Raw genomic sequence first — 226517 nt, forward strand, 5'->3', positions numbered from 1 at the left:
CCAGTCTCTCCGTGCAGGCGTCTCAACGCCGTTTCGCGATCAGCCGGGTTCATGTTGTCCTGGCCAGCAAGCAGCTCGAACTCCGTCTCGTTGGCAATGACGATATCGGCGAGACGTCCAAGCCGCGGGGCGTCCGCAATGAGCGGGGCGAGGTTGAGGACGGTCGTGACGCCCTTGACCTTGGCTGCGGTCAGCGCACGCTCGACTGCCGGGGCGGGCACCTCGAACTGCAGCATCAGGGTATCGCCCTTGCTCATGGCGCCGATCGCCGCATCGGCATCCTCGGCCGCGATGGTCCCGTTTGCGCCCGGCACGACGGCGATCATGTTCTCGCCGTCTCCACCAACAAGGATCAGCGCCGTACCGGTGGGTCCATCGACATGCTTGACGCCTGCAAGGTGGATGCCCGCCTGATCGAGAAGCGTCAGCGCCGGTGCAGCGAATTCATCCTTGCCGACTGCGCCCACCATATGGACCACGCAGCCGGCGCGTCGCGCGGCTAATGCCTGGTTGGCTCCCTTGCCGCCCGCCGCCGTTGCAAAACCGTTGCCGGCCACCGTTTCGCCAGGCTTTGGCAGGCGATCGGTCGTGGCGATGAGGTCCATGTTGATGGAGCCGAAAACTGTGATCATAAAGGGTGTCCTGTCATGCTTCTTATGGCGACGGACACTGCCCGATGGGCTCACTCTTCGTCAACCACCCTGAGTTTGAGAAGGCCAGTGCGGCTTTCGACCGACTTCGCCGGAGGTCCGCTTTCAGGTTCCTCCTTGAGCGCTTCTGCGCCCTCGAATTCCAGCGCTTCGATTTTTGCGCCGCGTTTGGAGAGTTTGTCAGTGGACGTGATGATCTGATCAACATCCCGCTGTGCCTGGGAAAAATGCGTCTGCAGTTTGCGCACGCGCTCATCGAGCCGCCCGAGATCGTCCATCAGGATCGCTACCTCGCCCTGGATGACGTGCGCCTGCGCCTGCATGCGCTGATCCTTCAAAACGGCCTGGATGACCTGTATCGACAGCATCAGCAGCGAAGGCGAAACAATGACGATGCGGGAACGATGCGCTTTGTGGACGACCGGCTCGAAATTCTCATGAATTTCAGCGAAGATCGATTCCGAAGGAACGAAGAGAAAAGCCGTATCCTGCGTCTCACCCTGGATAAGATACTTCTCCGATATATCGCGGACATGGATTTCCATATCGCGGCGGAATTGCTGCGAGGCAAGCTTGGTTGCGTCCGGCGTGCCCGCGTCGCGAATGGCATTCCAGGCTTCGAGAGGAAACTTGGCATCGATGACGAGCGGCGGTGCACCGTTCGGCATGCGCACGGTGCAGTCCGGCCGCGAGCCGTTGGAAAGCGTTTGCTGGAAAGCATAGGCGCCCATCGGCAGACCGTCGGCGACGATGGTCTCCATACGCGACTGGCCGAAGGCGCCGCGCGTTTGCTTGTTGGAGAGGATAGCCTGAAGCCCGACGACATCCTTCGCCAGCGTCTGGATATTGTTCTGAGCTGCATCGATGACAGCGAGCCGCTCCTGCAGGCGCTGAAGGTTCTCATGCGTCGATTTCGTCTGTTCGCTGATCGTCGTGCTGACACGCTGCGACATGCCGTCGAGGCGCTGACCGATCGCCTGGTTGAGTTCGGCCTGACGCGTTCCGAAGACCTCAGCCATGATCGAAATGCGTCCCTGCATCTCGGCCTGAATCTTCAGGAGCTCGGCCATCCGGGCATCGGCTTCCGCGGCCCGGATCGCTGCCTCCTCATCCTGTTCGCGCCGCAGGTTGCTGTTCCTGACCAGCAGGAACACGAGCACCACGACAACGACAGCGACAGCGCCACCGGCAAGCGCGAGGATGGTCGGGCTGAGCCCGGCGATCGAAATTGTCAGCGATTCGGTAACATTGTTCATTCGCGCACAATAACAAACCCGCCGGCGATGGCTAGATCAAAACGTGAACAAATCCACAGCGCGATTTCGTGGGCAAAGTGCCGCCGCACTGCGGCACGAAGCTCCTGAAGATCGCCGCCCGAATTTAACGAATACTCAACTATATTTTCCAATTGTCGTTTCCGAAGAGACCTCTATCGCACCATGCGCCAGGACAGAAATACAGTATGACCGCTCAGCAATTCGAAAACGCACTCAAGCAGCGCCTTGATTTCATCGAACTCGACAGCGAGGCGAGAAAGACGATACGCGAACTGCGCCCGGTCATCGGCGAACTGATCGGCGGCGCGCTGGACAAGTTTTATGGCAAGATCGCCAGGACGCCCGCTGTGGCCGGCTTCTTTTCCGACAAGACGCATGTCGGCCACGCCAAGAAACGCCAGGAGGATCACTGGGCGAACCTTGCCGGCGGCAATTTCGACGAGAGCTACGTGAACGGCGTCACCGCCGTCGGCAGGGCGCATGCCCGCATTGGCCTTGAACCGCGCTGGTATATCGGCGGTTATGCGATCGTCATGGCAGAACTTGTCAAAGGCATCATGGAAAAGCAGTGGCCGTCACGTTTCGGCCATCAAAAGGGCAAGGCGCTTGCCGAGAAGCTCGCCTCGGTCATCAAGGCCAGTATGCTCGACATGGACTATTCAATTTCTGTCTATCTCGATGCGCTGGAAGAGAAGCGGCGCAAGCATGAAGAGGAGCGTGCCAAGGCGGAAGCGGATCAGGCGATTGCGCTCGAGCATCTGCGTCGCGGATTGGAAGCTCTTTCAAAGGGCGATCTCGAAGCAACGCTGCCGGCGGACCTGCCGGGCAATTTCCGCCACATGGCGGAGGACTATAACCGCGCCGCGGCGGCCCTTCGCGCCTCGTTCGCATCGGTGCGCAGCAGTTCCGGCGAAATTTTAAGCGGCACCGACGAAATTTCCAAGGCGACCGACGATCTGGCGATGCGCACGGCGCAACAGGCGGCCGGCATTGAGGAGAGCTCTGCTGCGCTCCAGCAGCTCTCCGTCAGCGTTGGCCAGACCGCAGCAAATGCCGAGAAGGCATCCGGTGCGGTGCGCGAGACGCAGGAGAAGGCGAAGAGTTCAGGTGAACTCGTGACAAGCGCGGTGTCGGCCATGGCGGGTATCGAGAAGTCGTCCGCCGAGATAGCCAAGATCATCGGCGTCATTGACGAAATCGCCTTCCAGACGAACCTTCTGGCACTTAACGCCGGCGTCGAGGCCGCGCGTGCCGGCGAGGCGGGCAAGGGCTTTGCAGTCGTCGCACAGGAAGTGCGCCAGCTCGCGCAGCGCACTGCCGATGCAGCCAAGGAGATCAAGAATCTGATCTCGGAAAGTTCCATGCAGGTGAATGAGGGCGTCGGCATCGTCAGCAGTACCGGCGAGGCACTTAGCGATATGATCAGCCGTATCGACATCATCAACCGCTTCGTCGCCGATATCGCAGCGGCAGCGCGTGATCAGGCGACAGGGGTAAACGAAGTCAGCATTGCGATCCGCAACATGGACAAGATCACGCAGCAGAACTCAAGCATGGTAGAACATACCTCGGCAGAGAGCCGTCACTTGCGCGCGGAGGTGGATAACCTCGTGGCGCTGCTGCAGCACTTCAATATCGGCTCGCAGGAGCGTCTGGCGCCGGCCTCCCGCCGCGCGGCCTGACCGAATGCCGCAAATTCCGCAGGGCTGCGCAAAAAAGCACTTTCCGGAGTTTCAGGATAATTCCCTAGCTGGAAAAGATAGGTTATGGGAACGCGATGACCATCAAGCCACTTATCATTCTTCCAGATCCCGTCCTCCGCCAGGTTTCCAAACCGATCGAGCGGGTCGATGCCGATCTCAAGCGTCTTGCCGACGATATGCTGGAAACGATGTATGACGCACCGGGCATTGGCCTGGCCGCAATCCAGGTCGGCGTGCCGCGCCGGATACTGGTGATCGACGTTTCGCGGGAGGGCGAGGAAAAGCAGCCGCAGGTCTTTATCAATCCGAAGATTGTCAAATCTTCCGACGAGCGATCGGTCTACGAAGAGGGCTGCCTTTCCATTCCGGACTATTATGCCGAGGTCGAGCGTCCGGCGACCGTCAGCGTCGAATATCTCGACCGTGACGGCAAGGCGCAGACCGTTGAGGCCGACGGCCTCCTCGCCACTTGCCTTCAGCACGAGATCGACCATCTGAACGGCGTACTCTTCATCGATTATATTTCGCGGCTGAAGAGGGAAATGGTGATCAAGAAGTTCACGAAGGCGGCGAAGTCGGCGAAGGCTCTCTGAGTTGCGTTGAAACTATGGACGCAGCGCATATGATATCGCTGATATCGTAAAGGAGGTGCCGTATGGGCGATCTTCTGATCCGGGATACTTGCGATGCGATGAAACGGAACATCGCTGTGCGTGCCGAGCGAAGGGGTGGCAGCCTTTCCGACGAAGCCAGGCGCCTTGTGCAAAAAGGCATGATCGCCGACGAAACTGTTGCAGATGATGACGATCTAACGGGATGGGACAGTCTGCGTTCGATCCTCGGGCCGGAGAACGACGACGAGGCCGAGGAGTTCGCGAAAATCATGGATGAGATTGAAGCGGACCGAAAGCGTGATTTCTGCCGACCTATCGAGGACTTCGAGTGATCGTCCTTGATACAAATATCACTTCGGAGGTAGCAAAGCCTGCTCCAAGCGAGCGCGTCAAAACATGGATGACAAGGCAGGTAAAATCTGACCTTTATCTCTGCGAAATTGTCATGATGGAGCAGTCTTACGCTGCCGAAGATACTCCCCCTTTGATCACCATGCCGCGATTGCAACGGGCCGTCTGCGGACAAGCGTGAGAGCATGGGGCGGCCGATAGATCCAGGACGCTAGGATTGCCGCCATCTGCCTCGCTTACGGCGCGACGCTGGCGACACGCGAAATAAAAGATTTCGAAGGGCTTGATCTCAGGCTCGTAAACCCGTTTGAAGACGGCTGATCCTAAACCTGGCGAGAGAGAATGTCGTTTCGCATCATTTTCATGGGAACGCCGGAGTTCTCGGTTCCGACCCTGCGCACGCTGGTGGATGCGGGGCATCAGATTGTTGCGGTCTATACGCAGCCGCCGCGGCCGGGCGGACGGCGCGGTCTCGACCTGCAGAAGTCGCCGGTGCATCGAGCCGCCGAACTGCTCGGCCTGCCCGTCTTCACGCCGGTCAATTTCAAGGAACCGGAAGAACGGGAGCGCTTCCGGGCGCTCAACGCGGATGTGGCGGTTGTCGTTGCCTATGGACTGCTGCTGCCGGAGGCGATTTTGAACGGAACGCGCAACGGCTGCTACAATGGCCATGCCTCGCTGCTGCCGCGCTGGCGCGGCGCAGCACCCATCCACAGAGCGATCATGGCAGGCGACGAAAAGTCCGGCATGATGGTGATGAAGATGGACAAGGGGCTGGATACCGGCCCCATCGCGTTGACCCGCGAGGTCGAGATCGGCCCGAACATGACGGCCGGCGAGTTGCACGACAAACTGATGCATGTTGGCGCCAAGGCGATCGGCGAAGCGATGGTAAAGCTCGAAATGGGTGACCTGCCGCTGACGCCGCAGCCGCAAGAGGGCGTCCTTTATGCCGCGAAGATCGACAAGGGCGAGACGCGGATCGATTTCGGCAGGGATGCAAGGGACGTTCACAATCATATCCGCGGACTTTCGCCGTTTCCGGGCGCCTGGGTCGAAGTCGAGATTGGCGGCAAGCCGGAGCGGGTGAAGGTGCTGGGTTCGGAACTTGCGGACGGGCACGGTCCGGCCGGCGAAGTGCTGACGGATGAACTGGTTATCGCCTGCGCATTTGGAGCGGTTCGGCTGACCAGATTGCAGAAGGCCGGTGGCAAGCCGCTTGCGGCGGCGGATTTCCTGCGCGGCACGCCGCTTGCGCACGGCACGAGACTCGCCTGATGCCGCGCTACCGGATGACCGTCGAATATGACGGCGGACCCTATGTCGGCTGGCAGCGTCAGGAAAACGGTCCCTCGGTGCAGGGGGCGATCGAAGCTGCGATCCTGTCGTTAAGCGGCGAGACCGTGTCGATCCGTGGCGCCGGGCGTACCGATTCCGGCGTGCATGCGATGGGTCAAGTGATCCATGCCGATCTTTCAAAGGAATGGTCGGTGTTCAAGTTGCAGAACGCGCTGAATGCGCATCTGAAGCTGGCGGGCGAGCGCGTGTCCATTTTGGAGGTGCAGGTGGTTGGCGAGTTCTTCGATGCCCGCTTCTCCGCCGAGCGGCGGCACTATCTCTACCGCATCATCAACCGCCGGGCGCCGTTGGCGCTCGAGGCGGGCAAGGCCTGGTGGGTGCCGAAGGTGCTCGATCATGAGGTGATGCATCAGGCCGCCCAGATCCTCGTCGGCAGGCATGACTTTTCCACCTTCCGTTCCGCGCATTGCCAGGCAAACAGCCCGGTCCGCACACTCGACCGGCTCGACGTGACGCGGAACGGCGAGCTCATCGAAATCCGCGCGACGGCACAGAGTTTCCTGCACAATCAGATCCGCTCCTTTGCCGGAACGCTGAAGCTTGCAGGAGAAGGAAAATGGACGCCGGAGGATGTGCGTGCTGCGCTTAAGGCGCGTGACCGCAAGGCCTGCGGTCCAGTTGCTCCGCCCGAAGGACTTTATTTCATGCAGGTCGATTATCCGGCAGTGATCACCGATCGGCGCAAGCGGACGCAAGAGAATGGCGATGACGATCTGTCATGACCCCGCCCATGCCAGACCGTTGATCTAAACCGGATAAATGCCGAGGAAGCGCTGGAGATATTCGGCGAGGATCATGGTCGGCACCAGCAGTGCCAGCGTCAGCGCCCCGGCCATCAGCCCGTGGCCGTGAAAGATCATCCGCAAAATCCTTGCAAGCATGAAGACCTGCGCCATCATGAAGACCAGAAGCAGGATCGACACGACGCTGATGGCGCCGGGAATGAAGAAGACCAGCGCCAGCAGCAGGCCGTTGATGTAGGAAAGCGGCACGCCGAGCCAGTTGATGCTGACGACCACGGCGGCAAAGCGATCACCCATGCGGAAGGTAAACAGCAACAGTCCTGCAAACACCAACGGCACGAACCAATTGGCGATTTCGACCAGGCCCAAACGGAAATAGAAGGGAAGGCCGACTTCGACATGCGGCGGCATCGACTGCAGGAAGGCCTGACGCCACCAGAGCCACGAAATGCCCATCGGTGGCAGGCACCAGGCCATCGCCCAGAAGGAGCGGTTGACGCCGCGGTCCGACATATCGAGAAACCGGAAGCCCCGCGTGTCCATGCGGATCAGCAGCCACAAACCCGACAGATAGTATTGAACCTCCCTAAGCCCCGGCATTTGCGAACCATCGCTCGATGAAGGTTTCGTAGATCTGCGTCAGCGTTTCGAGATCGGAAACAGCAACGCGTTCGTCGACCATGTGCATGGTCTGTCCGACGAGCCCGAATTCGACGACCGGGCAATAGTCCTTGATGAAACGCGCATCCGACGTCCCGCCGGTGGTCGAAAGCTTCGGCGCCTTGCCGGCAATGCTCTCGACGGCAGAGGAAAGCGATGCAATCAGTGCGTTGTTGCGGGTGAGGAAGACGTGGCTCGGGCGATCGGCCCAGGCAATGTCATATCTTACCGCCTCGCGGCCGGGGCGCAGGGCGCCATTCTTGGCGGCCGCTTCAAGACGGCGGAGGATTTCGGCCTGCAGCGTGTCGACCGTCCAGGTGTCGTTGAAGCGGATGTTGAAGCTTGCGGCGCCCTTCGCCGGAATGACGTTGGTGGCCGGATTGCCGACATCGATGGTCGTCACCTCGAGGTTCGACGGCTGGAAGTTTTCGGTTCCATTGTCGAATGGGGGATCCATCAGCGCGCTCGTGAGCTGCAGCATGCCGCGCACCGGATTATCCGCCAGATGCGGATAGGCGGCGTGGCCCTGAACGCCGTGGACAGTGATCCTGCCGGAGAGCGAACCGCGGCGGCCGATCTTGATCATGTCGCCGAGCGCATCCGGATTGGTCGGCTCGCCGACGAGGCAGGCATCCCAGCGCTCGCCGCGTTCTGCCGCCCATTGCAGGAGCTTGATCGTGCCGTTGATGGCGGGGCCTTCCTCGTCGCCGGTGATCAGCAAGGAAATCGAGCCCTTCGGATTGCCGTGTTTTTCGACGTACCGGGAAACGGCTGCCACGAAGCATGCGATCCCGCCCTTCATGTCGACCGCACCACGACCGAAGAGTTCGCCGCCTGAAATTTCCGCGGCGAAGGGGGGATGCGTCCAGGCGGCTTCGTCGCCAACCGGCACGACATCCGTGTGTCCCGCAAACATGAGGTGCGGGCCATCACTGCCCAGGCGGGCGTAGAGGTTTTCGATGTCGGGCGTGCCGGCTTCCGTCGCCTTCACCTTGTCCACCTTAAAGCCCAGGGGCGAAAGCATGGCGTCGAGCGCAGAAAGTGCGCCGCCTTCGGCAGGCGTCACGGAGGGGCAGCGGATGAGCGTCTGGAGATTGGCGACGGGATCGGTGGCGGTCATGAGGGTCGAATTATCCGGCGGGAATGGCAAAGACATGGCAAGGCGGCGAACCGCCTCGCTGAAAACAACGCCGTTTGTTTACCGGATCGGAATCCGGCTGTCACTGAAAGCTTAGTCGCGCAGCAATTCATTGATGCCGGTCTTCGACCGGGTCTGCTCGTCGACGCGCTTGACGATGACGGCGCAATAGAGATGCGGTGCCGGTTGGCCGTTTGCCATGGTCTTGTTGCCGCTCGACATCGAACCGGCAACGACAACGGAGTAGGGCGGCACTTCGCCATACATGACGTTGCCGGTGGCGCGATCGACGATCTTGGTTGACTTGCCGATATAGACGCCCATGCCGAGAACTGAACCCTCGCGGATGATGCAGCCTTCGACGACTTCCGAGCGGGCGCCGATGAAGCAGTTGTCTTCGATGATCGTCGGGCCGGCCTGCATCGGTTCCAGCACGCCGCCGATGCCGACGCCGCCGGAAAGATGCACATGCTTGCCGATCTGTGCGCAAGAGCCGACCGTCGCCCAGGTGTCGACCATCGTGCCTTCACCGACATAGGCACCGAGATTGACGAAGGAAGGCATCAGCACGACGTTCTTGGCGATATAGGCCGAGCGGCGGACGACGCAGTTCGGAACGGCCCGGAAGCCCGCGGCGCGATACTGGTTCTCGCCCCAGCCTTCGAACTTGGAAGGCACCTTGTCCCACCAGGTGGAATTGCCGGAGCCGCCCTTGACGACTTCCATGTCGTTCAGGCGGAAGGAAAGCAGTACGGCTTTCTTGAGCCACTGATTGACCGTCCAGACGCCATCGGCGCCGCGCTCGGCGACGCGAGCCTTGCCACCGTCGAGAAGCTCGAGCGCTGCTTCCACGGCTTCGCGAACTTCGCCTTTCGTCGACGCGTTCACGTTGTCGCGGTTGTCGAAGGCAGCTTCGATGGTCTTTTCGAGGGATGCGAGGTCGGTTGCGCTCATGAGAATTCCTTAAACTTCGAGCTTTATCCTGAAGACTAAGAAGTCTCCGGGAATTGTGATCGGCGGGATGCGATCTGCTCTATCGCATGAGCGGCTAAAATGGAATGATTTTTCGAACGAGATCGTTTCTGTATTCAAGGTGTTATAGACAGACCCGGCAAGTGTTGCCGGCATTTTTGAAGGGCATTCTGAAATGGCGAAGGGAAAAAACGGCAAGCTCAGGCGCAAGGACGGAGTCTGGGCTCCGCTGAAGTCGAGCGAGATCGACAGGCATCGCGCACTCGCCGTGCCGAAGACGCCGCAAACGCTTTCTCCTTCCTACCGCCTGGCCTATGCCGACGACGACTTTCTCTGCCGCGAGGAACTGCGGCCGATCCGTCTCCAGCTTGAACTTTTGAAGGTCGAGATGATGTTGACGGAACGCGGCATCAAATCCACCGTCGTCATGTTCGGCGGCGCGCGTATTCCGGCCCCCGGTCAGAGCGCATGGGCAGCCCGCAACGACATGCAGCGCGCCAATCTGGAGGCGGCGTCCATCTATTATGACGAAGCGCGCAAGTTCGCCCGGCTCTGCTCGAAATATTCCGCTGGTTTCGATTTCCATGAATATGTGATCGTCACCGGCGGCGGCCCGGGCGTCATGGAGGCGGGCAACCGCGGAGCAGCCGACGAAGGCGCGCCCTCGATCGGCCTCAATATCGTGCTGCCTCACGAGCAGGCCCCGAACGCCTATGTGACGCCGGAGCTCAGCTTCAACTTCCACTACTTCGCGATCCGCAAGATGCATTTCATGGTACGCGCGAAAGCGATTGCGGTGTTCCCGGGCGGCTTTGGAACCCTCGACGAATTCTTCGAATGCCTGACGTTGATCCAGACGGGACGCATGGAAAAGATGCCGCTCATTCTCTTCGGCGAGAAGTTCTGGCGAAGCATCGTCAATTTCGACGCACTTGCCGAATTCGGGACGATCGCGCCTGACGACGTGACGCTGATCAGCTTCGTCGATACGGCAGATGCCGCCTGGAAGATCATCCAGGATTTCTATGAGCATCAGGAATAGAAAACCGGCCACGATGTGCGACGGCCTCAATAGCGGTAAGTCCTTGCTTACAGGAACGGCCGATTAGGCATGTCATCGATCGAGATCGCGCCGTCCTTGTTGCGATCCATGCGGATGAAAAACTTGTCAAAGGTTGCCTCGGCTTCCTGCTTGGAGATCTGGCCGTTCTCGTCGGTGTCCATGCGGCGCATCATCGACGTAAACATCATCCTGCCACCGTCGCGCATCCCCCAGCGCTTGTCGCCTGGGCCGCGATCGGCGCCGCCGCGGTCACGCTCGGCGCGCTTCGGTATCTTCGGCTGGCCACCGTTGTCGGCCGTCTGCGGAGCGTTGGGCACGGCGTCGTCATTGGCACCCAATTGGTCATCCGGTGCGTTGCGGTCCTCCATTTGGGCTTCATGGTGCTTGCGGATTTCGCCCGGTGTCAGCGCCCCGTCGTTGTTCGTATCGATCGCGGCAAAGACCTTCTCGTTGCCGTCCTGGGCTTCCTGTTTGGAAATCTGGCCGTCCTTGTTGGTGTCGAACTGCTTCAACATGCGCACAAAGGCAACCTCGCGCATTGCTTCAGCGCGCATACCGTCGCCCGTCATCTGGCGCGGCGGTTGGCGGGCCCTGTCGCCTGGAGCGGCAAAACTGCCGCCGGCTGCAGCACCGATCATGACGGAGGAAAGTGCGATCAGTATCAGCTTGTTCCGAGACATCATATTTCCTTTCGGGTTCGCAATCTCGCTGGGGATCGCGCTCGAAAGGTAGGACCGATGCGTCAATCTGACCAATTAAACATCGGCAAGCTGAATGAAATCTTGGTAATCTAGTCCACGACCCTTGCCAGAAACGCAGCCAGATCGTCGGTGACGAAATCGATATGGTCCTCGTCGCCGCTCGTTTGTTCCCACCATTCGACGACGGTTTCCTCAAGATTGTTCGGCACGAGCAGCACAGTCTGCATGCCGAGCGCCTTTGGAACCACAAGGTTGCGCGGCAGGTCCTCGAACATGGCCGCCTTGCCGGTTTCGACTCGTTTCAGTGCCATGAACTTGTCATAGGTAACCTGCGCCGGCTTCGGCACGAATTCGGCGGCGACGATGTCGAAGATGTCTTCGAAATGTTCGAGAATGCCGAGTGCACCGGCCGTCATTTCGGCATGTTTGACGCTGCCGTTGGTGAAGATGAACTTGCGGCCCGGAAGTGCCTTGATCGCCGCACCCAATTCGGGCTGAGCCGTGAGGCTCGAATAGTCGATGGCATGGGCCTTTTCCAGAAAGTCGTTCGGGTCGACGCCGTGATGGATCATCAGACCCTGCAGGGTCGTGCCGTGATCGAGATAATATTGCTTCTGCAGCTTGCGCGCCTCGTCCCGCTCCATCTGGAGAAGCGCCGAGACATAGGCCGTCATGTTTTTGTCGATCTGCGCGAAGAGATTGACGTGATGCGGATAAAGCGTGTTGTCGAGGTCGAAGACCCATTCGGTCACATGCGCAAAATCGGCTTTGGTCGGAGTGCGATCTATCTTGGTCATGGCGGCGTTATGGCATGGGCCAAGCAAATTGCCGAACAAAAAAATAGACGCCCGATTTTCGACGGACGGAAAAGGGAAGGGATGATAAAAGGCTCTTATGCTTTTCGATCTTCCCAATGAAGACACGCTTTATGATGCGCTGATCGCCCGCAGCTCCGATTACGAGGGGCTTGCCTATGTCTGCGTGAGAACGACCGGCGTCTTCTGCCGGTTGACCTGCCCCGCACGCAAGCCGAAACGGGAGAACACGCTCTTCTACGATTCCATCGCCACCTGCATGCAGTCCGGCTTCCGGCCCTGCCGGCGCTGCAAGCCGCTGGAACAGGCGGGCAAGGAACCGATCGTCGACGAGCTGCTGGAAGCACTCGACTGCGCTCCGGCGGCGCGCTGGACCGAGGATGATCTGGTCCGCAAGGGTTACGATCCCTCCACCGTGCGGCGCGCTTTCAAACGGTCTCTGGGCATGACATTCTTAGACATCGCCCGCTACCGCCGACTCGGCGAGGCAGCAAGGCAGCTTGCGAGCGGCGCCCGCGTCATCGATGTCCAGCTGGATGCAGGTTACGAGTCGGGCAGCGGGTTTCGGGCCGCGTTTCAGCGGTTGATCGGCAAGGCGCCTGCCATGTCGCAGAACCGCGAGCTGCTCTTCGCAGACTGGTTTGAAACGCCGCTCGGGCCGATGGTCGCGGTGGCCGATCAGACGCATCTGCATCTTCTGGAGTTCCACGATCGGAAGGCGCTTCAGGCTGAGCTGGAAAACCTGCAGCGCAAGACACGCTCCTCGGTTGCCGCCGGAAGAACGCCTGCGATCGAACAGATCGATGCCGAGCTGCGCGCCTATTTCGACGGTCAATCCGCGAACTTCAAAACCCCTTTGGCGCTCGGCAACAGCACCGCCTTCGAGCGGGCGGTCTGGGCGAAGCTTCGGGAAATTCCTGTCGGAGAAAGACGCGCTTATGGTGATCTGGCCAGGGAAATGGAAAACCCGCAGCTGGTGCGCGCGGTCGGCCGCGCCAACGGCGCAAACCAGCTTGCCATCGTCATCCCCTGCCATCGCGTGGTCGGCGCAGACGGATCACTGACCGGTTATGGCGGCGGGCTCTGGCGCAAGCAATGGCTTTTGAGGCACGAAGGAAAAATGCGGCCCAAAGGGGCTGTTTGAGGAGGACGTTCCATGAACCAGGCGGAAAAGGCGAAGGCGTTCGGCGCATTGCATCAGAAGGGCAATCCGGTCGTCCTCTATAATATCTGGGATGCTGGCACGGGGAAGGCTGTCAGCGACGCAGGCGCCAAGGCACTGGCGACCGGCAGCTGGTCGGTTGCTGCGGCGCAAGGCTATGCGGACGGCGAAAAAATCCCGCTGGAAGCGCTTGTCGCAACGGTGCGGTCGATCACTGCGGCCAACGACTTGCCTCTCTCCGTCGATTTCGAGGGCGCCTATTCGACCGACAAAGCGGGAGCCGCTGCCAACGCCGCCAGGCTGATTGATGCAGGCGCCGTCGGCATCAATTTCGAGGACCAGGTGGTTGGCGGCAGCGGGCTGCATCCCATCGATAAGCAGGCCGCACGCATCTGCGCCATCCGCGAGATGGCCGAGGCTAAGGGCATTCCGTTCTTCATCAATGCCCGCACCGACCTGTTCCTCAAGTTCTCCGATCCCGACCGGCATGTGCCGCTGGTGGATGAGGCGATCGAGCGGGCAGCCGCCTATGAAGAGGCTGGCGCCAGCGGCTTTTTTGCGCCGGGATTGTCGAACCAGGACCTGATCCGCCGAGTGTGCGAAGCCGTTACGCTGCCGGTCAACATCATGATGCGGCAAGGCGTGCCGGATGTGAAGACGTTGGCAAAGCTCGGCGTCGGCCGTGTCAGTTATGGGCCGGGACCCTACCGCGCAATGATGGAAAAGCTGAAGGAGGCAGCCGAGGCGGTCTTCGCCGCCGCGGGCCAAGCTTGAATCACGGAACGATCAGCGTTCCGGCGCCGTGTTCGGTGAAGATTTCGAGCAGCACGGAATGGGCCGTCTTGCCGTTCAGGATGACGACGCCCTGGACGCCGGCCTTGATCGCGTCGATGCAGGTTTCGACCTTCGGGATCATGCCGCCGGAAATCGTGCCGTCGGCGATCAGCGCGTGCGCCTGCGAAACCGAGAGCTCCTTGATGAGGTTGCCCTGCATGTCGAGCACGCCGGGAACGTCCGTCAGGAAGAGCAGGCGCGTGGCATTCAGTGCGCCAGCGATAGCGCCTGCGAAGGTGTCGGCATTGATGTTGTAGGTCGCGCCGTCGCGGCCGGGCGCGACCGGGGCGATGACCGGGATCATTTCCGAACGGGCGAGCAGGTCGAGCAGCGTACGGTCGACTTCGACGACCTCGCCGACGAAGCCGAGATCGAGCACGCGCTCGATGTTCGAATCCGGGTCCTTGATCTTCTTCTGCGCCTTTTCGGCAAAGACCATGTTGCCGTCCTTGCCACAAAGCCCGATCGCCCATTCGCCCGTCTGGTTGATGAGTGCCACGATTTCCTTGTTGATGGAGCCGGCAAGCACCATCTCGACGATCTCGACGGTCTTGGCGTCGGTGACGCGAAGACCGCCTTCGAACTTCGATTCGATGCCCATCTTCGTCAACATCGCGCCGATCTGTGGACCGCCGCCGTGGACGACGATCGGATTGACGCCGGATTGCTTCAAAAGTGCAATGTCGCTGGCGAAGGCCTTGCCGAGCTCGGGATTGCCCATGGCATGGCCGCCGTATTTGACGACTATCGTCTTGTTCTCGTAACGCTGCATGAAAGGCAGCGCCTGTGCGAGAAGGCGTGCTTGGGTTTCGCTTTCGGACTGGTTCATGGCATACCCCGCAGAATAGATCGCGGCCTTTTATCTCAAGTTCTTGACAGATGGAATAATGCCCTGCGCATTAGTTGCTGTGCCTCTTGTCAATTTGAGCCGGCCGCCGTTTATTGGCATCGTGTCAAAGATAGATGGGCCGCGGCATGACGAGCGAGGAAATCGCGCAATTGATAGGCCGCATCGCCATGGCCGACCGGAAGGCTTTCGCCGATCTCTACAAGGCGACGAGCCCGAAACTTTTCTCCATATGCCTGTGTATCCTGAACGATCGTATTGAAGCCGAGGAGGCGTTGCAGGAGGTTTATACAAAGATCTGGCAGCGCTCCGGGGCCTTCGTGGCCAACCAGGGTACGCCGTCCTCCTGGCTCGCGGCGATTGCCCGCAACCAGGCGATCGATACGATGCGGGCGCGAAAGCCTGTCGCCGACGAGTTGAACGGTGAATACGATCTTCCCGATCCTGGCCTCGACCCGGAAAAGCAGGCCATGTTGTCTGATGAAGGAAGGCGGATTGACACCTGCATGGAAGAGTTGGAAGCTGATCGGGCGCAGGCGGTGAAGAAAGCCTATGTCGAAGGACTGAGCTATCAGGAACTTGCCGATCAGTTTGGCGTTCCGCTGAACACCATGCGGACATGGCTGCGGCGCAGCCTTTTGAAGCTGAGAGAGTGCATGGAGCGATGACATCGCCGGATCAAAGCAAGGGAGGCCGCTCCCGTGATGAAGTGCTCGCCGGCGAGTACGTGCTTGGTGTCCTTTCGTTTCAGGATCGCCGGGTGGTCGAGGAGCGCATGCGCCGGGACCGCCAGTTTGCCGCAATCGTCAGCCGCTGGGAAACGAACCTCTCTGCTTTCAACGACGAGTATGAAGTGGCCGCGAGCCCGGGCCGGGAGACCTTCAAGCAGATCGAGGCACGCCTTTTCGGCGAACCGGAGCTTTCGCGGTCCTTTTCGCGCGGCCTTTGGAATTCCGCCGTCTTCTGGCGCTCGCTGACCTTCGCTTCTCTGGTCGTTGCGATCGGAGCTATAATTTTCGCCTCCGGCAACGTTCCACCGCCGAAAGGTCAATCGCAACTGGTTGCCGAATTGTCGTCCGCCGACAGCCAGGTCAATCTGCTTGCCTCTTACGACGTCCAAAGCGGCCGCCTCCGCATCGTTCCCGTTGCGGCGAGCGGGGCTGAGAAAAAATCACTGGAGCTCTGGCTGGTGCCGGGAAGCGGCACTCCAAAGTCGCTCGGCATTTTCCAGTCGGATGAAGATGGCGAGCTTGTCATTCCTGCCGATCTGCGCGGCGGCATTGCCGATGGTACGACGCTCGCCGTCAGCCTCGAGCCTTTTGGCGGTTCGACGACCGGCGCACCGACAGGACCGGTTGTCGCCAGTGGCACCACGCATCGCCGCTAAAAAATTGTCTCTTCTGAAACTCTTTCTGCATCGCCTCGTACATCTCGGTGTCCGGGCGGGCCGAGGCATTCCGCACGCGAACCGGCGCCGGACGTGAGGAGGATGATCATGATGAAGCCAGCTTTGCGCACCATTGCGCTTGCCACTGCCGTATCCGCAATCGCTTTTGCTGTGCAGGCCGCCAACCCCATGGTGGGTGGCGCTCCGATGTTCCCGACGAAGAACATCATCGACAATGCCGTTAACTCGAAGGACCACACCACCCTGGTCGCGGCGGTGAAGGCCGGCGGGCTTGTCGGCACGCTCGAAGGCAAAGGTCCGTTCACGGTTTTCGCACCGACGAACGAGGCTTTCGCCGCCCTACCGAAGGGCACGGTCGAGACGCTTCTCAAGCCGGAAAACAAGGCCGCGCTCGTCAAGGTGCTGACCTGCCACGTGGTTGCAGCAGATGCGATGGCGAAGACCGTCGCCAAAATGATCAAGGACGATGGCGGCGAACACGACATCAAGACAGTGGGCGGCTGCGTGTTGAAAGCCAAGGAAAGCATGGGCAAGATCACGCTGACCGATGAAATGGGAGGCACGGCACGTGTGACGATCGCCGACGTCAAGCAGTCGAACGGCGTAATCCATGTCGTCGACAGGGTGCTTCTGCCTAAGACGTGATGGATCTAAGGACGAAGGAGGGAGGCGCCTCTGGTGCGCCTCCCTTCAATTCCAGTTTTTGATCTCGACCGTTTCGGCAATGGCTTGGCGCAACTCATCCAATCCCTCGCTCTTCTCGGAAGAGGTGGCAATAACGAATGGGAAGGCCGCCGGACGCTTTTTGATCTTCTCTGCCGTTTCCGCGAGCAGCTTGGTGACCGCGGGCGGCTTGATCTTGTCGGTTTTGGTGAGAACAATCTGGTAGGAAACGGCGGCCTTGTCGAGCAGGCTCAGAACGTCATCGTCGTTCTTCTTGATTCCATGGCGGCTGTCGATAAGCACGTAGACGCGCTTCAGCGTAGCGCGGCCGCGCAGATAATCGAACACGAGTTTCGTCCAGGCGTCGACCTGGTCTTTCGGCGCCTGCGCATAACCGTAGCCCGGCATATCGACGAGCGCCATCGGCGGCAGGTCGCCGCCTTCGCCGGAATAACCCTCGGGAACGAAGTAGTTCAGCTCCTGCGTCCGGCCCGGCGTATTCGAGGTACGCGCCAGTCCCTTATGTCCGACAAGCGCATTGATGAGCGACGACTTGCCGACATTCGAGCGCCCGGCGAACGCCACTTCCAGCGGCCCTTCCGGTGGCAGAAACTTCATGGAAGGCACACCGCGGATGAAGATCCACGGCCGCCCGAAGAGTGGCTTTTCGTTGTTTTGCGTCATTCCGCTTTTCCAGCGCGTCCTAATCCATTGCGCATAAGGCATTCAGGTTTCGCATGATTTTGTCAACCAACGGTCCCTGATAGGCCCTCATTGAAAACAGGTTGCCGAAAAGAAAAAGCCCCGCCGAAGCGAGGCTCCCTCATTCACTTCGATGGCGCCGGTTTTCGCCGGAACAAGCCCTTGAGATTGTCGAAGAGCTCGATCTTCACACCGTGGCGGCGCATGATTACCCCCTGCTGAATAACGGAGAGCGTATTGTTCCAGGCCCAGTAGATGACGAGACCGGCCGGGAAGCTTGCCAGCATGAAGGTAAAGACCAGCGGCATCCAGTTGAAGATCATCGCTTGCGTTGGGTCGGGCGGCGTCGGGTTCATGCGCATCTGCACGAACATCGTCACACCCATTATCAGTGGCCATACGCCGAGATGTAGGAGGGCGGGCGCTTCGAAGGGGAGCAGGCCGAAGAGGTTGACGATCGTGGTCGGATCGGGGGCCGAGAGGTCCTGAATCCAGCCGAAGAACGGCGCATGCCGCATTTCGATCGTGATGTAGATGACCTTGTAGAGCGCGAAGAAGACCGGAATCTGCAGGGCGATCGGCCAGCAGCCGGCAATCGGATTGATCTTCTCTTCCTTGTAGAGCTGCATCATCGCCTGCTGCAGGCCCATTCGGTCGTCGCCGAATTTGGCTTTGAGCTCTTCCATCTTTGGCTGCACGCGCTTCATGTTCGCCATCGAGGCGTACTGCTTGCTGGCGAGCGGGAAGAACAGCCCCTTGACGACGATCGTCGTCAGCAGGATCGCGACGCCGAAATTGCCGAAGTAGCGGAAGAAGAAATCCATCAGCTTGAACATCGGCTTGGTGATGAAATAGAACCAGCCCCAGTCGATCAGGCGGTCGAAGCGCGGGATCTGGTAGGAGGCCTCGTAGCCGTCGATGACCGGAACTTCCTTGGCGCCGGCAAAGACGAGGTTCTTGAGTTCGATCGACTGTCCGGGAGCAACCGTTACGGCGTCTTCCTTATAGTCGGCCTGATAGCGTGGCTGGCCATCGGTGAAATGCGAGAAGCGAGCCTCATAAGCCGATTTCTGCGGCGGCACGATCGTTGCGGCCCAGTACTTGTCGGAGATGCCAAGCCAGCCGCCGGTGGACTTGGCGGGCGTGACGGCTTCCTCCTCGACGGCAGAGTACTTGCTCTCGACCAGGCCGTCGCCGATGACGCCAATGAAGCCTTCGTGCAGGACGTAGACGGAGGGCGTCGTCGGCTTGTTGTAGCGGGTAACGCGCCCGTAGGACGAAATGGAAGCCGAAGTGCTTCCGCTGTTCGTCACCTTGTCCGTGACGGTGAACATGTAGCGGTCGTCGACCGAAATCGTACGCGCAAAGGTCAGGCCCTTGTCATTGGTATAGGTCAGCGTCACCGGTGACTTGTCGGTGAGCTTGGCGCCGTCCGGCGCCGTCCATACGGTCGACGGACCGGGAACTGCTCCGGTCTGGTCGCTGCCGATATAGCCGAGTTCGGTGAAGTAGCCGTCCTTGGTGTCAGCCGGCGAGAAAAGCGTAATGATCGGGCTGCTCTTGTCGACCGTCTCGTGATAACCTTTGAGCTTCAGGTCGTCGAGGCGGGCACCTGCCAGGTTGACGGAGCCAGAGAGCGCTTCCGTGTCGATGGCGATGCGCGGCGCCTTTGCAAGCGCTTCCTCGCGCGTTGCGGTCGCGGCGGCCTGGCCGGTCGGCGCGGCGCCACTTGTCTGCGGTGCGGGCTGGCCGCCTGCAGCAGGAGCCTGTGTCTGCTCGCTCTGCTGCTGCGCTTTCTGGGCTTCCTGCGCCTTGCGCTGAGCCTCGATGCGCGGGTTCATGTAAAGAAACTGCCAGCCGAGAACGATCAGCACCGAGAGAGCGATCGCAATGAAATAATTGCGGTTGTTTTGCATCATACGTTCCTGGGGCGTCCGTCGGAGGATCGCCTGTGTTTCGGCTTGTTTTCGACGCGTGCCTTAAGCTCCGCGCTCAATTCCTTGAAGGACGCCGTCAGGCAGTCTCTTCGCGCGACAACCACATAGTCGTGTCCGGGCTGCATTGCAAACCCCACATGAAGCCGCACCGCCTCTTTGAGGCGGCGGCGCATGCGGTTCCGTTCGACCGCGTTGCCATGTTTTTTTGTGACGGTGAAGCCGACGCGCGCTTCGGTTTCGGGCTCTTTCCGGTCGAGAACCTCGAGCAGGAAGAGGCCACCCTTGCGCTTTTCGCCGTTGCGGACAGCAAGAAACTGCGGGCGGCTTTTCAACCGCCCTGCAGTGTTTTTTTCAGTGGTCGTCAATTCGCCCGCCATCTGTTATCGGGCAATCCGGCCTTAGGCCGAAAGACGCTTGCGGCCACGCGCGCGGCGGGCAACGATGACCTTGCGGCCGCCCTTGGTAGCCATACGCGCACGGAAACCGTGGCGGCGCTTGCGGACAAGCTTCGATGGTTGGTAGGTACGCTTCATTTATTTAAACACCGCGGAGTGCGGCCCTTCTTGAATTTGCATATTGCAAGGAGCGTTGTTTTTCGAACGGGCGAGGCCAAAGACCGAAGTGACCGAACGTGCGGCGGCTTATACGGATGAAGCCTCAAGAAGTCAATTATCGCCCGATGATTCATCGGTCAGCTGGTTAAGACTGCCAAAATTCGCATTATGGTATTAACTATTGTGGTCAACACGTCGAAAGGTTGAATTTTGCTGATTTTGTCTTGATGGGTATGCCATCGGTGATATTTTTACTCAGGTTTATGCAATTTTTGCGAAGAATGCCGTCGATGGGCGGATAATAGGGGTAATTTTTTGTAGTACTAAACCATCGCATTCGAAATGTAACATTAAGACATTTAGCCGATCTTCATTCTATCGGCTGGGAATGTGCTTTCCAGACTGTCGTTAGTCCCTGAGGAGGCATTCCGTTGAAAATCCGCGGCAAGATCAATTTGCTCGTTTCTGTTATGGCAGCTGTTGCCCTTGTTATTGGCGCAACCGCCCTTATTGCCATGAACGAGTACAACAACAAATTCAGCGCCTATAAGAGTGCCTCACAGCGTGCCTATGCTGGAGAGCGGCTCAACCGCTTCGTGACAGCGACAGTTATGGAAGCCCGCGGCATCTACGCGGCGAAGGAAATCAAGGATACCGGCAACTTCGCCAAGGGACTGATGGCGGACCTCGACGAGATCGACAAGGTCATCGCCGGATGGGCGCCGCTCGTTCCCGAGAGCCAGAAGGAAAGCTTCGGAAAGCTCGTCGAGCGCGCCAAGGAATTCCGCACCTTCCGCACCGAAACGGCCCGTCTCGGCACTGAAGTCGGGCCGGCAGCCGCCAACACCCAAGGCAACAATGAAGCCAACCGCGCGAACCGAAAGGCCTTCCAGGCCGAGATCGATGCGATCGTAAAGACCGACAAGGCCGAGCTGCAGGCCGTCGATGCCGAGATCGAAGCCTTCCGTGCTTCGCTGTTCTGGCTCGTGCTTGCCATTGCCGGCGTCGGCATTTCGACAGGCGTCGGCATGGGCGTTTACATCGGCACCAATCATCTCAGCCGTCCGATCAAGCGCGTAACGACCGCCATCAATGAAGTCGCCAACGGCAATTTCGACGCGGATGTGCCCTATGCCGGCCGTAAGGACGAGATCGGCGAGATGGCCGCCGCCGTCGCCGTCTTCAAGGAAAACGGCTTGGCCATCAAGCGCCTGCATGCGCAGGAAGCGGCCATGCGCACCAAGAGCGACGACCTGCAGTCGAGCATGTCTGTGGTGGTCGCTGCCGCGGCTGCTGGTGATTTCAGCCGCCGTATCGAGAAGGACTATGAGGACGACAATCTCAATCAGTTCGCAGGCAATATCAACACGCTGCTTTCGAGCGTCGATGCCGGCGTCGGCGAAACCCGCCGCGTCATTGCAAGTCTTGCGGATGGCGATCTGACACAGACCATGCGCGGCGACTTCCAAGGCGCCTTCGCCGAGTTGCAGCAGAACGTCAACAACACGTTCCAGACGCTACAGACGACCATGCGCGAGATCCGCGAGACCACCGAAGCGATCAACGGCAACACCAACGAGCTCCGCGTTGCCAGTGACGATCTCTCCAGGCGCACGGAACAGCAGGCGGCAGCCCTCGAGCAGACCTCCGCAGCTCTCGACGAGATCACGGCCGTCGTGCAGAACTCGACGGAACGGGCGCAGGAGGCCAGCATCATGGTCTCGGAAGCGAAGGATGATGCCGGCCGCTCCGGCGTCGTCGTCCGTAACGCGGTCGATGCCATGGGCCGCATCGAGCAGGCATCGCGCGAAATCAGCCAGATCATCAACGTAATCGACGAGATCGCTTTCCAGACCAACCTTCTCGCACTGAACGCCGGCGTCGAGGCGGCACGCGCCGGGGAAGCAGGCAAGGGCTTTGCCGTCGTCGCGCAGGAGGTTCGCGAGCTCGCCCAGCGCTCGGCAACGGCCGCAAAGGACATCAAGGCGCTCATCACCAAGTCCGGCGATGAGGTTCACGTCGGTGTGAAGCTGGTGCAGGCAACCGGCGAGGCGCTTGGCGAGATCGAAACCCGCGTCATCGCGATCAACGATCACATTCACTCGATCGCGACGGCGGCCAAGGAGCAATCGACCGGCCTCAAGGAGGTCAACACCGCCATAAACCAGATGGACCAGGTGACGCAGCAGAATGCGGCGATGGTCGAGGAAACCTCGGCTGCGACGCACAAGCTCTCCGCAGAAGCCGACGGTCTCGTCAATCTTATTGCCCATTTCAGGATTTCGAATGCTGCTGCAGCGCCGCTGGCCGTTGCCCGCCGCGAAGAACACCGTCCGGTCGCCTCGCCGGCGCGCGGCGTGATGAAGACCGTCTCGCGGGCCTTCAACGGCAACGCAGCGGTTGCCGCGCAGAATTGGGAAGAATTCTGAGTATCTTCGACAGTCAGAAAACGCCGCCTCCGGGCGGCGTTTTCTTTTGTGACGGCTTGCCGTCGCTCGCGAAGATTTGAAAGCGCGCTTCGATCGGCTAATATAGAAGTCTGGTTTCAGGCGCTTAGCCGATCGGAAATGACGATGCCGGAGCAACAGCAAGGCGGAAATTCGACTGTCGACATTGCGGCGGACGGCGCAAACGGCCGTCCGGCGGGTGCGCTCGGCGGCCTGTCGGGCAAGCTGCTTTGGCTGACTGTCCTGTTCATCATGCTCGCAGAAGTGCTGATTTTCTTCCCTTCCATCGCGAGCATGCGCATCCGCTGGCTGGAGGACAAGCTGAACACGGCTGCCGCCGCTGCCATCGTTATCGATGGCCTGCAGCCCGTCGAACTGCCGTACGCTTTGCAGAAGGAAACATTGGCGGCGACCGGCACGAAGGCGATCGTTCTTCGCAAGGAAGGCACCTCCAGGCTTCTCGCGATGAGCAGCATGCCGACATCCGTCGATGAGCAATATGACCTGACCAAGGCCACGCCGATCAGTTCCATGGGAGACGCGCTGGATACGCTACTTTTTGGCGGCAACCGCATCATCCGCGTTTACGGCCCGGTCGGCGAGACGAACATGGGCGTCGAAGTGCTGATGAAGGAAAAGCCGTTGCGCATGGCGATGCTCGTCTATGCACGCAATGTTCTGCTCCTCTCCGTGCTGATCTCGCTCTTTACCGCGACGCTGATTTTCTTCGTCATCAATCGCATCCTGATCCGCCCGATCCGCAGGCTGACCGGCAACATGCAGCAATTTTCAGCCGATCCGGAAAACCCGCAGCATGTCTTCGTGGGCGATGGCGGGCGCGACGAACTGGCGGTCGCGGGGCGGCGTCTGACGGCGATGCAGATGGAACTGCAAAAGACGCTGAAGCAGCAGAAGAATCTTGCGGCACTTGGCCTTGCGGTCTCAAAGATCAATCATGACATGCGCAACATCCTCGCCTCGGCGCAGCTGATGTCAGACCGTCTCGTAGATGTCGATGACCCGATGGTTAAGAGCTTCGCACCGAAGCTGCTGCGCACGATCGATCGCGCGGTCGGCTATACGACGGAAGTGCTCTCCTTTGGTCAGGCAAGCGAATCGGCGCCGCGCCGCCGGCGGGTCAGGCTCTACGATCTGACGCAGGACGTGCGGGATATGCTGGCGATAGATCCGCAGAGCGGCGTTGAGTTTGCCGAGCAGATGCCGCCGGACATAGAGGTCGATGCCGATAGCGAGCAGCTCTTCCGCGTGATTCACAATCTCTGCCGGAACGCGTTGCAGGCGTTGACCGGCGAAACTGCCCCTGACGGCGTCAAACGCATCACTGTCTCGGCGCAGCGTGTCGGCAGCGTCGTCAGCATCATCGTTGACGATACCGGGCCAGGCATGCCGATGAAGGCCCGGCAGAATCTCTTTGCGGCCTTCCGCGGTTCGGCCCGCAGCGGCGGCACAGGCCTCGGACTTACGATCGCGCGCGAACTGGTCCTTGCGCATGGCGGCACGATCGCTCTCGTCGAAAAGCCCGCGGCCGGCACGCAGTTCCGCATCGAAATCCCGGACCGGCCGGTTTCGCTGGAGGACTATCGTTCGCGCACCCAGGCGGAAAAGTGATGCAAATTCCGCAACTCAGCCATCTGCAACCAAAGTCGTGATTTTTTTCGAATTGCTATTGCATTCGCCCAAAGGACGCTTTAGAGGATCGCCCACGCAAGCGGCACGGCCCGCTTTTGGCACGCACCCGTAGCTCAGCTGGATAGAGCACCAGACTACGAATCTGGGGGTCAGGAGTTCGAATCTCTTCGGGTGCGCCAATCTCCACCAGTCCAGAACAAAACTGGGAACCGGGGCATTGCGATGGACATCTCCGGATGGTCCCAATACCATATGTGCGAGTGAATTTTCCGAGGGCACTTACCTCAATGATCGAAGAACGCGTCCAGCGCCGTCTTGCCGCCATTCTGGCCGCGGACGTGGTCGGCTACAGCCGTCTCATGGAAGCGGACGAGCAAGGAACCCTCAAGGTCCTGAAGGCTCGACGGCGCGATATTCTGGCTCCCCTGATCACGCGATATAGAGGTCGCTTGGTCAAGGTCATGGGTGACGGCGTATTAGTCGAGTTCGCCAGTGCGGTAGATGCCGTCCAGTGCGCAGTCGATCTCCAGTATGGCACGGCCGAGGCCAACGATAGTTTGCCGGAATCCCGGCGGGTAATCCTGCGCATCGGCATCAATCTCGGTGATATCATCGTAGATGGTAGCGATCTCTATGGCGACGGCGTCAACGTTGCCGCTCGGTTGGAGGCATTGGGCGAACCTGGAGACATCTGCGTATCGGGCAGCGTTTACGATCAGGTCAAGCGGAAGGTTGAGACCGATTTTGACGATCTAGGCCAGAAGTCGTTGAAGAACATAGCTGAGCCAGTGCGCGTCTACCGGGTGCGGCATTCGGCAATTGCAGACCGGAAAGGGGAACCCGAGCCGCTGCCTCTGCCGTCAGAACCATCGATCGCCGTACTGCCTTTCACCAACATGAGCGGCGACGCCGAACAGGATGTGTTCACAGACGGGTTGACTGAAGATCTCATCACCGATCTGTCGCGGAACGCCAGCCTGTTCGTGATCGCCCGCCATTCGACCTTTGCCTACAAGGGAAAGTCGATCGATATCCGGCTGATTGCCCGTGACCTTGGCGTCCGCTATTTGCTGGAAGGCAGCGCCCGCCGCGCTGCCGGTCGTGTGCGCATCAACGTTCAGTTGATCGATGCCATCAGCGGAAATCATCTTTGGGCGGACCGCTTTGACCGCGATCTTGAAGATATTTTCGCTGTGCAGGACGAGGTGACGGCTAGGATCGTTGAGGCTCTGATCGGCCGCCTGGCGACACAGCCTCCCCGTAGCCGGCCAAACAGCATGGAAGCCTATGATCTTTGCGTGCGCGGGCGTGGGCTGATCGGGATTTCGCCGGCGGCGGCGCGCGAATCGCGTGTTCTGTTGCAGCGGGCGATCACTCTCGACCCGGATTATGCGGAGGCGCATCGGCTCCTGGCATTTCATCTCTGGCAGGCTTGGGCGCAGTGGGGCGAGCCAGAAGCACCCAACCGGCTTGTGGCCGTTGCCATGGCTGAAAAGGCCGTGAATCTCGACCCGAACGATGCCGGCTGCCGCTTCGTCCTTGGCCACTTGCTGGCATATGAACGGCGCTGGCCCGAGTCGGATGCCGAGTTCGCGACCGCGCTCGATATTGACCCGAATTACGCCGACGCCTGGGCGGACATGTCGGACTTTTCGGTGTTGAGCGGTAAGCCGGCCACCGCGGTTGAACAGGTCCAAAAGGCGCTCCGCCTGAACCCACATCCCCCCAAATGGTACTATTGGGATCTGGGGTTCGCGCAGTACGCCGCTTGCCAGTATAAGGCGGCAGTCGTCACGCTACGCAATGAGGCTACCTACCAAACAATTTCGCGGCGCGTGCTTGCAGCGAGCCTTGCACAACTGGGACGAACGGACGAGGCCCATCAGGAAGGCGAACTGTTCATGGCGAGCAATCCACATTTCACAATCAGCCATTGGGTCGCTTCACAGCCCTTTCGAGATCAGGCCACGTGTGACCATTTCGTCGACGGATATCGCAAAGCAGGCCTACCAGATTGAACGAGAGGTGAACTCAAAAATCGATAGGGGCAGCGATTACATAGCGGTGCCCAGTTTCATCCTGTCGGGTGCGCCATTTTTCCCAAGAAAAGCAATAATTTACCGGATGCTTGTAGAGCGTTGCGATTGCTACGGTGAGGCGGGGGCAAGCGGATGCTCCGTTGCTTCAGGGATCATTTTTCCCACCTGTAATGCCATGCAAGAGCGTGCCTAATATTACAGATTCGTTCATGTGACGTGTGTCCATAGTCCGGCCCCGCGAGCGCCCTGCGGATGTTCTGCAAGTTGATATGCGCGTTGCGAAGGCTGGGGATTCATGGCCAATCCGCAGTTGGGGTATGGCGACGACCTTGCCCTGACTCGCGCCTTTGGCTGCTCAGGTTTGTCGAGGGCTTGTCAACTTATATATTGACAAATCGCACGGTATGTATATAAATACATTGACGATCTAGCGAATTACGTCAACATATGAGTTTACAATGACCGTTAAACAGACCGTCCGCCAGCAATATCAGGCAATCGTAGACCTTGCCCAGTCCAAGGCCGAAGACGTCCGTGTTCCCGCTGAAGGCTGGATTCGGACAGTCCGGAAAGCCCTTGGAATGTCGGGAGCCCAGCTCGGAAAGCGAATGGGGCATACCCGCGCTCGCGTTGCTCAGGTCGAAAAGGCGGAGCTTGAGGGCGGCGTTACCCTGAAATCCATGCAGGCGGCCGCCGAGGCGATGGGATGCCGTTTCGTCTATGCCATCGTCCCGCCAGTCACCGTCGAGAATGTAATCATCGAGCAGGCCAGGAAAAAGGCGCTCGCGACCATTGGCATTGCCAGCAAACACATGGCGCTGGAAAACCAGGCCGTGCAGGACAGCCGCACCCAGCAGGAGGTCGCCCGTCTTATGAACGAGCTGATCTATCAAATGCCTTCCGATTTTTGGGAGGATAAGTGACGATCAAGCTCGAATATCCCGAAGGCGCGACGCCTCTCGACCCGAATGAAATCGGTGGGCTGAAATACAAACACATCACAACGCAAGGCGAATTGGACGAGCTGGAGCAGGCCAACATCGCGTCCGGGCTACGTTGGCTTGCCCGCATGCGGCGCAAAGACATCCTCACCGATGACTTCGCAATCGAGCTCCATCGCCAGCTGTTCGGTGATGTTTGGAACTGGGCGGGCACCTTCCGAAAGACAGGAAAAAACATAGGCGTCGATCCGATCCAGATCGGAGTTCAGCTGCGTGGCCTGATGGACGATGCTCAGTACTGGGCCGCGCATGATACCTTTTCGCCCATCGAGGCAGCCGTTCGCTTGCATCATAAGCTGGTGTTCATTCACCCGTTTTCGAACGGTAATGGCCGCCATGCGCGGATCCTGGCGGATGTCGTCCTCGGTAAGGTGTACGGGGCCGATCCTATCGACTGGACGGCGGGCTCGGACCTTCAGAAAATGAATGAGAGACGCTCAGCGTACATAGCGGCGCTGAAGGCGGCGGACGCCCACGACTTCGGCCCGCTGCTCGGCTTCGTCGGTCAAGCTGCCGAGACAGGCTAGAGCGACGATTGTTACCAGCCTCTGTTCATTTTTCGGATGAAGCTGTCACTCACGTACAATAACCGTCAACGGAATGCGACGATGATCGATGAGCGCTGCTTCCTGGCCGAAAGGAAAGGATAAGGCTGCCTCTTGGCGATCGAGCGAAAGCATATGGAGACTGCCCAAGGCTCTCACTTCGAGAATTGGCTACCGAGAATTTTTCGACGAGCTAGTGAAGTATTCTCTGCCCATCCTTGCCGAGTTTCAGGCCCACCGAGATATCGCTTTTGAACGGAAAGCAGCGGTACAAGCGCAATAAGCGTCGCTACCGTCGTTCATAATCTAACGCAATTACAATGACATACGAGTTCCCAGTTTCATCCTCTCCGGCGCGCCATTTCCCTTCATGTCATTGGCCACTATAACTTACCTTTTGGCGGAAAGCTTACCCTTTTTCCCAAGGTAAATTACCCTTAGCGCTCGAAGGCTGACACTCGGTGCTTTTGGTCTGGGCGATCGAACCATCGTGGCTAGCCTGAAGTGTTGCAAAAGTCCTCGTTCTGCGACGTTGCAAATCTCTGGCGCAGAAGCTTCGTTTTAATTGGGATTAATGCGACAAAAATTCAGCACTAAGGTTTCGCCGTTGCCTCCGCTGCTTGTTCGGCTTGCTTCAAGGCTCGCTGCCGGCCGATTTGCAACATCGCGATGCTGGTGAGAACAAGAGGAATGGCGGCGATTTCCAAGACGCCGACGATTTCGCCAGCGGCCCAACCGATCAGTAGGGCGACATTGGGCGTGATGTAGGTCGCGCCCGAGGCCGCGACTGCGCCCAACTCTTGCAGCAGATAATAGCAGATCAGGAACGCCATGCCGGTTCCGAGGACGCCAAGACCCACGGCAACACCAGTAGCAGCGTGCCAGTTTTGCAAAATGTCGCTTATCCCAGTTCGATCGGTGACGGCCAGGAGCACCAATAGGGCAAGTCCCGTCTGCCATGTAGCAAGCGCAAGGGGCGGTAGGTTGAAAGGGGACAGGAAGCGGCGGACGTAACCATTGGATACACCGAGGATGGTCGTCCCGCCCAACATCCAGAAAACCCCGATGATGTCGATGGTTCTATCCGCGCTCTCCCAGGGCCTGGCAATGAGGACGATGCCGGCAAAGCCCACAAGAACGCCGGCCAACATCAATGCGTTGGGCTTTTCCGTGCTCCCCCGGATGACGGATAGAAGCTCTTAGTCAACGCCGACGTGGAGGCTGAGCTTTGATCCCTCGGGACTATATAACTGAATGGCGGGCACACGCTCCGTGGGTGCAGGACATTCAGATCGAACAGGATCTCGTAATCAGCCGAGCCCTCGTAGAGATATTTTCCCACCCCGTCCTGTCGGAAGCTCTGGCCTTTCGCGGCGGCACAGCGCTCTACAAGCTCTATGTGAAGCCGGCAGCATGGCACTCTGAGGATATCGATCTGGTACAGATGCGCGCGGAGCCCGCCGGCCCGGCAATGGACGCCCTGCGGTCGGTGCTTGATCCCTGGCTGGGAGCGCCGCGCTGGAAACAGACGGAAGGGCGCGTGACTTTCGTCTACCGCTTCGCGTCGGAAGACGCACCGCCGATTCCTATGAGGCTCAAGGTCGAGATCAACTCACGGACCGCATGATGGCAATCCATCGCCTTCTACTCATGTGCGCACGAGATGAAGGAAGAGTTCATTTTTTTAGAGAGAGGCCATCGAGCAGGAAACCGAGGCCTTTCTTGAAAGCACCATCCCAATCGTCATCCAACAGCAGGCGGGAGCGTTCGATTGTTGGGTAGCGTTCGCTGAGATGCTCAAGGCGCTGTTGGGCAGCGGCCCTGTCGTCGGCCGAGAGGTCGAAGCTCGTCCGGGTGATGGTAGCGCCCATCACATAATTCCAGAGCGACCATATCGCAACGTTCAGATCTGCGTCCGCTACACCGGCCCTGGACAAGGTCTTGCTCAGCAGTTCTAGGCGACTGAGGATGTTCGGGCCGAGCGCCCGGCGCGGCAATAGCGATGCTGACCAAGGATGGCGCAGCATGCTGGCGCGCCAGTCTTCGAGCATATGAACGACTTCTCCGCGCCAGTCTTGGGACCGAACTGTCTGCGGCGGTTCGCGATATTCGAGCACCGAGTCGAGCGCCAGATCGAAGACATACCCTTTGTTGTCGACGTGCCAATACAGGCTCATCACGCCCGAGCCGAGGCGATCGGCTAGCCGACGCATCGTTAAACCGTCTACGCCTTGAGCATCCAGAAGTTCTACCGCGGTCGCCACGATGCGTTCCCGAGAAAGAGGCGGTTCACTGCGCGGCTCCTGCAGGGGCTGGGACCGCTCACTTATCCTTTGAGACCGTTTGCTCCGGGCTTCGCTACCTTTGGCGGCCATCTGTTTTCCTTGCTGATTAGAACGTCGATCTAAGCCGACAATACGACGAATGTCGATCCTGCCGATTGACTCGTACGACGTACGATGCGATTGAGTCGTACGTCGTACGAGTCAATCGTATTAGTGATTGGCTAAATTCAAACCTGCCGGTCGCGAGGGTACGTTGCTCGCAGTCCGCAGAGCCAAAAGACAATCATGTCACATGCAATCCAACATCTGCTTATCGGAGGGCTAATCATCATGACCATCGGAGTTTCCACTGCGACGACAGCGAATGAGAATGATCTCAAGCTGACCATCGTCAATCCACATAACCTCTACGACCCGACGCCGAATGGCTACAGCACGGCGGTGATTGTGCCACGTCAAGCCCGGATGGCCTACATCTCCGGACAGGGCGGCCAAGACAGCAATGGAGCTTTGTCGCCCGACTTCGCTGTCCAGGTCGAGCAGGCCTACGCAAATTTGCGCACCGCCCTTGATGCGCTCGGTGCCAGGCCGGACCAGGTCGCCAAGCTCACGGTTTTCGTGGTCGATCACGATATGTCCAAGCTTGAGGTGTTGACCAAGAACGTCAAGGAAATGTTCGGTGAGGCGCTGCCGGCGCAGACTCTGATTCCTGTTCCCAAGCTTGCAATTGACCCCATGCTCTTCGAGGTGGAAGCCGTGGTCGTGCTTCACTAGCGGGCGACGCTGCTGGCCCGACGCTAAAATTGAAATGGGTCGAGCGCGCCACCGCAGCCGCGCGCTCATGATCACGAGGGCCGATCAACCAGACTTGGCCAATGCCTTTCAAACGGACCTCGTCGATTTGTCGCGAAACTCCCAATTTTTCACATGGATGACGAGGAGACAGATCGAGTGCTTGTCGCGCTGCAGCCGCCAAAGCTTGTGGCAGAGGTGGCAATAATCGCCCTAAACCGCGACGCTCAGTCAAACGCGCTGCATGCCGGCGCATTTGGAGCCGGATTTCAAAAATAGCGCATGAAGTGCCTTATGAGCTTTTTATGGACCAGGTCCTTGACGAAGTCGCGAAGACCGCTAACCCCGATCTATAAATAGCCCGCGGAGACGCTCCGTGGATTATTTATAGATCAGAGGTGTGTCGGTCCCAAAACCGTCAGTCCGTGCTTATTCCCGTTACAGTCGCGATGCCCAGGCTCTGTTGAGCCAGATGATCAAGCGTGCGCGCATCGAACGGACGCTGACCACCCGGGAGCTTGTCGACCGCGCTGGCATATCACGCGGCCTCCTACAGAGAATCGAGAAGGGCGATCCGGGTTGCGCCATAGGGGCTGTATTCGAGGTCGCCGCGATAGTAGGCATCCGGCTGTTTGGTGCCGATCAGGCGACGCTCGCCACAGGGCTGTGTGGTTGCCTCACTCAACAGAACCGGTGGTGGCTGGCTGTCTAGCGCGCGATGAATGTGCGGACTGCCGGCTTCTCCTTTGTGTCACCTCCCGGCGCAACTGAGGGAGCGTCGTCATGATCATTTCCTCCAGCTCGCTGCAGTACGAGATGCCGCTCAGAATATTGCTGCGGAGGTGTTGCAGCGGCAGCAGGAATTGCAGGCCCTTGATTTGGGGCGGCAGGTGAAGGCGCTCGCGGAAGTGGAGGTACGGGGGAGAGGCAGGCGCTGGATGTGAAAACGCTGCCCGAGCAGCGTGTGCAGGAGGGGGCATGAGCACATGCCGACGCGCACTCTCGACATGAAGCCGAAGGGGCGCGGGCGGCGGTGCGGCGCGCCAGACCGGCATCGGGATCGGTCGGGGCCGATGAAGAAGCCGCCATGCGAGAGCGACACATTATGCACCGCACTTTTTGAACAGACGCTTGCCCGGTTTACCCGTACTTTAATGCCACTCTGTAACGCTCTTGGCCGGCGTAGCGGCAGGGAGGCCTACAAACGCGCAGCGGAGGCCGTGAGCGGCCGCTTCGCCCAATTCCGCCAGCATTCGTGCCCTTCGTATGCTGTCATTGTCATCGGGAATTCGGCTGCGGCCCTGACCGTCTCCGACTTTACGGCAGGTGGCTGAAGCGGGCGATTTGCGCATCCTTCATCAGGCTGCGAAAGTTAGGCCCACTGACATGCACGAGTGTCTTGTGGTCACCGCCTTCGAAATAGACGTCGCTCGCGTCGCCGAGGCTTTCGTCGAGGATCACTGGCACGTCGTAAGCGGGTCCGATGGGTGGTACCGCGCCAATGTCGCAATCCGAAAAAAGCAAGCTAACCTCCTCCTCCGAGGCGAGGCCAAGACGCCTGTTCATCAGATCCTGCAATGTGGAGAGCTCGATCCGGTGTGTGCTCGGAACAACGGCTAGGACGTACCCCATTTCGTGATGTACGACCACGGATTTGGCCAGCCTGCTGCCCGGAATATGCGCAGCCTGCGCCGACTGGCTGGTTGTTGCTGTGCGGTGATGAGCGACGGTGTCGTAAGCGATACCCTCACCGGCGATATAGTCCTGAAGTTTTCCCGCGATCGTCATCGTAGGCACTCCCTATGTTTGCCTGGGATGCATAAGGGACATTTTCCTCTCATCATTCGGGAAGTCAACGGCGAATGGACGGCCGCAAGTGTAAGCGGTTGGGAGACCATCTTTTTACGGCCGTCGATCAACTCGCTTAGCTTCGCGCAATCTTGCGCATGTATCTGCGTTCTGCGCCGCGATGGTGCGGAGCGGGGTGCGGGAGAGAAATATGAAGGCGAGAACCCAGGTTGTGATTTCGATGGTGGCGGTCGCGGTCATTCTTGCCGGATGTGTTACCTATGCCGACAAGCCGGTTCTCTATCCCGTCGGCAGCCCGGTCAATCCGCCATTCGTTGCCCACGTCATGTGCATCGGCGAAGCCAATGCGATGTATGGCGAAGCGATGCAGCAATACAAACTGCGTGCACAGATGACTGGCGATTATGACAGCGCCGAAGCGGAAGCGCTCTCACGCGGCGCTGCGCGCAGGCAGTACGACGCCTGCGCCTCGTCCGAAGGCTATCGCGCGGTCTACGATCGATAGGGCAGTCCGAGACGCTCTCTTTGACGGTAGGGGAACTGCTTACTGGCCTGTGTGGCAGCATCTGCCTGCGGCCGTCGATAAAAATCTTGCCTACATGTTGCACTAAGTGCAAAAATGCAATAGATATAAAAGTGCAATAATTGAAGGATAGGATCCCATTCCGTTGGGATGAATGACCTGGACGCGCTGCGCAGGCTGATGGCGTCTTGGAATTGCCGTTCTGGAGGCGATGCCTGGCAGGTAATGACGTTGCATTTCAAAAGTGGGCCAATCAACATGACCGCAGACATTGCATGCTCGGATTTCCTGCATTTCTTCCGTTCGTGGATCAGCAATCCACTTCGCGTCGCTGCAATCGCTCCCTCCGGGGTTTCGCTTGCCAAGCTGATGACGAAGGAAATCGCGACGCTTGACGGGCCGATCATTGAACTGGGCCCTGGTACGGGTGTTTTCACGCGGGCGCTGCTTGCGCGCGGCCTCAAAGAGGCGGATTTGACGTTGATCGAATATGGCCCCGAATTCATCGATGGCCTCAAGGCCCGCTTTCCGTCCGCCCGTGTCCTTCAGATGGATGCGGGGCATTTGGCACAGGCCGGAATCTTCCAAGGCGAGCCAGTCGGGGCGGTGGTCAGCGGCTTGCCGCTGCTTTCGATGTCGCCGCGCAAGATCACCGCCATTCTCGCCGGCGCCTTCACCTACATGCGGCCTGGGGGTGCGTTTTACCAGTTCACCTACGGCCCACGCTGCCCTGTGCCGCGGCCGATCCTCGACCGGATGGGGCTCAAGGCAACGCATATCGGCGGCACGATGCGGAACCTGCCGCCTGCCGCAGTCTACAGAATTTCGCGCCGCAAGCCGCTTGAGCTCTCGCGGGAGCGCTTCAAATATCGTAGCAGGGAAGCGGAGATGGAAACGGCCGCAGGAGAGACTGGCGGCTGATGCAATCGGACGCAAATGGCTGAAATGAAACAGATCAGCACCGCTGAAGGGCGCCGCGAGCGCAAGCGGCGCCAGACGCGCGAGCGCATTGAGCAGGCGGCAATGACGCTGTTTCTCGAACGCGGCTTTGATGCAACGACGATCGAGGACATCACGGATTCCGCCGACGTGTCGAAGCGCAGCTTTTTCGATTATTTCCCCTCCAAGGAAGAGGTCGTCTTCGCCTGGCAGGATTCCTTTGCCGACCGTCTGATGGCTGCCATCGCCGCAAGGCCAAAGAACGAGTCGCCCCTGAAGGTCGTTGAAGAAGCAATCGTGGAAACCGTCGCCGCTTCCGCCGATGAACGTGGGCTCGCCCTTGGTGAACTCATCCGTTGCACGCCCGTGCTGAAAGCGCGCGATCAGATGAAATATGCAAAACTTGAGCAGAAGCTGACGGAAGCATTGGTCGCAAGAGGCGGCGAAGGGAAGGAAGTGCGGGCGCGCATGCGGCTTCTCTCTGCGATTGTCATCGGTGCATTGCGTGTCGGCGGCGAACGCTGGCAGGAGCGTCCGCCAGAAGGCCCCCTCGAGGCCTTTGCGAGGGAGCTTTTTGCGGATCTTTGGAAGATGCTGGCGGATTTTGGCGACCAAGCGAAAAATCAGCGTTAGGCTATCGCACTTTACCGGAATGATTTTTTGACCAGCTGATCAAAATTGCTGGAAAATGAGGCGCCTTCGCAAGATTGCGCGTGGAGCCATGCGTAAGGTGCATTGCTGCATTGCGGTAATAACCCTATTCTCGATTAAATCAATCGGGTATTTATAGCTTCGTAAGTAGCGCACTCCTCCTCCCAGCGCTCTTACGCAGACTGGTAACACTCCTCCTCCCAGTTGCCAGTCAGGATCAAGAGCCCGGTGCACCTCCTCCCGCACCGGGCTCTTTTCTATTTCAGCCCTGAAATCAGTCTGCCCATCTGTTGCGAGGCTAACGGCTGCGTGCCTTATTTGACTCCCCTTGCGCCCACGGCTTATTTGAGCAGCAGCAGCCGTAGAGCGTTCAGCCAGGCGTCGATGTTGGAGTAGGGGATGTTTGACGGATCGGGGGCCATGCGGAAGATGCTTGCGAGCCTGACGCTTGCTGCCTTCCTGTTATCGGCCTGCGGCGGACGGCACATCGGCGTGATGACGCCGGTAGGATCCGTGCAGCCGGGCACGTCGAAAGTCGATCTTCTCGTCGCAACCACGCGCGCACAGGACAAGGATCCCGCCGTCCTCTTTTCCGGCGAGCGCGGCACCGGCCTGATGGTCAATGCGGTCAACGTTTCGATACCGCCGGATGCCAATCGCAAGATCGGTCAGGTGCAATGGCCGAAGCGCCTGCCGGCAAATCCGCTTCGCGATTTCGTTACCGTGTCCGTCGATCCGCTGGAAGGAGAGCAGGCGGGCGAGGTCTGGCTGAAGAGCCACATGCCGAAGAGCCGCCGCGTGCTGGTCTTCGTCCATGGCTTCAACAATCTCTACGAGGATTCCGTTTACCGCTTCGCGCAGATCGTTCACGATTCGCATGCGGACGTGGCGCCGGTCGTCTTCACCTGGCCGTCGCGCGGAAGCATCTTCGACTATAACTACGACAAGGAAAGCACGAATTATTCCCGCGATGCGCTGGAAGAGCTGCTGCGCCGCACGGCCCAGAACCCGGCAGTCAGCGATATCACCATCATGGCGCATTCCATGGGCACTTGGCTGACCGTCGAGGCGCTGCGCCAGATGGCGATCCGGGACGGACACGTTGCAAGCAAGATCAACAACGTCATCCTTGCCTCACCCGATCTCGACGTTGATGTTTTCGGGCGGCAATTCGTAAGCCTCGGCGAGGAGAGACCGCACTTTACCATCTTCGTTTCGCGCGACGACCGCGCGCTGGCGCTTTCGCGCCGCATTTCCGGCAATGTCGATCGCCTCGGCCAGATCGATCCTTCGGCGGAACCCTATCGCAGCAAGCTCGAGGCGGCGGGCATCACCGTCCTCGATCTCACCAAGCTCAAGGGCGGCGACAGGCTGAACCACGGCAAATTCGCCGAAAGCCCGGAAGTCGTGAAGCTGATCGGCGACCGGCTGATCGCCGGCCAGACGATCACCGATTCGCAGGTCGGTCTTGGCGAAGCGGTTGGTGCGGTCGCGATCGGTGCCGCGCAGACGGTCGGCAGCGCGGCCAGCGTTGCCGTCAGCACCCCGATCGCGATCTTCGATCCGCGCACCCGCCGCAACTATGATGCCCAGTTGAAGCGCTTCGGCCAGTCGGTGGAAAATACCGCGGGCTCGGTCGGCGATACGGTCGGTGCCGGTTTGCCGACACAATAAAATTCCTCATAGGCATTCATCTCATTCTGATATATCACAACGCAAGTCGTGCCGGTAAAGCCTTGCCTTGATGGATGATGATATGACGAATGAGGGGAAGCAGACCGTCGCCGTTGTCGGCGCAGGCGTAATCGGCGCATCGATCGCCTTCGAAATGCAGCAACGCGGTTTTCAGGTGACGCTGATCGACAAGGGCGAGCCGGGCCGTGGCACGTCCTACGGGAATATGGCGAGCATCGCGCTCGATTTCACCGCCGGTTCTGGTCCGGCGACCTGGAAGAAAATTCCCCGCTGGCTGATGGATCCCGAGGGGCCGGTCTGGCTGCGTCCGTCTTACGCACCGAAAATGCTTCCATGGTTCCTGCGTTTCATCGCTGCCGGCCGTCCGTCCCGTCTGCGCGGGATCGAAGATGCAGGCATGAACCTGACCCGCCGGGCGCTAGGCGATTTCCGGACCATGCTTTCTGCAATCGGCGCACCCGAACTCATGACGGAGGAGGGCTGCCTCGCCATCTATGAGACGGAAGCTGAATTCGCCGCCGACCGCGGCCATATCGAGTTAATGCAGCGCTATGGCTTCGATTTCGAGATCTTGAACAGCGGCGCGATCCGCCACTACGAGCCGGAACTTTCGCCCTCGATCGCCAAGGCCGTGCTTTTGCCGGACAACAAATCGATCCGTGATCCCTACCAATTGGTGGTCAAGCTTGCGGACGCCGCTCAGGCGGCGGGCGCGCGCTTCGTTTCAGGTGTCGTGCGCAATATCGAACGCAAACCGGCGGGCGGTGCTGTCGTGCTGCTCGAGGACGGCGGCCGCATCGAGGTCAACTCCGTGGTACTGGCAGCCGGTGTGCACACGCGCGAGCTTGCCGCAAAGCTTGGCGAGCCGATCCCGCTGGAGACCGAGCGTGGCTATCACACGCAGATCATGAAGCCCGGCATCTCGATGCGGTATTCGATCATCTGGCCGCATCGGGCTTTCATGGTGACGCCGACGGCCGGCGGCATTCGCGTCGGCGGCAACGTCGAACTGGCGGGTCTTGACACGCCGCCGGATTTCCGCCGCCCGCGATTGCTCGTGCGCCATGCGCAGCGTGCGCTGCCCGGTTTGAAGATCGAAGAGGCAACCGAATGGATGGGCCATCGCCCGGCGCTGCCGGATACGATCCCGATCATCTCGCCTTCATCGAAGATGCTGGGGGTCTGGTATGCAACCGGCCACGGCCATCTCGGCCTGACGCTTTCGGCGACGACAGCGCAGCTGATCGCCGATATGGTGATGGGGGGCAAACCCACGGTCGACATGACCCCCTTCCGCATAGCCCGATATTAGGAGGAACCGATGTCCGATAGCACGAAGCCCGTAGCGCTGATCACCGGTGGCGGCCGCGGCATGGGCGAGGCGATTGCCCGCGAACTGGCCGCGCAGGGCTATCGTCTAGCGCTGATGTCGCCCTCCGAAAGCTGCGAGAAGTTGGCCTTCGAGCTTGGTGGCGTTGCCTCGCGCGGCGTGGCGGAAAAGGCCGAAGACATCCAGGCGATTTTTGACCTGACGATGAAGACCTATGGCCGCATCGACGCTGTCGTGAACCACACCGGTCATCCGCCGAAGGGCGATCTCCTGGATATCACTGATGAGATGTGGACCCTCGGTTCCGACATGATGATCCTGTCGCTGGTGCGCATGGCCCGCCTCGTGACGCCCGTCATGCTCAAGCAGGGCAAGGGCGCTTTCGTAAACATCACGACCTTCGCCGCCTATGAACCGTCACTGATGTTCCCCGTTTCCTGCACCTATCGCGCGGCGGCAGGCGCCTTCACCAAGCTTTATTCGGATCGCTATGCTGCGGATAATATCCGCATGAACTGCATGCTGCCCGGTTATATCGACAGCCTTAACCACAAGCCGGAAACCGCTGACAAGATCCCGATGAAGCGGATCGGCCATATGGAAGAAATCGCAAAGACCGCAGCTTTCCTGCTTTCCGACGGCGCGGGCTACATCACGGGTCAGAATATCCGCGTCGATGGCGGCGTCACGCGTCACGTTTGATAGGAGTATAAAATGAGGTGGAAGCGTACCATCCAGCTTCTGGACGTTCACTGCGAAGGCGAGATCGGAAAGGTCGCGATTGGCGGTCTGCCGAAAATCCCCGGCGAGACCGTTGCCGCGCAGCTTCACTGGTTGAATACCGACCCCAAGGGCACCGAGCTTCGCCGTTTCCTCTGCCTCGAGCCGCGGGGCGCGCCGATCGGGTCCGTCAATCTGCTCTTGCCCGCCAAGCATCCCGATGCCGATGCAGCCTTCGTCATCCTGCAGCCGGATCAGGCGCATGCGAGTTCGGGCTCGAATTCGATTTGCGTCACCACCGCGCTGCTCGAATCCGGCATCGTAGAAATGAAGGAACCTGAAACGATCGTTACCCTGGAGACTGCGGCCGGTCTGGTAAAGGCGTTGGCAACCTGCCGCGATGGCCGCTGCGAGAAGGTGCAGCTCACCATGGTTCCGGCTTTCGTCCATCAACTGGACGTCGAGATCCAGACGCCGCATTGGGGCAAGGTCAAAGCGGACATCTGCTATGGCGGTGTCTTCTATGCACTGATCGATGTCCGCCAGATCAACCTGACGATTGAGAAGACGAATGCCGCAGGCCTCGTTCAGGCAGGAATGATCCTCAAGGAGATCATCAATCGCGACATCCCGGTCGTACATCCCGAAATTCCAGCCATCTCCGGTGTTGCCTATGTGATGTTCCGCGATACCGAGCCGGATGGCGCGGTGCGCACCTGCACGACCATGTGGCCCGGCCGCGCCGACCGCTCGCCCTGCGGCACCGGCAGCTCGGCGAACCTGACTGCGCTCCATGCGCGCGGCATGGCCAAGGTCGGCGATATCTTCAGGTCACGCTCGATCATCGGCTCGGAATTCGAGGTTGGCTTGCAAGCGGTCACCGAAGTCGCAGGCCGCCCGGCCATCATCCCGACGATCACCGGCCGCGGTTTCACCTTCGGCCTGTCTCAGGTGGCGCTCGACCCCTTCGATCCGCATCCGGATGGCTTCGCGCTGACGGATGTCTGGGGGCCGCAGGCGGGGGAGATTTAAGCGTTAATAGTCGAAAGGCTCGACCTCGGCCTTGGCGCCTTCGCCGGCAGCCTTCGGGTAGATGACGCCTTTGCGCAGGATGATATTGGCGTAGAGACGCGGCTCGCTTGTCTGAATGACGGCGTGGGCGGCGCGAACGCGGCTATAGAAATCCTGGCCGACGAGCGGCGTCACTTGGCGATGCGGCTCGTGCTTGGCGCAGCAGTCGATCATTTCCTCGTGCACGGGATCGAGCTTGTCGCGCTCGGCCTTGACGGTCGAGCGGAAGATCGCTTCCGGCACGAAATCGTCGATCGGCAGCACGCTCAGAACCGCGTCGAGCACCGGTACGACGCCGTGGCCGTCGAGACGGATCAGGCGCCGCCCATGCTCGACACCCGGATAATTGCCGTCGACGATGGCGATCTCGTCGCCGTGGCCCATCTCGCGCAGCGTCGAAAGCAGTTGCGGACTTAAGAGCGGATCAAGTCCCTTCAGCATTTTCGATCTCCTTGAAAAGCACATTCTGGTCGGTCAGATAGCGCGCAAAAATCGGCAGGCTCGCGCCACCGATCGCGCGCGCTTGCGCCCCCACCACACCCTCGATGATCTCTGGCATCACAACACCCTGGAGGTCGAGTTTCGCGGCCTCGCGGATCGTTGCGCTTACGATACGCTTGCGCACCCAGCCGGGGAAGCCGCCGTCGATGACGGCTGCGCTGAAATCGATGATCGAGGCAGCGGCAACGATCGCCTGCGCCAAGGCTTTCGCGGTATCCTGGATCCAGGTCTCCATCGGCGCGCCGAAATCCACCCAGTCGTCGGCGGAATACCAGAGCGGCTGAGGGTCGATGCCTTTCTCGCGCAGCATGTTTTCGAGCACGAAGATCGAGGCAATATCGAGAAGCTGGCGGTTCTCGCCGTTCTTGCCGCGTACCGGAAGCGGGCCGATCGCGCCGGCAGTGCCGGTTCGGCCGGAGAAGATCGCCGAATTGAGGACGATGCCGCCGCCGATGAACGAGCCTATGAAAAGATAGACGAAATCCGGGTAGGATGGGCCGACGCCGAAGACGAGCTCAGCGCCGCAGGCGCTGGTCGCATCGTTTTGCAGATAGACCGGATGTGAAACGCGCGCGGCAACTTCGGCCTGCAGGTCGAACCCGCGCCAGACTTCCATCGCGCCCTCCGGCGCGCCGACCTCGTCTGCCCAGTTCCAAAGCTCGAAGGGCGCGGCAATGCCGATGCCTGCGATCCGGCTCCGTTGCCTCTCGTCGAGCCTGCTTTCAAGCTCCCGGATGCCGGAAATGATGAAGGCGAGAATTTCGTCGGGTTGGGGATAGGCATATGTCCGGTGCAACTGCATGCGGATGCGCCCGACGAAATCCATCAAAACCAGATCGGCGCTGCGCCGGCCCATCTTTACGCCGAAGGAATAGACGGCGTCGGGATTGAGGTGCATCGGGATCGACGGCTGTCCGACGCGGCCGCGAACAGGTTCGCCTCTTGAAAGCACCCCCTCCCTCTCCAGTTCCCTCATGATGACGGAAACGGTTTGAGCAGAAAGGCCGCTGCGGCGTGCGATGTCGGCCTTCGAAAGCGAGCCGTAGAGGCGCACCAGCGAAAGGACCAACCGCTCGTTATAAGCGCGCACCCTGACCTGGTTCGCGCCTCCCGCCGGATTGAGAATAGGTGGTGTGCCCGGCGCGTGCGTCGGACCGTCCAAGGACGACATTGGGCCACTCCTCCCGTTCATTGGCCTATGCCTGATTTGTTCAACATGCCACATGGAATTAATAATTCAATTGGATTTATTTATTGACAAGCGAATTTCTTTTCGTTCTTAATTGCGATCGTTAACAGTGTGGGACGGCTTTGGAGGAGGCCTTTGACTGAATCTGCGGTGTCGTCCCGTATCTCAAATTCCGGTTCTGCCATGCGGGCGTGCCGGCTAATCTCTGGGAGGAGTTCATGAAGAAATCAGTTCTGGCTTTCGGCGCGCTTGCACTCGGCGTTGCTTTTTCCGCTCCGGCCATGGCCGCGGATGTTTCCGCCTGCCTGATCACCAAGACGGACACCAATCCGTTCTTCGTCAAGATGAAGGAAGGCGCGACGGCCAAGGCGAAGGAACTCGGCGTTACGCTGAAGTCCTACGCCGGTAAGATCGACGGCGACAGCGAAAGCCAGGTTGCTGCTATCGAAAGCTGCATTGCCGATGGCGCGAAGGGCATTCTGATCACTGCATCGGATACCAAGGGCATCGTTTCTTCCGTCAAGAAAGCGCGCGACGCTGGCCTGCTGGTCATCGCGCTCGACACGCCGCTCGATCCGGCCGATGCCGCTGACGCGACCTTTGCGACCGACAACCTGCTCGCCGGCAAGCTGATTGGCCAGTGGGCCAAGGAAACGCTTGGCGACAAGGCCAAGGACGCCAAGGTCGGCTTCCTCGATCTGACGCCGTCGCAGCCGACCGTCGACGTTCTGCGCGACCAGGGCTTCATGATGGGCTTCGGCATCGACCCCAAGGACCCGAACAAGATCGGCGATGAGGACGATCCGCGCATCGTCGGTCATGATGTGACCAACGGCAACGAAGAAGGCGGCCGCAAGGCCATGGAAAACCTTCTCCAGAAGGATCCGAGCATCAACGTGATCCACACGATCAACGAACCGGCCGCTGTTGGTGCCTATCAGGCGCTGAAGGCTGTCGGAATGGAGAGCAATGTGCTGATCGTGTCGGTCGACGGTGGTTGCCCGGGCGTCCAGTCGGTCAAGGACGGCGTCATCGGCGCCACCTCGCAGCAGTACCCGCTGATGATGGCGGCTCTCGGCGTCGAGGCGATCAAGAAGTTCGCCGATAGCGGTGAAAAGCCGAAGCCGACCGAGGGCAAGTCCTTCTTCGATACCGGCGTTTCGCTCGTCACCGACAAGCCGGTTTCCGGCGTCGAGTCGATCGATACCAAGGTCGGCACCGACAAGTGCTGGGGCTGAGCCTGGCTATCTAGCCACAACAACGGCCGGGGCTCGATCCTCGGCCGTTTTCGACAGACGACAAGCTCTTGCCTCAAGAACCGGCGTGCGAAGACCGGAGCAATATGGGCAATAGCTTCCGCGCGCGGTTCGGCGCGAAAGCGGAGGAGAAAAAATGACCGGATCACAGGAATTCGAACGGGTTCTTGACGGCAGTGACAAGAATGTTGCGTCGTTCGAACACCAGGACATCTCATTTCTGAAGCGTGCGCAGCACTTCCTGCACTCGACGCCGGCAGCGGTGCCGCTGATCGTGCTGGTGCTGGCGATCATCATTTTCGGCATGGCGATTGGTGGGCGGTTCTTCTCGTCCTACACGCTCACGCTCATTCTGCAGCAGATCGCCATCGTCGGCATCCTCGGCGCGGCCCAGACGCTGGTCATCCTGACCGCCGGCATCGATCTTTCGATCGGCGTCATCATGGTCATTTCCGCCGTCATCATGGGCAACTGTGCCATCACCTACGGAATTCCAACGCCGATTGCCGTCATCCTCGGCATGCTGGTCGGCGGCCTATGCGGCTTGCTCAACGGTTTTCTCGTCGCCTACATGAAGCTGCCGCCGTTCATCGTGACGCTCGGCACGTGGAATATCGTTATGGCGACGAATTTCATCTACTCGGCAAACGAGACGATCCGCGATGCGGACGTGGATGCGCAGGCGCCGCTGCTGCATTTCTTCGCGCTCAGTTTCAAGGTCGGCAATGCGGTCTTGACGCTCGGCGTCATCGCCATGGTGCTGCTGGTGCTCGGGCTCTGGTATGTTCTCAACCACACGGCCTGGGGTAGGCACGTTTATGCGGTCGGCGACGATCCGGAGGCGGCAAAGCTCTCCGGCATCCAAACCAAGAGCGTGCTGCTCACGGTCTATGCAATCTCGGGCGTCATCGCAGCCTTTGCAGCCTGGGTATCGATCGGCCGCAACGGCTCCATCTCGCCATCTTCAGCGGTCACCGATTATAACCTGCAGGCGATCACCGCGACCGTGATCGGCGGTATCTCGCTCTTTGGCGGCCGCGGTTCCATCCTCGGCACCCTGTTTGGCGCGATGATCGTCGGCGTCGTGTCCATGGGCCTCAACATGCTCGGGGCCGACCCCCAGTGGAAAGTCCTGCTGACCGGCGTGCTCATCATCGCCGCTGTCGCAATCGACCAGTGGATCAGAAAGGTTTCGGTGTAATCATGGCTGTTGAACCCATCCTTACCGCCCGCGGCCTCGTGAAGCGCTACGGACGCGTCACCGCGCTCGACAACGCAGACTTCGACCTCTATCCCGGCGAAATCCTCGCCGTCATCGGCGACAACGGCGCCGGCAAGTCGTCGCTCATCAAGGCGATTTCCGGTGCAGTTACTCCCGACGAGGGCGAGATCACGCTGGAGGGCAAGCCGGTCCACTTCAGGTCGCCGATGGAGGCGCGTGAGGCGGGCATCGAGACCGTCTATCAGAACCTTGCGCTTTCCCCCGCCTTGTCGATTGCCGACAACATGTTTCTTGGCCGTGAGATCAGGAGGCCGGGCGTGCTCGGCAGTTGGTTCCGCATGCTCGATCGGCCGGCGATGGAAAAACGCGCCCGAACGAAGCTCTCGGAACTGGGCCTGATGACGATCCAGAACATCAATCAGGCGGTCGAAACGCTCTCCGGCGGCCAGCGCCAGGGTGTGGCGGTTGCGCGCGCGGCCGCTTTCGGCTCCAAGGTTGTCATCATGGATGAGCCGACAGCCGCACTCGGAGTGAAGGAAAGCCGTCGCGTGCTGGAACTGATCCTCGACGTGCGTTCCCGCGGCTTGCCGATCGTGCTCATTTCGCACAACATGCCGCATGTCTTCGAAGTCGCGGACCGTATCCACATCCACCGGCTCGGCCGCCGCCTGACGGTCATCAACCCGAAGGAATATACCATGTCCGACGCCGTGGCATTCATGACCGGCGCCAAGACGGTCCCCACGGATCCGGTTCCCGCATGAGCGTAACCACCGAGGAAATCGCCGGCGAGGTGGTCACCCGCGCCGGCGACACCAAGCGCTTCCTGATCGGAATCGCCGGTCCGCCGGGCGCCGGCAAGTCGACCATGGCGGACAATCTCGCCGATGCGCTGAGAGCGCGGGGAGAAACCGCGGAAGTGCTGCCGATGGACGGCTTTCACATGGACAACGCAGTTCTGAGCGAGCGCGGTCTGCTCGCCCGCAAGGGCGTGCCGGAAAGCTTCGACGTCCGCGGTTTTCTGGACATCATTCGCGCCGTGCGTCCAGCCGACCAGGAAGTGCTAATCCCGGTCTTCGACCGGGTCCGCGAGATCGCCATCGCATCGGCCCGCGTCGTCTCGCCGGAGCATCGCTTCATCATCGTCGAGGGCAACTACCTTCTGCTCAGCCAGGGCAAGTGGGCGGAGCTTGAGGGTATCTTCGACTACTCCATCATGCTTGCACCGCCGATCGAGGTGCTGGAAGAGCGGCTCTTAGCCCGCTGGCGCGGCTACAAGCTGACGGAAGAGCAGGCGAGTGCCAAGGTCTATGGCAATGACCTGCCGAATGGCAGGCTCATCCTGGAAAACCGCCGCCGCGCCGATGTAACGCTCGAGATCGCCTGACAATTGAAGCGGCAAAATGTTTGCCATGAGCCGTGCCGGGGTGATAATGCGCGGGGCAGAGCCTTGAAGGCCGCCCTACCGGAGTTATAGCGCATGCAGTCCATCACCATCCGCCGCCCCGACGACTGGCACCTTCATCTGCGCGACGGCGCGATGCTTGAAGGCGTGATCGGCGATACCAGCCGCAACTTCGCCCGTGCCATCATCATGCCAAATCTCGTGCCGCCGGTCGTGACGACGGCGGATGCGAAAGCCTATCTCGAGCGGATCATGAAGGCATTGCCGAGCGGCGATCGCTTCGAGCCGTTGATGACGCTCTATTTGACGGAGGATACGAGCGCCGACGATGTCGAGGAAGGCAAGAAAAGCGGCCGGATCACGGCGGTGAAACTGTATCCGGCGGGTGCGACTACCAATTCCCATAGCGGCGTGCGCGACATGGAAAAGGCCATGCCGGTGCTGGAGCGCATGGCGAAGATCGGTCTGCCGCTTTGCGTGCATGGTGAAGTTACGACGCCTGAGGTCGATATCTTCGACCGTGAGGCGGTATTCATCGAAACGGTGCTCGATCCCCTGCGCAAGCGCCTGCCGGAGCTGAAAGTCACGATGGAGCACGTAACGACGGCAGACGGCATCGACTACATCAAGTCGTCGAAAGCCAATCTCGCAGGCTCCATTACGACACACCACCTGATCATCAACCGCAATGCAATCCTGGTCGGCGGCGTCCGGCCGCATTATTACTGCCTGCCGGTCGCCAAGCGCGAAACCCACCGCCTGGCGCTGCGTGCAGCCGCTGTGAGCGGCGACAAGCGCTTCTTCCTCGGCACCGATTCGGCCCCACATATCGATCCGCTGAAGGAGTGCGCCTGTGGCTGCGCTGGCATCTATTCCTCGATCAATACGATGAGTTGCCTTGCCCATGTCTTCGAGCAGGAGGGCGCGCTCGACAAGCTCGAAGCCTTCGTCTCGCTGAACGGCCCGGCCTGGTACGGCCTTCGGCCGAACGAAGAGCGCGTCACGCTGGTGAAGCGTGAAGTGCCCGTGTCGTTTCCGACGAAGATCGAAACCGGTGCCGGAACGGTGACGGTGTTCGATCCCATGTTCCCGCTGCACTGGGACGTCGAACGCTCTTGATCGGCTCGTTCAATTTTTCTAGGGTCGTTTCCGGCAGGATGCGGCCAGCCGTCCCGCGGCGTGCGAGCGCTAAGGTGAATGCATCCAGATAAATCCTTCACATCCTTGCCTTTGGCGAACGATGGCGAACGGGTCAGCAGACGCGGGCACTGATCTTCCTGTTTGCCGCCGACCGAAGGATGAACGATGCGCGATTTTCGCGATGCCAAGCTTATGGCAAAAGCCCTGCGGCAGGCTCCTGGCCGGCCGAGATATTACCCTCACGCATTGCGAGACGCTGGAGATTGTCGCCAGGCAATTCGGCTTCGATCAATGGAACATTCTTGCGGCCAGGCTTGATGGAGCGGACGCCAGCCCCGGCAATATCGACATAGAACCGCCGATTCCCATCTTCCGTATTTTCGATGTCGACAAGGCGATGGAGTTCTATTGCGGCTTTTTAGGCTTCAAGCTGGATTGGGAACACCGCTTCGGCGATCAGTTTCCGCTCTATTGCCAGGTCTCACGCGGCAGCATGCTGCTGCATCTGAGCGAGCATTCCGGCGACGCTAGCCCCGGCGCCAGAGCCTTTGTGCCGGTGAACGGTGTTCGCGCCTTCCAGGCGGAACTCGTCGGCAAGTATTATCGTTACATGAAGCCGGGTGTTGAAGAGGCGCCGTGGGGGCTAGAGATGCAGGTCGTCGACCCCTTCAACAACCGCATCACCTTCTGCGAAAGATGCTGAAAGGCGGGCGGGAGGAGCAACGTCCTCCCGCTTCCATCAAAGAATCATCAGGGCGCGGACGAAGGCTGCTGCGGAAAGCAGGGACGCGATCGTGCGGAGGTGGTTCCACCAGGTCCAATCCTTCAAATAGGTATTCCAGACGCCGACGGCTTGCGCGCCATTACCGCTGACCTTTGCCAGCGCATCATTCATCGGCACGTTGAAGACGATAGTTGAAATAAAGGATGCGACGACATAGAGCCCGGCACCAGCCAGCATCCAAATGCCTGCGCTTCCCCGCCAGTCGATGACGGCCAGGACGGCGATCAGGACGGATAGGATGGCGGTCGGAATGAAGACGAGCATGAACGGCGAGCGCACGATCGTCACGTTGATCGAATTCATTGCCGCGATGCCTTGCTCAGGCGGAATGCGGGAAAAGGCGGTCATGATGAAGGTCGAGAAGGCAAAGAAGATACCGGCGACAAGGCCGCTGCCGATTGCAGCGGTGACAAGCGCGAAGGTGAGGATCATTCCCATGGTCATGTCTCCCATATGCCGGTCACCGCGGTCTCGCGGGCATATTGGCTGAAGTTTTTCGGCGGCCGGCCGAGGATTTCCGCAACACCGTTCATGACGCGCGAATTGCGGCCGTCGAGAACCTTGCCGAAAAGCTCCTCGAGAAGATCGATCGTTCCTGCCGGCAGGTCGGCCGAAGTGAGTCCGGCCTTGAAGTCTTCCATGGAAACCTGACGGTAGCGGATCGTCCGGCCGGTCGCCGTCGCGATCTCCGATACCGCTTCGCGGAAGGTAAGCGCGCCTGGCCCGGTCAATTCGTAGGTTTTGCCGAGGTGGCGCTGGTCGGTCAGCGCGGCAACGGCCGCATCGGCAATGTCATCGGCATCGGTGAAGGGCTCCTTGACCTCACCCGCGGGCAGGACGAGCTCTCCCGCGGCGATCGAATCTTTAAACGCGCCTTCGCTGAAGTTCTGGCAGAACCAGGATGCTCGCAGGATCGTGTAGCCGATGCCGGCGGCTTTGAGCATCTCTTCGCTGCGCTCGGCACCATCTTCACCGCGGCCGGAGAGCAGGACGATATGCCGTAAGCCGCAATCAACGGCCGTCCGAGCGAATTCGCCGATCGCGTCCGCAGCCCAGGCCACGGCAAGATCAGGCTGAAAGGTCACGTATGCGCTGGTGGCACCCTCAAGCGCCGCGAGCCAGGTTGCTCTATTTTCCCAATCAAAGGGGCGTGTGCTGGAGCGCGAAGCGAAGCGCGACCTGATTCCGCGCTCTTTGAGCCGGGAAGCGACGCGCCCGCCTGTTTTGCCCGCGCCGCCGACAAGGATGATTTCGGAATTCTGCATTTGACTGCTCCTCCCACAAAACAAGAGAAAATCTCGTATTTGCATAATGAGATAAACTCTCTTATTTTATCCGTCAATAGAAAAATGGAGTGCCGAATGCCGGAACAAACCGTGGTTAGGCGTAAAAGAGGATTGCAATCGGCCGGTCAACCTCGACGCATCCCGCGCCAGCAGCGGGGTCGGGAACGCTTCGAGAAGATCTTGTCGGTGGCAGTGGAACTGATCGAAAAGAATGGCAGCGACGCCCTGAAGATGAGCGAAATCGTTGAAAAGGCCGAGCTTTCCTTCGGCGCTCTTTACCAGTATTTCCCGGACAAGAGCTCCATCATCCGGACGCTTGCCGAACGCTTCAACGAGCGGGGCAGGCACTGCGTAGACGAAGAGCTGGCCAAGGTAACAAGCACCAAAACGCTGCAGCCGGCGCTCTGCAACATCGTCGATCAGTATTGCGATTTCTTCCGCAGAGAACCGGTCATGCGCGACATCTGGCATGCGACCCAGGCCGACAAGCTGCTGCAGCAGGTCGATGCCGAGGACATGGAATTCCACTCGCAAAGACTGTTCGAGGTCTTGGAAAAACTGTGGCCGGAGCGCGAACGAGGCGAATTGCTGGCGATTGCGCGGCTGACGATGCATTTGCTTGCAGCGGCCGTGCGCTATTCGATCTCAGTCAGCGAGGAGGAGGGGCGGACTGCGATCGCGCTCTACAAGAGAATGCTGCCGACCGATATCGGCAGGCTTCTCGACAACCCGTCGTGCTAGACGGGCATAAGGCTGCGGAGCATAAAATAGGCGATGCCTCCCATGGCAACCGCGACTGCTGACGCCAAAGCCAAGGCGACGCCATACTCCCGCGTGCCGGCGGTGAAGGCCAGCACAGCCTTTGTTATGACATTGACGGCGACCGCAATCAGGATGACGTCGGCGGCGGTTTTGACATTGATCGCCGTGCCCATAAGGCGCGCCGTCGAAAGTGTGATGGCGTCCACATCGACCAGCCCGGAGATCGCGGCCACGGCGTAAAGTGCCGACGCGCCGATATAGTCGATTGCCATCTTCGATATCAGGCTGATCAACCCAAGCAGCGCGGCGAAAGAGAAGACCATGCGAAGTTCGAACGGGTTCTTCAGCTCAATTTCCGGCACCTCTCTCGCGGAGCCGGAACGCCAGACCCAGAAGACGCCCGCAATCATGAAGCCGATGATCGCCGGGATCAGGCCGGCTGCAAGCGGAGCAAGCAAGTCGAGCGAGAAGGCGCTGCCGATGACAAGAACACGGGCAAAGGACAAGGCTCCAGCAACGGCCGCCCCGGCCGCCAGATGTTTCGAACCCTGAGGCGCCTGCTTGGAATAACGTGCGAATGAGAGCGTCAGCGCAGTGGAAGAAACCAGTCCCCCGGCAGCCCCTGCCAGCAGGATGCCACGAGTCGTGCCAGTCAGCTTGATTGCGAGATAGCCGGCAAAGGAAAGTGCTGCGATGGTAATGGTCAGCACCCAGAGGGAAAAAGGGTTGAGCGCGCCCCAAGGGTCGAGCGGCCTGTCCGGAAGCACCGGTAGGGCAACCACGGTCATGGCAAGCAGCACCAGCGCAGAGCGAAGCTCCGGCCAGGTCATACCTCTCAGAAAGCCATGCAGGCTGTGGCGCGCGGCAAGAATTATCGTCATCACGACGCCGCTTGCAGCCGCAGTCACGATGTCACCGACAGCGGCGAGAACGCCAAGCCCGAAAACCGCAAGCGCAGCCACGACCGAGGTTATGCTGTAATCTTCGTCTTCCTGGGTCTCCAGCCAATTCCCCGCTATATAGACGAGGCCAAGCAGTGCCGCGATCGTCGCCGGCAGGAAGGGGCCGATCACCGAATGCAGCGTCCCGGCTATTCCGCCGAGAAAACCAGTGAGGGCGAATGTGCGGATACCTGCTGTCCTGCCGCCCGCCCGGACGTCGCGCTCCTGCCAGCCCCGCTCGACGCCGACAAGCAGGCCAATCGCAAGCGCCACGCCGAGGCGCTGAAAGATTTCGAGATGTTCCATAGTCTTACGATATTCCTGTCATGTCATCGTACAATCAGAAATGTTTGAAGGAGTTGACGCATTCGTTGCTATTCTTGACGCCGGAACCGTCGCAGTTCTGGAATCTTTTCGCGCTTGCTGCTATTGCCCCATGGATTTAAGCGAAGGAGAGAGCGATGATCCACACGACATTTCCCGACCGCGCCGTCATGGCCGAACTGGTGGCGAAGATGCTCTGGGAGATCAGGGCGGTCCATTTCAACGCCGCCCAGCCCTACAAGCTCTCCTCCGGCATGGCGAGCCCGGTCTATATCGATTGCCGCAAGCTGCTCTCTTTCCCGCGAATCCGTTCCACGGTGATGGACTTCGCCGCAGGCGTCGTCCTTCGTGACGCCGGTTTCGAGCAGTTCGATTGCATTGCCGGCGGCGAGACGGCGGGGATCCCCTTCGCCGCGTTGCTTGCCGATCGTCTCGGCCTGCCGATGATTTATGTGCGCAAACAGCCGAAGGGCCATGGCCGCAATGCGCAGATCGAAGGCAATATGCCCGAAGGTTCGCGCGTCCTCGTCATCGAGGATCTGACGACGGCGGGCGGCAGCATGTTCAAGTTCATCGATGCCGTCCGCGCGGCTGGCGGCATCGTTGATCACGGTATTGCACTCTTCTACTACGGCATCTTTGACGAAGGCGCGCTGCGCTTTGCTGACGGGAAGGTGAAGCTACATTACATCGCTACCTGGCGTGACGTTCTGGCTGTTGCGAAAGCGCAGGAGCTTTTCGACGAGAAGACGCTCAGCGAAGTGGAAGCCTTCCTCGACGCGCCGCTCGCCTGGTCGGGCCGCAACGGCGGCGTTTCGTCGCTTTAAGGCCAGATAGGCAAAGTGCGGCTTTGCTTTTGCCACGAAATTATCTAATCGATTTGAAGACCGAAATTCACCGATACGTTGGGAGGCCGGAATGATTTTGTGCTGTGGCGAAGCGTTGATCGACATGCTGCCGCGGGAGACGACGCTCGGCGAGAAGAGCTTCGCGCCCTATGCCGGCGGAGCGATCTTCAACACGGCGATTGCGCTCGGCAGGCTTGGCGTTCCGACGTCCTTCTTTACCGGCATCGCCGATGACATGATGGGCGATATCCTGCGCGAGACGCTGGTCGCCAGCAATGTCGATTTCAGCCTTTGCGCCATATCGCCCCGCCCGTCGACGCTCGCATTCGTTAAGCTGGTGAACGGACAGGCGACTTATGCCTTCTACGATGAAGGCACGGCCGGCCGCATGATCACCACAGACGATCTGCCGGTCCTCGGCGACGATTGTGAGGCGCTACATTTCGGCGCGATCAGCCTGATCCCGAGTCCCTGCGGCGAGACGTACGAGACGCTACTCGATCGAGAGGCCGGAAAGCGCGTCATCTCGCTCGATCCGAACATCCGCCCCGGCTTCATCAAGAACAAGGAAGCCCACATGGCGCGCATCAAGCGCATGGCGGCGAAATCCGATATCGTCAAGTTTTCCGACGAGGATCTGGAATGGTTTGGCCTTGAAGGCAGCCATGACGATCTGGCGGCCCACTGGCTGAAGCATGGCGCCAAGCTCGTCGTCATCACCAAGGGCGCGGAAGGCGCGTCGGGATACACCAAGGATCGCAAGGTCGTTGTGCCGAGCCAGCGCGTCAGCGTGGTCGACACAGTTGGTGCGGGCGATACATTCGATGCGGGCATCCTTGCTTCGCTGAAGATGGACAATCTGCTGACCAAGGCGCAGGTTGCCTCCCTCGACGAAAAGGCGCTGCACAACGCTCTGTCGCTTGGGGCAAAGGCCGCGGCCGTCACCGTTTCGCGCGCCGGCGCCAATCCGCCCTGGGCGCACGAAATCGGCCGTTGAGCTACGCAAGCCGATCAAGAAAGCCGAGGACTTCGCGATTGAAGTGCTCGGGCCGCTGCAGTGGCGCGAAGTGGCCGACATCGGGCAGCAGGATGAGCTCCGCATCAGGGATGTTGCGCGCGAGATAGTCGGCATGCTCGGGCTTGATGAATTCGTCGCGCTCACCCAGCACGACCGCGACTGGCACCTTGATCCGCGCGAGATCGCTCGCTGTGTAGTTGGGCTCGGTCGCCATCATCCTGCTGACGTCCTGAACAAAGGCATCGAACTGATCGGGTGTTGCCGATAGTGCCTGATAGTCCTTCCTGTGCCGGCTGAAGCAGCGATCGATGACCGGTGTCGCGACAAACTCTTTCGTGCCGCTCGGATCCATATTGCACGCGAAGAAGAAGACGCCACAGACGCGGTCCGGATGCTGATCGGCAAGGATGAGTGCCGTGCAGGCGCCATCACTCCAGCCGACGAGCGCTGCTTTGGCGAGCTCTAGATGATCCATGATTTCCAGAACGTCCGTTGCCATCAACTCGTACTCATACGGCTGGCTATCGCGCGTGCTGCGGCCATGCCCCCGGCTGTCGATGACCACAACCTGCCGGCCGGACTCGATCAATGCCGGCACTTGGTAGCCCCAATTGCCGCTGTTACCAAGCCCGCCATGCAGCAGGATCACCGCGGGACCGTTCCCGTAAGTCGCGTACCAGATCCTGGCGCCGTCATGCTCGACGACACCTGCGGATGCCGCCGTCGGCAGCGGTGGCGCGCCCTCTGCCTCAAAAATCTTGAGCTCGTCGTCCATCACACTCATCCGGCTCTCCCTTCCTGATACAAACGATCAGATGTGGCGCGTTTCGACAGCTTCAAATGAAAATCACAGATCCCATCCGAGATCTTGAAGCACGATCCGATAGCGTCGGGATCGTCGAACGTCAGACCGATATGGTCCCAGGGAGAATTGGTAGGAGGTGAAATAAGACACCATCAGATCGTCTTAGGCTTCGAAAGTCGCACAATGCCTAAACGGGATGCCAGGCTCAGGGAGACCCGTCGTGTACCGGCAGCCGCGACAAGGGCGAGCCGAGGAGCAGAGCAGGCACAGCATCTCGTCGAACGGACTTACGTGGCCAATTCGACGGACAAACGAGTCATTCGCATTTACATCTACTAGGCCGATAGACGAGCCTCGACAAAGTGTTCGGCGGCTTCTTCGAGTGCTTCTTCCGCCCACTGATTGAGGCTCTTTCCTGAAAGCTCGGCAGCAAGAGCTGCTCGGCGGTGCACTTCAGGAGCGACACGAAACATCATCTTGCCAGAATAGGGTTTCTGAGGCTCTTTTCCTATTGTCTTGCATGTCTGGACGTAATCATCGACAGCCTCATGAAAGGCTTTCTTAATTTCAGAGACGCTGTCACCGTGAAAGCCGATGACATCGGAAATACCTGCAATCTTGCCAAAAAATACTTCGTCCTCAGCGTCAAATTCGATGCGAGCGTGGTAGCCGTTGTAAGTCATGGTGTTCATGGTGTTGCTCCAATCTGGGTCAGGAACTCGCGAGCATCGCGCACCTGATAGCGCTTCGCTTCCTTGTCCGGGTGAGGTCGATGGAAGCTCGCAATGATGCCGTCTTTTTCGAACTTAACGCGAGAGCCGTTTCCCTCGATTACATTCGCCCCGGCAGCGACAAGCAGGTTCTCGATTGCCGTCCATTCAATGGTTCCAGAGACCGGATCCTTGAAGACGGCCGCCAGAGTCTTTCTCTGCTTGCTGTTCATGCTAGCAAATATATAGGCGCTTGCTGATTATGCAAGCACATATTCGGCAGCCCAAGCAGGCTAGAAATATGGGTCCATAGTTTTCTAATCGCCCTTATGAGGCAGTCGATCAATTCGAAGAATAGGCTCGTGACTACGTTCTCGCCGACATCGGTGTTATCAGGGGTCTGCAGCTCGAATCTTTTCAAGGCGAGGGATTGGAGTTGCCTCTTGGCGCGATCGATCCAGTCCGGCAAGCAATACAAAGGGCAAACTTCCATCCAAGCCGGCCCTGACGTTCTCGTCGGCGCGACAGGCAGCTCTGGAGCGCTTCGCCGCGCCCGCGGCCGAGCCCGCCCATCAATCCAGGAGATCACTTCGCCGTGAGGCCTGGGCTCCGTCATGAAACGAAATTAAGCCGCTCCAATTCCTTCCAGCAATTCAGCTTGTATTCGGAGGGCGCCGATGAACGTCTTTTCCCTAAAGCCGGATTTCTCTCCGCTAGAATTGGATTTCTCGCGCTCGCCTCCGTCGCGACTGTCGCCTCCGGCGTGGCCCTCGGCCCGGCGCGCGCCGAGCTGCTCGCACGTGTTCCCGCCGCGCGCGAAATGGCGGTCTGCGGCGACATATTGTTCGTTGGAACCAAAGGTTCCTCGGTCTATGCCGTGCCATTCTCCGGCGGTCGCGCCCGGCGGGTCGCCTCCGGATTCTCCGCTCCGAACGGAGTCGCATGCTCCCGCGGTCGTTTGTTCGTCGCTTCGAGAAACAGCGTAACCGCGTTCAACATCGGGCGTGGGGGCGCTCTGAGCGGTAGGCGTGATATTCGTCGAGACTTGCCGAATTCGGGAGCCCACAGTTTTCGCTATATCGCCGTCGGTCCCGATTCCCGGCTCTATGTCTCGTTGGGATCGCCTTGCAACATTTGCTTGCCGCGCGGGCTGCAAGGCACGATCGTCAGCATGGACCAGGACGGGTCCGACCTTCGACGAGTGCCTGGGGTGTGCGCAATTCGGTCGGCTTCGACTGGCGCGGCGGTACGATGTTCTTTACCGACAACGGCGCCGACCGAATGGGCGACGATATCCCACCAGACGAGCTGAACGCGCTGCAGCCCGGCGGCTTTTACGGCTTTCCCTTTTTCGGAGGCCAGATCCGGCTCAAAGGGTTCGAGGACGCGCCGCCGCCCGCGCGGCAGATTTCGCCCGTCTTCAACTTTCAGGCACATGTCGCAACCTTGGGAATCCATTTTTTCCGCGGCCTCGGCGGCGACGCCCTGGTTGCCGAGCACGGCAGTTGGGACAGGTCTGTTCCGGTCGGCCGTCAGGTAGTGCGGGTGCGCTTCCAAGGGGGGCGCCCCGTCTCCGCGACGACTTTTGCCAGATCCGTCGGACGGCCCGTGGACGTCAAGGAAGCGCCGGACGGTTCGGTCCTCGTATCCGACGACGCCGGAGGCGCGATTTACGTCTTCAGGCGGTGACGTCCGAGGGTTCCTTAGAGGGGACCCGTCAGGTTAACGGCGTGGTTGGTCGGATGAGCGCTTCGAGGTAGTCGGGTTCAAGATTGGCGAGCTTGCCGCGGACTTCGAGACGCTGCGAAAGCCTCCCGACACCGGTTGCGCATTGCGCCTTATGCGACCTTGAACGATGGTCCGTTCGGTGAACATGTTCTCGTTCTGTGTTGCGAAAGCCGCACAATGCCTAGTTTGGAACTGTGCTTTTCGCACCACTCAACATACTGAGATCTGACTTCATGCGCCAAGACGTTCCTTGCAGATCGTCTCCACAAGCGCCTGCAGGTCCTTTACGCGCGCAACAAGCCATTGCAGTTCTTCATTTCTGATCGTGTAGCTCGACGAATAGCGGGCTTCGACATAAGCCCGTGACAACAGCTCGAATGAGCGGCGGGCAAAGCGAGTGTCACGCGGCCAGGCCGAAACCAGCCGCGCATCGGCGCTTTCGGCTCGCGAGCGCAGCACTTTGATGCGGTGGGACTTCGGGCTGTAGAGCGTCAAGGTGAGCAAGACGCAATGATAAAAGCGCTCTGTGGCTTGGTGAAGATCGAAGGCTGCCTCGACGGAATAATTTTTCGCAACTGCAATCTCTGCAAGTTCGAAGCGATGGCAAGCGGTCGGAAACCACTGATCGAAATACCGCTGCGCCTCGGCCTTCGCCTCCTCTGGCGTCAGCGCCTTCGGCTGGGCGAGGGGATGGCCGGGCTCCTCGTAGAGCACGATCCCGTCTTTGGCGATGTCGGTAAAGAATGGCCGGCCGCGTGCCAACTGGTCGTTGACGTCTGAGAGGCAGTGGACGATCGGGATCACCGGCGTTTCGATCCGGTGGCTGATCTGCTCCTGCAGCAACCGTTCCTCCAGCGCCTCCCACAGCTCATGCTCCTCGGCAAAGCTCTTGGTGTTGACGACGATCAGAAGGTCATAGTCGGAGCGGTAGCCGCTTGAGCGATCCTCGACCCAGTCGCCGCGGGCATAGGAGCCGTAAAGGATGACCTTGAGAACCTTGCCGGCGGCCTTCTTGCCGGACAACTTGGTGGCGCGGAACTGCTCGACCTCGAAAAACAGGATTTGCAGAATACGGGCGAGCTCTCGACGCTTCTTGTCGGGCAGATGGTCGAGATGGTCTGTCAGGGTCACTGCCGCGTCGAAGCCTTCGGTGGGAATCGTATCCATCGTAGCGGCTCATCGGTTGTTACGCATCTAAACTCTTTACGCGCACGTGTTATGGATTACAACCATATTTCGCTGGTACACCTCTCCCCGCAAAGCGAAAAGGGTTATCCTTGTCTTCGGTCCGAAATCTCACTGTCGCGGGCTTCTCTTGCGGTTCGGATCAACGCCGGCCCGCTCGGCGAGATACCTCCTCACATCCGCTGGGAGGAGGATCCGACAGCTATCGCCGAGGGGCGCAACCCAAAGGATCCAAGTGATCTTACGTGGCGAGCTTCGCCAATGCTGCAACAAGCCCCTGAGTCGAGCTATCGTGTCCTGCCGCGCTCTCCGTGCCTTCAATAACCGGCAGCAGGCCGGTCGCCAGTTCCTTGCCGAGCTCGACACCCCACTGGTCGAAGGAGTTGATGCGGAAGAGCACGCCTTCGACGAATACGCGATGCTCGTAGAGGGCAATCAGGCGGCCGAGCGCATAGGGCGTCAGTTTATCATAGACGAAGGTGATCGATGGCCGGTTGCCGGTGAAGACCCGGTGCGGCGCGATGAAATCGGCCTTCTTGTCGTCCATCCCCTTGGCTGTGAGCTGCGCTTTGGCTTCCTCGAAAGTGCGGCCCTTCATGAGCGCTTCGGACTGCGCCAGGCAATTGGCCATCAGCAATTGGTGCTGGTGGCGCAGTTCCGGCTCGAAGGCATTGGCGGCGATCATGAATTCACCGGGAATAATGCTCGTTCCCTGGTGGATGAGTTGGAAGAATGCGTGCTGGCCGTTGGTCCCAGGCTCGCCCCAGACCACCGGGCCGGAATTGCTCTCGACCGGCGTGCCGTCGATCGTCACACCCTTGCCGTTGGATTCCATGTCGAGCTGCTGCAGGTAGGCCGGGAAGCGCGAAAGGCGCTGGTCGTAGGGCAGGATCGCACAGGTGGGATAACCCAGCACATTGCGATGGTAAAAGCCGATGAGGCCGAGCAGCATCGGCAGGTTTTCGGTAACCGGAGCCTTACGGAAATGGTTGTCCATTGCATGCGCGCCGTCGAGGAACTTGCCAAAGTTTTCCGGTCCGATCGCGATCATCAGCGGCAGGCCGATGGCCGACCAGATGGAATAGCGGCCACCGACCCAATCCCAGAAACCGAAGACGCGTTCGCGCGCGATGCCGAAGGCGGCGACCTTGTCGAGCGCCGTCGAGACGGCCGCGAAATGGTGCTGCACCGCAGCCTCACCCAGCGCCTTGGCGATGAAATTGCGCGCCGTCTGCGCATTGGTCATCGTCTCGATCGTCGTGAAGGTCTTCGAGGCAATGATGAAGAGCGTCGTTTCCGGCTGGACCTGCTTCAGGATGTCGGCGATATGGGCGCCGTCGATGTTGGAGACGAAATGCGCGCGCGGGCCATCATGGAAGGGCGCGAGCGCCAGGGTCGCCATGACCGGGCCGAGGTCCGAGCCGCCGATCCCGATATTGACGACGTCGGTGATCTGCTTGCCCGTCGCGCCCTTCAGCGCGCCGGAGCGGATGCCGTCGGCGAACTTGCCCATGGCGGCGAGAACGCCGTTGACCTCCGGCATCACATCCTTGCCGTCGACCAGCACCGCGGTGTTGGAGCGGTTGCGAAGCGCAGTGTGTAGAACGGCGCGGTCTTCTGTGAAGTTGATCGCCTTGCCGGAAAACATTTCCTCGCGCTTCTTCTCCACACCGCCTTCTTCTGCGAGCTTGACAAGAAGCGCCAGGATTTCGTCGTTCACGGCGGTCTTTGAATAGTCCATCAAAAGGTCGTCGAGCGAGGCGGTGAAGCGCGAGAAGCGCTGCGGATCGGCCGCGAAGGCGTCGCGGATATCGGTTGCCTTCGTGGCGGCCGCAGTGCTCTTCAGCTGTTCGACGATGACATTCATGGGAGGCTCCTTGAAGGCGGAAAGGGTTGCGGAAACTATTCGCTTTGTAGGGCGTAAATCAAGTTCAGCCACCGCCGGAATGCAAAAAAGCCACCCGCGCACAGGCGGATGGCTTCAAATTTCATGCGGGTGTCAAAATCAGCCGCGCAGGTCCTTGCGCAGAATCTTGCCGACCGGCGATTTCGGCAATTCGGTGCGGAATTCGATATGGCGGGGACGCTTGTAGTTGGTGAGGTTGGCGGCACAATGGGCCCTCACATCGGCCTCGGTCAGCGCCAGGTCCTTCCGCACCACGAAGAGTTTCACCGCTTCGCCGGAATGGCCATCCGGCACGCCGATCGCGGCGGCCTCGATGATGCCCGGGTGCATGGCGGCGACTTCCTCGATCTCGTTCGGATAGACGTTGAAACCGGAAACCAGGATCATGTCCTTCTTGCGGTCAACGATCTTGGTGTAGCCGCGCTCGTCCATGAAGCCCATGTCGCCGCTGCGGAAAAAGCCGTCCGCCGTCATCACCTTCGCGGTCTCCTCCGGCTTCTGCCAGTAGCCGGCCATCACCTGCGGACCGCGGATGCAGATCTCGCCGATCTCGCCGAGCGGCAGAGAATTGCCGTTTTCATCGCGGATGTCGATCTCGGTAGAGGGGAGAGGCAAGCCGATCGAGCCGGTGAATTCCGGCGAATCGAAGCGGTTGGCGGTTGCGACCGGCGAGGTCTCGGAAAGGCCGTAGCCCTCGGTGATGTGCGAGCCCGTCATCTTCAGCCAGCGTTCGGCGACCGGCCGCTGCACCGCCATGCCACCGCCGAGCGACATGATGAGCGAGGAGAAATCGAGCTTGGCGAAATCGGCATTGTTCATCAGCGCGTTGAACAGCGTGTTGAGGCCGGGGAAGATATGGACGTTCGACTTGCCGAATTCTTTGACAAAGCCCGGAATGTCGCGCGGATTGGCGATCAGAATGTTGTGCGCGCCGAGCGACATACCCATCAGCGAATTCACCGTCAGCGCGAAGATGTGATAAAGCGGCAGTGCGCACATGAAGTTGAGCACGTCCGGCTGCTTCTTGAGCTCGAAAGCGGATTTCAGCCAAAGCTGCAGCTGCCGTTTGTTGGCAAGCAGGTTCTGGTGTGTCAGCACCGCACCCTTGGCCACACCCGTGGTGCCGCCGGTATATTGAAGGAAGGCGATATCGCTGCCCTTGATGGCCGGCGGTTGCAGCGGTTTGCGTGCACCTTCGCCCAAGATCTGCTTGAATGTCTTGTGCTGCGGGATCGACCAGGAGGGGACCAGCTTCTTCACCTTGCGGACGACGAAATTGACGATCAGTCCCTTTGGACCCAGCATTTCGCCAAGCGAAGTCACCACCACATGGCGCACATCGGTCTTTGCCAGCACCTGTTCGACCGTCCGGGCGAAATTCTCCAGTACGAAGATCGCCTTGGCACCTGAATCGCGCAGCTGGTGTTCCAGTTCGCGCGGCGTATAGAGTGGATTGACATTCACGACGACCAGGCCGGCGCGCAGGATGCCGTAGACCGCGATAGGGTTCTGCAGCACATTCGGCATCATCACGGCGACCCGATCGCCTTTCTGAAGACCGATGCTTTGCAGCCAGGCTGCGACCTTGCGTGTCTGCTCTCCAAGCTCCCGATAGGTGAGCGTCTTGCCCATGCTCGAAAAGGCAACACGGGTTGCATAGGTCCCGCAGGATTTGTCCAGCAGATCCGCCAGCGATTCATGCTCCGGCGGCGGCAGTTCGGCCGGAACGATCGCGGGATAGGCGGCAAGCCAGGGTTTTTCCCGCTTCGAGCCACCTGGATGGACGGAAATGCTGCTCATCGTGTCTCTCTCCCTATCCGGCAACGGATGCCGGTCTGCGGCTGCCGGTCGGATGATCCTCCATCCTCCGAAGGGCAGCTTATGCCAATGCTTGAACGGTTCAAGCTGGATTAGAGTTACACTAACTTTGACGTAAACGTCAACGTGCTTCCGGCGCTCCGGTAATCCGGGAACTTTTGAGTTCGAAGACACGTTTTATTTCCATGACTGACACGTGAGGAGAAGCAGAAATGCTCAATGAAGAGGCTGATGTCATCCGCGATCCCAATGTGAAGGATACTCCGTCGCTGATTGCAAGTGACCGCGTTGAGGGCACTCGTGTCTATGGCGCCGATGGCAAGCACATCGGCTCGATCGAGCGCCTGATCATCGGAAAGCAGGACGGCCGCGTGGCCTATGCCGTGATGAGCTTTGGCGGCTTCTTGGGTATCGGCCACGACCACTACCCGCTGCCTTGGGAAAAGCTGAACTACGACACGCAGCTTGACGGCTACCGTATCGACCTCACGAAGGAGGAGATCGAAAACGCGCCGAGCTACGCGGACGATGACGACAACTGGTACAACGATAATAGCCGCCGAATCTATGACTACTACGGCGTGCCACCTTACTGGATGTAACGTCGTTCGCGCGAACGAGCCGGAAAGGGCCCCGCGGCTGGCGGGGCCTTTTGGTGTCTATCAAAGGAGATCGTTGGCCGAGCGAAGAACGACGCCCGGGACGATATCGTCCGAAGAGATCAGCCTCTTCGTGTTCAGTGTGAAAACGTGGCTCTCTCCCGGCAGCAGGGACACAAGCATGGAATCCACCACCGCAGTCGGATCGAGCCGGTCGGCCATCAGGCAAAGATCCTTCAGAAAAGTTCTGGCCGTGACCTTCACCTCGCAGCCGTCGACACCAAGCGTGACTGCGACGCCAAACTGCGGCCTCGGCAGCTTCAGGTCGACATCCTCGACGAAATAGTGGAAGGCTCGTTTGTCGAGCATCTCTACGACGACCACCTCGTCATCAGCCGCATCTGGAGTGGCGATGTCGTCCGGCAGGATGAATTCCTTGGCTTCGAACCTGTCGCAGAGCAGCCGCCAGAATTCGAATTCGGCAAGCACCGTCCCGTCGAGCTTCATGCGCCTGCCGCTGATTTTCGACCGCCAGAAAAGCGTCCGCTCGTTGACGGCTATGGCGGCGAGCTTGTCTCCCCTCGGCTGGATCGTCAGCAGGCGCGGATCGAAAGTCTGTTGCAGGGCGTACCAGAGCGGCTTTCGCCGCCCCGCGGAATCGAGTGCGGACCAGGAGGTTACCGGCCAGCAATCGTTGAACTGCCAAACCACTGCACCTTTGCAGATGCCGCGATTCGAGCGCATATGCTCGACGGCGAAGCGGATCGCGCGCGCCTGGTTCAACTGTGTGGCGAAATGCCAGTCGGCCATCGTCTTCGGTATGGGCAAATGGCCGGCAAGGCCGCGGATCAGCCGCTCGTTGCCATGTGTCGCCTTTTGATGATGGAAGACGCCATGTGATTGCGGCGTCAGCGGATTGTCATGCACGCTTTCTTCGAGCGTCGCCCAACTCGGCGGTGCCTGCCAGCCGAATTCGGAGCAAAAGCGCGGGATATAGTTGCGATAAACCTCGTAGCCGACGTCGTTCCACACATCCCAGATATGCTTGCACCCGTGTTCGTCCGCATTGGGCGCGATATCCATCGTGCCGGAATAGGGACTACCGGGATAATAGGGCCGGTCGGGGTCGAGTTCGGCGCACAGCTTCGGGAGCAGATCGAGATAATAGCCAAGCCCCCAGGTAACGCCCTCCTTGATGATCGGCCGCCAGCCCCACTCGTCGAAGCCCCAGATATTCTCATTGTTGCCATTCCAGACGATGAGCGAAGCATGTGACATCAGCCGGACGACATTGTCACGTACCTCGGCTTCCACTTCGCTACGAAGCGGCTCTTCCTCCGGATAGGCAGCACAGGCAAAGAGGAAGTCTTGCCAGACCAGCATCCCGGCGCGGTCGCACGCCTCGTAGAATCCATCGCGCTCGAAAATGCCGCCGCCCCAGACGCGCAGCATATTGATGTTTGCTGCCTTCGCCTCGGCGATGCGCGAGACATAGCCGTCCGAAGTCACACGCGAGGGGAAGCAATCGTCGGGAATCCAGTTCGCGCCGCAGATGAAAAGCGGCACCTCGTTGACGATGAAAGTGAAGGCTGAGCCATGTGCGTCCGGCGCAGTATCTAGCCGGACAGAGCGAAAGCCGATCGCCTTGGAATAGCTATCGAGTAAGTCATCGTTTACGCTATCGCGCAACTCGATCTTCAGCGGATAGAGTTGCTGGGCGCCGAGATGATGCGGCCACCAAAGCTGCGGCGATGGAACACGGATGTCGAAGCTGACCTCTTCGGCATCTTCCGCAATCTCGACCGTATGAAATACGCCCGCAATCTCGGTGACAATCCTGCAGGCACCCGATGCGCCATGCTGCGTCAGCTTGGCATGGACCTTCACCAGGCCATCGCCACCTGCAAGCGTCGCCGATATCCGCGTCTCGAGGAGCCGTGCCCGATCCCAGCTTTCCAGCCGCACCGGCTTCCATATCCCCGCAGTCACCAAGGTCGGTCCCCAGTCCCAGCCGAAATTGCAGGCCATCTTGCGCATCAGGTTGCCGGGCCCGGGATAATTGTTGGGCCGGTAGCCGTAACGCTTCTCCATCTCCGCACCGTGGGCATAGGCGGAATGGAAGGTGACGCTGAGTTCGTTGACGCCGGCCTTCAGCAAAGCTGAAACATCGAAGCGGTAGGTGCGATGCTGGTTGAAGGTTCGCGCCACCTCCTCGCCGTTCAATCGGATCGTCGCGATCGTATCCAGCCCGTCGAAAACCAGCTCATGAACTTTGCGTTCATCAGGGGCGGCTTCGAAGCTGCAGCGATAGGTCCATTCCGTTCTGCCGATCCAGTCGTTGCTGATCTCGTTGACGTCGAGATAGGGGTCGGGGATCAGCCGGTTTGCCAGAAGGTCGAGATGCACACAGCCGGGAACGGCTGCGGGAATGAATTCGGGCAGTCCGGGATGCTCTGTATCGTTGCAGGAGAGCGTCCAGCCGCTGTGAAGTTCGGCTTTTTCGATCATGGGAGTGCTCTTACTGGAAACGACCGTGACGCTGCAGAACTTCGATCTTGTAGCCGTCGGGATCGGTGATGAAGAAGAAGAGGCCGAAGAGCTTGCCGTCGCGGTTGAGCTCGACAAGCTTGCCGGGGTTGAGGCCGGCTTTCGTCAATCGCTCGTGTTCGACGGCGACCTCATCGACCGAAACGGCGAGGTGACCATAGCCGTTGCCGAGGTCGTAGGATGCGGTACGGCCCTTGTTGATCGTCAGCTCCAGCTCGAATCCGGTCTCGGCATTGCTCATATAGATCAGCGTGAAGGTCTCGAAATCGACCCGATCGGCGACTGTCAGCCCCAAGACCTTGCTGTAGAAATCGACGGAGCGCGCCTCGTCGAGTACGCGGATCATGGAGTGGATCATCTTTGCCAAGGCGGCCTCCCATTGCCGGTATTGCGGCAGCCTTGGTAGCTTTCCCGCTATGCGGGGCGCAAGCCTATTCTTTGCGTTATCGCGCTTTCGATGAGGCCCATTGCATCGTAGATCAGCACGGCCATCAGGCCGACGATGAGACCGCCTTGCAGGATGAAGGCTGTATTGTCGGAGATCAGGCCAGCGATGATGACCTCGCCAAGGCCCTTTGCCGCAACCGTCGAGCCGATCGTCGCCGTGCCGATATTGATGACGGTCGCGACCTTTAGTCCCTCAAGGATGAGCGGAAGCGCAAGCGGCAGCTCAACGCGCAAAAGCCGCTGTGTCGCATCCATCCCCATGCCGTCAGCGGCATCAAGAACGGACGGCGAAACCTGACGCAATCCGGAGACGGTATTCTCGAAGATCGGCAGCAGGCCATAGAGAAAGAGAGCGATCAGCGTCGGAGCGGCGCCGAAGCCTGTGGCCGGAACGGCAAGCGCCAGCACGGCGACCGGCGGGAAGGTTTGCCCGGCATTGGCAATCGCGCGTGAGAGCGGCAGGAAATCCTCGCCGCTTTTCCGCGTCACGAAGACGCCGGCCAGAACCGCCAGAATGGCACTGCCGACGATCGAGACGGCCACCAGTTGGAGGTGGCCGAAGGCAAGCGATGGCAGGCTGTTTTGCGTGTAGACCGGCGGCGCGTTGTTGCTGGTCAGTGGCACCAGTATGAAGGAAAGCCACTCGGTCCTGAAAAGCAGGATCAGGAGTAGCCCCAGCGCTGCGAAACGAAAGAGGTTGGCGACGACAAGCTTCATGCCTTGCGGCCCAGTTCGAGAAGCCGCGTCATGGAGATCGAGCCGACCGGAGCCCTGTCGGCATCTTGTACAACTGCTTCCTCGACCCCTTGCCAGATCATTTCCGCGAGAGCGTCCCGAAGGCTGATCGATTGCGGCAGTGCGTAAGGCAGCCCTGTCTTGGCGGGCGCCATGCTTGCCTTGAGCGGCAGCAGCGACATCAGTTTCAAGGCCCTGTCGGAAGTACCGGTCAACTGTTGCACGAAGGGGTCCGCCGGTTCGGTCAGTATCTTTTCCGGCGTCGAGCATTGCAGCAGCCTGCCCTCGCTCATGACGGCGATCTGGTTGCCGAGGTGGAAGGCCTCGTCCATGTCGTGGGTCACGAGAATGACGGTCGTGCCGAACTGCTTCTGGATCGCCAGAAGATCGTCCTGCGCCTTTCCGCGGATAACTGGATCGAGCGCACCAAAGGGCTCGTCCATCAGCAGTAGCTCTGGTGCGGCGGCGAGCGCGCGGGCTACACCGACGCGTTGCTGCTGACCGCCGGAAAGCTGATGGGGGTATTTTTCGGCAAAACTTGCCGGATCGAGATTGAAGAGACCGAGGAGCTCGTCGACGCGCCCGGCGGTGCGCGCTGCGTCCCAGCCCAGCAGTTCCGGTACGGTTGCGATATTCTGCGCCACGGTCCGGTGCGGAAAGAGCCCATGACCCTGGATTGCGTAGCCGATCTTGCGGCGGAGGTCTGTTGCCGGCACGTCCATGACGTTCTGCCCGGCGACGAAGATCTGCCCTTCGGTGATCGGGACTAGCCGATTGATCATCCGCATCAGCGTCGATTTGCCCGAACCGGACGTGCCGACGATGACGGTGATCGAACCCTTCTCGACACTCATCGAGACACCATCGACGACGGTTGCAGCGCCATAGCGTTTGGTGACGTTCCTGATCTCGATCATGGTCATGCGGCCGATCCCCGTATGCTGTCTATGACCGCATCGAGGATGACGGCCGATGAAAAGGCGAAGAAGACGGTCGGCACGGCACCGAGCATGACGAGATCCATGGCGGTCTGCCCGAGGCCCTGGAAAATGAAGATGCCGAACCCGCCGCCGCCGATGAGCGCTGCGATCGTCACGAGGCCGATCGCCTGTACGAGCACGATGCGGATGCCGGTGAGAATGACCGGAAAGGCAAGCGGCATATCGATGCCGGTCAGGATTTGCCGGCGCGTCAGTCCCATGCCGGCGGCTGCATCCCGCACTGAAGGATCAACGCCCTCAAGACCGACGACCGTATTGGCTACGATCGGCAGCAAGGAATAGAGCACGAGCGCGATCAGCGCCGGCGCCGTGCCAATCCCGCGGATGCCGAGGTCCGCTGCGAGCGGCACATGCGTTGCGATATAGCCGAGCGGCAGCATAAGGATGCCGAAGAGCGCAAGGCTCGGGATGGTCTGGATCAGGCTGAGGCCCTGCAGCGCGGCGGCGCGCAGCTTCGGTACCCAGAAACAGAAGATGCCGAGCGGCAAGCCGACGACGATCGCGATCGCAAGCGAACCGAGGGCAAGCAGCGAATGGGCGACCGCCTCGGACCAGAATTGAGCAGACCGCGTTGCGAACTCCTTCATGATCGACAGGCTGTCGAGCAAGCCGGAAGTAAGGCAACCGGCCAAGAGCGCAGTGTAGCCGATCAGCGCGGCGACCCGCATCCACGGCGTCAGACGGACCTTGACGAGCGCATCCGAAATGATGAGACCGACGACGGCAAACAGCACCCAGAAACCGCCTCCCGGCGTCATGCGCGCCGCATTGCTGTTGGGTGGAGTAAAGGCCGCGGCGACGAGACCGATCGCCGCGACAAGTGCTGCCAGCCCGAGCGTCGCAATCGCAAGCCGCAACGGGGCGCTCTTTGCAAAGAGTGCAGCAAATGCGGTGGCGACCAGCAGAATGGCGAGAATGATGATGGAAGGTTGGTCGAGAAGCTGCGTAAGCAGCATCGGCTTGCCGGAGGCAATGCGGTTTGCCTTCACATAGATGAAGGGCAAAAGGGCCGTGGCGATGATGCCGGCAGCCACGAGAACCACGCCGAGCCGATCCAATTTGCGGACCGCTAAGGTTTCTTCCATCGATCCATCCTGTCTGGAAAGCAGCCGCTCCGCCCTGCGATGAGGGCGGAGCGTAAGAAGATTACTTCAGGAAGCCCTTTTCCTTCAGATAGGTTTCGGCAACAGACTTTGCCGGCTCGCCCTCGACCTGGATCCTGGCGTTCAGCTTTCGCAGTTCGTCGGCCGTCAGGCTCTTGAAGATCGGAGCGAGGATTTCCTCGATCTTTGGGTTCGCCTTCAGCACGTCCTCGCGGATGATCGGGGTCGGCGCATAGACCTGCTGCACGCTCTTATCGTCTTCAAGGACGGTGAGTTCGGCCGCTTCGATTGCGCCGTCGGTGCCATAGACCATGGCGGTGTTGACGCCGTTCGTCTGGTCGGCGGCGGCCTTGATCGTCGCTGCCGTGTCGCCGCCGGAAAGGACGACCATCTGGTCGGGCTTGAATTGGAAGCCGTAGGTGGTCTGGAAGGCGGGAAGCGCACCGGCCGAGTTCACGAACTCGGCGGAAGCTGCAAGCTTTGCATCGCCGCCACCGGCCACCCATTTGCCGAAATCGGACATGGTCTTGAGGTTGTTCGGACCGGCGACATCGTTGCGAATGCCGAGCGCCCAGGTGTTGTTGGCAGGCGAGGGGGCCAGCCAGACGATCTTGTTGGCATCGTAGTCGAGCTTCTTGGCCATCTCGTAGCCCTGCTCGAGATTCTTCCAGGCTGCATCATCGGCCTTGTTGAAGAAGAAGCCGGCATTACCGGTATATTCCGGATAGATATCGATTTCGCCGGCCGTGATCGCCTTGCGCACGACCGGCGTCGCTCCCAGTGCGATGCGGTCCTGCGTCTTGATGCCGTTGGCTTCCAGCGCCAGCGCAATGACGTTGCCGAGCAGCGTGCCTTCCGTATCGATCTTCGACGAGACGACGACGTCGGCAGCATGGGCCGCACCCGCCGCAAAAGCGGAAAGTGAAACGGCAAGCGCGAGTTTCTTGAGCATGGAGTGTCCCCTTGGTTACACCGTTTGACCGTCGCGAGGGCCCCCGGCGGGAACCTTCGCGCATGAAATCCGCCGGCCAAAGCGCATAAGCGATCATGCCGGACATACGAGCATCATGGAAATAGTGTGCGCTCTCGAAAAATCGATGCAACCCCTCTCCAGTATCTGCAGTCGCGGCGCGATTATGGCCGTGAAAGCATCACCGCGCGCGAAACTGCATTTCCTTTTGCAAGGCCGCGGCGGTTTGTTTTTGTCCCCTTGCGTGTTTCCGCAATCCTCCGGTGCTCTTTATCGGCTGTGCTGCCGCGCCCGGATTTGTTCTCGAAAAGACGATAGCCCGGCAATTCCGGAACAGGGATATCTTTTTTCGTGAACACATCATATCGTCCGGTTTTTCAGTCACTTCCGGAGAATGCCTTGCATCTCGGTGCCCTTTTTGTCGCCAGCCACGTTCTCTCCTCGGGTTCGGTTCGCGAAACCGCGCGGCGCTTCTCGCTCGCGGCCTCCACGGTATCGGCGGCGGTCAGCAATCTTGAGAGTGAGCTTGCGATCAAGTTGACCAAGCGCAGTTCCGGTGAACTCGTCAAACTGATCGCGAGCGGCAAGGTGCGTGACGCGCTGCGCCCCATCATGCACGCGGTCGAGCAGCTTTATGAACTCGCCGGCGAACGCGCCGAAGCCTTCGAAAGCTGGGCATCGCGCATTCCGATCAAGCTCGTGACGATCGAGCGCTTTCTGGAGGTCGCGGATCAGGGCAGCATCAATCGTGCCGCCCGGCGTCTTCAGCTTGGCCAGCCGCAACTTTCATTGCAGATCGCCAATCTTGAGAAGTTCGTCGGTCATCAGCTTCTCGAACGTCAGGCGCAGGGCTCGACGCTGACCGAGAAGGGAAGGCGGGTCTACGGCATCTTTTCGGCGGTGAGCCAGGCCTGGAACGATCTCAAATCAACGGCCGACGAACGCTATCGGCGTGCGGCGCGTTCGCTGCGTATCGGATCGATCATTCCGACGGGTGCGGAAAGCTGGGTTGCGCGCTGCCTGGGCGCTGTGGTGGCCGATTGGAATGCGGGGCGCAGCAAGAATGCCATTTCGCTGATCTCCATGACTGCCGATGATCTGCGGGAAGCCCTGAGATCTGGCCGCATCGACGTGGCGATCCTGGATTCGGTGTTCGAGCTGGAAAGCTTCGGACATCGCGAACTCCTTCGCACCGATCTGGTGGCAATCGCGCCGCCGGCAAGTACGGGGCTGACTGTCGCCGATCTGGTGGCCGAGCATCCCATCTGCACGCCGAGCGAGCGAACCGGCCTGGGCGATGCCGCAACCGCACTGAGCCGCGAGCGGACCGTAAGCCGCCGCTTTCGCAACCAGGATATCATGGCGGCGGATTCACTGCCGGTGATCGTCGATCTCGTCGCGAACCACGGCTATGTCTCTTTCCTCGGACGCGTTAGCGCGCTGCCGATCGCCGATCGCGTCCGTATTGTCGAACTCGCCGAACACATCCCGATTTCCTATCACGTCGCCTTCAATCATCGGAAAGCATCGGCGGATGCCTGCGCCATGATTGCTGCAGCCGTGCACAAGATCATCTCGGAGCCTGTCGCGAAAACCGCTGCTGTCGCCTAAAGAGGCTGTCGGCGGATGAAGGAGATTAGAAAGATGCCGGCTTTGCTGGAAGTATGCGTGGATAGCCCGAAAGGCCTTGCTGCCGCAATCGAAGGCGGCGCGGGCCGTATCGAACTTTGCTCGGCGCTCGAACTGGGCGGCCTGACGCCGGTCGCAGGTCTCATGAAAGCCGCAGCCTCAGCGCCGATCCCAGTCTACGCGATGATCCGTCCGCATACCGGGCCCTTCATCTTCGATGCAGCGGACGAGGATGCAATGATGGCGGATATCGATGCCGTCCGCGCTTTCGGCCTCGCCGGCGTTGTCATCGGCGCCAACCGACCCGACGGAACGCTGGACATGCCGCTCATCCACCGCTTGAAAAAGCATGCTGCCGATCTGGGCTCTACGCTGCATCGCGCCTTCGACCTCGTGCCGGATGCCGATGTTGCGCTAGAGCAGGCCGTCGAGCTTGGCTGCGAGCGCATCCTCACCTCCGGCTGCGCGCCGAAAGCGATGGATGGTCTGGAAACGCTGAAGCGTATCTCCGCAAAAGCCGACGGCCGGATTTCGATCATGCCCGGCAGCGGCGTGCGCTGCGGCAATGTCGCGCAAATTCTGCGCATGACAGGCGCCCGGGAGGTCCATGGCTCGTGCAGTTCGCCGGCGAACATCGATCCGCGCGCCGTCTCTTTCGGTTTTGCGGCACCGGCCTCCAATCGGACAGATGTCGCGGTCGTCCGGCAGATGCGCCAGGCGATCGACGCGGCTTAAGCGGCCACTTTGATGACGGCCTTGATGAGGCCGGTCTTTTCATGCGTCCAGAGGGGGAGGTCGCGCGGCGCGTCGGCAAGTGTCGTGCGGTGCGTGATCAGCTTGTCGACCGGCACGAGACCTTTGGCGATCGAATCCGCGACATGCTCGAAGTCGGCGCGTGTCGCATTGCGGCTGCCGATGACCGTCATTTCGCGCTTGTGGAATTCCGGGTCGGAAAAGCGGATGTCGTCCTTCACGACGCTAACCAGCACCAGTGCGCCGCCATGCGCCACGAAACTGAAAGCCTTCTCCATCGAAGGACCGTAGCCCGTCGCGTCGAACACGGCATCGAAGCCGTCGCCGTCCGTCTTCGCCTTTACGGCTTCCGCCGTTTCTTCATTGGCGACAATGCCGGAGACGAAGCCGAATCGCTCCGAAGCCATCTGCAACCGTTCGGTACTGGTGTCGAGCAGTGTCACGTCATGCCCGGCAATCCGTGAGAAGATTGCAGCCCCAAGCCCGATCGGACCTGCGCCGATGACCAGCGATCGCGAGGCGGCGAGCGCCATCGAACGCCGGACGGCGTGTGCGCCGATCGCCAGGAACTCGACGGTTGCTGCCGCCTCGAGGCTCAATCCTTTCGCGGCATAGAGATTGCCGGCCGGAACGGTGATCTCTTCGCAGAACGCTCCATCGGTGTGGACGCCGAGCACCTTGATACTCGTGCAGCAGTTCGGTTTGTCTTGCCGGCAGGCAACGCAATTGCCGCAGGAAAGGTATGGATTGACGATCACTGGCGTTCCGGCAGTCATCGTGACACCGTCACCCGCCTCGAGCACGGTTGCCGAGATTTCGTGGCCCATGACGCGCGGATATTCGAGGAAGGGGTGTTTGCCTTCGAAGATGTGATAATCCGTGCCGCAAATGCCGACGTGGCTGACGGCAAGCCGGACCCAGCCGGGGGCAGGGGTTCCGGGGAGGGGTGCTCGACCATTTCGAGCACGCCGGGCTTCTGGCAAAGCACTGCTTTCATGATGTGTCTCGCATTCAGAACATGAAGAAGCCGGTCGCGGGACCGGCTTCACGATGTTTCTTCGATCTCACTGGCTCCGGCGGCGGCGCAACTGATCGAAATAGACGATCACGATGATCAGCAGACCGGTGATGATACGCTGCCAGAATGAGTTGACGTTCAAGAGGTTCGCGCCGTTGTTGATCGTGGCCAGGATGAAGGCGCCGATCAACGGACCATGGACCGAGCCGATCGCACCGAAAAGGCTGGTCCCGCCGATAACGGAAGAGGCGATCGCCTGCAGTTCCCAACCGTCGGCCTGGGTCGCGTTGCCGATCGCGATGCGCGAGGCAAGCAGCACGCCGACAAAGGCGGCGAAGGTCGCTGAGAGAATATAGGCGAGATAGATCATGCCGTCGACGCGCACACCGGAAAGGCGGGCAGCTTCGCGGTTGGAGCCGACCGCGAAGAGATAGCGGCCCCACCGGCTCAGATGCAGGAAGACGAAGGACGGAACCGCGACGAGTATGACCATCCAGAAGAGGCTCGGCACGCCGAGAAAGTTGGCGCGGGCGAAGTTCGTGAAGGGCTCGTTGACGATATTGATCGTCGATCCATTGGTGATGAGCAGCCCGATACCACGCAACGAGGTCAGCGTGGCCAAGGTGATGATGAACGGTGGCAGACCCATCTTGACGATGCCGAAACCGTGAAAGGCTCCGATCCCGACCCCGATCAGCAGCGTGATGAGAATGGAGGCCCATACGGGAACCCCCGCCTGCAGAAGCCACGCGAGGATGACACCGGCAAAGCCGACGATGGCGCCGACGGATAGGTCGATGCCGGCCGTAATGATAACGAAGGTCTGGCCGAGCGCCAGGATTGCCGTCATCGCGCCCTGCCGCAGCAGGTTCGAAATATTGAGGGGCGTCCAGAAGCTGACTGTGACGATGCCGAGGAGGATCCAGAGGAAGAGAAGCAATCCGATCAGGGTCAGGCTGAACAGGATGTTCACTTTTCGGCGCGGCGGCGGGGCGACGATTTCCGTGGGGGTTACAGTCATTGGTTCTCTCTCCCTCTTATTCTTTTACTCAGACGCCGATCGCTTCGCCGAGCACTTCTTCATGCGTCGCCGCGTGGTAGTCGTGGCTTGCGACCAACTGGCCGCGGCGGAAAACGTGCAGCCGGTCAGCAAGCTCGTAGACTTCCGGCAGATAGGACGAGATCAGGATGATGCCTGCGCCTTCCTTCAGAAGCTTGGCAAACAGCCGGTAGATTTCCGCCTTTGTGCCGACATCGACACCAACCGTTGGCTCGTCGAAGATGAACAGGCGTGCGCCGTGGCTGAGCCATTTGCCGATGACGACCTTTTGCTGGTTGCCGCCGGACATGCTCGACGCGAGCACACGGCGGCTCGGGGTCTTGATTGAAAGATTGCGAATCTGCCGGTCGGAATTCTCCGATTCCTCGGTGTGGCTGATGACCGGGCCTTTGCTCAGCCTCTTGAAGACCGGCAAGTTGATGTTGAGACTGATAGACAGGTTGAGGCAGAGCCCCTGATCGCGGCGGCTCTCGGGCGCAAGCGCGATCCCGAGCTCCATCGCCGTGCGTTCGTTCTTGATATCGACCTGGTTGCCCATCCAGCGGATTTCGCCGGCCGTCGTCTTTTCGCGGCCGTAGAGGCCGAGTGCGAATTCGCTGCGTCCTGCCCCGATCAGGCCGTAAAGCCCGACGATCTGGCCGGCCTTCACGGTCAGCGATACGTCCTCGAAACCAGGCCCCGAAAGCCCGCGTACATCAAGGATCGTTTCGCCGATCGGAATTTCTTCCTTGTGATAGATCTGTTCGATCGAGCGGTTGATCATCAGTGCGATCAACTCCGCCTCGTTCGTCTCGCCGATCGCGCGCGTGCCGACATGGGTGCCGTCGCGCAGCACCGATACGCGGTCGGCAAGCTCGAAAACTTCTTCCATGCGGTGGCTGATGTAGACGATTGTCACGCCTTCGCCCTGCAGGCGACGGATGAGCTTGAAGAGTTGTGCAGATTCCTGTCGGGTAAGATAAGCCGTCGGCTCGTCGAAGATGAGGAACTGCGTACCGCGCATAGCTGCGCGTGCCGTTGCAACGAGCTGCTGCTGGCCGATGGTGAGCGCACTCAGCAGGACATTTGCGGGCAGGCCGAAGCCGAGATCGTCGAGGACGGCCTGTGCCATCTTGACCATCTGCTTCTTTTGCATGAGGCCGTACTGGTTGACTTCGTCGCCGAGAAAGAGATTGGCCGCAACCGTCAAGTGCGGGCAGAGCACCACCTCCTGGTGGACGGCGTTGATGCCGCGCGCGATCGCCTCGTTCGGCGTCGCAAGTGCAACGGGATGGCCGCACCAGAAAATTTCCCCGGCGGTTCGGCTGATCACACCGGTCAACAGCTTGATGAGGGTTGATTTGCCCGCACCGTTTTCGCCGACTATCGCGTGAATTTCGCCGGCCAGAAAGGTCATCGTCGCAGGCTTTAGCGCTTGGACATAGCCATAATTCTTCTGCAATGCCCTGAGCTCGAGGATTGGTGAGCCCGCAGGAATGCGGTTTGCCTCTTTCAGTGTCGCGCTGTCGTCGTGGCGATGACTGACCTCTTCCAGGCTCATGGACGTCTCCTCCTCACGAATTGCTGTCTCCTCCACCAGCGATCCGCGCCCCTCAGGCAAACGATAACACAGGTGAAGAAAAGGCTGCGCGGAATTTCTCGCGCGCAGCCTTGGCTCGTGTTTACTGGATCTTCGGATTGATCAGTGCATCGATCTTCGGGTCGCTCATATTCGCCTTCGTGACGAGGTTCGCGCCGGTATCGACGTTTTCTTCGACCTTCTCGCCCTTCGAAACCGAAAGCGCGGTCTTTATGCCGTCATAGCCCATGCGATAGGGGTCCTGCACGACGAGACCCGCCAGCGAACCTTCCTTCAGGAAGCCGACGGTCTTTTCGTCACTGTCGAAGGCGATGACCTTGATCTTGTCGCCGAGCTTGTTTTCAGCGATCGCTTGGCCAACACCCTGCCCCAGGATCAGGTTGGAGGCAAAGACCCCGACGAGGTTCGGGTTGGCGGTGATCAGGTCGGTCATCATGTTGAGGCCGGTCGTTGCCTGGCCGTCACCGTATTTGTCGGCAATGACCTTCAGGCCGGGATACTTGGTCTTCACTTGATCCAGGAAGCCTTCGCGGCGCTGCTCGAGCGAGCCGACGCCCGGAAGATTGGTGAGTATCACGACTTCGCCCTCTTCCTTGCCCGTCATTTCCTTGATGGCTGCAGCCAGACCGTCAGCTGCGATACGGCCGCCCTGAACGTTGTCCGTCGTCAGGAACGACTTGAATGCCTTGGAATCGGCGCCAGAGTCGATACCGATGATCGGAACCGATTTGGCCGCTTCGTCGATCGGCTTTCCGAGCGCCTTGAACTCGGTCGGCGAAATGACGACGGCGGCGGGTTTGCCAGCGACGGCGTTTTCAAGAATGCTGATCTGGCCATTGATGTCGGATTCGGCCTGCGCGCCGAGTTCCGGGACGTTGACGCCGAGATCCTTGCCAGCCTTGCGGGCGCCGGCGAGCACGATCTGCCAGTAGAAGGACGTCGTATCCTTGACGATGATCGGGATCGTCACGTCGGCTGCAAAGGATGGGACCGGCATTGCAGTTGCGATGACGGCGGCGCCCGCGAGAGCCGTGAAGGCTCGACGAGACAAAATGGATTTCATGCGCATGTGGGTTCTCCTCTCAGGTGCGTTCTCCTCCAAGAAACCAGACCGCTGAACGCAGGCGGACGATTTTTATCTATAAAAAACAGTTGCCGAAGGAAGCTAGCCGAGACCTTTCCAAATTGCAAGTGGCTAGAGGCCGGCTGCGGCTGTTTCGACTATACTCTCAAGCTCCTGTTTTTTAATAAATTAAACTGCATTCTAAAATAAATATCAGCCGCGAGAGACTTCATGCGGATGCACGACGCCTTTCTTCAGAATAAGATTTCCATACAGACGGAATTCGGTCGTCGCGACGATATAGGCTGCCTTCCTGGCATGCTCGTAGAATGCGAAGCGTTCAAGCTGTGCGATCCGGAAATCGCCAGCCCGCCTACTCACAATCTCCTGGAATTCGGCGCACACCTCCGGCATGGCGCCGGGATCACCGACGACCTCCATGCGCCATGCCGTTTCCGGAACGAACGTGTCCAGCGGCATATGCGTCAGGATCGCTTCGGCCATCTCGGTCGCCGTTACGCCATCGGCACGAATGACATCCGGTCCCATGGTGCTTGAGGGAAAGTTGGCGTCCGCGATGACAATGTCGTCGCCGTGCCCCATGCGCGCTATGGCGCGCAGAAGATCCGGGCTGAGAACGGGATGAATTCCTTTGAGCATCGTCTGGTCCTTAAACGCGCACCGCGTCTTCGCCGAGCGGCGGCGCGACGAGTGTCAGGTGGTCGAATTCAGGGAAGATCGTGTCGGGTAGCGCGGGCTCGAAGAGCTCCATGTTGCGCTTGAGGCTGGATGCCTTTGCCGTACCGATCAGCACGGAAGAAACGGCTGGCTCGCGGAGCGGGAATTGCAGCGCCGGGGCCGCGAGCACAACGCCGTGGCGTTTGGCGATGTCTTCCATCGCGCCCACCTTGGCAAGCACGTGCGGTGTCGCGGGCATGTAGTCGAAATGCGAGCCCGGCACCGGACCAGTCGCAAGGATGCCGGAATTGAAGACGCCACCGACAACCAGAGACGTGCCTTTCTTGTGGCAGAGCGGCAGGAGCTCCGCCACGGCGGAGCGATCGAGCAAGGTATAGCGCCCGGCCATCAGGATGGCGTCGATGTCGGCGTTGCGCATGACATCGAGACAGACAGGAACCTCGTTGACGCCCAGGCCGAAAGCCTTGATCGCGCCCGATGACTTCAGCTCTTCCAGCGCCTTGATGCCGGAATTAAGAAAATTTTTCAGGTGGACTGCATTCTTCGCCGCACCGTGCGTGTAGCTGCCGATGTCGTGGACATAGAGAATATCGACGCGATTGAGCCCCAGCCGCGCATAGCTGAAATCGACCGATCGCATGATGCCGTCATAGGAATAGTCGTAATCGGCATCGAAGGAGAGCGGATCGACATAGCTATAGTCGGGCACCGTACCAGTCGGCACGGGCCGCAAAAGCCGGCCAACCTTGGTCGAGAGCACGTATTCGCTCTCGGGCTTTGCCCTCAGGAAATCGCCCACGTGGCGCTCGGCAAGGCCGAGGCCATACCAGGGGGCCACGTCGAAATAGCGGATGCCGCTCGCCCAAGCAGCTTCCAGCGTTTCCATTGCCTGTTCGCGCGGGCAGGCACGGTACAGGCCACCCAGAGCCGCGGCACCGAAACTGATTTCGGTGACCTTGAGTTCCGTCTTGCCGATTTTCCTCGTCTTCATCTTCCCTCCCCGTGAAGAGCCGATCTGTGTTAGAGCGTTGCTCCCAGATGCCACGGTACGAATTCGTTGTCGCCGTAGCCGAACTCCTCGCTTTTCGTCTTCTTGCCGGAAGCCGTATCGATGATCAGGTCGAAAATTTCGCGCCCCTTGCCGCTGATCGTCGCATCGCCGGTGGCGATCGTGCCGCAATCGATATCCATGTCCTCTTCCATCGAAGCATAGAGCGCCGAATTGCTGGAGAGCTTGATCGAGGGTGCGGGACGACAGCCGAAACAGCTGCCGCGGCCGGTTGTGAAGGCGATCATGTTTGCGCCGCCTGCAACCTGCCCCGTTGCGGAAACCGGGTCGTATCCGGGCGTATCCATGAAAACGAGTCCCGGTGCAGTCACGCGTTCGGCATAGCTGTAGACCGCCGTCAGCGGGGACCGGCCACCCTTGGCGACGGCACCGAGCGATTTTTCAAGAATGGTCGTCAATCCGCCGCGCTTGTTGCCGGGCGAGGGGTTGTTGTCGAGCGAGGCACCATGCAGCCCGACATATTTTTCCCACCAGGCGATCTTGTCGTCGAGCTTCCTGGCCACGTCCTCGTTGATCGCGCGGCTGCGCAGCAGATGCTCAGCGCCGTAGATTTCCGAGGTTTCGGAAAGGATTGCGGTCCCGCCGGCTGCGGCGAGAAGATCGGCTGCGACGCCGAGCGCCGGATTGGCCGTAATACCCGAAAAGCCATCCGACCCACCGCATTGCAGGCCGATGATGATCTCGCTGATGGGGATCGGCGTGCGCCGCTCCCTACCGACATCGGCGGCGATCTCCCGGAGCATCCCCATGGCGCGTTCGACGGCCCGCCGCGAGCCGCCGGCATCCTGAATGTTGAAGTGCCGCTTGGCATTGCCGGCACCGCTTTGGCCGTAGAGCGTCAGCTGGTTTACTTCGCAGCCAAGGCCGATCATCAGCACGCCACCGAAATTGACATGGCGCGTGTAGCCCGCAAGCGTCCGGTGAAGGACCGACATGCCATCACCCGTCGAGCTCATTCCGCAGCCCTGGTCGTGCACGATCGGCACGAAGCCGTCGATGCCCTCGTAATACGGCAGGATGGTGCGATTGGCCTCGTCTGCAATCGCACGGCAGACGGTGGTGGAACAGTTCACGCTGGCGATGACGCCGATATAGTTGCGGGTCGCCGCCCGGCCATCGGCGCGGCGGTAACCCATGAAGGTTCTCGCGCGGTCTTCCGCGGTCGCCGCCTCCGGCGCGGAATTCGCAGTTGCCGCCAGCCGATCGTTCTCGAAATGCAGGTTGTGGCTGTGGATATGATCGCCGGCCTTCACCTCGGCAGTCGTGCGACCGATCGCCTGGCCATATTTCACCACCGGCGTGCCGAGCGGGATGTCGGCGATCGCAACCTTGTGGCCGGGTTCGATTTTCTGCCGGGTCTCGATACCTGCGACGGTCGCTCCGGCTTCGATCGCTGCCGTTGCGACGGCGACGTTATCTCCAGCAGAAAGGATGAGCCAAGGCAGTTTGTCCAATTGTCTTCTCCCTGAGGAATGCGCCCGCTGCATCGGCAAAATGCGCATTGATTTTGTTTTTTATCTACAATAAACATTTTCAAGTCAACGGGAATATTGTTCCTGTGCTCAAGGGAGGCAAACAGCCGCAGATGGCCAGGAAATAGGATAAAGGTCGCAGTCGATTAGCTCCTGCGCGCTTCAGACTTTGCAGGTTGCAAAGTATAAAAGGCACGAGGAAAGAGCGGGGTAACATGGCAAGGCAGAATACGGTCTTCAAGGAAGCCTATAACAGGTATGCTGCTGCTCTGCGCCCGGATGCCGCCTTGCCTTCCGAACCCGAAATCGCTGCGCAGCTCGGCATCAGCCGTAGCACGACCCGCGCGATTTTGACCCGCCTGAACGACGAAGGCATCATCCGGTGGAACAAGCGCCAGAAGATCGTGCTGCGCGTTCCCACCGAGAAAGACCTCTTTCCGTCCGAAGAGACGGATTCGCTGCACGACATCATCGAGCGCAGCTTCATGCAGCGCATTCTGTCAGACGATGCCGCGCCCGGCATGCAGATCAACGAGCTGGAACTGGCTCGTGAGATCGGCACTGGTACGACCAGCGTTCGCGAATTTCTCATCCGTTTCTCGCGCTTCGGCCTCATCGAAAAGCGGCCGAACAGCCACTGGATCCTGAAAGGCTTCACCCGCGAATTTGCACTGGAACTGGCGGATGTTCGCGAAATGTTCGAGCTCCATTCGGCCACCGAATTCGGCAAGCTGCCGCCCGAAAGCGAAGCCTGGGCGGCGCTGGCCGATATCAAGGCCGAGCATCATGCGATGCTCAACGATTTCGATGCGCGCTACAAGGAATTCTCAGCCCTTGACGAGCGCTTCCATCTCTTGATCCACGGCGCCGCGAAAAACCGGTTCATCGCGGACTTCTACGATGCGATCGCGATCATCTTCCACTATCACTACCAGTGGAACAAGGCGTTCGCCCGCCAGCGCAACGGACGCGCCATTCACGAACATCTCGACTATATCGCGGCACTGGAATCACGCGATCAGGCGGCAATCGATTTCTCGTGCCGCCTGCATCTACGTTCTGCGCGCCAGACCCTTCTTCAGTCGCTGCCGCAGAATCCTGCCGAGCCGTCTCCAGCTTAGGCAAGCACAGTCGGCGCGTGGATCTAGTGGGCGGTATAGGCCCCGTCCACGAGATGGTAGCTTCCAGTGATGAAGCTTGCTTGTTCGGACAGCAGAAAGCACACGAGGGCTGCGACTTCCTCCGGCCTGCCGCGCCTGCCCATCGGCTGAAGCGCTTCCATGCGCCGGCTTCCCGCTATCGCCAGATGTTCGGTCAGAAGCGGCGTTTCGATCCAGCCGGGGCCGACGGCATTGATGCGGATGCCCAGTCTCGCATATTCGATTGCGGCAACCTTGGTCAGGCCGACAACCCCGTGCTTGGCGGCCGTGTAGGCTGCAGTAAATGGCAATCCAACCGAACCGAGGGCGGAAGACATGTTGACGATGGCCCCTCCGCCGCGTTGCAGCATGGCGGCAATCTCATGCTTCATGCAGTAGAAGACGCCGTTCAGGTTGACGTTCATCAGGTTGTGCCAATTGTCGAGCGGGTAGTCTGCCGTCGCCTTTCGGGGGCCGTCTATGCCTGCATTGTTAACCGCCAGATGCAGACCGCCGCATGTCTCGACAGCGTAGCCGATCAGCTTTTCCACAGCCCCGGCATCCGTGACATCGACCGCAAAGTCCCGCGCCCGCCCACCCTTTGAACGGATCTCCGCGGCAAGGTTGCGTGCGGCGTCAGCATCGAGATCGGCAATGACAACCTCTGCTCCCTCGTCAGCGAGCTGCCGGCAAATGGCCGCACCTATACCGGACCCTCCGCCGGTTACGAGCGCGATTTTCCCCGTGAAGTCAGGCTTCGTCATCAAGTCCCTCCTCATTATCCCTGCCACTAGTCGAGCAGAGGCATGCCATTGATGCAAGACCTTTCATAACCGCAAGCAACGCGGCCGCTCGTTCTGCGAGCCCTTCACCCATGATGCTCCTGCCCGGCAGCGCCTCGGCCCTTGAAGGACGGCAGCGCAGGTTCAAGGTGAACGAGAGCGTTGCACCTTTCGCCTTTGACGCGAGGCTTGGCCGGTTCGCGCCGGGATGTTAAGACGAAGAATAGGGTCGATCGATTGCTTAGCAGGTAGAGATGGAAAAAAAACACGTTGCGCGCCGGGGGCTCCTGCTGGGCAGTCTGGCGTTGATGGTATCTGGATGTGCTTCAACGACGGGATGGCAGGTGGGGTCGATGTTTTCGTCGACGCCGCGAATCAGCTCTCGCTACCGGCGGCGGCGCGTGCCATATGACGGAAGCGAGCCGCCTGGAACGATCGTGGTCAACACCTACGAGCGCTACCTTTATCTGGTCGAAGGCGGCGGCGAGGCCCTGCGCTATGGCGTTGCAGTCGGCGAGGAGGGGCTGACGCTCAAGGGAAGGGCGACCATCGGGCGGAAGGCGGAATGGCCCTCGTGGATGCCCACAGCCAGCATGATACGGCGCAAGCCGCACCTGGCGCAATATGCCGGCGGTGTTTCGGGCGGACCCCACAATCCGCTTGGCGCCGCTGCTCTTTATCTCTACAGGGGCGGACAGGACACCCTGTTCCGGCTGCATGGAACGAACGAGCCCTGGTTGATAGGGCAGGCGGTTTCCAATGGATGCATTCGCTTGACCAATGAGGACATCGTCGACCTCTACAGCAGGGCTGCGGTGGGAACGCCAGTATTGGTCATATGATGCTTACATTTTGCAACGATAACGCCACGGTCTGTTAGGCATTATGAGGCGCCCGGGACCGCGCAGAGACAAGGTGTGTCCTTTCTGCACTTGGCTTGCGCGTATTTTGCGGCTATTAGTAGAAGCGTTGCCTTCGATAACCTATTCCGTGCTAAGGAGAGGACTACTGATGAGCAGAATTCTGATCATGTGCCTAGTTGCGTTGTTTTCCGTTGCAAGCCTGAGCGCTTGCGGGTCGATCGGTAAGGGCAAGGGGAAGGCCCCGCCGCCCGTAGCGGAAACGGCACCGGCACCAGTATATAAGTAGCAACTAACTGTTGCTGAATGGGAGGGGGCATTCGTGGCCCTTCCCTACATCGTGCAGTCCGGGCTGGACCTGCCTTGCAGCTTGCAGCGCAAAGAATTGGCGTCAAGCGGGGCATGTGTCGGTGCTCGCTCGATACCGGGAGATGAAGTGTAGCGATGACGCTTGCAAAGGGCCGTCTATCACTTGTAATTCTATTCGCTCTCGCGCTCACATCATGCCAGACAGAAGACAAGCCACCGCAACCGCGATTCGTTTCGGACGCGCAAGGAGGGTCTGTTGGCGAATCATCGCAAAAAAGCGATGGCCAGTACTTTATCGAATTCCGCTCGCGCTACGCGCTGAGCTACGGCCACACCTACGTGATTTTCGGGCGGTTGAACAAAGCTGGCGGGATGGTCAATCCGGAGGTCGCGGGGCTTGCTCCGGCGACCAAGGATACGGGCCCCTATGTTCTCGGCCACTTCGTGCCCGTGCCGGCCGAAACCGGGGCCAGTGACGGCGACCTGGAGGAGGCCTACAGGTCGGCAAGCTGGCGCGTCCTTCTCACTCCATCGGAATACAATGAGACCGTCGCCTTCATACGCAAGCTGAAGGCCAAATCCAAGTTTTGGCAGGCTTCGGTTTATAACTGCAACGCTTTCGTAGCAGAAATCGCTCGCTCGATGGGCTATAAGGCGCCCAGCATCTGGCTCCGCCCGCAACAATTCGTGACGCAGCTTCGAGAAATGAACACCTAAGTGCGAGGCGGGCAAGCTGCTATACCGCTTCTCCATCCAGTCGGTTGCAGGACGCAGAAGCGCTCTGGAGACTTAAATTGAGCATAGCTGTTGTGGGCAAGATCCTGTGGGTGCTCGGCGTCGTTGCCTGGTATATCATCCGCTATCCCTTCGAGCGCCGCGCCAAGCGCGTGCGTGTCGTCAGTCACCGCCGTTCTCGTATCGAGAAGATCGGGCTTGCGTCGGCGCTGCTCGGACTTGCGATCGTGCCGGGGTTCTATGTCGCCACCGGCATGCCGCAAGCAGCCGATTATCCGGCCCGCGCTTGGGCGGTGGCCGTCGGGGTGGTGCTCTTTGCCGCCGCCATGTGGGTTTTTCGCAGAACCCACAAGGAACTCGGCCGCAACTGGTCCATCACGTTGGAGATCCGCGACCAGCATCAGCTGATTTGCAGCGGTCCCTACGCTTTCGTCCGCCATCCCATGTACACGTCTTTCCTGCTGATGGGTCTCGGCCAGGCCTTTCTGCTGTCGAACTGGATCGTGGGGCTTGCTGGTTTGATCGGCTTCGCAATCCTCTTTTTTCTACGGGTGGACAAGGAAGAGCGTATGATGCTGGAGATTTTCGGCGCGCAATATCGCGCCTATATGGATAGGACCAAGCGAATTATTCCCTACCTTTATTAGAGGAGGCATGATGCGAGGCCGGACCATCAAGCTTTCGGCGGCACGGCGCCTTGTCGGGGATCTGATGCGGTTCTCGATCGGAGTGCCGCGGGTCACTGTGCAGCGGCAGATGAACCTCGGCCCGCTTCAGAAGGCCAGAATGGCGCAGTCAAGCAGGCCCTCCTGGACCGTACTCTTCTTGAAGGGATACGCGCTTCTCTCCCAGGAGACACCGGACCTTAGGCGCGCTTACATCAAGTTCCCGAGAGCTCAGCTCTATGAATATCCGGAAAGCGTGGCCTCGATTGCCCACGAGCGCGAATATGGCGGCGAGCGGGTCGTCTTGCTGAGCTTGATCAAGGCCCCCGAGCGGCGGCCGATCGCCGAACTCGAGGCCTTGATCCAGGCGGCGCGCTCGCGCCCTGTCCTGGAAATCAAGGAGTTCCGGCGTGCATTGAAGTTTGCCCGTGCGCCGGCGCCTTTGAGGTGGCTGTTGATGTGGCTCGGGCTGAATATCGGGCGGCAGCGTGCCCGCCGGTTCGGCACTTTCCAGCTGTCGGTCTATTCCGGCCTGGGGGCAGAGTCACTCAACCCCCTTTCGCCTTTGACCACGCTCTTCAATTACGGCCCGATCTCCGCAGATGGATCGGTCACGGTCCGGATCCACTACGATCACAGGGTCATGGACGGCGCCAATGTCGCACGGGCGCTGGAGCGGTTCGAAAAGATATTGAACGGCGAAGTCGCCAGCGAAGTAAAGAGCATCGCCCCACTGGGTGCTGCCGCTCTCGATACGGCGGCTTCAGGGACGGCAATATGATCATGCAGAGTGAGTTTCGTCCGGCGGCAGTGGTGGTCGGTGCGTCGCGCGGCATCGGCAGGGCAATTGCAAAGGTTGTCGCCCGGGAGCATGGGGCCGTCGTTGTGCTCGTTGCGCGCTCGCCTGAAGGTCTGGCTGCTGCGGCGGCCGACGTGCGGGCGGCGGGCGGCGAGGCATTCACGCTGGAATTGGATCTCCTTGTGGCCGATGCCTCGGCGCATTTGCAGGACTTCCTGTCTGCAAACGGTTTGTTCTGCGATGTCCTGGTCAACAGCGCCGGATACGGATTGCGCGGTGCGGCAACGCTCCTTCCGGTCGAAGATCAGCTTGGCATCATAGATCTCAACATACGAGCCCTCAGCGACCTGACCCTTCGCTTCCTGCCGGGAATGGCAGCGCGCGGGCGTGGCGGCGTGCTCAATCTCGGTTCCATAGCCGGATTCACGCCCGGGCCGAATATGGCCCTGTATTATGCGAGCAAAGCTTTCGTGCGCTTCTTTTCGGAAGCGCTTCATCAGGAATTGCGCCGCACGGGCGTGACCGTCACATGCGTTGCGCCGGGACCGGTGTCGACCGAGTTCCTCGAAAAATCCGGCGCCGGCCGAGCACAGCTTTTCAAGATATTGCCGAAGCTCGATTCGGACTATGTGGCCGAACGGGCCTGGCGCGGCTTCAAATCCGGCCGCCGCCTTGTAGTCCCCGGCATCTCGGCCAAGCTTGTCGCCCTGGCGGCCGCCCTGCTGCCCTCCGCCGCAACACTTCCCCTGATCGGCCGCCTGCAGCGCCGCAGCAGCGATCCCTGCCCCTGCGGCTCCGGCAAGACCTTCAAGGAATGCTGCCGCATTCGCCATCGGGGGATTGCCGCCGGAGACAGTTGATTGGCGTTGGCAGCGTCAGGAGGCACGCTTGCGGATTTCCCGAGTTGCGAACACATTTGCGTTATCTTCGCTTTCCAAAGTTACGGTGATCTGCGCCAAGTTACTGTTATCAGACGACAAATGTTGTGCGCGGTCTGCGCCATGCTACGCTAGTGGTGGCCGCCGATTTGCTTTCATCTGCTTACCCGGCTTCAAACCGATCGTCGGGTAAGCAGAACACCGAATCCGCAAAAAACGCCGGTGCAGCCGGGCTTCGCGACATCCAAAATTGATCTAAGTTATTGATGTCGCGTGCGATATCGAAGAAACCAAACCTCGCTTTCATGACGCGCCATCGTGGCCGCTATCGCCTCCTCATGAATAGCCGGATGGTTTCGAGACCTAAACCCGCAACCGCGGCACTCATGGCGCTCGCCTCCGCTAGGCAGCTCCCCACACCTTTCCCGGACGGGCTCGACGGCTGCTGCACCACTTCCGGCCCATGCCAACGAACTCCTGAAGATCGCGTCAAATGACCTCTTGTCACATTTCGAATACACGACCTAGGCCATACTGGGACAAGGGCCCCGATGGCGTGATTGCCCCGAAACCTTACTTGCCACCAGATCTCCACGATCATGTATATACCACGCAGGACGCAACTATCCGTGCCTTGCTGAAATCCTATTCGACAGAGGAAAGCTAAGCCGATGAAAAGGACCAGCCTTATACTCTTTGCGCTCATGTTCGCGGTCGAACCTTCATTCGCAATCGAGCGGTTGAATGCCGGTTCGACGACCTGCGCCGCCGTTCAGCGGATTATCGCCCGCGATGGAGCGGCCATCCTGCGTTATCCATCTGAGAGAGTACCTGATATGACGCTTTACAAACGATACGTGCGTAATAAGGCCCAGTGCGACAGCGATGATGAAGCCGCACCGACATCAGTCAAGACCGCTGACGAGCCACGATGCCGCCTGGCGCGTTGCCGATCATCTTCACACAATCAATCGACGTCCCGATGACAGGTGTTGCCTTCTTTGAACGGATCCGGCGATCACCAATCGGAGTAAATAAACCTGGCGCACCGGCGAGAAGTCACCTGCTATACGTCATGTTTGGCACTCGTCGATGCACTCGGCTTTGAAATCGTGAAGCGCTGAAAGAAATAATCGAGCGAGTATGCGTCACGCATATTCTTCGCAACATCCTTCATATGTGGCCAAAAGCGGACATGGGATACTCTGGCAAAAGCCAGCATGGCCGCTGCCCATGGCTAAACTTGATGATGCGAAGGCTTACCTCGTCGCAAACGGTCTATCAGGCTCCCGGTAAATAGCCGTGTCTAATCTGGCCTAAAGAACTGATTTACTTCAAGAAAAGTGGTGCCGCTTACGTGACTCGAACACGTGACCCCATCATTACGAATGATGTGCTCTACCGACTGAGCTAAAGCGGCAACTTGGCGGCCTGTGCGGCCGCGATTTGCATGGCGCTGATACAGGCATTGTTTGAAGATTTCAAGCGCCCTGTCGTGCCTTTGAAAAAAAAGACGCTCCGCTGTGGAACGTGGCGTGGCTCAGAGCGCGAGGCGTGTGCGCTCTGCCCGGTATTCGCTTTCCAGCCTGTCGACGAGCTTGGCGACCGGCTCAACCGCCTTGATCGCGCTGATGCCCTGGCCGCTGCCCCAGATGTCTTTCCAGGCCTTCGCGCCGCCGACTGCCTGCTCGAAATCCATCTTCGATGCGTCCGCCACCGGCAGGTTGTCCGGGTCGAGGCCGACGGCCTGGATCGATGGTTTCAGGTAATTGCCATGCACGCCGGTGAAATAATTGGAATAGACGATGTCGTTTGCAGCGCCGGCGACAATCGCCTGCTTGTAGGCGTCGGCGGCGCGCGCTTCCTCGGTCGCGATAAACGGCGTTCCGATATAGGCCATGTCCGCCCCCATCGCCTGTGCTGCAAGGATCGCGCCGCCGGTGGCGATTGCGCCTGCCAAAAGCAGCGGCCCGTCGAACCATTCACGGATTTCCTGCACCAGAGCGAAGGGTGACAGCGTGCCGGCATGCCCACCGGCGCCCGCCGCCACCGCAATCAGTCCGTCGGCACCCTTCCTAATCGCCGAATTGGCGTGGCGGTTGTTGATGACGTCGTGGAGCACGATGCCGCCATAGGAGTGTACGGCCGCATTCACCTCGGGCACGGCACCGAGCGAAGAGATCACGATCGGCACCTTGTATTTGACGCAGAGGCGCAGGTCGTGCTCCAGCCGCTTGTTCGACATGTGGACGATCTGGTTGACGGCAAAGGGTGCTGCCGGCCTGTCCGGATTGGCGGCGTTGTGGGCCGCGATGTCTTCGGTGATCATTGCCAGCCATTCGTCGAGCTGGCTTTCCGGCCGGGCGTTCAGTGCCGGAAAAGCGCCGATCACGCCCGCCTTGCATTGCGCCAGCGTCAGGGCCGGATGCGAGATGATAAAGAGGGGTGAAGCAAGGACCGGCAGTCTCAGGTTTTCCGTAAGGATTTTGGGAAGGGACATCGCGTTCACCATTCAATTGACGTTTACGAAAACGTCAATCTGATAGCAGACTTGATGAGCGAGGAAAAGGGCATGCTTGAGTGCCGAGCTGTCGACTCCGCAGAGATTTGGTTGTCGAGATAAGTGGGCAAAGGGTGGGGTAAGGAGCATATTTATTGCCTGCGATGTGAAATGCTGCCAGCCGCAAGACTTGCGGTTTTCAACCATTGACGCTACCGAGTTTTGTTAGGCATTTGTAAAGATTTCAGGGTGATGCCTGATGCCAGCATGAAGGATCGGATGTGAGCGGATTAGAAACGGCAATCAGAACGGCGCTTAACAACTCCGATCGCGATAATCCGGAAGTCCGTGCAAGGATTTATCAATCGGCCCGCCAGGCGCTGGAGGCCGGCCTTCGCAAGCAGGATATCACTGACCGGGACGCGATTGCGCATCATCGTCATCGGCTCGAAACGACCATTCACATGATCGAGGCAGAAGAACGCGAGCGCCTGCATCCGCGCCAGGGTCCACCGGAAGTGCCCGTTCCGCCCGTCGCCGAAATCCCGCCGCCGGTCAGGCACGACGAGCGCTTTGAACATGACGCGCCTCAGGTCGGCGGTGAAACACGAGGCTATTCGGCAAGGCCTGCCTACGACGAGTCGAGGCTTGATGACGTCCATGCCGCTGCGTCCGATCATCTCGGCGCTGCGCCTCAGACCGGCGATGGCCTTGCACCCGAAAGCCGCCCCTCCGCCCATATGGATTTCCGGCCGGAGGGGGCTGCAAAGCGCCGCAAGCCGCGAAAATTCTTCTCGCGGCTGCTTGTCTGGTGCGTGCTGATCGCCTTCATCGGCATGGGGGCCTGGTGGGCTTATAAATCCGGCCTCTTCCTGACGGCGGCCGAGCGCGACACCAGCGTCGCCAATCCGCCTGCCAGTACCGAGCCGGAAGACTTCGACGGTGCGGACGAAGGTGCTGCGAACACGGCGCCGCATGTCGATCAGCCGGTCACGATCGACCCGCAGAACAGCTTTTCTGCGGAATGGATTGAGATATTCAAGCCTTCGGACGCTGCCAAGATCGAAAGCGGCCCGCGGGCACGGACGGAAAACATCGCCGAAAACGATGGTCCGGCCGTTCGTTTGATCTCGGAAAGCAACGGCGCCGATGGCAATATCGGCATCAGCGTTCCGAAAGACGTACTTCGAGAGCTCGCCGGCAAATCCTCGACGATCGCGATCACGTTGCAATCGACGAGCGACGAGCCGACGCAGGTGATGGTCGAATGCAATTTCCAGACGCTCGGCAATTGCGCCCGCCATCGGTTCAGCGTCACCCGCGAAAAGTCCGACGCTCTGCTTCAGGTTACCTTCGACCGGTCGTCGGCGCCGAGTGGCGATGGCAGGCTGATGATCAACAGCGATGTCGACGGCAAGGCGCGAGGCATCAACCTCTACGCCGTGCGCATCCTGCCGGGGCAGTGACCCTTATTTGAGAAAGCCGGACCCCGCGCCAATGATCTTGTCGTCGAGATCGCCAATCGCCTTGTCGTCCTTTCCGTCGTAATCCATTTTCTTCAGCATGTGACGGATGAGGTTGAGCCGCGCGCGGCGTTTGTCGTTAGCGCGGATGACCGTCCAGGGCGCAAATTCCGTATGCGTCGCCTCGAGCATCCGCTCGCGTTTGTCGCTGTAGTCGCCCCATTTGGTGAGCGCCGCGATATCCATCGATGAAAGCTTCCATACCTTCAGCGGATCGTGCCTGCGGTCGTGGAAGCGCTTGAGTTGCATCTCGCGGCCGATATCCAGATAGAACTTGAAGAAGTGAATGCCTTCGTGGGCAATGATCTTTTCCAGCTGCGGCGCTTGCTTGAGAAAATCCTCATATTGCTTGGGCGTGCAAAACCCCATGACCGGTTCGACACCTGCGCGGTTGTACCAGGAGCGGTCAAAGAGAACGAACTCGCCGGCCGTCGGAAACTGGGCGATGTAGCGCTGGAAATACCATTGGCCGAGTTCGCGGTCATTCGGCTTGGCGAGTGCGACGACGCGGGCAAGGCGCGGGTTCATGTGGGCGGAGGAGGCCGAGATGGCGCCGCCCTTGCCGGCCGCGTCGCGGCCTTCAAAGAGCGCCATCACCCGTATGCCGGTCGCCTGCAGCCAGAACTGCACTTTGACCAGTTCGATCTGCAGCTTTTCCAGCTCTTCGAGATACTCTTCCTCTTTCAGCTTTTTCTTGTAAGGGAAATCCCCCGATTCCAGCGCCTCTTCATCGATCCAGTCCGGAAGCACCGGATCGTCGACATCGAAGACGCGCTTCTTGCCCCTGATGTCCAGTTCAACCGCGCGGCTTTCGACAGCTTCGGCCATATTTCCTTCTCCGCCTGTGGCTTTCTTCGCAGGCGATCATATTTTTCATTGAAAATCAAATCCGTCGCGGCAGGCAAAATTCCTGTGTGTATCGGTTGCGGCTTTTGCGGCAAATGGCAGCGGCGGAAAACTTCTGTCATGAATCACGGCTATCAGGCAGAGTTTGAACATAAGAACGACTCGACCGGGCGAGGAACACTTGGAAGACGAAATGCCATGGACAACGGGGCTCATGGCCCGCATACGGCAGCAGCGAACGGTTCTGCTCGCGGCGATCGTCATTGGCCTCGTTGCGCTTGCGGCCGGCATGAACAAGTGGGCGGTGCTGGCGCTTCTTGTCTTAATGATCGCCATTGTGCTTCTAAACAGCATGCCGGCCGTGCAGGCAAAGCTTGCGGAACCGCCGGAAGTCGAACCGGAAGCGCCAGCGAGTCTGCTGCCCGCCGTCTCGGCAACGCTGGCTGGCCTCGATATACCCGTGATGCTCCTCTCAGGCGATGCCTCCGTTCTCTTCCAGAACCGCGCCGCGGAAAAGGCCTTTGGCGAAGTGGTGATCGGGGCGCATATTTCTGCACGCCTGCGCTCGCCGGGCATTCTGGACATGGTGGGAGAGACGATCGCCACCAACGCTCCCAACCAGATCGAGCATTCCGAGCGCCTGCCGTCGGAGCGCGTCTATATTGTTCGCAGCGCGCCGATCGACCTCGGCGGTACCGGGAATGGCGAGCGCTTCTTCTTGCTTTCGTTCCGCGATATCTCCGAGGTGCGGCGTATCGATCGCATGCGGTCGGATTTTGTCGCCAATGCCAGCCATGAGCTGCGGACTCCGCTTGCGTCGCTCCGCGGTTTCATCGAGACGATCCAAGGCCCGGCAAAGAATGATCCGAAGGCGCAGGAGCGCTTCCTGGGCATCATGTTCGACCAGACGACTCGCATGAGCCGCCTTGTCGACGATCTTCTCTCGCTTTCCCGTCTTGAGCTCAAGTCGCACATCGCACCGGACGAGAAGGTCGATCTCGTGCCGCTGCTCGGCCATGTCAGGGACGCGCTGGTGCCGCTTGCCACGGAGGTTGGAGTCGAGATCAATCTGCACCTGCCGGAGGGCAAGGCGGAGGTTCTCGGAGACCGCGACGAACTGGTCCAGGTTTTTGAAAATCTCATGGAGAATGCATGCAAGTACGGCCAGGAGGGCAAGGTCGTCGATGTCCACGTCAAGAATGCATCCGGTGAGGCGGTTGAAGTCAGCATCGCAGATAAAGGCCCGGGCATTCCCGCGGAGCATGTGCCGCGCCTCACGGAGCGGTTTTATCGCGTCAATATCGAGGATAGCCGCTCCAAAAAGGGCACCGGTCTCGGTCTGGCGATCGTCAAGCATATCCTGACGCGTCACCGCGCACGGCTGATCGTCAAGTCCGAAATCGGTAAGGGAACGGAGTTTACCGTGCGTTTCTGACGACGTAAGCCCTGGAATATTGGTCGTGGATTTGACGCCGAAGTCTCGATTGCCAGACGCAAAAAACGGGCCCGCGAGGACCCGTTTCCGTTTTTACTTATCCGGCTCAGCTTGCGCGGGCTGCGGTCCGGCGGCGTTCGTTGACCGGCTGATAGGCAAGGCGCTGGTGATAGCTGCAATAAGGGGAAGAGTCCGGGCTGTCGCAGCCGCAGAAGTGGAAGTCGTCCTTCAGCGGGTCGCCGACCGGCCACTTGCAGGTACGCTCCGTGAGTTCCGTCAGACCGAGACGGCGGGAGATCGGCACGACAACGTTTGTGGCCGGACGATAGTCCATCTCCTCCATGAGATCGATTTCGACCTCTTCCTTGAGCATCGTCGCGCCCTGCTGGCGCGTGACGGTGCGGGTTGCCATCCGCGATGCGTAATTTGGTGCGCGGACAGCCGAAGTATTGCGCTTCGGCGCGCGTGCGGTCGTCGTCGCGCCGCCGGCCTTGGCGCGGCCCGGAAGGCTAAGCCTGTGGACCTTGCCAATGACCGCGTTCCTGCTCACTCCGCCGAGTTGCGCCGCGATCTGGCTTGCGCTCAACCCTTCGGACCAAAGCTTCTTGAGTTTTTCGACACGCTCGTCTGTCCAGTTCATGCCCTGTCTCCGCCGTTTAGCGTTGTGAAGGCAGAATCCCTCACCCTTGCTCCGGATACGTCCGAAGCAGGAAACGCCTGACCAATTGTGGTGACTAGTTCCGCCGCATGCAGTCTAGTAATTGAGTTTTAACCTAGTGTGAGGCTGACTCCGTGACAAGAGTCGCGGGAATCCGGATGAATCGAATTTCAAGTTTTCCCCAACTTGCTTCCCGAGCGAGTCATTTCTGCAACATTAGCTGTTGATAAATAGCTCGCCTGATCGGCTGCCGGCCGCACGCGCCCAAATCCGCAGTTTTGTTGACATTGCGGCGTGAAACGTAAATAGTGGCCCTCGCCGCCGAAAGGCGGCATTTTTAATTTTTCGGGCCTGGTTTTTAGCCGGAGTCCGGTTGCCCTAACGACGACAGGAGACCGCGCCATGGCTCAAGCCGCGCCGCTATATGACACCTATTCTCGCGCCCCTCTGCGGTTCGAGCGAGGTGAGGGCGTGTGGCTGATCACCGAGGGCGGCGAGCGATATCTGGATTTTGGCGCAGGCGTTGCCGTAACATCCGTCGGCCACGGCAATCCGCATGTCGTTGAAGCCCTGAAGGCGCAGGCCGACAAGGTTTGGCATCTGTCGAACATCTATGAAATTCCAGGCCAGGAGGCGCTTGCCAAGCGGCTGACCGACGTCACATTCGCCGACAAGGTGTTTTTCACCAATTCCGGGGCCGAGGCGCTGGAATGCGCGATCAAGACCGCGCGCCGCTATCAGTATTCCAAGGGCCATCCAGAACGCTTCCACATCATCACCTTCGAAGGCGCTTTCCATGGCCGTACGCTGGCGACGATCGCTGCCGGCGGTCAGGAGAAGTATCTCGAAGGCTTCGGTCCCAAGGCACCGGGTTTCGATCAGGTTCCGTTCGGCGATATCGAGGCGGTCCGCGCCGCGGTTACGGATGCGACGGCGGGCATCCTCATAGAGCCGGTGCAGGGTGAGGGCGGTATTCGTCCGGCGACAAACGAATTCATGAAGGCGCTCCGCCAACTCTGCGACGAGAAGGGCCTGTTGTTGATTCTTGACGAGGTTCAGTCCGGCGTCGGTCGCACAGGCAAGCTCTTTGCCCACGAATGGTCCGGCGTCACGCCGGATATCATGGCGGTGGCGAAGGGCATCGGCGGCGGCTTCCCGCTCGGCGCCTGCCTTGCGACCGCGGATGCCGCTTCCGGCATGAAGGCCGGCACGCATGGTTCCACCTATGGCGGCAATCCGCTTGCCATGGCGGTCGGCAGCGCAGTGCTTGACGTCATCCTGGCCGACGGTTTCCTGCAACATGTGCGCGACGTGGCGCTCGTGTTCCGCCAGGGCCTTGCCTCGCTGAAGGACCGCTATCCGGATGTTATCGAGAATGTGCGCGGCGAAGGCCTGATGCTCGGCATCAAGGCAGCCGTCCCGTCTTCCGAACTGCTGCAGGCCATTCGTGCTGCTCATCTTCTGGCCATTCCGGCGGGCGATAATGTCATCCGTCTCCTTCCGCCTCTGGTCGTCACGGCGGAGGAAGCGCGCGAGGGGCTTGCCCGCGTGGAACGCGCTGCCGAAAGCATTCGCGCCGCAAAGACCAAGAAGACGGCTTGAACGGATAGACGCCTCTCAAGGGGCATACAGGTAAGAACGACATGGCTTCCCCCAGACACTTTCTCGATCTCTCGGCGGTAACCGCATCCGATCTCAGGTCCATCATGGATGATGCGATCGTACGCAAGCAGGCCTTCAAGGCCGGCAAGGGCGATAAGCCGCTCGCAGGCAAGATGCTGGCAATGATTTTCGAGAAGCCCTCGACGCGCACACGCGTTTCCTTCGATGTCGGCATGCGCCAGCTTGGCGGCGAGACGCTTTTTCTCTCCGGCACGGAGATGCAGCTCGGCCGCGCGGAGGCGATCGGCGATACCGCCAAGGTGCTCTCGCGTTACGTCGACGCGATCATGATCCGCACCACGGAGCATCACCGCATGCTGGAACTTGCCGAACGCGCGACGGTGCCGGTCATCAACGCGCTGACGGACGACACACACCCCTGCCAGATCATGGCCGACATCATGACCTTCGAGGAGCATCGTGGTCCCGTCAAGGGTAAGACGATCGCCTGGACCGGCGATGGCAATAACGTGCTGCACTCGCTGGTCGAAGGCGCTGCCCGTTTTGGCTATCGCATGAACATGGCCGTGCCTCTTGGTTCCGAGCCGAAGGATCACTATCTGAACTGGGCCCGCAACGAGGGCGCCCAGATCATGCTTGGCCATGATGCCGACCGTGCGGTCGAGGGTGCCGATTGCGTGGTAACCGATACCTGGGTCTCCATGAATCAGGAACATCGGGCCCGCGGTCACAACGTTTTCCAGCCCTATCAGGTCAACGCGGCTTTGATGGCAAAGGCCGGCAAGGATGCATTGTTCATGCATTGCCTGCCCGCCCATCGTGGTGAGGAAGTGACGGACGAAGTGATCGACGGCCCGCAATCCGTGGTTTTCGATGAGGCGGAAAACCGTCTTCACGCGCAAAAGTCGATTCTTGCATGGTGCCTGGGTGTGATCTGAACCATACTGGGCGCCACCTTTGGCCTGATGGCCTCGTGGCCGCGCGAGTGGAAAGACTTCTGGTCTGCCGCTCGGACTACTAGGAGTAAGACCATGGCAGAAACCGCAAGTGCTCTCGGCGAGTTCGATTTCGCCGGCGATGATCACGTTGTCCCGTTCCAGGTAGAGGGCCTCGATGTGCGCGGTCGCGCGGTCCAGCTCGGTCCCATGCTGGATGCGATCCTCGAGCGCCACCACTATCCGGCACCCGTTGCCCGGCTCCTCGCCGAAGTCATTGTGCTGACGGTGCTTCTCGGGACGTCGCTCAAGTTCGAAGGCAAGTTCACGGTGCAGACCAAGGGCGATGGCCCTGTCGATCTCCTCGTCGCTGATTTCTCGACGCCGGAGAACGTGCGTGCCTATGCGCGCTTCGATCAGGCCCTGCTCGACAAGGCAGTCGCCGCCGGCCAAACCGAGCCGGAACAGCTTCTTGGAAAGGGCGTGCTGGCTTTCACCATCGACCAGGGTAAGTTCAGCCAGCCCTATCAGGGCATCGTCGCGCTCGACGGTACCTCGCTTGAGGATATTGCCGGCACATATTTCCGTCAGTCGGAGCAGATCCCGACACGCGTCCGCCTGGCTGCCGCCGAATTGTTTGACCGCGACGAGGCGGGTAAGCCGCGCCACCGCTGGCGCGCCGGCGGTCTCGTTGCGCAGTTCTTGCCGGAAGCGCCGGAGCGCATGCGCCAGCCCGACCTCCACGGCGGCGACGGCGATAACGCCGCGCTGGCACACAAGGAAGACGACGCCTGGACCGAAGCGCGCGCGTTGGTCGACACCATCGATGCGGACGAACTGACGGATCCGCAAGTCGGAATCGAACGCCTGCTCTTTCGCCTCTTCCACGAGCGTGGCGTGCGTGTTTTCAGTACCCGGGCAGTTTTCGACCGCTGCAGCTGCTCGCGCGAGAAGATCAAGAATGTGCTGAAGGGCTTTTCGGACGACGAGATCGACGCCAGCCAGGAGAATGGCGAGATTGCCGTTACCTGCGAATTCTGTTCCACGACCTACCGGTTTGAGGTCGTGGAAGTCGCATCGGCTGCGGAATGATCAATTCAGCACTCTGAGCAGCCCGGGAGAATCCAGCGAGAAGGCGGGTATCTCGACATCGAAAAGCTCGCCGTCCTCCGTTTCCATCTGGTAGTGCCCGAACATGAGGCCGGAAGGCGTATCGAGCGGACAGCCGGACGAGTATTCGTAGGTATCGCCGGGTTCCAGCCGGGGCTGCTCGCCGACGACCCCAGGGCCGGTCACCTCGTCCACCAGGCCGTTCTGATCGGTGATGTTCCAGTAGCGATTGATGAGCCGTACTGTCAGGTCCGAATTGTTGCTGATCACGATCCGGTAGCCCCAGACATAGCGATCATCATCCGGATCGGATTGCTCCTCCAGATAAAAGGGCTCGACGACAACTTCGATATCTCGTGTGAGGGCGCGGTACATGCCTTACACCATAGCCAAGATATGTTACCCGTATCTTATACAGCGCTCGATCCGTCAAGAAACGGCACATGCATCATCCTTCAAACCGCGATGATTGCACGTCGTTTCGAACATTAATCCTAATTTTCGAAGTTAATTCCCGTATTAAAGCGAAGCTCTTGCGCCATTTCTTAGGTGGAGCATGCGGCCGGACCGGCAAGGTCCGGCCGTCGCTATCGCAGGTCAGGACTTAACCTTTGAAAGAGCCTGAGCGAAATCTTCGATCAGGTCATCAGCATCCTCGATGCCGAGCGAAAGGCGAACGGTGCCGGGTGAAATGCCTAGTTCCGCGCGGGCGTCATCGCTCAGGTTCTTGTGCGTCGTCGTTGCCGGATGCGTGATCAGGCTCTTGGAATCGCCGAGATTGTTCGAGATTTTGATGATATCGAGCGCATTCTGCAACGCGAAGGCTGCTTCCTTCCCGCCCTTCAGCTCGAATGCGACGAGTGTCGAGCCGCCGGACATCTGCTTGGCGATGATATCGGCCTGCGGATGATCCTTGCGGCCCGGATAGATCACCTTGGCCACTTGCTTCTGTTCGGCAAGGAAGTCCGCGATCCTGGCAGCACTCGCCGTCTGCTGCTTGACGCGCAGCGGCAGCGTTTCGATGCCCTTCAGAAGCGTCCAGGCATTGAAAGGCGACATGGCCGGACCCGTGTGGCGGAAGTAGTCGTGCAGGTTTTCGTCGATCCATTCCCTGTCGGAAAGCACGACGCCGCCGAGGCAGCGGCCCTGGCCGTCGATATGCTTGGTCGCGGAATAGACGACGATATGGGCGCCGAGTTCCAGGGGCTTCTGGAAGAGCGGCGTTGCGAAGACGTTGTCGACGACCACCTTGGCGCCGATCTCGTCGGCGAGCTTGGCAACGCCTGCGATGTCGACCACTTCCAGCGTCGGGTTCGTCGGGCTTTCGAGGAAGAAGACCTTCGTCGCCGGGCGGATCGCCTTCTCCCAGTTTTCGAGATAGCGGCCGTCGATGAGCGTGCATTCGATGCCGTATTTCGGCGCAAGTGTTTCGACCACCCATCGGCAGGAGCCGAAGAGCGCGCGGGCGGCAACGATATGGTCGCCGGCCTTCAACTGGCAGAGGATCGCCGCGGTGACAGCAGCCATGCCGGAAGCGGTGGCGCGGGCGTCTTCGGCGCCTTCGAGCGCGCACATCCGCTTTTCGAACATATCGTTGGTCGGGCTTCCGTATCGGGCATAGATGAAGCCGTCCGTCTCACCCTTGAACCGGGCTTCCGCCGCTTCAGAGGTATCATAGACGAAACCTTGCGTCAGGAAGATCGCTTCCGAAGTCTCGCCATATTGCGAGCGCAGCGTCCCTTCGTGAACGAGTTGGGTTGCCGGGCGCCAAGTCTTGCTCATGCCATCACCACCTTCAAACAACAAAAAAACCGGCCGCAAAAGCAGACCGGTTTCATACCCGGTCTTTTTAGCCACTTCTTTAACGTGGCTGCAAGCCGACCGGCCAAATCACCACGGGATAAAGCTGCAATACTGCTGTTAGCTTCTTGCGTCAATTCCTTGAGTTTGGTTTTGTCTGAGGCAAATTATGGATGGAGCATGATGGCTCGCGAAACTGGAATCTTGGCCGATCGCGCAATTGCTGCGCTGTTTGAAACGGGCCGCCTCACGAGTGAGCGGGAACTGGATCGCGATCAGATCCAGCCGGCCAGCCTGGACCTGCGCCTGGGCGCCAAGGCGTTCCGCGTCCGGGCAAGTTTCATGCCGGGTCCCTCGCATCTCGTTGCCGACAAGCTCGACCGGCTGAGCCTGCACGTCATCGACCTCTCGGAAGGTGCCGTGCTCGAAACGGGCTGCGTCTATATCGTGCCTCTTATGGAGCGGCTCGATCTTCCGGCTGAAATGTCCGCCTCGGCCAACCCGAAGAGCTCGACTGGCCGCCTCGACATCTTCACCCGTGTCATTACCGATTACGCGCAGGAATTCGACAAGATTCCTGCCGGTTATTCTGGCCCGCTCTATCTGGAAATCAGCCCGCGCACGTTCCCCGTCGTCGTGCGCCGTGGCTCGCGCCTCTCGCAGATACGGTTCCGGGTTGGGTATTCGATTCTCGGCGAGCCGGAACTGCAGGCGCTGCATGATGCGGAAACGCTGGTCGCAAGCGCCAAGCCGAACGTTTCAGGCGGCGGCATTGCGCTGTCGATCGACCTGGCAGGCGACAAGGATGGCCTGATCGGCTACCGCGGCAAGCATCACACGGCCGTCGTCGATGTCGATAAGAAGGCCGAGCACGATATCTTCGATTTCTGGGAGCCGCTTTACAGCCGCGGTCGCAACGAATTGATCCTCGATCCGGATGAGTTCTATATCCTCGTTTCGCGCGAGGCCGTGCACGTTCCGCCGCACTACGCAGCCGAAATGACGCCCTTCGATCCGCTCGTCGGCGAGTTTCGCGTGCATTACGCCGGCTTCTTCGATCCAGGCTTCGGCCACGCGCCTGCCGGCGGCATGGGCAGCCGCGCCGTTCTCGAAGTCCGCAGCCATGAAGTGCCCTTCATCCTCGAGGACGGCCAGATCGTCGGCCGCCTGGTTTACGAGCACATGCTGGAGAAACCCGAAAGCCTTTATGGCTCCGGCCTTGGATCGAACTACCAGGCCCAGGGTTTGAAACTCTCGAAGCACTTCCGCATCTGAGAGCCTTGACACCGCCACCCATCTGTTGGAAGGCTTCCGTCATCGCGGGTGTAGCTCAATGGTAGAGCAGCAGCTTCCCAAGCTGAATACGAGGGTTCGATTCCCTTCACCCGCTCCAGCTGCTCACGATCCACAGGTGGGACGCCTATAAACGATTGGGCGGGCTCTAGCCGCCCGCTCTCAAAATTCTGTCCAATCGGCGTCCTTGTTTTCCGAAGCGCTGTTCATGCCGAATGCACCGGCAAGCGTCTGGCCAAGTGCGCGTGCAGGCGAAGCGGCGGGCCGCGTGCTCACTGTCGCCACGCGGATTGCGGGTTTTGATACCGGCGCCGGACGGGTCACCGCAGGCCGTGCTGGTGCTTGCGGCATCGGACGTGCCGCTGCGATGAAGCTATCCGTTCCGCTCAGCTTGAACTGGCCGAGCAGTTCGTTCAGCGCGGCGGCCTCCGTTGCCAGGCTGTGGCTTGCTGCCGTGCTCTCTTCGACCATGGCGGCATTCTGCTGCGTGCCCTGGTCCATGGTGTTCACGGCCGTATTGATTTCCTGCAGGCCTGTCGATTGCTCACGGGAAGCCTCCGCGATCGCGTGGACGTGCTGGTTGATCTCCTGCACCTCATGAACGATGGCGTCGAGCGCCTTGCCCGTTTCGCCGACAAGGGCAACGCCGGTCTGGACATGTGTGCCGGAATTGGTGATCAGCGACTTGATCTCCCTTGCCGCATTCGCCGAACGTTGCGCCAGTTCGCGCACTTCCTGAGCGACGACCGCAAAGCCCTTGCCCGCTTCGCCTGCACGTGCTGCCTCGACGCCGGCATTCAGGGCGAGCAGGTTCGTCTGGAAGGCGATGTCGTCGATCACGCCGATGATATTGCTGATCTCGGCCGAGGACTGCTCGATCTGCTGCATCGCCTTGACGGCATGGCGGACGACTTCGCCGGACTTCTCGGCGCCTGCGCGGGTGCGGGCAACGAGTTCGCTTGCTTCCTGCGCGCGGCGGGCGGCGTCCTTTACAGTCGTTGTGATCTGTTCCAGCGCGGCAGCGGTTTCCTCCACCGATGCGGCCTGCTGCTCCGTGCGCTTCGAAAGTTCGTCGGCCGATGAACGGATTTCATTCGCCCCCGCGCCGATCGCGCGCGCATTGGCGCCGACTGTACGCATGGCCTCGTTCAGCTTTTCGACCGAATGGTTGAAGTCTTGGCGCAATCCATCGAGATGTTCTGCGAACGGAACATCGATATGCGAGGCAAGATCGCCCGATGCGAGACGGCGCAGCCCGTCGCCGAGCGCCTCTGCCGCGCCGGATAATTCCGCCGCTTCGCGAGCCTTCTGGGCTTCGCGCTCGCGGCGTTCGCCATCGGTCAGGTTGCGATCGACTTCCGCCTGGGCTCCGAGCTGGATGCGCTCGATCGCGTTGGTGCGGAAAACTTCGAGCGCTTCGGCCATCTGGCCCACTTCGTCGCGGCGCTCGAGGCCCGGTACATCGCCGTCGGTCTCGCCTTCGGCAAGGCGTGTCATTCGCTCACGGAGCTTCGCCATCGGCGACGTGATGCCGGCCTGTGCGATGACGATGCCGAGCGCGATGGCGCCGATAACGGCCGCCGCGATTATCGCAAGGCAGAGATTGATGCGGTCATTGACGCTTGCCGAAACGGCGTCCCCGCCATCGTTGAGCATCGACATCAAGGCATCGTTATTCGCCGTCATCTTCGGTGTCAGTACGGTGAGCTTGGCGTTCAGCTGAGCGGCCGCAATTTGGGCTCCGGCGCTGTCGCCAGACTTGCTCATTTCGGCAACCTTGCTTGAAATCGTTTCTATTTCGGCGATTCCGCTGAGAATATCGTCTATCGCCGGCTTACGGCTGGGCACCAGAACGGCCGCCTCGTTAAGACGGTCACGCGCTTGCGGCAGCTTGCTCGGTGTGGAAAGCGCGGTATGGAAAGCGGGCGTGCCCGCCTTCAGGCTCGCCAGCCTCGTGGTCTGCAGCACGGCGGCGACGACAGACGCGCTGGCGCGCGAGCCTTGCATGGCCGCCAATGCTTCATGGTCGATGAAGGCGCTGTATGTCGCATCCGCATGACGGAACTCGGTGATGACGTAAATCAAACCGCCCATGGCGATCACCCCCAGAAGCATGAGGATGGACATGATCTTGGTTCGAATTTTCAGGTTCTTCAGCAGTGTTCGCATGGAAAATACCCGCTTTCTTAGGCCTTCTGCTTGCCCGGTATTCTGGAAAATCAATGGTTCGAAACTCGGCATAGAGCTGCGGCATGTTCGAAATGATCTGGTGAGGCTCGACGTCCGCGTCATGCAGCCGGCTGAAAAAAAGCCGTCGTCGTCTGCGGCATAAGAATCGATATTGCTTAACGGTGGCCTAACGTTCAAAGCCGATCCCCAGTAATTCGAGGCGCGCATTTCGTGCAATTTCCTAAGCTGGTATCTCGCTCGGTGTATGAGGCGTGTTGTCCCGGAAGAAGGGGTTCGTCCGGGGCTTCTAGCACGGCTCGCCACGCGGTGGCGCACAGCATGAGCCAGCCGAGCGGCGCCCGATCCATCGCAGCCGGGTCGCCTGTTTGCCGCTGTCGTCTGAATGAAGAGGGTAGCCCCAGAAGACGGTGAAGAGATCGATGCCGAAAGGATCGGCTAGGCGGGATGAGGAGGCCGATCTCGGCATGCGCCTTTTGTCGGACCGGATATCCGTTGCCGCGCGTCAAAGCCGAGGATACCCATCTGCCGTACCTCGATCCGGCCGTTTGCCATCGTCGAGACGGTGCGGCCCGGCGCATATTCCCCGAAACGCATGACTCTGATACACGGATCACCGAGCGACAATGCCCCGACCCCACGAGCCGGACATGAGACAATCTTTCCTCGCCTCTATAAGGTTTAAGGTTTTTTTTACCTTATTGCAATTAGTAGCTGCATTATCTGCTGCGCCTGGCTTTGCGCAGCAGACGCCGTCGTCGCTGCCGCTGCTTTTTGATGCTCGCGAAAGACTTGCCAAGCCGGACCTTTCGTCACTCGTCCGCCTCCGCTTTCTCACCTCCGTCGACTTCCCGCCTTTCAACTTTACCGATCAGAACGGCAAGCTGGCGGGTTTCAATATCGATCTGGCCCGCGAGATCTGCGATGAATTGGAAGTTGCTGCGAAATGCGAGATCCAGGCACTGCCCTTCGCCGATCTCAAGGAAGCGCTTGCAGCCTCCCAGGGCGATGCCGTCATCGCGGGACTGGCCGTAACCTCGGACTTGCGAAAGCAGTTTACCTTCACCCGTCCCTACCTCATGCTGCCGGCCCGCTTTGTGCGTAATGCGAAGGCAGAGATCAACGGGAATACCGCCGCATCGCTCTCCGGACGTCCGGTCGGCGTCGTCAAGGCGACGGTCCATGAGGCCATGCTTGCCGCCTTTTTTCCGGCAATAAAAGCCGTGCCTTTCGAGAACAAGGAAGCGATGCTTACTGCTCTTAAGGATGGCAAGGTGGATGCCGCCTTTGCCGATGCGCTGCAGCTGTCCTTCTGGGTTTCCTCCCAGGCGTCAGCAAAATGCTGTGCGCTCTTCGACGGCCCTTATCTGTCGGAGCAGTTTCTGGGGGAAGGCATGACGATCATGCTTCGCCAGAACGACGGCGTATTGACCGCAGCGCTGGACCACGCGCTTGCAGCGCTTTCCAGAAACGGCCGCCTGCAGGAAATCTATTTGCGTTATTTCCCTTACGGGCTCTTTTAACCCCTGCGGAAGCGGGCGATCGCACTGCGTTCGATGGCAGCGCAGGTGAGCTTGTCGAGTTCCAGCCTGTCGCGGAGCATGCTGAGCAACCGAAGCTCCTCGGCCTTGACCGAAAGGTCGGCGGAGGCGACTTCGACAGCAAGTGCATAGGCGGTATCGTAGAGCCGCGAAGGCAGCGTGTCCTTCACCGTTTCCAAAACGACATCGAGGCCTTCCGGTCCGGCCAGCAGCGATGCGCAGTCGCGGGCAATCGAAATCAGCTTGTCGTGGTCGAAATCCTTGAAGACCGGCAGAAAGCCGATCAGCTGGCCGATGCGCTCCATTTCCCGGTCGTTCATCGTGCTGTCGACAGCGGATGCCATCACCATCACGTAAATCAGCGCGTCATGGGCGGAAAGCGGCTTGTTCATTCGGTCATTCCCTCTGTTTCGGCAGGAGTTTAGGAATTGCCGTGCGCCATTACAAGGGATCGCTAGATCGGATCGAGAGGATTGTCCGGCGGCGGTCCGGGCGGCAACGTCAGCGGCGCGCCCTTGCGCGGATCCTCGCCATAGACGCCTTTCTTCTCCGCTTTGGCCTTCGCACCGGCTTCGGTCAGTGCCGATCCGGGAGCCGCATCCGCCCAGCCGTTTTCGACGAGCCATTGGGAAAGGTCCTGCGCGCCGATCTTGCAGGAGGCGGTCGCAATACCGGTCCAGTTGGCATCCGCCAGATCGCAGGTGACCGAGCGCAGCCGCAGAAAGAGCCGGAAATTCGTCTTCGCCAGCATGCCGCAAGGCCATTCGTTCCCATCCGGTTCTTTGCAGACTTTGTCGGCCTGTGTCGGAACGATACCGGCAAGGCGCAGCGTCCTGTTTCCGAAGGCGAGAATGCCTGCACTCTCGGCGACCGGCCTCGGCAATGTCGCGGCCTTCTGCGGCTCCGGCTTTGGCTTTTCCGGCCCGGCGGTGGCAACCCGTTCCAGCGGCTTGCCATCCGCCTGCGCTGGATAAAATCGGCTCGCTTCGTCAACCGGCCGCGCGCTCATGCTGATCTTTGGATCGGGAAGGGCAAGCGGCAGCTTTGGAGTCTCCTTGGATTCGGCAGTTGTGACGGGTTCTTCGCTCGCGGTTGCCGCCGCGTCCGGCCCGGCAAACCGCTCCCTGCCTGCCGCCAGCATCCCGGCGACGATTGTTATTCCCGCAACAGCTGTCAGAAGTGCTGCAGGCCGCATGGAAGATTTTCCTATTGGCTGGCCCAGATAATGCGCGCGATCCAATCCACATCGGAAAGCTCGATCGTCCGGTTCGGATGTTCGGGATTGAGAGACATCAGTTCGATGGAGCGCGGGCTCTGGCGCAGCAGCACCTTTGCCATCACCTCGCCCTCGCGCGTCTTGACGACGACGCGATCGTTGCGGCGCACCTGCGCGCCCGGCTCGACGATCAGCACGTCGCCGTCGCGATAAAGCGGCATCATGCTGTCGCCCTGCACTTCGAGCGCATAGACACCAGCCTTCTGTGAGGGGGCGGCAGGAAATTCCACCACATCCCATCCCTGGCCTGCCGGGAAACCGCCGTCGTCGAAAAAGCCACCCGCACCGGCCTGTGCGAAGCCGAGCAGGGGAATGGAGCTTCCCTGCGGCGGGAATGCGCCGTCCGGCAGCCCGGACAAGCTGATTGCCGGCCGCATGAAGCCCATGAACTGCTCCATGGTGGCGCCTGTCGCATCGAGTACCTTGGCAATCGATTCCGTCGAAGGCCAGCGCAGGCGGCCATCGGCAGATAGCCGCTTGGATTTGTTGAAGGAGGTGGGGTCGAGACCGGCCCGGCGCGCAAGACCAGACGGCGTCAGGTCATGCCGTTCGGCAAGCCTGTCGATCGCTGCCCAAATCTGCTGGTGTGACAGCATCTTGCCTGATCCTGCGCCCGGTGCCGCTCTCCAATCGGCAGGAAGACTAACGCCAAGCTTTCTCAGAGTAAAGAAAAAAGAGGAATAAAATCCTGTTCTGGAGTCAGGCGACCATCGCCATGTTGATCTTGCCGAGCTGGATGACGGCCTGCGTGCGGCTGTCGACGTTGAGCTTCAGGAGGATGGCCGAGACATGCGCCTTGATCGTCGCTTCGGAAACGCCGAGTTCGTAGGCGATCTGTTTGTTGAGCAGACCTTCGCCGAGCATGGTGAGCACGCGGCTTTGCTGCGGCGTCAGCGTGTGCAGGCGGTGAATGAGATCGGCCACGTCCGGATCCTGTTCATGGCCGTCGCGATAATTCTCCGGCGTCGCAATATCGCCGGCAAGCACCGTCTGGATGCTGCTGCGGATATCTTCGATGCCGGACGATTTGGAAATGAAGCCGGAAGCGCCGAGTTCCAGCGCGCGGCGGATCGTTGTCGCGTCGTCGGTTGCGGAAACGATGACGATCGGCAGGCTGGCGAATTCGGCACGCAGCGCCATCAGCCCGGAAAAGCCGCTGACGCCCGGCATGGCAAGATCGAGCAGCATGATATCCGCGTCCGGATGATCGGTTGCGGCAGCACGCGCGGCCGAGAAATCGCCAGCTTCCACGATCGCGTGCTGCCCCTCCATGCCGGTCACGGCCTGGCGCAGCGCATCCCGGAAAAGCGGATGGTCGTCCGCAATGATGATCGTCTGTTCCTGCATCGAAAACCCCCTCCCAAGAGCTCGATTCCATCCCCTCATGTGCGAGGCTTCGCGCCCCACATGCCTTCCGCTTCATATTACTACATCAAATCAGGTCTTCTGCGGAAGAGGCGCGGACTTTTCTTCCTCCTGGAATTGCTTCACCATACCCATGAAGCTTTTCATCATTCGCTCCATGATGCTGATCGAGCGGTCGATCTCAGCATCGGTGGGCAGCGCCTTGTTGACGATGCTCTTGTTTTCGAGCGCGGTCACGCGGTCGGAAAGCCTGTCGAGTTCGTCGTCATAAGCTGCGCGTTCGTCCGCCGCCATGCGGCAGACCAGCGAACCGTCCTTTTCCTCGCAAAGCGCCATCGCGCCCGTATGCTTGTCGAGGCGGACGAAATGGTCGCCGCTGCGCTCGAGCTGGAAGCGCGCAGGGTCCGGCTCGGCGGCGAGCGCTGTCAGCGGCAGAAGAATTGCGGCAATCCCGATTGCGATCGTCTTCATGATTGATCCTCCGGATTTCTGTTGCGGCTATCCTGTTTTTCATGGGGGAGCCGTGGACATCGCCGTTCCTTTCCGGCAAAGCGCTCACCTACAGCATCAGCCATTGCATGAGGCCATCATGAGCGTGACACCCGTCGTTTACAAGATCGTGACCGAGGCTCTCTGGCAAGAAGCCAGGCAAAGCGGCGTTTTTCACGGCGCAGGCATCGACCTTAAGGACAATTTCGTTCATCTCTCGACGGAAAAACAGGTGCGGCAGACCGTGGCACTGTTTTTCGCAGGCCAGCCGGGCCTGCTGCTCGTTGCCATTGATAGCGGCAAACTCGGCGACAAGCTGATCTTCGAACCCTCCAGGGACGGCGATCTTTTCCCGCATCTTTATGCCGAACTGCCGCTTTCGGCAGTTATCTGGGAAAGGCCGCTGCCGCTCGATGATGCCGGACAGCATATCTTCCCGGAACTCCTGTCATGATTGGCGCGTTCAAGCACACTGCCCGCAAGGGGCTCTTCCTCTTCGATCCCGAAACGGCGCACGGCATGTCAATCGCCGCACTTAAATCCGGCCTGGTTCCCGCCTGCCGTATTTCGCCTGATCCGCGGCTGGTGCAGACGGTCGCCGGCCTGACCTTCGAAAATCCGCTCGGCATGGCGGCCGGTTACGACAAGAATGCCGAAGTGCCGGAGGCCCTCTTGAAGCTCGGTTTCGGCTTTACCGAGATCGGCACGGTGACGCCCAAGCCGCAATCAGGCAATCCGCGCCCGCGCATCTTCCGCCTGGTGGACGACGAAGGAGTTATCAACCGCCTGGGCTTCAACAACGAGGGCCATGACGCCGCCTTCCGGCGTCTGTCGATGATCCGCGGCCAGGGCATTATCGGCGTCAACATCGGCGCCAACAAGGACAGCGAAGACCGTATCGCCGACTATGTGGCCGGCATCCGCCGTTTCTATTCGGTGGCGCGCTATTTCACCGCCAACATCTCCTCGCCGAATACGCCGGGCCTGCGTGACCTGCAGGCACGTGAGAGCCTGGCCGCTCTTCTGTCCGCCGTAATCGCCGCCCGCGATGAAGAGGCCGCGAGATCGGGCCGGAAAATCCCGGTCTTCCTCAAGATTGCGCCCGATCTCACCGAGGATGGCATGGACGATATCGCCGCCGAAGCGCTCTCCCATGGGCTGGAGGGCCTGATCGTCTCGAACACGACGCTCGCCCGCGACGGTCTGAAGGATCAGCGGCAGGCGAAGGAAGCGGGCGGTCTTTCCGGCAAGCCGCTTTTCGACAAGTCGACTGCGGTTCTCGCGAAAATGCGCAAGCGCGTCGGCGCAGCGCTCCCGATCATCGGCGTCGGCGGCGTCTCCTCGGCGGAGACGGCGCTGGAAAAGATCAGGGCAGGGGCCGATCTGGTGCAGCTTTATTCCGGCATGGTCTATGAGGGCCCAGGTCTTCCGGGCGAGATCGTGCGCGGCCTTTCAAAGCTCCTCGACCGTGAGCAGGTCTCGTCGATCCGCCAACTGCGAGACACGCGCGCTGATCACTGGGCGACCCGGAACGTCTGATAGGCCGCCGCTTCGCCAGCATGGACAGGAAGAAGCCGCGGAAGAGCTGGAAGGTGTTTTTCGACAGCCATGGTCCGCAGGTGCGGATCAGAATGTCAAGATTGAGCGCGAAGAGTTCCGCCAGCCGATGCTGCGAGAAGATTTCCGGGCGACTTGGCCGATCGGCGGCTTTGAAGCTTCTGAGAACGGGGAAGAGGCCAGCCAGCGCACCGGCCGTCTCGCCCACCATCGTGCCCCAGGCCACGCCGGCCGTTGATCAGCACCTGCAGAAAAAACCCGGTGCCGCCTTGCGAGCGCCCGAGCACCAAACCGAGGATCGCGTCGTTCGAGAGAGCTGCAGGGGCGGCAAGGATCCGGATGGAGAAATAGATGCAGGTCGGCTGCGCGACCGCCGATTCTAGCCACATGAACTTGAGCCCGGCCGAAAGCAACAGGGATCAGCTTGCGATTGACAGCGACGGCTGCCTTGGGGCGAGGTGCTCGGATCCTTTTCCTTTGAGCTCGGCAAACTAGTCGCCGCCTTCACGGAGGTACGGCTTGGAATTTCCAGTTATATTCCCCACCCCGACGGCAATATGGACTTATGCTATCTTTAGGGTGGCAACCTGTGCCTCTGCCTTCGTCACGGACGACTTTCGCTGCTCGGAACTTACGTTGACCCCGTCGGCAGCGATGACCTCAGGATTGGCGATGCCGATGAAAGCCAGCACGCTCTTCAGATAACTCAGCGTGTGCTCGAAGTTCTCGGCTGGTGAGCCCGGTCCGTAAAAGCCGCCGCGCGCCAACGCTATGATGACGCGCTTGTTGCCCACCAAGCCTTCGGGTCCCTTTTCGGTGTACCGGAAGGTCTTGCCGGGGACCGCGATGCGATCGATCCACGCTTTTAGTTGGCTAGGCACGCTGAGGTTATACTGGGCTACGCCGAGAACGACTGTGTCGGCTGCTAGAAACTCTTCCAGAACGGCTTCGCCAAGCGCAAGGTCGGCCTGAAGTGCGGAATCGTGGCTTGCTTTCAAGCCTCCCCTGACCACGGCGGTGTAGCTACCCGAGAGGTGCGGGATGGGCTGAGCTGCAAGGTCGCGGTAGACCACGTCAACGGTCGGATCGAGGCTCTTGAGCCGTGCGACCACCGCCGCCGAAAGCGCGCGGCTGACGGAGTTTTTGCCGAGAATGCTGGAATCGAGATGCAGAAGGGATGGCATCGATGAACCTCACACATGGGATTAGCAGGGATGAAAATGAACGAGCTAGGCAGTCTCGATCAATCTCAAAGTGAGATAAAAGTCATTTCGACGATATAGTCAAGATGGTGTATGATATTCGCCTGAAGTGGGCTCGCGCCCGCTTTCGATAGCCTCAACGGTGAAGTGTTAATTTTCAGAACGGCTCGTGCCTGCTGGCATCCCTCGATTGGAATGTTCCCCCTACGGGTGGGTGGAGCCAGTCAAGGGCAAGCCGCAATTGCGCTAATAAGTCAAAACGACTATATAGTCATAACGACCCGGGTGGTTTGCGGAACAGGTTGACGAATGGCGAAGATAAATCTGGAGCGCAGGGCGAAGATCGGGCGCGAAAGGCGGGCGAAGACGCGCGCGCAAATCGTCGAAGCGGGGGCGATGTTGCTTGCGGAAGGGCCCCCCAAGGCCTTCACGGTGGATGCCGTTGCAGAGGCAGCAGGGGTTGCCAAGGGGACTTTCTACTATCACTTCCAGAACATTGAGGAGTTGGTTGCTGCGGTAAGTGCGCAACTCGGCCAGAGCTTCGACGACGTGCTGACGCCCGCCCGGACCAAGCTGCGGGACCCGATCGCGCGCCTGTCCTTCGCCTTCACGCAATCGCTGGAAAAAGCGATTTCAGACACCGGCTGGGCGCGGCTGGTAGTTCAGACGTCGAAAACCCCGAACGAGTTCGGCCGCAGTGTTCGCGACAATCTCAAAGCCGAGATTGCCGAGGCGATTGCCCAAGGGCGTGTGACAGTGCAGGACCCGGAACTGGCTGCCGATATTTTCGTGGGAATTTGGCTGCAGGTGACACGTGGCATTCTCGAGCGAGTCGCCCCACCTGACTTGTCCAACCTGGCTCTGGAGGCGGCACTTCGGGCCATCGGGAGTGCCAATCTTAAGAGCCGGAGTCTATGAGGATTCTGGTGAAGCTGTCTGTGTCGGCATGATGGAGCACGGACTATGCTACCCGCCCACCGGGTTTGCCCTCGCAAAACAGTCCGAAAACGCGAAGTTTGCACCGTATATTCGTTACTTCGTCGAGCTTCCAGAAGACCTTTCCAACATAGGAGCGGCTGGTAAGCGCACAAGCACCGACTTTGCCTCCTGAGCATTGAGGCCGATCGCGCGCAGCATCGCGCCGATGGCCGCGTCACGGTCGAGCGAGGACAGCCTGCCTTCGCCGAGTGCACGCAAGATCTGGAGCATGATCCCGACGACAATCTCCAGTTTCAGCTCCGCAGACACTCCGTCGTCCGGCAACGCCTTCGAGAACTGCTGCAGGTCTTCAAAGAGGCGGAGGCGGGCCATCTCGCCACCCTTCGGAGCTACCGCCGCCAGTCTTGCGACAACACTGGCCCATCGAGGGTCGTTGAGAGCCTTGTCGATGAATGAACAGCACCCGAAGGCAATCCTTAGAGCAGGCTCGGCGAGGGAGACCCGGCCCGGCTGCAGCAGTTCGTCGAAGGAATGCACCAGTTCCTCGGCAACCGCTGCAGTCACTGCCTCTAGGCTGTCGAAATGAACGTAGAAGGTTCCCTTGGCGACGCCGGCCTCCTTAACGACGTCATCCACTGTAACCGATTCCACCGCCTGCCTAGCAAACAGCGAATTGGCAGCAGCAACAAGCTGCGCGCGAGTTCTCGCGCGCTTTTCGCGCCCGATTTCGGCGCGTCGGATCGGATTGATTTTGGCCATTGTACAGACAACCTTAAACTGGATCATGCAAATAGGTCATATTGACCAGAATGTCCAGTTACGAACCGATGCGCCGCTTTGAGCCATTCCCGGCGCCGTCTACGCAAACGCACTCCGTCACGCGTTCCATCCGCGACCGACCATCATTCGAAGAAGCATGTAGGTGGCAGGCTGGTTCGTGAGAGCTTCGGCCAAAAATTTTTTTGCATCGCACAAATGCACGGCGGTCATATTGACAATATAGTCGAATTGACCTATAGGTCAGATTGACATGGAAGCCCACTCAACATGCCGGGCTTCCTTATGATCAAACCCCTACAACCTCGATCCTTTCGAGCGGAGGCTTTCATGCGCCCGTCATCCGGTCAGTTCCTTTGTGTCTGTGTTGCCAGCCTTTGTCTCTCTGGCCGTTGCGAAGTCGGCGGACTTGCAGTGGCGGCCACGCTCACCCCGGTCTTCCTACCGGCCTTCTACGTCGCCGTGAATCACTTCCAGGAGACGGGCGAGCCGGCGACAGATCCGGGTCCGCTCGCGGCGCCTTTTCTCGCACTCCTGCACTGAGGGGAGCAGAGCCATGCCGGAGATCCCAACGTCTCTCCTTGACCGCTTTCTTCGATCGGATGCCCCGATCTACGCAGCGCCAAGTGAGAACAAGCGCGACTATGTAGACAAGATGCTGCTTGCCGCGTTGCAGGAAGCGCAAGTGACGGCGCGCTCCTATGACACAAAAGCGCAGATCGTTGGCGCCGGCTATATCCTGGCGCTCAATCTGGTGCTGCACTTCGGCGATCTCCTGCCGACACGTGCACCGCTCGGCCCCCTGTTCTACGCCGTGGTCTGGGGTGTCGTCATTCTGCCGATCCTGCAGTTCGGGCACGTGCTCTATCCGAGCCGGACCCGCGCAGAAAAGGAACTGCTCGCAAAAACGTCCCCTGCTTCCCATCAGCGCGTCTACTATGTCGATCCCGACACTTTCGCCGATCTCCAAGATTTCGTCCAACAGGCCCTGAGGTCCGACTGGACCTCGGTGCTCGGCGCCGAATTGCTCAAGACATCTCGCGTCAGGATCATCAAGCAATTGCGCTTTCGGCGGGGCCTTATGATGGCCGTCGTGTCTTTCATTGTCCTCGGAGGCGAGCAAATTTATCGAAGCCTCACCATCGCCTGACAAGGAGCGGCAGGCGGGGACGAGCATCTGCGGTGATGGGTCCCCGCGTGGCTCAGGATCGATGACACGAGCTATGGTGAATTCATCATCTTGCCAAGCATAATGTTACTCCCGAGGGGCACTGCAATCAGAACAGGTCGGCGTCGAGCGCCATGATGTCGGAAGCGCCGGCACGGATCGCCGCATCGAGGGCCGGAGTCCCCGGCTGGCTGTCGGACTTGATCTGCGCGCTCAGGCCGGTGGCGCAGAGTTCGCCCACAAGCTCCTTCAGATCGGTGCCGGGCCCGAGCTGGAAGCCGAGATGCCCCAACGCCTTCTGCTCGGCGTGCCGAAGAACGATGTTGTGATGCTCATAGCCGATAGACAGATAGCGTTCGCCATCATGACCGGTCGCGGTTTCGCTCATGCCGATGGTTTCGGCATAGTGATCCTTGGCGCGCAGGATATCGGGCGTTTCCAGCGCGATGTATCCCAGCTTGAACACTCTCGGGGCGAATTGTTTCTGCATAGTTTGCTTCGTTTATGTTTGGCGCCCGTCGGGGCACAGGGTTATGGTCATTCGGGCGGCATGGAAGGCTGGAGATATTCGCTCCCAAGCAGAAGCCAAGGTAGGCAACGCGAACTGCGTTTCCGAGCGAGGGTTAAAACGAATAACCCACTTTGACGGCGGCGCTGACCAGATCGTTGTCCGTGAAAGTTCCGAACGAACCCGAAGCATCCCCGAACTGGCGGTAGCTGATGGCGGTGGTTATTTTCACCTGATCCTTCGTGTAGATCGCGCCAAGCGTGGCGCCCCACAAACCGTCAGTCGCGTCGAGCGGCCCGTCAGCCGATACGTCAGTTGAGGGCTCGTATGTCAGAGTTGTGAATCCCGACCATTGTTCGCTGAACATCTGTGCCACGCCGAGCGTGTAGGTCGTCGTGTCGTTGAAGTGGACGAGCGATCCCAAAGGATAACCCGGCGGAGTGATCTTGTGTTCGCTCCAATCGGCCCAGCGAACCGTCGCGAAGAGCAAGGTGGAAAGGCTGATCGGAGCCTGGAGATGAACGTTGACCGATTGCGGGGTCTCGACATCCGTAGTCCCTTGATAGGCGCCTGAGGTGTCGAAATCGTAGTCGATCGCGGAATTGTATGTGACTGCGACCCGGACATGGCTCTCCGGGATTTCAAAGGCCGCCCCGACCACGTAGCCCGCCGCCCAGGTGTCGTCAAAAGTGACGTTGCCAAAACCGGCGGGCACGCCGCCTACGAAAACTGAAACATCGGTGTCGCCGCCCATACGTTGCAGTCTGGGTCCGCCGAAGACACTGAAACGTTCTGTGAACTTGTAACGCAGCAAACCTGTGACTGCGATCGACTCAACCTTTCCAGACAGGCCGGACAGCGGCCCGCTATCGTAGTCGAGGCTGCGCCCATAAGGATTGTCTACGATGACCGCTCCTGAGAATTGTTCGTTGATATCGGCCTTGAAGGCGCCATTGTAGAATGGAACCGTGGGCGCCGTATCCCCCGAAGCAAACGGGGCCCCGACGGCAATGATCTGCCCCCCAACGTTCGGACTGCCAAAGCCGAGCCCGAATTCGACGTAGCGTCCCGTCTCGAAAAGGGCTTCATTCGGCTGCCCCAGAAGATCGAAGCCTCCTCCCGTCGCCGGTGTGACGAAAAGACAGCTGAAAAATCCTGTCAACAAATTAATAGTTCTCATGCGGGTCTCCCTCCTCCGAGACGTCTCGCCTTCCCAAAGCCCAAGCAAATGGGCATTTCTCACTTTGCCTGCAGCACCGGCGCCTTGCCTCCAACCAGCTGACCGCTCCAGATCAAGGGGCTAGACCAGGAGGCGACCCTCAAGCCCTTCACGCCTTCGCCAATCGGGCTGTGGTCGGGCGGCGACTGGGTGCGCGTCCTGGTCGCCGAGATCACGCGTCCACGACTTCGAGCAACTGCCTGCCAAAATCGACGGCGCGGTCATCGGTGCGCATTTCGGCGCGCAAAATGTCGCCGGGCGCGAGGTAGCGTGTGTGGGCGGTCGCTTCTTCGACGATCGCATCCTTCCGCTCCGAATCCTTGAAGAGCTTGGTCGTCAGAATCTGGGCCAGGGCGGCATTCGCTTGCAGGATCACGCCGCCCGGCGTCCCGGTCAGGACGAGATCGCCCGCAGACAGGTCCATCAGAGACACAATGTCGTTGAGGCAGGTTTCCGGGCGAAAGACGAAGTCCCGAGTATGGGCCGACTGCCGCAGTTCGTCGTTCAGCCAGAGACGGATCTCAATCCTGTCGAGCAGATCCGCTACCTCGTCCGCTTCCGGAATGACCAGCCAAGGACCACAGGGGCAGAAGGTACGGGCGCTTTTGCCGCGGAACCACTGCAAGAAGGCTTCGCCGAACATGACGTCGCGGGCTGACACGTCGTTACACAAGACGAGTCCGCCGATGAAATCGCCGAGCGTCTCGCGGGTGACGTGGTCGCCTGCACCTAGCGGTCGCTTCAGGACAAGCCCGAGTTCCACTTCGTAGTCGAGCATCTGACATCCTGCCGGCCGGATAACGGGATCGAACGCTCCCGACAGCGAGGAGGCGGCCTTCATGAAGAGCAGATTCTTCTGGCTTGGCGCATGCCCCGATTGATGCGCGTGATCTGCATAGTTCAGACCCTGGCAGATGATCTGCGCCGGCGCTGAGACGGGGCTCAGAATGTTTGCAGAGCTGATCGGGAAACGTGCAACGCCTGCCAGCGTCCTAAGCTCTGCCGGAGGAAGGCGCAGGATGTCGGCGGTCGAGACGAAGGTGCCCTCGAGCGGCGCGATCTCTTCTCCGTCCAAAATTCCCCACAAGGGTTCTCCGCCGATCGTAAATCGGGTCACTTTAACTACCATTTCATTTCCTTTCTTTGGAGGGGCCGCTTCGAAAGCGGCTCGAATGTCCGCTCGCACCGCCATTTGAAGGTCGGAGCGGGGTCAAGCGCGGTCCTTGCCGTTAAGGTTTCCGTATCGCTCGCGATAATTCTCGATCGTATCCATCGCGCCGCAGAATTCGACATTGTGCCAGTCGGGATCGTAGAGATAACAGGCCACGTTGCCGCCGGTCTCACCGTCACCCAAAGGCGGTTCGCTGTTGTGGCGGACTGGACCGTAGTTCAGCGGAAATCCTTCGGCCTGCTGTTGCTGGGCAAAGGCCAGGACATCCTCCAGTTGGTTTCCTTTTACCTCGAGCGCGAAATGGAAGAAGCTCATGCCCGAAGGTACGGTAACCCTGCCGGAGGGATCGTATTCCTCGACGAGCACGAGGCATTCGTCGTGGTCAGTTGCACTCATGTAGCAGCAGCTAATGCGCCAGCCTTCCTTGAACGGATGCGGTTCCGGCTTACAGGTGCGGCTGTGGATCATGCCGGCAACTTTCTCGTACCAGGCCCGGCTTCGCGTGATGTCGCGCACGTAGATGGAGAGCTGCCCCATATGAGAAACGAGCGAAGGCTTGAAGACACCGTAGTCCTCAGTCTTGTTGGAGAACCGCCGCTTCGTCAGCGTCGGCCACAACAGCACCATTTCGCGAAACCATTTCCGCTTCAGGAGGCCCGCGAAGCGTGCCTTGAACCGGGGTAGGACGTTTGGAGGAACAATAGCGGAGTTGCTCATCTGCTGGGCTCCTCAATGATCTCAATCCAGTGCTTGTCGGGGTCCCGGAGGCAAAAGGCAGGCGAGACCGGGCGTGCGGAGGCGAGCATGCGCCCCTCGCGGATCGGTAAGCCCATGTCTCGTGCGCGGCGTCTGATGTCGTCGAATGCCACTGCGTCCTTCACTGCTAGCGTGAAGTGCAGCATGGAATTGTTGTCCATCTTCAGCTTGTGATGCTTCACCAGGCAGATGTCGTGATGGTAGAAGCCGAACGAGAAGAAATGCATTTCCTGCTGCGACAAACGCATTGCGGCGCTGCTGTCCGGATGGTTGAGAGCGGAGAACTGCAGGTCGAAGAGCTTGATGTAGAAAGCCTTTGAGCGTTCCAGGTCGGTAACGTAGAAGACGTGGTGTTGAAGGTTGGTGACGGGGATCCGAGTTGGAGCATTCATGATTGGGCTCCTGACTGCTGGTTTGACCAAGAGAATGCTGGCGCGCCGATCTCGTAACGGGCATGATTGATCGCCATGATTAATGTCCTTTTCTTCTCGCGAATTTTCAGAGGAATTGCGCCTTAAAGGCGTAGCGACCCAGTTTTTCGCGGAGCGGGCCTGGATCGCCCTCGGCTGCAATTCTTACAAGCAGCCCCAGCCGGGCGTCTTGAACGACCGAAAGCGATTCGAGCTTCACGCCGGACGACGCCGCCTCCTGACGTACGACATCCTCGATCTCCAGCATCGACAGTGCTGGCTTGAAGATCTTGCCGACGGGTGTGACGGGCAGGGCGGCCAGAATCCGGACCGATTTGGGATGCGCAGCGCGCTCGGGAATACGGTCGACGGCATGGGCAAGCAGGTCCGCCTCCGATGCCGTCGTCGCCGGTTTCAACTGAACATAGAGGACCGGCAGTTCTCCGGCGCGTTCATCGGGCCGTCCCACCGCGGCGGCGAGTTGCACCGCTGGGTGATCCTGCACTGCATTTTCGATGAGCTTGGGATCGATGTTATGGCCGCCCCGGATAATGAGCTCCTTCTTGCGACCCGTCAGCCAGAAGTAGCCGTCCGTGTCCTGGCGTGCGAGATCGCCGGTATTCAGCCAGCGCTCGCCGCCAATCTCGAGCCAGAGCCCCTTGTTGTGTTGGGCATTGATGTAACCGGCAAAGACATTCGGCCCGCAGATCGCGAGCACGCCGACCTCTTCCGTCCCCGCGAATCCGGTGAAGCAGCCAGAATCGTCAAGTCTGACCACCGCCATTTTCTGGTAGGGAAGACGTAGACCGATCGAGCCGATGCGTCGCTCTCCTTCCGGCGGATTGACGCTGGAAACACACGCGCCTTCCGTCAGGCCGTAGGCCTCCAGAATGCGGATTCCGATCGTCTTTTCGAAATTGCGGAACAGTTCCACGGGCATCGGAGCCGCGCCGCAAAAACCGTAGCCGACGCTCGAAATGTCGCGACCGCCGACCGGCACCTGCAGCAGTTCCGAATATACAGTGGGAACGCCCGAGAAGGCCACGACCCGATAGTGTTCGACGATCTCCCAAAAGAACGGAATAACTCCCTCTCCGCGATAGCCCTGCGGCGTGCCCATGACGACATGTCCGCCTTGCGACCACGGGATGAGGCCCGTCACCAGCTGTCCGTTGACGTGGAAGAGCGGCAGGCCGCAGAAGATCGTCTTGCCCGGTGCGAATACACTCCCGATGAAGGCTTGGGAGGACCAGGCGTCGAACACTTCCGACAAATGGGTGCGCGCGGCGATCTTGGGCAGTCCGGTCGTGCCGCCTGTGCAGAAGTATGAAGAGATATCTCCGGGACTGGGCATTTCGAAGGTCAACCCGTCGCCGCGTTCCGCGGCAATTTCCTGACGCAGGCTGAGAACGGGGATGGAAAGGCCCTCGACACGTAGAAGCTGCGAGCGTACCTCCGTCGCTTCCTCGGCGGTGCCGCGGAGATACGGTGCGAAACTGACGGTCAGAATTCCTTGCAAGTCCGGCACATTCGCCGCGGCCTTGATCGCCTTCTGCCAGAGGTCGGTTCCCGGAAAGGGGGCCAGAGTGACGAGCCATTTTGCCTTCCCGGCAATGAGGAGCTCGCAGATCTGTCCCGCTTCAAGCAGCGGATTGATCGCGAAGGCGATGCCCGCCGCCTCGCCGCCCCAGATCACGAAATGCGCTTCGGGCAGATTGGGCAGCACGAAGGCCACGACGTCGTCGCGGCCGATTCCCAGCCGCCGCAAGGCATTGGCTGTCCTCGTGATGTCAGCGAGGAGCTCGGCATGCGTCCAGACGAAGGGATCACGGAAGTTGTCAGAGCGCAGAAAGAAGGACAGGGCAAGCTGGTCCGGCGCGATAGCGGCGCCGCGCGCAAGCATCTCGTAGGTGCTTGTCGGGAGGTTACGCTCCGGCAGCGGGATTTGCTCGAATGCCTCAACATCGGACAATGCGACAATGGGGCGGCCGTCGCCGCCAGGGGTTGTTGCGAGCATAGTGATCTTCCTCCCTATCGGCCCGCGCCGTCTCTCTTGGACAGCGGCAGCAACTCCAAATTAGCGATGCGGGCGTCGGATCCGCCATCGCGCCAGGACTTATGGCCCTGCAGCACCAGAAACACTGCAGAGAGACGGGTGCAGGCAATCATCGCCAGCATTGAAAGGGCCCGTTCCGGAGAGCCTCAACACTGAAGGAAACCAAATCTTCGGGCGTCATGAGCGAGCGCCTGAAATGGAGGTTCTTGATAGCTTTCGGCTCCCAGAGTGCCGCAGTTGACGCGCAAAGGCATTCAGCGGCCCGTAGACTGTCCTGTTGTCGAAATTCCCGTGCACGGACACCCTCTTCGACAAGCTCAGCGACGACGTCCCTTACGCGTTTTGCGTGTACCTCGAAAGCGGGCCAGCGCTCATCGTCGGCGACCGTGAGCAGCTCGAATATCTTTTCCTCATCCCGCATGAGAGCAAGAACAGGTCTATGCAGCCCCAGCATGAACTCTCGGAGCGTTTCTGCACTCGTAAATCTTCCGGAGTCCGGTTGCATGACGGGAAAATTGTCTTCGAGCACTTGCGCAACAAGCTCGTCGTATATCGCCAGTTTGGAAGGGAAGAACCTGTAGACATTTGCTGGCGACATTTTGAGGTAGCTCGCGATGTCGCGCACGTTCGTTTTCCCGGATCCATAGATCGCGCACAAAGTCTCTGCCGCACGGAGAATGCGGGCAACGTTCGTTTCCCGGCTCTCCTGCCGGCTTGTTCGCCGGTGGGTCATGTCCGAGCGGCAATGATCACTATCAAGCATCGGCGCTCCCCCGCGCGTCTGCGGCGCCGGGGCGGGTCACCCTCAGTTCGCCCAGATAGACGCTCTCGGACAAAACGCAGTCGCGCCAGACGCTGCCATGAGCATGGGACACTTCGACACGATACGTGCCTCCATCCCCGACCAGATTGTCGAAGCGAAAGTCGCCGAAGCCGTCGGTGACTCTCTTCGTGAGAACCTTGCCTTTCTGGGACAGGGTGACCTCCGCCCCTTCGAGACATTCCATCGCCCCGGCGATGTCGGCGCTGACGCTGCCGCCGATGAAGCATGTCTCCCACCGTTCCAAACCGCGGTACCAGACGCGGGGCTTGGTCCCGAGCTCGGGCTTTTGCACCTTGAGCCCCTCGGTGGCCGCCATCCGCTCCATGGCGGCGTCATCGAGTTTCACCGCCTCGAAGACCTCCGTCGGACAACTCTGCTGGCAGCGAGGCTGCTGCCAGCCCTGATCGAGCAGGTGGGCGTCGAAGATCCAGGTCTGCGGCACCTGCTGCTCCTCGTTCCAGACGATTGCCCGGTACGGGCACGAGCCGAGAATGTCCTTGCGGCCTCGAGCCTTCTCCGGATCAATAATAACGATGCCGTCGTCGCGTTTGCGAATGGCGTCGCCCGCATATTGCATGCAGGGCGCGTCATCGCAGTGGTTGCACATCACCGGCAAATAGGTGGTTTCCACCATTGGCGCACTGCCCTGCGCTCGGCGCAGGATGCGGATCGTGCTCTCACCCACGGCAGCGGCCGGCGCCGAATAGCCGGGAAAGTCATTGCCGACATGTTCGTCCCGGTCCGCGATCACGCAATTATAGCAGTTCTCGCAGCGGCCGACGTTGATGATCAGGTTCCACTTGCTCAAGACTTCCTCCTACGCCGCGCAGCCATCTTGAAGGCGTCCGCGTTCTGCCACTTCTCGATTTGCACAAGGCAGGAATTGGGAGCCATGCTGCTGGTTCCGCGGGTCTGCGATCGGTCCGAGGTAAGGATGTTCAGGCAGCCGCCGATCTCGATGGTCTCCCCCGCAAGTTCGATAAGCTGGAACTCGGCGCTGGCCTCATAGGACTTGACGACGCCTGGAGTCACCAGGGGCGAAATGTCGGCGGCGCAGATCACGGCGCCGCGGTTGTTGAAGATTTTCACCAGGTCACGATGGCCAATGCCCCGGGCGGCGGCATCGGTCGGGTTGATACGCAGCAACCAGAAGCGATGGCCAGCAATCAGGGCACGATGGTCCTCCACCTGATTGACCGCGCTGTTCTTGCCGTCCATGCTGGTGTGGAAGCTGTAGCGGCTATGCGTGGCGATCATCTGCAGCGGATAGCGCTCCGTCAGCTCGGTGGTGCGCAGCCCTTCCCAGGAGGGAATGTAGCGATTGACCGGTGGCCGGTCCGGATTATCCGCCGTGTTCCGCTTGAGGACCTCGGGCACGAATTCCAGCTTGCCGCTCGGCGTCTGCAGGCCAAAGCCGAACTCTTCGGCATACTGGGATGGCATCGGAAGCGGTTCCGGCAAATCCTTGCGCCTGCCCTCGGCGAACCAGCGCATGTCGACGGGCTGGCGCAGCTCCGGCTTTTCAGGCGGCACGACGTAGTAGCCCTTGCGACAGAATTTCTTCCAGGCAATTTCGCCGGGCAGATCCGACGAATCGAACACCCGCTTGACCCAGTCGAGCTCGCTGCAGCCCTCGGTGAAGACGGCGCCCAGGCCAAGCCGGGTCAGGATGGCGGTGAATATGTCGTAGTCAGACTTCGACTCGCCCAAGGGCTCGATGCACTTATGCTGGAGGGCGATGACGCGATGGTTGACGACGTTGACGCCGTGATGGGCGTAGCCTCCGGAATTCGCCCATTCTCCGATGTCCCAGCGCTCCAGTGAAGTGCATGCCGGAAGGATGATATCGGCAAACTGGGCTTCGCCCTCCAGCCAGATGGACTGGTTCACCACGAACTCGATGCTCTCGTGCCGATAGGCGTCCACCCAGCGCCCCGATCGAGTCACGGTGCTCAGGGACGATCCGCCGTAGCGGTAGATCATGTGAATCGGCGAGTAGCCCGGCATGGGATAGCTGAAGGGCGCGAACTGAGCCTCCTGGGCCATGCCGTCCCAGAGATAGCCGGTGGCCTCGCCGTTGATGATCGCATCGGGCAGTTGCTGGCGTGGCACCATCTGCTTGACGGGATTCATCGTCAGGATGTGCGGCATGCGCTGATAGTTGTTCACCGCATTGCCGGTCCAGGCCAGGTCGCCGGAGATCCCTCCGTCGGCGTAGCCCGGAAAATAGAAATGCAGGTCGTGGGGGACCCCGATCTGGAGACCGCCGAAATTGACGCCCGGCTTGCCCCAGCCCTGCATCGCCATCATCATGATCATGCAACGCGCCCATTGCGCACCGGTCGCGCCGCGGCTGGCGCCGCCGAAGCCGGTGCCGGTCATGCCGACGGCAAGGTAGACCTTCTTGCGGCCCCACTTGCGCGCCAGGGCGCGCACGTCCCTGGCAGGGATGCCGGTCTCGGCCTCCTGCCATTCAGGGCTCTTGGAAACGCCATCGGTTTCGCCGAGCAGGTACGCCTTCCATTCCTCAAAGCCGGTGGTGCGATTGGCGACGTACTCCTCGTCATAAAGGCCTTCCGTGACCCAGACATACATGATCGCATGGGCCAAGGCTGCGTCGGTCTGCGGCCGGACGGGAAACCAGCGTCCGCCCAGCAACTGGGCTGTCGGATTGCAATGCGGGTCGATATGAACGAACTCGATGCCGAGTTCCTTGGCCCATAGACGACGCGTCGTGCCTTCAAACCCCGCATAGGCCCCATAGGTGCTTTCGGGATCGCAGGACCAGAAGACGATCATCTCGGCTTCCTTGAGGCAATCCTCCACCCCGCCATAGCCCGCAGGCACGCCGACCCGCATTGAATTGCCGAAATGGTGCATCGCGCCCCAGTACCAGCCCTCCCAGCTGTCCGGGTTGGCGGCAACCCGGGTGAAGCCGATCAGGTTGGCGAACCGCATCAGCGAGCTCAGGTAATAACCCACATTGCCCCACTGGTGGTGGGACGACATCGGGAACGTGATGGAACCCGGCCCGTGGACGCGCTTCTGCCGATTGATCTCCGTGGCGACGATGTCCAGCGCCTCGTCCCAGCTGATCCGCACGTAGCCGGATTTGCCGCGGTTCTGGGGATTGCGTTCGCCATTGGGATCGAAATCCACCCGCTTCATCGGGGAGAGGATACGCTTGTCCGAATAGACCAGGGACTTCATCGTCAGGGCGTGCGGCGCTACCAGCGCCCGGCGGGGCGGACTGAACTTGCGGCCGCGAGCCTCGATCACCCAGGTGGATGGATCGGTTACGTCGAACTCGATGGGCGTAACCCGCAGGATGCGGCCATCCTTGACGTAAACGAACAGGGGACCACCGTTGGTGCAGGTGGTGTAGCGGAGGCTGCCATCGGGCATCGGCGTTCCCATGGACAAGCCGGCGGTCTCGCTCATGTTGAGCGTCTGCGTGAACCAGACAACCAGCTCGTCCGGCCCGGTGGTCACCACCTTGAAGTTCTTGGCCGCGTGGATGATCTCGCCCTGATCACGATTGGGAAGCAGCAGTTTCAGGGCCGTCGATACGTCCTTGAACGTCATGTTCACTTGCGCCTCGGCCGCCGCGCCCGGACGGGAGCGGAATTTGCCGCTCCGGATCTCGACGATGCGACCGATGCTCCCGTCCTGGAGGCCGATCCATGCGACGATGTCGCGCTGCCTCAGCCGCTCCCGGAACGCAGGGGCGCGAGAGGCTGTGCGGTTGAGCACTTTGGGCAGGGCAATAAGGATAGTCCTCAGAACCTGCCGGTTCATTCTAGATTTTAAGGCTAGCATGTCGTGGCGGTCCGGGAGCCGACGATTGGGAGGCCGTAGAAAAACGGCCTGATCGCGGCATCGCGCGAGGCTTGCAACTTCATTGATGGTTCTCCTCCCAAACCCATTCCTCAACATTGACTATAAAATCATAATGACGATGTAGTCAATTCGAAAATGAGGAGCCGAACGGACTAGAGGGATGACGGCGTGAGCAGGCCAAAGAGGCGCCCGCGTCAATACGGCCTTAGCCCCAGCATCGGCGGCTTCAGCCCCGCCAATGTCTCGTCCGCGGTCGCCCCGCTTCTCACGCCCTATCTCCGCCTACGCGCCAAATGACTTTTGCCATTGCCCCTTTTTGCATTGCACCATTGTGCGATTCTCATATTGACGAGATAGTCGTTTTGACCTACTTATTCAAATTGAAATTCAGCCGGTCCTCATGCAGGCGGCGAACGGCACGTGGTCACGCTCAGTGAGAGGGAAAGCATTCGATGAACTTCCAGTCCCAGAGGGAATTCCGAACGGCAGAACGGCGTCTGCCTTTCGAATGCATTGCCTTGGTGTTGCAAGGCGGCGGTGCGCTCGGAGCCTACCAGGCCGGCGTCTACGAAGCCCTTTCGGAAGCCGACATTCATCCAGATTGGGTTGCCGGCGTCTCCATTGGAGCCATCAACTGCGCGATCATCGCTGGAAACGAGCCGGCTGAACGGGTTGAAAAGCTGCGGACCTTCTGGCGGGAGATCACTGCCAATCCACTTCTCGACTGGACTGCTGCCGCAGACGCTCTCGCTCCGAGGGGCAATCTGCCGCGCGCGCTCTTCAATCAATTCAGTGCAGCCTGCGCGCTCGTCGCCGGTGCCCCAGGCTTCTTCAGCCTGCGACAGCCCGCTCCATGGCTCTACCCGGATGGCGCCCCCGGGGGCACGAGTTTTTACGAAACCAAGCATCTGAAGAGCACGCTCGAGCGGCTTGTCGACTTCGACCGCATCAATGCTGGCGGTATGCGCTTCAGCGTCGGCGCCGTGAACGTGCGGACAGGAAATCTCGTCTACTTCGACAATGAGACGCATACGATCCGACCCGAGCACGTGATGGCCAGCGGATCGCTTCCGCCCGGCTTCCCTGCCGTTGAGATCGAGGGCGAGTTCTACTGGGACGGCGGCCTCGTTTCCAATACGCCGCTGCAGTGGGTGGTCGAGCAAGGGCCGCGGCAGGACACGATTGCCTTCCAGGTCGACCTCTGGAGCGCGCGCGGTGAGATTCCCCGCAACCTGGCCGACGTCGCGGCGCGGCAAAAGGAAATCCAGTATTCGAGCCGTACGCGCGCCCATACCGACCAGTTTAAGCAGTACCAGCGCGCCCGACACACGCTCGCGAACCTTCTGGCAAAACTGCCCGCAGACCTCGTCGGCGGTGAGGAGGCGAGGATGCTGAGCTCAATTGCAGACCACAAGGTCTACAAGCTAGTCCATCTGATCTACGGCTCGAAGCAGTATGAAACCCACTCGAAGGATTACGAATTCTCGCGGCTGTCCATGGAAGAGCATTGGCGGGCTGGTTACTTCGACGCTGTGCGCACATTGCGTCATCCAGAGGCGCTCCGTCGGCCGGACAACCAGGACGGGGTTGGCACCTACGAGCTTGGTTTCGACGGGCAGGAATAGAGGTCAGCCACCGCAAAGCGACTGACGACCCCGTCGCGCCCCCTGAACGCAAACGAGCCGCTTGATCCAGCCCAAAGGAATTTCAGCCATGCACGAAGACACCGTCCGGGCGAGAGCTTTCGCCATGCCCCTGACCAGCCCGGCCTATCCGACCGGCCCGTATCGCTTCCGAAATCGGGAGTATCTGATCATCACATATCGCACCGATCCGCAGAAACTGCGCGACCTCGTGCCGGAGCCGCTTCAGGTGTGCGAGCCTCTCGTCAAATTCGAGTTCATTCGCATGCCGGATTCGACCGGCTTCGGCGACTACACGGAAAGCGGACAGGTCATCCCGGTCTCGTTCCGCGGACGCAAGGGCAGCTACACCCATTGCATGTTTCTCAACGACCATCCGCCGATTGCCGGCGGACGCGAGTTGTGGGGCTTTCCCAAGAAGCTCGCGAGTCCGACCCTTCGGACCGAGACCGACACGTTGGTGGGCACGCTCGACTACGGCCCGGTCCGCGTTGCGACCGCCACAATGGGCTACAAGCATGGAGCCGCCGATCTTTCAGCGGTGAAGACCTCACTCGGCGAACCGAACTTCCTCCTCAAGGTCATCCCTCATGTCGACGGCACGCCGCGCATCTGCGAACTCGTGGAGTACCACCTGGAGGAAATCAATCTGCAGGGCGCCTGGACCGGCCCGGCGGCCCTGAACCTCTGGTCCCACGCACTGGCCCCTGTGGCCGAGCTGCCGGTGCTGGAAGTGGTATCGGCGGTCCATATCATCGCAGATCTCACGCTCGCGCTCGGGAAGGTCGTGCATGACTACCTCGCGGAAGACGAGCCTCGATATTGGAAAGGAAGAGCCTATGAACTCGCAGAATGAAACGTCATCGAACAAGCGCGCCGAGTGTGCCGGGGGCCGGCTTCTGGACAAGGTCGCAGTAATCACCGGAGCCGCGAGCGGCATCGGCAAGGAGATTGCGCTCACCTTCGCTCGCGAGGGCGCAAGAGTGGTCATTGCGGATCTTGATCAGAGCACGGCCCAACAAACGGCGTCCGGGATCGATCCGACGGGTAAACGCGCGCTCGGGGTAGGCATGGATGTCAGCAACGAGGAGCAGGTGGAAAGCGGAATGGCACGGGCGATCGAAGCCTTCGGACGGCTCGACGTCCTGGTCAGTAACGCCGGCGTCCAGATCGTTGCGCCGCTCGTCGAGTTCGAGTTCGAGAAGTGGAGGAAGTTGCTTTCTATCCATCTGGACGGAGCCTTCCTGACCACCCGTGCCGCCTTGCGGCAAATGTACAGGCAGAAGAGCGGCAGCATCATCTATATGGGGTCCGTGCATGCCAAGGAGGCATCGCCGCTAAAGGCTCCTTACGTTACCGCCAAGCACGGTCTCATCGGGCTGGCCAAGGTCGTGGCCAAGGAAGGGGCCGCTCATGGTGTCCGCGCCAACGTGATCTGCCCCGGCTTCGTACGCACGCCACTTGTCGATAAGCAGATCCCCGAGCAGGCGCGCGAGCTCGGAATTTCCGAGGCGGACGTGGTCAAGACCATGATGCTGAAGGAGACGGTCGACGGCGAGTTTACGACCGTGCAGGACGTTGCCGAAGCAGCGCTGTTTCTAGCGGCCTTCCCATCGAACGCGCTGACCGGTCAGTCGATGGTGGTTAGCCACGGATGGTTCATGCAGTAGCGGGTTCGCAGACGAGCGTCGAGCCCGCCTATCGCGCCCGTCCTCCTGGGAGAATCGATCTCGCTAGTCGCACGGTTTTGCATGCACAAATGCGCGCCTGCGAGGCATTCATTTCCCCTTCGATTGCGGGCGTCGATATCGCTGCAGAAACATCCGAATCGTCTCGTCAACGACCTCGTCGGCCGCGAAGGGTAGGCCTTCGCGACCGATCATCCAGGGCCACAGAGATATCTCGTTCAACATCCCCATGAACTGGTGAGCCGCAAGCACCGGATTGCGGCAGTCCAGGATCTCCAGCGCAGTCAGATGGGCGAGGTAGTGCACAAGTCTCTCAGTCCGAGGCTCCATCACCGCGGCGAACTCCTCGGCGATCCAAGGAAACTGCCGGGAGTCGGCCACCACCATTCGAAGAAACCCGCAGTATTCCGGCTTCTTGTGAAACTCCAAAATCGTGCGCGCGACGACACGCAGCACGTCCTCGACGTCGCCGTCAAGTTCGATGCCGGACGGAAACGCATCCTCGAGCTGTCCCGATACCCTGAGGAGCATCTCCCGGAAGATTTCCTCCTTTGTTTCGAACTGGTTGTAGAGCGTCCGCCGCGCTACGCCGGAGGCTTTAGCCAAGTCGTCCATGCTAACTGAACCGAACCCCCGGTCCAGAAATAGCCGCCCGGCCGCCTCGATGATCGCTTCCCTCGACCCGCCCTGCCGGGCTTTCGCGCCGACTTCGTTTGAACCAGTGTGAGTATCCATAGCTGTCTCCAATGAAAGAACACAAGGGGCAAAACGCCTTCAACTGGCGGCTTTTCCTTGGGTTCGGTTTCGTTTTGATCGGCATTTACGCCGATCAGCTAAATCTCTTCCTTCCGCTGGACAGGTTGTTGTTGCCGTCCTTCGGTTCTCGAACCAATCTCCAATGCGTGACCTGATGCGTTAGCTTCGGTCACAGAGTGACGTTCGGCTCCCGGTTTCCCATTCTCCTTGAGGAGCGCAGCCCGGACCTGCCGGGCTCGCTAGACTGCTATCAGGACAACCGGGATATCGTCGACGCGCCTTCCGTGGTGCTTTCGCCGCGCCGCTCGTAAGCGCGCTGGTCACGCAGGATTTGGAAGGCGATCGTCAAAAGTTTGCGCGCAATGGCAACGCGCGCCTTGTTTACTCCTCTGATCTTCAATTGCTCGTATTGGGCGCGCAGCTGCACATCGCTGGCGATGGCAGGGGCCACCGCCTCGACGAAAGCCCAGCGCAGCCACTTGTTGCCCTGCTTGATGATCTTGCCGTGAAAGGTCTTGCCGCCGGAGGAATAGGTCGACGGCACCAGCCCGGCATAGGCGGCGAGCTTCTTCGGGTTGCGAAACCGCGCTATATCGTCGATCTCCGCATCGATCAGCCTTGCAAAGAACTCGCCGATGCCGGGGGACGTCTTCAACAGCTTCACATTGGCATTGGCCTTGGTCATCGCCCGGATCGTCCTCTCCGACTGCTTGATCCGCTCATTGATATCGCCGATGAAATCGAGGCCACGATCGATCTGGATGCGGTCGATCTCTGAGACCTTCACCTGCGCCAGCTGGACGCGACCGGCCTTGCCGAACAGATCAGCGAGCTTCTTCAGCTGTGCCGTCTGTTCCGGATAGCGATCAAACACCGTGACGATCCGGTTCTTCGTCATCGTGCGCAGCCGCACGTAGAACATCCGCTCGCGCAGGGCGACGCGCAGTTCTCGGGCGCGTTCGCCGGGCGCCCAGGCCTCCGGCACCAGATCGGCTCGGAGCAGATGCGCCAGCACCGTCGCATCGATCTTGTCGGTCTTGATCTTGGCGTCAGCAATCGCCTTGACCTTCAACGGATGGGCGAGAACGACATCATCACAAATGTCGTCGAGCCAGTCGTACATCACCATCCAGTTGCGGGTGGCCTTGACAACCGCATGCGAATTCTCACGGTAGCGCTCCAGAAACCCACCCAGCGACTGTCGATCGTTCTTCACCCGGCCGGATCGTAGCGTCTTGCCGCTGCTGTTCTGAACCACCAGGTGGCTGTAGGATTTGTGGTAGTCGACGCCGATATGGTATTCATAAGAGGCAGTCATGCTTCCAACTCCCCTATTGAGATCTTCGAAACCCCAATAGGATAAGCCGAAAGGCTGAAAGTGTGACTGTCCCTCGATCATCACCTTCATCTCAGTGATCCGTTCTATCGGTGGAGGCGGCCTCTTTCATGTCACCTCACATGGGAAAGTCTGCGTCAAGTCGGTCATAAGAAATCACTCCTTTTCACGGTATCGGCTCCAGGTTCCAAGCCCGACTGCATGACACAGCTCGTTTTGCCGAGCCTGATCAACCTCACATTCGGTCGGCGCTGTCGCGGCCGTACCAAGATCCCGCTTGCGGCGGGTAGGGCTCAGGACGACGAGACCATTCTCCATTACCGGCATTTCGCCACGGTGACATTCGGTTCGTCGACCCGGATCCGCCAGGATTGAGAGATCCTGGTAGATTTCGGAACGGGTGATTGTGGTGACAATCAAGCCCTCTTCATGATTGCCCCTTCGATGACGACACCCGAGGCGACGTATTTCCAGATTGCCACCAGCAGCTTGCGGGCTAACGCGACAATGGTCGACTTCTTCATACGTCCACCGTTGCGGTGGACGCGTGCATTGAACCATTGGCTCAGCACAGAGTTCGGCTGATGTCGTAACCACAGCCATGACAGCTGTATCAATGTCACCCGCAGCCTCGGATTGCCCGCTTTTGAAACGCCCTGTTCCCGATCAATGGCTCCGCTTTGCCAAGGTGTCGGAGCCAGTCCAGCATAGGCGGCGACCTGACGGCGGTTGTCAAAATGCCGGAACAGCCCTTCCACCCACAGGATGTTTGCAAACTCAGTGCCGATCCCCTTGATCTCAAGTAGCATCGTGACCGGCGAGGGCATCGTCTCCGCGGTCTGCGCAGCGATGAGCGCGTCGCGCTCGTCCTCGACTGTCCTGATCTGTTCGAGCAGAAGTTCCAGCCGATCCAGTTCCCGACCAATCTGCGCTCTCATATGCGTCGGCAAGGCACGCCCGTCGCCAGTCTGCAAGTCTTCCAACTGTTGCCGCCGATCCGTATTCATTGGCTCATAGTTGGTGATGCCTTGCGAGAACAGCAGCCCCTTTATGCGATTGACATGGGCGACCCGCTCGGCTGTTAGCGCCTTGCGCTCCCGGCCAATCCGTCGCCGGTCTTCCTCGTCAGGCGATGGTGCCCGTGCCATCGAGCACACGCGGGGCTCTCCTCTCTTATACGCCATCAGGACCCGAAGCAGCGCCTCGCCATCGATACGATCCGTCTTCACCCGCCGGTGGCGGCGTGATGTCGCGATCGACGCTGCATCCACAACATGACTTTCGATCCCCGCCTTCTCAAGCACGCGATGGATCCAGAAGCCGTCGAGCCCGGCTTCCTGAATGGTGACGATAGGATAGTCATTCCTGGTTTTTGCCCGGCATCTCTCCCGCAACTTCGAAAGCAGACCAAACAATCCGGCGACGTCTCCTGCCCTCAAAGAGTGTTTCGACATCCTCTCACCGTTCCCCGGCGACAGCGACGTGATCAGCCAGGTCGAACGACTCAGCTCCAGTGAAACGAAGATTGCACCAAGATTCGTGTGAATGGCGATCGCGGCTTTTTCGGTCTTAAACATCGGGGCCTCACAATAAGTGCGTTAAGTTACGGCCACTCATTCTGCAAAAACGTCGGCCGTCATGCACCCATGGGATCTCCTTGCACAATAAGTGCATTCACAATGTATTGCACGGTCTAGTGCATCTCAAGGGCCGGATGCGTCGCCGATCCGGCCCACCGTGCTGAACCTCTGCCGTCACCATTTCGAACAGGCTCTAGTTCCCGCCCGGCGCGCTGCTATAATCAGACGGCAAAGTTTCGCCCGTGACCACGATATTTTCCGGGATCTTGTATGCGATCCGCAGGTTGGCCGCGGCTGCTTGAAGCCAACCGACCGCACCTTCCATGGTCCATGCCGTTCCATCCGGCGGCAGGCTCTCAAACAGGCCCACCATCAGCAGATTCACAGACGGCGCGCTCCCGTTGCTGTCGCCCTGATTGGATCCGCCTTGCCGACCGCCAACGGATGCCTCGGAGCTGCCCTGATTATAAGAACCTGAAGAAGTCCCGCCGGAAGAACCCGAGGAGGTGGCGTAAGACGCACCCGACGACGTGCCGTCAGACGAACCCGACGAGGACGAATTCGAGTAAGTTGAGCGAGAGGAACCCGAAGACGTGCCGCCAGACGAACCTGAAGAGGAGGAACTCGAGTAAGTTGAGGGAGAGGAGCCCGTGTAAGAAGTCCCCGACTGAGATCCGTAATCATATGTGTTTCCGTTACCGCTCGAAGCGATCGCGGCACCAGTGGTCACTCCGACCGCGTATCCGCCGAGGGCGTAGGCTGCGCGGCGATAGTATCCACGACCATAATGGTCTCCGCCGCCATAGTCTCCGCGGCCATAGTCTCCGCGGCTATAGATTCCACGGCCAAAGTATCCGTTGCCGTTACCAGAGACTTTGATATCGCCAGAACTGTTCACCGTGAGATTGCCTGAGTCCTTTGCGATGATATTGCCTCCGGTGTTGGCGAAGGTGCGGTTCGCATTGATGTTACCTCCGGAGTGCAGCGTGTTGCGGCTGATATTCCCGGGTAAACCCTTCCCTCCGCGGCCAGCCCCTTCCGCCAATCGCCCCTTTGCGCCACCGACATTTGGCGCATGGGTGGGGCGATTCACCGGCGGACGGTTGTGGGCGCTCACCGGCGGACGGCCGTGGCTGGCCACCGGTGGACGGTGCGGGCGCTCCACCGGCGGGCGGTGCGGGCGCTCCATGGGCGGGCGCGGCGGCCCGCCCATCGGCGGACGCGGCAGGCCCCCCGGCGGCGGACCGAACTGGGCAAACGCGACGCCCGAAGTTGCCGCCGTTATTGCAAGAAGAGCGACGAAGGTTCGTTTCAGATGGTTCATCACTGGGTCCTCTTAGTTGCCGGCGCAGTGGCCGCAGTCAGCTCGATCTTTTTTGCACCGGCGGGCGGTTGAAAGGCGAATTCGGACTCGGATGGGCGGGCTTTGGTGTTCCAGCTGGTGAATTCCGCGATGAAACTGGGTTGGCCCGGGAGCAGCCGGTAGGTGACGGCGAGGCGACGTGGTGTGGCCGCGCTATTCTTCTCGACCCACAACTCCAGATCGATGCCAGACTTCTGATGGAAAAACAGATGCCGACATTCGACTCCGTCGACATTGGCCGTCCCGACCTGCCAGGCGGAGATAGCATCGCTCAACAGCAGTTTGTCCGGAGAGTCCACAAAGAAGCCGCCGAGCGGAAAATCAACGTTGATCTTGTCTACCACCTCATTGAGTGCCGACGGTATATCGCCGGATGCGGCAATCACCGCGTACTCCTTGCTGTCGGGGAAAAAGATTGAGGCCGCCTTGCCGTTGTAGAACAGATTGTGCTTGCCGTCGTCGCCGGCAACCTCGACGGCGATTCGATTAGGACGACGCACGACGATCTTCATCGTGTGGAAGACGTGAAGCGGCTGTCCGGATTCGCCCAAATAAACCCTGATGGTTCTCGCCGTAATCGACTGTTCCTTGGCCAGCAGCGTCTTTCCCATCTGCGAGACGGCGGTGGCTGCTTCATCGCTGATCGCCGGCTTGAACGGCGGAGCCGGTTCAGCTGCTCGGGCTATCGGCAACGCGGCGAACCCTACAAAGACGCCGAACGCAGCGGCCCGACTGGCATTCCCAAAGATCATCGTCTTCAGCGCTGGCCACCGCGGCGACAGACCAGTCGGCGCGCTGCCGGCGTGCCGCGCAGATGTCCGGGTCTTCAGGAAGGCCTCGTCTGAACCATTGCAAACTTTCATGCCCAATACCTTTCTACTACTATCGTTTGCACTACCAAGTGCACAATGTGTCTATACTGCACAGTGCAGTGCATTGCAAGGGCAGTTTTGCTGGACAAGCCGATCCGGCCCGGAAGCCGAGCCTCACGTCATTTCCTGCGGAAGGCAGTGCTAGAGCGGTATCCGATCATGTTGCGTCATGTCCGGCGTTTGCGAAGAAATTGGCGCATTCGTCGGGTGTGAATTGATCGATGATGAGGCCGATGGCGCGCTTCAGCCTTTAATTAATTGAATAAGGAAAGAATTTTGTTGCGGGGCAGGATTCGAACGTGCGGCCTTCAGATTGGGAGCCACGATGGCCCGGCCTGAACCACCCGGGGGCGAAATTATGTCGGCACGAGATGCCAGTATGCAAGCGATGTCCCGGATCGTGAGTGGGAGTATATAGCGCCGTTCATGCCTGCGCCCCCGTCCGCGCAAGACGGACTTGCGTGAGGTTGGAACGCTCTCCTTTATATCGCTTCGACAGGCTGCCAGTGGCGGATGCTGCCGAAAGTTTTTCCGCCCTGCTTTAACGGTCCAGCGGTATTTCTATGAATGGCGAGCGATGGGCCTGTGGTTCAGGATCAACTATCATCGCGGTATGGAGACGCGAGAACTGGAAGGCTAAGCAAGCCTCTCCGACGACCGGTGTAATCGAGAGTGTCAAAATCGCGGTAAGCGCCGGCATCTGTGGTTTTGATGCGGGCAGGAAGATCAAGGGCCGCAACCGCTACATCATTCAGAGGACGCGGAGGCTGATGACGCCGCGGTTGGCTTCGACGCGGTCGAGCAGGGCCACGGCAGCCAGCGTGGCAATTGCGATGAGGCAGGAACCCACTCCAAGAATAATCATTGCTGTATCCTTAACGACATCATGTCATACCTGAAGGTACGTTTTATGGCGTCTTCATCGCTGATCGCCGGCCTGGACGGCGGCGACCGGTAGGTCCTTCAAAGCAGCATTGTCGAGCATGGCTTCCGCCAGGAGCCGCTTCAGCTTCGTATTGGACGGTGGAACCGGTTCCTCTGCTCGGCTTATCGGCAACCCGGCAAATTCCACAAAAACGCCGAGCGTAGCGGTCTGAACAGCATTCCGTAAGATCATATTCGTTAGCGCTGGCCACCGCGGCAACGACCCGCGATCGACGGACGGATCCGAGGCGATTGCACGGCGCCGGGCCTTCAGGACGGCCTCGTCTGTACCATTGCAAGCTTTCATGCCGATACCTTTTCAACTTCAATCTGTTGCACTATCAAGTGCACGGCAAGTGATATACTGCACGGTGCAGTGCAATGCAAGGCATATTCGATGACATCAACGCGGTCATGCGCTCCAACGGGTCGAGCTCCCAGGGACCGGAAAAGGCGTTGGCCGTCATCGCGGCTGGCCGGGCTTCATTTCCGGCACGATGGTGACGCCGGTCGCAAATATGCCATGGCCCGGCGGAATTCGCGGGATTCGATAGCGCCGCTATTCAAAATGTCGCTCCGGCTCGCTTTGGATCAGAGGCGTGTCGGGTGGTGTGCCGGGCTCAAATTCATCGTGAACCTCGCGGGATACCCCGGCGTTCAGGCCGGGGAGGAACGCGAGAGCGACCTTGGCCGCTTTCCGCTGGGATTTGACATATTCGGCGATCACCGAGAGCGGTGCGCCGCCACAGCTTGCCGCAAAGGAGGACGGCGACCACAAAACGCCCTTGTGGTAGCGCCCGGTGATTTCCGGGCGGCTCTCGCGCAGAAGTCGGCTGGATACGCCTTTGAGGCTGTTGACCAGCTTCGACAGGGCGATCTTCGGCTGTCCAGCCCTTTGCCGATACCATCGTGCCCGACATCGACCTCGGTGGGGGAGAGGTCGATATGGGTCCCGCCAGCCAGCGTGACTTCCGGCTCGCAGGATGTCGCCCGCCTTCTTGTCCGGGCAGACGACGTGGATCGTATGACCGACGGCCTCCATGGCCTGCTGGAAGACGAAGATTTCGCATTCTTCGGTGAAATCTCCGGTTTCGCCTCCTCGTGGTTGAAAGCCACGGACGGACTCCAACCGCCTGCATGGATCGGTTTTCTCATGCCGGTGGCTCTCCCGCCTTGGTGACATGCTCGCTTGCGACGCTTTATTCCAGGCCCCGCAGCCTCAGCTGAACTTGAAGCCAAACTCCTTGCGAACTGGAGGCGGTGCTTCAGCGGGCGCTGATGCCCCGCGTCTTTCCCAGCCCGGTCGCGCGTGCGAGTTCGAAGCGCTGTCGGGCATCCGGGGGATGTTCACGCGTCGAGATTCCGCTTCGGGCCAGATCGGCCGTGCGTAACGTGTCGAGAGGAGCCGCGCGACGCGGGCCTAGGCGCGAACCAGGGAGATATTCCCGTTCTATGCTCGAAAATCGATAATGTATCAACGGGAACATCGGCCGTCGGCCGGTAGCTCTTACCCGTCGCTAGGGCTCGCTACAACTTTCAGCGCGATCGCGACGATGTTTTCGGCGAAGCTCGCGTCGAGTGGGCGATGTCCGACCAGCAACCGGTAGAAAACAGGTCCGTACATCATATCGAGCAGCACCTCGAGGTTTTGCGGCAGCATAATTTCTCCTCGAGCGGCTGCCTTGATCAACAAGGCGCGACCCGTCTCGCGGCTCGAGAGAATGACCTGGTTGCGGAAGGCCTTGGTGAATTCGCTTTCGGGGTCGGCGGCCGCGAGCGTCATGGCGATTTGGCGCCCTCTGGTGGTCGCAAAAGCCTGGATCAGCGATCGCATTTGCGCCGTCAGCGCCGATCGCAAATTTATGCCGTCTTCTTCGATGGCGCCCGAATCTCCGGACATCAGCGCAGCCATAGCGAGTTCGCAGGCGTTCGCCCATTGCCTATAGATCGTCGGCTTGCCTACGCCGGACTTCGAGGCAACCGCCTCGACGGTGAGACGGCCGAATCCATCCTCGATCAGTATGTCGTGCGCGGCTTTCACGATTCTCGCCCGGGCCAATTGGCTTGGCGGTCTTCCACGCCGTTTCGGTGGGCTCATGTGCTCTTGACTCAATTAGTTATGAAACGTAACGTAACGTAATCATATGCCAGCGGCAAGGGGCCGGCCATGTCCACCTCGATCCAATCTCTGACGCCTTATCTCATCGTCAAGAATGCTCGCGAAGCGATTGCTTTCTATGGCCGCGCCTTCGGGGCCGAGGAGCTTTTCCGGCTGACCGACCCGCATGACGGTCGGATTGGCCACGCGGAGCTCAAGCTCGGCGAAAACACGGTCATGATCGCCGACGAGTATCCAGACTTCGGCGCACTGAGCCCCGATACGATCGGGGGCTCTCCCGTAACCTTCCACCTCGCAACTTTGACGGTCGACGCAAATCTTGCCCGGGCCGTCGGAGCGGGAGCCGTCGTTCTGCGTGCCGCCGCAGATCAGCCCTATGGCGAGCGCGTCGCCATGGTCGTCGATCCATTCGGTCACCGGTGGATGCTCTCGCAGAAGATCGAAGTTGTGGCGCCTGAAGAAATGCAGCGCCGCTGGGACGAGGAGACCGGGGCGTGAACGCGGCCGACGGAAATCGAAGTGAAGGAGGCGGCCGAGCGGGGGATGGCAGTCCGTCGCACCGCTGCTGTGACGTGATCCTTCACGCGCCGGGAGAGGGGCGGCGCTACGAGCTCGGCCCGCTCACGGGCGTGTTCAAGGCCGATGAAGCCGAGACGGAGGCCGCCTATTCCGTGTCCGAGTGGATTCTCGAGACTGGTCTGAAAGGTGTCGGCGGACACAGCCATGCAGCAAATGACGAGGTTTTCTACGTGCTTGAAGGTGTGCCCGAAATCCTCGTCGGCGACTGCTGGCGGCGGTGCACACCGGGCACTTTCCTGCGAATACCGGCCGGCGTCGTCCACGATTTCCGAAACCCCGGAGAGACGACCGCCAGGCTGCTCAATCTTTTCATACCCGGTGGATTTGAACGCAATATGCCCGAGATCTCCGCTTGGTTCGCCGCTCAGGAACCGGTTTAGGGCGGCTGAAAAGGGACATCGCCCATTTCTCCTTTCGCGGGGCGACCATGCGGAACCTTCGCTTCAACTTCCTGCATGCGGCTTTAGATCCTGTGGCAGTTGGTCAGCGATTTCCTAAGTGCGCGGAGTGACTCAACTGGTTCCACCAGGTGCATGGCGTGCCGTCCGCGATATTCCTGCCACAACAGCGTCAGCCACGCCCTTTCGCTTCAGTTCACTGGCGATCTTGGCCCAGTCGGGCCCGTGCATGTCCTGGGGCGGCCGCGACGATGGAAACAGGCGACGCTGCAAAAAGCGTCCCCGTCAAGCCGAGGCGGCAACGGCCAGCCCGTCAGCCCGGCCTCACGCGCCCGCAACAGGTAGGTCGAAATGGTCGTTTTGCCGAATTTCAGCCGTTCCGATATCGCACGAACGGAAAGACCCTATTCGTGCGTCAGTCTCAGTATCTGTCGAATGTCCTTCACACTCGTAAGCCTCGCCTGCTTCCGTCTCGCCATTCACCGCCCCTCTCAAATCGGGGCCTATATTGGCAAAACGGCGCGTGCGAGAGTCGACCTCTTTATCGCCAAAAGACTGTCTGGGATTTTATGGAATTCCTCTCCGCGAAATACCGAAACCCGCATATCGGCGTCATGGTCGTCTATCTCGGCCGGCGGCATCCAAACGCGAAGGAGCGGGTGATGGTCGACTTTCTAGCGGAAACATCACGCGGGTTGCCGGCCTCGGATCAAGGACTTCTAAACCCCCGTATAAGTCGTCCCCTCCTCTTCGCTACCCGATCCTTCCTCCCGATCAATAGGCAGGTCGGGCAGCGTCCTGCTACGGTCGGGGTACATCTTCCCGCAGGGCCGCAAACTATGAAAGGGCGCTTCGGGACGTGGAGCCGCCCGGACAGACGGAGACGCTATTCGTAGCGGAACTCGATCGAAGGGAAAGCTTCGAATCGAGGTGCGGATCATGGGCAAGCCAGCGGCTATTTTCTTTGCAGTCGTGATCGCTGCTCCGGCAGTGGCGCATGATGCGACGCCAACGGCGGCACAGCCGCACGGATGGACATATCCGTTTTCGTGCTGCAGCGGGATGGATTGCCGCGAGATCCACGATCAAGGGGTCCTCGAAGGCCCCCGCGGATATGTCATCAAGCTCACTGGGGAGCTCATAACGCCACTGGATACTCGCATCAAGAACAGTCCGGACGGGCAGTTTCACCAATGCACGGTGGCCGGCGAGCCCACGGGTCGCACCATTTGCCTGTTCGTTCCTCCGCGCTCCTTTTAAGGATTGTCACCATGACACAAGACCTCAACCGCATCGAAATCGATCTGGTCCCGTTGACGCTGTTTTCCCAGCCCATATCGGCAGGCTGGGCCCAGGTGCCGGGCTCTCCGCTCCGGATGCCGCCAGATGGTCAATCAGGGCCGAATACTGCCTTTGAGGCTCATTTGATGATGTTTTCCGTCAAGCCACGCGAAACAATCACCCTCCCGGGGGACAAGCTTTGCACGCCTGGAAATCTGCCTTTACCCTGTACGTGTCTGGGACGCGGTTCGGTCTATCGTGCTACTCCTTCGGGTTTGTCCGCCTTGTAGAGGACTTCGAGGATCTTTGCCCTTCAGTGAGTTCATTAAGCCCAGCGATCGGCGTCCCGATGACCTACCGGCTCGTACGTCGCCACCACGCACGAACCATCCCTTACAATGACAAACGTACTGAGCAATCGCCCGATGCTGAATTCCACCAATGTGCGAAGGGCGCCAACTTTGAGCTAGGCGACCATACGCTTTGCCTATTCGTTCCGAACCAGGGAGCGTGATCATGACCGCGCCTTTGAGAATAACAGAAGCTCAGGAAACCTTCCTTGCTTATATGTCGTCATGGGGGCCAATCGGCACGGACATAGCCTTTAGCATCGAAGACGCAGCTACGGATCTCGGCTACCGTCATCGCCGCTCGATCTATTATCTCTACTACCAGCTTCGCGACATGGGCTTGGCCCAGATGCTGAAGGGCGAAGGCTATAACGGCAAGACGGCGTTCCGATGCTATGCGAGGCCGGAAGACTGCGAAGTCGTCATTATCGCGCGCAAGGGCAGGGCGAAGGGATCAATCAATCCCGTTAAAGCCGGCAAGCCCAAGAAGCTGAAGGCAAAAGCCCGCAAGGTCAAGGCTAAGCCCGCTCCCAAGCCATCGCGTCCAAAACTCATCTCATACGTTGGCTGCGCCGGCCAGCCGGAATGGAACCGCATATGATCCGGCTTCATCTTCCGTTCATTTCGCCCGACAACAATGGCGCGTCATGAAGATGAATTCAGCTTCGGCCACGCCTCAGTCGGTCTTGCGGTGGAGAGGGGCCAGGCCGACGGCCTTCACTCTTCGCAGAGACCTGCACTAGCTGCGAGAGCTTCAGCCAGCCGTTCGCCCGATTAGTTTCCCAACATTGCCATTTCGTCGGCATGCTTTGCGCCAGCGGGCTCGTCTCGTTCGAGAGGCAGGGTGAACAGAAACACCGCCCCACGAGGTTTATTCGCGGTGGCCCATAGCTGGCCCCCGTGAGCCTCGATGATCGAACGGCAGATCGCCAGGCCCATACCCATACCGGTGGATTTGGTCGTGTAGAAGGCCTCAAAAACGCGGTCCATACTTTGCGGGTCCAGGCCTGGACCCGAGTCGCGCACCCCGACGACGACGCCTCCTGAGGCCTCTGTCTCGGTGCTGATCAGCAACTCGCGCTCTTCCTCATTAATGCCGCTCATCGCCTCAATGGCGTTCATGATCAGGTTTAGGATCACCTGTTGTAGCTGGACGCGATCCCCTTCCACGGACGGGAGGCTCGTCGCGAATTCGGTCTGCAGCGTGACGCCTTGCCGGAGGACTTCACTGCCGGTCAAGGCAATCACGTGACGAATGGCTTCATTGAGGTCGAACTGCCCCTTGCGAGGGGGCTCCTTCTTGACCAAGGCGCGGATCCGGCCAATGACATCGCCGGCCCGATTGGCGTTCTCGACGATCCGGCCGAGCGCCTGAGCCACCTCCTCCAGATTCGGCGGATAGGTACCGAGCCAGCGCAAGGCCGCCTGGGCGTTGGTAAGCGACGCGGCGAGCGGCTGATTGACTTCATGGGCGATGGAGGCTGTGAGCTGCCCCATGGTGGCGACGCGGTTTGCGTGGGCCAGTTGCCCCTGCGCCTCGCGCAAGGCTTCCTCGCTCTCGCGTAACGCCTCTTCCGCCTGCCGGCGCTCCGTCAAATCGAGGACGAAAGAGACACCTTCGTTCCTGCTTCCTTCCAACAGTGCACCGCCGATCAACACGGGCAGTCGACTGCCATCTTTCCGAAAGTACTCCTTCTCGAACGGTTGGACTGCCCCGATCAGCTTCAGCTCTGCGACGGTCCGTGCGTCGCGGTCGCGCCATTCGGCCGGCGTCAGGTCCGTCCAGCATAGCCGACCCGAGGCAAGATCCTCCCGGTCGTATCCCACCATGCGGAGGAACGCGTCGTTGGCCTCAAGAATGCGACCTTCGATATCCCAGATGACGATCCCGATGATGTTGGCCTTGACGAGGCGACGGATCTTGGCTTCGCGTTCAGCGAGATCGCGGTACAACCGGTTATTCTCCAGTGAGATCGCCGCCTGAGAGGCGAGCAGCTTCAGCACCGCGATCCGGGCCGGCGCGAAGACCCGAGGGGCGAGGTTGTTCTCAAGATAGAGTACTCCGGTCAGTTGGCCCTGGTTGAGCAACGGCACGCAGAGAATGGAACGAGCATGGTGCTGACAGATGTAGGGGTCCGCGGAAAATGGATTCTGAGCTATGGCGTCGCCGAGAACCACGCTTTCGTTTGTGCGCAAGACATAATGAAGGAGCGATTCCGGCAGCGTGATCGCGGTCACGATCTCATCACGCAGCTGCACCACGACCGTGTCGCCGCCGGTCGTGGCCTCCGCCGTGATCCGTGACTCACCGCCACGCGGCAGGATCAACAGGCCGCGCTCGGCCCCCGCCTGCTCAACGGCGGTGCGCAAGACCGTGTCGATCAGCTTTTGAAGGACAATCTCGCCCGACACGGCTTGCGAGATCTTGATAACGGTTGCGAGATCGAGTTGCTCGATCGGTGCACCAATGGTGCTGGTTGGAGCAGGAGCGCGTTCTTCCCCTCTCAGGTCAGGATAAAGTTGGTCGAGTTGCCGCACCTTACCGTCGGCGCCCCAGCGCAGATAGCAGCCACGTGCGTTGCGGAGATAGAGACGAGTGAAGTCCTCGAAACCTCCCTGCGCATAAAAGCGGGCGGCGAGTTCATATGCGAGGGCTTCATGATGAATGAAGCCGTTGGCACGCGCCGAGCGGATCGCTTGTTCGTAAAGCCGCACGGCGTCGATTTCGCGGCCCTCAAGGCGTGCTATCTCGGCGCCGACCAGCGCGGCTCGATTCTCGAAGTTCTCCGGGCAATTCTTCGCATAGATCTGAAGCTGTCGGTGGTGGGCGACCAGAGCCTCCGTATGCCGCGCCCGCTGGTCAGCCGCAGCAGAGTCGCAGCATGCGGCGCGGGCCAAGGCGCCATAGAAATGATGTTCCGGCGTTTCTTCGAAATGCGACACCGATGTCCATGGTAGCCTCTGCGCCCGCAATGACGCATCGACGGCCGCCTCATAGTCGCCCGCAAAGAACCGCGCCTGGAGTTTTCTGACGAAGTAGCAGGTTTCCGCAAGAATCAAATTCGGATCGTCGGAAAACCGGCGTTCGATCTCTAGTTCGTCAAATCCGTCGTCGTCGAAAGAGCCGAATTTCCGGGTCAACCCGCGCAGCGTCCGGACGAGGCCGAGTTGCGCGCTAGCGAGGTCTATGACGAACTGGAACCGCACCTTCTGCGCAAACGTAAGGCCAATCTCCGCTTGGCGTTGCACTTCCATAAGCGGATCTCCCGCCGCCAGCAGGTTCGAATTCAAACTGGCATAGCTGTATCCGGCAAAGGTGAGGTCGCCGCTCTGGTTGGCAATTTCAAGCGCTCGCCGCAAGATGTCGCGGGCGGTTCGGACATGTCTCGTCCACGGTATGACGTGGGCCCCGAAGTCTTTATAAGTCCTGGCTTGGAAGCGCTTCAGTTCGCGCTCTTCGACCAGTTGGCAGCCAAGCCGACCGAATCGAAATCCGGCCGCATAGTCGCCGAAGCGCGGTCCGGCAATATAGCCAAGCGACACATAGTGGTAGCAGGAACCGTCGCTGTTGCCTCGCTCGAGGCTCAGATTAACAGCCAGGCAGATCGCCATGCATGCAAGATTCGCATCGGTATGCCATACCGCCCCAACGAGCCGGGTGAGGATATCCAGCGTCGCGGAGGATGCTGGGTCGCTCATCAACGGCAGATCAATGAGCTCCTCGATTGCGCGGCTCCCGAGCTGCGACCAGATCCGGCCGTATTCTCGTTGCACCTCCTCGTCGGCCGGATGCGGCGACCAGTCGATGCCGAGATGCTGCCTCAGGTAGTCGAGACCGACGGCGGCGGAGCGACTGGTCTGACCGAGCGCAGCATAGAGATCGATGCGCAGGCAGGCGACAGCAGCCTTGTCGTCGGAGCAGACAGCACAATTGGAAAGCTGTGCTAACCGCTCCTCCGCGTCCGCCAGCGCGCCAATGAGGAACTCGCATTCGGCTCGGTTCAGCTCAAGCGCGAACGCCAGTTGGTGCTGGCGCTCCCAGGCGTCTTCCGGCAGCAGTGTCGTGCCGGCAACAAAATAGTTGAGCGCCGAGGCGTATGCCGTCGAGGCCTTGGCGCGCCTGCCGGCCAGCAGATTGAACTTCGCCAGTTGCGCGCGCTCCTCAGCTGAGGTGATCAGTGCGGCCCCGCGATTGAGCTGGCTGACAATCTCGAAAACATAATCGTCAATCAGCTCCGGCGCAGTGTTCGCCGCAAGCAGTCTCCCTATGCGAAGGTGCAACTCGCCGCGCCGCTCCTCCGGGATCAGCGAATAGGCAGCTTCCTGAACGCGATCGTGGACGAACCGGTAGGCGCCTGCCAGACGCTCGAGCAATTCATGAGCGACGGCAGGCCACAGGGCCTCGGGGACTTGCTCCTCCGGGGTTTCGAGGACGAGTGAAAGCATCATGGTATCTGCGATGTTTCCGAGACAGGCGAACCGCTGCAACGCCTCCCGCGTTTCGGGCGGCAGGCGCGCGAGCTTGCCGACCATGAGGTCCACGATGTTGTCGGTGTATCCCTTGGCGTGAATGCGCTCGAGATCCCAGGACCAGCATGCCGCGTCGTGATCGAAGGTGAGCATTCGCTCTTCGGCGAGCGAAAACAGGAACTGACGGACGAAGAACGGATTGCCGCCGGTCTTGTCGAGCATCATCTGTGCGAGCGGGGCTGCACGCTCGGGCTGACAGTGGAGCGCATCTGCAATCAACTGCCGGAGATGGTCTTGAGTAAGCGGCGCAAGCGTGATTTCCGCGACCTTGCCGCCGGCGGTCTTGATCGCGTCAAGCTTCCGCATCAAAGGATGGGCGGCGGTGACTTCGTTGTCGCGATAGGCACCGATCAGGATGAGCTGCTGCAGATCCGACCGGGTCAGCAGATCCTCCAGCAGGTCGAGTGTCGCCGCGTCGAGCCATTGGAGATCGTCGAGGAACAGCGCTAGCGGATGTTCGGGCCGGGCAAAGACGCTGATGAACCGCCGGAATATCAGCTGGAATCGCCGTTGCGCGTCCTGTGGCGGAAGTTCAGCGACCGGCGGCTGGTCGCCGATGATGAGCTTCAGTTCGGGGACGAGATCGACCATCAGCTGTCCGTTCGGCCCCAGCGTTTCGCTCAGCGCCTCGCGCCACGGTGCCAAATCGGCCTCGCTCTTGGCGAGGAGCCCCTTGAGCAAGCCCTGAAAGGCCTGCGCCAGGGTCGCATAAGGGATGTCGTGCTTGTACTGGTCGAATTTGCCGGACGCGAACAGCCCGCGCGGCGGCACCAGTACCTTGTGGAGTTCATTGACCACCGCCGACTTGCCGATGCCGGAATAGCCAGAGACCAGCACCAATTCCGGCGCCCCGCTCAGCACCACGCGGTCGAAGGCAGTGAGCAAGGTCTCGACCTCGCGCTCCCGCCCGTATAGCTTCTCGGGAATCAGCACGCGGTCCGGGATATCGCGTTCGCCGAGCGGGAATGCATCAATCCGGCACTGCACTTCCCATTGGCTGAGACAGCGGCTCAGATCGTGCTCGACGCCGCCTGCCGTCTGGTATCGTTCCTCAGCCGTCTTGGCGAGCAGCTTCATGACGATGGCCGAGACGGCGGCGGGGATTTCTTTCAGCCGCTCGGTGGGCGGCACCGGCTGCCGTGCGATATGGCAGTGCACCCATTCCATCGGATCGGCAGCCGTAAACGGCAGTACGCCGGTGAGCATTTGATAAAAGGTCACACCAAGGGCATAGAGGTCGCTGCGGGCATCGATCGAGCGGTTCATGCGCCCGGTCTGCTCCGGCGCCATATAGGCAAGCGTTCCGGCGACCACTTCGGGCGGCTCGGGCGCCTGCCGTTCGCGGGAGAGGCGCGAGGCGATGCCGAAGCCGGTGAGCCGCACCTCGGCGCCTGAGCCCGTTACCAGGATATTGGCCGGTTTGATATCCTTGTGGACGAGGCCGCGCTGGTGGGCCCTGCCGAGCGCAGCGGCGATGCCGATCGCGAGGCGCAGGAAAAGCTCCGGTTCCATTGCCGTTCCGAGCCGCCGGGCGAGCGGCTCGCCGCCCGGATCTTCAAGCACCAGCATGGTCCGACCGCCTTCGCGCACCAACTCAAGCGGTCGCACCGCCCATGCGCTATCGAGCTCATCCTTCAATCCATATTCATGGTCGAGGCGTTCGAGGCTTGAAAGTGTCGGGTGCTCGAGGGCCGGAAGCACGACCAGTACCGGGTTCCACTTGCCGTCGGCGCTCCTGCGCCGTTCCCGGTGGAACACGCGATCACCATCCTCCCAAAGAACCTCCAAACTGCTATCTCCACCAACGCCGAAGAACGAGGATGTGCTTATTTGCCGACTTCGTCACCTCGCCTGTCTCATTTGGCACTGCCACTCTCGTTTCGGAGATCCGTCCAATCACATTGGCCAAAGCGAGCACATATGATGAACCGTAACACCTGCCTTCTTACCACATCTCGCCTGTTCGTCCCAGCGGATCAACCGAGCGGCTATACCCGCCCCCCGCAGAGCTTCGGAGGGAGGAGCCGGCGAAGCTTGTTGGTAGCAAGGGGGAAATTCGCTACCTGCCTGTCGTGAGGCAACAACTAGAGACTAGCGATCAAAAAGACGACGGAAAATTATACGGTGGTTTCTCCTTTCGATACTTTGGAATACCAGCATCGAGCCCATCCGCGAACGTGCTCAGCGAGTGACATGTTCATCGATCGGCAATACCACCGTCGCTCCAGGCGCGTTAGCCAGCTGAAGCAGGCACTGTCAACAACCATCGGCTATTGAAAACTATCCAAGCGTATAATGTCGTCTCCAGCCGCCTTGTCTTAGACTCGAAGCGATCCTGAAACAGGGAGCGGTCATGATGGTATTCCCATACTTTGTCCCCCACGCGTCCTCGGCATCCAACACCAGGAAAGCCAGTGTGTTGGTCGCGGATCCGGAGATCGACGTTTTTTCCCCTCTTGTTACACGTCTCCTTTCTGAGGGACTGGCGGTTCGGCTGGCCACGAGCGTTGCAGGAGCCAAGGCGCAGCTTGAAAACGACGTGCCCGATTTCGCACTGATTGAACTCAAATACGTTGACGGCAATGGTTTTGAGATTGTCGAAGCGTTGGCAAATCTAGGCACTACACGCGTCGTGGTCCAAAGTATCTACTGCAATATCAGCACGGCGGTCCGTGCCGTCAGAGAGGGAGCCAGTGACGTTTTGCCGAAACCGATGGAGGTCGATGTCGTGCTGGCCGTGCTGCTCGGACGAAATCTCGATTCGGTGCCGATACCCGATACGATTTCGCGGCCCGAGGCCGTTCGCATCGAGCATATTAAGAGAATTTACGCCATGTGCGGGGCGAACGTATCGCGCACTGCGCGCACGCTTTGTATGCATCGAAGAAGCCTCCAACGCATCATGGCGCGGGATTCCTTCTCACTATAGACACCTTGAGCTCAGCTGCCACCCCATGCGGCGTCTCGTATGATCGAGACGCCGCAGACAAAGATCGCGTTCGTCGTCAGCACGGGAGCCCCGACCGCCTAGAGCAAATCCAGGAATAGTATGGATCGCTTTTCGGCCCGGAATTGCATAAAACAAAAAGATAGTTCAGCTGTGGCGACTCCGTTTTGGCCGAAGCTGCACTAGCGATGGCGCTCCGGCACCTCTGCGCTCATGCCGACCACATTGGTGCGCTCATATCCCATCCCGCCGCCCGTACTTATTGACAAGGGTTGGTCCCCCGAATCGCACGGCCATTGTCCCCCGACATCGCCATTGTTGATCATTCGCCTGCCATCTGTTCCTTCAGGCTTGTCTTCAACAACCCGAACTTGGCAGAGAGCACTTGTAACCGTGAACCCCGGCAAACCCACATGCCGTTCCATTCGGTCGGTCTTGAGCGCGCGACCTTGTCTGCCATGCGAGAGGTCCAAAAAGAAGCCTCCCGGGGGTTGGGAGGCTCAAGGCGGGCCGATCGGGGGCGATACGGCCTGGGAGGAGGAAGGAACCCGTACCATAGAGGAGGGCTCCCGCCCGGGCTATTGGCCACCAGGAAGGATCGATTACCAATGAGGAGGGGGTGACCTATACGCGCGGCAAGACCTTTATGAGTGCGTTTGCGGCTTTCCCGGCGCGAGCATCAGCTTGTCAGCCATACGCGCGAGTTCGGGCAAGGACCTGGTACCCATCTTCTGCATGACCTGGCTGCGGTGAACCTTCACGGTAATCTCGCTCACGCCTAGGTCGCCGGCAATCTGCTTGTTGAGTCGTCCGGTCACCACCAAAGCCATCACCTCGCGCTCCCGCGGGGTCAGGCTATCGAAACGCGCGCGCACCGTCGCCAATGCCTTTTCATTTTCAAGCCACACGCGGTCGCGCGCCAGGCCGACGTGAACGGCGTCGAGCAAATCCTGGTCTCGGAACGGTTTCGTCAGGAACTCGACCGCGCCCCCCTTCATCGCCTGGACAGACATGGGAATGTCGCCGTGCCCGGTGATGAAGACGATCGGCAGCTGAATATTTTCTCGTGACAGCTCGAGCTGAAAATCAAGACCGCTTTGGCCCGGAAGCCGGACATCGAGCACGAGACAGGTCGGTCCGTTGGGTCGTCCAGACCTGAGGAAGTCGTCCACAGAGGCGAGGAGTTTCACGTCAAAACCGACGGAACGCAGCAGACTGCCAAGCGCCTCGCGGATATCCGGGTCATCATCGATGACAATGACGGTTGCCTCGGTCATCGCCAGCGCCCCCCAAAGTCAACCGAAGCTTTGGGACGTACAGGATCTGTACCCACTGCAGCAGCAGCGGGCAAATCCCAACCAGCAGAGCGCCAATGACGCGATGAGAACACTCCTCCTCTCTCCTTCGTCGCTGCCGAAACGGAGTTTTTTCACACACCAGAATGCGCGCTAATTACCTCGGCCACAAGGCTAAATGCGGGCTGCCCAAGAGAGCGCTTGGGCGTCCTGCGGTCTGCCATGGCGCGCCGATGCGCCACATGGCCGGCGTCTGCCGTCACAAGGGGACGCGGGGTGCCGCAAGTATCAGGGCGGCGTGAGGCAAGCAAACCTCAAGCACTAGCGACGCTGTGCCGAGTGAATCCGGCATTGATTGATGAGACGTCAGCGATTGAGTTCGACCAGTCGCCGCACCTGGCCAAGCCGCAGCCAAAGCTCCTGGTGGCCGCGCCGCTGTCCGGCCATTTCGCCACCCTTCCGCGCGTCACAGTCGAGACCTTCCTCGCACCGCCGACTAGCCCGACGCGCGCCTGGCGCCGCTTTCGCAGGGCGCGTCGATCTCAAAATTACATCGGCTGTCTCATCCCCATGTTGCGGGCGCTCCTGGGCAGATACCGCACTCGTTGCCGCAAGCCTCACACAATCTATACGATCGTATAGCTTGCGATGCCTTTGTCGACGTTAGATACTAAATCCATCCAGTCAAGCGCGCCACAACGCTCATTCGGTACGACGCCGATCGGCGAAGTCGGGAGGCGGCAGTGTCTACCAAGAAACCTCTGATTGCGATCGTCGATGACGACGAGTCGATGCGCGAGGCTATCAAGGGGCTCATGAGGTCGATGGGATTTGACGCCGAGACCTTTTCATCCGCGGATGATTTCTTGAGATTCCCCCATATCCGCCGCACGGCCTGCCTTGTGACGGACATCAACATGCCCGGAATGAGCGGGCTCGATCTGCACCGCCGGCTCGTCGCGCTGGGCAAGAGCATTCCGACTGTTCTGATCACCGCCTTTCCGGAAAAGAATGTGCGCGCGTCTGCGTTGGGCGCGGACATCGTCGGCTGCCTGACAAAACCGTTTGGCGAACAGGTTTTGCTTGATTGCATCCGTTCTGCGCTGGCTCTCAGTAGCGAGGGCGAAAGCGGTTCATGAGGGAGCAAAGACCACTCCTAGGCAAAGCGCGCTGCACCTCCACTTCAATCCGGGGTCCAACGGCTTCGACGTAACCACGACCTCTGGGCTTCGATCCGCCGCAGCAGGTCAAGAAAACTCAGGCGAGAGGCGGTACCAACTGGCGGGGGCGGGAACGCTAGGGATCAAAGCGCATCCAATCTAAAGCCACCCCCCTGAAAATCCGGCGCGACGCAATCCGATCACCAGAGGCTTGCATCGACGCATGATGTTCCAGAGCAAGCCGGTTCGGTAGTTTTCGATCATCAGCACCACCGGGCCTTGGTCAATGCCAAAGTGATAGGGACTCACCCACCATCCGGTCGGACTGTTTTCCACGGCATAGGTCTGGTTGAACGACGGTTTGAAACCGTAAAGACGCGTCATGCCGAGCTTCATTCGCGCAAAGTTGAGGACTGTCGGCACGACGATCTCTGGCGCGAACGGCAGCGAGGCGACAACGACCCATGGCGCGACGGTGCCATCGTCAGGTCCGAAGGGCGCGCCACGGGCGATGTAGTCGAAGAACTCCCGGTCGACGCCATTGATCGCCCGGTTACCCCAACCTGGTCCGTCGCAGGCGGTAAACCCCCAACAATATTCCCCGTAACCCGCAAACCGCATTGGGTTGCGAATTGCATATTCCTGCTGCACGAATGATGCCTGCCGGCTGTTTTCAAAGTAGTCGCTGTGGTGCTGGCGCATGAACTCGTCACGAATGCCTCGAAAGTCTACCCACATGTGCGACAACTGGTGGGTAAAAAGCGGCCCCGAATAAAGCAATTCGCGACCATAGATGTTTCTCCATTCATAGCTCGCGGTGTAGGCGGCGTAACTCTCCGGAGGCAGTGGATGGGTTGGCGATCCCAACCCGAGAATATACAGCAGCAGACCCTCATCGTAACCGCGCCAACGATAGGGAATAAACCCGCTTTCCGGGTGCCAGCCATGTGTCAAAGTGGGGCCGCCATCGCAAGCCCACATCCAGTCGGCTCGCTCGTAAAGCGCCGTCGCAAGCTGGCGGATTTCTGCCTCATCGGCCGTATCGCCATCAAAATAGGTCGCTGCGGTCAGGGCTCCGGCGAACAGGAAAGCCGAATCGATGGTGGACAATTCGCATTGCCAGGCCCGGCGGCCCGTTTCGATGTCCAGAAAATGATAATAAAAGCCCATGTACCCGGATGCATCGGGCTCTGGCCCCTGCGGGCATTCCATCAAAAACCGCATTCGCTTGCGGGTGATCTTTGCAGCGAATTCGCGGATGATTACCCCGCGCTCGACAACAACGGGGATTGTCGCCAGAGCCATGCCAATTGCCGCGATGCTTGCCGGGGCATTCGGTTCGGTTTTGTCGCGAACCAGACCGTTGTCCGGGTTCGTGCATTGGAGATAGTAAAGCAAGGTGGTGAATTGCAGCCGCCCCAGATCCTGGTCGGTTGGCAAACGGTCGAAGGCGCGGTCGGTCGACATGATTTCGGGCATGATTGCTAACCAACTATGACGCGGATGTCGTGCGTGTCCCCGTCTTCACTAAGCCGCACATTTCTGTCCGCCATCGGTCTTTCGTCCAGTATGACGGCCCCCACTCCTCGACCGATCCCCTCTGAGTTATCGAAACCGATACGGTACGTCGCCAATCCATCTTTGTGTCAATAAACCTGCTAGGTCGAACAACTGGCGGGAACTCAAGGTTCCCAATGCCTCGGCTCGTCGACAAGCGCTGGCGCGGATCGGCCGAAATCGTTGCAAATGACTTCAGAACAGGGAGGAAAAACCAGCCGATCCAAACACTCCCACCGTTGCCTTCGGCGCCGACTTTGATCTTTCCAATCCTATCAGCCGGGTCTCCAAACTGGAATAGCCACTGCGACCTCCGCCAAAGCCTCGCAGGATAAGGCTTCCTGCGCATCTGTAATCCCCCCACCGAGGAAGTTTAAGCGCGATAGATTCCGGCAATCTGGTGGAGCGGGTTAAACCAAAGGCGGAAATGAGCATGCCTAGAATTCAGAAAGTCTTCCGCAAGTATTATGGACCGAGATAACGCTTGGGACTAGCTTCAAAGGTGCCAACTGAAGGGAAATGCCCGCAACCAAAGGAAGCACAGTATGACTGATATGCTGGAGCAAAATGATCCTGCCATCGAAGAACTGATGAAAGACGCAATAACCAGTTACATGCTGGACAGTTTCGAAGTCGAGGATCGGTTGAAGGCAGCCGTCCAGAAGATCGCCGTGGAACTGCTTGCTGAAGAGCTGGCTGCTCTGAGGGAGAAGGCTGCGAAGGCCAAGTCGTCGTATACCCAGGTCGGAGATGTGTTGACAGCAGCGGCTTAAGGCTAAGGTCGGTCGGATATTTCCCAGGTCTACGAGCGCTGCACCCCAATCCCGGGCAATTTGATTTGAGTGCGGAAATCACCCGCTCGGTCGCCAGCAAAACATCAGCCCCAATACAAGCATCCTCGCCAAAATGTCAGCTGGTTACCGAGCGCGAGGCTTGGGACGTTTTATGCGGCGGGCCGAGGTCCTACCCACACGCCCGCTGGTATCGCGGGGATACTATTCGCCAATCCGTCGAGCATGCCTTGCAAGACGCTCTCGGTCAGCGCCTCCATCTTGTCGTTGGGGCCGACGAGGCGATCTACCAGCAGCAAAGTGAGACCATGCATTTGCGACCAGAAAATTAGAATAGCACCGTCAATCTTCCGCGTATTTGCGGCCGTGTTCGGAATGAGCCGCCCGAGCGCCCCGTCGCTTATCGCGTCCACCAGAAGCGCTTTCATGTTCTCTGCCGCAGTTCTTTCGACAGCAGGGCGCCCATTGTCCTGACCGGTAAGATAGCCGCCGAACATCAATCTGTAGAGCGCAGGATTGTTGACGCCGCCGGAAACGTAAGCGCGCGCTATAGCTGCCAGCCGCTCGCGCGGACTGTCGAGTTCTTTCGTCGCGGCGGTCATCTGCTTTGCAAGGAGCTCGAACCCTACCGCCGAGACGGCCGCCAGCAATTCACGCTTGTCGGCGAAATGTTTGTAAGGGGCGTTATGACTGACGCCCGCGCGACGGGCGAGCTCCCGAAGCGAGAACTCTGTGCTTTGGGATTCGCTGAGGACATCGAGTGCGGCCCCGACGATCGCCCTGTGCAGGTCACCATGGTGGTAGGGGCGCGTCTCTGTGCTGGACATGTCTTTGGTCATGATCGTCCATTTAGGTTTATAAGTTGCGCGTGTCAACTTTTTACGCAAACGATGTTGACAATGCCCACTCTAACCCTTAAGTGGGCGATGTCAACATCGGGCGATGGCCCATTACACGCATCAGATTGGAGACTGCGACGAACAGCGCAGCTCTCTTTTGGTCGCAAACCGTACCGGAGAAAAAAATGCAGTCCTTTCGATTGCTGGGAATTGGTCTCGCCTGTGCATGTCTGGCTGCTTGCGAAGACAAAGCCGAAGTGGCGCCGCCGCCGCAGCAAGTGCGCGTCGTTGCGGCTGCCGAGGCTCAGTATCAACAGGGTGCGGAAATCACCGGTGAGGTGAAGGCGAGAGTTCAGAGCGAACTCTCCTTTCGCGTCAGTGGTCGGGTTCTTGAGAGAAAGGTCGACGTTGGATCGCATGTTCGCGCCGGCGACGTCCTTGCCCGGCTCAACGACACGGAACAACAGGCGGACGTGAGCGTCGCCCGCGCGGCACTGGAATCGGCGCAGGCCGTTGTCAGACAAAAGACATTGGCTTTCGAGCGATCAAGGTCGCTCCTACGGTCACAGGCAGTTCCGCGGGCGATCTTTGATGATGCCCAAAAGGAACTGCTGAGTGCGCAGGCTTCCCTGGAGGTCGCCGAGGCCGCGCTCGCGACGGCCGAGGACGTGCTGTCCTACACGGAGTTGAAGTCCGCCGCAGACGGAATCATCACGGCGCGCAGCATAGAAGAAGGGCAGGTGGTGTCTGCAGCACAGTCCGCCTTTACGCTCGCCCACGACGGCCCGCGAGACGCGGTATTTGATGTCTTCGAGGCATTCTTTCTGGATGGCCCGCCGCTGACCGACGTGGATGTCGCGCGAGTGACGGACCGCGCGCTCGACGTGCACGCCAAGATTCGGGAGGTCTCTCCCGTGATAGACGCAAAAGCCGGCACAATCCGGATCAAGGTGGGGCTCCAGGAGGCCGCGCTATGGCCGCTCGGCACGCCGGTGGTAGGCAAGCTCCGTTCACCGCCGCGCCAGGGAATCGCTTTGCCCTATACCGCGATCGCGTCCGCCAAAGGCGAACCCGCCGTATGGCTGGTCAACCCCGAAAACCGCTCCGTTTCGCTCCGCAAGATATCGGTCGGCCGTTACCGCCAAAGCAATTTCGTCGTGACCAGCGGCGTCGCGCCGCACGACCTGATCGTCACCGAAGGCGGAAAGTTCCTCAAGGAAGGCCAGGCAGTCGCCTGGGAAGGCAAGTGAGATGACCCTCAACCGCATATGCACCTCTCTTCCACTTATTCTATCAGTCTCCCTGCTTGTCGGCTGCGACCAAAGCTCGGTTGCAGGAGAGCAGGCAGGTCCCCGTCCTGTCAAAGTTGTCATCGCTGCGGCCGAACGGGACCAAGCGGCAAGCTTGCCTGGCGTCGTGCGAGCCCGCATCGAGACCGATCTGGCGTTCCGGACTCTCGGGCGGATGGTGTCTCGCAAGGTCGATGTTGGCGACCTGGTCCACAAGGGCGATGTCCTTGCGGAGATCGATCCTCTCAGTCTGCAGCTCGTGGTCAAGAGCGCGGAAGCCGATCTGCGCAACGCCCAGGCGCAGTTGGAGAACGCCGCGACGACCGAAATGCGCAAGCGAAGGCTCGTCCAGAGCAATGCAGCCAGCATTGCCGATCACGATCTTGCCGAACAGCAGCTCAAGTCGGCTGCAGCCAATGCTGCGAAAGCAACGGCGAGCCTTGCCAAGGCGCATGAGCAGCTTGGCTACTCCGAGCTGAGGGCCGAGTTCGATGGGGTCGTCACCGCCACGTTCGGAGAAATGGGCCAGACCGTCTCGGCGGGCCAGCCTGTCCTGAAGCTGGCACGCCTGGAGCAGCGCGACGTGGTCGTCGACGTTCCGGAGGCGCAGTTCAGCAATATTCGCCTGGACGACCGCTTTAATGTCGCCCTTCAGCTTGACAGCAGGATTCGAGCCATTGGTGTCGTCCGCGAGATCGCGCCTCAGGCCGATCCGAATACCCGCACCTATCGGCTGAAGATCGCCATCGATCGTGCGCCGGACATCTTCCGTCTAGGCGCAGTGGTCACCGCAACACCGTTTGCCGAAGAAAGGAAGCAGGCGATCGCGCTGCCGGTCTCCGCTATCCGCAGCGAAGGCGATGCCAGCCACGTATGGGTAGTGGATCGGTCGCTAGCCACAGTCACCCCGAGGCCGGTTCAGCTCGATGGCCGGGCGTCCGACGCCCGCTCCGTCCGGGTTCTGTCCGGTTTGCGGGAGGGAGAAGAAGTCGTCATCGCCGGAGTCAATGAACTTGCCGATGGACAGAAGGTGAAACTCGAACAGGAGCCACGCCCGTGAATAAATTCAATCTTTCTGACTGGGCGCTCGAGCATCGTTCTCTCGTCTGGTATTTCATGATCATGTTCGCAGTGGCGGGCGCCTTTGCCTATCTGGCGCTCGGCCGCGAGGAAGATCCATCCTTCACGATCAAGACGATGGTGATCCAGGCCCAATGGCCCGGCGCTTCTGCCGAAGAAGTGACACAGCAGGTTACGGACCGCATCGAAAAGAAGCTCCAGGAACTCGACAAGCTGGAACATACCCGCAGTATCACGACCGCTGGTCAGACGATCGTCTTCGTCGACTTGTTGCCGGATACAAACGCGCGGGACGTAAAGCCCACCTGGTCGCGTGTCCGCAACTTGATCGACGATATCAAGCACGAATTCCCCCAAGGCGTGGTCGGACCCTTCTTCGACGATCAGTTCGGCGACGTCTATGGCAATATCTTTGCCTTCACGGGCGACGGCCTTAGTCAGAGGGAACTGCGCGATTTCGCCGAAGGTGCCCGAACGCAGATTCTCAAGATCCAGGACGTCGGCAAGGTCGACATCGTCGGTGCGCAGGATGAGGTGATCTATCTCGAGTTCTCCACCCGCAAGATCGCCGCCCTCGGCATCGACCGCGCCGCCATCATTGCCACGCTGCAGGCGCAAAACGCCGTCACCCAGTCCGGTTTTGTCGAAACCGGGCCGGAGCGGGTCGCTTTGCGGGTCGGCGGACGCTTCATCTCCGAAGAGACCTTGCGTGGGATCAATCTTCGGGTAAACGACCGCTTCTTCCCGCTGACCGACGTCGCAACGATCACCCGCGGCTACGTCGATCCGGCGACGTCGCTCTTCCGCTTCAACGGAAAGCCGGCCATCGGGCTTGCGATTGGTATGAAGACGGGCGGCAACCTGCTTGCCTTCGGCGAAACGCTCGAAAAGACGATGAGCAAGATCGTACAGGATCTTCCGGTCGGCGTCTCCGTTGAACAGGTCTCCGACCAGCCGAAAGTGGTTGACGAGGCAGTGGGTGGCTTCACGAAGGCCCTGTTCGAGGCGGTCGCGATCGTGCTCGCGATCAGTTTCATCAGTCTCGGGTTCAGGGCCGGCCTCGTCGTGGCAATCGCGATCCCGCTCGTTCTCGGTATCACCTTTATGGTGATGCTCTATACAGGCATATCCCTGCAGCGTATCTCGCTCGGAGCGCTGATCATCGCGCTCGGCCTCCTCGTCGACGACGCCATGATCGCCGTCGAGATGATGGTGGCACGGCTGGAAATGGGTGACAGTCTCAGGAAGGCCGCCACCTACGTCTACACGTCCACGGCCTTTCCGATGCTGACCGGCACGCTCGTGACTGTCGCGGGATTCATCCCCGTCGCATTCAACAAGAGCAGCGCGGGCGAGTTCACCTTCACCCTCTTCGTCGTTATCGCCGTATCGCTTGTCGTCTCCTGGATCGTTGCCGTCCTGTTCACGCCTCTCATCGGCGTGACCTTGCTGCCGGAGACGATGAAGAAGCATGCCGAGCACAAGGGCCGGTTTGCGAAAGCATTCTCCAGCATGCTGCAATTCTGCCTGCGCTGGCGCTGGATGACGATCGTCGCAACAGTCGTTCTCTTCGCAGGATCGATCGTCGGCCTAACGATGGTGCAACAGCAGTTCTTCCCGAGTTCGGATCGGCCGGAACTGATCGTTGACTGGAACCTGCCGCAGAACAGCTCAATTGCCGAAACGAGCCGCCAAATGGCTCAGTTCGAACACGAGATGCTGGCCGGCAATCCTACGGTCGAGCACTGGTCGACATATGTCGGGAGAGGCGCGCCGCGCTTCATCCTTTCCTTCGACGTGCAGCCGGCTGACGTTTCCTTCGGTCAGACGATCATCGTTGCCAAGGGACTCGACGCCCGCGACAAGCTGAAGCAAGAAGCGGAAGCCTATCTTCAGAAGACCTTTCCCGGAACGGATGCCTATGTGAAGCTGCTGGAAATCGGACCGCCGGTCGGCAAGCCGATTCAGTACCGTGTGTCCGGCGAAAATCTGCAGACGGTGCGCGACCTGGCACAGAAGCTTGGATCGATCGTCGGCACTGATCCTTCCCTAAGGAACCTTGCCTTCGACTGGAACGAGCCGGCCCGCGTCGTGAAGATGGACGTGCTACAGGACAAGGCCCGACAGCTCGGCGTCTCGTCCCAGGATATCGCAATGGCGCTCAACACCGTCGTACAGGGAAACGCGGTGACGCAGGTCCGGGACAACATCTATCTGGTCGATGTCATCGGCCGTGCCGCAGAAAAGGAGCGCGGCTCGATCGACACCCTGCTTGATCTGCAACTGCAGAGCAGCAGTGGTCAATCCGTCCCACTGTCATCGGTCGCAACCTTCCACTATGAGCTCGAACAGCCGACGATCTGGCGGCGCGACAGAGTTCCGACCATCACGATCAAGGCCGGGATCGGCGATGCAACCCAGCCGGCGACCGTCGTGAAGGCGCTCTCCGACAAGGTTGCGGCCTTCGAAAAGACGCTGCCGGTTGGGTATTCCGTTACAGTCGGCGGCGCGGTCGAGGAAAGCGCCAAGTCCCAGGGTCCCATTGCAAACGCGGCACCGGCCATGTTCGTCATCATGGCGACGCTCCTGATGATCCAGCTCCAGAGCTTCCACAGGCTCTTCCTGGTCTTCTCGGTTGCCCCGCTGGCGCTGATCGGCGTCGTCGTTGCGCTGCTTACCAGCCATGCGCCGCTCGGCTTCGTCGCACTCCTGGGCGTCCTCGCGCTCGTCGGCATCCTCATCCGCAACTCCGTGATCCTGATCGTGGAGATCGAGGAATTGCGAGCCGCGGGAAGGTCGCCCTGGAAGGCGGTGGTGGAGGCAACCGAACACCGCATGCGGCCGATCATGCTCACCGCCGCAGCCGCGACCCTGGCGCTAATCCCGATCTCGCACGAGATATTCTGGGGACCCATGGCTTATGCGATGATGGGGGGTATCGTCGTGGGCACGGCACTGACGCTCCTCTTCTTGCCGGCGCTCTACGTTGCCTGGTTCCGGATACCCCGTGAAATCGCGCAGCCCTGAGATGACAACATCCTTCTTGCTCCCTGGGCGCAATGCCCAGGGGCTCACCCTGCTTGGGTTCGTTCAGACGATCGCTGCCATCCATCGCGCGTGCATCGAGCGAACCGTCCCGCTTCTTCTAACCCTATGTCTCGTTGCATCGGGTTGCGCCAACCGGGTGCAGGATGTTCTTCAGCCGCTCGCCGTAGCCCCGACGAACACGAACCGGGTCACCATGCTGGTCGCCACGACGCGCAAACCGTCGCAGGATCCTGGCAAACTCTATTCCGGCGACCGCGGGACGGCGATTTCCCTCAACAGCGTCGATGTGTCCATACCTCCCGACCGCAACCGCAAGATCGGGGAGGTGCAGTGGCCTTCACGCATGCCGCCCAAGCCGGAAAGGGAGTTTGCGGTCACGGAAGTCGCGAAAGTCCGGTCCGAAGGCCAGGCCCTGGACTGGTACCGCAGGAATCGAAACTCCAGGCGTCAGGTCATCATTTTCGTACATGGATTCAACAACACCTATGCCGACGCGGTCTTCCGCTTCGCGCAGATTGTCCATGACTCCGGAACCGATGCCGCGCCGATCCTCTTCACCTGGCCGTCGCGGGGGCGCGCGTTCGACTACCTCTATGACAAGGAGAGCGCCAACTACTCGCGTCGGGCTCTGGAGGATCTCATCCTTCAGGCCGCAAGAAGTCCTGATGTTCAAGACGTGACAATTCTCGCTCATTCCATGGGAGGCTGGCTTGCGGCAGAGGCGTTGCGCGGCGTCGCCATGCGCGAAAAATCAATCCCGGCGAAGGTCAAGAATGTCATACTGGCCTCGCCGGACATCGATATCGACGTGTTTCGGCGTCAATTCGTTGAAATGGGGCCAAAAAGGCCGCATTTTGCAATCCTGACGTCGACACGCGACAAGGCCCTGGAGTTCTCCAGTTGGCTGTCTGGCGGGGTCGACCGCGTCGGTGGATCCGATCTCAGGCCCTATGCACCGTTGCTCGAAGAACTCGGCGTTTCTGTCATCGACACGACCGCCATCGCAACGAGCGATCCGCTCGGCCACAATGCCTTCGCCGACACTCCCGAGATCGTGCGCCTGCTCGGGCGGCGGCTGGCGGGACAGAGCCTGGATGGCGGAAAGGCGAGCGTTACGAACCAGATCGGAATGACTGCGGCCAATTTCGCCGGTTCGGCAGCGCGCGTAGCCGTTGCGGCTCCCGTCGCGGTCATCAATCCGGAGGCGCGCGAGGTCTTGAAGCGCGAGCTCTTGAAGCGGGAGCTTTCCCCGGGCGGAGGACAGATCGTGGACGGGCAGATTTCCTACTGAACCGAAAGGCGCGCCTCAATGAGATGACCAATCTGACGAACGCGCGTCCAGCATGGCCCTTCGGCGGGTCGCCTGCACGATGACCAGATGATCTCAGAACGTCGAAACGACAGGGTGCCGCCGCAAAGGGGCGCGATAGGATTGGCAAATGGAAAATGGCACAACGATCGAGGGCACCAGCCGGTGCGTCACATCGAATGCCAGCCGGTTTTCGCGGGTTCCGGTATCCATTTCTGCCTTGGTCGTGAGAGGCAGAATCGCCTCAGCTAGAAAGAACCATGGCCCAATAAGGTATGTTCCGGGAAGACGTATTGTGCGCAACGGCCACGCCGAGCCCGTTATAGCGTCCCAGCATGTTTTCGAGATGGTGCTGCGAGTTGATCCAGGCCGTCACCGCCGCGTCGACGCTCTGCTGGCCGGCGGCGATGTTTTCGGCCGCTGGAAGCTGCACGCCACTTTTCGTCACGCGCGCGCCGAAACTGTCGGCCATGCCCATCAGATGCGTCATCTTGCCGGCGCTTGCCATTCGCTTGGCCTGGTAGATTGCCGCAGCGCTTGCCGCCGGATCGACGCGAAGCGCCGTCAGGCCGTTTTTGGCACGAAGCTGGTTGACAAGCGGCAGCGCCACTGCCGTCTCGTCGTCCCCGTCCGAAGGCGTGGAGGACATTCTGGGTGCGGTCGTGCAGCTTGCGACGCCCGTCAGGAGGACAAGGCCTGAGATGCGCAGCAGATTGCGCCTGGAAAGATCGATGGATGTCATGTTTACCGGCGGAAGTTGAAAAGTCGGATGATAATGAAGATCGGAATGACGACCGTTGCACCAAGCAGCAGATAATCACCGATGCGGCCGAGAGCCGAAAAACCCCGGTACCAGATCTCGCGGATGAAATCGCGGATGCTATAGACGAGGTCCAGCGGCGCCCATCCGAAAACGGTCATCACGAAACCGACAATCAGCGAAACGACTAAGAGCTTCACCAATGTGCGGCCGAGCGAGTCGCCCAGAAATTTGTTTACCTGATCGGACATGCGCCATCTCCTGTTTGCCCTGAAATACGGTTGCGGCGCGTCGCCCGCAAGCCTTTTCCGGAACCGGCCGTTCCGCCTCTGAAATAGGACTTGAGTTTTTTTGTGGCCGCCGCCAAATGCGCAGGCATTCAACGGGCCACATCATGCAGCAAAGCCAGCTTTCCTCCGGCGACGTCATCGCCGACCGCCGCGCCGACTATGCGAAGATGCTTAACGAGGGCGGCGAGCCGGATGCGGCCGCCGAACTGATGGAGCAGGCGCTGGAACTGACGCCCGTCTGGGCTGCCGGCTGGTATCGCCTCGCGACCTACCGGGAGAAGGCCGGCAAAGTGCAATCCGCGATCGAAGCCTATCGCAAGACGCTGGCGCTTGATCCCGAGGATATCTTCGGCGCAAGCCTCAAGCTCGCCCTGCTCGGTGATTCCGAAACGCCGGACCGGCCTCCGAGCCGCTATGTCGAGCGGCTGTTCGATGATTATGCCGCCCGTTTCGAAACCTCGCTCGTCGAAAAGCTGGATTATACCGTTCCGCAGAAACTCGCAGCACTTGTCGCCGCCACCGGCCGCAAATATTCGCTGGCCGTTGATCTCGGCTGCGGCACCGGCCTGCTTGGTCCGGAAATTTGCGCCCGTGCCGGGCGGCTTGAAGGCTACGACCTCTCGCACAACATGCTCGCCAAGGCTGAGGAGAAGGCAATCTACGATCACTTGGCCCAGGCCGACCTTTCTCTTGCGCCAGAAGGCTCAGGCGTCTTTGCGGATGGCGCAGAATATCGCGCTGATCTGATCGCGGCTGCCGATGTGCTCATGTATCTCGGCAATCTCGAAAGCACCTTCGCAATCGTCGATCGCCTCGCCACATCCGGTGCGGATTTCGCCTTTTCGGTCGAAGACGCGGGCGAGGGAGACGGGTTTCATCTCGCGCCGTCGCTGCGCTACGCTCACACGGAAGCCTATGTTCGCAGCCTTTGTCGCCGTTACGGTTTCGAAATCATCGAAACCGTCAAAACCACGATTCGAAAGGATGGCGGCAAACCGGTCGCCGGCATTCTATTCCTTGCACGGCGATAGCCTTTTGCGCAAAAATGTTGCGAGTTGAAAATAGGTCAGCATTACTTACATATTTCGCTTGCTCGCAACTGCGAAAAGCTCGATAATTCCCATCATAGCTGACCGGCGCCGCGGAAGAACAAGCAGGAACGCCTCAGCCTGTTCACCATACGATCCATCGCGCGGGGACTTTTCCGGCGCTTTGAACTCTTCTGCTGTTGGAGATTGCCGCCATGGCTCAACGCATCGGTGCCCTCGGTTTCTGGAACACCAGCGCAACGCGCCATACGCCGCTCGAAGATGTGCAGGGCATATTCTCCGGCAGCCTCGTGTCTGCACTCGGCCTTTATGTGCTCGCCAGCGCCGGGCTTCTCACCGGCAGTACGGCCGGCATCGCCTTCCTGCTGCACTATACTTTTGGCGTGAATTTCGGCCTTGCCTTCTTCCTGCTCAACCTGCCGTTTTTCTATCTCTCCTGGAAGCGTCTCGGCATCGCCTTCACGATAAAGACCTTTGTCGCCATCGGTCTCACGTCGGTGCTTGCCGATGTGCAGTCGCGTTTTTTTGAGATTTCCAGCATCCATCCGGCCTGGGCAGCGCTACTCGGCGGCCTGCTGCTCGGCTTCGGCCTACTTGCGCTTTACCGCCACCGCGCCAGTCTCGGCGGCGTTGGCATTCTCGGTATCTACATGCAGGAGCGTTTCGGCATCCGCGCCGGTCTCGTGCAGCTTTCCGTCGACATGTGCGTGCTTGCCGCCGCCTTTTTCGTCACCACGCCGCCGGTGGTCATCTATTCCGTTCTCGGCGCGGTCGTCCTCAATCTCTTCCTGACCATCAACCATCGCGCGGATCGTTATATCGCGCTGTAGGTTCCCAAAGCGGCAGTTCAATCATAAACAAATCGTAACTTGCCTCCTCTCAGGCTGGGAGCGACACTCGCCCCGCGCCGGATAGATGAGGTGAAGACATGTCAGAGTTGGAAAAGCTTATCAGACGCCGCATGAACGAGGAGTACGCCAAGGGCTCCTCAGCGGAAAAGATCGCCCAAGTCATCCGTGAGATTATCAATAACTTTGATGGATCAGGTGCCCGTAGCAACTGATCGACATTTTTGCCGACCCGATTTTCATCGGGTCGGTCGCTTCAAGCTGTGCCTCAGGCTTTTTGCTGCGCGCAAAATTCATGCAGCCTTCGCCGGCTGATCGATCGGATGCTGGCTGCGGAAGCCGACGGCCAGCCGGTTCCAGACGTTGATCGTGCCGATCGCCACCGTAATTTTGGTGACTTCCTCCTCGCTGAAATGCGCTTTGAGGGCTTCGAAGTCCGCATCGGGTGCTCCGGTCTCCGCGATCTTCGTGACAGCATCGACCCAGCCGAGCAGGGCGCGTTCCTTCGCGTCATAGACTGGCGATTCCTTCCAGGCGCAGATCAGGTTGATCCACTGTTCGCCAAGGCCGTCATGGCGGGCTTCCTTGACGTGCATGTCGACGCAGTAGGCGCAGCCGTTGATCTGCGAGGCGCGCAGCTTGATGAGGTGGATGAAGCGGCGCTCGAGGCCGGAGCTCTGGACATATTGCTCCAGGGCGGCAACCGCCTTGTAGGCTTCCGGCGAGGCCTTTGCGAAGTTGAAACGTGCCTGCATAATCTTTCTCCTTTGGGTTATGGCTCAGCGAGCCTTTTTGCGTTCGTGGGTCTCAAGGAATGCGCAGCCGCGTGCGGCGATCCCGCCATCATCTGCGGCGGAAAGCTCGATCAGGATGTCGGCGATACTGATCTTGGCGAGTTCGGTGCGGTAGGCGCGCTCGGCCTTCTGCATCGCAGCGCTGATCTGGCAGGGCTTGGCGAAATAGCGCTGCGGCAGCGAGTTTGGCCCGCGCTGGCGGATTTCCCCACAGCGGAAAGCTGGTGCCGGTCCTTCGACGGCAAGCACGATATCGAGCAGGGAAATACCCTCTGGAACTTTCGCAAGCTTATATCCGCCCTTCGGTCCCGGCACCGTGTCGAGAATGCCCGCGCCGGATAGCGCCTGCAGGTGCTTCAGCAGGTAACTCGTCGAAACGCCATGAAACTCTGCGATCGCAGCCGCCGACAGCACGCCGCCTTCCGAAAGCCCGGAAAGCATCGCGACGCTGTGGATCGCCTGTTCGACGCCGTCACCCATTTTCATGCGGGGTCCCCTTCAATTCATGGATAAAAAATATCCATGATTAGTCGATGTGTCAACAACCGATCGAAATCCTGCTTGCCAAGCCCGAACGGCTGGATAGAACAACCGAAAATACCAAGGGGAAAACAATGGCAGAAAAAGCCGCTCTCGCCGGACTTGTGAACTCGTCGTCGGACAGACACTCGCTTTTCGATGACGCACAGGGACTTGTGGCGGGCAGCATGCTCGCTGTGCTCGGCGTCTCGCTTCTCTCCAGCGCCGGCCTTCTGGCAGGCGGCACGGCGGGCATGGCATTCCTGCTGCACTATGCGACGGGCTGGAGCTTCGGCCTCTGCTTCTTTGCGGTGAACCTGCCGTTTTATTATCTCGCCTTCCGCCGCCTCGGCCCCGCCTTCACAGTCAAGACTTTTGTGGCGATTGCACTTACCTCCGTGCTTTCGGAAATCGCGCCGCGTTTCATCGGGCTCTCGCACGTCGATCCCGTCGCCGGTGCTCTCTTCGGCGGCCTGGTCATCGGCGCGGGCATGCTGGCGCTGTTCCGCCATCGCGCAAGCCTCGGCGGTATCGGCATCCTGGCGCTTTACATCCAGGATCGCTTCGGCTGGCGCGCAGGCTTCGTTCAGCTCGGTTTCGATGGCCTCGTCCTGGCGCTCTCCTTCTTCGTCGCCAGCCCCTTCATCATCGCCTGCTCGGTGCTCGGCGCCGTGGTGCTCAACCTCACGCTCGCCATCAACCATCGCAAGGACCGCTATATCGCCATGTGAAGCGCGGCCGCTCTTCTATTTCACGTCGGTTTCATTACCTTTGTCCCGTGGACCAGATCGATACCGAAGCCCGCGCCGCCTTGCCCGCCCCCTTCATCCGCTGGTTCGCGGAAAAGGGTTGGCGGCCGCGCGCTCATCAGCTGGAATTGCTGGCCCGCGCCGAAGCAGGCGAAAGTACGCTGCTGATCGCGCCGACCGGCGCCGGCAAGACGCTTGCCGGTTTCCTGCCGGCGCTGACCGATCTCACCCGCCGCGGCAAGCGCCGGCCGGGTGCCGCCTTTAAAGGCATCCACACGCTCTATGTTTCGCCGCTGAAGGCACTTGCCGTCGATATCGAGCGCAACCTCATGAAGCCGGTAGGGGAGATGGGACTGCCCGTCACCGTGGAGAACCGCACCGGCGATACGCCGAACGCCAAGCGACAGCGCCAGAAGCTCAATCCGCCCGATATCCTGCTGACGACGCCGGAGCAGGTAGCGCTTTTGCTCGCCAACAAGGAAGCCGAACGCTTCTTCAAGGACTTGAAGTATGTCGTTTTCGACGAGCTCCATTCTCTGGTCACGTCGAAGCGTGGCCACATGCTCTCCCTTGGTCTTGCCCGGCTACGCCGCCTTGCGCCAGGCCTCAGCACCATCGGCCTCTCCGCCACGGTTGCCGAACCGATCGACCTGCAGAAATGGCTGGTTGCGCAGGAGGAGGGCAGGGAACGGCACGCAGGTCTCGTGACCGTCGAAGGCGGCGCCAAGCCGGATATCTCGATCCTTTCGACGGATGAGCACATCCCCTGGGCCGGCCATTCCGCCAGATACGCAATCCCCGATATCTACAGGCAGCTGACCGAGCATCAAACGACGCTGCTTTTCGTCAACACGCGATCGCAGGCCGAGATGCTTTTCCAGGAACTCTGGACGGTCAACGAGGAAAACCTGCCGATCGCTTTGCATCACGGCTCGCTCGATGTCGCCCAGCGCCGCAAGGTGGAGGCCGCGATGGCGGCCAACAGGCTGCGCGCTGTCGTCGCCACCTCGACGCTCGATCTCGGGATCGACTGGGGCGATGTCGATCTCGTCATCCATGTCGGTGCGCCGAAGGGTGCCTCGCGCCTTGCCCAGCGCATCGGCCGTGCCAATCACCGCATGGACGAGCCCTCCAAGGCGATCCTCGTTCCCGCCAACCGTTTCGAGGTCATGGAATGCCAGGCAGCCCTCGACGCCAACTATATCGGCGCACAGGACACCCCGCCCGTCGGCCGCGGCGCGCTCGATGCGCTTGCCCAGCACGTGCTCGGCATGGCCTGCGCCGAACCCTTCGATATGCTGGAACTCTACGATGAGGTGAGGAGCGCCTCGCCCTATGCCGATCTCTCCTGGGAAACCTTCGAGCAGATCGTCGATTTCGTCGCGACCGGCGGCTATGCGCTGCGCACCTACGAACGATATGCGCGCATCCGCAAAACGAAGGAGGGCCTCTGGCGTGTCTCCAATCCGCAGGTTGCCCAGCAGTACCGCTTGAATCTCGGCACCATCGTCGAAAGCCCCATGCTGAACATCCGGATGGTGAAGCGCGGCGAGACAGGCAAGATTGGCCGCGGCGGCGGAACCCTCGGCAAGGTGGAGGAATATTTTCTCGAACAGCTTTCTGCGGGAGACACCTTCATCTTCTCCGGCAAGGTACTCCGCTTCGAAGGCATCCGCGAAAACGAGGCGCTTGTCTCCCAGGCCTTCTCCTTTGATCCGAAAATCCCGTCCTATGCCGGCGGCAAGTTTCCGCTTTCGACCTATCTTGCCGACCAGGTGCGATCGATGCTCGCCGATCCCGACCGTTGGCACCGTCTGCCGGATCAGGTCCGCGACTGGCTGTCGCTGCAGAAGGACAAGTCGATGCTCCCGAAGCGCGACGAACTGCTGATCGAGACTTTTCCGCGCGGCAGCCGCGCCTACATGGTGGCCTATCCATTCGAGGGCCGCCTCGCGCATCAGACGCTCGGCATGCTGCTTACCCGGCGCCTGGAGCGGGCCGGCGCCAAGCCGCTCGGTTTCGTCGCAACAGATTATTCGCTCGGCATCTGGGGGCTGGAAGACATGGGCCTGATGATCCGCAACGACCGTCTCGGCCTTTCCGATCTCTTCGACGAGGATATGCTCGGTGACGATCTCGAAGCCTGGCTCGACGAATCTTTCCTGCTGAAGCGCACCTTCCGCAATTGTGCCGTGATTGCAGGCTTGATCGAGCGCCGTCACCCTGGCAAGGAAAAGACCGGACGGCAGGTCACCGTGTCCGCCGATCTGATCTACGACGTGCTGCGCAGCCACGAGCCGGACCATATCCTGCTACAGGCGACGCGCCAGGATGCAGCGAGCGGCCTTTTGGATATTTCCCGGCTTGGCGATATGCTGAGACGAATCAAGGGCCACATTACGCATCGCGCGCTGGATCATATTTCCCCGCTCGCAGTGCCGGTGATGCTGGAGATCGGCAAGGAGCCTGTTCACGGCGAGGCCCACGATGCCGTGCTCGCCGAAGCGGCCGGGGATCTGATCGCCGAAGCCATGGCTTGATAATGCAGGATAGACGAAATTGATGAACCGCCTGGCGCTTGCGCGTGAATTGAACGGATTGGTCCCGATGCCGGGCGTCGAAACCAGTGTTCATGGCGTTGCGGCCGTCTGCGATCCGCTCGGCGCGCTCTACCTGCCGGATGCCGGCGTCCTCGTCGTTTCCGACCTGCATCTCGAAAAGGGCGCCGCCTTCGCCCGTCGCGGCATGTTGTTGCCGCCTTACGACACGCTGGCGACGCTGACGGTGCTCTGCGCCGTCATCACCCGCTACAATCCGAAGCTTGTCGTCTCCCTCGGCGACAATTTCCACGACCGCGTCGGCTCGGCGCATCTACCGGAGACCTTCCGCTCCCTGATCGACAATATGGCCCGCGGCCGCGAATGGATCTGGATCAACGGCAATCACGACCCTGACGGCACGATCGATCTGCCCGGCTCTTCGGTCGATGAAATGCACTACGCCGGCTTGACCTTCCGTCACGAGCCGAAAGGTGGGCGGCAAAGCGGTGAAATCGCCGGTCACCTGCACCCCGCGGCCACCGTCCGCCGCCGGGAAAAAGCCGTCCGCCGCCCCTGCTTCGCCACCGACGGCGCCCGCCTCCTCATGCCCGCCTTCGGCGTCATGACCGGCGGACTGGATCTCGGCCACAAGGCGTTGACGGGCCTGTTCGACAGGTCGTCCCTGGTCGCTCATCTTCTGGGGCGGGATCGGATTTATTCGGTGAGATTCGGGAATTTGCGCAGCTGAAGGTGAGCGCGCGCCCTCGTCCATTGAGTCCCTTCTGGCACCTCCAGATGAGGGCTCTCGCCGCCGTTGCTTTTCGATAGACAATGCTGCGCTTGCTCCAAGGGCGAAGCCTCGAAAGACGAGAATGGCCACCACGCCATAGAAATCGGAGCTCAATTACACCCCTGCAACTGCCGCTGATAGGTCGCTGCCATATCGGCAAACCTCTGTGCCGTCTTCTGCAACTGCGCATTCGAGCGCCAGTCGCCGCGCTTGTAACCCTTCGGCCCCGAATAGTAAGCGATGTAGAGCCTGTAGGCGTCGTTGAGCTGGATGCCCGTCGCCTGGCTGTTGCTGTAGTGGTACCAGCCGATGAAGTCGATCGCGTCGGCAAAATTGGTGCGCCGCGCAGCCCAATTGCCGGTCGCCGACTGATAGTGGTCCCAGGTGCCGTCGAGCGCCTGCGAATAGCCGTAGGCGGTCGACGGACGCGTCCAGGGAATGAAGCCAAAAAGCTTCGTGCGCGGCGGGCGGGCGTTCGGCTGGAAACCGGATTCCACATACATCGTCGCCATCAGGATCGGCACCGGCACGGCGTATTTCTTCTCGGCGCGCTCGGCCGCGTGCTGCCAGTTGCTGAAGAAGCCGTTGCGCTGTTCGAAGACGGCGCAGATGTTTCTGGTCTGACGAGGCGCCGTGGCGCAGCCGGCGGCGAGCGCCAGCAGCACCAGGACGAGAAGAGTACGGGTACGCAAAACAGAACCTCTCGTTTTCGAGAGATTACTAACTCGTAAATCTTAACACTCGGTTTTTAGTCAAAGGCGAACATGCACAACGCTCCGAGGCTTGCCCCGCTGCCGCAAGCGCCGGGTCTCATCGTGAACCTCGCGGGATACCCCGGTTTCAGGCCGGGGAGGAACGCGAGAGTGGCGTTGGGCCACTTCCCGCTGGGATTTGACATATTCGGCGATCACCGAGAGCGGTGCGCCGCCACAGCTTGCCGCAAAGGAGGACGGCGACCAACTTCTTGGCGGGGCGCGCAGGATATCCCGCGCGCCGCAAGAAGGGCGTGAACGGCGCCTTCCGCTTTCAGGGGCGGGAGATCGAGGTCAAGCGCCTGAACGGCAAGTGGTCCGCCGCGCGCCTTCCCAAGATCGGCTGGGTGAAGTTCCGCGACACGCGGCGCCTGCGTGGCAAGACCATGAATGTGACGGTGAGCCTGGCGGCGAACGGCTGGCACATCGCCTTCGCCTGCGAAATCGACCATGCCGTCCCGCAAAACGATTTGCCCGCCGTGGGGATCGACCGGGGCGTGGCGAACACGCTGACGCTTTCGACCGGGGAGCATTGGTGGATGCCTGCCGGCCTTGCGGAGATCGAGCGCAGGAAGCGCCGGGCCCAGCGCGTTCTGGCGCGGCGCAAGCGCGGGTCGAGTCGTCACGCCAAGGCCCGCCGCCGCGTTGCAGCCTTGCAGGCCCGTGCTGCCCGCATCCGGCAGGATTGGCGGCACAAGGCCAGTCTTGATATCGCCCGTCGCTTCGCAACGGTCGTGCTGGAAGACCTCGCCACGCGCAACATGACGCGCAGCGCCAGGGGAACCGTGGACGCGCCCGCAACCAACGTCTGCCAGAAGGCCGGCCTGAACCGGGCGATCCTCGAACAAGGCTGGCACGGCTTTGAAACCGTGTTGGCCGACAAGCTCGAAGAACGGGGCGGATACCTGTGCAAGGTCGATCCCCGCCACACCTCGCAGACCTGTTCGGCCTGCGCCGCCGTGGACAGGGAAAGCCGCGAAAGCCAAGCGTCTTTCCGCTGTTGCCAATGCGGCTTGCGCGCCCATGCCGACCACAATGCTGCAATCAACATCCTGCGTCGGAACACGGCGTCTATGATCGTGGAGGAAGGGCAGCGGCTCTCCGTTGAAGCGATAACGATCGGCGGAGCTTCGCGCCCCCTCGGAAATCCCCCGCTTTCAAGCGGGGGAAGATGTTAACAGCGGTAGACCAGAACCGGGAATCTTTGAATGGGCGAGCACCCTCATCGTCACGCTGCCGACCATGAATGCGGTGAAGCCTTCGCGTCCGTGCGATGCCATGGCGATCAGGTCGCAGCCGCGCTGCGCGGCTGTGTCGACGATGGCCTTCGCGGGTTCGTGGTTGGTCACCTGGGTTGTATCGCAATCGAGGCCATGCGTTCTGGCCCGGGCACCCGCATTCGCCAGGATCCGGTCTGCCACTTGCTGGCTGTGCCGGTCATATTCTTCGCGCGCCGATTCCAGCTGATCGATATTCGTGGAAAAGATATGGGCCGGTTCGACGACGGTCAGGACCGTTGCCTTGGCGCCGATCTCCTTTTCAAAGGCAAGCGCCTTTTCAAGCGCATCGGTTGGAAAGCTGCGAACCTTCGGTCGGGATGAGAATGTGTTTGTGCATGGGCTGGCTCCTCCTTCAACGCTCGCATATTGACGGAGGAACCAGCCTAACACCTTAATCTGCATCACACTGTCGCGAATGTCGGCGTCACGCTGCGCTCGCAGGTTCGTAACGCAAGATCACCGCGCCGGTCTTCAACGGTGTCGCTTCCAGCAGCTTCAGCGGTCGCTGCGCCGTCGCCGTCTTGAAGTGCGGATTGCCCGCGCCGAGAACCACCGGCACCAGGCAAATGCGGATCTCGTCGACAAGACCGGCCTTCAGCATCGCGTCGCAGAGTTCGGCGCTGCCGAAGATGAAAATCGTTTTGCCGTCCTGCCCCTTGAGCTTTTGAAGCTCGGAAACCGGATCGCTGACGATGCGGGCATTGTTCCAGCCCGGCTCTTTCATCGTCCGCGACACGGCGATCTTTGCGGTGTTGTTCATGTATTGCTTGATCTTGTCGTTCTCTTCCGCCGTTGGCCAATAGGCGGCCATGCCCTCGTAGGTCTTCCGGCCGAAGACGAGCAGGTCGCCTTCCTCGCCCAATTGTTCGGAGTATTTCTGCAGTTCCGGCCCCCAGACCAGATTGTGGAAGTCGATGTCCCAGGGCTTTTTGCCTTCGAAGTAGCCGTCGAGCGTCATCAGATTCCAGACAACAAGCTTTCTCATGTCGATTTCCTCCATCCGATAGTCAATCCATACCACAACAGAACCGGTTGCAACAAGCAACTGGTTGAAAACTAGATAAACCGATGGCAAAATGCAAGTGGTTTTTGGAGAATGAAAAATGGACGACCGTCACCGCTCGGGCTGCCCGATCAATCTGACGCTGGAAATCCTCGGCGACCGATGGAGCCTGATCGTCATTCGCGACATCATGTTCGGCAATCGCCGTCACTTCCGCGAGCTGCTGCAGAATTCGGAGGAGGGCATCGCCTCGAACATCCTTGCCGACCGCCTGCGCCGCCTCGTGGACAAGGGCTTGCTGACCAGGAAGGACGATCCCACGCATAAGCAGAAAGCCATCTATAGTCTCACCGAAATGGCGATCGACCTCGTGCCGCTCTTTGCCCATATGGGCGCGTGGGGCCGCAGGCATCTGCCGGTGTCGGAAGAGCTCTCCATTCGCGCCGAGTTGTTGGAAAATGGCGGCCTGCGGCTTTGGGAAGATTTCATGGATGAATTGCGGGCCAAACACCTGGGCAAGCAACTGCCACCCGGAACGCCCTCGGTGCTAGGCCGTCTGACCGAAGCCTATCTCGACGTCCTTGCGAAAAAGAAAAAGTCCGCCTGATCAATCCTTGCGGAAGACGATGCTTGCGCCCCAGCCGGTCACGATCGCCAGGAACACGGCAAACATGCCGTAGGGAATCGGCTGTTCATGAGCCGCATCGGTGAGCATCTGCTCGATACCGGTCTTGATGACGCGCAGCGGCACCGACTTTTGCGTCACGAACACACCGCTCTTGAAGAGATAGGCACGCACCGTATGCACGCCGTTCGGAATGTTGGCCGGCAGGCGAAGGCTTGCCTTGAAAAGATTGGAACTGACGAAGCGCACGCCGGTCGGGTCGCGCTCGTAGAGCCCGCCGGTCTGCTGCAGCCGCCGGAAGGCGGTGCGGAACTCGCCGAGGCTGCTGCCGTCTCCGACGAAGCCGACGGGCGTCAGTGGAATATGGTCGATGCCGATCCCCTGATCGGTAAGGTCGAGCGGTGTCACGACGTCGTCGATCGAGCGCGAGCTCGACATGGAATAGGAATGCGGCACGCCCTCGAAGGTCATCGAGTCGGTATTGATCCAGATGCCGAAGACGCGTTCCTTCTTGCGCACCGTCGCATCTTCGCGCGGCCCCTCCAGAACGACGACGACGTCGTATTGGCCGACGGCAAGCAAAAGGTTGTCGGTATTGGTCAGCGCCCCGAAGATCGTCAGGTCCGCGCCGCGGAAATCGGACGTGATGGCGATTTCGCTGCTGGACGTGCCGATCTCCAGGCCCTCGCGCTCTTCTTCGGAATTCTGTCCCGGCAGCAGCATCTGCGCTGCGGCAATCCCCGGCAGCAGGCAGAAGAGACCGAAAAGGCAAAGGCGCAGGCGCTTCATCAGTACGCCCCCATCACGACGGAATAGATGTCCGCGGGCGTCACGACCAGCGCCACCGCCAGGCGGATGCCGACGGCGAGAACGAGCAGCCCGAGCAGCGCCCGCAATTGTTCGCCGCGCAGTTTCTGGCCGACGCGCACGCCGTATTGCGCGCCGACGACGCCGGCCACCATCAGGATGAAGGCAAGTACGATATCGACGGAAAAGTTCGTCGCAGCCTGCACCACGGTTGTGTAGGCGGTCACGAAGATGATCTGGAACAGTGATGTGCCGACGACGACATTGGTCGGGATGCGCAGCAGGTAGATCATCGCCGGCACCATGATGAAGCCGCCGCCGACGCCCATGATGGAGGTCAGGATGCCGATCCCAAAGCCGAGCGCGACGATCGGGATGACGCTGAGGAAAATCTTCGATTTCTTGAACCGCACCTTCAGCGGCAAGCGGTGGACCCAGTGGTGATGTCCGGGCCTGCGCGGTGTCGGCGGCACGTTCTTGGCCGCCCGCCGCATGGCGTTGATGCTCTCGAGCAGCATCAGCCCGCCGACGGTGCCGAGGAAGATGACGTACATCAGCGAGATGATGAGATCGAGCTGACCGACCCGTCTCAACAGCGAGAAGATCCAGATGCCGATCGTCGCGCCCGCAAGACCGCCGACAAGCAATACGGTCCCGAGCTTCACGTCCAGCGTCCCGCGCCTGAAATGCGTGATCGCGCCGGAGATCGAGGAAGCAACCACCTGGTTGGCGCCGGTCGCGACGGCAACCACAGGCGGAATGTTATAGAAAATGAGAAGCGGCGTGATCAGAAAGCCGCCGCCGACGCCGAACATGCCGGACAGGAAGCCGACGGCCGCACCCATGCCGAGGATGATGAAGATGTTCACCGACAATTCTGCGATTGGCAGATAGATTGTCACAGCCGACCCCGAATTATGAACTGCCCCCGCCGGGCAGGTATCTTGCGTCCCGTTCGAATGGCGCATCATACGGTGAAATCGTTGCCAGAGGCTTTCGATAAACGACATGCGATCCGCGCATTACGCGAGCGATAAGTTCCGATTAATTGGGCTTTTTTCAGATTTTGTGACGACGGCACGCGAGGAGTCTTGTTCGCCGGAAAATACTTAGCCATTTCGCTAAGTATTCTCCCGCGATACTTAGCCTCATGGATCAGTATTCAGAACAGCTGAGCGGCATCTTTCTCGCGCTTGCGGACCCGACGCGCCGTGCAGTGCTCGGCCGTTTAGGCGAAGGCCCGGCCAGCATCAGCGACCTCGCGGAGCCGTTCGACATGGCTCTCTCGTGCTTCAGACAGCGCCGACCGCAACATGCACGCCGAAGTGGGCTTCCACGATGGCTGGGCACGGGTATCGAGCAGCTTGCAAGGCAAGTCGAGGACCGCGCCTGAGGGCTATCGCATCGTCACTGCCCGGCCCGTGCCAGCCCGTGCGCCACGAGCCGGTCGATGACTTCGGCATAACTCACGCCGCTTGCCGCCATTGCCTTGGAATACATGCTGATATCGGTGAAGCCGGGGATGGTGTTGATCTCGTTGACGAGGAATTGCATGTCCGGTGTCAGGAAAAAGTCGACACGCGCCATGCTGTCGCAGCCGACGGCCCTGAAAGCCCTTGCGGCCATATCCCGCATGCCGGCCTCGACCTCCGGCGGCAATTCTGCCGGTATTTTCAGCGCTGCAGCGTTCTCGTCGATATATTTCGCATTGTAGCTGTAGAAGCCATGGCTCTCCGCCGGCACGATCTCGCCCGGCCGTGAAACGAAGAGGTTGCCTGCCGTGTCCTCCAGCACGCTAAATTCGATCTCGCGCCCACGAACGAACTCCTCCGCAAGCAACTTGCGGTCGTGCCGGAAGCCTTCCGCAAGCGCCCCGTCGAATTCCTGGCTGGCATGGACCTTCCTGACGCCGACCGATGAGCCCTGCCGCGCCGGCTTGATGAAGAGCGGCAGGCCGAGTTCATTTTCCAGCGCGGCGAAGGGAGGCTGTGCGCCCTCATGAATTGTCACGGAGCGCGCGATCGGCACCCCGGCCGCCTTCATGAGTTGCTTGGCGATGTCCTTGTCCAGTGCGGTCGCCGATCCGAGAATGCCGCAGCCGGCAAGCGGCACGCGGGCAACCTCCGCAAGGCCCTGCACGGAGCCGTCCTCGCCATGCAGGCCGTGAAGGACCGGAAAGAGGATGTCGATCGTTGGCAGTTCGTAAGCCGATCCGCCAGCGGGAATTGCAAACATACGTCCGCGTCCGCCCGGCACGAGGCAGACCTCGGCTCCCTTTTCCGGTTTCGCAAGCGTGCCATCCTCGAAGCTGCTCAACAGCCATTGTCCTTCGCGGGTGACGAACACCGGAATGGCGTCGTATTTTTGAGGCTCCAGCGCGCGCATCACATTCGTAGCCGAAAGCACCGAGACATCGTGCTCGGTCGAGCGTCCGCCGAAGAGCACGACAATGCGCAGTCGGTTTGATGCATCAATCATGTAAAATCTCCGGAATGACTTGGTGTTGAAAAGACTTAGAAGCCGACGGCGATGCCGCGGTTGGCGAAGAAGCGGTCGAAGACGGCAAGCGGCAGCGTCACATGCGCCTGGCTTTCCGGATTGTGTCCTGAAGGATTGTGGAAGCGGATGGTCTCGGGCGAGGCCGCCGTCACCAGCACCAGGTGGCCGCCCTTCGATGGCGGCTCACGCTCTGGCCAGCGGATTGCGTGATGCACCGAGGCGATGAAAAACTGCCGCTTCGAAAGAAGTTCGGGAATGGCGGCCGTTTCGACATTCGTCACTGTCTCCGCGCCTAGCCCGAAACGTTCGGTGACGAAGTTGACGAAAGGCGCATAGATCAGCCCCTTGATCGAGGCATCGGCCTCATTGACGACATAGCCGCCATAGGCCGCGCAGCCGCGGGCAAGATCGAGCGTCGGATGGAATTCACCGCGCGCGGCTAGGATCATCTTCAGGCAGGCCATACCGCAGACATTGACGCCCCAGCGGGCATATTCCTCGATCGTCTGCGCGCCGGAATGCCGCCACAGCGGATCGCGCATGAGCGCCGCAGAACCCTCCGCTGCGACCGGCAGCGTCATCTCGGGCGTTTCCCATTGGCTGAAATAGGGCACGTCGGCCCGCTGAATATTCACGAATCCCCCATCGGTGATCAAGTCACGCCGGGAAATTCCACAAGCAAAACGACCCTTTTGCGGCGGACGCAAAGGGTCGATCAAAATTGATGAGGTGGAACGGCCCGCTCCAACAGCATCGATGTGCTAGGGTGGCCGTTGTTCGAACGCCACAATAGGAGGAACCGTTCCACGAAGGATGTTAGCACCATCGGGCTCGATTTGGCCAAACACGTTTTCCAGGTTCACGGCGCAGAAGCGATGGCTCGCCAATCTTCAACCGAAAACTACGTCGCGGCGAAGTCCTGCGGTTCTTCGAAAAGCTGCCGCCCTGCCCGGTCGGGATGGAAGCATGCGGCAGCGCCCATTATTGGGCGCGCGAGATCGGCAAGTTCGGTCATGAGGTGCGGCTTATCCCGCCGGCCTATGTGAAGCCCTTTGTCAAGCGCGGCAAGACGGATGATGCCGACGCAGAGGCGATCAGTGAGGCGGTGACCCGCAAGACCATGCGCTTCGTCCCGATCAAGACGGCCGAGCAGCAGGCTGCCGCGATGGTGCTGAAGACCCGCGCTCTTGTGGTGCGGCAGAGAACGCAGGCCATCAACGCCCTGCGCGCACATCTGGCCGGATTGGGCATCATCGCCAAGATGGGCAATCGCGAGCTGCGCACTCTTCTGGTTCTAGGCGCGACATCCGTCTTGCCATGCGGGCCGTTCCACATATGCGGTATAGGCAAATGCCACAAGATGAGCGGTTCTTCGCTCACGTCCGGGAGAATCCTGTTAACGTCCGGTTGCCTCAGCCGGATTTGTTCAGGCGAAAATCTGACGCGTATCACGCTTGCTGGCGATCGCTCGCGATTAACGGCCCGTGAGCTGACGGAAGTAGAAGCAGTGCTCAATCCCAATCAGTTTCGAACGCTTTCGTTGTCCTTCCCTCAAGCCTTGGTCGTGTTCTTGGCGTTGCGCTCCAGGAGCGCCTTTACCGTGTCGTCGTTGATCCTGCCGCTCGGCTCCTGGCCGACCGACTTCTGGAAGCTCTTGATCGCGGCGGTCGTCTTCGCGCCCATCTCGCCGTCCGGCGGGCCGGCGTCGAAGCCGTTGTTGTTGAGGATCGCCTGAATGTTGCGGATCGCCTTCTTCATATCGACGGTCGAGGTCTTCGTGCCGTTGCTCGCCCAGCCGTCCGGGATTTCGATGCCGTTGGCCTTGTTGTCGAGCGGCTGCGGCTTCCAGGCACTCGTTGCAGCCCGTGCCTTTTCAAGGTCGGCGGGCTTCATCGCCTTTGCCACTTCGTCGCGCTTGGCGCCGGCGTCCTTGTCGCCGCCCTGGGCAGCGATGGCGAACCACTTGTAGCTTTCGCCGAGGTCCTGCGCCACGCCGTTGCCGCGGGCGCAAAGGATCGCCAGGTTGAATTGGCTGTCGGTGATGCCGAGATCGGCGGCCTTGGTGAACCAGTTTGCCGCGGTCGTGTAGTCTTGCTCGCCGAGCGCGCCGGAGGCGTAGAGCACGGCCAGATTGTGCATGGCGCTGGCATTGCCCTGATTGGCAGCCTGCTCGTAGAAGGCCTTGGCCTTGCCGATATCGCGTGCGACGCCGGTCCCCTTCTCGTACATGCTGCCGAGACGGTATTGCGCCGGAGCAAAGCCCTTGTCGGCGGCAAGCTGATACCAGTTTGCGGCCTGCGCCTGGTCGGCCGCCAGGCCGTTGCGGCCTTCGGTATAGCGTGCGCCGATCTCGAAGAGCGCAAGCTGGTCGCCGTTGCGGGCGGCGTCTGCAAGCGCCTGCGGCTGAATGGTGTCGGGCACTGATATGGAAGGTGCCGCGGGCGAGGCATTCGTGGAAGCCGCAACATCCTTGGGCGAAAACGCTGCAGCATCCTGTGCCGGCGCGCCTGGCGTCAGCGTCGGGGCACCTTCGCCGTCAAGCGGTACGGCGTCGGTCAGGTGGCCGGGTGGTGCGGGCTGCATCGCTTCGAGCTCGGTCTGCGCCGTCCCTAAGGCGAGCGGTGCTGGGGCCTCGGGTTCTGCAGATTCCGTCGGAGTGACGGCTGCGGTTGCTTCCAAACTCTGTTCCGGCATGGCCGAACTATTGGCTGCAACGGGGTTCTGCGCGGCATCCGAATGCACCGAGACTTCGGCCGGAGGCGCCTGTTCGCCGCCGGTCAGCGTGCGGGCAAGGGGGAAGGCCATGATGGCGAGCAGCACGGCGCCTGCAGCAAGGAGAAGCGGACGGCGGAAGCGGCTGAAGGCGCTGGCGCCGCCGGCAGGCTTTGGCGCCTTGGTTTTCTTCTCCCCCTTGACCGGCTGGGCCTTTGGATCGGCTTCCATGGCGGCGGCCTGGGCTGCGCGGCGGGCGGCGGCGATATAGTCGGCGCGCTCGTTTTCCGTTGCCGGTTTCGGATTGTTGCGTGCCGCGGCCTGGCTGGCGCGTACCCGCTCCAGGATCTTCTTCACATCCGGTGCGCCCGAGCCCGGCTCCAGCGGCTCGTTCGATGCTTCCTCGCCGGGCATCAGGTCGACCGGATCGATCGACGGCGCGGGATCGATGACGGTCCGCTCGACAGCCTTCGCCTTCTCCGTCTTCTTGCCCGGAATCAGCCGCTTGCCGAGTGCTGCAAGCAGGCTGCCTTTTGCGGGCGTTGCAGCTCCAGCGGGATTGGTTGCGGCTTCGATCGCGCTCACGCTCGTATCGGCTGTGGGCGGAACATGCGCAGGCACGACAGGCTCGCTGACGCTTTCCGCCGTGCGCAGGAGCGGCGAGGCACCCTTCTGGCCGAATACGGCCTGCGTCTCGCTCTCCTCGGCACCGGCGGGGACCAGCGCGTAAGGATCAATCTCGAAATCGGCATTTGCGGCGGGCATTCGTGCGGCCGGCCGGCTGCGGGTTTCCATGTCGTCCAGCCGGTCGGCGATCTGCACCAGCGTCTCGTGCAGCGCCTGGAACGTCTTGTGCGTGCGTTCGTCGCTGCTGCGGCTAAGCTCCTCCAGATGCCGCAGATCTTCGGCGAGTGCATTTAGCGCCGACATATCGGCGGCTGGGACTGCGCCGACCTGAAGACCGCCGTTGCGGGAATAGGCCTCGACGACGGCTTCGGCCGCCTGGCGGGCCGCCTCGATGATGTATTCGTCGCTGGTCGCCATATAGTCTTCGATCGCGCCCATGCGGCGGTCGAGCTCGACGGGAATGCCGTCACCGCCGGCGCGCGGCGTGTTCATCAGCGCTGAAAGACCGGCAATCTGGTCTTCGAGGTTCTTCAGGGCTCTCGAATCCGTCGGGGGCGCCGCCGTGCTTTCCTCGAGGCGTGCCGCGATGTCGCTGAGGCGCCCCTCGATGCGGCGGAATGCACCGTCATCGGTAGCTGCGCCAGGCGCAGGCTGCACGTCCATCTGGTCGATGCGGCGCGCAAGATAGTCCAGCCGTTCCGCCAGCGCGTCGTTGACTGCGCCGCTTTCCAGTGCGTCGATCTTGCGGGAGATGTCGGCGAGCGTGCCGTTGAGATCTGCCTGCGGAACCGTCTTCTGGGCACGCTCGAGCATGAAGGAAAGCTGCTCAAGCCGCTCGTCGAGGCGTGCCGTCGCTTTGGTATTGGCGAGTTCCTCCACGCGCCGCGTCAGCATTTCCAGCCGGTCGGCAAGGCCCTCAGCGGGCAGGGCGTGGGTTTCCGCACTGCGGCCCACCATATCGATCTGCTCGGCCAGCGCATTCAGCCGGCCTTCGAGGCGATGCATCAGCGCCGGGTCGCCGCTTGCCGCGCTGCGCCCGCTCGCCGCGATCGCACGGCTGATCTCGTCAAGGCGCATATCCATCGCGGCAAACTGCTCGGCCATGGCGCGGTCATGCGGCTGGATCATGCTGCCGAATTGCTCCATCGCGGTCGCGATCGCAATCAGCTTGTCTTCCAGCGCGCGCACTGCCGGGCTTTCGCCCATGCCGCCGATATGGCGCTTGATATCGTCGAGCCGATAGGCGAGCGACACCAGCTCTTCCTGCAGGCCTGCTGTGTCCAGCGCATGCAGCTGGTTTTCGAAGCCGTCCCAGCGGCGTTCCATGTGGCGGATGGTATCCTCGCGGGCAAGCCCGTCCATCAGTGAGCGCAGTTCTTCGAATTCGTTTCGCAGGCCCGCAGTCTCCGGGCCAGCCGAACGGCTGGAGAGCTGGTTGATGCTCTGGGCGAGCCGGCCCATGTCTTCGCGGATGTCGTCGGCGAAATGCCGGTCCTGCGCGCTCGTCTTGATCTCGCGCAGTTCCGTGCGCAGCGCATCCATCTCGCGCGCTACACCGTCCGAAATGTCGCGCTTCAGGTCCTGGCGCAGGTTGACGAGCGCCTGGGCAATCTCGGTCATTGTGTCAGGCGAGGCGCCATAAGCAGGTGCGGCCTGCGGTGCCGGCATACGCGGGGCCGATGCCGGTTCGCGGTAAGCTGCACGTTCGGCGGCTGCGCGTTCACGACCGGCATCGAGCGTGTGCTGGCGCTCGCGGATTTCTGCGAGCGGATCAGGCCGGGCTTCCGGCCTTATATAAGCCGGTTCGTAAGCTCTCCCGTAGCTTTCGCGCTCCGCTGCGGCCGGCTGCTGCCTCGGCTCGCGGCTTCCCTTGCCCATCAGCCCTTCGATGCGTGCCTCAAGCCCCTCGATCGTGCGGTTTAGCGCATCGAGCGATGCCCTGTCGGAATGCCGGGGGATATTGGATCGCGATCCGTTCATCTTCCTGCTCGCTTCGTCTGCTCGGGACCCTCGTCAGGGCCAGGCCGTTGGCTTGAGAGACCGTTCACCGGAGAGCAGTTTATTAGACTTTTCTCAACTCGAACGGCGTAGCGGCACTCCAAGTAAACGCGAGACTTGAAAAAGGAATGCGGATCACCACTGCTCACCCCGCACCTTTCACGAAACGTGGTAAACAAGCCGTTAATGTCCGTGAAAATTTTTTAATGTTTCGGTAAATCGGCACACATTTTGAGCTAGATGCGCCGCTCCTTGATGGTGTTCATCACAAAGCTGGTCTCGATCGTATCGACGCATTTCAACCGCGCGATCTTCTCCTTGATGAAGCGCTCGTATTGATCCAGCCCCGCGCTCATCACCTTCAGGACGTAGTCGCGCGAACCGGTGACGAGATGGCACTCGAGCACTTCGTCCCAGCTGCGCACGGCAGTCTCGAACATCTGGATCTCGTCCTCGTGCTGGCGGCTGAGCCGTACGGAGGCGATTGCCGTCATCGTCCAGCCTTCCGCGGTCGGATCGACGAGCGCCGTGTAGCCCTTTATGACGCCCGTCTCCTCCAGCCGCCGCAGCCGGCGAAGGCATGCGGAAGCTGAAAGCCCCACGCGCTCGGCAAGCTCGTTGTTGGTGATCCGCGCATCGGCCGTCAGTTCCTTCAGGATTCGCCGGTCCGTCTCATCGGCAATTTTCTGCGCCATATTTCAGATTGCTCCGCAGGAAGTTGCTTCCAAAGACATCCTCCTGCGCCAAATAGCAAGAACGTGCCTCCGCATTTGATATAATTTGCTGTTTCAGTTCCAATCCATCGGCCTGAGGAGACCGTCAATGACCGCGCCGCACCCTTCGAGAACCCATATCGGCAATCACGCGCTGCATCCGGAAACGCTAATGCTGAACTACGGGTACGATCCGGAACTTTCCGAAGGCGCGGTCAAGCCGCCGGTCTTCCTGACCTCGACCTTCGTCTTCAACACCGCCGAGGATGGCCGCGATTTCTTCGATTATGTGTCGGGCCGCCGCGAACCGCCGGCAGGCAAGGGTGCCGGCCTCGTCTATTCGCGCTTCAACCACCCGAACAGCGAGATCGTCGAAGACAGGCTCGCCGTCTATGAGCGGACGGAAAGCGGCGCGCTCTTCTCCTCCGGCATGGCGGCGATCGCAACCACGCTGCTTGCCTTCGTCCGGCCGGGCGATGCGATCCTTCATTCGCAGCCGCTCTATGGCGGCACCGAGACGCTGCTGGCGAAGACCTTCCTCAATCTTAGCGTTTCCGCCGTCGGCTTCGCCGATGGCGTCAGCGAGGCTTCGGTAAAAGCGGCTGCAGAAGAAGCTATGTCGAAAGGCCGGGTCTCGGTCATCCTCGTCGAAACGCCCGCCAATCCGACGAACAGCCTCGTCGATGTCGCCATGATCCGCCGCATCGCCGATGCGATCGGAAAAACGCAGGACCACACGCCGATCGTCGTCTGCGACAACACGCTGCTCGGCCCGGTCTTCCAGCGCCCGATCGAACATGGCGCGGATATCTCGCTCTATTCGCTGACCAAATATGTCGGCGGCCATTCGGACCTCATCGCCGGCGCCGTCCTCGGCCCCAAAGCGGTGATCAAACAGGTGAAGGCACTTCGCGGCTCGATCGGCACGCAGCTCGATCCGCATTCCTGCTGGATGCTCGGGCGCTCGCTGGAAACGCTGCAGATCCGTATGGAGCGGGCCAACAGCAATGCGCGCGCCGTTGCCGATTTCCTCCGCGATCACCCGAAGGTCGAGAACATCCACTATCTGCCCTACCATGATCCGGAATCGCCGGTCGGCCGGACCTTTGCCACGCAGTGCACAGGCGCCGGCTCCACCTTCTCTTTCGATATCAAGGGCGGTCAGCCGGCCTCCTTCAAGTTTCTGAACGCGCTGAAGATCTTCAAGCTTGCCGTCAGCCTCGGCGGCACGGAATCGCTCGCCAGCCATCCGGCTGCGATGACCCATTCCGGCGTTCCGGCAGATGTGCGCCAGCGCATCGGCGTTCTGGAATCGACCATACGGCTGTCGATCGGCATCGAGCATCCCGACGATCTGATCGCCGATCTGGCGCTCGCTCTGGACGAAGCGTAAGGGCAGGCGGCCTCAGGCCGCCGCCGTCTCCCGCACATCATCGAGCAGAAAATGCGCGACGATGTAATTCGTCCTGTAGCGCCTGCCGCTATCGGAGGTATTCTCGATACTGCCGCCGTCAGCCGGGTGCCAGGCATGGTAATGCGGATTGGTGGTGATCAGCGTGATCGCCTTGCCGGCGAATTTTCCGCCGAGCCGGTAGCGGGCTTCCGCCAATGGCCAGATGCGCTCGTAATCCTCCATCGGAATGCGGACTTTCAGAGCCTGCCTGCTGATCGCCTCGCTCCGCGATCCGTCCTCGTGGACGACCGCCGGCAGCGTCAGCGTCACTTCCTCTGCGCCGTCCAGGATGGAATTGAACTCCTCAGGCCACATCCGTCTCATGAAATCGCTCCTCCCAGGGCTCTCTTCGGTTAGCCAGCGAAATGTAGCGTGTTCACCCGCAGAAGCAAACGCTGCTTTCAGTCAGCGATTGCCAGTCAGCGATTGCCAGTCAGCAGGCCAGGCTGCGCGCCGCATTCTTCAGCGCTCTCTCCAGCGACTGGAATATCCTCGGATCATCCGACTGGGCGACATTGAAGCGAAGGAAACCGCGTGCTGTCTGCGACAGACTGAAGGCATTGCCCGGCGCTAAGACGACGTTGTCGGCAAGGCAGGCTTGCGCGATATCGGCAGCGTCTATGCCGTCCGGCAACTTGCACCAGACAAACATGCCCGCTTGCGGCCTTATCCATGGCGTGATGCCGAGCGGCGCAAGCCGCGCTGCCGTCTCGTCCATCGCTCTTGAAAGGCGAACGCGCAGTGCCTCCAGATGTTTGCGGTAGCTGCCATCCTTCAAGAGCAGCAGGATCAGTTCGGACGAGAGCCGCCCGCCGCCGATGCTTGTCGCCATCTTGAGGTCGGTGAGCGGCTCGATCCAGTCCGGTCTCGCGGCTATGAAGCCGCAACGGACAGAGGCAGAAAGCGTCTTGGAGAAGCTGCCGATATGGACCACACGCTCCAGCCCGTCGAACGCGGCGAGACGAGGAGCCGGCTCATCCTCGAGATCGGCGAAGATATCGTCTTCGATGATTGTCAGGCCGGCGCGCTCGGCAAGCTTCAGCAGGCGGTGTGCCACAACAGGTGAACACGTCGCGCCTGTCGGGTTATGGATTGATGAGTTGGTGATGTAGAGCCGCGGCCGGTGCTCATCGATCGCCCGCTCGAATGCCTCGATATCCGGCCCGCTGGGCGTCATTGGAACGCCAATGGCGTTCGCCCGGTGAGCGCGCAACAGTGCATGGAAATTGAAATAGCAGGGGTCGTCCACCAATACGCCATCACCTGGCTCGATCAGAAAGCGGCACAGAAGGTCGATCGCCTGCGTGCCCGACTCCGTAAGAATGATGTGGTCGGGAGCTGCTGCAATGCCGCGCTCGCCCATGCGGCGCGAGAGCAGTTGCCTTAGCTGTGGCAGCCCAAGCGGCGTTCCATAATCTGCAAGTACCCGCCCTTCGCCGCGGGAGATCGCGCGAAGCGCCTTCCGTATTGCTACCTGTGGCATCCAGCTTGCCGGCAGCCAGCCGCATCCGGGCTTCAGCAGTTCGGGCGCGTCTTCCAGCGACTGTCGGTAGACCCACAATGGATCGATCGCCCGATCGAGCTTCGGCCCGATCTCGGAAAGCGCAAGCGGCGCAAGCGGGCTCGAAACGTAGAAGCCGGAACCGGGCCGTGAGCGGATCAGGCCTTCGCCGGCCAGCCGTTCATAGGCTTCCACGACAGTCGAAGGCGAGACCTGCATCGTCTTGGCGAAGGCGCGCACCGAGGGCAGGCGGGATCCCGGCACGAGCCCGCGAGCTGCGATCCGGCCGCGGATTTCCGCCATGACGCCTTCTATGCGCTTGCCGCCGCTCTCGCGCTTCGTCGACTGTTGATCCATCTGTACTGTATCCGTATCCATAACAGTTTGTTCTGATTGTATAGCACTGTCTCTGGCGGTTCCAGGCCTTGCGGTCGATAGCGATGAAAACGCAGGAGCATGGCGATGGACCGGACAGGCGGCTGGATCAACGGTTTTCTGGGAGTGTTGATCTTCAGCGGATCGCTTCCGGCGACGCGCGTTGCGGTCGCAAATTTCGATCCGCTGTTCCTTACCGTCGCCCGCGCCGCGATCGCTGGCATACTTGCCTTATGCTTGCTGCTCGCCTTTCGCGAAAAGCGTCCTGGCCGCGCCGATCTTCTCTCGCTCCTTGTGGTGTCGCTGGGCGTAGTTATCGGCTTTCCGCTGCTCACCGCATTTGCGCTGAAGCATATCACTTCGGCTCACTCGACAGTTTTCATCGGCCTTCTGCCACTGGCGACCGCCGTCTTTGGCGTGCTGCGCGGCGGCGAGCGCCCACGTCCGGTCTTCTGGCTGTTTTCCTGCCTCGGCAGCGCCATCCTCGCGGGCTTTGCACTGATGCGCGAGGATGCCGTATCCTCGGTCGGCGATCTCTTGATGCTCGCGGCGATCATCGTCTGTGGGCTGGGATATGCGGAAGGGGGGCGGCTGTCGCGCAAGCTGGGCGGCTGGCAGGTTATTTCCTGGGCGCTCGTTCTCTCGCTGCCGGTCATGCTCGTGCTGTCACTCGTCGTCATGCCGCCGTCCTTCCCGGATGCAGCAAGCACGTCTTGGATCGGTCTTGCTTATGTCTCTCTCTTCAGCATGCTGATCGGCTTCATATTCTGGTATCGCGGCCTTGCGCTCGGCGGTATCGCAGCCGTCGGCCAGCTGCAATTGCTGCAGCCCTTCTTCAGCCTGGCACTTGCGGCTGTGCTGCTTCATGAGAAGGTGAGCCCAAGCATGTTTGCCGTCACGCTGGCCGTCGTGGCCTGCGTTGCGGGCGCGAAGAAATTTGCGCGATAGAGCAGCAGGCGGAACTACGGCTCCGCCTGAACCATCCGGCATCCCGCTTAGCCGCGGAATGCCGCTTCAAGCTTGGCGATATCGAGCTTGACCATCTGCAGCATGACTTCGGTCATGCGTCGCGCCTTGGCCCGGTCCGGGTCGGCCATCATCTCGCCGAGCACGCGCGGCACGACCTGCCAGGAAAGCCCCCAGCGGTCCTTCAGCCAGCCGCATGCCTCCTCCACGCCGCCGTTCTGCAGGAAGCCATCCCAGAGCCGGTCGATCTCGGCCTGCGTCTCGCATGCGACGACGATCGAAAAGGAATGATTGAGCGGATCGAGCGGCCCGGCCTCCAGCGCCGTGAACTCCTGATCGCCAAGCCTGAACTCGATCACCTTGCAGCTGCCCTCCGGCCCGCTCGGCGTATCCGCGGGAACCACGGTCGTGCGCCGGATGGAAGAATTAGGCACCATCGAGACATAAAATTCGACGGCTTCCTTTGCGTCCTTTTCGAACCAGATATTCGTGCTGACCTTGGTCATGGATAGTCTCCGCGTCTATTTGCTGACAATGGTTGACAGCCCAAGGACGTTTCAAGCGGAGGTCATCCGACAGGCGTAAAGATTCTTTCCCACAAATTTGCCTGCATGCAAGATTTGACGTTTACGCAAACGTCAATATTTTGTAAGAGACTCTCGAATGCCGGTCCCGTCCGGTTGCCGAATTGGAGGAATTCGAACAATGCCAGTCTACAAGGCTCCGGTGAATGATACGCTCTTCGTGCTGAACGACGTGCTGGGCATCGAGCGCTACAATAATCTGCCGGGTTTTGCCGATGCGACGCCGGATATGATCGAGGCCATTCTCGGCGAGGCGGCAAAGGTGGCAGAGGAAGTGCTCTTCCCGCTGAATTATTCCGGCGATCAGGAAGGCTGCAGGCGGGCGGACGACGGCTCGGTCACGACGCCGAAGGGCTTCAGGGAAGCCTACAAGACCTATTGCGAAGGGGGCTGGATCGGTCTTGCCGTACCGGAGGAATTCGGCGGCCAGGGCCTTCCCTACACGCTGCATGCCGCAGTTGGCGAATATACCTCCGCGGCGAACATGTCGCTGATGATGTATCCGGGGCTGACGCAAGGCGCCATTGCGGCAATCGTCGTCCACGGGTCGGACGAGCAGAAGCAGGCCTATCTGCCAAAGATGGTTGCCGGCGAATGGTCGGGCACCATGAACCTCACCGAACCGCATTGCGGCACCGATCTCGGGCTGCTCCGCACCAAGGCCGTGCCGCAGGGTGACGGCAGCTACAAGATTTCCGGCCAGAAGATCTTCATCTCCGCCGGCGAGCACGACATGACGGACAATATCGTCCATCTGGTGCTCGCCCGCATCGAGGGTGCGCCGGAAGGCACCAAGGGCATCTCGCTCTTCATCGTGCCGAAGTTCCTGGTCAATGCCGACGGCACGCCGGGCGACCGCAACGCCGTCTCCTGCGGCGCGATCGAGCACAAGATGGGCATTCACGGCAATGCCACCTGCGTCATGAATTACGACGAGGCGACCGGCTTCCTGATCGGCGCGGAAAACCGCGGCCTGAACGCCATGTTCGTGATGATGAACGAGGCTCGCCTTGGCGTCGGCCTACAGGGCCTCTCGATCTCGGAAATTGCCTATCAGAACGCCGTGAACTACGCCCGCGAGCGCATCCAGGGCCGTTCGCTCTCCGGCCCGAAGGCGCCGGACAAGAAGGCCGATCCGATCATCGTCCATCCGGATATCCGCCGCACGCTGATGACCATCCGCGCCTTCAACGAGGCCGGCCGTGCGTTCCTCCTCTGGACAGCGCTGAAATCCGACATCGCCCACCGCTCCGCGAGCGATGCCGAGCGCCAGACGGCGGATGACATCCTCGGCCTCGTCACCCCGATCCTCAAGGGCGTGATGACCGACAAGGGCTTCGATCACGCCGTCATGGCCCAGCAGATCTTCGGCGGTCACGGCTATATCGAAGAGCATGGCATGAGCCAGTACGTGCGCGACGCCCGCATCGCGATGATCTACGAAGGTGCCAACGGCATCCAGGCGCTCGATCTCGTCGGCCGCAAGCTGGGTCTCAACGGCGGCCGCGCCGTCATGGCGCTCTTCAAGGAGATCGGCGATTTCTGCGAGGAGAATCGTAACGACGAGAAGATGACCTTCTTCACCAAGAACCTGAAGAAGGGCTTGAACGACGTGCAGGCGGCGACCATGTGGTTCATGCAGCATGCGATGGCAAAGCCCGACAATGCCGGCGCCGGCTCGACGGATTACATGCATCTCTTCGGCCTCGTCGTTCTGGGCTATATGTGGGCGAAGATGGCGAAAGCCGCAGAGGATGGCCTTGCGAGCGGCGATTCGCCGCGCGAAAGCTATTTCAGGAACAAGCTTGTGACCGCCCGCTTCTTCATGGAGCGCATCATGCCGGAAACCGCGCTGCGCAAGGCCCGCATCGAGACAGGCGCCGAGACGATGATGACCTTGCCCGCCGAGGCGTTTTAATTTGGGTTGCCCCTTCTCCCCGCCGGGGAGATGGTAGCCCGAAGGGCCGGACAAGGGAGCGCGCCTCAGGCGTGGCTTTCTTCTGGCTCCGGCTTTGCCGGAGACCCTTATCGCCTCGCTTTGTTCGATACTTCTCCCTGCTTGGGGGGAAGGGAAGACACGGAATTCAACGGCCACCCGGCCGATAGGGAGATGAGACAATGACCGAGGTTTTCATTTATGATCACGTCCGCACGCCGCGCGGCCGCGGCAAGAAGGATGGCTCGCTGCACGAAGTGCCCTCCGTCCGCCTCGCCGCCAAGACGCTGGAGGCGATCCGCGACCGCAACGGGCTCGACACGAAGACGGTCGACGACATCATCATGGGCTGCGTCGACCCGGTGATGGATGCCGGCGCCGTCATCCCCAAGGCCGCAGCCTTCGAGGCCGGCTATTCGACGCACGCCCCCGGCATCCAGATCTCCCGCTTCTGCGCCTCCGGCCTCGATGCCGTAAACCTTGCGGCCGGCAAGATTTCGCAAGGGGCCGATGACATCGTGATTTCCGGCGGCGTCGAAAGCATGTCACGCGTCGGCCTCGGCATGTCCGGCGGCGCCTGGTTCATGGACCCGTCGGTCAATTTCCCCGCCTATTTCATGCCACAGGGCGTCTCGGCCGATCTCATCGCCACCAAATACGGCTTCTCCCGCGACGACGTCGACGCCTATGCCGTCGAAAGCCAGAAGCGCGCCGCCAATGCCTGGGAAAAGGGCTACTTCAAGAATTCGGTCATTCCGGTGAAGGACCAGAACGGCCTGACGATCCTTGCCCATGACGAGCACATGCGCCCCGGCACCGATATGCAGGCGTTGGCCTCCCTCAATCCGTCCTTCCAGATGCCAGGCGAAATGGGCGGCTTCGAGGCTGTCGGCATCCAGGCCCATCCGGAGGTCGAGCGCATCAACTACGTCCATCACGCCGGCAATTCCTCGGGTATCGTCGATGGCGCCGCTGCCGTGCTGCTCGGCTCCAAGGCCGGCGGCGAAACGATGGGCCTCAAACCCCGCGGCCGCATCAAGGCCTTCGCCAATATCGGCTCCGACCCGGCGCTGATGCTGACCGGCCCCGTCGACGTCACGGAAAAGCTGCTGAAGCGCACCGGCATGCAGCTTTCCGACATCGATCTCTTCGAACTCAACGAAGCCTTCGCCGCCGTCGTGCTGCGCTACATGCAGGCTTTCGACATTTCGCACGACCGGATGAACGTCAATGGCGGCGCCATCGCCATGGGCCACCCGCTCGGCGCCACCGGCGCGATGATCCTCGGCACCGTGTTGGACGAGCTCGAACGCCGCGATCTCAATACCGCGCTCGTCACGCTGTGCATCGGCGCCGGCATGGGCACGGCGACGGTGATCGAGAGAGTGTAGTCGCGGAAAGCTTTGGGGCGGCCCGCTCGCTTATGTCCGTCATCCTCGGGCTTGACCCGAGGATCCACCGCCTAAGGGCTGGATGGTCGGGTCAAGCCCGACCATGACGGAAAAGAAAGGGGCCGTACAAGGTCGCACTGCTGGAAGAGATTTCAAGGGAGAGGAGTCCCGCCATGAATACCTACAAGAACTTCACCGTTAGAACCGACGCCGACGGCATTGCGCTCGTCACCTGGGATATGCCCGGCAAGTCCATGAACGTCTTCACCGAAGAGGTGATGGACGAGCTGAACGCCGTCGTCGACGCCACGGTTGCCGATACCGCCGTCAAGGGCGTCGTCATCACCTCCGGCAAGTCCACCTTCTCCGGCGGCGCGGACCTGTCGATGATCAAGTCGATGTTTACCCTCTACCAGCAGGAGAAGGCCGCAAACCCGCAGACCGCTGCGCAGAAACTCTTCGATCTCGTCGGCCGCATGACCGGCCTCTTCCGCAAGCTCGAAACCTGCGGCAAGCCCTGGGTCTCGGCGATCAACGGCACCTGCATGGGCGGTGCCTTGGAAATGTCGCTTGCCTGCCATGGCCGCGTCGCCTCCAATGCCAAGTCGGTGAAGATCGCGCTGCCCGAGGTCAAGGTCGGCATCTTCCCGGGGGCCGGCGGCACGCAGCGCGTCGCGCGCCTGGCCGATGCCCAGTCCGCCCTGCAGATGATGACAACCGGCCAGTCGCTCTCTGCCTCCCGCGCCAAGGCCATGAATCTCGTGCATCAGGTGGTCGAGCCGGACCAGCTCATCCCGGCTGCCAAGCAGATGATCAAGGACGGCCTGAAGCCCGTCGCTCCTTGGGATGAGAAAGGCTTCAAGGCGCCCGGCGGCGGCATCTGGACGCCTGCCTCCGCACAGCTCTGGCCGGCCGCTCCCGCGATCCTGCGCCGCGAGACCGCCGGGAATTATCCGGGCGCGCTTGCCATCCTCAAATGCGTCTATGAAGGCCTGCAGGTGCCTTTCGATACGGCACTGAAGATCGAGCAGCGCTATTTCACGCAGGTGCTGCAGACCACCGAAGCCTTTTCGATGATCCGCTCGCTCTTCATCTCGATGCAGGAGCTTGGCAAGGGGGCCCGCCGCCCGGCAGGTGTGCCCAGGACCGACCTGAAGAAAGTCGGCGTCGTCGGCGCCGGCTTCATGGGCGCCTCGATCGCCTACGTTACGGCCGCCGCCGGTATCGACGTCATCCTGATCGATCGCGATATGGACGCGGCCAACAAGGGCAAGGCGACCGGCGAAGGCCTGGTGAAGGAGTCCATCGGTAAGGGACGTCTTACACAGGAAGAGGGTGCCGCCATCCTCTCCCGCATCACCCCGTCTGCCGATTACGCCGACCTGAAGGACGCCAATCTCGTCATCGAAGCCGTCTTCGAAGATCGCGAGGTCAAGAAGGACGTCATCGAAGCCGTCGAGGAAGTGCTCCCTGAAGGCGCGATTTTCGCCTCCAACACCTCGACCCTGCCGATCACCGGCCTGGCGAAAAATTCCAAACGCCCGGAAAATTTCATCGGCATCCACTTCTTCTCGCCGGTGGAAAAGATGATGCTGACCGAAGTCATACTCGGCAAGGAAACCGGCGACAATACGCTCGCCGTGGCGCTGGATTATGTCGCCGCCATCAAGAAGACGCCGATCGTCGTCAACGACACCCGCGGCTTCTTCGTCAATCGCTGCGTGCTGCGCTACATGGCCGAAAGCTATGACATGCTCATCGAAGGCGTGCCGCCCGCGATGATCGAGAACGCCGCGAAGATGGCCGGCATGCCGGTCGGCCCCTTGGCGCTGAACGACGAGGTCGCCATCGACCTGTCGCTGAAGATCCTCAAGGCCACGGTAGCGGACCTGGGCGAAAAGGCGATCGACCCCCGCCACATGGAGCTCGTCTCCCGCATGGTGGAAAAGGAAGGCCGCTTCGGCCGCAAGAACTCCAAGGGCTTCTACGATTACCCTGCGAAGCCCGCCAAGAAGTCCCTCTGGCCCGAACTCAAGTCCTTCTACCCGCAGAAGAAGGCAGAGGGCGTGGACGTCAACACCCTCAAGCAGCGCTTCTTGGTCACCATCGCGCTCGAAGCCGCCCGCACGGTCGAAGAAGGCATCGTCACCGACCCCCGCGAAGCCGACGTCGGCTCCATCCTCGGCTTCGGCTTCGCGCCGTATACTGGCGGCGCGCTCAGCTACATCGACGGCATGGGCGCCAAAAAGTTCGTGGAATTGTGCGAAACGTTAGCCGCTTCTTACGGATTGCATTTCAAGCCGACGTCGCTGCTGAAGGACATGGCCGCGAAGGGCGAGACGTTTTATGGCCGGTTTGATCCCTATGCAAAGGAGAAGGAGGTGGCGTGAGCCGCCTCAATGGTTTGTGTTTAGTTTGTTAAGCCTCAAGGTGACGGAGCAAGGGGCCACGCCCACGGGCGCGCGCCTGCGCAGGAGATTTTCATGGCCACTATCGCCGAAATCGTCGTCGAAGCTGAAACCCCCTCGCGCCTCGCCGCCTTCTGGGCGGCAATTCTCGATGGCTATCAGGTCCGTCCCTATGACGACGCCGAAATCAGCCGGCTGGCGAAGCGTGGGTTTACGCCGGAGACGGACCCGACCGTGATGGTGGACGGCCCCGGCCCGTCGCTCTGTTTCCAGCGCGTCCCGCTGCGCGATTACAGCAACAACCGGGTCCATCTGGATATTGCCGTCGATGATGTTCCAGCCGCAATCGAACGCATCACCGCGCTTGGCGGCAGCGTCCAGCGAAGGGAACCAGGCTATACGGTGATGAAGGACCCGCAGGGCAATCAGTTCTGCATCGTGCCTGCGAGATAAAACGAGCCTTCGGTCAAATTTCGCAACGCGCCGCGGCCGGCGAAGCTGTGTCTTCACGAACACGAGGCGAAGATGGAAATCCGGGTGAAATGATGTCTGGCCGATGCGCGCGATTTTGCGAGCTGGCTGGGCGACTGGCGCGATTGCCGCCTGCTGCAGGGGCCGCAGCAATATGAGGGGCCGCTTGCACCGTCATGCGTAGATCAGCAAAAGCCGTCTGCGCGATGCGGAGGATGAGGAAACCGGCGCATGAAGTGCCGGACGGGTGAGGAACGACGATATCGTATGACTGCCCATAAGGAACGAAAATTGCGCACCTTCTCGTTCCGTCTTGCACTGGAGACAATATTCGCGTAGAAGCCCGCACATCGATCTTGCTAGATGGACTTTGTTTCGGCCATTTGTGCCGTTCCTGGCGAACTTCCTCCAAAATCGGTCTTCATCGCGCGTTGGCTTTGGCCGGTGCGTTATCTTCTACGTACGATTTTAAAGGATATCGTCATGAACACAGGTACCGTTAAGTGGTTCAACGCAACCAAGGGCTTCGGCTTCATTCAGCCGGATGACGGCGCAGCCGACGTTTTCGTCCACATCTCTGCTGTCGAGCGCGCCGGAATGCGCGACCTCCAGGAAGGCCAGAAGCTTTCCTACGAGCTCGTTTCCGACAAGCGTTCGGGCAAGATGTCGGCAGACCGTCTTCAGGCGGCCTGAGCCGCGCAAGGCTTGAGAATATCATCTCCGGAACGTGACCACGGATGTACTGGCACGTTTCGTCGAGATGGCAGGAAGGTCGGGTTAGCCCGGCCTTTTTTCGTTTGCGCCAAGCGTCTTGGATATCACTCCGCCGCTGCTCGCTTCAGCCCAGAAATCTGCGTGATGAACGCGCGAAGGGCGGCCGGGCGCACCGGCTTGTGCTGGATGGCGATGCTGTGGCGCTCCGCCTCCACCCTGACCTCCGGCGTCCGGTCGGCGGTCACCAGCAGCGCCGGGAGATCGGTCCCGAAGCACTCCCGCAAATTCAGGATCGCGGAAATCCCCGTCCCGTCGCCGAGATGATAGTCCGCGATGATGAGATCGGGCGCGGGCTGACGCGTGTGGAAACCCGAAGCCGCGGCCAGGGAGTCGATAGCCTCCACCTCGCAACCCCAGCCGGAAATCAAGAGCCGCATGCCTTCGAGGATCTTCGGCTCGTTGTCGATGCAAAGGATCCTTAACCCCTTGAGCGGCTGCGGCAACCGATCGGTCGGCGCTGCGGAGGACGGTGCCGCGCCGGCCTTGGAAACATCGAGTGGCATGACGATGCGGAAATCCGTGCCCTTGCCGTGCGTCGAATGCAGCTCGACCGGATGGTTGAGGACGCGGGCGATGCGGTCGACGATCGAAAGGCCGAGGCCGAGGCCGGAGGCCGTTTTCGCGCCTTCGTCGAGGCGCGCGAATTCCTTGAAGACGGTGCGGAATTTCGAGGGCGGAATGCCGATGCCGGAATCCATCACCTGGATCACCACCTGGTTTCCCCGCCGCCGGGCGCCGACCAGCACCTTGCCTGTCAACGTATATTTGATGGCGTTGGAAACAAGGTTCTGCACGAGGCGCCGCAGCAGGTTGGGATCGGAGCGGACCCGCAGCGATGTCGGCATCACGACGAGCTTCAGCTTCTTCGCCCGGGCAATCGGCGCAAAATCGGTCTCGATGCGCTCCAGCAGGCCGGCCAGCGGCACGGATGTCAGGCGCGGCCGCATCGCACCCGTATCAAGCCGCGAGATGTCGAGAACGGCCCCCAGAATGGTTTCGACCGATTCCAGTGCGGAATCGATATTGCGCACGATTGGCCCGTTTTCGGACTGCGCGATACGCTCGACGAGGGCGGAGGAGTAAAGCCGCGCCGCATTCAGCGGCTGCAGGATGTCGTGGCCGGCGGCGGCAAAGAAGCGGGTCTTGCCGATGTTCGCTTCATCGGCGGCCGCTCGCGCCTCGCCGAGTTCGCGGTTCACCCGCGTCAGCTCCGCCGTTCGCTCGGCAACGCGCTGCTCCAGCGTCTCGTTTGCCTGCTTCAGCGCCTGGTCGGCCGCAACACGCTGGGTAATGTCGGTAAAGGTCGCCACGATGCCCTTGTCCGGCATAGCGTTGGACCGCACTTCGATGATCCGTTCGCCGCCGCCGAGAACGAGCGAGAAGGGTTTGTCGAGCGTCAGGAAATGCCGCACCGTCTGGCTGAGTTCGGCGGCTGGAACGTCACCGCGCTGGCTCAAGATCGCCACGATTTCCGAAAGCGGAAAGCCGACACGGCCGACATCCTCCGGCAGGTCGAGAAGCTGGCGGAAGCGCCGGTTCCAGATCGTCAGCTGGTTGGAGCTGTCGAAGACGGCAATGCCCTGGTCCATCTGCGAAAGCGCCGTCTGCAGCATGTCCTGGTTATACTGCAGCGCCTCGCTTGCCTGGTCGAGCAGCCATGCTGTGTCGGCGGAAGCGTCCTCGGTCTTCTGCAGGATCAGCGAAAGCACCAACCGCGCGGAGGAGGATCCGATGGCGCTGCCGAGCAGTTGTTCGGTGAAGTGGATGAGCGCCATGTCGGCCGGCTGGTCGTCCTCCAGCTTCCGCCCGGAATTCTGCTCGTATGTCGCAAGCGATCGCTGCATGCGCTCTTCGCCGAGATAGCGCGAGATTGCCGTTTTCAGGTCGCCGACGCTGATGCGGGTCTTCCATCCGCGGGTCGCAAATTGCGAGCGCGACTGCCCCTTCACGAAGATGCCTGCCTGGATGCGCTCCAGCGGACGGGCGTTGCGCGTCATCGAGCCGACGATGAAGAAGCCGGTATTGATAAGCAGGCTCATCGCTGTGGCGTTGACGAGCGGATCGGCATCGGCTGCAGCAAAAAGCGCCGTGCCCGGAAAGATGAAGCTGAGGAAGGCGGTCGCGACATAGGAATAATCCGGCCCGCCGAGCGAAGGCAGAAAGAGCAGGTAGAACCAGATGACGAAACCCGACGTAAGGCCGAGAATGGCGCCGCGTGCATTCGCCCGCCGCCAGATAAGACCGCCGAAGAAGGCGGGTGCGATCTGTGCGATCGCGGCGAAGGACAAAAGGCCGATCGAGGCAAGGCCGGCCGTGCTGTCGGTCGAGCGGTAATAGGCATAGCCGAGCAGCAGGACGGCGAAGATCGCGCTGCGGCGGATGTTGAGCAGGCTTTTCGCGAAGTCATCGCGCTGGCCGGTGCGTCCGGCAAGCTTCCGGCGCAGGAAGATCGGCATGATGATGTCGTTCGACACCATGATCGAAAGCGCAACGGAATCGACGATGACCATTGCGGTCGCCGCCGAAAAGCCGCCGATGAAGGTGATCAGCGAAACGATCTGCATCTGCCCCGCAAGCGGCAGGGACAACACGTAAAAGTCGGCATTGCCTGTGCCGCCGAAGGTCAGCAGGCCGCCGATCGCCACCGGCAGCACGAAGAGATTGATGGCGATGAGATAGAGCGGAAAGAGATAGCCGGCGAGCCGCAGCTGTTTTGCCGAGCGGTTTTCGACGACGGTGACGTGAAACTGGCGCGGTAGCATGATGATCGCAATGGCCGACAGCAGTATCAGCGTGATCCAGCGGCTGATCGGCGTCTTGTAGTCGAGGGTTGCGTTGACCAACTGGTTGTCCACGCTTTTCCGCCAAAGGTCGGCAGGCCCATCGAACAGAAACCAGATGACGCAGATGCCGGCGGTCAGGAAGGCGACGAGCTTGACCAGCGATTCCATCGAAACGGCGAGGATCAGGCCGTCCTGGTGCTCTGTCGCATCGGTATGCCGCGTGCCGAACATGACAGCGAAGCAGGCCAGCACCAGGGTTGCGATCAGCGGCAGATCGAGGAAGTAGAGGTTGCCGCTGCCGATGCCATAATCCGAAGGATTGACCATCGCGGTCACCGTGCTGCTGATCGCCTTCAGCTGCAGTGCGATATAAGGAATTGTGCCGATCAGCGAGATCAGCGCCACGATCGTTGCGACCGTGGGATTCTTCCCATAGCGGGCGGCGAGGAAGTCCGCGACGGAGGTAAGCTTTTCGGCCTTGGCAAGTTCGATGATCCGCCGCAGCACCGGCATGCCGAGCGTGAAGACGAGGATCGGGCCGATATAGATCCCGGCAAATTCAAGGCCGCGCTGCGAGGCGAGCCCGACGCCGCCGAAATAGGTCCAGGAGGTGCAGTAGATCGCAAGGCTCAGCGCATAGACGATCGGCCAGCCGCCGTCCGGTATGCCCAGCCTCTGGCTTCTACGGTCGCCATAGCTTGCGACCGCAAAGAGCAGCAGCAGATAGCCGAAGGCAAACGCGATGATGACCCAGCCTTGAAGCATCGACCCTCCACCGGCGCGCCATCCGCCGGTTCTCCCAAAAGACATCAAGACTAAGGGAAATCGTCTGTCTTGGAAATTGCGATGATCTAGGCATTAAGTCCAAGGCGCAGGAAGGTCCTGGTTGTTTCAAAATTTGCAATTGAATAATCAATCAAGAGATGTAGCTAATAAAAACAACGGACTGTCCGTGAGAGCGCATCAGAGGGAGGCAGATCGGATGCTCAATGAATTCAAGGCCTTTATCGCCCGAGGCAACGTCATGGACCTTGCCGTCGGCGTCATCATCGGCGGTGCTTTTGGCGGCATCGTCAAATCGCTGGTCGACGATATCATCATGCCGATCGTCGGTGCCCTTTTCGGTGGTTTCGATTTTTCCAACTACTTCTTCGGTCTTTCGTCTGCGGTCAACGCGCCGACGCTTGCTGCAGCCCGCGCGCAGGGTGCTGTCTTCGCCTATGGCAATTTCATCACCGTGGTCATCAATTTCCTGATCCTTGCCTGGATCATCTTCCTGATGATCAAGGGCGTGAATATGCTGCGCAGGCAGGTCGAGCGCAACGAGCAAAAGGCAGCGGAAGAGGCGCCGCCGCCGGCCGATGTCGCGCTCCTCACGGAAATCCGCGATCTGCTGGCCAGGCGTCCGGCGGTCTGATCAAGGCATCGCAGCCCCGTATTTTGCGAGGTTGATTCATAACGAAAATCGATACGGCATCACGCATTCTCATGGGATTTGCGCCCGGTTTTGTTTTATGAAAGCGAAAACCGGAGATCTGCATGTCGATTATGAACAGCCTCAGCCCGCGTGCCGTTTCGGCGCCAGAAAGCGGGATCGTCGAAGTCGTCAATTATGCCCGGGGCCGCGATGGCCTGCTGCCGCTCTGGGTCGGCGAGGGCGATCTTCCGACACCGGATTTTATCAGCCGGGCGGCAATGGACGCGCTGGCAGCAGGAGAGACCTTCTATACCTGGCAGCGCGGCATTCCGGAGCTTCGTCAGGCACTATCTGACTATTACGCCCGGCATTTCGGCATCAGCCTGCCGGCGGAGCATTTCTATGTCACCGGCTCAGGCATGCAGGCGATCCAGATTGCGGTGCAGGCATTGACGTCGCCGGGCGACGAACTGGTCTATCTGACGCCCGCCTGGCCGAATATCGCCGCTGCGCTGGAAATTGCCGGTGCCCGCTCCGTCGGGGTTGAGCTTCAGTTCGAGGGCGGCAAGTGGGCGGTCGATCTCAATCGCATCGAAGCAGCAATCACCCCGAAGACAAGAGCGCTGTTCATCAATACGCCATCCAATCCGACAGGGTGGACCGCCACGAAGAGGGATCTCGCGGACATCCTTGAACTTGCCCGCAAGCGCGATCTCTGGATCATGGCGGATGAAATTTACGCCCGATATTTCTACGCCGGCACCCGTGCGCCTTCTTTCCTTGATATCATGGTACCGGGCGACAAGGTCATGTTCGTCAATTCCTTCTCGAAGAACTGGTCGATGACCGGCTGGCGTGTCGGCTGGATCGTGGCGCCACCGGAAACCGGGCAGGTGCTCGAAAACCTGATCCAATATTCGACCTCGGGCGTTGCGCAATTCATGCAGAAGGGTGCGGTGGCAGCCCTCAACGAGGGCGATGGGTTTGTCGAGGCCAATATCCAGAAGGCGGCTCTTTCGCGCGACATCCTCTGCGATGCGCTGATTGCCACAAACCGCGTCGAGACGTTGAAGCCGGACGGTGCGCTCTACGCCTTTTTGAAGATCGACGGCGTCACCGACAGCCGCAAAGCAGCGCTGGATATCGTCGACAAGACGGGCGTCGGCCTGGCGCCCGGAACCGCCTTCGGCGCAGGCGGCGAGCTTTTCCTGCGAGCCTGTTTCCTGCGCGATCTGCTACAGGTCAAGGCAGCAGCCGACAAGCTCTGCGATTACATTCTGAAGCTTTGACGCTCAAGGCCCGGCCGTCGCAGCCGGACCCTTTTTGATGTCGGAAACGGTGGTTCGCTAAAATTGTAGCAAAGCCGGAAATCAGCCTCTAACCACAGCAGCAAACTTACCGGTTCAAAGGCGTCCGAACGGGTGCCTGATAAGAAGATCTGAAAGGAAAAACCGCGTCAGATGCCCTGTCCGATTAAACAGGGAACGGGACATGGCAATTTTGGTGACAGGCGGCGCCGGCTACATCGGCAGTCAGATGGTTTGGGCACTGCTCGATGCAGGCGAGAACGTCGTCGTGCTCGATCGCCTTTCCACCGGCTTTCGCTGGGCGGTCGCGCCTGCTGCGCGCTTCTACCTGGGGGATATCGCCGATGCCGAGGTCCTGAAGACGATCTTCATCGAGAACGACATCGAGGCGATCATCCATTTTGCGGGCTCCGCGGTCGTTCCGGCTTCGGTTGCCGATCCGCTTTCCTATTACGACAATAATTCCGGCAAGACGCGTGCGCTCCTGAGCGCGGCGATCGCTGCCGGTGTGCGCCATTTCGTCTTCTCGTCGACGGCGGCGGTCTACGGTCCGCAGAAGACTTCCGGTGCGGTCAAGGAAACAGCGCCGCTCAACCCGGAAAATCCTTATGGCCAGTCGAAGCTGATGACGGAGTTCATGCTGCGCGACGCTGCTGCGGCCTATGATTTCGACTATGTGGCGCTCCGCTACTTCAACGTTGCAGGTGCCGATCCGCACGGCCGCGCCGGACAATCCACGAGCGGCGCGACGCACCTCATCAAGGTCGCCTGCGAGGCAGCCCTCGGCAAGCGCGACAGCGTGCATGTCTACGGCATCGACTATCCGACGCATGACGGCACCGGCGTGCGCGACTATATCCATGTCACTGACCTTGCCGAGGCTCATCTCAAGGCGCTGCAGCATCTGCGCAAGGGCAAGGGATCGTTGGTCGCGAATTGTGGCTATGGTTCCGGCTATACGGTGCTCGACGTGCTGAACATGGTGGTGCGCCTGCACGGCTACGCGTTCAAGATTCATATGGCGCCACGCCGCCCGGGCGATGCCGCAAGTGTCGTCGCCGACGCCACCTTGGCGCATCGCGTGCTGGACTGGACGCCGAAATACGATTCCCTGGAGACGATCGTTCGCAGCGCACTGGACTGGGAGCTGGCGCTGATCAACCGCAGGGTCGGGGAGCTGCAGGGAGTGCACCGCGCCCTTGCCGCGGCTTCCTTCTAAACGCGATCACGCCTGTTTTTTGACGCAAAGTCCACTGGAACGAAGCGCTTCCTCTGTTTATTGATGGGAGGTCAATCGAGGGTGGACGGCGGACATGCAGAACAATCACGAACGGGAAGTCATTATCGAACGGCGCGGCACGGCGGGGATCATCCGCCTCAATCGGCCGAAGGCGCTGAACAGCCTGACGCTCGGCATGGTGCGCATGATCGACGCAGCGCTCGACGAATTCGCCTATGATGACGGCGTTGCAAGCGTGGTGGTGACGGGTGAGGGCGACCGCGGCTTCTGCGCCGGCGGCGATATTCGTGCACTTCACGAAAGCGGGCGCTCGGGTTCCGAGCTTGCGGAGACCTTCTGGCGCGAGGAGTTCACCCTCAACCACCGCATCGCAAGCTACGCTAAACCCTATGTCGCCCTGATGGATGGTATCACCATGGGCGGTGGCGTCGGCCTTTCCGCGCATGGGCGGCACCGCATCGTGACGGAGCGGACGAGGCTTGCGATGCCGGAAACCGGCATCGGCTATTTCCCGGATGTCGGAGCGACCTGGCTGCTGCCGCGCATGCCCGGCGAGACGGGAACATGGGCAGGATTGACCGGCCAGGAGCTGAATGCGGCGGATGCCATCTATGCCGGCCTTGCCGATTTTGAGATCCCGTCGTCGCGGCTGCCGGATGTCATCGACGCGTTGGCTCGGCTGCCGGTCGGGTCATCGCCGGTAGCTTGCGAGGCTCTGCTGAAGCATGTTGCCGGCAAGGCGACCGAAAGCCGCCTGCAGGTCGTTCGGCCGTTGATCGACCATGCCTTCTGTTTCGATCGCGTCGAAGAGGTTCTGGAAGCGCTCGCCGCTGACGAAGGCGAATTCGCCGCCAAGACACGGAAGACCCTGCAGATGCGCTCGCCGACGAGCCTGAAATTGACTCTGCGTCTGCTGAGGGAAGGACGGCAGAGCGTCAATCTCGCCGCCTGCCTGAACCGTGAGTTAGGGGCCTGTATGCAGATATTGAAATCCGCGGATTTTTATGAGGGCGTGCGGGCGGCGGTGATCGACAAGGATCGAAATCCGAAATGGTCGCCTTCGACCATCGAGGCGGTAAAGGCAGAGGTGCTCGCGCCGTTCTTCAAACCGGCCGATCGCCCTCTTGCCCTCTAGCGCCACATTCCGCGCATGCGGGCGCCGACATCGATGCGGACTTGGCGCGCCTGTTGCGCGGAGGCGCTTTCGCTCTTGACCTGCGGCCAGCCGCAGACCTCAAAAAATTGCAGCAGCGTCGCCGGGATGAAGCGGGTGCGCGAGGCATAGACGTGCCGGTCGCCCTGCGCATTCTGCCCGTGCGTGAAGAAGCGCTGCGGGGCGACGAGATCGAGATTGTCCCTGGCGCGCGTCATCGCGACATAAAGCAGGCGCCGCTCCTCCTCTATTTCCGCGCTGGTGCCAACGCCGAGATCCGACGGAATGCAGCCGTCGACAACGTTCAACATGAAGACCTTGGTCCACTCCTGACCCTTGGCCGAATGGATTGTCGAGAGGATCAGATAGTCCTCGTCGAGCAACGGCACGCCCGCCTGGTCGCTGGTCGCATCAGGCGGATCGAGCGTCAGTTCGGTCAGGAAGCGTTCGCGCGACGGATAGCCGCCGGCGATTTGCTCGAGCTGCAGGAGATCGGCCTGACGCGTTGCGGCATCCTCGTGCAGCCGCTCGAGATGCGGCTGATACCATTCTCGGACCAGGCCGATTTCGGCGGGCCAGCCGGCTTTCCCGGATCTCAGCTCCTGCATGACCGAAACGAAGGAGGTCCAATCCTCGCCGGCGCGCGGCGGGGCGGGCATGTCCGCGAGGGCCTGCAAGGGACTTGGATCCTCCGCCATCTGGTCGAGTGCCCGCTGGGCCGTCGAAGGTCCGACGCCCGGCAGGATCTGCATCAGCCGGAAGCCGGCGACCCGGTCGCGCGGATTGAGCGCAAAGCGCAGGACGGCCAGCATGTCCTTGACATGCGCGCTGTCGAGAAATTTCAGACCGCCGAATTTCACGAAGGGAATGTTGCGGCGGGTGAGCTCGACTTCCAGCGCGCCGCTGTGGTGCGAGGCGCGGAAAAGCACCGCCTGGTTCTTCAGCCGCGTGCCCTCTTCGCGGTTTTCCAGCACCTTGTCGGCAACATACCGGGCCTGGTCGGCCTCGTCGCGCACCGTGACGAGGCGCGGGCGCTCGCCCGATTGCCGCTCCGTCCATAGGTTCTTGGTGAAGCGCTCCGAGGCAAGATCAATGACGGCATTGGCCGCGGCGAGAATGGGTTGCGTCGAACGATAGTTGCGATCGAGCGTGACAATATCGGCCGGCGGGCTGAATGAGGCTGGGAAATCGAGGATGTTGCGGACTGTGGCGGCGCGGAAGGAATAGATCGACTGCGCATCGTCCCCGACGACGGTCAGCCCCTGTCCCTCAGGCTTCAAAGCAAGCAGGATGGAGGCTTGCAGGCGGTTCGTATCCTGATATTCGTCGACGAGCACATGATCGAAGCGGCCGCCGATATCCTCGGCGATCAGCGGTTCGGCAACCATCTGCGCCCAGTAGAGGAGCAGGTCGTCATAGTCGAGGACGTTCTGGGTCTGCTTGGCCTCGACATAGGCGGCGAAAAGTTCGCGGAGCTGCTTTTCCCATGCGGCACACCAGGGGAAGGCGTCACGCAGGACCAGGGGCAGTTCCGTCTGCGAATTCACGGCCCGTGAATAAATCGCAAGGCAGGTGCCCTTGGTCGGGAAGCGGCTCTCCATTTTCGAGAAGCCGAGATCGTGACGAACGAGGTTCATCAGATCGGCGCTGTCTTCCCGGTCATGGATGGTGAAGGCGGGTTCAACCCCGATCTGCTCGGCATAATCGCGAAGCAGCCGCGCGCCGATCCCATGGAAGGTACCGCTCCAGGCCAGCGCATCGGCCATGATGCCGGAATTCCTGCCAAGAACCTCAGCGCAAATCCGCTCGACGCGGCGCGCCATCTCAAAGGCCGCCCGGCGGGAGAAGGTCATCAGCAGGATGCGGCGCGGATCCGCACCCTTGACGATCAGATGCGCAACGCGGTGCGCCAGCGTATTGGTCTTGCCGGAACCCGCGCCGGCGATCACCAGAAGCGGACCTGCAACATGGCGACCGCCGGCAAGCGTGCCGTGTTCGACTGCCATGCGCTGCTGTGGATTGAGCTTTTCGAGATACATCCAGCCATCCGGTTGGGGCCCGCACGCAATGACGGCGCGGACAGATTAGGCGTTCCTTGAATGTTCTCGATAATGATTCCTGTCAAGCGCAAGCTTTAGTGAACGCCGGACACCACTTCCTGCCGCATGAGTTTCAAGCTCCGATCTGGCTGGAGAATGTAGGTTTCCCGCACCCGGTTGCCGCTTGAATTGTAGAAATTGTTGTAAACGGCGCTGCCGACGGGTGATTTTGTCAGTTTGGTTCGCGGCTGCCCGCCATAGGTCAAGCTGCCGGGAATGGGCGTGGGCTCCGATGCGCCGGAGGATGTGCAGGCGCACAGCAGAACCGCCGCGAGAATTGCCGAAATGATCACTTTCATTGAACCACCCCGGCTGTCGATCCGTTGCATATGGGCCACCTGCTACCGAACGCCAAGGGTGGTTTCAAAGACAATGCCTGATTGCCCATCAGCTTGGCGTGCCGGTATGCAACGGAAAACCGCTTTGGAGCGTCAAAGCCACTGCTGCGGTGGCGACCGGTCAGTTCGGTTCTGGCTGCTGGATCGTCTTCGGTGGCGTGTCGTCATTTCCCCCGCCCTTGTCGAAAGGTTTGACCACCAGGATACTGAGAATCGAGGCGATCATCGCTGCAATAATGACAAGCATCAGTGTTCTCATGGAAATTTCTACTTCGGATAACGTGATTTGGGACGATTCAATTAAACTTTTTCAAGCGAAAGAAAAGTTCCAAAAGATTCTCGCGAGAATGCGCAAGAAAAAGTGGGAACAAAAACTGCATCTCACGTGTTTGATCGTCTGAATTCAACGCCGGAGACTGTTATGAGGACGACATTCCGTCTGGGCGCTGCCGCCCTTCTTGTTGCATCCGCCGCATTTGCCACACCTGCATCCGCCTCACTCAAAACCGATATCGATTATTATTCGGCATTGCCGCAGGATCAGATTGCGCTCAATGAATATACCGCCGCGCCTGCCTGTGAGCCGGCCGACGCGCATTATCTGCCATCCTTCATCCGTGCTCCGGACGGCACCATCATCGGCGTCGGCTATCTCGAGATAGAAAGCGACAGCAACTGCTGAAAGCAGACTATGGGGATTCTGCCCGGACAAGGCTCGCCTGCGCATGGCTGAGGGAACGAGCCTCTGACCAATCATGATGGCTGCGGTATTTCACGGGTAGCCAGCGCTCGCGTGCAACGCCTTTGGAACGGGTTTCCAGCCTATCCTGCTTCTACAGTTAAATGAAAATGAACAACCATGCCTAAACGGCACAGGGCAGCAATTCCGATTACAGTCGGCCCGTAGTGCACCCGTCAGTGCAGCTTCAGCTTGGCTTCTTCCGCCGCCGCCAGAAACTCGGCGCGGGCCTCCTCGGCGGTCTTGCGTCCATCGAGCGCCGCGCGGCAGGCACTGCGGGCCTTAAGATAACGAAGCCCGCGGTTTGCGGGCCAAAGATCGGTAAGACATTTCAATGCATCGAACGGGCCGTTCACGGTTCGCGCATCGGCGTTTTCGAAGCCGACTTTGACCGGATTTCCCCATCTTTCCGTTGCCATAGGCGTATTCCTCCAGTGTTTACGCCAAAACGCGCATCCAGCCCTTTGCGTTCCCCTAACAAGGACCGTGCACACGGATATATTAGCGGGATATTTGTCGCCGGCAATCAGGTCGATCGCGGCAGATGCGCAAGATGCGACGGAGGATTGAATTTTTTGGCAGAAATGATGCCGGCGAGCCGGTCACGCCTGCCAGGTGACCGCTCGCTTTTGCACTCAGGGCGCTCTTAAAACCAGATGGACGTCTCGCGACCTTATCGAGGAAGTGGCGGGCAGCCGAGCCCGGAGGTCCCGGTTGCCGCGTCGTCCTGCTGCCCCGCTGCATTCGTGCAGGCAGGCGATGACGGGATCGCAGGGTTGACGCCGCTTGGGTTGATCGTGCTGCCGCTCCTGTTCAGATCGACGGCACCGGAATTGATCGTGCTGTTGGTGATGCCGGGATCCGTGCGGGTCGTGCCCGAGCCGGTATTGTTGGGAGTGGGAGCTATCGTCGTTCCACCACCGGACCCTCCTTGGGTGCCGGTCGTTTGTGCGAGAGCAGTGGTTGCGACGGCAACCGCCACGATCGAACTCGCGATAAAACGAATAAACATGAGGGCATCCTCCATTGTCTGTTCATAGAACCGCAGTCCGTGGGAGATGGTTCGATCACAAGGAGTTGAGCGAAAGCTGTGACCACGCGTCACCATGAGACGGATCACGAAAATGGCGCTTTACCGGAAAACTGGTGCTGCCGAGTGGGATTGAACCACCGACCTCACCCTTACCAAGGGTGTGCTCTACCACTGAGCTACGGCAGCAGGACCAGGACGCATGAGCCGGACGGCTGCATTGCGTGAACGGGGGGCCTATTGCCACAGCTTCTTGATAAGCGCAAGCCGCAAATTCCAACTTCGCATGTATTAAGGCCAAGGCCCTTTTTGCGTGAGGCGGAATCCGCTAAACATCAAGCATGGACGACAAGATCGAAAATGCCGCAAAGGGCCGCAAGGCAGTGATCGAAGAACAGGCGAAACTGCGCCGCGAACGCGCTGCCGAAAAGCTTCGCGAAAATCTCGCCCGCCGCAAACAGCAGACACGGGCGCGCCGCTCCGGCCAGGCGGACGAGACAAATGGGCTTCCTGCCGCAAAAATGGACGAATCGTAATGTTCGGTTCACGGCGAATTGAAGCGTGCCCGGAATTCGTCTAAAGACCCCCATCCCTTTTAAAGGCAGAACTTTCAGAAAGGCGGGCACAGCCCGTAAGCCCATATGGATCGTATCAGAATTGTCGGCGGTAATGAGCTCAATGGCATCATTCCGATTTCCGGCGCCAAGAATGCTGCCTTGCCGCTGATGATCGCCTCGCTTTTGACCAGCGATACCTTGACGCTCGAAAACGTCCCTCATCTGGCAGATGTCGAACTTTTGATGCGCATCCTCGGCAATCATGGTGTCGACGTTGCCGTCAACGGCCGCCGCGAGCGCCAGGAAGACTCCTATGCACGCACGATCCACTTCACCTGCCGCACCATCGTCGATACGACCGCGCCCTATGAGCTGGTCTCGAAGATGCGCGCTTCCTTCTGGGTCATCGGACCGCTGCTCGCGCGCGAAGGCCACTGCCGCGTCTCTTTGCCGGGCGGCTGCGCCATCGGCACGCGTCCGGTGGATCTCTTTCTCGAAGGACTTGCAGCGCTCGGCGCAAACCTCGAAATCGACAGCGGCTATATCAACGCGACGGCGCCGAACGGAGGCCTGATCGGCACGCGCTACACTTTCCCGAAAGTTTCCGTCGGTGCGACCCATGTAATGATGATGGCGGCAACGCTCGCCCGGGGCACCACGGTCATCGGCAATGCCGCCCGCGAACCGGAAGTCGTCGACCTCGCCAACTGCCTGAACGCCATGGGCGCGAAGATTTCTGGCCAGGGCACCTCGACGATCACCATCGAAGGCGTGCAGTCGCTTTCCGGCGCGCGCCACCGCGTCCTGCCGGACCGCATCGAGACCGGCACCTATGCCATGGCCGTCGCGATGACCGGTGGCGACGTCGTTCTGGAAAACACCGATGCAGCTCTGCTCGAAACGGCATTCGAGACCCTCCGCCGTGCCGGTGCGGAAATCTCGCCGACCAACAACGGCGTGCGCGTCAGGCGCAATGGTGCCGGCATCAGGCCGGTCGATGTCGTGACCGATCCGTTCCCCGGCTTCCCGACGGATCTGCAGGCGCAGTTCATGGCACTGATGACGCGCTCCTCCGGCATTTCGCATGTGACGGAAACCATCTTCGAAAACCGCTTCATGCATGTGCAGGAGCTTGCCCGCCTCGGCGCGAAGATTTCGCTTTCCGGCCAGACGGCGAAGATCGAGGGCGTGCCGCGGCTGAAGGGCGCTCCGGTGATGGCAACGGACCTTCGTGCTTCCGTTTCGCTGGTGATCGCCGGTCTTGCCGCCGAAGGCGAGACCATGGTGTCGCGCGTCTATCACCTCGATCGCGGCTTCGAGCGGCTGGAAGAAAAGCTCACCCGCTGCGGCGCGATCGTCGAGCGCGTCAGCGAATAGGCAAGGGAGGTTCTACGCCCTTTATTCCGGTTGCGCATTTAGCCGCGGCATCCTATTTCCCTTGTCGAACGCATCGCCATCCCGGCGGTGCGCAATGGACCCAGGGGTTTTGCCTGCATGACCGATTTGAAGCTTCTTGCGCTCGATAGCGAAGACCTTTCCGTGGTCTCCGCCCATATGCAGGACAGCGCCTTCAAGGTCGGGGACATGGCCTGGTCGCCGCGGGACGGGCAGTTTTCGATAGCCGCCAACCGCTTTGTCTGGGAAGATGCCCTCAACAAGCGCAAGGGCTTTGAGCGCCACCGGGCGGTGCTGATCTTCAAGCGCGTTCTGGCCGTCCGCTCCACCGGGATCGACCGCGAGCGGCGGGACGATGTACTGTCCCTGCTGTCCGTCGGCTTCGAACAGAAGGGCGAGGGGCCGGATGGCACGATCGAGCTGACGCTTGCCGGCGCAGCCGAGATCGTCCTCGACGTCGAATGCATCGAAGTGCAGCTTGCGGATATCGGTGGGGCATGGGAAACCGCCTCCAAGCCCCGCCACCCCGGTGCGTGAAGACGTCCCCGTGTCGAATTGAGAAGGAATATCTGCGTTGGCAATCTGGCTGGATCAGACATCGGACGGTTTCGAGCAGCGCTTCGCCGCGTTTTTGACAACCAAGCGTGAAGTTTCAGAAGACGTGAACGCGGCCGTGCGCACGATCATCGACGACGTGCGCGCCCGCGGTGATGAAGCGCTCGCCGAATATTGCAAGAAATTCGACGGCATCGATTTTGCCGATGTGCCGATGCGCGTGACCGAAGCGGAAATCGATGCCGCGGTGGAAGCAGTGCCTTCCGAAGTGCTCGGCGCGCTGAAGGTTGCAGCTGTCCGTATCGAATCCCATCATCGCCGCCAGCTGCCGAAGGACGATATCTACGAGGACGCCATGGGCGTCGGGCTCGGCTCGCGCTGGACGGCGATCGAGGCGGTCGGCCTCTACGTGCCGGGCGGCACAGCAAGCTATCCGAGCTCGGTGCTGATGAATGCGGTGCCGGCAAAGGTCGCAGGCGTCGAGCGCATCGTCATTGCGGTGCCGGCAACGGGCGGTGAGGTCAATCCGGCCGTACTTGCTGCGGCCAAGCTTGCCGGTGTTTCGGAAATCTACCGTGTCAGCGGTGCGCAGGCTATTGCCGCGCTCGCCTACGGCACGGAGACGATCGCACCGGTCGCAAAGATCACCGGCCCGGGCAACGCCTATGTTGCCGCCGCCAAGCGCCAGGTCTTCGGCACGGTCGGCATCGACATGATCGCCGGGCCGTCGGAAGTGCTGGTGATCGCAGACAAGGATAACAACCCGGACTGGATCGCCGCCGACCTTCTGGCCCAGGCCGAACATGATGCAAGTGCCCAGGCGATCCTGGTCACCGATAACGCCGAATTCGGCAAGGCCGTGGAAGTCGCCGTCGAGCGGCAGCTGAAGACTTTGAACCGTGCGGAAACCGCCGCCCGCAGCTGGCGGGATTTCGGTGCGGTCATCCTGGTGAAGGACCTGAAGGATGCGATACCGCTTGCCAACCGCATCGCCGCCGAGCATCTGGAGCTCGCGGTTGCCGATCCGGATGCGCTGCTCGACGGAATCCGCAATGCCGGCGCGATCTTCATCGGCGCCTATACGCCGGAAGTGATCGGCGATTATGTCGGCGGCTCGAACCATGTCCTGCCAACCGCGCGCTCTGCCCGCTTCTCCTCCGGCCTTTCCGTGCTCGACTTCGTCAAGCGCACCTCGATCCTCCGGCTCGGTCCGCAGCAACTTCGCGATCTCGGTCCGGCGGCGATCGCCCTCGCGGTCTGCGAAGGCCTCGACGCCCATGCGCGATCGGTCGCGATCCGTCTCAATCTCGAAAGGTGAGGCATGGCGAAGGGCGACTTCCGGCTCTCAGATATCGTCCTTGACGATACGATCGGCCGTTCGACGCCTGATGTCGAGCACGAGCGCGCCGTCGCGATCTTCGATCTCATCGAGGAAAACAGCTTCGAGCCAGTCGGCCACAGCGGCGGACCCTACCGGCTGAAGATTTCGCTGGTCGATTCCAAGCTCGTCTTTGCGATCACCACGGAAGACGGACGGAATGTTGCGACCCATATCCTGTCACTGACCCCCTTCCGCCGGCTCGTGAAGGACTATTTCATGATCTGCGAAAGCTATTACGAGGCGATCCGCTCTGCCTCGCCAAGCCGCATCGAGGCGATCGATATGGGACGGCGCGGCATCCACAACGAGGGCTCGCAGACATTGAAGGACCGGCTTGCCGGCAAGATCGAGGTCGATTTCGACACAGCGCGCCGCATCTTCACGCTCGTCTGCGTGCTCTACTGGCGCGGATGACGGCGATGGCGCCGGCTCCGACCACGGCAGAAGGAAAGGCGCCCGGCGCGATTCTCTTCATGTGCGGGTTGAACGCCATCCGCTCGCCGATCGCCGAAGTGATCGCCCGTAGCATCCTGCCCAGGAACACCTATATACGTTCCGCAGGCGTTCGCGCCGGCGAGCGCGACCCCTTTGTCGATGTCGTGCTCGATGAAATCGGCCTTTCGCTCGGGCGTCGCCAGCCTCAGACGCTTGACGAACTCGAGGATGACTACTTCGATCTGATCATCACGCTCTCGCCGCAGGCCCATCACGCCGCACTGGAACTGACGCGGTCGAGTGCCGTCGACGTGATCTATTGGCCGACGATGGATCCGACGGTCACAACCGGGACCCGCGAGCAGATTCTGGACGCCTACCGTGAGGTGCGTGATCACCTTGAGATGCTCATCGAAACACGGCTCGTCAGGAAAAATGGCGTCGCCGCGCAATCGGCGTGAAACAAAAGGAAGAAAGCCCGATCAACAAGGTTCACAAATGACCCCTGATTGTGTAGTTTCCGCGAAAATTTTAAGGCGGCCAATGCCGTCATCTCAACCGACAGGAAGAAAACCTTTATATGCCTAAAGAAGAAGTCCTCGAATTCCCGGGTATTGTGACCGAACTTCTGCCGAACGCGACCTTTCGCGTGAAGCTCGAAAACGAGCACGAAATCATCGCCCACACGGCGGGCCGCATGCGCAAGAACCGCATCCGCGTTCTCGCCGGCGACAAGGTTCTTGTGGAAATGACGCCTTACGATCTCACGAAGGGCCGCATCACCTATCGTTTCAAATAGGCTTGGCCCGGAAGCCTCAAGGGCTTCCGTTTCCGGTCGAGGGTCCATGGCGCTCACATACAAGCTCATTCTGGCTTCCGGCTCGCCGCGCCGTGTCGACCTGCTCAACCAGGCAGGCATCGAGCCCTCGCGCCTGATGCCGATGGATATCGACGAGACGCCGAGGAAATCCGAGCATCCCCGTTCGCTTGCCCGGCGCCTTTCGACGGAAAAGGCCGAAGCGGCCCTTGCCGCGATCAAGAGCGACATGGCCTGGAAGGGCAGCTATATCCTTGCTGCCGACACTGTGGTTGCCGTCGGCCGCCGCATTCTCGGCAAGGCCGAGTTCGCCGACGAGGCTTCCGCCTCGCTGCATCTGCTTTCCGGCCGCAGCCACTGGGTCTATACCGGCGTCTGCCTGGTGACGCCCGACCGCAAGATCCGCCAGAAGATCGCCGAGACGAAAGTGCGCTTCAAGCGGCTTTCCGGTTTCGAGATCGAGAACTATCTTGCCTCTGGCCAGTGGCGCGGCAAGGCGGGTGCCTATGGCATCCAGGGGCTGGCCGGCAGCTTCGTGCAGAAAATGGTGGGCTCCTATACCAATGTCGTCGGCCTGCCGCTTTATGAAACAATCCTGCTGCTGACCGGCGAAGGCTTCGACGTGCATAGCCGGTGGCCTGAGGGCTGAGCCCGGAGGAAGATCACCGTGCCCGAAGAGAATAAAACCACCGCCAAGGTCGAACCGCTGCGCAAGACGCGCCCTTGCCCGGAATGCGGCAAGCCCTCGCACCGCGATCACTACCCTTTCTGTTCGAACCGGTGCCGCGAGGTCGACCTCTCCCGCTGGCTGAACGGCGCCTATGCCATTCCGGTTGCCGAAGACGAGAAGAAGGCGGACTACGACGACGAAAAGTAGCGAAAATCCACAGCGAACCCCTTCAATTTGCTTGTGAATCCGCAAAATGTCCCCGGTTGGCAAAAAACTGTCATTTGCTGCTTGCCATGGCCGGACAAGATGCTATAACCCCGCTCGCTTCCGGGGCGAACCAAGGCCCCGCACTTCTTTCAACGAAGAATGTTCTGCGAAGCACGGATGCCCAGATAGCTCAGTTGGTAGAGCAGCGGATTGAAAATCCGCGTGTCGCTGGTTCGATTCCGGCTCTGGGCACCATAAAAATCCAGCAAATTCAATTGGATGAAAAAATGGAGCCGAAACACTTCCGGCTCCATGTGGCATTCATGTGGCAAATCCGCCCACGCCATGTGCCACCTAACCCAGTAAATTCGCTAGTCTTTCAGACCTTTGCTGCCTGCGCTTGTCCGACTCTTCGTCAACGAACAAGTGCCCATAGAGGTCGTAGGTGATTTTTATGTCGGAGTGGCCCATTTCACTTTGGACCTCCTTGGGATTGGCGTTGTCCGTTATGAGCATCGAGGCATGGAAGTGGCGGAGGAGATGGAAATTATAGAGCGGCTCCACAAGGGGTTTGCCGTCGTCGTCCCTCTGGATATCGCCATTCCTATCGAGGAGGGGGCTGGTTAGGCCGAGGCTGATTTGCAGTGGCTTCCATGCTCGATTGTAGATATTGGGAAGGCTCATAGGTTCGCCAGACTTGGTGGCAAAGACGAGCGAATGCCCTCCGGCCTCAAGCTTCCACTGCTTGAGCATTTGCAGGAGGCTGGCTGGAACTGGAATGCTTCTATAGCCCGCGTCAGACTTTGTGACTTCTGCCACATCGCCGTTTTCATCGGCTCTTTGCCTTACATGGATTTTTCCTGCGTCGAAATCGACCGCCCCCCATGGCAGGCCTCGAACTTCAGACGCTCGCATGCCGGTATGTATCGCCGTGGCGATGATGGCCCGATACCGCCTCCATGCCTTAGCTCTTTGGACATTCGGCTGAGCGAGGAGGGTGTCGAGTTCGGCCAGGATCAGGCGGATATGCTCCAAGGCTGGAACCTTTGCCTTTGTGATATCGCGCTTGTCCTTACCTATGGAAACTTCACGGGCGACGTTTACAGCCACCTTCTGTTGCGTCACGGCCTCGTTCAATATGCCCTTGAGCGAGGTCATGACCTTCCTTGCCAGAGAGCGGCTATGGCCCGCTAAGAGCTTCGCCTTGAAGTCGAGGATAACGGCCTGCGTTAGATCGCAGAGCTTCAGGTGGCCCAAGGTCGGCACGATATAGAGGTCTTTATGGTAGTTGTACTGACGGAGGGTCGAAGCTTCGGCGGGGCCCCTTTCTCCCCGGCCAACAGTCACAGCCGTAATCCAGATATCAGCCATATCCGATACCGTGATGGACTGGCTATCGGGCACATGCGTCTTTTCCCGAACGCCTTTGACATTATCCTCCCACCAAGCTGTTGCCTCCCTTTTTGTGGGAAAGTTCTTGTGGCGACGACGCATTTTCTTCGTCTCGGGGTCATAGGCGAAATAATCGACTTCCCATGCTTCGCGCGGTTCGCCTTTTGACGTGATCCATTTCCTTTTGTGAACTTTGGACATGGTTTCAGCGCTCGCCATCAATCAATTTTAAGAGCTTTGTTCCGTCTTCGAGACGGACGCACCTCACCGTATACATCCTCGTATCCTCCATTCTTTCGTGTGGCATGGATTATATCAGGGGGGATATCCGCTTGTCGCTGATTATTTAGCTCAAGCTAAAATAAAGGGGTGCCTTGGGACCCTCGGACCTTGACTGCTTGCGGGGCGGGTCGCTCCTTCGGTCGCTGCGCTCCGGCCCCTATGGGGGCCTCGCTTGCTCAACGCTAGCCCGCCTGCTCGCCGTCAACCCCTGCGGGGTACGGTCCTACCCAAGAGCACCCCAAGTCTCGACGCGCGGCGACATCCGATTGGTTCAAATGAACCGCCGAAACTCAATCCAAATGACGCACGGTGTCTGCACTGAGTGCAAACTTGCAACCATGGTTCGAGCAGCGATCAATTCATCCCACATGAAAAACCAGCAAATTATGGTTTTACCACTAGGACGATATATTCATACCACATGCAAACCCATGGTTGCGATCGATTTCGAAAAGGCGCATAGTGAACCTAATAACAAACGCGCAAGAAGTGAGTGCTCAAACAAAGAAAGGCAATGCCAAATGACCAAAAATGAAGCGAAATCAAGAGGTTCAAAGCGACATGCGCTAGCCGATGAAGTGGCGCAGTTCATCCTCGTAGTCAATGAGGACGACGTTGGAGAATTTCTTGCTGGTCTCCCGCACGAGCTAATCAAACGCTGCCATGTTCAAAGCTTTCACCGAGTTGAATATGACCCGGATGAAGATGACGCTGAAAGTGCGGGATATGCCGAAATAATCTTCGAAGACAAAGACGACGAAGTCGGACTCAAACTCACAACCGTTGCCTGCCCCACCGCGAATGGTGGGATTGGTAAGACTTAACTTGCGGAGAACCCCAAATGAACACCGCCGCACTGCAACAAGTCGTTACTGACCCGGATATCGTTTGGGGAGCAGACGAGATTGGCCGCGTGATCGGCCTCGATCCCGGCAACAAGTCCAATCGCCGTAAGACGTTCTACGTGCTGGAAACGCGAGAACTGAATGGCATTCCGGTCAAGAAGGTCGGGCGCACTTATATCGCCAGCCGCACAGCTTTGCTGGAATGGGCGAAGGGAAAGTGACGGAATGAAAAAAGCCCCCAGTGCTGAAGCTGAGGGCTACAAGCCAGAAGTGCAGGAGAAGCACCGCAGCGAGCCGGTAGCGCATGCTCTGCTGACAATCCCTGTTCGAGGCGAATGTCAAGCAGCCGCACCGTCAAAAGCATGGTGCGTAAGTCAAAGCTAACGCAATAGCAACCCGGAGAACCGACCATGAGTACCATCGAAGGATACCACGAATACGTCGTCCCTGCCCATGACAACTACTGCGTGGTGGAGCCTGTTTGGACCGGCGACACAGTCAGCAAGGTCTGCAACATGCCGGTCATCGCATGGCTCATCCAGACCGATGGCGATGGCGGGTATCGATGTGCCGACCCTGTCCCGATCACAGTAAACGGAACGCGCCGCGACCGCTTCGTCCACAACGAATTGTCGCAACGATACGAGCTCCCCGGATCACCGATCAGGTTCGAAGGTACGCAACAAGTGAAGGATTGGTACACGGACGGAAATATCGGCAAGACCGAATAACCGCACCAATGCCGCGCCCGCAAGCGCGGCGGAGGGGAGGGAACAAAAGCGAGGTAAGGCAAGGGGCGATCCCGCCCAAAAGCAATGTCGAAATGAACGATCTACAGAAGGCAATCGTGACCGACACTGAAGAGTTTCTTGAGTGGAGGGAGCAGCTTGTCAAGAAGTACGAATATCGACCGCAACTCGTCGATGCCGCGATCTTAATCGCCGTCTCCCAATGCGTGGACGGCGCTTTAAAAGAGCAGGTATTGGAGGCGCTGAAAGCTGCTTGAACCTTTGGAAGGGGCTTGGCGCTTTGACGCCGGACGCGTCCTTGCTTCTTCTTCCGCTTTGACTGACTGCGGGTCTCCTCCAGCGCCTTCGGTCGGTCCTGGCCTGAGAGCTTAGCTCCCTCTTTCGGTCAGATCCCGCGAGGAATGGTCCTGACTCCGCCGTCCTCGTGGAACTTTTTGCCAACCACCTGAGCAAGAGACCGGCGACATGGCTAATAGCACAAACCCTCATGAAAAACAGCCTCAGAAGGCCACCACGCGAATTCGAGGCAATGGCAGGTCTAGGACATCATCCGACGCCTCGAACGCGGGTCAGCGGGCAACGTCGGGCCGCGAGCGATTTACATTCGAATGGTTTAACGATTTCGAGGATGAGAGCCTGATCAAGGAATGGCTCATAGACGATGCTTTTGGCAAGGGCGAGTTCACGACCATCTACGGAAAACCCGGAGCAGGTAAGTCAATCATCATGACCGATATGGCCTGCCATGTGGCGGCTGGCATGCCTTGGCATGGCAGGAGAGTGAAGCAGGGCTTCGTGGTCTACGTCGCCGCTGAGAGGAAGGATTTGACCAAGCGGCGCATGCGCGCTTTTCAGATACACCATGACCTGAAGGATTTCGTGCCGCTCGCCGTCGTCGGCGGTCGAAAGATCAATCTGTTAGACAGCAAAGTTGCCGAGCAACTGGCAACAGAGATTAACGAGGCCGCGAGCGACAAGGGTCTGACCCCTGCTTGGATCATCATCGACACGCTGAGCCGCACCTTCGGCGGCGGCAACCAGAACGACAGCCAGGATATGGCAAAATTCATACAATCCTGCGACCAAATCATCCACGCAATGACCGGCAGCCCGCACGTCACGGTCATCCACCATACCGGCCAAGCAGACGGCAGCCGGGGCAAGGGCGCGATTGATCTTGACGCTTCTGTGGACGCGAGTTTTCTGGTCAAGCAATTGGGCAACAACTGTTTCGAGGTGGAATGCGACGGTTCCAACGATCTGGCAGAAATGAAAGTGCGCTTTGCACTTGAGAGCGTGGTGATCACGACGGACAAGCAGGGGAAGGACGTTCCGGCTCCTGTGGTTGTTCCCATGGAGGGCGACGACGCGACCGGCGATAAACAGGAACTGACCAAATCCGAAGACAGCGCCCTGAATATCCTTCATCGCCAGATCGAACAGCGCGACGGCGAATGCTCCGAACAAAAGTGGCGGCAGGCTTGCTATACGGAATGGAAGGCAGGGGAGGTGCCGCCGCCGACATTTGAAGCCCACAAGAAGCGTTTCGACCGAGCCAAGAAGGGGCTTGACGGAAAGGGACAATTGACGCGTCGCGATGGCATGTACGTCTTGGCGAAGAATGCCTGATTTCCAGTCTTTTCCGGCAGGGGCAGCTACAGGGACATAGGGACACATCTATAGATGTGTGTCCCTAATGTCCCCTTTCAGTATGCTCAGGTACAAAAGAGACAATGTCCCTAGTTTGTCCCCGATGTCCCGCCACCAAAACAAAGGCCGAGCGACGATCTTGGGGAGGTCCGTACCGCAGGTTGACGGCTCCGAGCGGGGGCATAAGCTTAGCGGAGCAGCCCTCCGTAGAGGGCGGCGCAGCGACCGAAGGGAAGCGCCCTGCGAGGGCAGTCAAGGACCGGGGGTCCCAAGTCGGCGCGATGGCCGCGCACACTGCTGCATTGCGACAACCGCCCCCCCGGAGACGACAATAGGATAGGTAAGGAGGTTGTAGCACTTATAGGTTGCAGTAGTCCCAGAATTCAAAAAGTGCCGAAACGGCTATTGCCCCCATGTGCGTAGGTCGAGGCGACCCACCCCCCGCCTATGGGAATAAAAGCCTTGGAAGCCCCCGCTGGAAAACACCCGCCAAAAAAGACCCCTATGCATTGCCCAATGATATCATGTGGTTAGCAAGGGGCATACTCGCGACGGACAAGGGTGGCCCTCGAACCATGCCAAAAAGGAGGGTGGGGGTATGCGTGCCTGCCAATTGACGCCGACGCTCTTGCGTCGAGGGCACTGAATAGACTTAGACCAGCGGATAGGATATCAGCAACTCATGTTCTAAACGATTGATTTAGTTGTAGGTATTTATTCATGTGGCAGGCGTGTGGCAATCATTACTGGCCTTTGAAGCTGGACATACATCCGATTGGCGCATCCGAGACCTTTTAAAACCCAATGGCGGAATCGACGTATTCGATTTTTTTTCAGGCTGCGGAGGAATGTCCGCAGGTTTTGTCGCGGTAAATTCTGCAGTTCCTGCGTATCGGCTGGCAATGGCAGTCGACTTGGACGAGGACGCTAACACAACCTATTGCACCAATCTCGGTCTGAAGCCTAAAAAGATTGATATAGCTCGCTTGGCTGAGGATTGCTCCGCAGCGAAAAAGCTTATCGATGACGCTCGTCAATCGCTAAGCGCGCCCTTCGTCATGATCGGGTGCGCCCCATGCCAAGGGTTTTCGTCTCATCGAAACGCGGTTCGCGCCTTCAATCCAATCGTGATATGGTGTTGGGTAATTTGTCGAGGGTTGCTAGAGCACGCGCTGATTAAGCGCTCGGTGAGCGTTTGCTGCCGGCTTGATAACGGAAATAAATCACGGTGCGGGCGTCAGCTTTGTCAGGGCCTCAGGCGGGTTTGCCGTCGTTGAAAACGCCGCGCTTCTTCAGAACGCTGATGGCTCCGGTGAGCACGCCAACCCCAACCATCAGTGCGGTCAGGACCGACAGATAACCAAGATGTTGCGTCGGATCCGGTGTCGCGAGATATTCGCCGGCTTCCACCGCAATGAGTGCGATCAAAGCAGCGCAAGTGGTCGAATAATCCTTGGCGATGACGCGCTTCACGTTGAATTCCATGCCTTCGGTGGATTCGGCAAACTTTCCGAAATGGGGGATCCAGCGCGGCACGTCCTGGCAATAGGCGCGATACCCATCGCCAAATTTGTTTTCCAGAAACGCTTCTTCCGCGTAAATGATGCACTGATAAATGAAGGCAAACATCGCGATGCCGAAAGCCAGCACCCAGAGGCTGCCGTGCATCAGGAATACGCCGCTGTAAATCAGCATGTTGCCGACATACAGGGGGTTGCGGCAGAGGCCGAACATTCCTCCAGTTACTAGGTCCTTGGCATAGACCTTCTTGTTGCGGCCGCCGCGCTTAATATAGGCATAACCGATAACGGTGGCGCGAAAGATCAGGCCCGCAAGCACGACGCTGAGCGCAATGAGATCTGTTGCTTCCTCAAGAAAATGACTGCCCAATATCTCAAATCTCGGCCGTGCTATCAGCAGCAATCCCACGATGATGACGGGGAATGCCTGGTTGCGGAACCGGAAGAAAAAGTTCCCGATGCCGATCATCGTTTGCTTCATTTGAATTCCTAATCTTATTTAACAGCGATAATGCCGCAGAAATTGTACCAGCGGAAGAAAACTTCGATTTGGCGAAATCCCGTCTCTTTGAGCAACTGGATATTTTCTTCCAGGCGGTAGGGGATCAGCACATTTTCCAGCGCTTCGCGCTTTTTCGATATCTCGATTTCCGAATAGCCGTTCCGGCGCTTGAAATCGTAGTAGTGGTCGATGAAAAGCCGATTGAACATGGTGTCCTCGCTGGTGAGCTTCTCGATGAGAAGCAGACACCCCTGATCGGTCAATCCGGAATGAATCCCCTTGATAACGCGCTCGCGATAAAGCGGGCGGACGAATTGCAAGGTTAGCAGCATGGTGACGACGCTGGCGTTCGTCATCGCAAGACCCTGATGAAGATCGCCGACCCTCAGATCGATCGGCCTCTGGGTTCCTGCCTGCTTAATCTTCGCTTCGGCCTTTTCCAGCATCTCTGGTGCGTTGTCGATACCGATGAAGTTGACGCCTTGGTCCAGAAAGGCATCGAGCATCAGCAACGTGGTCGCCGTCGAGCAGCCGATATCGTAGAGGTTGGTATCGGGCCTAGCGAAATCTCGCGCCAGTTCGCAGACCATGCGCTGCATTTCTTCATAAAAGGGTACGGACCGGCTCACCATGTCGTCGAAAACCCCGGCCACCGTGGCATCGAAGGCAAAGTCCCCTATGGGCTGGCCCTTGCGGAGGAACACATCGTCCTTGCGTTCGATGTGGAGCACCTTGCTCAAGTCTTTTGCCGCCATTGTTTGATCCTCGGGTTTGGTCTACGAACGTCTCGGTCTTTGTATTTGAGCGGACCACGCCGGATGCGTTCTTATTGCAGTACGCTTGCTGCACTGACTTCCTCAGCTTGCCGCGCTTAGTTCGTCGCGACGAATTTCCGCATGACATGGGCAGGCAATAAGGCGGCATCGTGACGTCCAATCGCGTGAACTTGCGCCGGAACGCGATCTTACCCCCCAGCGTCGAAGCCAATAAGCGCCGCCGTGGCGTTATGATCTCTTCATCCGACATGACACGTTTTAAACTGCGGCCTTGTGTGCTTCGTGCGCGGCCCTCCAAACCTCACGCGCGGCATCGATATTCATAGCGGCTATGGCAAGGCCGACGATCACGTCAGGCCAGACAGATTGCCAAACATAGGCGGTGACGAGGCCAGTCAGAACGATCGCCACGTTTGCAACGGCATCGTTGCGGGCGAAAAGAAAGGCGGCCCGGGCGAGGCTGCCGCTGTGGAACCGTCCCAGCAGGAAAGCGCAACTCCAGTTAACGATCAGAGCGACCGCCCCCGTCAGCGAGAGCGTAGACGGCTCCAGCGGAATGGGGTTATTGAATTTGCTCCAAAGCGCCCAGAGCAGCGCTAGAGCGGGGATCATCAAGATTCCCGCAAGCCCCATGCCCACCCGCCCCCGCGCCTTCATCGACCATCCGTGCGCGAACGCAATTAGGATGATGACCAAGGCGTCCTCCAGGAAATCGACGCTGTCGGCAAAAAGCGAAATTGAACATATGGAGAGGGCGACGGCGAACTCTACGCCGAAAAAGCCGAAATTGAGCAGCGCCACGATCAAAACGTTACTGCGAACGCGTGGATTGGAAAGATCGCATTCCATTCGACATTAGCTATCGGGCGAAGCTGACAGCAACCTGAATGGGCCAGTGTGGGGCGGAACCTGATAGTTGGACGGAAACTTGGAGCGTGTGACGACCTCGCCAGCCTTGGTCGGATCGCCCATTAAGACAGCGACTTGAGCCCTTTCGGCCGCCTCGGATTATCGTCCATACCGGCTTTTCAGGCGCACTGCGCACGTCCCGGCGCGGTCCTGGTTGAATTACCGGCTTCTCACGGCCATATGATCGGCAATGTTCACCAACGCCAAAGAGCAGGCCGGACTTGAAAGTGTGCATCCAATGCAGCCCAAGGAAATACAAATTCGGGCAGTTGGTGACGCCGGACCCTTCACACCGGGGGATCAGAATGGCAATTTCAGAACGCCCACCTTTCATCGCCCGCTGGAGCGAAGTTGAGCGACCGGACGACTCGCACTATGACGAAGACGATGAGCTGATGAGCATCGGCGCACCTTTCGGCAGGCATTTCGGCTTGACGAAGCTAGGCATCCATCATGAGAGACTGCCACCCGGTCGCCGTACGTCCTTTCCACATGCCGAAAGTGCAGACGAGGAGTTTGTATACGTCCTGGAAGGCGAGCCTGATGTTTGGCTCGACGGCCATATCCGTCGACTGACGCCGGGCGATGCCGTTGGATTTCCAGCAGGCACGGGGATCGCGCATACCTTCCTTAACAACACTGAAGCCGAGGTCCGCCTGCTCGTTGTGGGCGAACGGAGCAAACCTGAGAACCGCATCTTTTACCCGCTCAATGCTGACCGCAGAGCGTTACACGAGGATTGGTGGGACGATCATCCGGAGCGCACCTTAGGTCCTCACGATGGGATGCCGGATTTGGTACGGGCCGCTAAGGCTGGGAAAGAACCCGAATAGGTCCGCCACATTACGGGCAAAGGTCCGGGTACAGGTCATATCGCGCCTACGACAATACGTTCCAGCCCTATGGCGGTCCCCGCCAGCAGTGCTATTCGCCCTGCCGTTGAACTTTCGCAGCGATCCGGGGTGGCGTGAGGTCGCGGCTGTTACGTGCTGCGGCCCTTTCTTTGGAGCGGATGCATGGCCGCAGCAATCAGCCGTTGACGGTGGCGTGCTGGCCCGGGTCCATATTATCCCTAATCGGCACTCTTAGCTCCCCTCTTCTTCCGCCCTGTCCCCCTCCTATTCCCAGTCCGTATCACAGACCGAGTAATTGGCACACCTCCAAACCCCGTCAGCATTCCCACAACTGGCAACATCGCCACCCACTGTTCTGGCCTCAGTGCCGACGCCAATATATCCCCCTCCAACGCCTTCGATATGGCTGCATACTCGTCCCTCTGACGCGACATCCTATAGTCATGAACATAACCATTCGGAGGGCGTGTCGGCCTAATCCTTGGCATCGAACTCCTCCAAAATGTTCACGACGTCCTCACGATCAATCTGGTCCGCCAATTTCCTAGCCCTCGCCAAGTGGTCGGGCGTCGGTGGCACCTGCATCCTTGCCGCTCCGCAATACGGGTCTAATGCATTGCGAGACATGATCCAGTCTTCAATCAGCCCAACAGTTGTAAACCACACCCCTGCTCGGTTCCGAGCTACAGGGAAACCCTCTTCCAGCCTCCATCTGGCGAGGGTCTGGCGAGTGACGCCAAAAAACGCAGCGATGCGATCCAGCCCCATCACTATCGGACTTCCGACTTCCCGCATCCGAGCTTGGTTTATTCTGCGTGTCATAGCTTTGTTACCCACTTACCAAGGGCGTCCGGCACCTTGGACCGGCCGCTTCGACCGGCATAGTGTATTATATTAGATGTTGCGTAACTATCCACCAGCAACACAGCCCAGCTGGGAAACGCCCCTCTTTCGCAGGCACAGGAAGCCCTCGCTAGTTCCAACCTAGGCTGGGGCTTTTTTCTATGTGGGATATAAGGGTTTCATTAGTGACAGCATGCGGCAATCATGTGGCATGGAGCCAACCGGACTGGTTGGGACACCATTGTAATTGTTGTGATAATTTGCGACTGGTTGTCAGTCATTCCCACATGCGAAATTAGCGATCAAGTGGATAAAAAGTGTTATGTATCAAATACTTAAAGGAAACATGGCCGTGCCATCAAAGGCGGATTGAAAATCCGCGTGTCGCTGGTTCGATTCCGGCTCTGGGCACCATAAAAATCCAGCAAATTCAATTGGAGGGGTGATCGTGCAGTTGTTCTGCGGCCGGGGCACGATGACGTGAGCCCGTGCGGCAGAGCCTCCCTGCTTAGAGCCTGATTGAAGGTGCCTTAGGGTTCAGCGAATTGGCCAGATCAACGGCCATCCCATGGTCCAGCTTACCGAGGACAATGCCGTTCACGTTGGCTGTCCTGCCGGTGTGCATGTCGAAGACGGACCACTGGTCGCCCTGAACCTTCTTCGCGGTGAAGCGTGGGTTGATTGGAAATCTCATTGTTCCTCACCTTATTTGTTTCGTTCGAGGGGAACATAAGAGATTGCTCATCGACCTGTTACCCCGGTGAATGCATAGCTGCCATTCAGGGGTCAGATCGAGGGTGGCTGAAGACGGATGTCGAAGCGTCTGATCAGGCCGTTCTCTATCCGAAAAATATGGCCGCCCATCTCGTCGAACAGCAAGGTGCCCTTGAGGTCGCGCGCGGTCAGGTGGACCTCGACATCGGTCGTTCCATCCGCACCGATCGAGAAGCCGACCGGCTCCGCGTGGGAGTCGATCGTCGCCCATTGTCGCGTCCAATAGTCGCGAACGCCATCGTGTCCGTAGACATGCCCGCCCTCCAAGCCGTTGGCCCACATGACATCTCGGTGCAAGAACGCCAGCACCGCTTCCATGTCGCGGGCGTTGAAACGGTCGTAAAGGTGCTCAAGAAGTTCTGTGTCGCTGGTCATCGCGCGCTCCTGACTGCCCCGAAGGGCAAGGGTAAGCTCGTCGAGCGGCTCGGGCAAGTCTGGGCCGGGACCGGAATTTCAAACTGAAACACCACAGAATCCCCATCCACCGCAGCGGCCAGTCCGGTGAACACCTCGTACACCCTCCAGCAACCGTCAGGGTTCTTAACGCGACCCCGGAATGTTTGATAAAGCCTCAATGTCAGCAGGAACCGAATGATCCATTGTCACGGCATCCACAATGTCCATGGCGGTGGCCTCATCAAGGCGCTTCAGGGTCACCGTATGATCGACGACAGCGACTTCGCCGGTCTCCGTATCGAGGATCGACCAGGTGCCTTCCCCTCGTGTCTGGCGGTATACTGAGGGCAAATCGGAAATATCATTCTGCGATCCCTACAGTTAGCGTTGAGGACGCCCGCCTCCCTCCTTACAGATCCGCCTTCGGTGCTGGTCTTCCGCTTTTCCTCGACGTTGAGGATAATCACAAGATCATTGGCAACATCGTGGGGTAACCGATTGAGATCCACCCCGTGCAGCGGCGTTGATCGCTCTTGCTGCGTCTGCAGCACTGCCGATTGCGACCGTTCCTATCGCCTGCTCGGTCGATGGATCAATGACTTCGAGCCTCCTTAGAATCTCGGGTTCGATCCAGTCACCGTCGATATAGAACCTGTGAGCGTTCTTCATGGGATCCCTGAATGTTTGGCAGTTGACTGTACTGGCGGATAATCGAACGTTTCCGGGCCATTCATGATCGTGGAGAAGAGGCTGGTTTGACCATTGACGCGTCACACGAGACGCTTTTTCGCTGCGGCCCAGACTAAAATTTGAAGGCGTCACCGCTCAGAAATCAGTCACTTTCCCCCAGGCAGATTTTAAGAAGCGGTCTGGATGGTAGGGCCGAGGATCGACGATCGGCTCACCGCCTGTGACCATATCGGCAATCAGGTGACCCGCGCCCGGCCCGATGCCGAAACCGTGACCGCTGAAGCCGGCGGCCAAGATGAAGCCGGGAACGCTCGCTATTTCGCCGATCCCCGGCACCCCATCGGGGGTGCTGTCGACATAGCCTGCCCAGGCGGCAGCAATCTTGGTGTTCTTCAAAGCAGGCAACAATCCGAGGGCGCGCGAATGGGTAATGCGAATGGTCCGTTTATCGATGGCCGGATCGAGGATGCGCATGCGCTCCATCGGCGTGGGCGCGTCCAGCCGCCAGCGTGCCAGTGTCTCATGTCCAGAGCGAATTCCCTCCAAGCCACCCGGCGCTAGGCTGCGCCAGCGCCGGACGAACATTGGCAGGAACTGCGGCGCGAAGCGGAACTGTTGCGGCGTCAGATCGACGCGGCCGCCGCCGCTGATTGCAAGGGTATAGCCGCCGTCGCGGCGACGGGTGGCAGAAACGGCCGTCGTATGTAGCGCGTCTGGCAGGCCAGTGGCGCCAGGCGAGACGGAAAGGATCGAAGAGCGGACAGAGGCTTGGGGAAAGCGGATGCCAAGTTGATGGCAGAACGAGGAGGCCCAGGCACCGCCGGCAAGGACCGCGATTTTAGTGCGAATTGTGCCATGTTCGGTGACAACGCCGCAGACTCGACCACCTTCGGTCTCGAGACCGCGGGCGGCACAGGATTGGTGGACCGTTCCTCCGAGCTTCAGGAGCGCGGCCGCGACGGCCGGTGCTGCGGACGCCGGATCGGCGGTGCCGTCGGTCGGCGAAAAGACACCACCCTTCCAAGTCCTGCCGGTCGCGCGGCCGCGCTCCGTCGCCGCGGCACTGTCGAGCATGTGTGTTGTGACCCCGCTGGTGCAGGCGAAGTCGCGCCAGCGCGCCCAGCCGGCCAGTTCCTCGTCATTGTTGCTCAAATAGAAGAGCCCGCAGCGGCGAAAGCCCGTGTCCTCTCCCGTTTCGGCGGCAAAGCTCTCCCAGAGGTCGAGGCTCTTTGTTGCCATGGGCAGTTCGCGAGCGTCGCGGTTTTGCTGGCGGCACCAGCCCCAGTTGCGGCTCGATTGTTCCGCTCCGATCCGACCTTTTTCGACGAGCGCTACCTTCAACCCGCGCTGGGCCAGATAATAGGCCGCAAAGACACCGACGATGCCGCCGCCGATGATCACCGCGTCTGCAGCAGCGGGCAGCTCCGTAGATGTAGCGACAAATCTCAGCGGTGCAGGCATGGCATGGTCTCCGTTTCGAACGCAGTCTAGCGGTTTCTTTGCCCCAGCGTTGCCGGACTTCGGGCGATGGCAGCAGAAAATTCTGTCTTGTCAAATGTGCTCAGACCTTTGTGCTTGAACACATGAGGCAGAATGAATCGACAGACACGTTCTATGTGTTAGGTTCAGCGAAAGGTGTCCCCAGCAGAATCTGCTGCGCCATTGGCTGAGGTAGAGGATCCGAAAAGGTGGCCCATGAAGCTAGACAGGATTGACATCAAGATTCTCTACGAACTGCAGAAGAACGGACGCATCACCAATGTGGAGCTTGCCGAGCTTGTTGCTCTCTCGCCGAGCCCCTGCCTGATGCGGGTGAAGAAGCTCCAGTCGGAGGGTTACATCGGAGGCTACGCTGCGCAGATCAATGTCAGCAAGCTGGGTCAGACGCTTACCGTATTCACTGAGATCACGCTGAAGAACCACCGGCAGGTAGACTTTGCCCGGTTTCTCGCCGCGATCGAGAAAATTGATAATGTGATCGAGTGCCACCTGGTATCTGGCGGGTACGATTATCTGCTGAAATTCGTGACTGCCGGAATCGGCGAGTATCAAACTATCATGGAACGCCTCACCGACATGGACGTCGGCATCGACAAATATTTCAGCTTCGTCGTTTTGAAGTCGCCCATCGTAAAGGCGCACATGCCACTGACCAGCCTGTTTCCGATGTAAGGCTGTATCTTGCTTTGCGTATGCTTTCCATATCGAAACGCCGTCGCCTCAGCGCCGGCAATAGGCCCGAACCAACTCCGCGTCCTGCTCGAGTCCGTCGAGCCAGGCGGGGTCGAGCTTCGGCACCGAGGAAAAGAGCAATTGCGAATAGGGGTGCTGCGGAGTCTTGACCTCGGCCGGCGTGATTTCCTCGACCTTTCTGCCGCCATACATCACAACGATCTCGTCGCAGATCGCCTCGACAACGGACAGGTCGTGGCTGATGAAAATGTAGGAGAGTCCGAGGTCGCGTTGCAATTCCTTGAGGAGGTCGATGACCGCGGCGGCGACAACAGTATCGAGTGCCGAGGTGATCTCGTCGCAAAGGATCAACTTCGGGTCAGCGGCCAATGCACGGGCAAAGTTCACGCGCTGCTTTTGACCGCCGGAAAGCTCTCCCGGGCGCCGGTGGCGCAGATTGCGCGGCAGGCGCACCATATCGAGCAATTGGTCGATGCGGGAGCTCCGCGCCTTCCTGTCCATGCCATGGTAAAAGACGAGAGGTCGGTCAAGGATGTCCTCGACGGACTTTGCGGGATTGAGCGCGGTGTCAGCATATTGGAAGACGATTTGCATCTGGCGCAGTTGGTCGCGCGAGCGCTCGCGTGCGTTGCGGCCAAGTTCCTTGCCATCGAAGACGATCTTGCCGACGGCGGCCGGCAAGATGCCGGCTATGGCGCGGGCGAGCGTCGACTTTCCGCAACCGGATTCGCCGATGATGCCGAGGTTACGACCCTTCTCCACCTTGAGGCTCACATGCTCCACGGCGCGCACGAGCGGCAGCCCGTCGCTCTGACGCTGGCCGTAACCGGCGACAAGGTCATCGATCCTTAGAAGCGGAACGGGCAGAGCCTCCGAAGGATTGACAGGCCCGCGCGCCTTCGGCTCGAACGCGGCGAGCAACTCCTGCGTATAGGGATGTTTCGCAGCGCTGAGGATTTCCTCGGTCGTGCCGGTCTCCTGCGTCTCGCCGCCTTTCAGAACGACGATGCGGTCGGCGATCTGGGCGACGACAGCAAGGTCGTGCGAGACATAGACCCCGGCGATCCCGCCCTTCTTCATGACGGCCTTGAAGGCGCGCAGCACCTCGATCTGCGTGGTAACGTCGAGTGCCGTCGTCGGCTCGTCGAAGATGACGAGCTTGGGGTCGCCGATCAGGGCCATGGCGGCTGCTAGGCGCTGCAACTGCCCACCGGAAACCTGATGCGGATAGCGGCTGCCGATCGTCTCCGGCTCGGGCAGCGACAGTGCGCGGAAGAGCTCGACGGCATGGATGCGAGCGTCGTCCGGCGACATGAGGCCATGGATGCGGGTGACCTCTATGACCTGGTCCATGATGGTGGCGGCAGGGTTAAAGGCGGCGGCAGCCGATTGCGGTACGTAAGCGACCTCGGTGCCGCGTATCCTGGCGCGCTGCTTTTCCGTGAGCGCGACCAAGTTCTTGCCGGCGACTGAAACAGTGCCACCCGAAATACGACAGCCTGGGCGCGCGTGACCCATCAACGTCAATGCAATCGTGGTCTTTCCCGAACCGCTTTCCCCGATCAGGGCGACTATTTCTCCTTCAGCGATTGTCAGGCTGACGCCCTTGATGATCTCGACGCGCCGTCCGGAATCGGTGGTTGCTTCGACCTTCAGGTCACAGATTTCGACGAGATTGGTCATCATTCGCTCCGATCTCGGATCTTCTGCGGGAGGTTGTCTATCAGCAGATTGACGCTGATCGTGAGGCTGGCGATCGCAAGCGACGGGAACATGACGGCCGGTGCGCCGAAAGGCAGGCCGCCGATATTCTCGCGGACAAGTGCGCCCCAGTCGGCATAGGGCGGCTGAACACCGAGGCCGAGGAATGACAGGCCGGATAAAAGCAACACGATGAATACGAAACGAAGGCCCAGATCAGCGAGCACGGGCCCGACGATGTTGGGTAGAATCTCGGATCGAATGAGATAGAGGGTGCTCTCCCCACGGATACGCGCGACGGTGATGAAGTCCATCGCGTTAATATTGACGGCAAGTGCGCGAGCGAAGCGGTAGGATCCAGGAATGTAGATGACCGACAGCGTCAAAATCAGCACCGGGATCGAGGAGCCGACGGCAGCAACGACCACAAGCCCGAAGAGCTTGCTTGGTATGGAGTTCAGCGCGTCGAGGAAGCGGCTTAAGATCGTATCAATCCAGCCTCCAGTGACGGCGGCGATCATGCCAAGAACCACGCCGCTGAAACAGGCGATCGTCACGGCTGCAAGCGAGATGCCGACGGTATAGCGCGCGCCCATCAGGATTCGCGAGAGCATGTCGCGGCCGAGATAGTCGGAGCCGAACCAAAGATCCCGGCTCATCGGGCCGAAATAGTCGATATCAATGATTTCACCGACCGGGTAGGGGATTACGAGCGGCGCGAAGATGGCAACGAGCGACCAGAACAGGATGATCGCAAGGCCAATCATGCCCACGACGTTGAAGCGATAGCCAAACCGGATTCCAAATTTCCGGGCGGGTGTCGACGTGCTTGAAGTCGTCATTGTCATCGGAGCCTCGGATTGGAAAGAATGGCGATGATGTCGGCAGCCGTGATCAGGATTAGGTAGCCGAGACAGAAGATCATCGCGCAGCTTTGGATCAGCGGTAGGTCGCGGGTGGCGACGGCGTCGACCATGAGCTTGGCAATCCCGGGATAGTTGAAAATCGTCTCAACGATGATCACGCCACCCAGCAGATATGAAAGCGAGAGTGCAACGGCATTAACGATCGGCCCGAGCGCATTGGGCAGCGCGTGACGAAAGACAATGCGCGGTCGGGAGGCCCCCTTGAGTAGCGCCATCTCAACATAAGGCGTGTTGAGCGTCTCGATGACTGCAGCGCGCGTCATCCTTATCATCTGCGCCGAGACGACGAAGGTCAGCGTGATCACCGGCATGGCATAGACTCTCAGCATATCGCTCAAGCTGTGGACCTCGTTGGCGAAAGAGAGCGCCGGCAGCCACTTCAGGTAGACGGCGAAGATCAGCACGGCGGAGGTCGCGACCATGAATTCTGGGACGGAGATTACGCCGATCGTCAAAATGGTGACAATCCGGTCATAGAGCGAGCCGCGCAGCATGGCAGCGGTGATTCCGAGCGTCAGCGCGATCGGGACCGAGAACAGGGCGGTCACGCCGGCAAGCTTCATGGTGTTGATGAAACGTCCGGCAATAAGATCGGCAATGGGCATGTCGTTGGCATAGGAGGTGCCGAGATCGCCATGCAACAGGCCGACAATCCAGCGCAGGAAACGGAAGAGCGCCGGTTCGTCGAGGTGCATCGCGGTGCGCAGACCGGCGACGGCCTCGGGTGTGGCAGCCTGGCCGAGAAGGATGGTTGCCGTGTCGCCCGGCAGCAGTGTCGTCGCGAAGAACACTGCGAAGGAAACGATCAGCAATGTGACCACGGCAATGAGCAATCTGCCAAGGACAAGCGATAGGACCGGGTTTTTCACACGCGTTCCCTTTCAGCGTTCGAGATGGTGTTCCGCATCCAAAGATGCCCGGGGCTACGCCAGTGCGGAGAGCCCCGTGGCCAGTTGCTTCGTCAGGCTTCAAGCCAGACGTATTCGGCAAAAGCATAGCCCATCTGGCCGCCCAGCGGGTTCGCTTCCAGGCCTTTGAGTTTGGCCGTGGTGGCATCGACGTTCGAAATATAAGCCGGAATGATCGTGCCAGCTTCTTGGGCGACCATAACCTGCATGTCGTTGTAGATGGCCTTTCGCCTGTCCTGGTCGAGCGAACCGCGCGCCTCGATCAGCATCTTGTCGAACTTCTCGGACTTGTACTGGCTCTCGTTCCACGGCGCTTCGGAAGCGTAGAGCAGCGAGAACAGGATGTCCGGTGTCGGGCGCGGATTAATGTTGCCGAAATGGACGGGGGCCTTCAGCCAATAATTGTCCCAATAACCGTCGGACGGAACGCGCTGGACGTCAAGCTTCATGCCGATTTCGGCACCGGCCGCCTGGATGATCATCGCCATGTCGATTGAGGAGGTCGCTGCGTCGGAGGCGATCACCGGGATGGACTGACCCAGAACGCCGGCCTTTTCGAAATGGAACTTGGCCTTTTCGGGATCGAATGCCCGCGCCTTTAGGTCTGCATTATGATAAAAGTTCGCGGGCGACACCGGCTGGTCGTTGCCGACCTCAGCCAGCCCCCGGAGCGCCGACTTGACGATCTGCTCGCGGTTGACGAGAGACTTCATGCCTTCGATGAAGTCCCGCTTGCTGCCAGGCTCCATGTCGAGCCGTATGTTGAGATCGGTGTAGTTGCCGGAAGTCGTCTTCGACAGCACGAAAGCGTCCCCCTGCGTCTCGACCAAGCGCATCGAGCGTGGATTGATCGAGGCGGCAAGATGAATGTCACCCGAAAGCAGTGCGTTGACGCGTGCATTGTCGTCGCTGATGGCAAAATACTCGAAGGAGTCGACGTTCGGCCCCGACTTCCAGTAGTTCTTGTTCTTGACCCCGATCGACCGCACGCCGGGCTCGAAGGCTTCCTTGACGAAGGCGCCGGTGCCGTTTGCCTTCGAGAAATCGGTGGTGCCGTCGGCGACGATCATGAAGTGGTGCATCGATAGGATGGTCGGCAGGTCCGCGTTCGCATCGGCGAGGGTGATCTCGACGGTCTGT

The 226517-nt window shown here is 60.1% G+C and carries 215 protein-coding genes, 5 tRNA genes, 12 pseudogenes and 1 riboswitch (2 of these 233 cut by a window edge); of the genes and pseudogenes, 117 read left to right on the top strand and 115 right to left on the bottom strand.

Features of this window, described 5'->3' with window-relative positions; all coding sequences use genetic code 11:
- The 3 genes in view from QA644_RS00280 to QA644_RS00290 are tightly spaced (at most 50 nt apart) and all read right to left on the bottom strand, a layout consistent with a single transcriptional unit that may run on beyond the window.
- Nucleotides 1-632: the 5' portion of a ribokinase gene (locus QA644_RS00280; RefSeq protein WP_283070512.1), read on the bottom strand. Its footprint begins 268 nt before the window's first position; 632 of the gene's 900 nt are visible here — the first part of the coding sequence; the start codon lies at nucleotides 630-632; its stop codon lies off the left edge, out of view.
- A gap of 50 nt (nucleotides 633-682) precedes the next feature.
- The gene (locus QA644_RS00285) at nucleotides 683-1906 is read right to left on the bottom strand and encodes a DNA recombination protein RmuC (protein ID WP_283070514.1); all 1224 of its coding nucleotides are present in this window, start codon (nucleotides 1904-1906) and stop codon (nucleotides 683-685) included.
- Nucleotides 1903-2058, bottom strand: coding sequence for a hypothetical protein (locus tag QA644_RS00290; RefSeq protein ID WP_239595831.1), 156 nt, complete (start codon nucleotides 2056-2058; stop codon nucleotides 1903-1905). Before QA644_RS00290 ends, QA644_RS00285 begins: the two co-directional genes overlap by 4 nt.
- A 54-nt stretch (nucleotides 2059-2112) precedes the next feature.
- On the opposite strand from QA644_RS00290, the gene QA644_RS00295 reads away from it, so the two are divergent.
- The 6 genes and pseudogenes from QA644_RS00295 to truA all read left to right on the top strand — a co-directional run bounded on the left by QA644_RS00295 (nucleotide 2113) and on the right by truA (nucleotide 6676).
- Nucleotides 2113-3609, top strand: coding sequence for a globin-coupled sensor protein (locus QA644_RS00295; RefSeq protein WP_283070516.1), 1497 nt, complete (start codon nucleotides 2113-2115; stop codon nucleotides 3607-3609).
- A 95-nt stretch (nucleotides 3610-3704) separates the two neighbouring features.
- Nucleotides 3705-4223 (top strand): peptide deformylase, encoded by a 519-nt coding sequence (def, locus tag QA644_RS00300; protein WP_074066452.1) that lies wholly within the window; start codon nucleotides 3705-3707, stop codon nucleotides 4221-4223.
- 62 nt (nucleotides 4224-4285) lie between these two features.
- Nucleotides 4286-4576 carry a plasmid stabilization protein gene (locus tag QA644_RS00305; RefSeq protein ID WP_283070518.1) on the top strand — a complete coding sequence of 97 codons (291 nt, stop codon included), beginning with the start codon at nucleotides 4286-4288 and terminating at the stop codon, nucleotides 4574-4576.
- Nucleotides 4573-4916 (top strand): annotated as a pseudogene (locus QA644_RS00310) (type II toxin-antitoxin system VapC family toxin). The gene QA644_RS00305 and the pseudogene QA644_RS00310 overlap by 4 nt, the downstream one beginning before the upstream one ends.
- Before the next feature lie 21 nt (nucleotides 4917-4937).
- Nucleotides 4938-5873 (top strand): methionyl-tRNA formyltransferase, encoded by a 936-nt coding sequence (fmt, locus tag QA644_RS00315; RefSeq protein WP_194728785.1) that lies wholly within the window; start codon nucleotides 4938-4940, stop codon nucleotides 5871-5873.
- A complete protein-coding gene (gene truA, locus QA644_RS00320) occupies nucleotides 5873-6676 on the top strand; it encodes a tRNA pseudouridine(38-40) synthase TruA (RefSeq protein WP_194728786.1) in 804 nt (267 codons plus the stop codon). Before fmt ends, truA begins: the two co-directional genes overlap by 1 nt.
- Nucleotides 6677-6700: 24 nt before the next feature.
- Here truA and QA644_RS00325 read toward each other — a convergent pair whose 3' ends face one another.
- From QA644_RS00325 to dapD, 3 genes are all read right to left on the bottom strand, one after another.
- A complete protein-coding gene (locus QA644_RS00325; protein WP_283070521.1) occupies nucleotides 6701-7297 on the bottom strand; it encodes a hypothetical protein in 597 nt (198 codons plus the stop codon).
- The gene (gene dapE / locus QA644_RS00330; protein ID WP_283070522.1) at nucleotides 7284-8477 is read right to left on the bottom strand and encodes a succinyl-diaminopimelate desuccinylase; all 1194 of its coding nucleotides are present in this window, start codon (nucleotides 8475-8477) and stop codon (nucleotides 7284-7286) included. Before dapE ends, QA644_RS00325 begins: the two co-directional genes overlap by 14 nt.
- A 111-nt stretch (nucleotides 8478-8588) precedes the next feature.
- Nucleotides 8589-9449 (bottom strand): 2,3,4,5-tetrahydropyridine-2,6-dicarboxylate N-succinyltransferase, encoded by an 861-nt coding sequence (gene dapD / locus QA644_RS00335; protein WP_283070523.1) that lies wholly within the window; start codon nucleotides 9447-9449, stop codon nucleotides 8589-8591.
- A gap of 193 nt (nucleotides 9450-9642) precedes the next feature.
- Between dapD and QA644_RS00340 the strand changes: the two genes are divergently transcribed.
- Nucleotides 9643-10509, top strand: a complete 867-nt coding sequence (locus QA644_RS00340; protein WP_194728789.1) for an LOG family protein — start codon at nucleotides 9643-9645, stop codon at nucleotides 10507-10509.
- Between the two features lie 47 nt (nucleotides 10510-10556).
- Here QA644_RS00340 and QA644_RS00345 read toward each other — a convergent pair whose 3' ends face one another.
- On the bottom strand, nucleotides 10557-11210 hold the full coding sequence (locus QA644_RS00345; RefSeq protein WP_283070524.1) for a calcium-binding protein: 654 nt from the start codon (nucleotides 11208-11210) through the stop codon (nucleotides 10557-10559).
- A 110-nt stretch (nucleotides 11211-11320) separates the two neighbouring features.
- Nucleotides 11321-12028 carry a pyrimidine 5'-nucleotidase gene (locus QA644_RS00350; RefSeq protein ID WP_283070525.1) on the bottom strand — a complete coding sequence of 236 codons (708 nt, stop codon included), beginning with the start codon at nucleotides 12026-12028 and terminating at the stop codon, nucleotides 11321-11323.
- 97 nt (nucleotides 12029-12125) lie between these two features.
- Here QA644_RS00350 and QA644_RS00355 point away from each other — a divergent pair, with 97 nt between their 5' ends.
- On the top strand, nucleotides 12126-13190 hold the full coding sequence (locus tag QA644_RS00355; protein WP_283070526.1) for a trifunctional transcriptional activator/DNA repair protein Ada/methylated-DNA--[protein]-cysteine S-methyltransferase: 1065 nt from the start codon (nucleotides 12126-12128) through the stop codon (nucleotides 13188-13190).
- Between the two features lie 12 nt (nucleotides 13191-13202).
- The gene (locus QA644_RS00360; RefSeq protein WP_283070527.1) at nucleotides 13203-13982 is read left to right on the top strand and encodes an isocitrate lyase/phosphoenolpyruvate mutase family protein; all 780 of its coding nucleotides are present in this window, start codon (nucleotides 13203-13205) and stop codon (nucleotides 13980-13982) included.
- Nucleotide 13983: 1 nt separating this feature from the next.
- Here QA644_RS00360 and argB read toward each other — a convergent pair whose 3' ends face one another.
- Complete coding sequence (gene argB / locus QA644_RS00365) at nucleotides 13984-14871, bottom strand: acetylglutamate kinase (protein WP_283070528.1); 888 nt, start codon at nucleotides 14869-14871, stop codon at nucleotides 13984-13986.
- Nucleotides 14872-15017: 146 nt separating this feature from the next.
- On the opposite strand from argB, the gene QA644_RS00370 reads away from it, so the two are divergent.
- From QA644_RS00370 to QA644_RS00380, 3 genes are all read left to right on the top strand, one after another.
- Nucleotides 15018-15557: a sigma-70 family RNA polymerase sigma factor gene (locus tag QA644_RS00370; RefSeq protein ID WP_283070529.1), complete on the top strand. Its 540-nt coding sequence runs from the start codon at nucleotides 15018-15020 to the stop codon at nucleotides 15555-15557.
- Complete coding sequence (locus QA644_RS00375) at nucleotides 15554-16276, top strand: anti-sigma factor (protein WP_283070530.1); 723 nt, start codon at nucleotides 15554-15556, stop codon at nucleotides 16274-16276. The genes QA644_RS00370 and QA644_RS00375 overlap by 4 nt, the downstream gene beginning before the upstream one ends.
- Nucleotides 16277-16384: 108 nt before the next feature.
- A complete protein-coding gene (locus QA644_RS00380; RefSeq protein ID WP_194728794.1) occupies nucleotides 16385-16942 on the top strand; it encodes a fasciclin domain-containing protein in 558 nt (185 codons plus the stop codon).
- A gap of 45 nt (nucleotides 16943-16987) precedes the next feature.
- Here the strand turns inward: QA644_RS00380 and yihA are convergent, their stop codons facing one another.
- The 4 genes from yihA to rpmH all read right to left on the bottom strand — a co-directional run bounded on the left by yihA (nucleotide 16988) and on the right by rpmH (nucleotide 20132).
- Nucleotides 16988-17644: a ribosome biogenesis GTP-binding protein YihA/YsxC gene (gene yihA / locus QA644_RS00385; protein ID WP_239595811.1), complete on the bottom strand. Its 657-nt coding sequence runs from the start codon at nucleotides 17642-17644 to the stop codon at nucleotides 16988-16990.
- Between the two features lie 143 nt (nucleotides 17645-17787).
- Complete coding sequence (gene yidC, locus QA644_RS00390; RefSeq protein WP_283070533.1) at nucleotides 17788-19578, bottom strand: membrane protein insertase YidC; 1791 nt, start codon at nucleotides 19576-19578, stop codon at nucleotides 17788-17790.
- Nucleotides 19578-19976, bottom strand: coding sequence for a ribonuclease P protein component (gene rnpA / locus QA644_RS00395; protein WP_039843758.1), 399 nt, complete (start codon nucleotides 19974-19976; stop codon nucleotides 19578-19580). The genes yidC and rnpA overlap by 1 nt, the downstream gene beginning before the upstream one ends.
- 21 nt (nucleotides 19977-19997) lie before the next feature.
- A complete protein-coding gene (gene rpmH, locus QA644_RS00400; protein ID WP_016552555.1) occupies nucleotides 19998-20132 on the bottom strand; it encodes a 50S ribosomal protein L34 in 135 nt (44 codons plus the stop codon).
- Nucleotides 20133-20584: 452 nt separating this feature from the next.
- On the opposite strand from rpmH, the gene QA644_RS00405 reads away from it, so the two are divergent.
- The 6 genes from QA644_RS00405 to QA644_RS00430 all read left to right on the top strand — a co-directional run bounded on the left by QA644_RS00405 (nucleotide 20585) and on the right by QA644_RS00430 (nucleotide 27817).
- Nucleotides 20585-22582, top strand: a complete 1998-nt coding sequence (locus QA644_RS00405; RefSeq protein WP_074066464.1) for a methyl-accepting chemotaxis protein — start codon at nucleotides 20585-20587, stop codon at nucleotides 22580-22582.
- Between the two features lie 144 nt (nucleotides 22583-22726).
- A complete protein-coding gene (locus tag QA644_RS00410) occupies nucleotides 22727-24229 on the top strand; it encodes a HAMP domain-containing sensor histidine kinase (protein WP_283070538.1) in 1503 nt (500 codons plus the stop codon).
- Between the two features lie 123 nt (nucleotides 24230-24352).
- Nucleotides 24353-24429 (top strand) — tRNA-Arg (locus QA644_RS00415).
- A gap of 108 nt (nucleotides 24430-24537) precedes the next feature.
- Entirely contained in the window at nucleotides 24538-26268 is a 1731-nt protein-coding gene (locus QA644_RS00420; RefSeq protein WP_283070539.1) for an adenylate/guanylate cyclase domain-containing protein, read from the top strand.
- Nucleotides 26269-26747: 479 nt separating this feature from the next.
- Nucleotides 26748-27212 carry a mobile mystery protein A gene (locus QA644_RS00425; protein WP_283070541.1) on the top strand — a complete coding sequence of 155 codons (465 nt, stop codon included), beginning with the start codon at nucleotides 26748-26750 and terminating at the stop codon, nucleotides 27210-27212.
- Nucleotides 27209-27817: a mobile mystery protein B gene (locus QA644_RS00430; RefSeq protein WP_283070543.1), complete on the top strand. Its 609-nt coding sequence runs from the start codon at nucleotides 27209-27211 to the stop codon at nucleotides 27815-27817. The genes QA644_RS00425 and QA644_RS00430 overlap by 4 nt, the downstream gene beginning before the upstream one ends.
- A gap of 611 nt (nucleotides 27818-28428) precedes the next feature.
- Here the strand turns inward: QA644_RS00430 and QA644_RS00435 are convergent.
- Nucleotides 28429-28986 carry an EamA family transporter gene (locus QA644_RS00435; protein ID WP_283070545.1) on the bottom strand — a complete coding sequence of 186 codons (558 nt, stop codon included), beginning with the start codon at nucleotides 28984-28986 and terminating at the stop codon, nucleotides 28429-28431.
- A 77-nt stretch (nucleotides 28987-29063) separates the two neighbouring features.
- Between QA644_RS00435 and QA644_RS00440 the strand changes: the two genes are divergently transcribed.
- Nucleotides 29064-29462, top strand: a complete 399-nt coding sequence (locus QA644_RS00440; protein WP_283070547.1) for a nucleotidyl transferase AbiEii/AbiGii toxin family protein — start codon at nucleotides 29064-29066, stop codon at nucleotides 29460-29462.
- A 49-nt stretch (nucleotides 29463-29511) separates the two neighbouring features.
- Here the strand turns inward: QA644_RS00440 and QA644_RS00445 are convergent, their stop codons facing one another.
- Nucleotides 29512-30210: a TetR/AcrR family transcriptional regulator C-terminal domain-containing protein gene (locus QA644_RS00445; protein ID WP_283070548.1), complete on the bottom strand. Its 699-nt coding sequence runs from the start codon at nucleotides 30208-30210 to the stop codon at nucleotides 29512-29514.
- A gap of 195 nt (nucleotides 30211-30405) precedes the next feature.
- On the opposite strand from QA644_RS00445, the gene QA644_RS00450 reads away from it, so the two are divergent.
- The gene (locus QA644_RS00450) at nucleotides 30406-30894 is read left to right on the top strand and encodes a RidA family protein (RefSeq protein WP_283070550.1); all 489 of its coding nucleotides are present in this window, start codon (nucleotides 30406-30408) and stop codon (nucleotides 30892-30894) included.
- A 568-nt stretch (nucleotides 30895-31462) separates the two neighbouring features.
- Here the strand turns inward: QA644_RS00450 and QA644_RS00455 are convergent.
- Nucleotides 31463-31597 carry a hypothetical protein gene (locus QA644_RS00455; RefSeq protein ID WP_283070552.1) on the bottom strand — a complete coding sequence of 45 codons (135 nt, stop codon included), beginning with the start codon at nucleotides 31595-31597 and terminating at the stop codon, nucleotides 31463-31465.
- Between the two features lie 632 nt (nucleotides 31598-32229).
- On the bottom strand, nucleotides 32230-32700 hold the full coding sequence (locus QA644_RS00460) for an aminoacyl-tRNA deacylase (RefSeq protein WP_074066495.1): 471 nt from the start codon (nucleotides 32698-32700) through the stop codon (nucleotides 32230-32232).
- Nucleotides 32701-32911: 211 nt separating this feature from the next.
- On the opposite strand from QA644_RS00460, the gene QA644_RS00465 reads away from it, so the two are divergent.
- The 7 genes from QA644_RS00465 (at nucleotide 32912) to QA644_RS00495 (ending at nucleotide 39611) form a co-directional block, all read left to right on the top strand.
- Nucleotides 32912-33226 carry a hypothetical protein gene (locus QA644_RS00465; protein WP_283070555.1) on the top strand — a complete coding sequence of 105 codons (315 nt, stop codon included), beginning with the start codon at nucleotides 32912-32914 and terminating at the stop codon, nucleotides 33224-33226.
- Between the two features lie 276 nt (nucleotides 33227-33502).
- A complete protein-coding gene (locus QA644_RS00470; protein WP_283070557.1) occupies nucleotides 33503-34165 on the top strand; it encodes a methyltransferase domain-containing protein in 663 nt (220 codons plus the stop codon).
- 15 nt (nucleotides 34166-34180) lie between these two features.
- Nucleotides 34181-34816: a TetR family transcriptional regulator gene (locus tag QA644_RS00475; RefSeq protein WP_283070559.1), complete on the top strand. Its 636-nt coding sequence runs from the start codon at nucleotides 34181-34183 to the stop codon at nucleotides 34814-34816.
- 438 nt (nucleotides 34817-35254) lie between these two features.
- Nucleotides 35255-36508, top strand: a complete 1254-nt coding sequence (locus QA644_RS00480; RefSeq protein WP_239599631.1) for an alpha/beta hydrolase — start codon at nucleotides 35255-35257, stop codon at nucleotides 36506-36508.
- Between the two features lie 82 nt (nucleotides 36509-36590).
- Nucleotides 36591-37841 (top strand): FAD-dependent oxidoreductase, encoded by a 1251-nt coding sequence (locus QA644_RS00485; RefSeq protein ID WP_283070561.1) that lies wholly within the window; start codon nucleotides 36591-36593, stop codon nucleotides 37839-37841.
- Between the two features lie 9 nt (nucleotides 37842-37850).
- The gene (locus QA644_RS00490) at nucleotides 37851-38561 is read left to right on the top strand and encodes an SDR family oxidoreductase (RefSeq protein ID WP_283070563.1); all 711 of its coding nucleotides are present in this window, start codon (nucleotides 37851-37853) and stop codon (nucleotides 38559-38561) included.
- A 12-nt stretch (nucleotides 38562-38573) separates the two neighbouring features.
- Nucleotides 38574-39611: a proline racemase family protein gene (locus QA644_RS00495; protein WP_074066501.1), complete on the top strand. Its 1038-nt coding sequence runs from the start codon at nucleotides 38574-38576 to the stop codon at nucleotides 39609-39611.
- Nucleotides 39612-39614: 3 nt separating this feature from the next.
- On the opposite strand, the gene QA644_RS00500 is transcribed toward QA644_RS00495, so the two are convergent.
- Nucleotides 39615-40091, bottom strand: coding sequence for an RbsD/FucU domain-containing protein (locus QA644_RS00500; RefSeq protein WP_239595764.1), 477 nt, complete (start codon nucleotides 40089-40091; stop codon nucleotides 39615-39617).
- The gene (locus QA644_RS00505; RefSeq protein ID WP_194728812.1) at nucleotides 40075-41322 is read right to left on the bottom strand and encodes an ROK family transcriptional regulator; all 1248 of its coding nucleotides are present in this window, start codon (nucleotides 41320-41322) and stop codon (nucleotides 40075-40077) included. Before QA644_RS00505 ends, QA644_RS00500 begins: the two co-directional genes overlap by 17 nt.
- 236 nt (nucleotides 41323-41558) lie before the next feature.
- Here QA644_RS00505 and QA644_RS00510 point away from each other — a divergent pair, with 236 nt between their 5' ends.
- The 6 genes and pseudogenes from QA644_RS00510 to QA644_RS00535 all read left to right on the top strand — a co-directional run bounded on the left by QA644_RS00510 (nucleotide 41559) and on the right by QA644_RS00535 (nucleotide 47066).
- Nucleotides 41559-42578 (top strand): sugar ABC transporter substrate-binding protein, encoded by a 1020-nt coding sequence (locus QA644_RS00510; protein ID WP_022713541.1) that lies wholly within the window; start codon nucleotides 41559-41561, stop codon nucleotides 42576-42578.
- Between the two features lie 154 nt (nucleotides 42579-42732).
- Nucleotides 42733-43797: an ABC transporter permease gene (locus QA644_RS00515; RefSeq protein WP_074066504.1), complete on the top strand. Its 1065-nt coding sequence runs from the start codon at nucleotides 42733-42735 to the stop codon at nucleotides 43795-43797.
- A 2-nt stretch (nucleotides 43798-43799) separates the two neighbouring features.
- On the top strand, nucleotides 43800-44582 hold the full coding sequence (locus tag QA644_RS00520; RefSeq protein ID WP_074066505.1) for an ATP-binding cassette domain-containing protein: 783 nt from the start codon (nucleotides 43800-43802) through the stop codon (nucleotides 44580-44582).
- On the top strand, nucleotides 44579-45205 hold the full coding sequence (locus tag QA644_RS00525; RefSeq protein ID WP_283070564.1) for a nucleoside triphosphate hydrolase: 627 nt from the start codon (nucleotides 44579-44581) through the stop codon (nucleotides 45203-45205). Before QA644_RS00520 ends, QA644_RS00525 begins: the two co-directional genes overlap by 4 nt.
- Nucleotides 45206-45298: 93 nt before the next feature.
- The gene (gene pyrC, locus QA644_RS00530; protein ID WP_283070565.1) at nucleotides 45299-46342 is read left to right on the top strand and encodes a dihydroorotase; all 1044 of its coding nucleotides are present in this window, start codon (nucleotides 45299-45301) and stop codon (nucleotides 46340-46342) included.
- 186 nt (nucleotides 46343-46528) lie between these two features.
- A pseudogene (locus tag QA644_RS00535) lies at nucleotides 46529-47066 on the top strand (glyoxalase superfamily protein).
- A 36-nt stretch (nucleotides 47067-47102) separates the two neighbouring features.
- Here QA644_RS00535 and QA644_RS00540 read toward each other — a convergent pair.
- Nucleotides 47103-47585, bottom strand: a complete 483-nt coding sequence (locus QA644_RS00540; protein ID WP_239595753.1) for an anthrone oxygenase family protein — start codon at nucleotides 47583-47585, stop codon at nucleotides 47103-47105.
- 2 nt (nucleotides 47586-47587) lie between these two features.
- Complete coding sequence (locus tag QA644_RS00545; protein ID WP_283070567.1) at nucleotides 47588-48412, bottom strand: NmrA family NAD(P)-binding protein; 825 nt, start codon at nucleotides 48410-48412, stop codon at nucleotides 47588-47590.
- Between the two features lie 96 nt (nucleotides 48413-48508).
- Here QA644_RS00545 and QA644_RS00550 point away from each other — a divergent pair, with 96 nt between their 5' ends.
- Complete coding sequence (locus QA644_RS00550; RefSeq protein ID WP_283070569.1) at nucleotides 48509-49174, top strand: TetR family transcriptional regulator; 666 nt, start codon at nucleotides 48509-48511, stop codon at nucleotides 49172-49174.
- On the opposite strand, the gene QA644_RS00555 is transcribed toward QA644_RS00550, so the two are convergent.
- Complete coding sequence (locus tag QA644_RS00555) at nucleotides 49171-50442, bottom strand: MgtC/SapB family protein (protein ID WP_283070571.1); 1272 nt, start codon at nucleotides 50440-50442, stop codon at nucleotides 49171-49173. The two genes, QA644_RS00550 and QA644_RS00555, sit on opposite strands and share 4 nt — an antisense overlap.
- Nucleotides 50443-50597: 155 nt before the next feature.
- On the opposite strand from QA644_RS00555, the gene QA644_RS00560 reads away from it, so the two are divergent.
- Complete coding sequence (locus tag QA644_RS00560) at nucleotides 50598-51287, top strand: orotate phosphoribosyltransferase (protein WP_074066511.1); 690 nt, start codon at nucleotides 50598-50600, stop codon at nucleotides 51285-51287.
- A 91-nt stretch (nucleotides 51288-51378) separates the two neighbouring features.
- Complete coding sequence (locus QA644_RS00565; protein ID WP_283070572.1) at nucleotides 51379-52305, top strand: carbohydrate kinase; 927 nt, start codon at nucleotides 51379-51381, stop codon at nucleotides 52303-52305.
- A 1-nt stretch (nucleotide 52306) separates the two neighbouring features.
- Here QA644_RS00565 and QA644_RS00570 read toward each other — a convergent pair whose 3' ends face one another.
- The 3 genes from QA644_RS00570 to QA644_RS00580 form a co-directional block, all read right to left on the bottom strand.
- Nucleotides 52307-53110, bottom strand: a complete 804-nt coding sequence (locus QA644_RS00570; RefSeq protein ID WP_283070585.1) for an alpha/beta hydrolase — start codon at nucleotides 53108-53110, stop codon at nucleotides 52307-52309.
- Between the two features lie 356 nt (nucleotides 53111-53466).
- Nucleotides 53467-53823 (bottom strand): type II toxin-antitoxin system HicB family antitoxin, encoded by a 357-nt coding sequence (locus QA644_RS00575; RefSeq protein WP_283070586.1) that lies wholly within the window; start codon nucleotides 53821-53823, stop codon nucleotides 53467-53469.
- The gene (locus QA644_RS00580; protein WP_283070588.1) at nucleotides 53820-54074 is read right to left on the bottom strand and encodes a type II toxin-antitoxin system HicA family toxin; all 255 of its coding nucleotides are present in this window, start codon (nucleotides 54072-54074) and stop codon (nucleotides 53820-53822) included. Before QA644_RS00580 ends, QA644_RS00575 begins: the two co-directional genes overlap by 4 nt.
- A gap of 425 nt (nucleotides 54075-54499) precedes the next feature.
- On the opposite strand from QA644_RS00580, the pseudogene QA644_RS35095 reads away from it, so the two are divergent.
- Nucleotides 54500-55530, top strand: a pseudogene (locus QA644_RS35095) (PQQ-dependent sugar dehydrogenase).
- Between the two features lie 270 nt (nucleotides 55531-55800).
- Here the strand turns inward: QA644_RS35095 and QA644_RS00590 are convergent.
- The 3 genes from QA644_RS00590 to QA644_RS00600 all read right to left on the bottom strand — a co-directional run bounded on the left by QA644_RS00590 (nucleotide 55801) and on the right by QA644_RS00600 (nucleotide 60460).
- The gene (locus tag QA644_RS00590) at nucleotides 55801-56736 is read right to left on the bottom strand and encodes a HEPN domain-containing protein (RefSeq protein ID WP_283070592.1); all 936 of its coding nucleotides are present in this window, start codon (nucleotides 56734-56736) and stop codon (nucleotides 55801-55803) included.
- 259 nt (nucleotides 56737-56995) lie between these two features.
- Nucleotides 56996-58621, bottom strand: coding sequence for a glucose-6-phosphate isomerase (gene pgi, locus QA644_RS00595; protein WP_283070593.1), 1626 nt, complete (start codon nucleotides 58619-58621; stop codon nucleotides 56996-56998).
- Between the two features lie 138 nt (nucleotides 58622-58759).
- Nucleotides 58760-60460, bottom strand: a complete 1701-nt coding sequence (locus QA644_RS00600; protein WP_239595729.1) for a long-chain fatty acid--CoA ligase — start codon at nucleotides 60458-60460, stop codon at nucleotides 58760-58762.
- Between the two features lie 230 nt (nucleotides 60461-60690).
- Here QA644_RS00600 and QA644_RS00605 point away from each other — a divergent pair, with 230 nt between their 5' ends.
- Entirely contained in the window at nucleotides 60691-61080 is a 390-nt protein-coding gene (locus tag QA644_RS00605) for a PRC-barrel domain-containing protein (protein ID WP_283070595.1), read from the top strand.
- 60 nt (nucleotides 61081-61140) lie between these two features.
- Here QA644_RS00605 and QA644_RS00610 read toward each other — a convergent pair whose 3' ends face one another.
- From QA644_RS00610 to QA644_RS00640, 7 genes are all read right to left on the bottom strand, one after another.
- Nucleotides 61141-63585: a glycoside hydrolase family 2 protein gene (locus QA644_RS00610; protein ID WP_283070597.1), complete on the bottom strand. Its 2445-nt coding sequence runs from the start codon at nucleotides 63583-63585 to the stop codon at nucleotides 61141-61143.
- Between the two features lie 10 nt (nucleotides 63586-63595).
- Complete coding sequence (locus QA644_RS00615; RefSeq protein ID WP_194728826.1) at nucleotides 63596-63991, bottom strand: VOC family protein; 396 nt, start codon at nucleotides 63989-63991, stop codon at nucleotides 63596-63598.
- 47 nt (nucleotides 63992-64038) lie between these two features.
- Nucleotides 64039-64788, bottom strand: coding sequence for an ABC transporter permease (locus QA644_RS00620; RefSeq protein WP_239595723.1), 750 nt, complete (start codon nucleotides 64786-64788; stop codon nucleotides 64039-64041).
- The gene (locus QA644_RS00625) at nucleotides 64785-65729 is read right to left on the bottom strand and encodes an ABC transporter ATP-binding protein (RefSeq protein WP_283070600.1); all 945 of its coding nucleotides are present in this window, start codon (nucleotides 65727-65729) and stop codon (nucleotides 64785-64787) included. Before QA644_RS00625 ends, QA644_RS00620 begins: the two co-directional genes overlap by 4 nt.
- Nucleotides 65726-66892, bottom strand: a complete 1167-nt coding sequence (locus tag QA644_RS00630; RefSeq protein ID WP_283070602.1) for an ABC transporter permease — start codon at nucleotides 66890-66892, stop codon at nucleotides 65726-65728. Before QA644_RS00630 ends, QA644_RS00625 begins: the two co-directional genes overlap by 4 nt.
- A 61-nt stretch (nucleotides 66893-66953) precedes the next feature.
- Nucleotides 66954-67862, bottom strand: coding sequence for an ABC transporter substrate-binding protein (locus QA644_RS00635; RefSeq protein WP_283070604.1), 909 nt, complete (start codon nucleotides 67860-67862; stop codon nucleotides 66954-66956).
- Between the two features lie 182 nt (nucleotides 67863-68044).
- A complete protein-coding gene (locus QA644_RS00640) occupies nucleotides 68045-68239 on the bottom strand; it encodes a hypothetical protein (protein WP_074066526.1) in 195 nt (64 codons plus the stop codon).
- A 40-nt stretch (nucleotides 68240-68279) separates the two neighbouring features.
- Between QA644_RS00640 and QA644_RS00645 the strand changes: the two genes are divergently transcribed.
- Both QA644_RS00645 and QA644_RS00650 read left to right on the top strand, forming a co-directional pair.
- A complete protein-coding gene (locus QA644_RS00645; RefSeq protein ID WP_283070605.1) occupies nucleotides 68280-69491 on the top strand; it encodes a LysR family transcriptional regulator in 1212 nt (403 codons plus the stop codon).
- A gap of 33 nt (nucleotides 69492-69524) precedes the next feature.
- Nucleotides 69525-70244 (top strand): copper homeostasis protein CutC, encoded by a 720-nt coding sequence (locus tag QA644_RS00650; protein WP_283070606.1) that lies wholly within the window; start codon nucleotides 69525-69527, stop codon nucleotides 70242-70244.
- On the opposite strand, the pseudogene QA644_RS00655 reads toward QA644_RS00650, so the two are convergent.
- The 7 genes and pseudogenes from QA644_RS00655 to QA644_RS00685 form a co-directional block, all read right to left on the bottom strand.
- A pseudogene (locus tag QA644_RS00655) lies at nucleotides 70241-71259 on the bottom strand (zinc-binding alcohol dehydrogenase family protein). The gene QA644_RS00650 and the pseudogene QA644_RS00655 sit on opposite strands and share 4 nt — an antisense overlap.
- 67 nt (nucleotides 71260-71326) lie before the next feature.
- Entirely contained in the window at nucleotides 71327-72301 is a 975-nt protein-coding gene (locus QA644_RS00660) for an ABC transporter permease (RefSeq protein WP_039843804.1), read from the bottom strand.
- Nucleotides 72302-72329: 28 nt separating this feature from the next.
- Entirely contained in the window at nucleotides 72330-73880 is a 1551-nt protein-coding gene (locus QA644_RS00665) for a sugar ABC transporter ATP-binding protein (protein WP_283070607.1), read from the bottom strand.
- A 121-nt stretch (nucleotides 73881-74001) separates the two neighbouring features.
- Nucleotides 74002-74988 carry an ABC transporter substrate-binding protein gene (locus QA644_RS00670; RefSeq protein ID WP_283070608.1) on the bottom strand — a complete coding sequence of 329 codons (987 nt, stop codon included), beginning with the start codon at nucleotides 74986-74988 and terminating at the stop codon, nucleotides 74002-74004.
- Nucleotides 74989-75195: 207 nt separating this feature from the next.
- A complete protein-coding gene (locus QA644_RS00675; RefSeq protein ID WP_283070609.1) occupies nucleotides 75196-75642 on the bottom strand; it encodes an RbsD/FucU domain-containing protein in 447 nt (148 codons plus the stop codon).
- A 10-nt stretch (nucleotides 75643-75652) separates the two neighbouring features.
- Nucleotides 75653-76672, bottom strand: a complete 1020-nt coding sequence (locus QA644_RS00680) for an aldo/keto reductase (RefSeq protein WP_283070610.1) — start codon at nucleotides 76670-76672, stop codon at nucleotides 75653-75655.
- A gap of 29 nt (nucleotides 76673-76701) precedes the next feature.
- A complete protein-coding gene (locus QA644_RS00685) occupies nucleotides 76702-78204 on the bottom strand; it encodes an altronate dehydratase family protein (RefSeq protein WP_283070611.1) in 1503 nt (500 codons plus the stop codon).
- A gap of 233 nt (nucleotides 78205-78437) precedes the next feature.
- On the opposite strand from QA644_RS00685, the gene QA644_RS00690 reads away from it, so the two are divergent.
- Nucleotides 78438-79343 carry a GntR family transcriptional regulator gene (locus QA644_RS00690; protein ID WP_074066535.1) on the top strand — a complete coding sequence of 302 codons (906 nt, stop codon included), beginning with the start codon at nucleotides 78438-78440 and terminating at the stop codon, nucleotides 79341-79343.
- 23 nt (nucleotides 79344-79366) lie between these two features.
- Here QA644_RS00690 and fabG read toward each other — a convergent pair whose 3' ends face one another.
- Nucleotides 79367-80125, bottom strand: coding sequence for a 3-oxoacyl-ACP reductase FabG (gene fabG, locus QA644_RS00695; protein ID WP_283070613.1), 759 nt, complete (start codon nucleotides 80123-80125; stop codon nucleotides 79367-79369).
- Nucleotides 80126-80397: 272 nt separating this feature from the next.
- Between fabG and QA644_RS00700 the strand changes: the two genes are divergently transcribed.
- From QA644_RS00700 to QA644_RS00725, 6 genes are all read left to right on the top strand, one after another.
- Entirely contained in the window at nucleotides 80398-80985 is a 588-nt protein-coding gene (locus QA644_RS00700) for a L,D-transpeptidase (RefSeq protein WP_283070614.1), read from the top strand.
- Between the two features lie 169 nt (nucleotides 80986-81154).
- Nucleotides 81155-81292, top strand: coding sequence for an ABC transporter (locus tag QA644_RS00705; protein ID WP_074060058.1), 138 nt, complete (start codon nucleotides 81155-81157; stop codon nucleotides 81290-81292).
- 155 nt (nucleotides 81293-81447) lie between these two features.
- Complete coding sequence (locus QA644_RS00710; protein WP_283070615.1) at nucleotides 81448-82029, top strand: hypothetical protein; 582 nt, start codon at nucleotides 81448-81450, stop codon at nucleotides 82027-82029.
- 77 nt (nucleotides 82030-82106) lie between these two features.
- Nucleotides 82107-82694 (top strand): protein-S-isoprenylcysteine O-methyltransferase, encoded by a 588-nt coding sequence (locus tag QA644_RS00715; protein ID WP_283070617.1) that lies wholly within the window; start codon nucleotides 82107-82109, stop codon nucleotides 82692-82694.
- A 10-nt stretch (nucleotides 82695-82704) separates the two neighbouring features.
- The gene (locus QA644_RS00720) at nucleotides 82705-83493 is read left to right on the top strand and encodes a hypothetical protein (RefSeq protein ID WP_283070618.1); all 789 of its coding nucleotides are present in this window, start codon (nucleotides 82705-82707) and stop codon (nucleotides 83491-83493) included.
- Nucleotides 83490-84371: an SDR family NAD(P)-dependent oxidoreductase gene (locus QA644_RS00725; protein WP_283070619.1), complete on the top strand. Its 882-nt coding sequence runs from the start codon at nucleotides 83490-83492 to the stop codon at nucleotides 84369-84371. Before QA644_RS00720 ends, QA644_RS00725 begins: the two co-directional genes overlap by 4 nt.
- A 1362-nt stretch (nucleotides 84372-85733) precedes the next feature.
- Here QA644_RS00725 and QA644_RS00730 read toward each other — a convergent pair.
- Nucleotides 85734-85809, bottom strand: a tRNA-Thr gene (locus QA644_RS00730).
- Between the two features lie 120 nt (nucleotides 85810-85929).
- Entirely contained in the window at nucleotides 85930-86889 is a 960-nt protein-coding gene (locus QA644_RS00735) for a nitronate monooxygenase family protein (protein WP_239595694.1), read from the bottom strand.
- Nucleotides 86890-87170: 281 nt separating this feature from the next.
- Between QA644_RS00735 and QA644_RS00740 the strand changes: the two genes are divergently transcribed.
- The gene (locus tag QA644_RS00740; RefSeq protein ID WP_283070621.1) at nucleotides 87171-88355 is read left to right on the top strand and encodes a regulator; all 1185 of its coding nucleotides are present in this window, start codon (nucleotides 87171-87173) and stop codon (nucleotides 88353-88355) included.
- 3 nt (nucleotides 88356-88358) lie between these two features.
- Here QA644_RS00740 and ppk2 read toward each other — a convergent pair whose 3' ends face one another.
- A complete protein-coding gene (gene ppk2 / locus QA644_RS00745) occupies nucleotides 88359-89240 on the bottom strand; it encodes a polyphosphate kinase 2 (RefSeq protein WP_194728845.1) in 882 nt (293 codons plus the stop codon).
- 232 nt (nucleotides 89241-89472) lie between these two features.
- Between ppk2 and phoR the strand changes: the two genes are divergently transcribed.
- Nucleotides 89473-90693, top strand: a complete 1221-nt coding sequence (gene phoR / locus QA644_RS00750) for a phosphate regulon sensor histidine kinase PhoR (RefSeq protein WP_239599629.1) — start codon at nucleotides 89473-89475, stop codon at nucleotides 90691-90693.
- A 106-nt stretch (nucleotides 90694-90799) separates the two neighbouring features.
- On the opposite strand, the gene QA644_RS00755 is transcribed toward phoR, so the two are convergent.
- The gene (locus QA644_RS00755) at nucleotides 90800-91333 is read right to left on the bottom strand and encodes a GcrA family cell cycle regulator (protein ID WP_074066548.1); all 534 of its coding nucleotides are present in this window, start codon (nucleotides 91331-91333) and stop codon (nucleotides 90800-90802) included.
- 420 nt (nucleotides 91334-91753) lie between these two features.
- Here QA644_RS00755 and QA644_RS00760 point away from each other — a divergent pair, with 420 nt between their 5' ends.
- The 3 genes from QA644_RS00760 to QA644_RS00770 all read left to right on the top strand — a co-directional run bounded on the left by QA644_RS00760 (nucleotide 91754) and on the right by QA644_RS00770 (nucleotide 95001).
- Complete coding sequence (locus QA644_RS00760) at nucleotides 91754-92953, top strand: aspartate aminotransferase family protein (RefSeq protein WP_239595691.1); 1200 nt, start codon at nucleotides 91754-91756, stop codon at nucleotides 92951-92953.
- A gap of 41 nt (nucleotides 92954-92994) precedes the next feature.
- Nucleotides 92995-93912, top strand: a complete 918-nt coding sequence (gene argF / locus QA644_RS00765; RefSeq protein ID WP_283070623.1) for an ornithine carbamoyltransferase — start codon at nucleotides 92995-92997, stop codon at nucleotides 93910-93912.
- 93 nt (nucleotides 93913-94005) lie between these two features.
- Nucleotides 94006-95001: an Hsp33 family molecular chaperone gene (locus tag QA644_RS00770; protein WP_039843838.1), complete on the top strand. Its 996-nt coding sequence runs from the start codon at nucleotides 94006-94008 to the stop codon at nucleotides 94999-95001.
- On the opposite strand, the gene apaG is transcribed toward QA644_RS00770, so the two are convergent.
- Both apaG and QA644_RS00780 read right to left on the bottom strand, forming a co-directional pair.
- Entirely contained in the window at nucleotides 95002-95394 is a 393-nt protein-coding gene (gene apaG / locus QA644_RS00775) for a Co2+/Mg2+ efflux protein ApaG (protein WP_022713591.1), read from the bottom strand.
- Nucleotides 95395-95616: 222 nt separating this feature from the next.
- The gene (locus QA644_RS00780) at nucleotides 95617-96801 is read right to left on the bottom strand and encodes an O-succinylhomoserine sulfhydrylase (protein ID WP_283070626.1); all 1185 of its coding nucleotides are present in this window, start codon (nucleotides 96799-96801) and stop codon (nucleotides 95617-95619) included.
- A 46-nt stretch (nucleotides 96802-96847) separates the two neighbouring features.
- A riboswitch (SAM riboswitch) is annotated at nucleotides 96848-96926 on the bottom strand.
- Between the two features lie 73 nt (nucleotides 96927-96999).
- Here QA644_RS00780 and QA644_RS00785 point away from each other — a divergent pair.
- Complete coding sequence (locus QA644_RS00785) at nucleotides 97000-98094, top strand: 2'-deoxycytidine 5'-triphosphate deaminase (RefSeq protein ID WP_194728849.1); 1095 nt, start codon at nucleotides 97000-97002, stop codon at nucleotides 98092-98094.
- A gap of 44 nt (nucleotides 98095-98138) precedes the next feature.
- Nucleotides 98139-98212: transfer RNA gene (locus tag QA644_RS00790), tRNA-Gly, on the top strand.
- Nucleotides 98213-98274: 62 nt separating this feature from the next.
- On the opposite strand, the gene QA644_RS00795 is transcribed toward QA644_RS00790, so the two are convergent.
- The gene (locus QA644_RS00795) at nucleotides 98275-100272 is read right to left on the bottom strand and encodes a methyl-accepting chemotaxis protein (protein ID WP_194730065.1); all 1998 of its coding nucleotides are present in this window, start codon (nucleotides 100270-100272) and stop codon (nucleotides 98275-98277) included.
- 677 nt (nucleotides 100273-100949) lie between these two features.
- On the opposite strand from QA644_RS00795, the gene QA644_RS00800 reads away from it, so the two are divergent.
- Nucleotides 100950-101822 (top strand): transporter substrate-binding domain-containing protein, encoded by an 873-nt coding sequence (locus tag QA644_RS00800; RefSeq protein ID WP_283070628.1) that lies wholly within the window; start codon nucleotides 100950-100952, stop codon nucleotides 101820-101822.
- Here the strand turns inward: QA644_RS00800 and QA644_RS00805 are convergent.
- From QA644_RS00805 to QA644_RS00825, 5 genes are all read right to left on the bottom strand, one after another.
- The gene (locus QA644_RS00805; protein WP_074066554.1) at nucleotides 101819-102232 is read right to left on the bottom strand and encodes a tellurite resistance TerB family protein; all 414 of its coding nucleotides are present in this window, start codon (nucleotides 102230-102232) and stop codon (nucleotides 101819-101821) included. The genes QA644_RS00800 and QA644_RS00805 overlap by 4 nt on opposite strands.
- Before the next feature lie 62 nt (nucleotides 102233-102294).
- On the bottom strand, nucleotides 102295-103035 hold the full coding sequence (locus tag QA644_RS00810) for a thermonuclease family protein (protein ID WP_283070629.1): 741 nt from the start codon (nucleotides 103033-103035) through the stop codon (nucleotides 102295-102297).
- Between the two features lie 11 nt (nucleotides 103036-103046).
- Nucleotides 103047-103712 (bottom strand): helix-turn-helix transcriptional regulator, encoded by a 666-nt coding sequence (locus QA644_RS00815; RefSeq protein WP_283070631.1) that lies wholly within the window; start codon nucleotides 103710-103712, stop codon nucleotides 103047-103049.
- A 103-nt stretch (nucleotides 103713-103815) separates the two neighbouring features.
- Nucleotides 103816-104463, bottom strand: coding sequence for a response regulator transcription factor (locus QA644_RS00820; RefSeq protein ID WP_194728853.1), 648 nt, complete (start codon nucleotides 104461-104463; stop codon nucleotides 103816-103818).
- A 90-nt stretch (nucleotides 104464-104553) separates the two neighbouring features.
- Nucleotides 104554-104952 carry a hypothetical protein gene (locus QA644_RS00825; RefSeq protein ID WP_022713602.1) on the bottom strand — a complete coding sequence of 133 codons (399 nt, stop codon included), beginning with the start codon at nucleotides 104950-104952 and terminating at the stop codon, nucleotides 104554-104556.
- 118 nt (nucleotides 104953-105070) lie between these two features.
- On the opposite strand from QA644_RS00825, the gene QA644_RS00830 reads away from it, so the two are divergent.
- Together QA644_RS00830 and QA644_RS00835 are read left to right on the top strand one after the other, a co-directional pair.
- Complete coding sequence (locus QA644_RS00830) at nucleotides 105071-105424, top strand: DUF952 domain-containing protein (RefSeq protein WP_283070634.1); 354 nt, start codon at nucleotides 105071-105073, stop codon at nucleotides 105422-105424.
- Nucleotides 105421-106509 (top strand): quinone-dependent dihydroorotate dehydrogenase, encoded by a 1089-nt coding sequence (locus QA644_RS00835; RefSeq protein WP_283070636.1) that lies wholly within the window; start codon nucleotides 105421-105423, stop codon nucleotides 106507-106509. Before QA644_RS00830 ends, QA644_RS00835 begins: the two co-directional genes overlap by 4 nt.
- A gap of 82 nt (nucleotides 106510-106591) precedes the next feature.
- On the opposite strand, the pseudogene QA644_RS00840 reads toward QA644_RS00835, so the two are convergent.
- Both QA644_RS00840 and QA644_RS00845 read right to left on the bottom strand, forming a co-directional pair.
- Nucleotides 106592-106943: pseudogene (locus QA644_RS00840) on the bottom strand (MATE family efflux transporter); the annotation flags it as partial.
- A 147-nt stretch (nucleotides 106944-107090) separates the two neighbouring features.
- Nucleotides 107091-107711: an FMN-dependent NADH-azoreductase gene (locus QA644_RS00845; RefSeq protein ID WP_283070638.1), complete on the bottom strand. Its 621-nt coding sequence runs from the start codon at nucleotides 107709-107711 to the stop codon at nucleotides 107091-107093.
- 327 nt (nucleotides 107712-108038) lie between these two features.
- On the opposite strand from QA644_RS00845, the gene QA644_RS00850 reads away from it, so the two are divergent.
- Nucleotides 108039-108647 (top strand): TetR/AcrR family transcriptional regulator, encoded by a 609-nt coding sequence (locus QA644_RS00850; protein WP_283070640.1) that lies wholly within the window; start codon nucleotides 108039-108041, stop codon nucleotides 108645-108647.
- 114 nt (nucleotides 108648-108761) lie between these two features.
- On the opposite strand, the gene QA644_RS00855 is transcribed toward QA644_RS00850, so the two are convergent.
- Nucleotides 108762-109427 (bottom strand): TetR/AcrR family transcriptional regulator, encoded by a 666-nt coding sequence (locus tag QA644_RS00855; RefSeq protein WP_194728859.1) that lies wholly within the window; start codon nucleotides 109425-109427, stop codon nucleotides 108762-108764.
- Nucleotides 109428-109775: 348 nt separating this feature from the next.
- On the opposite strand from QA644_RS00855, the gene QA644_RS00860 reads away from it, so the two are divergent.
- Entirely contained in the window at nucleotides 109776-109988 is a 213-nt protein-coding gene (locus tag QA644_RS00860) for a hypothetical protein (RefSeq protein WP_283070642.1), read from the top strand.
- A gap of 13 nt (nucleotides 109989-110001) precedes the next feature.
- Nucleotides 110002-110595 carry a hypothetical protein gene (locus QA644_RS00865; RefSeq protein WP_283070644.1) on the top strand — a complete coding sequence of 198 codons (594 nt, stop codon included), beginning with the start codon at nucleotides 110002-110004 and terminating at the stop codon, nucleotides 110593-110595.
- A gap of 127 nt (nucleotides 110596-110722) precedes the next feature.
- Here QA644_RS00865 and QA644_RS00870 read toward each other — a convergent pair whose 3' ends face one another.
- From QA644_RS00870 to QA644_RS00910, 9 genes are all read right to left on the bottom strand, one after another.
- Complete coding sequence (locus QA644_RS00870; RefSeq protein ID WP_283070646.1) at nucleotides 110723-111103, bottom strand: hypothetical protein; 381 nt, start codon at nucleotides 111101-111103, stop codon at nucleotides 110723-110725.
- Between the two features lie 133 nt (nucleotides 111104-111236).
- Nucleotides 111237-112301, bottom strand: a complete 1065-nt coding sequence (locus tag QA644_RS00875) for an outer membrane protein transport protein (RefSeq protein ID WP_283070648.1) — start codon at nucleotides 112299-112301, stop codon at nucleotides 111237-111239.
- Nucleotides 112302-112512: 211 nt separating this feature from the next.
- Nucleotides 112513-113469, bottom strand: a complete 957-nt coding sequence (locus tag QA644_RS00880; protein ID WP_283070650.1) for a fumarylacetoacetate hydrolase family protein — start codon at nucleotides 113467-113469, stop codon at nucleotides 112513-112515.
- A gap of 81 nt (nucleotides 113470-113550) precedes the next feature.
- Nucleotides 113551-114228 carry a VOC family protein gene (locus tag QA644_RS00885; RefSeq protein WP_283070652.1) on the bottom strand — a complete coding sequence of 226 codons (678 nt, stop codon included), beginning with the start codon at nucleotides 114226-114228 and terminating at the stop codon, nucleotides 113551-113553.
- Nucleotides 114225-114659 (bottom strand): VOC family protein, encoded by a 435-nt coding sequence (locus tag QA644_RS00890; protein WP_194728867.1) that lies wholly within the window; start codon nucleotides 114657-114659, stop codon nucleotides 114225-114227. Before QA644_RS00890 ends, QA644_RS00885 begins: the two co-directional genes overlap by 4 nt.
- Before the next feature lie 106 nt (nucleotides 114660-114765).
- Nucleotides 114766-116694 (bottom strand): acyl-CoA synthetase, encoded by a 1929-nt coding sequence (locus QA644_RS00895; RefSeq protein WP_283070654.1) that lies wholly within the window; start codon nucleotides 116692-116694, stop codon nucleotides 114766-114768.
- A gap of 148 nt (nucleotides 116695-116842) precedes the next feature.
- Nucleotides 116843-117358 (bottom strand): TetR family transcriptional regulator, encoded by a 516-nt coding sequence (locus QA644_RS00900; RefSeq protein ID WP_283070656.1) that lies wholly within the window; start codon nucleotides 117356-117358, stop codon nucleotides 116843-116845.
- A 130-nt stretch (nucleotides 117359-117488) separates the two neighbouring features.
- The gene (locus tag QA644_RS00905) at nucleotides 117489-118364 is read right to left on the bottom strand and encodes a 4Fe-4S dicluster domain-containing protein (protein WP_283070658.1); all 876 of its coding nucleotides are present in this window, start codon (nucleotides 118362-118364) and stop codon (nucleotides 117489-117491) included.
- Nucleotides 118361-121354, bottom strand: coding sequence for a molybdopterin-dependent oxidoreductase (locus QA644_RS00910; protein ID WP_283070659.1), 2994 nt, complete (start codon nucleotides 121352-121354; stop codon nucleotides 118361-118363). Before QA644_RS00910 ends, QA644_RS00905 begins: the two co-directional genes overlap by 4 nt.
- Before the next feature lie 494 nt (nucleotides 121355-121848).
- Between QA644_RS00910 and QA644_RS00915 the strand changes: the two genes are divergently transcribed.
- From QA644_RS00915 to QA644_RS00925, 3 genes are all read left to right on the top strand, one after another.
- The gene (locus QA644_RS00915) at nucleotides 121849-123021 is read left to right on the top strand and encodes a patatin-like phospholipase family protein (protein WP_283070660.1); all 1173 of its coding nucleotides are present in this window, start codon (nucleotides 121849-121851) and stop codon (nucleotides 123019-123021) included.
- Nucleotides 123022-123109: 88 nt separating this feature from the next.
- Nucleotides 123110-123895: an acetoacetate decarboxylase gene (locus QA644_RS00920; RefSeq protein ID WP_283070662.1), complete on the top strand. Its 786-nt coding sequence runs from the start codon at nucleotides 123110-123112 to the stop codon at nucleotides 123893-123895.
- Nucleotides 123879-124709: a 3-hydroxybutyrate dehydrogenase gene (locus tag QA644_RS00925; RefSeq protein WP_283070664.1), complete on the top strand. Its 831-nt coding sequence runs from the start codon at nucleotides 123879-123881 to the stop codon at nucleotides 124707-124709. Before QA644_RS00920 ends, QA644_RS00925 begins: the two co-directional genes overlap by 17 nt.
- A gap of 108 nt (nucleotides 124710-124817) precedes the next feature.
- Here the strand turns inward: QA644_RS00925 and QA644_RS00930 are convergent, their stop codons facing one another.
- A complete protein-coding gene (locus QA644_RS00930) occupies nucleotides 124818-125462 on the bottom strand; it encodes a TetR/AcrR family transcriptional regulator (RefSeq protein ID WP_283070666.1) in 645 nt (214 codons plus the stop codon).
- Between the two features lie 271 nt (nucleotides 125463-125733).
- Nucleotides 125734-126801, bottom strand: a complete 1068-nt coding sequence (locus QA644_RS00935) for an IS110 family transposase (RefSeq protein ID WP_283070668.1) — start codon at nucleotides 126799-126801, stop codon at nucleotides 125734-125736.
- Between the two features lie 219 nt (nucleotides 126802-127020).
- Here QA644_RS00935 and QA644_RS00940 point away from each other — a divergent pair, with 219 nt between their 5' ends.
- Nucleotides 127021-127194 (top strand): hypothetical protein, encoded by a 174-nt coding sequence (locus tag QA644_RS00940; RefSeq protein ID WP_157213370.1) that lies wholly within the window; start codon nucleotides 127021-127023, stop codon nucleotides 127192-127194.
- 41 nt (nucleotides 127195-127235) lie between these two features.
- On the opposite strand, the gene QA644_RS00945 is transcribed toward QA644_RS00940, so the two are convergent.
- From QA644_RS00945 to QA644_RS00955, 3 genes are all read right to left on the bottom strand, one after another.
- Complete coding sequence (locus QA644_RS00945) at nucleotides 127236-128396, bottom strand: IS110 family transposase (protein WP_283070672.1); 1161 nt, start codon at nucleotides 128394-128396, stop codon at nucleotides 127236-127238.
- 196 nt (nucleotides 128397-128592) lie between these two features.
- Nucleotides 128593-129723 carry a hypothetical protein gene (locus tag QA644_RS00950; protein ID WP_283070673.1) on the bottom strand — a complete coding sequence of 377 codons (1131 nt, stop codon included), beginning with the start codon at nucleotides 129721-129723 and terminating at the stop codon, nucleotides 128593-128595.
- The gene (locus QA644_RS00955; RefSeq protein ID WP_283070674.1) at nucleotides 129723-130625 is read right to left on the bottom strand and encodes a DUF2092 domain-containing protein; all 903 of its coding nucleotides are present in this window, start codon (nucleotides 130623-130625) and stop codon (nucleotides 129723-129725) included. Before QA644_RS00955 ends, QA644_RS00950 begins: the two co-directional genes overlap by 1 nt.
- A gap of 384 nt (nucleotides 130626-131009) precedes the next feature.
- Here QA644_RS00955 and QA644_RS00960 point away from each other — a divergent pair.
- Nucleotides 131010-131386 (top strand): annotated as a pseudogene (locus QA644_RS00960) (transposase); the annotation flags it as partial.
- A gap of 167 nt (nucleotides 131387-131553) precedes the next feature.
- On the opposite strand, the gene QA644_RS00965 reads toward QA644_RS00960, so the two are convergent.
- The 3 genes and pseudogenes from QA644_RS00965 to QA644_RS00975 all read right to left on the bottom strand — a co-directional run bounded on the left by QA644_RS00965 (nucleotide 131554) and on the right by QA644_RS00975 (nucleotide 133656).
- Nucleotides 131554-131751 (bottom strand): hypothetical protein, encoded by a 198-nt coding sequence (locus tag QA644_RS00965; protein ID WP_283072461.1) that lies wholly within the window; start codon nucleotides 131749-131751, stop codon nucleotides 131554-131556.
- A gap of 504 nt (nucleotides 131752-132255) precedes the next feature.
- Nucleotides 132256-132441: pseudogene (locus QA644_RS00970) on the bottom strand (transposase); the annotation flags it as partial.
- Nucleotides 132442-133065: 624 nt separating this feature from the next.
- Entirely contained in the window at nucleotides 133066-133656 is a 591-nt protein-coding gene (locus QA644_RS00975; protein ID WP_283070675.1) for a TetR/AcrR family transcriptional regulator, read from the bottom strand.
- A 69-nt stretch (nucleotides 133657-133725) separates the two neighbouring features.
- On the opposite strand from QA644_RS00975, the gene QA644_RS00980 reads away from it, so the two are divergent.
- Nucleotides 133726-134175, top strand: a complete 450-nt coding sequence (locus QA644_RS00980; protein WP_074066561.1) for a VOC family protein — start codon at nucleotides 133726-133728, stop codon at nucleotides 134173-134175.
- Entirely contained in the window at nucleotides 134172-134636 is a 465-nt protein-coding gene (locus QA644_RS00985) for a cupin domain-containing protein (protein ID WP_283070676.1), read from the top strand. Before QA644_RS00980 ends, QA644_RS00985 begins: the two co-directional genes overlap by 4 nt.
- Nucleotides 134637-134803: 167 nt before the next feature.
- Here the strand turns inward: QA644_RS00985 and QA644_RS00990 are convergent.
- Nucleotides 134804-135040 (bottom strand): annotated as a pseudogene (locus QA644_RS00990) (IS21 family transposase); the annotation flags it as partial.
- Nucleotides 135041-135593: 553 nt separating this feature from the next.
- On the opposite strand from QA644_RS00990, the gene QA644_RS00995 reads away from it, so the two are divergent.
- Together QA644_RS00995 and QA644_RS01000 are read left to right on the top strand one after the other, a co-directional pair.
- Nucleotides 135594-135914 (top strand): hypothetical protein, encoded by a 321-nt coding sequence (locus QA644_RS00995; RefSeq protein WP_074066563.1) that lies wholly within the window; start codon nucleotides 135594-135596, stop codon nucleotides 135912-135914.
- Nucleotides 135915-136451: 537 nt separating this feature from the next.
- On the top strand, nucleotides 136452-136886 hold the full coding sequence (locus tag QA644_RS01000; RefSeq protein ID WP_194728880.1) for a hypothetical protein: 435 nt from the start codon (nucleotides 136452-136454) through the stop codon (nucleotides 136884-136886).
- 173 nt (nucleotides 136887-137059) lie between these two features.
- Here the strand turns inward: QA644_RS01000 and QA644_RS01005 are convergent, their stop codons facing one another.
- The gene (locus tag QA644_RS01005) at nucleotides 137060-142603 is read right to left on the bottom strand and encodes an AAA family ATPase (protein ID WP_283070677.1); all 5544 of its coding nucleotides are present in this window, start codon (nucleotides 142601-142603) and stop codon (nucleotides 137060-137062) included.
- Nucleotides 142604-143231: 628 nt separating this feature from the next.
- On the opposite strand from QA644_RS01005, the gene QA644_RS01010 reads away from it, so the two are divergent.
- On the top strand, nucleotides 143232-143744 hold the full coding sequence (locus QA644_RS01010) for a response regulator (RefSeq protein ID WP_194728882.1): 513 nt from the start codon (nucleotides 143232-143234) through the stop codon (nucleotides 143742-143744).
- Between the two features lie 662 nt (nucleotides 143745-144406).
- Here the strand turns inward: QA644_RS01010 and QA644_RS01015 are convergent.
- Complete coding sequence (locus tag QA644_RS01015; protein ID WP_283070679.1) at nucleotides 144407-145039, bottom strand: response regulator transcription factor; 633 nt, start codon at nucleotides 145037-145039, stop codon at nucleotides 144407-144409.
- A gap of 761 nt (nucleotides 145040-145800) precedes the next feature.
- Between QA644_RS01015 and QA644_RS01020 the strand changes: the two genes are divergently transcribed.
- Nucleotides 145801-146196, top strand: a complete 396-nt coding sequence (locus tag QA644_RS01020; RefSeq protein WP_194728884.1) for a response regulator — start codon at nucleotides 145801-145803, stop codon at nucleotides 146194-146196.
- Nucleotides 146197-146376: 180 nt separating this feature from the next.
- On the opposite strand, the gene QA644_RS01025 is transcribed toward QA644_RS01020, so the two are convergent.
- A complete protein-coding gene (locus QA644_RS01025) occupies nucleotides 146377-147696 on the bottom strand; it encodes a glucoamylase family protein (RefSeq protein ID WP_283070681.1) in 1320 nt (439 codons plus the stop codon).
- A gap of 623 nt (nucleotides 147697-148319) precedes the next feature.
- Here QA644_RS01025 and QA644_RS01030 point away from each other — a divergent pair.
- Nucleotides 148320-148547: a hypothetical protein gene (locus tag QA644_RS01030; protein WP_283070683.1), complete on the top strand. Its 228-nt coding sequence runs from the start codon at nucleotides 148320-148322 to the stop codon at nucleotides 148545-148547.
- 170 nt (nucleotides 148548-148717) lie between these two features.
- On the opposite strand, the gene QA644_RS01035 is transcribed toward QA644_RS01030, so the two are convergent.
- The gene (locus QA644_RS01035; RefSeq protein WP_283070685.1) at nucleotides 148718-149404 is read right to left on the bottom strand and encodes a TetR/AcrR family transcriptional regulator; all 687 of its coding nucleotides are present in this window, start codon (nucleotides 149402-149404) and stop codon (nucleotides 148718-148720) included.
- A 185-nt stretch (nucleotides 149405-149589) separates the two neighbouring features.
- Here QA644_RS01035 and QA644_RS01040 point away from each other — a divergent pair, with 185 nt between their 5' ends.
- From QA644_RS01040 to QA644_RS01055, 4 genes are read left to right on the top strand one after another with little or no spacing between them, the layout of a single operon-like run.
- On the top strand, nucleotides 149590-150654 hold the full coding sequence (locus QA644_RS01040; RefSeq protein WP_283070687.1) for an efflux RND transporter periplasmic adaptor subunit: 1065 nt from the start codon (nucleotides 149590-149592) through the stop codon (nucleotides 150652-150654).
- A gap of 1 nt (nucleotide 150655) precedes the next feature.
- A complete protein-coding gene (locus QA644_RS01045) occupies nucleotides 150656-151753 on the top strand; it encodes an efflux RND transporter periplasmic adaptor subunit (protein WP_283070689.1) in 1098 nt (365 codons plus the stop codon).
- Nucleotides 151750-154800, top strand: a complete 3051-nt coding sequence (locus QA644_RS01050; protein ID WP_283070690.1) for an efflux RND transporter permease subunit — start codon at nucleotides 151750-151752, stop codon at nucleotides 154798-154800. The genes QA644_RS01045 and QA644_RS01050 overlap by 4 nt, the downstream gene beginning before the upstream one ends.
- Nucleotide 154801: 1 nt before the next feature.
- Nucleotides 154802-156112, top strand: a complete 1311-nt coding sequence (locus tag QA644_RS01055) for an alpha/beta hydrolase (protein WP_283070691.1) — start codon at nucleotides 154802-154804, stop codon at nucleotides 156110-156112.
- A gap of 262 nt (nucleotides 156113-156374) precedes the next feature.
- On the opposite strand, the gene QA644_RS01060 is transcribed toward QA644_RS01055, so the two are convergent.
- Both QA644_RS01060 and QA644_RS01065 read right to left on the bottom strand, forming a co-directional pair.
- The gene (locus QA644_RS01060) at nucleotides 156375-156872 is read right to left on the bottom strand and encodes a CAP domain-containing protein (RefSeq protein ID WP_283070692.1); all 498 of its coding nucleotides are present in this window, start codon (nucleotides 156870-156872) and stop codon (nucleotides 156375-156377) included.
- 2 nt (nucleotides 156873-156874) lie between these two features.
- Nucleotides 156875-157141, bottom strand: coding sequence for a DUF6460 domain-containing protein (locus tag QA644_RS01065; protein WP_022718289.1), 267 nt, complete (start codon nucleotides 157139-157141; stop codon nucleotides 156875-156877).
- Nucleotides 157142-157284: 143 nt separating this feature from the next.
- Between QA644_RS01065 and QA644_RS01070 the strand changes: the two genes are divergently transcribed.
- The 3 genes from QA644_RS01070 to QA644_RS01080 all read left to right on the top strand — a co-directional run bounded on the left by QA644_RS01070 (nucleotide 157285) and on the right by QA644_RS01080 (nucleotide 159292).
- Nucleotides 157285-158211, top strand: a complete 927-nt coding sequence (locus QA644_RS01070) for a tetratricopeptide repeat protein (RefSeq protein ID WP_283072427.1) — start codon at nucleotides 157285-157287, stop codon at nucleotides 158209-158211.
- A 212-nt stretch (nucleotides 158212-158423) separates the two neighbouring features.
- Nucleotides 158424-159059 (top strand): YitT family protein, encoded by a 636-nt coding sequence (locus QA644_RS01075; protein WP_194728893.1) that lies wholly within the window; start codon nucleotides 158424-158426, stop codon nucleotides 159057-159059.
- 98 nt (nucleotides 159060-159157) lie between these two features.
- Complete coding sequence (locus QA644_RS01080) at nucleotides 159158-159292, top strand: hypothetical protein (RefSeq protein WP_281421241.1); 135 nt, start codon at nucleotides 159158-159160, stop codon at nucleotides 159290-159292.
- Between the two features lie 78 nt (nucleotides 159293-159370).
- Here the strand turns inward: QA644_RS01080 and QA644_RS01085 are convergent, their stop codons facing one another.
- A complete protein-coding gene (locus QA644_RS01085; RefSeq protein ID WP_239595636.1) occupies nucleotides 159371-159832 on the bottom strand; it encodes a carboxymuconolactone decarboxylase family protein in 462 nt (153 codons plus the stop codon).
- 24 nt (nucleotides 159833-159856) lie between these two features.
- Nucleotides 159857-160357, bottom strand: a complete 501-nt coding sequence (locus QA644_RS01090; protein ID WP_283070694.1) for an Rrf2 family transcriptional regulator — start codon at nucleotides 160355-160357, stop codon at nucleotides 159857-159859.
- Between the two features lie 128 nt (nucleotides 160358-160485).
- Between QA644_RS01090 and QA644_RS01095 the strand changes: the two genes are divergently transcribed.
- Genes QA644_RS01095 through pdeM form a run of 3 tightly spaced genes read left to right on the top strand, consistent with a single transcriptional unit; the run spans nucleotide 160486 to nucleotide 164427 of the window.
- A complete protein-coding gene (locus QA644_RS01095; protein ID WP_074070156.1) occupies nucleotides 160486-161121 on the top strand; it encodes a YitT family protein in 636 nt (211 codons plus the stop codon).
- Nucleotides 161122-161168: 47 nt separating this feature from the next.
- Complete coding sequence (locus QA644_RS01100; protein ID WP_283070696.1) at nucleotides 161169-163679, top strand: ligase-associated DNA damage response DEXH box helicase; 2511 nt, start codon at nucleotides 161169-161171, stop codon at nucleotides 163677-163679.
- Between the two features lie 22 nt (nucleotides 163680-163701).
- Nucleotides 163702-164427, top strand: a complete 726-nt coding sequence (gene pdeM, locus QA644_RS01105) for a ligase-associated DNA damage response endonuclease PdeM (protein WP_283072428.1) — start codon at nucleotides 163702-163704, stop codon at nucleotides 164425-164427.
- Between the two features lie 152 nt (nucleotides 164428-164579).
- Here pdeM and QA644_RS01110 read toward each other — a convergent pair whose 3' ends face one another.
- Nucleotides 164580-165161: a transglycosylase SLT domain-containing protein gene (locus QA644_RS01110; RefSeq protein WP_074066579.1), complete on the bottom strand. Its 582-nt coding sequence runs from the start codon at nucleotides 165159-165161 to the stop codon at nucleotides 164580-164582.
- A gap of 272 nt (nucleotides 165162-165433) precedes the next feature.
- On the opposite strand from QA644_RS01110, the gene QA644_RS01115 reads away from it, so the two are divergent.
- Complete coding sequence (locus tag QA644_RS01115; protein ID WP_283070698.1) at nucleotides 165434-166399, top strand: transposase; 966 nt, start codon at nucleotides 165434-165436, stop codon at nucleotides 166397-166399.
- Here QA644_RS01115 and QA644_RS01120 read toward each other — a convergent pair.
- Together QA644_RS01120 and QA644_RS01125 are read right to left on the bottom strand one after the other, a co-directional pair.
- Complete coding sequence (locus QA644_RS01120) at nucleotides 166379-166903, bottom strand: universal stress protein (RefSeq protein ID WP_283070699.1); 525 nt, start codon at nucleotides 166901-166903, stop codon at nucleotides 166379-166381. The two genes, QA644_RS01115 and QA644_RS01120, sit on opposite strands and share 21 nt — an antisense overlap.
- A gap of 22 nt (nucleotides 166904-166925) precedes the next feature.
- The gene (locus QA644_RS01125) at nucleotides 166926-167486 is read right to left on the bottom strand and encodes a dihydrofolate reductase family protein (RefSeq protein WP_074066580.1); all 561 of its coding nucleotides are present in this window, start codon (nucleotides 167484-167486) and stop codon (nucleotides 166926-166928) included.
- 118 nt (nucleotides 167487-167604) lie between these two features.
- Between QA644_RS01125 and QA644_RS01130 the strand changes: the two genes are divergently transcribed.
- Nucleotides 167605-168111 (top strand): helix-turn-helix domain-containing protein, encoded by a 507-nt coding sequence (locus QA644_RS01130; protein WP_194728896.1) that lies wholly within the window; start codon nucleotides 167605-167607, stop codon nucleotides 168109-168111.
- On the opposite strand, the gene QA644_RS01135 is transcribed toward QA644_RS01130, so the two are convergent.
- Together QA644_RS01135 and QA644_RS01140 are read right to left on the bottom strand one after the other, a co-directional pair.
- The gene (locus tag QA644_RS01135; RefSeq protein ID WP_039843867.1) at nucleotides 168112-168918 is read right to left on the bottom strand and encodes a TIGR02186 family protein; all 807 of its coding nucleotides are present in this window, start codon (nucleotides 168916-168918) and stop codon (nucleotides 168112-168114) included.
- Nucleotides 168918-169838: a sulfite exporter TauE/SafE family protein gene (locus tag QA644_RS01140; RefSeq protein WP_074070157.1), complete on the bottom strand. Its 921-nt coding sequence runs from the start codon at nucleotides 169836-169838 to the stop codon at nucleotides 168918-168920. Before QA644_RS01140 ends, QA644_RS01135 begins: the two co-directional genes overlap by 1 nt.
- 248 nt (nucleotides 169839-170086) lie before the next feature.
- Here QA644_RS01140 and QA644_RS01145 point away from each other — a divergent pair.
- Nucleotides 170087-170221, top strand: a pseudogene (locus QA644_RS01145) (helix-turn-helix domain-containing protein); the annotation flags it as partial.
- Nucleotides 170222-170343: 122 nt separating this feature from the next.
- On the opposite strand, the gene QA644_RS01150 reads toward QA644_RS01145, so the two are convergent.
- Nucleotides 170344-171414 (bottom strand): D-alanine--D-alanine ligase family protein, encoded by a 1071-nt coding sequence (locus QA644_RS01150; RefSeq protein ID WP_283070701.1) that lies wholly within the window; start codon nucleotides 171412-171414, stop codon nucleotides 170344-170346.
- Between the two features lie 35 nt (nucleotides 171415-171449).
- Nucleotides 171450-172064 (bottom strand): C39 family peptidase, encoded by a 615-nt coding sequence (locus QA644_RS01155; RefSeq protein ID WP_283072429.1) that lies wholly within the window; start codon nucleotides 172062-172064, stop codon nucleotides 171450-171452.
- A gap of 195 nt (nucleotides 172065-172259) precedes the next feature.
- Between QA644_RS01155 and QA644_RS01160 the strand changes: the two are divergent.
- Nucleotides 172260-172687 (top strand): annotated as a pseudogene (locus tag QA644_RS01160) (IS110 family transposase); the annotation flags it as partial.
- A 299-nt stretch (nucleotides 172688-172986) separates the two neighbouring features.
- Here QA644_RS01160 and QA644_RS01165 read toward each other — a convergent pair.
- Together QA644_RS01165 and QA644_RS01170 are read right to left on the bottom strand one after the other, a co-directional pair.
- Nucleotides 172987-176754, bottom strand: coding sequence for a peptidoglycan-binding protein (locus tag QA644_RS01165; RefSeq protein WP_283070702.1), 3768 nt, complete (start codon nucleotides 176752-176754; stop codon nucleotides 172987-172989).
- A 254-nt stretch (nucleotides 176755-177008) separates the two neighbouring features.
- Nucleotides 177009-177467: an Lrp/AsnC family transcriptional regulator gene (locus QA644_RS01170; RefSeq protein WP_283070703.1), complete on the bottom strand. Its 459-nt coding sequence runs from the start codon at nucleotides 177465-177467 to the stop codon at nucleotides 177009-177011.
- Nucleotides 177468-177594: 127 nt separating this feature from the next.
- Between QA644_RS01170 and QA644_RS01175 the strand changes: the two genes are divergently transcribed.
- On the top strand, nucleotides 177595-178878 hold the full coding sequence (locus QA644_RS01175; protein WP_194728900.1) for a cystathionine gamma-synthase family protein: 1284 nt from the start codon (nucleotides 177595-177597) through the stop codon (nucleotides 178876-178878).
- Nucleotides 178879-178890: 12 nt separating this feature from the next.
- Here QA644_RS01175 and QA644_RS01180 read toward each other — a convergent pair whose 3' ends face one another.
- Together QA644_RS01180 and QA644_RS01185 are read right to left on the bottom strand one after the other, a co-directional pair.
- Nucleotides 178891-179262: a hypothetical protein gene (locus QA644_RS01180; protein ID WP_074066586.1), complete on the bottom strand. Its 372-nt coding sequence runs from the start codon at nucleotides 179260-179262 to the stop codon at nucleotides 178891-178893.
- A 109-nt stretch (nucleotides 179263-179371) separates the two neighbouring features.
- A complete protein-coding gene (locus QA644_RS01185) occupies nucleotides 179372-180796 on the bottom strand; it encodes a PLP-dependent aminotransferase family protein (RefSeq protein WP_074066587.1) in 1425 nt (474 codons plus the stop codon).
- Nucleotides 180797-180901: 105 nt separating this feature from the next.
- Here QA644_RS01185 and QA644_RS01190 point away from each other — a divergent pair, with 105 nt between their 5' ends.
- Nucleotides 180902-181762, top strand: coding sequence for a DMT family transporter (locus QA644_RS01190; RefSeq protein ID WP_283070704.1), 861 nt, complete (start codon nucleotides 180902-180904; stop codon nucleotides 181760-181762).
- Between the two features lie 47 nt (nucleotides 181763-181809).
- Here QA644_RS01190 and QA644_RS01195 read toward each other — a convergent pair whose 3' ends face one another.
- Complete coding sequence (locus QA644_RS01195; RefSeq protein ID WP_074066588.1) at nucleotides 181810-182286, bottom strand: VOC family protein; 477 nt, start codon at nucleotides 182284-182286, stop codon at nucleotides 181810-181812.
- A gap of 199 nt (nucleotides 182287-182485) precedes the next feature.
- Between QA644_RS01195 and QA644_RS01200 the strand changes: the two genes are divergently transcribed.
- The 5 genes from QA644_RS01200 (at nucleotide 182486) to QA644_RS01220 (ending at nucleotide 189263) form a co-directional block, all read left to right on the top strand.
- Entirely contained in the window at nucleotides 182486-184282 is a 1797-nt protein-coding gene (locus QA644_RS01200; protein WP_239595628.1) for an acyl-CoA dehydrogenase C-terminal domain-containing protein, read from the top strand.
- 200 nt (nucleotides 184283-184482) lie between these two features.
- A complete protein-coding gene (locus tag QA644_RS01205; protein WP_194728903.1) occupies nucleotides 184483-185691 on the top strand; it encodes an acetyl-CoA C-acetyltransferase in 1209 nt (402 codons plus the stop codon).
- Nucleotides 185692-185864: 173 nt separating this feature from the next.
- Nucleotides 185865-188081, top strand: a complete 2217-nt coding sequence (locus QA644_RS01210; protein ID WP_239595627.1) for a 3-hydroxyacyl-CoA dehydrogenase NAD-binding domain-containing protein — start codon at nucleotides 185865-185867, stop codon at nucleotides 188079-188081.
- 93 nt (nucleotides 188082-188174) lie between these two features.
- On the top strand, nucleotides 188175-188552 hold the full coding sequence (locus QA644_RS01215) for a VOC family protein (RefSeq protein WP_074066592.1): 378 nt from the start codon (nucleotides 188175-188177) through the stop codon (nucleotides 188550-188552).
- A gap of 501 nt (nucleotides 188553-189053) precedes the next feature.
- Nucleotides 189054-189263, top strand: coding sequence for a cold-shock protein (locus QA644_RS01220; protein WP_022718262.1), 210 nt, complete (start codon nucleotides 189054-189056; stop codon nucleotides 189261-189263).
- 125 nt (nucleotides 189264-189388) lie between these two features.
- Here the strand turns inward: QA644_RS01220 and QA644_RS01225 are convergent, their stop codons facing one another.
- A complete protein-coding gene (locus QA644_RS01225; protein WP_283070705.1) occupies nucleotides 189389-192892 on the bottom strand; it encodes a PAS domain-containing hybrid sensor histidine kinase/response regulator in 3504 nt (1167 codons plus the stop codon).
- A gap of 217 nt (nucleotides 192893-193109) precedes the next feature.
- On the opposite strand from QA644_RS01225, the gene mscL reads away from it, so the two are divergent.
- The 4 genes from mscL (at nucleotide 193110) to QA644_RS01245 (ending at nucleotide 197226) form a co-directional block, all read left to right on the top strand.
- Nucleotides 193110-193544 carry a large conductance mechanosensitive channel protein MscL gene (gene mscL, locus QA644_RS01230; protein ID WP_074066594.1) on the top strand — a complete coding sequence of 145 codons (435 nt, stop codon included), beginning with the start codon at nucleotides 193110-193112 and terminating at the stop codon, nucleotides 193542-193544.
- A gap of 122 nt (nucleotides 193545-193666) precedes the next feature.
- Entirely contained in the window at nucleotides 193667-194833 is a 1167-nt protein-coding gene (locus QA644_RS01235) for a pyridoxal phosphate-dependent aminotransferase (protein WP_283070706.1), read from the top strand.
- A 202-nt stretch (nucleotides 194834-195035) separates the two neighbouring features.
- Entirely contained in the window at nucleotides 195036-196070 is a 1035-nt protein-coding gene (gene galE, locus QA644_RS01240) for a UDP-glucose 4-epimerase GalE (protein ID WP_283070707.1), read from the top strand.
- A gap of 94 nt (nucleotides 196071-196164) precedes the next feature.
- Nucleotides 196165-197226 carry an enoyl-CoA hydratase/isomerase family protein gene (locus QA644_RS01245; protein ID WP_283070708.1) on the top strand — a complete coding sequence of 354 codons (1062 nt, stop codon included), beginning with the start codon at nucleotides 196165-196167 and terminating at the stop codon, nucleotides 197224-197226.
- Here the strand turns inward: QA644_RS01245 and QA644_RS01250 are convergent.
- The 3 genes from QA644_RS01250 to QA644_RS01260 form a co-directional block, all read right to left on the bottom strand.
- Nucleotides 197223-199283 carry an ATP-dependent helicase gene (locus QA644_RS01250; RefSeq protein ID WP_283070709.1) on the bottom strand — a complete coding sequence of 687 codons (2061 nt, stop codon included), beginning with the start codon at nucleotides 199281-199283 and terminating at the stop codon, nucleotides 197223-197225. The genes QA644_RS01245 and QA644_RS01250 overlap by 4 nt on opposite strands.
- Before the next feature lie 95 nt (nucleotides 199284-199378).
- Nucleotides 199379-199642, bottom strand: coding sequence for a hypothetical protein (locus QA644_RS01255; RefSeq protein WP_283072430.1), 264 nt, complete (start codon nucleotides 199640-199642; stop codon nucleotides 199379-199381).
- Between the two features lie 160 nt (nucleotides 199643-199802).
- Complete coding sequence (locus QA644_RS01260) at nucleotides 199803-199940, bottom strand: hypothetical protein (protein ID WP_283070710.1); 138 nt, start codon at nucleotides 199938-199940, stop codon at nucleotides 199803-199805.
- Between the two features lie 162 nt (nucleotides 199941-200102).
- Here QA644_RS01260 and QA644_RS01265 point away from each other — a divergent pair, with 162 nt between their 5' ends.
- Entirely contained in the window at nucleotides 200103-200363 is a 261-nt protein-coding gene (locus tag QA644_RS01265) for a hypothetical protein (RefSeq protein WP_074066599.1), read from the top strand.
- A 233-nt stretch (nucleotides 200364-200596) separates the two neighbouring features.
- On the opposite strand, the gene QA644_RS01270 is transcribed toward QA644_RS01265, so the two are convergent.
- From QA644_RS01270 to QA644_RS01280, 3 genes are all read right to left on the bottom strand, one after another.
- Nucleotides 200597-200839, bottom strand: a complete 243-nt coding sequence (locus QA644_RS01270) for a DUF982 domain-containing protein (RefSeq protein ID WP_074066600.1) — start codon at nucleotides 200837-200839, stop codon at nucleotides 200597-200599.
- A 254-nt stretch (nucleotides 200840-201093) separates the two neighbouring features.
- On the bottom strand, nucleotides 201094-201432 hold the full coding sequence (locus QA644_RS01275) for a hypothetical protein (RefSeq protein ID WP_239595614.1): 339 nt from the start codon (nucleotides 201430-201432) through the stop codon (nucleotides 201094-201096).
- Between the two features lie 132 nt (nucleotides 201433-201564).
- Nucleotides 201565-201639: transfer RNA gene (locus QA644_RS01280), tRNA-Thr, on the bottom strand.
- A gap of 152 nt (nucleotides 201640-201791) precedes the next feature.
- On the opposite strand from QA644_RS01280, the gene QA644_RS01285 reads away from it, so the two are divergent.
- From QA644_RS01285 to QA644_RS01330, 10 genes are all read left to right on the top strand, one after another.
- Entirely contained in the window at nucleotides 201792-201986 is a 195-nt protein-coding gene (locus QA644_RS01285; protein ID WP_039843891.1) for a hypothetical protein, read from the top strand.
- A 105-nt stretch (nucleotides 201987-202091) separates the two neighbouring features.
- The gene (murA, locus tag QA644_RS01290) at nucleotides 202092-203384 is read left to right on the top strand and encodes a UDP-N-acetylglucosamine 1-carboxyvinyltransferase (protein ID WP_194728912.1); all 1293 of its coding nucleotides are present in this window, start codon (nucleotides 202092-202094) and stop codon (nucleotides 203382-203384) included.
- Between the two features lie 117 nt (nucleotides 203385-203501).
- Complete coding sequence (locus QA644_RS01295) at nucleotides 203502-203939, top strand: DUF2948 family protein (RefSeq protein WP_283070711.1); 438 nt, start codon at nucleotides 203502-203504, stop codon at nucleotides 203937-203939.
- A 37-nt stretch (nucleotides 203940-203976) separates the two neighbouring features.
- The gene (gene hisD / locus QA644_RS01300; protein WP_239595611.1) at nucleotides 203977-205275 is read left to right on the top strand and encodes a histidinol dehydrogenase; all 1299 of its coding nucleotides are present in this window, start codon (nucleotides 203977-203979) and stop codon (nucleotides 205273-205275) included.
- 3 nt (nucleotides 205276-205278) lie between these two features.
- The gene (locus tag QA644_RS01305; RefSeq protein ID WP_074066604.1) at nucleotides 205279-205752 is read left to right on the top strand and encodes a UPF0262 family protein; all 474 of its coding nucleotides are present in this window, start codon (nucleotides 205279-205281) and stop codon (nucleotides 205750-205752) included.
- A 5-nt stretch (nucleotides 205753-205757) separates the two neighbouring features.
- On the top strand, nucleotides 205758-206234 hold the full coding sequence (locus QA644_RS01310) for a low molecular weight phosphatase family protein (protein ID WP_283070712.1): 477 nt from the start codon (nucleotides 205758-205760) through the stop codon (nucleotides 206232-206234).
- Between the two features lie 119 nt (nucleotides 206235-206353).
- Nucleotides 206354-206572, top strand: a complete 219-nt coding sequence (infA, locus tag QA644_RS01315; protein ID WP_003545338.1) for a translation initiation factor IF-1 — start codon at nucleotides 206354-206356, stop codon at nucleotides 206570-206572.
- 46 nt (nucleotides 206573-206618) lie between these two features.
- The gene (locus tag QA644_RS01320) at nucleotides 206619-207239 is read left to right on the top strand and encodes a Maf-like protein (protein WP_022718246.1); all 621 of its coding nucleotides are present in this window, start codon (nucleotides 206619-206621) and stop codon (nucleotides 207237-207239) included.
- 18 nt (nucleotides 207240-207257) lie between these two features.
- A complete protein-coding gene (yacG, locus tag QA644_RS01325; protein WP_239595609.1) occupies nucleotides 207258-207467 on the top strand; it encodes a DNA gyrase inhibitor YacG in 210 nt (69 codons plus the stop codon).
- A 179-nt stretch (nucleotides 207468-207646) separates the two neighbouring features.
- Nucleotides 207647-207722, top strand: a tRNA-Phe gene (locus QA644_RS01330).
- Between the two features lie 99 nt (nucleotides 207723-207821).
- Here QA644_RS01330 and QA644_RS01335 read toward each other — a convergent pair.
- Entirely contained in the window at nucleotides 207822-209078 is a 1257-nt protein-coding gene (locus QA644_RS01335) for a site-specific integrase (RefSeq protein ID WP_283070714.1), read from the bottom strand.
- 584 nt (nucleotides 209079-209662) lie between these two features.
- On the opposite strand from QA644_RS01335, the gene QA644_RS01340 reads away from it, so the two are divergent.
- The 5 genes from QA644_RS01340 to QA644_RS01360 all read left to right on the top strand — a co-directional run bounded on the left by QA644_RS01340 (nucleotide 209663) and on the right by QA644_RS01360 (nucleotide 212364).
- Nucleotides 209663-209965, top strand: a complete 303-nt coding sequence (locus QA644_RS01340; RefSeq protein WP_283070715.1) for a hypothetical protein — start codon at nucleotides 209663-209665, stop codon at nucleotides 209963-209965.
- A gap of 17 nt (nucleotides 209966-209982) precedes the next feature.
- Entirely contained in the window at nucleotides 209983-210207 is a 225-nt protein-coding gene (locus tag QA644_RS01345) for a hypothetical protein (protein WP_283070717.1), read from the top strand.
- A gap of 189 nt (nucleotides 210208-210396) precedes the next feature.
- Nucleotides 210397-210717 carry a hypothetical protein gene (locus tag QA644_RS01350; protein WP_283070719.1) on the top strand — a complete coding sequence of 107 codons (321 nt, stop codon included), beginning with the start codon at nucleotides 210397-210399 and terminating at the stop codon, nucleotides 210715-210717.
- 116 nt (nucleotides 210718-210833) lie between these two features.
- Nucleotides 210834-210992: a hypothetical protein gene (locus QA644_RS01355; RefSeq protein ID WP_283070721.1), complete on the top strand. Its 159-nt coding sequence runs from the start codon at nucleotides 210834-210836 to the stop codon at nucleotides 210990-210992.
- Between the two features lie 208 nt (nucleotides 210993-211200).
- Nucleotides 211201-212364 (top strand): AAA family ATPase, encoded by a 1164-nt coding sequence (locus tag QA644_RS01360; protein ID WP_283070723.1) that lies wholly within the window; start codon nucleotides 211201-211203, stop codon nucleotides 212362-212364.
- 1275 nt (nucleotides 212365-213639) lie between these two features.
- Here the strand turns inward: QA644_RS01360 and QA644_RS01365 are convergent.
- The 3 genes from QA644_RS01365 to QA644_RS01375 form a co-directional block, all read right to left on the bottom strand.
- Nucleotides 213640-214374: an isoprenylcysteine carboxylmethyltransferase family protein gene (locus QA644_RS01365; protein WP_283070724.1), complete on the bottom strand. Its 735-nt coding sequence runs from the start codon at nucleotides 214372-214374 to the stop codon at nucleotides 213640-213642.
- Between the two features lie 26 nt (nucleotides 214375-214400).
- The gene (cmoA, locus tag QA644_RS01370; protein ID WP_283070725.1) at nucleotides 214401-215162 is read right to left on the bottom strand and encodes a carboxy-S-adenosyl-L-methionine synthase CmoA; all 762 of its coding nucleotides are present in this window, start codon (nucleotides 215160-215162) and stop codon (nucleotides 214401-214403) included.
- 279 nt (nucleotides 215163-215441) lie between these two features.
- Nucleotides 215442-216032, bottom strand: coding sequence for a cation transporter (locus QA644_RS01375; RefSeq protein ID WP_283070727.1), 591 nt, complete (start codon nucleotides 216030-216032; stop codon nucleotides 215442-215444).
- 365 nt (nucleotides 216033-216397) lie between these two features.
- Here QA644_RS01375 and QA644_RS01380 point away from each other — a divergent pair, with 365 nt between their 5' ends.
- A complete protein-coding gene (locus QA644_RS01380) occupies nucleotides 216398-216925 on the top strand; it encodes a cupin domain-containing protein (protein WP_283070729.1) in 528 nt (175 codons plus the stop codon).
- Nucleotides 216926-216954: 29 nt separating this feature from the next.
- Nucleotides 216955-217035: pseudogene (locus QA644_RS01385) on the top strand (BA14K family protein); the annotation flags it as partial.
- 1262 nt (nucleotides 217036-218297) lie between these two features.
- On the opposite strand, the gene QA644_RS01390 reads toward QA644_RS01385, so the two are convergent.
- A complete protein-coding gene (locus QA644_RS01390; RefSeq protein ID WP_239595607.1) occupies nucleotides 218298-218483 on the bottom strand; it encodes a hypothetical protein in 186 nt (61 codons plus the stop codon).
- 92 nt (nucleotides 218484-218575) lie between these two features.
- Nucleotides 218576-218938, bottom strand: a complete 363-nt coding sequence (locus QA644_RS01395) for a nuclear transport factor 2 family protein (RefSeq protein WP_283070731.1) — start codon at nucleotides 218936-218938, stop codon at nucleotides 218576-218578.
- 216 nt (nucleotides 218939-219154) lie between these two features.
- Here QA644_RS01395 and QA644_RS01400 point away from each other — a divergent pair, with 216 nt between their 5' ends.
- On the top strand, nucleotides 219155-219304 hold the full coding sequence (locus QA644_RS01400; protein ID WP_283070733.1) for a hypothetical protein: 150 nt from the start codon (nucleotides 219155-219157) through the stop codon (nucleotides 219302-219304).
- Nucleotides 219305-219475: 171 nt separating this feature from the next.
- Here QA644_RS01400 and QA644_RS01405 read toward each other — a convergent pair.
- Nucleotides 219476-219628, bottom strand: a pseudogene (locus QA644_RS01405) (aldehyde dehydrogenase family protein); the annotation flags it as partial.
- Between the two features lie 156 nt (nucleotides 219629-219784).
- The gene (locus tag QA644_RS01410; protein ID WP_283070735.1) at nucleotides 219785-221110 is read right to left on the bottom strand and encodes an FAD-binding oxidoreductase; all 1326 of its coding nucleotides are present in this window, start codon (nucleotides 221108-221110) and stop codon (nucleotides 219785-219787) included.
- Nucleotides 221111-221344: 234 nt separating this feature from the next.
- Here QA644_RS01410 and QA644_RS01415 point away from each other — a divergent pair, with 234 nt between their 5' ends.
- A complete protein-coding gene (locus tag QA644_RS01415) occupies nucleotides 221345-221821 on the top strand; it encodes an Lrp/AsnC family transcriptional regulator (RefSeq protein ID WP_239595603.1) in 477 nt (158 codons plus the stop codon).
- Nucleotides 221822-221869: 48 nt separating this feature from the next.
- On the opposite strand, the gene QA644_RS01420 is transcribed toward QA644_RS01415, so the two are convergent.
- From QA644_RS01420 to QA644_RS01435, 4 genes are all read right to left on the bottom strand, one after another.
- A complete protein-coding gene (locus QA644_RS01420) occupies nucleotides 221870-223525 on the bottom strand; it encodes an ABC transporter ATP-binding protein (RefSeq protein WP_283070737.1) in 1656 nt (551 codons plus the stop codon).
- The gene (locus QA644_RS01425) at nucleotides 223525-224391 is read right to left on the bottom strand and encodes an ABC transporter permease (RefSeq protein ID WP_239595599.1); all 867 of its coding nucleotides are present in this window, start codon (nucleotides 224389-224391) and stop codon (nucleotides 223525-223527) included. Before QA644_RS01425 ends, QA644_RS01420 begins: the two co-directional genes overlap by 1 nt.
- Nucleotides 224388-225338 (bottom strand): ABC transporter permease, encoded by a 951-nt coding sequence (locus tag QA644_RS01430; RefSeq protein ID WP_183927597.1) that lies wholly within the window; start codon nucleotides 225336-225338, stop codon nucleotides 224388-224390. Before QA644_RS01430 ends, QA644_RS01425 begins: the two co-directional genes overlap by 4 nt.
- A gap of 92 nt (nucleotides 225339-225430) precedes the next feature.
- A protein-coding gene (locus QA644_RS01435) for an ABC transporter substrate-binding protein (protein WP_239595597.1) crosses the window boundary here: on the bottom strand, nucleotides 225431-226517 show its 3' portion. It continues 524 nt past the right edge of the window; 1087 of the gene's 1611 nt are visible here — the last part of the coding sequence; its start codon lies off the right edge, out of view; it ends in the stop codon at nucleotides 225431-225433.

Origin of the sequence: Rhizobium sp. CC1099, from assembly GCF_029714385.1 — a bacterium.
GTDB lineage: Bacteria > Pseudomonadota > Alphaproteobacteria > Rhizobiales > Rhizobiaceae > Rhizobium.

Coding starts and splice junctions, on each gene's coding strand:
- QA644_RS00285 (WP_283070514.1), bottom strand. CDS start 1,906: ATGAACAATGTTACCGAATCGCTGACAATTTCGATCGCCGGGCTCAGC.
- QA644_RS00295 (WP_283070516.1), top strand. CDS start 2,113: ATGACCGCTCAGCAATTCGAAAACGCACTCAAGCAGCGCCTTGATTTC.
- def (WP_074066452.1), top strand. CDS start 3,705: ATGACCATCAAGCCACTTATCATTCTTCCAGATCCCGTCCTCCGCCAG.
- QA644_RS00305 (WP_283070518.1), top strand. CDS start 4,286: ATGGGCGATCTTCTGATCCGGGATACTTGCGATGCGATGAAACGGAAC.
- fmt (WP_194728785.1), top strand. CDS start 4,938: ATGTCGTTTCGCATCATTTTCATGGGAACGCCGGAGTTCTCGGTTCCG.
- truA (WP_194728786.1), top strand. CDS start 5,873: ATGCCGCGCTACCGGATGACCGTCGAATATGACGGCGGACCCTATGTC.
- QA644_RS00325 (WP_283070521.1), bottom strand. CDS start 7,297: ATGCCGGGGCTTAGGGAGGTTCAATACTATCTGTCGGGTTTGTGGCTG.
- dapE (WP_283070522.1), bottom strand. CDS start 8,477: ATGACCGCCACCGATCCCGTCGCCAATCTCCAGACGCTCATCCGCTGC.
- dapD (WP_283070523.1), bottom strand. CDS start 9,449: ATGAGCGCAACCGACCTCGCATCCCTCGAAAAGACCATCGAAGCTGCC.
- QA644_RS00340 (WP_194728789.1), top strand. CDS start 9,643: ATGGCGAAGGGAAAAAACGGCAAGCTCAGGCGCAAGGACGGAGTCTGG.
- QA644_RS00345 (WP_283070524.1), bottom strand. CDS start 11,210: ATGTCTCGGAACAAGCTGATACTGATCGCACTTTCCTCCGTCATGATC.
- QA644_RS00350 (WP_283070525.1), bottom strand. CDS start 12,028: ATGACCAAGATAGATCGCACTCCGACCAAAGCCGATTTTGCGCATGTG.
- QA644_RS00355 (WP_283070526.1), top strand. CDS start 12,126: ATGCTTTTCGATCTTCCCAATGAAGACACGCTTTATGATGCGCTGATC.
- QA644_RS00360 (WP_283070527.1), top strand. CDS start 13,203: ATGAACCAGGCGGAAAAGGCGAAGGCGTTCGGCGCATTGCATCAGAAG.
- argB (WP_283070528.1), bottom strand. CDS start 14,871: ATGAACCAGTCCGAAAGCGAAACCCAAGCACGCCTTCTCGCACAGGCG.
- QA644_RS00370 (WP_283070529.1), top strand. CDS start 15,018: ATGACGAGCGAGGAAATCGCGCAATTGATAGGCCGCATCGCCATGGCC.
- QA644_RS00375 (WP_283070530.1), top strand. CDS start 15,554: ATGACATCGCCGGATCAAAGCAAGGGAGGCCGCTCCCGTGATGAAGTG.
- QA644_RS00380 (WP_194728794.1), top strand. CDS start 16,385: ATGATGAAGCCAGCTTTGCGCACCATTGCGCTTGCCACTGCCGTATCC.
- yihA (WP_239595811.1), bottom strand. CDS start 17,644: ATGACGCAAAACAACGAAAAGCCACTCTTCGGGCGGCCGTGGATCTTC.
- yidC (WP_283070533.1), bottom strand. CDS start 19,578: ATGCAAAACAACCGCAATTATTTCATTGCGATCGCTCTCTCGGTGCTG.
- rnpA (WP_039843758.1), bottom strand. CDS start 19,976: ATGGCGGGCGAATTGACGACCACTGAAAAAAACACTGCAGGGCGGTTG.
- rpmH (WP_016552555.1), bottom strand. CDS start 20,132: ATGAAGCGTACCTACCAACCATCGAAGCTTGTCCGCAAGCGCCGCCAC.
- QA644_RS00410 (WP_283070538.1), top strand. CDS start 22,727: ATGCCGGAGCAACAGCAAGGCGGAAATTCGACTGTCGACATTGCGGCG.
- QA644_RS00420 (WP_283070539.1), top strand. CDS start 24,538: ATGATCGAAGAACGCGTCCAGCGCCGTCTTGCCGCCATTCTGGCCGCG.
- QA644_RS00425 (WP_283070541.1), top strand. CDS start 26,748: ATGACCGTTAAACAGACCGTCCGCCAGCAATATCAGGCAATCGTAGAC.
- QA644_RS00435 (WP_283070545.1), bottom strand. CDS start 28,986: ATGTTGGCCGGCGTTCTTGTGGGCTTTGCCGGCATCGTCCTCATTGCC.
- QA644_RS00445 (WP_283070548.1), bottom strand. CDS start 30,210: ATGGCCGCCAAAGGTAGCGAAGCCCGGAGCAAACGGTCTCAAAGGATA.
- QA644_RS00450 (WP_283070550.1), top strand. CDS start 30,406: ATGTCACATGCAATCCAACATCTGCTTATCGGAGGGCTAATCATCATG.
- QA644_RS00460 (WP_074066495.1), bottom strand. CDS start 32,700: ATGACGATCGCGGGAAAACTTCAGGACTATATCGCCGGTGAGGGTATC.
- QA644_RS00465 (WP_283070555.1), top strand. CDS start 32,912: ATGAAGGCGAGAACCCAGGTTGTGATTTCGATGGTGGCGGTCGCGGTC.
- QA644_RS00470 (WP_283070557.1), top strand. CDS start 33,503: ATGACCGCAGACATTGCATGCTCGGATTTCCTGCATTTCTTCCGTTCG.
- QA644_RS00475 (WP_283070559.1), top strand. CDS start 34,181: ATGGCTGAAATGAAACAGATCAGCACCGCTGAAGGGCGCCGCGAGCGC.
- QA644_RS00480 (WP_239599631.1), top strand. CDS start 35,255: ATGCGGAAGATGCTTGCGAGCCTGACGCTTGCTGCCTTCCTGTTATCG.
- QA644_RS00485 (WP_283070561.1), top strand. CDS start 36,591: ATGACGAATGAGGGGAAGCAGACCGTCGCCGTTGTCGGCGCAGGCGTA.
- QA644_RS00490 (WP_283070563.1), top strand. CDS start 37,851: ATGTCCGATAGCACGAAGCCCGTAGCGCTGATCACCGGTGGCGGCCGC.
- QA644_RS00495 (WP_074066501.1), top strand. CDS start 38,574: ATGAGGTGGAAGCGTACCATCCAGCTTCTGGACGTTCACTGCGAAGGC.
- QA644_RS00500 (WP_239595764.1), bottom strand. CDS start 40,091: ATGCTGAAGGGACTTGATCCGCTCTTAAGTCCGCAACTGCTTTCGACG.
- QA644_RS00505 (WP_194728812.1), bottom strand. CDS start 41,322: ATGTCGTCCTTGGACGGTCCGACGCACGCGCCGGGCACACCACCTATT.
- QA644_RS00510 (WP_022713541.1), top strand. CDS start 41,559: ATGAAGAAATCAGTTCTGGCTTTCGGCGCGCTTGCACTCGGCGTTGCT.
- QA644_RS00515 (WP_074066504.1), top strand. CDS start 42,733: ATGACCGGATCACAGGAATTCGAACGGGTTCTTGACGGCAGTGACAAG.
- QA644_RS00520 (WP_074066505.1), top strand. CDS start 43,800: ATGGCTGTTGAACCCATCCTTACCGCCCGCGGCCTCGTGAAGCGCTAC.
- QA644_RS00525 (WP_283070564.1), top strand. CDS start 44,579: ATGAGCGTAACCACCGAGGAAATCGCCGGCGAGGTGGTCACCCGCGCC.
- pyrC (WP_283070565.1), top strand. CDS start 45,299: ATGCAGTCCATCACCATCCGCCGCCCCGACGACTGGCACCTTCATCTG.
- QA644_RS00540 (WP_239595753.1), bottom strand. CDS start 47,585: ATGGGAATGATCCTCACCTTCGCGCTTGTCACCGCTGCAATCGGCAGC.
- QA644_RS00545 (WP_283070567.1), bottom strand. CDS start 48,412: ATGCAGAATTCCGAAATCATCCTTGTCGGCGGCGCGGGCAAAACAGGC.
- QA644_RS00550 (WP_283070569.1), top strand. CDS start 48,509: ATGCCGGAACAAACCGTGGTTAGGCGTAAAAGAGGATTGCAATCGGCC.
- QA644_RS00555 (WP_283070571.1), bottom strand. CDS start 50,442: ATGGAACATCTCGAAATCTTTCAGCGCCTCGGCGTGGCGCTTGCGATT.
- QA644_RS00560 (WP_074066511.1), top strand. CDS start 50,598: ATGATCCACACGACATTTCCCGACCGCGCCGTCATGGCCGAACTGGTG.
- QA644_RS00565 (WP_283070572.1), top strand. CDS start 51,379: ATGATTTTGTGCTGTGGCGAAGCGTTGATCGACATGCTGCCGCGGGAG.
- QA644_RS00570 (WP_283070585.1), bottom strand. CDS start 53,110: ATGAGTGTGATGGACGACGAGCTCAAGATTTTTGAGGCAGAGGGCGCG.
- QA644_RS00575 (WP_283070586.1), bottom strand. CDS start 53,823: ATGAACACCATGACTTACAACGGCTACCACGCTCGCATCGAATTTGAC.
- QA644_RS00580 (WP_283070588.1), bottom strand. CDS start 54,074: ATGAACAGCAAGCAGAGAAAGACTCTGGCGGCCGTCTTCAAGGATCCG.
- QA644_RS00590 (WP_283070592.1), bottom strand. CDS start 56,736: ATGGATACGATTCCCACCGAAGGCTTCGACGCGGCAGTGACCCTGACA.
- pgi (WP_283070593.1), bottom strand. CDS start 58,621: ATGAATGTCATCGTCGAACAGCTGAAGAGCACTGCGGCCGCCACGAAG.
- QA644_RS00600 (WP_239595729.1), bottom strand. CDS start 60,460: ATGAGCAGCATTTCCGTCCATCCAGGTGGCTCGAAGCGGGAAAAACCC.
- QA644_RS00605 (WP_283070595.1), top strand. CDS start 60,691: ATGCTCAATGAAGAGGCTGATGTCATCCGCGATCCCAATGTGAAGGAT.
- QA644_RS00610 (WP_283070597.1), bottom strand. CDS start 63,585: ATGATCGAAAAAGCCGAACTTCACAGCGGCTGGACGCTCTCCTGCAAC.
- QA644_RS00620 (WP_239595723.1), bottom strand. CDS start 64,788: ATGAAGCTTGTCGTCGCCAACCTCTTTCGTTTCGCAGCGCTGGGGCTA.
- QA644_RS00625 (WP_283070600.1), bottom strand. CDS start 65,729: ATGACCATGATCGAGATCAGGAACGTCACCAAACGCTATGGCGCTGCA.
- QA644_RS00630 (WP_283070602.1), bottom strand. CDS start 66,892: ATGGAAGAAACCTTAGCGGTCCGCAAATTGGATCGGCTCGGCGTGGTT.
- QA644_RS00635 (WP_283070604.1), bottom strand. CDS start 67,862: ATGCTCAAGAAACTCGCGCTTGCCGTTTCACTTTCCGCTTTTGCGGCG.
- QA644_RS00650 (WP_283070606.1), top strand. CDS start 69,525: ATGCCGGCTTTGCTGGAAGTATGCGTGGATAGCCCGAAAGGCCTTGCT.
- QA644_RS00660 (WP_039843804.1), bottom strand. CDS start 72,301: ATGACTGTAACCCCCACGGAAATCGTCGCCCCGCCGCCGCGCCGAAAA.
- QA644_RS00665 (WP_283070607.1), bottom strand. CDS start 73,880: ATGAGCCTGGAAGAGGTCAGTCATCGCCACGACGACAGCGCGACACTG.
- QA644_RS00670 (WP_283070608.1), bottom strand. CDS start 74,988: ATGCGCATGAAATCCATTTTGTCTCGTCGAGCCTTCACGGCTCTCGCG.
- QA644_RS00675 (WP_283070609.1), bottom strand. CDS start 75,642: ATGCTCAAAGGAATTCATCCCGTTCTCAGCCCGGATCTTCTGCGCGCC.
- QA644_RS00680 (WP_283070610.1), bottom strand. CDS start 76,672: ATGAAGACGAGGAAAATCGGCAAGACGGAACTCAAGGTCACCGAAATC.
- QA644_RS00690 (WP_074066535.1), top strand. CDS start 78,438: ATGGCAAGGCAGAATACGGTCTTCAAGGAAGCCTATAACAGGTATGCT.
- fabG (WP_283070613.1), bottom strand. CDS start 80,125: ATGACGAAGCCTGACTTCACGGGGAAAATCGCGCTCGTAACCGGCGGA.
- QA644_RS00700 (WP_283070614.1), top strand. CDS start 80,398: ATGGAAAAAAAACACGTTGCGCGCCGGGGGCTCCTGCTGGGCAGTCTG.
- QA644_RS00705 (WP_074060058.1), top strand. CDS start 81,155: ATGAGCAGAATTCTGATCATGTGCCTAGTTGCGTTGTTTTCCGTTGCA.
- QA644_RS00710 (WP_283070615.1), top strand. CDS start 81,448: ATGACGCTTGCAAAGGGCCGTCTATCACTTGTAATTCTATTCGCTCTC.
- QA644_RS00720 (WP_283070618.1), top strand. CDS start 82,705: ATGCGAGGCCGGACCATCAAGCTTTCGGCGGCACGGCGCCTTGTCGGG.
- QA644_RS00725 (WP_283070619.1), top strand. CDS start 83,490: ATGATCATGCAGAGTGAGTTTCGTCCGGCGGCAGTGGTGGTCGGTGCG.
- QA644_RS00735 (WP_239595694.1), bottom strand. CDS start 86,889: ATGTCCCTTCCCAAAATCCTTACGGAAAACCTGAGACTGCCGGTCCTT.
- ppk2 (WP_194728845.1), bottom strand. CDS start 89,240: ATGGCCGAAGCTGTCGAAAGCCGCGCGGTTGAACTGGACATCAGGGGC.
- phoR (WP_239599629.1), top strand. CDS start 89,473: ATGGCCCGCATACGGCAGCAGCGAACGGTTCTGCTCGCGGCGATCGTC.
- QA644_RS00755 (WP_074066548.1), bottom strand. CDS start 91,333: ATGAACTGGACAGACGAGCGTGTCGAAAAACTCAAGAAGCTTTGGTCC.
- QA644_RS00760 (WP_239595691.1), top strand. CDS start 91,754: ATGGCTCAAGCCGCGCCGCTATATGACACCTATTCTCGCGCCCCTCTG.
- argF (WP_283070623.1), top strand. CDS start 92,995: ATGGCTTCCCCCAGACACTTTCTCGATCTCTCGGCGGTAACCGCATCC.
- QA644_RS00770 (WP_039843838.1), top strand. CDS start 94,006: ATGGCAGAAACCGCAAGTGCTCTCGGCGAGTTCGATTTCGCCGGCGAT.
- apaG (WP_022713591.1), bottom strand. CDS start 95,394: ATGTACCGCGCCCTCACACGAGATATCGAAGTTGTCGTCGAGCCCTTT.
- QA644_RS00780 (WP_283070626.1), bottom strand. CDS start 96,801: ATGAGCAAGACTTGGCGCCCGGCAACCCAACTCGTTCACGAAGGGACG.
- QA644_RS00785 (WP_194728849.1), top strand. CDS start 97,000: ATGATGGCTCGCGAAACTGGAATCTTGGCCGATCGCGCAATTGCTGCG.
- QA644_RS00800 (WP_283070628.1), top strand. CDS start 100,950: ATGAGACAATCTTTCCTCGCCTCTATAAGGTTTAAGGTTTTTTTTACC.
- QA644_RS00805 (WP_074066554.1), bottom strand. CDS start 102,232: ATGAACAAGCCGCTTTCCGCCCATGACGCGCTGATTTACGTGATGGTG.
- QA644_RS00810 (WP_283070629.1), bottom strand. CDS start 103,035: ATGCGGCCTGCAGCACTTCTGACAGCTGTTGCGGGAATAACAATCGTC.
- QA644_RS00815 (WP_283070631.1), bottom strand. CDS start 103,712: ATGCTGTCACACCAGCAGATTTGGGCAGCGATCGACAGGCTTGCCGAA.
- QA644_RS00820 (WP_194728853.1), bottom strand. CDS start 104,463: ATGCAGGAACAGACGATCATCATTGCGGACGACCATCCGCTTTTCCGG.
- QA644_RS00825 (WP_022713602.1), bottom strand. CDS start 104,952: ATGAAGACGATCGCAATCGGGATTGCCGCAATTCTTCTGCCGCTGACA.
- QA644_RS00830 (WP_283070634.1), top strand. CDS start 105,071: ATGAGCGTGACACCCGTCGTTTACAAGATCGTGACCGAGGCTCTCTGG.
- QA644_RS00835 (WP_283070636.1), top strand. CDS start 105,421: ATGATTGGCGCGTTCAAGCACACTGCCCGCAAGGGGCTCTTCCTCTTC.
- QA644_RS00845 (WP_283070638.1), bottom strand. CDS start 107,711: ATGCCATCCCTTCTGCATCTCGATTCCAGCATTCTCGGCAAAAACTCC.
- QA644_RS00850 (WP_283070640.1), top strand. CDS start 108,039: ATGGCGAAGATAAATCTGGAGCGCAGGGCGAAGATCGGGCGCGAAAGG.
- QA644_RS00855 (WP_194728859.1), bottom strand. CDS start 109,427: ATGGCCAAAATCAATCCGATCCGACGCGCCGAAATCGGGCGCGAAAAG.
- QA644_RS00860 (WP_283070642.1), top strand. CDS start 109,776: ATGCGCCCGTCATCCGGTCAGTTCCTTTGTGTCTGTGTTGCCAGCCTT.
- QA644_RS00865 (WP_283070644.1), top strand. CDS start 110,002: ATGCCGGAGATCCCAACGTCTCTCCTTGACCGCTTTCTTCGATCGGAT.
- QA644_RS00870 (WP_283070646.1), bottom strand. CDS start 111,103: ATGCAGAAACAATTCGCCCCGAGAGTGTTCAAGCTGGGATACATCGCG.
- QA644_RS00875 (WP_283070648.1), bottom strand. CDS start 112,301: ATGAGAACTATTAATTTGTTGACAGGATTTTTCAGCTGTCTTTTCGTC.
- QA644_RS00880 (WP_283070650.1), bottom strand. CDS start 113,469: ATGGTAGTTAAAGTGACCCGATTTACGATCGGCGGAGAACCCTTGTGG.
- QA644_RS00885 (WP_283070652.1), bottom strand. CDS start 114,228: ATGAGCAACTCCGCTATTGTTCCTCCAAACGTCCTACCCCGGTTCAAG.
- QA644_RS00890 (WP_194728867.1), bottom strand. CDS start 114,659: ATGAATGCTCCAACTCGGATCCCCGTCACCAACCTTCAACACCACGTC.
- QA644_RS00895 (WP_283070654.1), bottom strand. CDS start 116,694: ATGCTCGCAACAACCCCTGGCGGCGACGGCCGCCCCATTGTCGCATTG.
- QA644_RS00910 (WP_283070659.1), bottom strand. CDS start 121,354: ATGAACCGGCAGGTTCTGAGGACTATCCTTATTGCCCTGCCCAAAGTG.
- QA644_RS00915 (WP_283070660.1), top strand. CDS start 121,849: ATGAACTTCCAGTCCCAGAGGGAATTCCGAACGGCAGAACGGCGTCTG.
- QA644_RS00920 (WP_283070662.1), top strand. CDS start 123,110: ATGCACGAAGACACCGTCCGGGCGAGAGCTTTCGCCATGCCCCTGACC.
- QA644_RS00925 (WP_283070664.1), top strand. CDS start 123,879: ATGAACTCGCAGAATGAAACGTCATCGAACAAGCGCGCCGAGTGTGCC.
- QA644_RS00930 (WP_283070666.1), bottom strand. CDS start 125,462: ATGGATACTCACACTGGTTCAAACGAAGTCGGCGCGAAAGCCCGGCAG.
- QA644_RS00935 (WP_283070668.1), bottom strand. CDS start 126,801: ATGACTGCCTCTTATGAATACCATATCGGCGTCGACTACCACAAATCC.
- QA644_RS00940 (WP_157213370.1), top strand. CDS start 127,021: ATGACACAGCTCGTTTTGCCGAGCCTGATCAACCTCACATTCGGTCGG.
- QA644_RS00945 (WP_283070672.1), bottom strand. CDS start 128,396: ATGTTTAAGACCGAAAAAGCCGCGATCGCCATTCACACGAATCTTGGT.
- QA644_RS00950 (WP_283070673.1), bottom strand. CDS start 129,723: ATGAACCATCTGAAACGAACCTTCGTCGCTCTTCTTGCAATAACGGCG.
- QA644_RS00955 (WP_283070674.1), bottom strand. CDS start 130,625: ATGAAAGTTTGCAATGGTTCAGACGAGGCCTTCCTGAAGACCCGGACA.
- QA644_RS00965 (WP_283072461.1), bottom strand. CDS start 131,751: ATGATCTTACGGAATGCTGTTCAGACCGCTACGCTCGGCGTTTTTGTG.
- QA644_RS00975 (WP_283070675.1), bottom strand. CDS start 133,656: ATGAGCCCACCGAAACGGCGTGGAAGACCGCCAAGCCAATTGGCCCGG.
- QA644_RS00980 (WP_074066561.1), top strand. CDS start 133,726: ATGTCCACCTCGATCCAATCTCTGACGCCTTATCTCATCGTCAAGAAT.
- QA644_RS00995 (WP_074066563.1), top strand. CDS start 135,594: ATGGGCAAGCCAGCGGCTATTTTCTTTGCAGTCGTGATCGCTGCTCCG.
- QA644_RS01000 (WP_194728880.1), top strand. CDS start 136,452: ATGACCGCGCCTTTGAGAATAACAGAAGCTCAGGAAACCTTCCTTGCT.
- QA644_RS01015 (WP_283070679.1), bottom strand. CDS start 145,039: ATGACCGAGGCAACCGTCATTGTCATCGATGATGACCCGGATATCCGC.
- QA644_RS01025 (WP_283070681.1), bottom strand. CDS start 147,696: ATGCCCGAAATCATGTCGACCGACCGCGCCTTCGACCGTTTGCCAACC.
- QA644_RS01030 (WP_283070683.1), top strand. CDS start 148,320: ATGACTGATATGCTGGAGCAAAATGATCCTGCCATCGAAGAACTGATG.
- QA644_RS01035 (WP_283070685.1), bottom strand. CDS start 149,404: ATGACCAAAGACATGTCCAGCACAGAGACGCGCCCCTACCACCATGGT.
- QA644_RS01040 (WP_283070687.1), top strand. CDS start 149,590: ATGCAGTCCTTTCGATTGCTGGGAATTGGTCTCGCCTGTGCATGTCTG.
- QA644_RS01045 (WP_283070689.1), top strand. CDS start 150,656: ATGACCCTCAACCGCATATGCACCTCTCTTCCACTTATTCTATCAGTC.
- QA644_RS01055 (WP_283070691.1), top strand. CDS start 154,802: ATGACAACATCCTTCTTGCTCCCTGGGCGCAATGCCCAGGGGCTCACC.
- QA644_RS01060 (WP_283070692.1), bottom strand. CDS start 156,872: ATGACATCCATCGATCTTTCCAGGCGCAATCTGCTGCGCATCTCAGGC.
- QA644_RS01065 (WP_022718289.1), bottom strand. CDS start 157,141: ATGTCCGATCAGGTAAACAAATTTCTGGGCGACTCGCTCGGCCGCACA.
- QA644_RS01070 (WP_283072427.1), top strand. CDS start 157,285: ATGCAGCAAAGCCAGCTTTCCTCCGGCGACGTCATCGCCGACCGCCGC.
- QA644_RS01075 (WP_194728893.1), top strand. CDS start 158,424: ATGGCTCAACGCATCGGTGCCCTCGGTTTCTGGAACACCAGCGCAACG.
- QA644_RS01080 (WP_281421241.1), top strand. CDS start 159,158: ATGTCAGAGTTGGAAAAGCTTATCAGACGCCGCATGAACGAGGAGTAC.
- QA644_RS01085 (WP_239595636.1), bottom strand. CDS start 159,832: ATGCAGGCACGTTTCAACTTCGCAAAGGCCTCGCCGGAAGCCTACAAG.
- QA644_RS01090 (WP_283070694.1), bottom strand. CDS start 160,357: ATGAAAATGGGTGACGGCGTCGAACAGGCGATCCACAGCGTCGCGATG.
- QA644_RS01095 (WP_074070156.1), top strand. CDS start 160,486: ATGGCAGAAAAAGCCGCTCTCGCCGGACTTGTGAACTCGTCGTCGGAC.
- pdeM (WP_283072428.1), top strand. CDS start 163,702: ATGAACCGCCTGGCGCTTGCGCGTGAATTGAACGGATTGGTCCCGATG.
- QA644_RS01120 (WP_283070699.1), bottom strand. CDS start 166,903: ATGCAGATTAAGGTGTTAGGCTGGTTCCTCCGTCAATATGCGAGCGTT.
- QA644_RS01125 (WP_074066580.1), bottom strand. CDS start 167,486: ATGAGAAAGCTTGTTGTCTGGAATCTGATGACGCTCGACGGCTACTTC.
- QA644_RS01130 (WP_194728896.1), top strand. CDS start 167,605: ATGGACGACCGTCACCGCTCGGGCTGCCCGATCAATCTGACGCTGGAA.
- QA644_RS01135 (WP_039843867.1), bottom strand. CDS start 168,918: ATGAAGCGCCTGCGCCTTTGCCTTTTCGGTCTCTTCTGCCTGCTGCCG.
- QA644_RS01150 (WP_283070701.1), bottom strand. CDS start 171,414: ATGATTGATGCATCAAACCGACTGCGCATTGTCGTGCTCTTCGGCGGA.
- QA644_RS01165 (WP_283070702.1), bottom strand. CDS start 176,754: ATGAACGGATCGCGATCCAATATCCCCCGGCATTCCGACAGGGCATCG.
- QA644_RS01170 (WP_283070703.1), bottom strand. CDS start 177,467: ATGGCGCAGAAAATTGCCGATGAGACGGACCGGCGAATCCTGAAGGAA.
- QA644_RS01175 (WP_194728900.1), top strand. CDS start 177,595: ATGACCGCGCCGCACCCTTCGAGAACCCATATCGGCAATCACGCGCTG.
- QA644_RS01180 (WP_074066586.1), bottom strand. CDS start 179,262: ATGAGACGGATGTGGCCTGAGGAGTTCAATTCCATCCTGGACGGCGCA.
- QA644_RS01185 (WP_074066587.1), bottom strand. CDS start 180,796: ATGGATCAACAGTCGACGAAGCGCGAGAGCGGCGGCAAGCGCATAGAA.
- QA644_RS01190 (WP_283070704.1), top strand. CDS start 180,902: ATGGACCGGACAGGCGGCTGGATCAACGGTTTTCTGGGAGTGTTGATC.
- QA644_RS01195 (WP_074066588.1), bottom strand. CDS start 182,286: ATGACCAAGGTCAGCACGAATATCTGGTTCGAAAAGGACGCAAAGGAA.
- QA644_RS01200 (WP_239595628.1), top strand. CDS start 182,486: ATGCCAGTCTACAAGGCTCCGGTGAATGATACGCTCTTCGTGCTGAAC.
- QA644_RS01205 (WP_194728903.1), top strand. CDS start 184,483: ATGACCGAGGTTTTCATTTATGATCACGTCCGCACGCCGCGCGGCCGC.
- QA644_RS01210 (WP_239595627.1), top strand. CDS start 185,865: ATGAATACCTACAAGAACTTCACCGTTAGAACCGACGCCGACGGCATT.
- QA644_RS01215 (WP_074066592.1), top strand. CDS start 188,175: ATGGCCACTATCGCCGAAATCGTCGTCGAAGCTGAAACCCCCTCGCGC.
- QA644_RS01220 (WP_022718262.1), top strand. CDS start 189,054: ATGAACACAGGTACCGTTAAGTGGTTCAACGCAACCAAGGGCTTCGGC.
- QA644_RS01225 (WP_283070705.1), bottom strand. CDS start 192,892: ATGCTTCAAGGCTGGGTCATCATCGCGTTTGCCTTCGGCTATCTGCTG.
- mscL (WP_074066594.1), top strand. CDS start 193,110: ATGCTCAATGAATTCAAGGCCTTTATCGCCCGAGGCAACGTCATGGAC.
- QA644_RS01235 (WP_283070706.1), top strand. CDS start 193,667: ATGTCGATTATGAACAGCCTCAGCCCGCGTGCCGTTTCGGCGCCAGAA.
- galE (WP_283070707.1), top strand. CDS start 195,036: ATGGCAATTTTGGTGACAGGCGGCGCCGGCTACATCGGCAGTCAGATG.
- QA644_RS01245 (WP_283070708.1), top strand. CDS start 196,165: ATGCAGAACAATCACGAACGGGAAGTCATTATCGAACGGCGCGGCACG.
- QA644_RS01250 (WP_283070709.1), bottom strand. CDS start 199,283: ATGTATCTCGAAAAGCTCAATCCACAGCAGCGCATGGCAGTCGAACAC.
- QA644_RS01255 (WP_283072430.1), bottom strand. CDS start 199,642: ATGAAAGTGATCATTTCGGCAATTCTCGCGGCGGTTCTGCTGTGCGCC.
- QA644_RS01260 (WP_283070710.1), bottom strand. CDS start 199,940: ATGAGAACACTGATGCTTGTCATTATTGCAGCGATGATCGCCTCGATT.
- QA644_RS01265 (WP_074066599.1), top strand. CDS start 200,103: ATGAGGACGACATTCCGTCTGGGCGCTGCCGCCCTTCTTGTTGCATCC.
- QA644_RS01270 (WP_074066600.1), bottom strand. CDS start 200,839: ATGGCAACGGAAAGATGGGGAAATCCGGTCAAAGTCGGCTTCGAAAAC.
- QA644_RS01275 (WP_239595614.1), bottom strand. CDS start 201,432: ATGTTTATTCGTTTTATCGCGAGTTCGATCGTGGCGGTTGCCGTCGCA.
- QA644_RS01285 (WP_039843891.1), top strand. CDS start 201,792: ATGGACGACAAGATCGAAAATGCCGCAAAGGGCCGCAAGGCAGTGATC.
- murA (WP_194728912.1), top strand. CDS start 202,092: ATGGATCGTATCAGAATTGTCGGCGGTAATGAGCTCAATGGCATCATT.
- QA644_RS01295 (WP_283070711.1), top strand. CDS start 203,502: ATGACCGATTTGAAGCTTCTTGCGCTCGATAGCGAAGACCTTTCCGTG.
- QA644_RS01305 (WP_074066604.1), top strand. CDS start 205,279: ATGGCGAAGGGCGACTTCCGGCTCTCAGATATCGTCCTTGACGATACG.
- QA644_RS01310 (WP_283070712.1), top strand. CDS start 205,758: ATGGCGCCGGCTCCGACCACGGCAGAAGGAAAGGCGCCCGGCGCGATT.
- infA (WP_003545338.1), top strand. CDS start 206,354: ATGCCTAAAGAAGAAGTCCTCGAATTCCCGGGTATTGTGACCGAACTT.
- QA644_RS01320 (WP_022718246.1), top strand. CDS start 206,619: ATGGCGCTCACATACAAGCTCATTCTGGCTTCCGGCTCGCCGCGCCGT.
- QA644_RS01335 (WP_283070714.1), bottom strand. CDS start 209,078: ATGGCGAGCGCTGAAACCATGTCCAAAGTTCACAAAAGGAAATGGATC.
- QA644_RS01340 (WP_283070715.1), top strand. CDS start 209,663: ATGACCAAAAATGAAGCGAAATCAAGAGGTTCAAAGCGACATGCGCTA.
- QA644_RS01345 (WP_283070717.1), top strand. CDS start 209,983: ATGAACACCGCCGCACTGCAACAAGTCGTTACTGACCCGGATATCGTT.
- QA644_RS01350 (WP_283070719.1), top strand. CDS start 210,397: ATGAGTACCATCGAAGGATACCACGAATACGTCGTCCCTGCCCATGAC.
- QA644_RS01360 (WP_283070723.1), top strand. CDS start 211,201: ATGGCTAATAGCACAAACCCTCATGAAAAACAGCCTCAGAAGGCCACC.
- QA644_RS01365 (WP_283070724.1), bottom strand. CDS start 214,374: ATGATCGGCATCGGGAACTTTTTCTTCCGGTTCCGCAACCAGGCATTC.
- cmoA (WP_283070725.1), bottom strand. CDS start 215,162: ATGGCGGCAAAAGACTTGAGCAAGGTGCTCCACATCGAACGCAAGGAC.
- QA644_RS01375 (WP_283070727.1), bottom strand. CDS start 216,032: ATGGAATGCGATCTTTCCAATCCACGCGTTCGCAGTAACGTTTTGATC.
- QA644_RS01380 (WP_283070729.1), top strand. CDS start 216,398: ATGGCAATTTCAGAACGCCCACCTTTCATCGCCCGCTGGAGCGAAGTT.
- QA644_RS01390 (WP_239595607.1), bottom strand. CDS start 218,483: ATGAGATTTCCAATCAACCCACGCTTCACCGCGAAGAAGGTTCAGGGC.
- QA644_RS01395 (WP_283070731.1), bottom strand. CDS start 218,938: ATGACCAGCGACACAGAACTTCTTGAGCACCTTTACGACCGTTTCAAC.
- QA644_RS01400 (WP_283070733.1), top strand. CDS start 219,155: ATGATCCATTGTCACGGCATCCACAATGTCCATGGCGGTGGCCTCATC.
- QA644_RS01410 (WP_283070735.1), bottom strand. CDS start 221,110: ATGCCTGCACCGCTGAGATTTGTCGCTACATCTACGGAGCTGCCCGCT.
- QA644_RS01415 (WP_239595603.1), top strand. CDS start 221,345: ATGAAGCTAGACAGGATTGACATCAAGATTCTCTACGAACTGCAGAAG.
- QA644_RS01420 (WP_283070737.1), bottom strand. CDS start 223,525: ATGACCAATCTCGTCGAAATCTGTGACCTGAAGGTCGAAGCAACCACC.
- QA644_RS01425 (WP_239595599.1), bottom strand. CDS start 224,391: ATGACAATGACGACTTCAAGCACGTCGACACCCGCCCGGAAATTTGGA.